General features: G+C 66.3%; 204 protein-coding genes, 1 tRNA gene and 2 pseudogenes (2 of these 207 cut by a window edge). 100 read left to right on the top strand and 107 right to left on the bottom strand.

The features are described 5' to 3' along the window. Positions 1–327: the 3' portion of a PaaI family thioesterase gene (locus ACX12D_RS22540; protein ID WP_459375705.1), read on the top strand. The gene continues 87 nt to the left of window position 1, outside the view; 327 of the gene's 414 nt are visible here — the last part of the coding sequence; its start codon lies off the left edge, out of view; it ends in the stop codon at positions 325–327. Positions 328–449: 122 nt separating this feature from the next. Here the strand turns inward: ACX12D_RS22540 and ACX12D_RS22535 are convergent, their stop codons facing one another. Continuing rightward, positions 450–1,871, bottom strand: coding sequence for an MFS transporter (locus ACX12D_RS22535; RefSeq protein ID WP_459375704.1), 1,422 nt, complete (start codon positions 1,869–1,871; stop codon positions 450–452). 239 nt (positions 1,872–2,110) lie between these two features. Here ACX12D_RS22535 and ACX12D_RS22530 point away from each other — a divergent pair, with 239 nt between their 5' ends. Both ACX12D_RS22530 and ACX12D_RS22525 read left to right on the top strand, forming a co-directional pair. Next, complete coding sequence (locus ACX12D_RS22530; protein ID WP_253931542.1) at positions 2,111–2,275, top strand: hypothetical protein; 165 nt, start codon at positions 2,111–2,113, stop codon at positions 2,273–2,275. Positions 2,276–2,499: 224 nt separating this feature from the next. Continuing rightward, a complete protein-coding gene (locus ACX12D_RS22525; protein ID WP_459375703.1) occupies positions 2,500–3,159 on the top strand; it encodes a hypothetical protein in 660 nt (219 codons plus the stop codon). 1,566 nt (positions 3,160–4,725) lie between these two features. On the opposite strand, the gene ACX12D_RS22520 is transcribed toward ACX12D_RS22525, so the two are convergent. Both ACX12D_RS22520 and ACX12D_RS22515 read right to left on the bottom strand, forming a co-directional pair. Continuing rightward, complete coding sequence (locus tag ACX12D_RS22520) at positions 4,726–4,929, bottom strand: hypothetical protein (protein WP_441638500.1); 204 nt, start codon at positions 4,927–4,929, stop codon at positions 4,726–4,728. Between the two features lie 57 nt (positions 4,930–4,986). Next, entirely contained in the window at positions 4,987–5,250 is a 264-nt protein-coding gene (locus ACX12D_RS22515) for a hypothetical protein (protein ID WP_459375702.1), read from the bottom strand. 256 nt (positions 5,251–5,506) lie between these two features. Here ACX12D_RS22515 and ACX12D_RS22510 point away from each other — a divergent pair, with 256 nt between their 5' ends. From ACX12D_RS22510 to ACX12D_RS22495, 4 genes are all read left to right on the top strand, one after another. Beyond that, positions 5,507–6,415 carry an alpha/beta fold hydrolase gene (locus ACX12D_RS22510; RefSeq protein WP_459375701.1) on the top strand — a complete coding sequence of 303 codons (909 nt, stop codon included), beginning with the start codon at positions 5,507–5,509 and terminating at the stop codon, positions 6,413–6,415. 23 nt (positions 6,416–6,438) lie between these two features. Further along, entirely contained in the window at positions 6,439–7,911 is a 1,473-nt protein-coding gene (locus tag ACX12D_RS22505; protein ID WP_459375700.1) for an MFS transporter, read from the top strand. Positions 7,912–8,069: 158 nt separating this feature from the next. Next, complete coding sequence (locus tag ACX12D_RS22500) at positions 8,070–9,146, top strand: methyltransferase (protein WP_459375699.1); 1,077 nt, start codon at positions 8,070–8,072, stop codon at positions 9,144–9,146. Between the two features lie 42 nt (positions 9,147–9,188). Further along, complete coding sequence (locus tag ACX12D_RS22495) at positions 9,189–9,656, top strand: ferritin-like domain-containing protein (protein ID WP_459375697.1); 468 nt, start codon at positions 9,189–9,191, stop codon at positions 9,654–9,656. A 26-nt stretch (positions 9,657–9,682) separates the two neighbouring features. Here the strand turns inward: ACX12D_RS22495 and ACX12D_RS22490 are convergent, their stop codons facing one another. Continuing rightward, a complete protein-coding gene (locus ACX12D_RS22490; RefSeq protein WP_459375696.1) occupies positions 9,683–10,507 on the bottom strand; it encodes a FadR/GntR family transcriptional regulator in 825 nt (274 codons plus the stop codon). A gap of 224 nt (positions 10,508–10,731) precedes the next feature. Between ACX12D_RS22490 and ACX12D_RS22485 the strand changes: the two genes are divergently transcribed. After that, complete coding sequence (locus tag ACX12D_RS22485) at positions 10,732–11,619, top strand: NAD(P)-dependent oxidoreductase (protein ID WP_459375695.1); 888 nt, start codon at positions 10,732–10,734, stop codon at positions 11,617–11,619. A gap of 7 nt (positions 11,620–11,626) precedes the next feature. Here ACX12D_RS22485 and ACX12D_RS22480 read toward each other — a convergent pair whose 3' ends face one another. Continuing rightward, positions 11,627–12,346: a Crp/Fnr family transcriptional regulator gene (locus ACX12D_RS22480; protein ID WP_459375693.1), complete on the bottom strand. Its 720-nt coding sequence runs from the start codon at positions 12,344–12,346 to the stop codon at positions 11,627–11,629. Positions 12,347–12,714: 368 nt separating this feature from the next. On the opposite strand from ACX12D_RS22480, the gene ACX12D_RS22475 reads away from it, so the two are divergent. From ACX12D_RS22475 to ACX12D_RS22460, 4 genes are all read left to right on the top strand, one after another. Then, positions 12,715–12,990: a hypothetical protein gene (locus ACX12D_RS22475; RefSeq protein ID WP_459375692.1), complete on the top strand. Its 276-nt coding sequence runs from the start codon at positions 12,715–12,717 to the stop codon at positions 12,988–12,990. 258 nt (positions 12,991–13,248) lie between these two features. Next, positions 13,249–13,767, top strand: a complete 519-nt coding sequence (locus tag ACX12D_RS22470) for a hypothetical protein (protein WP_459375691.1) — start codon at positions 13,249–13,251, stop codon at positions 13,765–13,767. A gap of 62 nt (positions 13,768–13,829) precedes the next feature. Next, the gene (locus tag ACX12D_RS22465) at positions 13,830–14,081 is read left to right on the top strand and encodes a hypothetical protein (protein WP_459375690.1); all 252 of its coding nucleotides are present in this window, start codon (positions 13,830–13,832) and stop codon (positions 14,079–14,081) included. Positions 14,082–14,164: 83 nt separating this feature from the next. Then, entirely contained in the window at positions 14,165–15,529 is a 1,365-nt protein-coding gene (locus ACX12D_RS22460; RefSeq protein ID WP_459375689.1) for a TAXI family TRAP transporter solute-binding subunit, read from the top strand. Between the two features lie 364 nt (positions 15,530–15,893). Here the strand turns inward: ACX12D_RS22460 and proC are convergent, their stop codons facing one another. After that, a complete protein-coding gene (gene proC / locus ACX12D_RS22455) occupies positions 15,894–16,712 on the bottom strand; it encodes a pyrroline-5-carboxylate reductase (RefSeq protein WP_459375688.1) in 819 nt (272 codons plus the stop codon). 111 nt (positions 16,713–16,823) lie between these two features. On the opposite strand from proC, the gene ACX12D_RS22450 reads away from it, so the two are divergent. Then, complete coding sequence (locus ACX12D_RS22450; RefSeq protein WP_459375687.1) at positions 16,824–17,699, top strand: IclR family transcriptional regulator; 876 nt, start codon at positions 16,824–16,826, stop codon at positions 17,697–17,699. Between the two features lie 18 nt (positions 17,700–17,717). Here the strand turns inward: ACX12D_RS22450 and dapA are convergent, their stop codons facing one another. The 7 genes and pseudogenes from dapA to ACX12D_RS22415 all read right to left on the bottom strand — a co-directional run. After that, positions 17,718–18,620, bottom strand: a complete 903-nt coding sequence (dapA, locus tag ACX12D_RS22445) for a 4-hydroxy-tetrahydrodipicolinate synthase (RefSeq protein WP_459375686.1) — start codon at positions 18,618–18,620, stop codon at positions 17,718–17,720. 74 nt (positions 18,621–18,694) lie between these two features. After that, entirely contained in the window at positions 18,695–20,479 is a 1,785-nt protein-coding gene (locus ACX12D_RS22440; protein WP_459376493.1) for an ABC transporter permease subunit, read from the bottom strand. A gap of 18 nt (positions 20,480–20,497) precedes the next feature. Further along, positions 20,498–21,601, bottom strand: coding sequence for an ABC transporter ATP-binding protein (locus ACX12D_RS22435; RefSeq protein WP_459375685.1), 1,104 nt, complete (start codon positions 21,599–21,601; stop codon positions 20,498–20,500). A gap of 44 nt (positions 21,602–21,645) precedes the next feature. Further along, positions 21,646–22,734 (bottom strand): ABC transporter substrate-binding protein, encoded by a 1,089-nt coding sequence (locus ACX12D_RS22430; RefSeq protein ID WP_459375684.1) that lies wholly within the window; start codon positions 22,732–22,734, stop codon positions 21,646–21,648. An 80-nt stretch (positions 22,735–22,814) separates the two neighbouring features. Beyond that, on the bottom strand, positions 22,815–24,227 hold the full coding sequence (locus ACX12D_RS22425; RefSeq protein ID WP_459376492.1) for an FAD-binding oxidoreductase: 1,413 nt from the start codon (positions 24,225–24,227) through the stop codon (positions 22,815–22,817). A gap of 344 nt (positions 24,228–24,571) precedes the next feature. Next, positions 24,572–24,742 carry a hypothetical protein gene (locus tag ACX12D_RS22420; RefSeq protein WP_459376622.1) on the bottom strand — a complete coding sequence of 57 codons (171 nt, stop codon included), beginning with the start codon at positions 24,740–24,742 and terminating at the stop codon, positions 24,572–24,574. Then, a pseudogene (locus tag ACX12D_RS22415) lies at positions 24,709–24,871 on the bottom strand (branched-chain amino acid ABC transporter substrate-binding protein); the annotation flags it as partial. The pseudogene ACX12D_RS22415 and the gene ACX12D_RS22420, both read right to left, overlap by 34 nt. 231 nt (positions 24,872–25,102) lie before the next feature. On the opposite strand from ACX12D_RS22415, the gene ACX12D_RS22410 reads away from it, so the two are divergent. Then, positions 25,103–26,155 carry a phytoene/squalene synthase family protein gene (locus tag ACX12D_RS22410; RefSeq protein ID WP_459376491.1) on the top strand — a complete coding sequence of 351 codons (1,053 nt, stop codon included), beginning with the start codon at positions 25,103–25,105 and terminating at the stop codon, positions 26,153–26,155. A gap of 133 nt (positions 26,156–26,288) precedes the next feature. On the opposite strand, the gene ACX12D_RS22405 is transcribed toward ACX12D_RS22410, so the two are convergent. The 3 genes from ACX12D_RS22405 to ACX12D_RS22395 form a co-directional block, all read right to left on the bottom strand. Continuing rightward, a complete protein-coding gene (locus tag ACX12D_RS22405) occupies positions 26,289–26,810 on the bottom strand; it encodes a hypothetical protein (protein WP_459375683.1) in 522 nt (173 codons plus the stop codon). Between the two features lie 166 nt (positions 26,811–26,976). Then, entirely contained in the window at positions 26,977–27,129 is a 153-nt protein-coding gene (locus tag ACX12D_RS22400; RefSeq protein WP_459375682.1) for a hypothetical protein, read from the bottom strand. Between the two features lie 372 nt (positions 27,130–27,501). Further along, positions 27,502–28,203, bottom strand: a complete 702-nt coding sequence (locus ACX12D_RS22395) for a TetR/AcrR family transcriptional regulator (protein ID WP_459375681.1) — start codon at positions 28,201–28,203, stop codon at positions 27,502–27,504. Positions 28,204–28,515: 312 nt separating this feature from the next. On the opposite strand from ACX12D_RS22395, the gene ACX12D_RS22390 reads away from it, so the two are divergent. The 6 genes from ACX12D_RS22390 (at position 28,516) to ACX12D_RS22365 (ending at position 37,541) form a co-directional block, all read left to right on the top strand. Beyond that, on the top strand, positions 28,516–30,237 hold the full coding sequence (locus ACX12D_RS22390) for an AMP-binding protein (protein ID WP_459375680.1): 1,722 nt from the start codon (positions 28,516–28,518) through the stop codon (positions 30,235–30,237). An 85-nt stretch (positions 30,238–30,322) separates the two neighbouring features. Next, complete coding sequence (locus tag ACX12D_RS22385) at positions 30,323–31,504, top strand: isovaleryl-CoA dehydrogenase (protein WP_459375678.1); 1,182 nt, start codon at positions 30,323–30,325, stop codon at positions 31,502–31,504. 68 nt (positions 31,505–31,572) lie between these two features. Continuing rightward, positions 31,573–33,180 (top strand): carboxyl transferase domain-containing protein, encoded by a 1,608-nt coding sequence (locus ACX12D_RS22380; protein ID WP_441641633.1) that lies wholly within the window; start codon positions 31,573–31,575, stop codon positions 33,178–33,180. Between the two features lie 50 nt (positions 33,181–33,230). Continuing rightward, positions 33,231–34,019, top strand: coding sequence for an enoyl-CoA hydratase/isomerase family protein (locus tag ACX12D_RS22375; RefSeq protein ID WP_459375677.1), 789 nt, complete (start codon positions 33,231–33,233; stop codon positions 34,017–34,019). Positions 34,020–34,101: 82 nt separating this feature from the next. Then, positions 34,102–36,126, top strand: a complete 2,025-nt coding sequence (locus tag ACX12D_RS22370; RefSeq protein ID WP_459375676.1) for an acetyl/propionyl/methylcrotonyl-CoA carboxylase subunit alpha — start codon at positions 34,102–34,104, stop codon at positions 36,124–36,126. Between the two features lie 341 nt (positions 36,127–36,467). Then, complete coding sequence (locus ACX12D_RS22365; RefSeq protein WP_459373922.1) at positions 36,468–37,541, top strand: IS110 family RNA-guided transposase; 1,074 nt, start codon at positions 36,468–36,470, stop codon at positions 37,539–37,541. A 1,103-nt stretch (positions 37,542–38,644) separates the two neighbouring features. Here the strand turns inward: ACX12D_RS22365 and ACX12D_RS22360 are convergent. Then, entirely contained in the window at positions 38,645–39,718 is a 1,074-nt protein-coding gene (locus ACX12D_RS22360) for an IS110 family RNA-guided transposase (protein ID WP_459373922.1), read from the bottom strand. A 311-nt stretch (positions 39,719–40,029) separates the two neighbouring features. Continuing rightward, positions 40,030–40,935, bottom strand: a complete 906-nt coding sequence (locus ACX12D_RS22355) for a MurR/RpiR family transcriptional regulator (RefSeq protein ID WP_441639771.1) — start codon at positions 40,933–40,935, stop codon at positions 40,030–40,032. Between the two features lie 90 nt (positions 40,936–41,025). On the opposite strand from ACX12D_RS22355, the gene ACX12D_RS22350 reads away from it, so the two are divergent. Beyond that, positions 41,026–42,201, top strand: coding sequence for a M20 family metallopeptidase (locus ACX12D_RS22350; RefSeq protein ID WP_459375675.1), 1,176 nt, complete (start codon positions 41,026–41,028; stop codon positions 42,199–42,201). A 49-nt stretch (positions 42,202–42,250) separates the two neighbouring features. Beyond that, positions 42,251–43,258: a Bug family tripartite tricarboxylate transporter substrate binding protein gene (locus tag ACX12D_RS22345; protein WP_459375674.1), complete on the top strand. Its 1,008-nt coding sequence runs from the start codon at positions 42,251–42,253 to the stop codon at positions 43,256–43,258. A 50-nt stretch (positions 43,259–43,308) separates the two neighbouring features. Here the strand turns inward: ACX12D_RS22345 and ACX12D_RS22340 are convergent, their stop codons facing one another. Next, the gene (locus ACX12D_RS22340) at positions 43,309–44,229 is read right to left on the bottom strand and encodes a LysR family transcriptional regulator (protein WP_459376490.1); all 921 of its coding nucleotides are present in this window, start codon (positions 44,227–44,229) and stop codon (positions 43,309–43,311) included. A gap of 331 nt (positions 44,230–44,560) precedes the next feature. Here ACX12D_RS22340 and ACX12D_RS22335 point away from each other — a divergent pair, with 331 nt between their 5' ends. After that, positions 44,561–45,334, top strand: coding sequence for a class I SAM-dependent methyltransferase (locus ACX12D_RS22335; protein WP_459375673.1), 774 nt, complete (start codon positions 44,561–44,563; stop codon positions 45,332–45,334). Here ACX12D_RS22335 and ACX12D_RS22330 read toward each other — a convergent pair. From ACX12D_RS22330 to ACX12D_RS22295, 8 genes are all read right to left on the bottom strand, one after another. Further along, positions 45,326–46,153 (bottom strand): putative hydro-lyase, encoded by an 828-nt coding sequence (locus ACX12D_RS22330; RefSeq protein ID WP_459376489.1) that lies wholly within the window; start codon positions 46,151–46,153, stop codon positions 45,326–45,328. The two genes, ACX12D_RS22335 and ACX12D_RS22330, sit on opposite strands and share 9 nt — an antisense overlap. Positions 46,154–46,173: 20 nt before the next feature. After that, on the bottom strand, positions 46,174–47,517 hold the full coding sequence (locus ACX12D_RS22325) for an MFS transporter (protein WP_459375672.1): 1,344 nt from the start codon (positions 47,515–47,517) through the stop codon (positions 46,174–46,176). Between the two features lie 534 nt (positions 47,518–48,051). After that, positions 48,052–48,291 (bottom strand): acyl-CoA carboxylase biotin carboxyl carrier protein subunit, encoded by a 240-nt coding sequence (locus ACX12D_RS22320; RefSeq protein ID WP_459375671.1) that lies wholly within the window; start codon positions 48,289–48,291, stop codon positions 48,052–48,054. Positions 48,292–48,308: 17 nt separating this feature from the next. Further along, positions 48,309–49,073: a LamB/YcsF family protein gene (locus ACX12D_RS22315; protein ID WP_459375670.1), complete on the bottom strand. Its 765-nt coding sequence runs from the start codon at positions 49,071–49,073 to the stop codon at positions 48,309–48,311. Further along, positions 49,066–50,037 (bottom strand): 5-oxoprolinase subunit C family protein, encoded by a 972-nt coding sequence (locus ACX12D_RS22310; RefSeq protein ID WP_459375669.1) that lies wholly within the window; start codon positions 50,035–50,037, stop codon positions 49,066–49,068. Before ACX12D_RS22310 ends, ACX12D_RS22315 begins: the two co-directional genes overlap by 8 nt. Next, positions 50,034–50,795 (bottom strand): 5-oxoprolinase subunit PxpB, encoded by a 762-nt coding sequence (pxpB, locus tag ACX12D_RS22305; RefSeq protein ID WP_459375668.1) that lies wholly within the window; start codon positions 50,793–50,795, stop codon positions 50,034–50,036. Before pxpB ends, ACX12D_RS22310 begins: the two co-directional genes overlap by 4 nt. Beyond that, positions 50,792–52,204 (bottom strand): acetyl-CoA carboxylase biotin carboxylase subunit, encoded by a 1,413-nt coding sequence (locus ACX12D_RS22300; RefSeq protein ID WP_459375667.1) that lies wholly within the window; start codon positions 52,202–52,204, stop codon positions 50,792–50,794. The genes pxpB and ACX12D_RS22300 overlap by 4 nt, the downstream gene beginning before the upstream one ends. 125 nt (positions 52,205–52,329) lie before the next feature. Beyond that, positions 52,330–52,764: a VOC family protein gene (locus ACX12D_RS22295; RefSeq protein WP_253930999.1), complete on the bottom strand. Its 435-nt coding sequence runs from the start codon at positions 52,762–52,764 to the stop codon at positions 52,330–52,332. Positions 52,765–52,930: 166 nt separating this feature from the next. On the opposite strand from ACX12D_RS22295, the gene ACX12D_RS22290 reads away from it, so the two are divergent. From ACX12D_RS22290 to ACX12D_RS22275, 4 genes are all read left to right on the top strand, one after another. Next, complete coding sequence (locus tag ACX12D_RS22290; RefSeq protein WP_459375666.1) at positions 52,931–53,809, top strand: LysR family transcriptional regulator; 879 nt, start codon at positions 52,931–52,933, stop codon at positions 53,807–53,809. A 238-nt stretch (positions 53,810–54,047) separates the two neighbouring features. Next, positions 54,048–54,752: a methyltransferase family protein gene (locus ACX12D_RS22285; protein ID WP_459375665.1), complete on the top strand. Its 705-nt coding sequence runs from the start codon at positions 54,048–54,050 to the stop codon at positions 54,750–54,752. Positions 54,753–54,967: 215 nt separating this feature from the next. Continuing rightward, positions 54,968–55,288: an EF-hand domain-containing protein gene (locus ACX12D_RS22280; RefSeq protein ID WP_459376488.1), complete on the top strand. Its 321-nt coding sequence runs from the start codon at positions 54,968–54,970 to the stop codon at positions 55,286–55,288. A 437-nt stretch (positions 55,289–55,725) separates the two neighbouring features. Continuing rightward, the gene (locus ACX12D_RS22275) at positions 55,726–56,676 is read left to right on the top strand and encodes an IS110 family transposase (RefSeq protein WP_459371816.1); all 951 of its coding nucleotides are present in this window, start codon (positions 55,726–55,728) and stop codon (positions 56,674–56,676) included. A 463-nt stretch (positions 56,677–57,139) separates the two neighbouring features. Here ACX12D_RS22275 and bglX read toward each other — a convergent pair whose 3' ends face one another. Continuing rightward, complete coding sequence (bglX, locus tag ACX12D_RS22270) at positions 57,140–59,428, bottom strand: beta-glucosidase BglX (protein ID WP_459376487.1); 2,289 nt, start codon at positions 59,426–59,428, stop codon at positions 57,140–57,142. A 241-nt stretch (positions 59,429–59,669) separates the two neighbouring features. Between bglX and ACX12D_RS22265 the strand changes: the two genes are divergently transcribed. Then, positions 59,670–61,217, top strand: coding sequence for a glucan biosynthesis protein G (locus ACX12D_RS22265; protein ID WP_459376486.1), 1,548 nt, complete (start codon positions 59,670–59,672; stop codon positions 61,215–61,217). A gap of 48 nt (positions 61,218–61,265) precedes the next feature. Here the strand turns inward: ACX12D_RS22265 and ACX12D_RS22260 are convergent, their stop codons facing one another. Together ACX12D_RS22260 and ACX12D_RS22255 are read right to left on the bottom strand one after the other, a co-directional pair. After that, positions 61,266–62,609, bottom strand: coding sequence for an aspartate aminotransferase family protein (locus ACX12D_RS22260; protein ID WP_459375664.1), 1,344 nt, complete (start codon positions 62,607–62,609; stop codon positions 61,266–61,268). A 50-nt stretch (positions 62,610–62,659) separates the two neighbouring features. Beyond that, positions 62,660–64,126: an N-acyl-D-amino-acid deacylase family protein gene (locus ACX12D_RS22255; protein WP_459375663.1), complete on the bottom strand. Its 1,467-nt coding sequence runs from the start codon at positions 64,124–64,126 to the stop codon at positions 62,660–62,662. Between the two features lie 361 nt (positions 64,127–64,487). On the opposite strand from ACX12D_RS22255, the gene ACX12D_RS22250 reads away from it, so the two are divergent. Beyond that, complete coding sequence (locus ACX12D_RS22250) at positions 64,488–65,381, top strand: MurR/RpiR family transcriptional regulator (protein ID WP_459375662.1); 894 nt, start codon at positions 64,488–64,490, stop codon at positions 65,379–65,381. 15 nt (positions 65,382–65,396) lie between these two features. Here the strand turns inward: ACX12D_RS22250 and ACX12D_RS22245 are convergent, their stop codons facing one another. Genes ACX12D_RS22245 through ACX12D_RS22230 form a run of 4 tightly spaced genes read right to left on the bottom strand, consistent with a single transcriptional unit; the run spans position 65,397 to position 69,255 of the window. Beyond that, positions 65,397–66,791, bottom strand: coding sequence for an AtzE family amidohydrolase (locus tag ACX12D_RS22245; protein WP_459375661.1), 1,395 nt, complete (start codon positions 66,789–66,791; stop codon positions 65,397–65,399). After that, positions 66,781–66,984 carry a hypothetical protein gene (locus ACX12D_RS22240; protein WP_459375660.1) on the bottom strand — a complete coding sequence of 68 codons (204 nt, stop codon included), beginning with the start codon at positions 66,982–66,984 and terminating at the stop codon, positions 66,781–66,783. The genes ACX12D_RS22245 and ACX12D_RS22240 overlap by 11 nt, the downstream gene beginning before the upstream one ends. 1 nt (position 66,985) lies before the next feature. Further along, positions 66,986–68,320: an MFS transporter gene (locus ACX12D_RS22235; RefSeq protein WP_459375659.1), complete on the bottom strand. Its 1,335-nt coding sequence runs from the start codon at positions 68,318–68,320 to the stop codon at positions 66,986–66,988. Positions 68,321–68,343: 23 nt separating this feature from the next. Beyond that, complete coding sequence (locus ACX12D_RS22230; protein ID WP_459375658.1) at positions 68,344–69,255, bottom strand: glutamate/aspartate ABC transporter substrate-binding protein; 912 nt, start codon at positions 69,253–69,255, stop codon at positions 68,344–68,346. A gap of 259 nt (positions 69,256–69,514) precedes the next feature. Between ACX12D_RS22230 and ACX12D_RS22225 the strand changes: the two genes are divergently transcribed. The 7 genes from ACX12D_RS22225 to ACX12D_RS22195 all read left to right on the top strand — a co-directional run bounded on the left by ACX12D_RS22225 (position 69,515) and on the right by ACX12D_RS22195 (position 76,820). Then, positions 69,515–70,432, top strand: a complete 918-nt coding sequence (locus ACX12D_RS22225; RefSeq protein WP_459375657.1) for a LysR substrate-binding domain-containing protein — start codon at positions 69,515–69,517, stop codon at positions 70,430–70,432. A gap of 169 nt (positions 70,433–70,601) precedes the next feature. After that, complete coding sequence (locus ACX12D_RS22220) at positions 70,602–71,075, top strand: RidA family protein (RefSeq protein WP_459375656.1); 474 nt, start codon at positions 70,602–70,604, stop codon at positions 71,073–71,075. A gap of 26 nt (positions 71,076–71,101) precedes the next feature. Next, positions 71,102–72,298 carry an aminotransferase class V-fold PLP-dependent enzyme gene (locus tag ACX12D_RS22215; RefSeq protein WP_459375655.1) on the top strand — a complete coding sequence of 399 codons (1,197 nt, stop codon included), beginning with the start codon at positions 71,102–71,104 and terminating at the stop codon, positions 72,296–72,298. Between the two features lie 223 nt (positions 72,299–72,521). Next, positions 72,522–73,730: an efflux RND transporter periplasmic adaptor subunit gene (locus ACX12D_RS22210; RefSeq protein WP_459375654.1), complete on the top strand. Its 1,209-nt coding sequence runs from the start codon at positions 72,522–72,524 to the stop codon at positions 73,728–73,730. Beyond that, the gene (locus ACX12D_RS22205) at positions 73,727–74,422 is read left to right on the top strand and encodes an ABC transporter ATP-binding protein (protein ID WP_459375653.1); all 696 of its coding nucleotides are present in this window, start codon (positions 73,727–73,729) and stop codon (positions 74,420–74,422) included. The genes ACX12D_RS22210 and ACX12D_RS22205 overlap by 4 nt, the downstream gene beginning before the upstream one ends. After that, positions 74,409–75,617: an ABC transporter permease gene (locus tag ACX12D_RS22200; protein WP_459375652.1), complete on the top strand. Its 1,209-nt coding sequence runs from the start codon at positions 74,409–74,411 to the stop codon at positions 75,615–75,617. The genes ACX12D_RS22205 and ACX12D_RS22200 overlap by 14 nt, the downstream gene beginning before the upstream one ends. A gap of 3 nt (positions 75,618–75,620) precedes the next feature. Further along, positions 75,621–76,820: an ABC transporter permease gene (locus tag ACX12D_RS22195; protein ID WP_459375651.1), complete on the top strand. Its 1,200-nt coding sequence runs from the start codon at positions 75,621–75,623 to the stop codon at positions 76,818–76,820. 586 nt (positions 76,821–77,406) lie between these two features. On the opposite strand, the gene ACX12D_RS22190 is transcribed toward ACX12D_RS22195, so the two are convergent. The 6 genes from ACX12D_RS22190 to ACX12D_RS22165 form a co-directional block, all read right to left on the bottom strand. Continuing rightward, a complete protein-coding gene (locus ACX12D_RS22190; protein ID WP_459375650.1) occupies positions 77,407–77,751 on the bottom strand; it encodes an EF-hand domain-containing protein in 345 nt (114 codons plus the stop codon). Positions 77,752–77,968: 217 nt separating this feature from the next. Next, a complete protein-coding gene (locus ACX12D_RS22185) occupies positions 77,969–79,255 on the bottom strand; it encodes an RNA polymerase sigma factor (protein ID WP_459375649.1) in 1,287 nt (428 codons plus the stop codon). Positions 79,256–79,260: 5 nt separating this feature from the next. After that, positions 79,261–79,677, bottom strand: coding sequence for a VOC family protein (locus ACX12D_RS22180; protein ID WP_459375648.1), 417 nt, complete (start codon positions 79,675–79,677; stop codon positions 79,261–79,263). Between the two features lie 58 nt (positions 79,678–79,735). Further along, positions 79,736–80,272, bottom strand: coding sequence for an SRPBCC family protein (locus tag ACX12D_RS22175; RefSeq protein ID WP_459375647.1), 537 nt, complete (start codon positions 80,270–80,272; stop codon positions 79,736–79,738). Between the two features lie 66 nt (positions 80,273–80,338). Further along, complete coding sequence (locus tag ACX12D_RS22170; protein WP_459375646.1) at positions 80,339–80,764, bottom strand: YciI family protein; 426 nt, start codon at positions 80,762–80,764, stop codon at positions 80,339–80,341. Between the two features lie 190 nt (positions 80,765–80,954). Then, positions 80,955–81,308 carry a YciI family protein gene (locus ACX12D_RS22165; RefSeq protein WP_441639743.1) on the bottom strand — a complete coding sequence of 118 codons (354 nt, stop codon included), beginning with the start codon at positions 81,306–81,308 and terminating at the stop codon, positions 80,955–80,957. A gap of 215 nt (positions 81,309–81,523) precedes the next feature. Here ACX12D_RS22165 and ACX12D_RS22160 point away from each other — a divergent pair, with 215 nt between their 5' ends. From ACX12D_RS22160 to ACX12D_RS22135, 6 genes are all read left to right on the top strand, one after another. Next, on the top strand, positions 81,524–83,041 hold the full coding sequence (locus ACX12D_RS22160) for a DKNYY domain-containing protein (protein WP_459375645.1): 1,518 nt from the start codon (positions 81,524–81,526) through the stop codon (positions 83,039–83,041). A 32-nt stretch (positions 83,042–83,073) separates the two neighbouring features. After that, on the top strand, positions 83,074–84,162 hold the full coding sequence (locus tag ACX12D_RS22155) for a helix-turn-helix domain-containing protein (RefSeq protein WP_441639741.1): 1,089 nt from the start codon (positions 83,074–83,076) through the stop codon (positions 84,160–84,162). Between the two features lie 124 nt (positions 84,163–84,286). Then, complete coding sequence (locus ACX12D_RS22150; protein ID WP_441639740.1) at positions 84,287–85,522, top strand: SpoIIE family protein phosphatase; 1,236 nt, start codon at positions 84,287–84,289, stop codon at positions 85,520–85,522. A 28-nt stretch (positions 85,523–85,550) separates the two neighbouring features. Then, entirely contained in the window at positions 85,551–86,120 is a 570-nt protein-coding gene (locus tag ACX12D_RS22145) for a SiaB family protein kinase (protein WP_253930976.1), read from the top strand. 29 nt (positions 86,121–86,149) lie between these two features. Then, positions 86,150–86,539, top strand: coding sequence for a DUF1987 domain-containing protein (locus ACX12D_RS22140; protein WP_441639739.1), 390 nt, complete (start codon positions 86,150–86,152; stop codon positions 86,537–86,539). A 7-nt stretch (positions 86,540–86,546) separates the two neighbouring features. Next, positions 86,547–87,284 carry a GGDEF domain-containing protein gene (locus ACX12D_RS22135; RefSeq protein WP_459375644.1) on the top strand — a complete coding sequence of 246 codons (738 nt, stop codon included), beginning with the start codon at positions 86,547–86,549 and terminating at the stop codon, positions 87,282–87,284. Positions 87,285–87,369: 85 nt separating this feature from the next. On the opposite strand, the gene ACX12D_RS22130 is transcribed toward ACX12D_RS22135, so the two are convergent. The 4 genes from ACX12D_RS22130 to ACX12D_RS22115 form a co-directional block, all read right to left on the bottom strand. Continuing rightward, positions 87,370–88,338, bottom strand: a complete 969-nt coding sequence (locus ACX12D_RS22130; protein ID WP_459375643.1) for an ABC transporter substrate-binding protein — start codon at positions 88,336–88,338, stop codon at positions 87,370–87,372. Positions 88,339–88,358: 20 nt separating this feature from the next. Beyond that, a complete protein-coding gene (locus ACX12D_RS22125; RefSeq protein WP_459375642.1) occupies positions 88,359–89,468 on the bottom strand; it encodes an LLM class flavin-dependent oxidoreductase in 1,110 nt (369 codons plus the stop codon). Between the two features lie 200 nt (positions 89,469–89,668). After that, entirely contained in the window at positions 89,669–90,046 is a 378-nt protein-coding gene (locus ACX12D_RS22120; protein WP_459375641.1) for a c-type cytochrome, read from the bottom strand. Positions 90,047–90,124: 78 nt separating this feature from the next. After that, complete coding sequence (locus ACX12D_RS22115) at positions 90,125–90,487, bottom strand: hypothetical protein (RefSeq protein ID WP_459375640.1); 363 nt, start codon at positions 90,485–90,487, stop codon at positions 90,125–90,127. 353 nt (positions 90,488–90,840) lie between these two features. On the opposite strand from ACX12D_RS22115, the gene ACX12D_RS22110 reads away from it, so the two are divergent. Beyond that, on the top strand, positions 90,841–91,584 hold the full coding sequence (locus tag ACX12D_RS22110; protein ID WP_459375639.1) for a hypothetical protein: 744 nt from the start codon (positions 90,841–90,843) through the stop codon (positions 91,582–91,584). Positions 91,585–91,855: 271 nt separating this feature from the next. Next, positions 91,856–92,710: a hypothetical protein gene (locus ACX12D_RS22105; RefSeq protein WP_459375638.1), complete on the top strand. Its 855-nt coding sequence runs from the start codon at positions 91,856–91,858 to the stop codon at positions 92,708–92,710. Between the two features lie 37 nt (positions 92,711–92,747). Here the strand turns inward: ACX12D_RS22105 and ACX12D_RS22100 are convergent, their stop codons facing one another. Continuing rightward, on the bottom strand, positions 92,748–94,154 hold the full coding sequence (locus tag ACX12D_RS22100) for a lysozyme inhibitor LprI family protein (protein WP_459375637.1): 1,407 nt from the start codon (positions 94,152–94,154) through the stop codon (positions 92,748–92,750). 161 nt (positions 94,155–94,315) lie between these two features. Here ACX12D_RS22100 and ACX12D_RS22095 point away from each other — a divergent pair, with 161 nt between their 5' ends. The 6 genes from ACX12D_RS22095 to ACX12D_RS22070 are packed head-to-tail and all read left to right on the top strand — an operon-like array spanning position 94,316 to position 101,259. After that, positions 94,316–95,746, top strand: a complete 1,431-nt coding sequence (locus ACX12D_RS22095; protein WP_459375636.1) for a leucyl aminopeptidase family protein — start codon at positions 94,316–94,318, stop codon at positions 95,744–95,746. 35 nt (positions 95,747–95,781) lie between these two features. After that, a complete protein-coding gene (locus ACX12D_RS22090; RefSeq protein ID WP_459375635.1) occupies positions 95,782–97,371 on the top strand; it encodes an ABC transporter substrate-binding protein in 1,590 nt (529 codons plus the stop codon). A gap of 16 nt (positions 97,372–97,387) precedes the next feature. Then, the gene (locus ACX12D_RS22085) at positions 97,388–98,353 is read left to right on the top strand and encodes an ABC transporter permease (RefSeq protein WP_459375634.1); all 966 of its coding nucleotides are present in this window, start codon (positions 97,388–97,390) and stop codon (positions 98,351–98,353) included. A gap of 7 nt (positions 98,354–98,360) precedes the next feature. Continuing rightward, positions 98,361–99,311 carry an ABC transporter permease gene (locus ACX12D_RS22080; RefSeq protein WP_459375633.1) on the top strand — a complete coding sequence of 317 codons (951 nt, stop codon included), beginning with the start codon at positions 98,361–98,363 and terminating at the stop codon, positions 99,309–99,311. Then, positions 99,308–101,035 (top strand): dipeptide ABC transporter ATP-binding protein, encoded by a 1,728-nt coding sequence (locus ACX12D_RS22075; protein WP_459375632.1) that lies wholly within the window; start codon positions 99,308–99,310, stop codon positions 101,033–101,035. Before ACX12D_RS22080 ends, ACX12D_RS22075 begins: the two co-directional genes overlap by 4 nt. A gap of 47 nt (positions 101,036–101,082) precedes the next feature. Beyond that, positions 101,083–101,259, top strand: a complete 177-nt coding sequence (locus tag ACX12D_RS22070) for a hypothetical protein (RefSeq protein ID WP_459375631.1) — start codon at positions 101,083–101,085, stop codon at positions 101,257–101,259. An 83-nt stretch (positions 101,260–101,342) separates the two neighbouring features. On the opposite strand, the gene ACX12D_RS22065 is transcribed toward ACX12D_RS22070, so the two are convergent. The 6 genes from ACX12D_RS22065 to ACX12D_RS22040 all read right to left on the bottom strand — a co-directional run bounded on the left by ACX12D_RS22065 (position 101,343) and on the right by ACX12D_RS22040 (position 107,101). Then, positions 101,343–102,113, bottom strand: coding sequence for a ferredoxin--NADP reductase (locus ACX12D_RS22065; protein WP_043354426.1), 771 nt, complete (start codon positions 102,111–102,113; stop codon positions 101,343–101,345). A gap of 235 nt (positions 102,114–102,348) precedes the next feature. Then, a complete protein-coding gene (locus ACX12D_RS22060; RefSeq protein WP_459375630.1) occupies positions 102,349–104,247 on the bottom strand; it encodes a family 2A encapsulin nanocompartment cargo protein cysteine desulfurase in 1,899 nt (632 codons plus the stop codon). Then, positions 104,222–105,154, bottom strand: coding sequence for a family 2A encapsulin nanocompartment shell protein (locus ACX12D_RS22055; RefSeq protein WP_006157090.1), 933 nt, complete (start codon positions 105,152–105,154; stop codon positions 104,222–104,224). Before ACX12D_RS22055 ends, ACX12D_RS22060 begins: the two co-directional genes overlap by 26 nt. A 169-nt stretch (positions 105,155–105,323) precedes the next feature. After that, positions 105,324–105,584, bottom strand: coding sequence for a helix-turn-helix domain-containing protein (locus ACX12D_RS22050; protein WP_459375629.1), 261 nt, complete (start codon positions 105,582–105,584; stop codon positions 105,324–105,326). After that, on the bottom strand, positions 105,581–106,534 hold the full coding sequence (epsC, locus tag ACX12D_RS22045; RefSeq protein ID WP_459375628.1) for a serine O-acetyltransferase EpsC: 954 nt from the start codon (positions 106,532–106,534) through the stop codon (positions 105,581–105,583). The genes ACX12D_RS22050 and epsC overlap by 4 nt, the downstream gene beginning before the upstream one ends. 99 nt (positions 106,535–106,633) lie before the next feature. Then, entirely contained in the window at positions 106,634–107,101 is a 468-nt protein-coding gene (locus ACX12D_RS22040) for a rhodanese-like domain-containing protein (protein WP_441639719.1), read from the bottom strand. 303 nt (positions 107,102–107,404) lie between these two features. Between ACX12D_RS22040 and ACX12D_RS22035 the strand changes: the two genes are divergently transcribed. Continuing rightward, the gene (locus ACX12D_RS22035; RefSeq protein WP_459375627.1) at positions 107,405–108,256 is read left to right on the top strand and encodes a class I SAM-dependent methyltransferase; all 852 of its coding nucleotides are present in this window, start codon (positions 107,405–107,407) and stop codon (positions 108,254–108,256) included. A gap of 17 nt (positions 108,257–108,273) precedes the next feature. On the opposite strand, the gene uca is transcribed toward ACX12D_RS22035, so the two are convergent. Both uca and atzF read right to left on the bottom strand, forming a co-directional pair. Continuing rightward, positions 108,274–111,873, bottom strand: coding sequence for an urea carboxylase (gene uca, locus ACX12D_RS22030; RefSeq protein ID WP_459375626.1), 3,600 nt, complete (start codon positions 111,871–111,873; stop codon positions 108,274–108,276). Between the two features lie 13 nt (positions 111,874–111,886). Continuing rightward, complete coding sequence (gene atzF / locus ACX12D_RS22025; RefSeq protein ID WP_459375625.1) at positions 111,887–113,740, bottom strand: allophanate hydrolase; 1,854 nt, start codon at positions 113,738–113,740, stop codon at positions 111,887–111,889. Positions 113,741–114,077: 337 nt separating this feature from the next. Between atzF and ACX12D_RS22020 the strand changes: the two are divergent. Beyond that, positions 114,078–114,438 (top strand): annotated as a pseudogene (locus ACX12D_RS22020) (6-aminohexanoate hydrolase); the annotation flags it as partial. Between the two features lie 14 nt (positions 114,439–114,452). Here the strand turns inward: ACX12D_RS22020 and ACX12D_RS22015 are convergent. After that, positions 114,453–115,439, bottom strand: coding sequence for a LysR substrate-binding domain-containing protein (locus ACX12D_RS22015; RefSeq protein ID WP_459375624.1), 987 nt, complete (start codon positions 115,437–115,439; stop codon positions 114,453–114,455). A gap of 146 nt (positions 115,440–115,585) precedes the next feature. On the opposite strand from ACX12D_RS22015, the gene ACX12D_RS22010 reads away from it, so the two are divergent. The 5 genes from ACX12D_RS22010 to ACX12D_RS21990 all read left to right on the top strand — a co-directional run bounded on the left by ACX12D_RS22010 (position 115,586) and on the right by ACX12D_RS21990 (position 122,458). After that, positions 115,586–116,608, top strand: a complete 1,023-nt coding sequence (locus ACX12D_RS22010; protein WP_459375623.1) for a tripartite tricarboxylate transporter substrate binding protein — start codon at positions 115,586–115,588, stop codon at positions 116,606–116,608. A 6-nt stretch (positions 116,609–116,614) separates the two neighbouring features. After that, the gene (locus tag ACX12D_RS22005; protein ID WP_459375622.1) at positions 116,615–118,138 is read left to right on the top strand and encodes a UxaA family hydrolase; all 1,524 of its coding nucleotides are present in this window, start codon (positions 116,615–116,617) and stop codon (positions 118,136–118,138) included. Between the two features lie 472 nt (positions 118,139–118,610). Continuing rightward, the gene (locus ACX12D_RS22000; protein WP_459375621.1) at positions 118,611–120,095 is read left to right on the top strand and encodes an NAD-dependent succinate-semialdehyde dehydrogenase; all 1,485 of its coding nucleotides are present in this window, start codon (positions 118,611–118,613) and stop codon (positions 120,093–120,095) included. A 46-nt stretch (positions 120,096–120,141) separates the two neighbouring features. Further along, complete coding sequence (gene hpaI / locus ACX12D_RS21995) at positions 120,142–120,945, top strand: 4-hydroxy-2-oxoheptanedioate aldolase (protein ID WP_459375620.1); 804 nt, start codon at positions 120,142–120,144, stop codon at positions 120,943–120,945. Between the two features lie 112 nt (positions 120,946–121,057). Beyond that, on the top strand, positions 121,058–122,458 hold the full coding sequence (locus tag ACX12D_RS21990; protein ID WP_459376485.1) for an FAD-binding oxidoreductase: 1,401 nt from the start codon (positions 121,058–121,060) through the stop codon (positions 122,456–122,458). A 59-nt stretch (positions 122,459–122,517) separates the two neighbouring features. On the opposite strand, the gene ACX12D_RS21985 is transcribed toward ACX12D_RS21990, so the two are convergent. Next, the gene (locus ACX12D_RS21985) at positions 122,518–123,729 is read right to left on the bottom strand and encodes an MFS transporter (protein ID WP_459375619.1); all 1,212 of its coding nucleotides are present in this window, start codon (positions 123,727–123,729) and stop codon (positions 122,518–122,520) included. Positions 123,730–123,822: 93 nt separating this feature from the next. Between ACX12D_RS21985 and ACX12D_RS21980 the strand changes: the two genes are divergently transcribed. The 5 genes from ACX12D_RS21980 to ACX12D_RS21960 all read left to right on the top strand — a co-directional run bounded on the left by ACX12D_RS21980 (position 123,823) and on the right by ACX12D_RS21960 (position 128,167). Beyond that, positions 123,823–125,217 carry an aminotransferase-like domain-containing protein gene (locus ACX12D_RS21980; RefSeq protein WP_459375618.1) on the top strand — a complete coding sequence of 465 codons (1,395 nt, stop codon included), beginning with the start codon at positions 123,823–123,825 and terminating at the stop codon, positions 125,215–125,217. A gap of 183 nt (positions 125,218–125,400) precedes the next feature. After that, a complete protein-coding gene (locus tag ACX12D_RS21975) occupies positions 125,401–125,937 on the top strand; it encodes a DUF1697 domain-containing protein (RefSeq protein WP_459375617.1) in 537 nt (178 codons plus the stop codon). Positions 125,938–125,984: 47 nt separating this feature from the next. Continuing rightward, on the top strand, positions 125,985–126,578 hold the full coding sequence (locus tag ACX12D_RS21970; protein ID WP_459375616.1) for a thioredoxin domain-containing protein: 594 nt from the start codon (positions 125,985–125,987) through the stop codon (positions 126,576–126,578). Positions 126,579–126,671: 93 nt separating this feature from the next. After that, on the top strand, positions 126,672–127,457 hold the full coding sequence (locus ACX12D_RS21965) for a YbaY family lipoprotein (protein WP_459375615.1): 786 nt from the start codon (positions 126,672–126,674) through the stop codon (positions 127,455–127,457). 257 nt (positions 127,458–127,714) lie between these two features. Then, positions 127,715–128,167 (top strand): hypothetical protein, encoded by a 453-nt coding sequence (locus tag ACX12D_RS21960; RefSeq protein WP_459375614.1) that lies wholly within the window; start codon positions 127,715–127,717, stop codon positions 128,165–128,167. A 200-nt stretch (positions 128,168–128,367) separates the two neighbouring features. On the opposite strand, the gene ACX12D_RS21955 is transcribed toward ACX12D_RS21960, so the two are convergent. The 5 genes from ACX12D_RS21955 to ACX12D_RS21935 are packed head-to-tail and all read right to left on the bottom strand — an operon-like array spanning position 128,368 to position 135,843. Then, entirely contained in the window at positions 128,368–129,525 is a 1,158-nt protein-coding gene (locus ACX12D_RS21955; protein WP_459375613.1) for a VWA domain-containing protein, read from the bottom strand. Between the two features lie 9 nt (positions 129,526–129,534). Beyond that, positions 129,535–131,844 carry a DUF5682 family protein gene (locus ACX12D_RS21950; protein ID WP_459375612.1) on the bottom strand — a complete coding sequence of 770 codons (2,310 nt, stop codon included), beginning with the start codon at positions 131,842–131,844 and terminating at the stop codon, positions 129,535–129,537. After that, the gene (locus ACX12D_RS21945) at positions 131,844–132,923 is read right to left on the bottom strand and encodes an ATP-binding protein (protein WP_459376483.1); all 1,080 of its coding nucleotides are present in this window, start codon (positions 132,921–132,923) and stop codon (positions 131,844–131,846) included. Before ACX12D_RS21945 ends, ACX12D_RS21950 begins: the two co-directional genes overlap by 1 nt. Before the next feature lie 8 nt (positions 132,924–132,931). Beyond that, positions 132,932–134,518 (bottom strand): DUF5691 domain-containing protein, encoded by a 1,587-nt coding sequence (locus ACX12D_RS21940; protein ID WP_459375611.1) that lies wholly within the window; start codon positions 134,516–134,518, stop codon positions 132,932–132,934. Beyond that, positions 134,518–135,843, bottom strand: coding sequence for an SWIM zinc finger family protein (locus ACX12D_RS21935; RefSeq protein ID WP_459375610.1), 1,326 nt, complete (start codon positions 135,841–135,843; stop codon positions 134,518–134,520). The genes ACX12D_RS21940 and ACX12D_RS21935 overlap by 1 nt, the downstream gene beginning before the upstream one ends. Positions 135,844–136,064: 221 nt before the next feature. Between ACX12D_RS21935 and ACX12D_RS21930 the strand changes: the two genes are divergently transcribed. The 4 genes from ACX12D_RS21930 to ACX12D_RS21915 all read left to right on the top strand — a co-directional run bounded on the left by ACX12D_RS21930 (position 136,065) and on the right by ACX12D_RS21915 (position 141,799). Then, the gene (locus tag ACX12D_RS21930) at positions 136,065–137,435 is read left to right on the top strand and encodes a Fic family protein (protein ID WP_459375609.1); all 1,371 of its coding nucleotides are present in this window, start codon (positions 136,065–136,067) and stop codon (positions 137,433–137,435) included. Positions 137,436–137,567: 132 nt separating this feature from the next. Further along, on the top strand, positions 137,568–137,942 hold the full coding sequence (locus tag ACX12D_RS21925; RefSeq protein WP_459375608.1) for a DUF2946 domain-containing protein: 375 nt from the start codon (positions 137,568–137,570) through the stop codon (positions 137,940–137,942). A 90-nt stretch (positions 137,943–138,032) separates the two neighbouring features. Further along, positions 138,033–140,348 carry a TonB-dependent receptor gene (locus ACX12D_RS21920; RefSeq protein ID WP_459375607.1) on the top strand — a complete coding sequence of 772 codons (2,316 nt, stop codon included), beginning with the start codon at positions 138,033–138,035 and terminating at the stop codon, positions 140,346–140,348. An 11-nt stretch (positions 140,349–140,359) separates the two neighbouring features. Next, positions 140,360–141,799: a PepSY-associated TM helix domain-containing protein gene (locus ACX12D_RS21915; RefSeq protein WP_459375606.1), complete on the top strand. Its 1,440-nt coding sequence runs from the start codon at positions 140,360–140,362 to the stop codon at positions 141,797–141,799. Here the strand turns inward: ACX12D_RS21915 and ACX12D_RS21910 are convergent. From ACX12D_RS21910 to ACX12D_RS21895, 4 genes are all read right to left on the bottom strand, one after another. After that, complete coding sequence (locus ACX12D_RS21910; RefSeq protein WP_459375605.1) at positions 141,783–143,906, bottom strand: TonB-dependent receptor; 2,124 nt, start codon at positions 143,904–143,906, stop codon at positions 141,783–141,785. The genes ACX12D_RS21915 and ACX12D_RS21910 overlap by 17 nt on opposite strands. Before the next feature lie 211 nt (positions 143,907–144,117). Continuing rightward, on the bottom strand, positions 144,118–145,311 hold the full coding sequence (locus tag ACX12D_RS21905; protein WP_459375604.1) for a CaiB/BaiF CoA transferase family protein: 1,194 nt from the start codon (positions 145,309–145,311) through the stop codon (positions 144,118–144,120). Positions 145,312–145,372: 61 nt separating this feature from the next. Beyond that, positions 145,373–146,323 (bottom strand): tripartite tricarboxylate transporter substrate binding protein, encoded by a 951-nt coding sequence (locus ACX12D_RS21900; RefSeq protein ID WP_459376482.1) that lies wholly within the window; start codon positions 146,321–146,323, stop codon positions 145,373–145,375. A gap of 139 nt (positions 146,324–146,462) precedes the next feature. Further along, positions 146,463–147,344, bottom strand: coding sequence for an HpcH/HpaI aldolase/citrate lyase family protein (locus ACX12D_RS21895; protein WP_459375603.1), 882 nt, complete (start codon positions 147,342–147,344; stop codon positions 146,463–146,465). A 95-nt stretch (positions 147,345–147,439) separates the two neighbouring features. Between ACX12D_RS21895 and ACX12D_RS21890 the strand changes: the two genes are divergently transcribed. After that, positions 147,440–148,309, top strand: a complete 870-nt coding sequence (locus ACX12D_RS21890; RefSeq protein WP_459375602.1) for a LysR family transcriptional regulator — start codon at positions 147,440–147,442, stop codon at positions 148,307–148,309. A 39-nt stretch (positions 148,310–148,348) separates the two neighbouring features. Here the strand turns inward: ACX12D_RS21890 and ACX12D_RS21885 are convergent, their stop codons facing one another. Next, positions 148,349–149,254 carry a LysR family transcriptional regulator gene (locus ACX12D_RS21885; protein WP_459375601.1) on the bottom strand — a complete coding sequence of 302 codons (906 nt, stop codon included), beginning with the start codon at positions 149,252–149,254 and terminating at the stop codon, positions 148,349–148,351. Between the two features lie 150 nt (positions 149,255–149,404). Between ACX12D_RS21885 and ACX12D_RS21880 the strand changes: the two genes are divergently transcribed. Next, complete coding sequence (locus tag ACX12D_RS21880; protein ID WP_459375600.1) at positions 149,405–150,562, top strand: serine hydrolase domain-containing protein; 1,158 nt, start codon at positions 149,405–149,407, stop codon at positions 150,560–150,562. Then, the gene (locus ACX12D_RS21875) at positions 150,559–151,782 is read left to right on the top strand and encodes an MFS transporter (protein WP_459375599.1); all 1,224 of its coding nucleotides are present in this window, start codon (positions 150,559–150,561) and stop codon (positions 151,780–151,782) included. Before ACX12D_RS21880 ends, ACX12D_RS21875 begins: the two co-directional genes overlap by 4 nt. Positions 151,783–151,923: 141 nt before the next feature. Here ACX12D_RS21875 and ACX12D_RS21870 read toward each other — a convergent pair whose 3' ends face one another. Then, entirely contained in the window at positions 151,924–152,730 is an 807-nt protein-coding gene (locus ACX12D_RS21870) for a 5'-3' exonuclease (RefSeq protein ID WP_441640992.1), read from the bottom strand. A gap of 157 nt (positions 152,731–152,887) precedes the next feature. On the opposite strand from ACX12D_RS21870, the gene ACX12D_RS21865 reads away from it, so the two are divergent. Both ACX12D_RS21865 and ACX12D_RS21860 read left to right on the top strand, forming a co-directional pair. Then, entirely contained in the window at positions 152,888–153,127 is a 240-nt protein-coding gene (locus ACX12D_RS21865) for a hypothetical protein (RefSeq protein WP_150986120.1), read from the top strand. Positions 153,128–153,396: 269 nt separating this feature from the next. Next, a tRNA-Met gene (locus ACX12D_RS21860) sits at positions 153,397–153,472 on the top strand. A gap of 132 nt (positions 153,473–153,604) precedes the next feature. On the opposite strand, the gene ACX12D_RS21855 is transcribed toward ACX12D_RS21860, so the two are convergent. The 8 genes from ACX12D_RS21855 to ACX12D_RS21820 form a co-directional block, all read right to left on the bottom strand. Then, positions 153,605–154,585 (bottom strand): tripartite tricarboxylate transporter substrate binding protein, encoded by a 981-nt coding sequence (locus ACX12D_RS21855; protein WP_459375598.1) that lies wholly within the window; start codon positions 154,583–154,585, stop codon positions 153,605–153,607. A gap of 50 nt (positions 154,586–154,635) precedes the next feature. Continuing rightward, positions 154,636–155,697, bottom strand: a complete 1,062-nt coding sequence (locus tag ACX12D_RS21850) for a cyclase family protein (RefSeq protein ID WP_459375597.1) — start codon at positions 155,695–155,697, stop codon at positions 154,636–154,638. Next, positions 155,694–156,632: an SMP-30/gluconolactonase/LRE family protein gene (locus ACX12D_RS21845; RefSeq protein ID WP_459375596.1), complete on the bottom strand. Its 939-nt coding sequence runs from the start codon at positions 156,630–156,632 to the stop codon at positions 155,694–155,696. The genes ACX12D_RS21850 and ACX12D_RS21845 overlap by 4 nt, the downstream gene beginning before the upstream one ends. A gap of 36 nt (positions 156,633–156,668) precedes the next feature. Continuing rightward, positions 156,669–157,670 carry a Bug family tripartite tricarboxylate transporter substrate binding protein gene (locus ACX12D_RS21840; RefSeq protein WP_459375595.1) on the bottom strand — a complete coding sequence of 334 codons (1,002 nt, stop codon included), beginning with the start codon at positions 157,668–157,670 and terminating at the stop codon, positions 156,669–156,671. A 1-nt stretch (position 157,671) separates the two neighbouring features. Beyond that, a complete protein-coding gene (locus tag ACX12D_RS21835; RefSeq protein ID WP_459375594.1) occupies positions 157,672–158,655 on the bottom strand; it encodes a Bug family tripartite tricarboxylate transporter substrate binding protein in 984 nt (327 codons plus the stop codon). Positions 158,656–158,743: 88 nt separating this feature from the next. Beyond that, entirely contained in the window at positions 158,744–159,679 is a 936-nt protein-coding gene (locus ACX12D_RS21830) for an NAD(P)-dependent oxidoreductase (RefSeq protein WP_459375593.1), read from the bottom strand. Further along, positions 159,676–160,359, bottom strand: a complete 684-nt coding sequence (locus ACX12D_RS21825; RefSeq protein WP_441640999.1) for an RraA family protein — start codon at positions 160,357–160,359, stop codon at positions 159,676–159,678. Before ACX12D_RS21825 ends, ACX12D_RS21830 begins: the two co-directional genes overlap by 4 nt. Positions 160,360–160,464: 105 nt before the next feature. Continuing rightward, complete coding sequence (locus ACX12D_RS21820; RefSeq protein WP_459375592.1) at positions 160,465–161,451, bottom strand: Bug family tripartite tricarboxylate transporter substrate binding protein; 987 nt, start codon at positions 161,449–161,451, stop codon at positions 160,465–160,467. A gap of 106 nt (positions 161,452–161,557) precedes the next feature. On the opposite strand from ACX12D_RS21820, the gene ACX12D_RS21815 reads away from it, so the two are divergent. The 3 genes from ACX12D_RS21815 to ACX12D_RS21805 all read left to right on the top strand — a co-directional run bounded on the left by ACX12D_RS21815 (position 161,558) and on the right by ACX12D_RS21805 (position 164,934). Continuing rightward, a complete protein-coding gene (locus ACX12D_RS21815; RefSeq protein ID WP_459375591.1) occupies positions 161,558–162,337 on the top strand; it encodes an IclR family transcriptional regulator in 780 nt (259 codons plus the stop codon). 198 nt (positions 162,338–162,535) lie between these two features. Then, positions 162,536–163,162, top strand: coding sequence for a LysE family translocator (locus ACX12D_RS21810; RefSeq protein WP_441641002.1), 627 nt, complete (start codon positions 162,536–162,538; stop codon positions 163,160–163,162). Positions 163,163–163,384: 222 nt separating this feature from the next. Further along, positions 163,385–164,934, top strand: a protein-coding gene (locus tag ACX12D_RS21805; RefSeq protein WP_459375590.1) for an IS3 family transposase whose coding sequence is annotated in 2 segments (ribosomal slippage) — positions 163,385–163,871 and positions 163,871–164,934 — 1,551 coding nt in all. Because the reading frame shifts where the segments join, the coding sequence is not laid out codon by codon here. A gap of 187 nt (positions 164,935–165,121) precedes the next feature. Here the strand turns inward: ACX12D_RS21805 and ACX12D_RS21800 are convergent. From ACX12D_RS21800 to ACX12D_RS21765, 8 genes are all read right to left on the bottom strand, one after another. After that, positions 165,122–166,288: a xanthine dehydrogenase family Fe-S subunit gene (locus ACX12D_RS21800; RefSeq protein WP_459375589.1), complete on the bottom strand. Its 1,167-nt coding sequence runs from the start codon at positions 166,286–166,288 to the stop codon at positions 165,122–165,124. An 8-nt stretch (positions 166,289–166,296) separates the two neighbouring features. Then, complete coding sequence (locus ACX12D_RS21795; protein ID WP_459375588.1) at positions 166,297–167,124, bottom strand: FAD binding domain-containing protein; 828 nt, start codon at positions 167,122–167,124, stop codon at positions 166,297–166,299. A gap of 6 nt (positions 167,125–167,130) precedes the next feature. After that, positions 167,131–169,539, bottom strand: a complete 2,409-nt coding sequence (locus tag ACX12D_RS21790; RefSeq protein ID WP_459375587.1) for a xanthine dehydrogenase family protein molybdopterin-binding subunit — start codon at positions 169,537–169,539, stop codon at positions 167,131–167,133. 244 nt (positions 169,540–169,783) lie between these two features. Further along, positions 169,784–170,413, bottom strand: a complete 630-nt coding sequence (locus ACX12D_RS21785; protein ID WP_459375586.1) for an isochorismatase family protein — start codon at positions 170,411–170,413, stop codon at positions 169,784–169,786. Further along, the gene (locus ACX12D_RS21780) at positions 170,410–171,456 is read right to left on the bottom strand and encodes a M29 family metallopeptidase (RefSeq protein ID WP_459375585.1); all 1,047 of its coding nucleotides are present in this window, start codon (positions 171,454–171,456) and stop codon (positions 170,410–170,412) included. Before ACX12D_RS21780 ends, ACX12D_RS21785 begins: the two co-directional genes overlap by 4 nt. 39 nt (positions 171,457–171,495) lie before the next feature. After that, positions 171,496–172,341 carry an alpha/beta fold hydrolase gene (locus ACX12D_RS21775; protein ID WP_459375584.1) on the bottom strand — a complete coding sequence of 282 codons (846 nt, stop codon included), beginning with the start codon at positions 172,339–172,341 and terminating at the stop codon, positions 171,496–171,498. A 1-nt stretch (position 172,342) separates the two neighbouring features. Next, on the bottom strand, positions 172,343–173,095 hold the full coding sequence (locus ACX12D_RS21770; protein ID WP_459375583.1) for a maleate cis-trans isomerase family protein: 753 nt from the start codon (positions 173,093–173,095) through the stop codon (positions 172,343–172,345). Positions 173,096–173,118: 23 nt separating this feature from the next. Then, the gene (locus ACX12D_RS21765; RefSeq protein ID WP_459375582.1) at positions 173,119–174,081 is read right to left on the bottom strand and encodes an amidohydrolase family protein; all 963 of its coding nucleotides are present in this window, start codon (positions 174,079–174,081) and stop codon (positions 173,119–173,121) included. Positions 174,082–174,302: 221 nt separating this feature from the next. Here ACX12D_RS21765 and ACX12D_RS21760 point away from each other — a divergent pair, with 221 nt between their 5' ends. From ACX12D_RS21760 to ACX12D_RS21715, 10 genes are all read left to right on the top strand, one after another. Beyond that, positions 174,303–175,907, top strand: a complete 1,605-nt coding sequence (locus tag ACX12D_RS21760) for an MFS transporter (protein WP_459375581.1) — start codon at positions 174,303–174,305, stop codon at positions 175,905–175,907. 181 nt (positions 175,908–176,088) lie between these two features. Then, positions 176,089–177,327, top strand: coding sequence for an ABC transporter substrate-binding protein (locus tag ACX12D_RS21755; protein ID WP_459375580.1), 1,239 nt, complete (start codon positions 176,089–176,091; stop codon positions 177,325–177,327). A 46-nt stretch (positions 177,328–177,373) separates the two neighbouring features. Next, positions 177,374–178,150 carry an ABC transporter ATP-binding protein gene (locus ACX12D_RS21750; protein ID WP_459375579.1) on the top strand — a complete coding sequence of 259 codons (777 nt, stop codon included), beginning with the start codon at positions 177,374–177,376 and terminating at the stop codon, positions 178,148–178,150. Continuing rightward, positions 178,147–178,893 carry an ABC transporter ATP-binding protein gene (locus tag ACX12D_RS21745; RefSeq protein ID WP_459375578.1) on the top strand — a complete coding sequence of 249 codons (747 nt, stop codon included), beginning with the start codon at positions 178,147–178,149 and terminating at the stop codon, positions 178,891–178,893. The genes ACX12D_RS21750 and ACX12D_RS21745 overlap by 4 nt, the downstream gene beginning before the upstream one ends. Positions 178,894–178,905: 12 nt before the next feature. Continuing rightward, positions 178,906–179,790, top strand: coding sequence for a branched-chain amino acid ABC transporter permease (locus ACX12D_RS21740; RefSeq protein ID WP_441631431.1), 885 nt, complete (start codon positions 178,906–178,908; stop codon positions 179,788–179,790). Further along, a complete protein-coding gene (locus tag ACX12D_RS21735) occupies positions 179,790–180,857 on the top strand; it encodes a branched-chain amino acid ABC transporter permease (RefSeq protein ID WP_459375577.1) in 1,068 nt (355 codons plus the stop codon). Before ACX12D_RS21740 ends, ACX12D_RS21735 begins: the two co-directional genes overlap by 1 nt. A 74-nt stretch (positions 180,858–180,931) precedes the next feature. After that, positions 180,932–181,249 (top strand): non-heme iron oxygenase ferredoxin subunit, encoded by a 318-nt coding sequence (locus ACX12D_RS21730; protein ID WP_459375576.1) that lies wholly within the window; start codon positions 180,932–180,934, stop codon positions 181,247–181,249. Between the two features lie 9 nt (positions 181,250–181,258). Then, positions 181,259–182,545 carry an NAD(P)/FAD-dependent oxidoreductase gene (locus tag ACX12D_RS21725; protein ID WP_459375575.1) on the top strand — a complete coding sequence of 429 codons (1,287 nt, stop codon included), beginning with the start codon at positions 181,259–181,261 and terminating at the stop codon, positions 182,543–182,545. A 14-nt stretch (positions 182,546–182,559) separates the two neighbouring features. Next, complete coding sequence (locus ACX12D_RS21720) at positions 182,560–183,849, top strand: Rieske 2Fe-2S domain-containing protein (protein ID WP_459375574.1); 1,290 nt, start codon at positions 182,560–182,562, stop codon at positions 183,847–183,849. Positions 183,850–183,887: 38 nt separating this feature from the next. Beyond that, entirely contained in the window at positions 183,888–184,403 is a 516-nt protein-coding gene (locus tag ACX12D_RS21715) for an aromatic-ring-hydroxylating dioxygenase subunit beta (RefSeq protein ID WP_459376481.1), read from the top strand. A gap of 83 nt (positions 184,404–184,486) precedes the next feature. Here the strand turns inward: ACX12D_RS21715 and ACX12D_RS21710 are convergent, their stop codons facing one another. From ACX12D_RS21710 to ACX12D_RS21695, 4 genes are all read right to left on the bottom strand, one after another. Further along, positions 184,487–185,017, bottom strand: a complete 531-nt coding sequence (locus ACX12D_RS21710; RefSeq protein WP_441631421.1) for a MarR family winged helix-turn-helix transcriptional regulator — start codon at positions 185,015–185,017, stop codon at positions 184,487–184,489. 74 nt (positions 185,018–185,091) lie between these two features. Next, positions 185,092–186,297 (bottom strand): glycosyltransferase family 4 protein, encoded by a 1,206-nt coding sequence (locus ACX12D_RS21705; RefSeq protein WP_459375573.1) that lies wholly within the window; start codon positions 186,295–186,297, stop codon positions 185,092–185,094. Further along, positions 186,294–187,034 (bottom strand): polysaccharide deacetylase family protein, encoded by a 741-nt coding sequence (locus tag ACX12D_RS21700; protein ID WP_459375572.1) that lies wholly within the window; start codon positions 187,032–187,034, stop codon positions 186,294–186,296. Before ACX12D_RS21700 ends, ACX12D_RS21705 begins: the two co-directional genes overlap by 4 nt. A gap of 49 nt (positions 187,035–187,083) precedes the next feature. Continuing rightward, positions 187,084–187,872: a MipA/OmpV family protein gene (locus ACX12D_RS21695; protein ID WP_459375571.1), complete on the bottom strand. Its 789-nt coding sequence runs from the start codon at positions 187,870–187,872 to the stop codon at positions 187,084–187,086. A 239-nt stretch (positions 187,873–188,111) separates the two neighbouring features. Between ACX12D_RS21695 and ACX12D_RS21690 the strand changes: the two genes are divergently transcribed. The 4 genes from ACX12D_RS21690 (at position 188,112) to ACX12D_RS21675 (ending at position 194,478) form a co-directional block, all read left to right on the top strand. Continuing rightward, a complete protein-coding gene (locus ACX12D_RS21690; protein ID WP_459375570.1) occupies positions 188,112–189,440 on the top strand; it encodes an ATP-binding protein in 1,329 nt (442 codons plus the stop codon). A 463-nt stretch (positions 189,441–189,903) separates the two neighbouring features. Beyond that, positions 189,904–191,037 (top strand): macrolide transporter subunit MacA, encoded by a 1,134-nt coding sequence (macA, locus tag ACX12D_RS21685; protein ID WP_459375569.1) that lies wholly within the window; start codon positions 189,904–189,906, stop codon positions 191,035–191,037. Further along, positions 191,034–193,031 carry a MacB family efflux pump subunit gene (locus ACX12D_RS21680; protein ID WP_459375568.1) on the top strand — a complete coding sequence of 666 codons (1,998 nt, stop codon included), beginning with the start codon at positions 191,034–191,036 and terminating at the stop codon, positions 193,029–193,031. Before macA ends, ACX12D_RS21680 begins: the two co-directional genes overlap by 4 nt. A gap of 82 nt (positions 193,032–193,113) precedes the next feature. Further along, positions 193,114–194,478 carry an efflux transporter outer membrane subunit gene (locus ACX12D_RS21675; RefSeq protein WP_459376480.1) on the top strand — a complete coding sequence of 455 codons (1,365 nt, stop codon included), beginning with the start codon at positions 193,114–193,116 and terminating at the stop codon, positions 194,476–194,478. Between the two features lie 9 nt (positions 194,479–194,487). On the opposite strand, the gene ACX12D_RS21670 is transcribed toward ACX12D_RS21675, so the two are convergent. Beyond that, the gene (locus tag ACX12D_RS21670; RefSeq protein ID WP_459376479.1) at positions 194,488–195,699 is read right to left on the bottom strand and encodes an MFS transporter; all 1,212 of its coding nucleotides are present in this window, start codon (positions 195,697–195,699) and stop codon (positions 194,488–194,490) included. Positions 195,700–195,946: 247 nt separating this feature from the next. Continuing rightward, entirely contained in the window at positions 195,947–197,602 is a 1,656-nt protein-coding gene (locus ACX12D_RS21665) for a hypothetical protein (protein ID WP_459375567.1), read from the bottom strand. Between the two features lie 218 nt (positions 197,603–197,820). Here ACX12D_RS21665 and ACX12D_RS21660 point away from each other — a divergent pair, with 218 nt between their 5' ends. After that, positions 197,821–198,942 (top strand): helix-turn-helix transcriptional regulator, encoded by a 1,122-nt coding sequence (locus ACX12D_RS21660; protein WP_459375566.1) that lies wholly within the window; start codon positions 197,821–197,823, stop codon positions 198,940–198,942. A gap of 44 nt (positions 198,943–198,986) precedes the next feature. On the opposite strand, the gene ACX12D_RS21655 is transcribed toward ACX12D_RS21660, so the two are convergent. Next, positions 198,987–199,976, bottom strand: coding sequence for a GlxA family transcriptional regulator (locus tag ACX12D_RS21655; protein WP_459375565.1), 990 nt, complete (start codon positions 199,974–199,976; stop codon positions 198,987–198,989). A gap of 94 nt (positions 199,977–200,070) precedes the next feature. Between ACX12D_RS21655 and ACX12D_RS21650 the strand changes: the two genes are divergently transcribed. Next, positions 200,071–200,538, top strand: coding sequence for a tautomerase family protein (locus ACX12D_RS21650; protein ID WP_459375564.1), 468 nt, complete (start codon positions 200,071–200,073; stop codon positions 200,536–200,538). A 26-nt stretch (positions 200,539–200,564) separates the two neighbouring features. Then, positions 200,565–201,383, top strand: coding sequence for a dienelactone hydrolase family protein (locus tag ACX12D_RS21645; protein ID WP_459375563.1), 819 nt, complete (start codon positions 200,565–200,567; stop codon positions 201,381–201,383). 33 nt (positions 201,384–201,416) lie between these two features. Here the strand turns inward: ACX12D_RS21645 and ACX12D_RS21640 are convergent, their stop codons facing one another. The 5 genes from ACX12D_RS21640 to ACX12D_RS21620 are packed head-to-tail and all read right to left on the bottom strand — an operon-like array spanning position 201,417 to position 206,269. Further along, the gene (locus ACX12D_RS21640; RefSeq protein WP_459375562.1) at positions 201,417–202,118 is read right to left on the bottom strand and encodes an RraA family protein; all 702 of its coding nucleotides are present in this window, start codon (positions 202,116–202,118) and stop codon (positions 201,417–201,419) included. A gap of 57 nt (positions 202,119–202,175) precedes the next feature. Further along, complete coding sequence (locus ACX12D_RS21635; RefSeq protein WP_459375561.1) at positions 202,176–203,378, bottom strand: pyridoxal phosphate-dependent aminotransferase; 1,203 nt, start codon at positions 203,376–203,378, stop codon at positions 202,176–202,178. A gap of 38 nt (positions 203,379–203,416) precedes the next feature. After that, positions 203,417–203,974: a LeuD/DmdB family oxidoreductase small subunit gene (locus tag ACX12D_RS21630; protein ID WP_459375560.1), complete on the bottom strand. Its 558-nt coding sequence runs from the start codon at positions 203,972–203,974 to the stop codon at positions 203,417–203,419. Then, a complete protein-coding gene (locus ACX12D_RS21625) occupies positions 203,971–205,269 on the bottom strand; it encodes a 3-isopropylmalate dehydratase large subunit (protein ID WP_459375559.1) in 1,299 nt (432 codons plus the stop codon). Before ACX12D_RS21625 ends, ACX12D_RS21630 begins: the two co-directional genes overlap by 4 nt. 13 nt (positions 205,270–205,282) lie before the next feature. Beyond that, positions 205,283–206,269 carry a Bug family tripartite tricarboxylate transporter substrate binding protein gene (locus tag ACX12D_RS21620; protein ID WP_459375558.1) on the bottom strand — a complete coding sequence of 329 codons (987 nt, stop codon included), beginning with the start codon at positions 206,267–206,269 and terminating at the stop codon, positions 205,283–205,285. A gap of 183 nt (positions 206,270–206,452) precedes the next feature. Here ACX12D_RS21620 and ACX12D_RS21615 point away from each other — a divergent pair, with 183 nt between their 5' ends. From ACX12D_RS21615 to ACX12D_RS21605, 3 genes are all read left to right on the top strand, one after another. Then, positions 206,453–207,406 carry a LysR family transcriptional regulator gene (locus tag ACX12D_RS21615; protein WP_459375557.1) on the top strand — a complete coding sequence of 318 codons (954 nt, stop codon included), beginning with the start codon at positions 206,453–206,455 and terminating at the stop codon, positions 207,404–207,406. 45 nt (positions 207,407–207,451) lie between these two features. Continuing rightward, a complete protein-coding gene (locus ACX12D_RS21610) occupies positions 207,452–207,628 on the top strand; it encodes an SDR family oxidoreductase (protein WP_459375556.1) in 177 nt (58 codons plus the stop codon). Between the two features lie 98 nt (positions 207,629–207,726). Then, a complete protein-coding gene (locus tag ACX12D_RS21605; protein ID WP_459375555.1) occupies positions 207,727–208,704 on the top strand; it encodes an aldo/keto reductase in 978 nt (325 codons plus the stop codon). A gap of 53 nt (positions 208,705–208,757) precedes the next feature. Here ACX12D_RS21605 and ACX12D_RS21600 read toward each other — a convergent pair whose 3' ends face one another. The 3 genes from ACX12D_RS21600 to ACX12D_RS21590 form a co-directional block, all read right to left on the bottom strand. Further along, positions 208,758–210,122: an MFS transporter gene (locus ACX12D_RS21600; protein ID WP_459375554.1), complete on the bottom strand. Its 1,365-nt coding sequence runs from the start codon at positions 210,120–210,122 to the stop codon at positions 208,758–208,760. A 276-nt stretch (positions 210,123–210,398) separates the two neighbouring features. Then, positions 210,399–210,752: a VOC family protein gene (locus tag ACX12D_RS21595; RefSeq protein ID WP_441631352.1), complete on the bottom strand. Its 354-nt coding sequence runs from the start codon at positions 210,750–210,752 to the stop codon at positions 210,399–210,401. Positions 210,753–210,828: 76 nt separating this feature from the next. After that, positions 210,829–211,686, bottom strand: coding sequence for a DUF6597 domain-containing transcriptional factor (locus tag ACX12D_RS21590; protein ID WP_459375553.1), 858 nt, complete (start codon positions 211,684–211,686; stop codon positions 210,829–210,831). A 116-nt stretch (positions 211,687–211,802) separates the two neighbouring features. Between ACX12D_RS21590 and ACX12D_RS21585 the strand changes: the two genes are divergently transcribed. After that, positions 211,803–212,564: a metallophosphoesterase gene (locus tag ACX12D_RS21585; RefSeq protein WP_459375552.1), complete on the top strand. Its 762-nt coding sequence runs from the start codon at positions 211,803–211,805 to the stop codon at positions 212,562–212,564. Positions 212,565–212,844: 280 nt separating this feature from the next. Next, entirely contained in the window at positions 212,845–213,315 is a 471-nt protein-coding gene (locus ACX12D_RS21580; protein ID WP_459375551.1) for a MarR family transcriptional regulator, read from the top strand. Between the two features lie 98 nt (positions 213,316–213,413). Here the strand turns inward: ACX12D_RS21580 and ACX12D_RS21575 are convergent, their stop codons facing one another. Beyond that, positions 213,414–214,331 carry a LysR family transcriptional regulator gene (locus ACX12D_RS21575; RefSeq protein ID WP_459375550.1) on the bottom strand — a complete coding sequence of 306 codons (918 nt, stop codon included), beginning with the start codon at positions 214,329–214,331 and terminating at the stop codon, positions 213,414–213,416. A 184-nt stretch (positions 214,332–214,515) separates the two neighbouring features. On the opposite strand from ACX12D_RS21575, the gene ACX12D_RS21570 reads away from it, so the two are divergent. Both ACX12D_RS21570 and ACX12D_RS21565 read left to right on the top strand, forming a co-directional pair. Then, on the top strand, positions 214,516–215,496 hold the full coding sequence (locus ACX12D_RS21570; RefSeq protein ID WP_459375549.1) for a tripartite tricarboxylate transporter substrate binding protein: 981 nt from the start codon (positions 214,516–214,518) through the stop codon (positions 215,494–215,496). Positions 215,497–215,507: 11 nt separating this feature from the next. Continuing rightward, positions 215,508–216,965 (top strand): M81 family metallopeptidase, encoded by a 1,458-nt coding sequence (locus ACX12D_RS21565; RefSeq protein WP_459375548.1) that lies wholly within the window; start codon positions 215,508–215,510, stop codon positions 216,963–216,965. 115 nt (positions 216,966–217,080) lie between these two features. Here ACX12D_RS21565 and ACX12D_RS21560 read toward each other — a convergent pair whose 3' ends face one another. The 5 genes from ACX12D_RS21560 to ACX12D_RS21540 form a co-directional block, all read right to left on the bottom strand. Further along, positions 217,081–217,401, bottom strand: coding sequence for a high-potential iron-sulfur protein (locus tag ACX12D_RS21560; protein WP_459376478.1), 321 nt, complete (start codon positions 217,399–217,401; stop codon positions 217,081–217,083). A 380-nt stretch (positions 217,402–217,781) separates the two neighbouring features. Then, positions 217,782–218,168, bottom strand: coding sequence for an RcnB family protein (locus tag ACX12D_RS21555; protein WP_459375547.1), 387 nt, complete (start codon positions 218,166–218,168; stop codon positions 217,782–217,784). Positions 218,169–218,530: 362 nt separating this feature from the next. Further along, complete coding sequence (locus tag ACX12D_RS21550; protein WP_459375546.1) at positions 218,531–219,727, bottom strand: methyl-accepting chemotaxis protein; 1,197 nt, start codon at positions 219,725–219,727, stop codon at positions 218,531–218,533. 129 nt (positions 219,728–219,856) lie between these two features. Beyond that, positions 219,857–220,585: a FadR/GntR family transcriptional regulator gene (locus ACX12D_RS21545; RefSeq protein ID WP_459375545.1), complete on the bottom strand. Its 729-nt coding sequence runs from the start codon at positions 220,583–220,585 to the stop codon at positions 219,857–219,859. Between the two features lie 132 nt (positions 220,586–220,717). Next, positions 220,718–222,040 (bottom strand): MFS transporter, encoded by a 1,323-nt coding sequence (locus ACX12D_RS21540; RefSeq protein WP_459376477.1) that lies wholly within the window; start codon positions 222,038–222,040, stop codon positions 220,718–220,720. A gap of 251 nt (positions 222,041–222,291) precedes the next feature. Between ACX12D_RS21540 and ACX12D_RS21535 the strand changes: the two genes are divergently transcribed. After that, positions 222,292–222,834, top strand: coding sequence for an ureidoglycolate lyase (locus tag ACX12D_RS21535; protein ID WP_459375544.1), 543 nt, complete (start codon positions 222,292–222,294; stop codon positions 222,832–222,834). A 123-nt stretch (positions 222,835–222,957) separates the two neighbouring features. Here ACX12D_RS21535 and ACX12D_RS21530 read toward each other — a convergent pair whose 3' ends face one another. The 3 genes from ACX12D_RS21530 to ACX12D_RS21520 all read right to left on the bottom strand — a co-directional run bounded on the left by ACX12D_RS21530 (position 222,958) and on the right by ACX12D_RS21520 (position 225,843). Continuing rightward, complete coding sequence (locus tag ACX12D_RS21530; RefSeq protein ID WP_459375543.1) at positions 222,958–223,914, bottom strand: Bug family tripartite tricarboxylate transporter substrate binding protein; 957 nt, start codon at positions 223,912–223,914, stop codon at positions 222,958–222,960. A 97-nt stretch (positions 223,915–224,011) separates the two neighbouring features. Continuing rightward, the gene (locus tag ACX12D_RS21525; RefSeq protein ID WP_459375542.1) at positions 224,012–224,845 is read right to left on the bottom strand and encodes a phosphate/phosphite/phosphonate ABC transporter substrate-binding protein; all 834 of its coding nucleotides are present in this window, start codon (positions 224,843–224,845) and stop codon (positions 224,012–224,014) included. Continuing rightward, on the bottom strand, positions 224,842–225,843 hold the full coding sequence (locus ACX12D_RS21520; protein WP_459375541.1) for an ornithine cyclodeaminase family protein: 1,002 nt from the start codon (positions 225,841–225,843) through the stop codon (positions 224,842–224,844). Before ACX12D_RS21520 ends, ACX12D_RS21525 begins: the two co-directional genes overlap by 4 nt. A gap of 230 nt (positions 225,844–226,073) precedes the next feature. Here ACX12D_RS21520 and ACX12D_RS21515 point away from each other — a divergent pair, with 230 nt between their 5' ends. Continuing rightward, positions 226,074–226,961 (top strand): LysR family transcriptional regulator, encoded by an 888-nt coding sequence (locus tag ACX12D_RS21515; protein WP_183033095.1) that lies wholly within the window; start codon positions 226,074–226,076, stop codon positions 226,959–226,961. A gap of 43 nt (positions 226,962–227,004) precedes the next feature. Here ACX12D_RS21515 and ACX12D_RS21510 read toward each other — a convergent pair whose 3' ends face one another. Then, positions 227,005–227,442, bottom strand: the end of a protein-coding gene (locus tag ACX12D_RS21510; protein WP_459375540.1) for an extracellular catalytic domain type 1 short-chain-length polyhydroxyalkanoate depolymerase. The gene runs 705 nt beyond the window's last position; only the last 438 of its 1,143 coding nucleotides appear in the window; its start codon lies beyond the right edge, outside the window; its stop codon occupies positions 227,005–227,007.

Below are 227,442 nucleotides of genomic sequence, written 5' to 3'. Positions count from 1 at the left end.
CCGGACCTGGTGCGCATGTCGCTGATGCCGCAGGCTGCGCACCTCAACAACACGGGCGTCGTGCAAGGCGGCATCCTGGCCACGCTGCTGGACGCGGCGGGCGGCTACGCCGGCCTGTTTCCCGAGCATGGCACGCGCCGCGCCGCCACCACCATCTCGCTGAACGTCAACTATGTCTCGTCCGCGCGAGTGGAGCCGTTGCTGGTGGTTGGCCGGCGCGTGGGCGGTGGCCGCCGGGTGTTTTTCTCCAACGCCGAGGTCACCGACAGCCAGGGCCGCTTGATCGCCACCGCGCAGGCCGCGTTCCGCAGGAAAGATCCGGTCTGAGGGAAACCAGACCGCGCCCGTGTTGCCGGCACGCCGGCCCTGGCTCGGCAATCACAGCAGCCGCGCTTGCGGCAACACATCGGGCCAGGCTGCGGCAGCGCAGGTGTGGCACGCAAAGCGGGCTAATCGCGCGACGACAGCGGCGGCGCAATCTCTTCCAGCGGACGTTTTTCCGCATTGACCGCATAGCGCAGGGCAAACAAGCCCGCGACGATCACCAGCACCGCGCCGATGCCATAGCCAGCAGCCACCGCGGCGCGGCTGCCGCTCTCGATCAGCGCGCCGAACAGCAGCGGCCCGATAAAGCCCCCCGCGCCCGTCCCCACGGCGTAAAACACGGAAATGGCGAGGGCGCGCGTCTCGATGGGAAAGACCTCGCTCACCGTCAGGTAAGCGGAACTGGCCGCCGCGGAGGCCAGGAAAAACACCGCCGACCAGCACAGCGCCTGGCTGCGCGCGTCAAGCCAGCCCTGCTCGAACGCCCACCCGGTCAAGGCCAGTCCAACACCGGACAGCACATAGGTAAGGCCGATCATGCGGCGCCGCCCGGCGTGGTCGAACAGTGGCCCCAGCAGCAGCGGCCCCAGCACGTTGCCCAGCGCAAAGGGGAAGATATACAGCCCCACGCGGTTGTCGGGCACGCCGTGAAAGCGCGTGAGCACCAGCGCATAGGTAAAGAAGATCGCGTTATAGAAGAACGCTTGCGAGACCATCAGCGCCAGGGCGACCGCGCTGCGCAGCCGGTAGCGCTTGAACAGCACATGCGCGACCTCGCCAAGCGTAGGCGCCGCGCGCCTGGAAAGCAGGATCGTGCCCGTGGCCGGCGGCAACGCGCCGTACTGGGCCACCACCTGCGCCTCGATGGCGGCGACGATGCGCCCGGCTTGCTCGCCACGCCCATGCGTCAGCAGCCAGCGCGGACTCTCCGGCACATCCCGGCGCACCAGCAAGATGGCTAGCGCCAGCACTGCGCCGAGCAGGAACGCCGCGCGCCAGCCCAGGGCCGGGCCCAGCACGCGCGGATCCAGCAGCACCAGGCTCAGGCCCGCGCCAAGCGCGGCACCGAACCAGAAGCTGCCGTTGATGGCCAGGCTGACGCGCCCGCGCACGCGCGCCGGGATCAGTTCATCGATGGCCGAGTTGATCGCCGCGTACTCGCCCCCGATGCCAAGGCCCGTCAGGAAGCGGCACACCGCGAAGAAGACAAAACCCGTGGAAAAAGCGGTGGCCAATGTCGCCGCCATGTACACCGCCAGCGTCACCAGGAACAAGGCCTTGCGGCCAAGGCGGTCCGCAAGGCGGCCGAACACCAGCGCGCCCACCACCGCGCCAGCTATGTACAGCGACCCTAACCACCCTACCTGCGCCGCATTGAGGCCCAGTCCATCCGGGCGCTCGAGCACGCCGCCCAGCGATCCCACCAGCGTCACCTCGAGCCCGTCGAGCACCCACGCCACCCCCAGCGCGATCACCACCCGCCAGTGCCAGCGCGACCACGGCAGGCGGTCCAGGCGGGCGGGGATATCGCTCTGAATAAGTGGCATGGCGGGTTCCGTCCCGGTGCGGCGATTGGCAAGCATGCGCTGCAGTCCGCGCCTGAGAGGCGCTTCCGGCATCCGCTCAGCCGTTCACGATGTTTCCGTCATGGATCGGCACGGCCTGGCCGCTGAAGTAGCTAGCCAGCTAGCCGCGCCGGGTGCCAGGAACACGTAGCCGCCAGCGCCCGGCATGCCAGGCGCGCGACGCCTACAATGAATCATGGCCACCATATAAGGGAACCGCCATGATCGCCTATATGCTCTTCCTCGGGGCAGTCGTCCTGCTCTATGCCTTCGTCATTCGCGCGGGCTTTTTCCACAAGTCGGTGCTCTATCCGGAACACGCCCATCCGTTCCATTACTGGTGGGACCGGATTGTCCATCACCAGAAGAAAGAGAAAGCCAGCTAAGGCGCTTGGGCCCTGCAAGGCCTGACCAGGCCGCCCAGCCCGCCGACCGGCGGGCTGTTTCATGCCGGTGACAGGCACCGGACACCGGGCGTGGTCCCCGGAACGGAAAGCGGAAAGCGGAAAGCGGAAAGCGAGCCCCCCACCAAAGCGGCCCTTGCTGCTCATGATTGCCTGCCTGGGTGCTAAACTGGCCGCCCTTCTTATCCGGCTGTTGCTCCCTCTCCATGCGCTTTTCCCGTCTCGCTACCCAAGCTGCATTCCTCGCTGCCTGCCTGGCATCCGCCAGCGCCGGCGTCATCGCCGCCACCGCCCCGCCCGCGCCCACGCCCGACCAGGTCACCGCCGCTATCCAGCAAGCGGAGGCCGAGCGCCTGAAGCAGCTGGAGCAGACTGACCCGGCTGCGGCCGAGCGTGCGCGCTCGCCGCTTGTGGCGGGGATCATGGCTTCCATCAAGGCGCACACGGTCAAGGGCTGCCTGCCCGCCAGCGGCGGCGAGATCGTCTGCATCGTCGGGGTCAAGGCTGGCCGCCGCGACGGCTACCGCGCACTGGCCTTCGGCGGCAACCCGGAGCCGTGGGTGCTGGTGCGGCGTGAAGAACCCGCCATCAGCGGCCCGGATGCCGAGCAAGCCACCGCCTCGATGCGCGAGTTTGCCCGTGGGAAATTGAAGACCGAGACGGATGCGGAGACAGTCGCGGAGCTGACCGCAATGGCCACATCGCTGACGGTCAAGCAGCTCGACGAGTGCGGCCTGAGCCACAATACCGGCAACGTGCGCTGCTCCGCCATGATCTCTACCGGCGGCAAGCCCGACCAGCGCGTCACCGGCTTTGCCTTTGCGCTGGAAGCCGGCGGCTGGCGATTTGTGCCGCACGAGCAGTAAGCAGGCCGCTGAGGCCATCCCGGGCCACTGCCCCGCAGGGAGCGAGGATCACATCCACTAGCTTCGAACGTTGATCCAAGTCAAGTGGGTGATGAAGCACAAACCCCACGCTGTTGGGGCAGATGTCTGCCGCCCATGGTGAGACACTGCGTGCGGGCGGGAAAAGCGTCTCGCCCAATGGGACTTGGAAAGCGGGGCAGGCATGGCGCATTGCCACGACGTCGCCAGGCGCATTGCATGGCCTGTGGCACGCATCCGCATCATCCCGATGGTGGATCGCCGGGCGCCGGCACAGGCGCTTTTCCACCGTCAATAGTCCTTCACGATTACCCCAATAAGGGGGGATCGTCCCCACGCGAGATGGGTGCACAATCCGGCCTGAAACAGCAAGCGCAGGCCTCGAATCCCATGCAAGATGACGCGAAACCACAGATCGATCCGGCTCGTTGCCGCGAAGCCATGAACGAGTTGGGGGCCGGTGCGCTCACGGATGCGCAGATGCCTGGCGCGCGGGCCACGGCGCAGCAGATCGCGGAGCACCGGACGCGGGCACTTGCGGATTTGCTCGAGGAAGCCATTCGGAGCGGGACGCCGCGAGCGCTGGGCAGCCATCGCAGACGGTAACTCACAAAACGAGGACAAGAAACTGCGCGGGTTGGCTGGCTTGCGCAATCCACGCGGCTACGCGCGCCGGCGACAAGACCCCGACTCGAACAGTGCCGGCTCGACCTGTGGCCACCAACGCTCCAGAAAAGAAAACGCCCGCGCGCGGCCGGCGTAAAAAAACCCGCCTGTAGAGGCGGATGTGTTTGCTACCACACTTACGAATCTACTCTGGACATCTAGAGTGAAAGTGCTCGCTAGTCTTGGTCATCAACAGGATTCGCCGAGTGCCAGGCTGATCCCTCCCAGGCGCCTGGCTTTTTCCGTGGCCAGCCGCTTTAGCCAGCCCGCCTCCATCGTCTAGCGCCCGGGTCTGCAGCACGGTGCGCAAGCGCACACTGCGTCAAAAAACTGCGAGGAAAAAAGCCGCCCGAAGTCGGCTGATGGACTGTGCTGCTCCGGCTACTCGCCGGCTTCTTCTTGAATCCCCGTTTCCTTTTGAACCCTTACCTGCCGTGCTGTCGCGCCCCGGGCACGGCCGTCGGCGGTCACCCATGATCGCCCCCGTCATCGCGTCGCGCACCTCCCCCGCCACCTCGGCCAGGTCCTTGTCGCGCCGGCGTTCGATGAAGTTGAACAGCCACCGCACGATGGCTCAGCCCGGCAGACCGCAAGCGAACACCACGCGGAACAGCGCCACCGTGACAATTGTTGACAGTCCCAAGCCGCGCGCCCTGCTAGCCTTGAAACTCGCATCGCGGCCCTCCGCTGGGCACGATGCGAATTCGTATCCCCGCCTGGCATTCCGTGCCTGGCGGGATTTTTTTTGCTCCGGAGGATGCCTGCTCGTGGCGGGCTGTGGAAGCCGAGCATTCTGGCGTATCGCGACCCGTGGGACGAGATCGATGGCGCAAGCGCGTGGGCGGCGAACCCATGGGCGTGGGTGGTGGAATTTCGGAAGGTTCAGATATGAACGTCAACCCATTCCCTGGCCCAGGCAAGGCCTTCGGCAAGTGCCCCTTCAAAAGTCGGGTAATAGCCAAGCGGGTCGGAGGTCTCGAGCACTTGGCCATCCTTCTCTACGGCCCCCGAAGCTTCGAACGAGCCATCCACCAAGGGCTTTGCAAAGCCTCGGATGGTGTATCCGCCATAGGTCGCGATGGACATAGTTGCCCCCTCGGGGCTCGTAGTTTGAACCGATACGCGCTCACTTGGCAGACGGGTTCAGTGATCGGCAGTGTCGCCTACGTCGGCGTCAGCTACGAAACCCATTCCGCCCTTGCCTTCGCCCAGCCGCACAGCAACAAGAACGGCCGAGTGCGGCACGAGGATGATCGATGCTTTGTGCCTCAACTCGGTCATTCCACCGCTTGTATCGACGCCGTCACAAAACAGCTGGCTCCAGTCGTCGACGCGGGCGTGTGTCTTGAAAATCGTCGGCGACAGTTGGCGCCAATGTGCGCCAGCCAGGACCACAAACCATGGCATGTCCATCTCCGGAGTGCTTCTCAGGGAATCGTAGCAATGAAGCGTCTAACGACCAAGGCCGCAGTGACTGAATTGACGTGAGAGGATGGCAAGACGCCATCGTCTTTCCATGCGTTGTAGACGAACAATAGACGGCCACGGCTGGCGGCGGCTCTCTGGCCGTTTCTATTACCTCTCGCGTAATTGGCGCGCAGCCCCCCAGCTCCGACACTGAGCTTGCCTGGACTCGCCAGGTAACCGCCACCGGAGCCGCCTCATGCCTGCCGCCGCCATGACACATTCCGCGCCGTCCCTGCGCCATCCCGGCGCATCAAACCCCGCCGAGCGCCACGCCACACAGCCCGGCCATGTGCTGACCCGTGAAGGCGTGTCGCTCTTCGTGCGCGACTGGCACACCGGCAATCCGGCGGCGGACGTGGTGCTGTTCGCGGCCAGTTGGGCGCTGCCATCGGACGCCTGGAGCGGGCAGATGCAGGCGCTGCATGCCGCAGGCATGCGCTGCATCGCCTACGACCGCCGGGGGCATGGCCGCTCCAGCGATCCGGGGCACGGCTATGACTTCGATACGCTGGCCGACGATCTCGCGGACGTCATCGACGCGCTCGGCCTGCGGCGCGTGACGTTGGTCGGCCATTCGATGGCGGCGGGAGAGATCGTGCGCTACCTGTCGCGCCACGGCGCGGGCCACGTCGCCGGCATCGTGCTGGTGGGCTGCACCACGCCGTGCGTGCCGCGCAGCGACGACAACCCGGACGGCATCGATCCCGCGCTGCTGGCGCAAGCCGCGGCCGAGCTGGCGGACGACTTCCCGCTCTGGGTGGAGAACAACCTCGCGCCGTTCGGCGGCGGCCTGTGCTCGGCGCCGCGGCTTGCGTGGGTGCGCGCCATGGCGCTGCAGACTTCGCTGCAGGCGCTGCTGGGCTGCAACCATGCCAGCGTCCATGCGGATTTCCGCGCGGAGCTGCCGGCCATCAAGGTGCCGGCCCTGCTGGTCCACGGCGACAACGATGCCTCCTGCCCGATTGCGCTGACCGCCGAGCGCACGGCAGCCCTGCTGCCCAACGCCCGCCTCACCGTCTACGCGGGCGCGCCGCACGGCCTGCCGTTCACGCATGCGCGGCGGCTTGGCGCGGACATCCTGGCGTTCGTGCGCGAACTCGGCTAAGCCCCTTGCCAAGGACTCCTGCCATGCCCTCCTCGAGCCTGAACCGCGCCGAGAGCGCGCCCGTCCCGCACCACGCCGCCGCATCGTCCCCGACCGCCATGGACCGCCTGGCCCTGTTGGTGATGCTGAGCGGCACCTTCATGGTGGTGATGGATTTCTTTATCGTGAATGTGGCGCTGCCCGCCATCCAGCGCGAATTGCACGCCAGCGCCGGCGCGCTGCAGTTCGTGGTGGCGGGCTATGGCCTGGCCAATGCCACCGGGCTGATCACCGGCGGGCGGCTGGGCGACATGCTCGGGCGGCGCCGCATGTTCATGCTGGGCCTGTTGCTGTTCGCGCTCGCCTCCGCCGCTTGCGGGCTTGCCCCGTCCGCGCCCGCTCTGGTCGCGGCACGCGTGGCGCAGGGCCTGGCGGGCGCGCTGCTCCAGCCGCAGGTGCTGGCCATGCTCTCGCTCACCTACACCGGCCCCGCGCGGGCGCGGGCATTCGCCGCGTACGGCCTGACGCTAGGCCTGGCGGCGCTGCTCGGCCAGCTGGTGGGCGGCGCGCTGATCCGGGCCGACCTGGGCGGGCTGGGCTGGCGCATCTGCTTCCTGATCAACGTGCCCGTGGCAGTCATTGCGCTGGTGCTGGCGCCACGCGTGTTGCGCGCGTCGCCGCCCACCGGCGGCAGCAAGCCGGACGTGCCTGGCATGGCGTTGTTGGCGGCGGCACTGGGCGCGCTGGTGTGGCCACTGGTGGAAGGCAGGCAGCAAGGCTGGCCGCCCGCCGCCCTGCTTACGCTGGCCGTGGCGCCCGTGTTGCTCGTCCTGTTCGCCTGGCATCAGCGCCGGCAGCATGCGCGCGGCGGACAGCCGCTGGTGAGCCCGGCGCTGTTCGCCGCACCGGGCTTTGCGCGCGGACTGGCCGTGACGGTAGCCTTCTACGCCGGCAATGCCTCGTTCTACTTCGTGCTGGCGCTTTACCTGCAAGACGGCCTTGGCCTGAGCCCGCTGCAAGGCGGCGGCGCGTTCACGATGCTGGCGCTGGGCTTCTTTGCCGCCTCACTGGCCGCGCCGCGCATCGCCGCCCGCCTGGGGCGCTCGTCCATCGCCTATGGCGCGATGCTGCTGGCGGCGGGCCACTGGCTGCAACTGGCGAACACGCTGCTGCCATGGCAGGCGCAAGGCACCGGCTCGCTGGCGGTGCTGCTGATCCTGCTGGTGGTAGAGGGTGCGGGCATCGGCATGGTGATGGCGCCGCTGGCCTCCGCCGTGCTGGCGGGGACGGCGCAGCACCATGCAGGCGTGGCCGCGGGCGTGCTTGCCACGGTCCAGCAGGCAGGCAACTCGGTCGGCGTGGCGCTGGTCGGTAACCTGTTCTATGCGCGGCTGGAAGGCGCTGGCGCGGCGCATGGCTACGGCAGCGCCTTTGCCTGGTGCCTGGGATGCCTGCTCGGCCTTGCACTGCTTGTCACCCATCTTTGTCACGGGCAGCGGCTGGCCGCGGCCCCGTAGGCCCCGGAGCCACGCGCTGGCCTCCTCCCGAAATGGCGCAACGCCGCCAGAATCGGCTGGATTTCGCCTCTTCCGGCATCTAGAGTTACCAGCATCCTTCCCTACGCCCCGGCGCCCGGGTATCCAGGTATGCGCCGGCGGCGGCGACGAGGTGACTTATGCAGAACGGAAAAGACGTCGCCCGCGGCCCCGCGCCCGCCAGCCCGTGGCAGGTGCCGGACCTGACACCGGAGCGGGTGTTGCAGCTCGGGATGGGCTTCTGGGCCTCCAAGACTTTGCTCAGCGCGGTGGAGCTTGGCGTGTTCACCGAACTGGCGAAAGCGCCGCAGCCGGCCGGCCCCCTGGCCGCCGCCCTTGGCCTGCATCCACGCGGCGCGGTGGATTTCCTCGACGCGCTGGTGGCCCTGCACCTGCTCGAGCGCGAAGACGCCGAGACACCCAGCCGGTACAGCAACACGCCCGACACGGACCTCTTCCTGGACAAGGCCAAGCCCACCTACGTAGGCGGCCTGCTGGAGATGGCCAATGCGCGGCTGTACCCCAGTTGGGCGTCGCTGACCGATTCGCTGCGCTCCGGCCTGCCGCAGACCCAGGCCGACGAGCATGGCGACCTCTTCGCCGCCATCTATCGGGACGAACAAGGCCTGCGCGGCTTCCTGCAAGCCATGACCGGCGTCAGCCTGGCCGCCGCCCAGGCGATGGCGCGCAAATTCCCCTGGGCGCAGTGCGAGACTTTTATCGATATCGGCACGGCGCAAGGGGCCCTGCCGGTACAGATCGCGCTGGCCCACCCGCATCTGCGCGGCGGCGGCTTCGACCTGCCCGCGGTTGGCCCGGTGTTCGAGGAATATGTCGCCTTGCATGGCCTGCAGGATCGGCTGCGTTTTTATCCCGGCGACTTCTTCAACGACCCCTGCCCGCAGGCAGACGTGCTTGTCATGGGGCATATCCTGCACGACTGGGATCTCGAGCAGAAGCTATACCTGCTGGAAAAATGCCACGCCGCGCTGCCCGCCGGCGGCCGCCTGATCGTCTATGACGCGATGATCGACGACGCGCGCAAACAGAACGTGTTTGGCTTGCTGATGAGCCTGAACATGCTGATCGAAACCCCGGGCGGCTTCGATTACACCGGGGCGCAATGCTGCGCCTGGGCCAGGCAAGTGGGCTTTGCGCAGGCGCGGGTGGAACCGCTCACCGGGCCGGACTCCATGATGATTGCGACCCGCCAATGACGCAATGACGTAGCAACGCCAACCCATCGGAGAGGACGTGCCATGGCCGAGATGGAAAAGGAACAAGTGGTCAGCGTGCTGAACCGGATCCTCGAAGCCGAGCTTGCGGGGGTGGTCCGCTATACCCATTACTCGCTGCTTGTGTTCGGCTTTGGCCGCATCCCGATCGTTTCCTGGCTGCGTGAGCAAGCCAACGAATCGCTGCTGCATGCCCAGCAGGCGGGGGAATGGATTACCACGCTGGGTGCGTATCCATCGCTGGCCATCGGCAAGCTGCTCGACAGCCACACCTTCGATACCGCCGCCATGCTGCGTGAATCGCTGGAAGCGGAAAACGCTGCCCTCAAGCTGTATCGCGAGCTGCTGTCGCTGGTGGAGGATCGCTCCGTGGCACTGGAGGAATTCGCGCGCCAGATGATCCAGATCGAGGAGCTGCATGCCGGCGAGGTCGACAAGATGCTGCGCAAGCCGGGGCAGGCCGCGGCCTTCGCCCCGCCGCCAAAAGCCTGACGCACGATCCGCGTGGGCGGTGTGCGTCAACGCCGTGCGGATGGCCGGCGCAGCACTTCGCCCAGGCCCGCGCGCGCCAGGCGTTGCGCGGCTGCGCGGCTGTTGCCGGTCCAGAAGCTCTGGTCGGCTGCGCCGATGCGGTCCGCCGTATTCTTCATGTGCTGAAAGGCGGCCTTGCGCGCCGCCTCCGGGTCGCGCGCCTGGATGGCCGCGCACATGGCTTCGTGCTCGGCGCGTACCTGCGCGGCCAGGTCGGTGCGCCGCGCCTCGTTGCCGCGGGTGACGCGGATGGCATCCTGCAGTGCGCGCGTGAGCAGCCCGAGCAACTCGGTGTAGTGGGGATTGCCGGTGGCGCGGGACACGGCCATATGGAATGCCAGGTCCTCCTCCACGCCGTCGCCGCCCGCGGCAACGGCGCGGTCGATGGCCTTCAGGGCCCGGCGGATCTGCACCATCTCGGCCTCGCTGCGGCGCTCCGCCGCCAGCGCCGCCATCTCGGCCTCGATGCCGCGGCGCAACTCGATGATGCGGACCACGCCCCGCGCCGGGTCGCCGTCGCCGGGCCCAAGCCGGAAGGCTGCGCTGGTCCTGGGATCCAGCACCACGGTGCCGCTGCCCTGCCGGGTTTCGACCAGGCCTTCGGATTTCAGCCGGGAGATCGCTTCACGCACCACGGTACGGCTCACGCCATATTCCTCGGTCATGCACTTCTCGGTAGGCAGCCGCGCATTGACCGGATAAGCGCCTTTGCGAATCTGCCCCGCGAGCAGCGCGGTGATGCGATCCGCCAGAGTCATCTCGCCAGCCAGCTTTTCTGGCACTTCCGGGCGCTTCACGGTGTCTGTGCGCATTCGGCCTCCATGCTGGTAACGCAGGATGTTCTGCAGTTGGCGATGGGACTCGCCTGAAGGCGATCATAGCATCGCGAACAAATTTGCTTGACAAATTCATAGTATAAATTTGCAATACAACTTCGGTCCGGCCGACGAGGCCAACGCCATCGGCAACGACATGCCTTTCGGCCTGGCCGCCTCAGAGTTTGGCGCCTGCAAAAAAACACAAGAACGGAGACGGCATGAAAACAATCGGCATGATCGGCATCGGCATGATGGGCCATGGCATCGCCACCAACATCGCCAGGCACGGCCACCCGCTGGTGCTGCTCGACCATCCCGGCAACCAGCCGGTGGACAACCTGCTGGCGGCCGGCGCCACCATGGCCGCCACCCCGGCCGAGCTCGCGCGCGTGGTCGATATCGTGATCCTGTGCGTCACGGGCACCCCTGAGGTGGAGGACGTGCTGTTCCGCCCGGACGGCGTGCTTGCCGGCCTGCGCCAGGGCGCCGTGGTGATCGACTGCTCCACCGCCATTCCCTCGTCCACGGAGCGCATTGCCGCGGCGGTGGCCAAGGCCGGCGCACGCTTCCTTGACGCGCCCATGACGCGCACGCCCAAGGAAGCCGCGCAAGGCCGCCTCAACCTGATCGTCGGCGGCGACCGCGCCTTGTTCGAGCAATGCCGGCCATTGCTGTCGTGCTTCGCGGAAAACATCGTGCACGCCGGGCCGGCCGGCTCGGGCCACCGGCTCAAGCTGCTGCACAACTTTGTCTCGCTGGGCTTCTCCGCCGTGCTGGCCGAGGCCGCCGCCTGCGCCGAACGCTCTGGCGTAGACCCGGGCGTGCTGGTGGAGGTGCTGGCCAAGGGTGGCGGAGACGGCGTGATCCTCAACCGCTTGCGCCCTTACATCGAATCGCAGGACAAGTCCGGCTTCCGCTTCTCGATTGCCAACGCGCTCAAGGACATGGGCTACTACACCACGATGGCGCAGGAGCTTGGCGCCGCGCGGGCCACTGCGGAAGCGGTGCGGGATACCTACGAGCGCGCCAGCCACACCGCGCGGCCGCAGCCGACGGTGCCGGAGCTGATTTCGATCCTGGCGGACGCGGCAGGCAAGGCGGCCTGATCCTCGCTCAGATCGCCCGCAGGTCGGGCAGCAGGCGGTCGCACTCGCGCTTCACCACGGCATAGCACTCGCACACGCGCTGCTCCAGCCCTGGCCGGTCGAGCACTTCGATATGCCCGTGGTGGTAGCGAATCAGGCGGGCGTTCTGCAGTTTCAGCGCCGCCTCCGTCACGCCTGAGCGCCGCACGCCAAGCATGTTGGCGATCAGCTCCTGCGTCATCTTCAATTTATTGGTTGGCAAGCGGTCCATGCTGAGCAGCAGCCAGCGGCACAGCTGCTGTTCGATGGAATGATGCCGGTTGCACACGGCAGTCTGCGCCATTTGCGTGATCAGCGCCTGCGTATAGCGCAGCAATAGCCGCTGCATGGGCCCGGCGCGATTGAATTCCGCCTTCACCGTGGCGCTGTCAAGCCGATAGGCCGTACCGGCGCTCTGGACGATGGCACGGCTTGGCGTGGTCTCGCCCCCCATGAACAGCGCAATCCCGACCATGCCCTCGTTGCCAACGATGGCGATCTCCGCCGATGCGCCGTTTTCCATCACGTAAAGCAAGGATATGATCGTCGTGGTTGGAAAATACACATGATTGAGCCGATCGCCAGACTCATAGATCACCTGCCCCAGCGGCAAATCCACCAGCACCAGCTGCGGCGCCAGGCGCGCCCATTCTTCTTCCGGCAACACTGCCAACAGATGGTTGGCTCTCGCGTCATCCTGTGTCTGCATGGGTGTGCCTCATAGGTTCAGGACCTGCCTCTTGCCGGCATCTGCCATGGCAAATCAGGGTCAGGACCGCCATCTCCATCTGAGCCACAGTGTAAACCAGCCGCATGACGCGCTTGTCGGAGCCGCCAGACGCTGGCGGGCGAGCGCTCGCCACCTGCCTTGCGCACTAAAAAGAGAACCCGACTTGCACGCTACCGTACCGACTTGCCACAGGTCCTCGCCTAAGCTGCCCCCAGATGTCGATCGGCCAGATGCCGTAGGGCTGCAGGGCCGCATCACAGCCAAAGCATGCCTCTCCCTCCCCTTGGGGGCATGTGGTAAGTAGTGGCGCTCGATCCACTTGGCAGGGGAAACGTCTTGGAGGGCACATGCAAGCCCAAGCTAGTGGTCACAGTGTGATCGTCTATCCCGACATGATCGGCGGATGGTACTTCGCGGAAATCGACAGGAAAGCCGTCAACCGCTTCGGGCCATTCGAGTCGCACAAGCTCGTCAGGGAGCTGGTTGAGGTGTTGTTCCCGGAGATTCCGGTGCTTGAGTTGGTAGAACCGTCGCCAGAAATGGATGACAGCGCCCTGATGATCCTGGGCAATGGGGAACGGGTATCACAAGTCACAGAAGAGCAGGGAACTGCCAGGCAGTAGACGCGGCTGCGACCGGGCAGGGGTCGTGCAGCCGACCGGCGATGGCGGCAAACGCAAGCCAACGCTGAACGCTATTCCTTTCATGCCCTCGGCCTTCGGGCCGAGGGCTTTTTTTTGCATGGCGCGCCGCATCGGATTCCGTGTCCGCCATCGTACCGACTTCGCAGCCGATCCATGTCAATCTCAGCCTGTCGCGGCGCCGCATTGCGGGCCTTCGCCATGTAGCGAGCGCGATGCGATGGATCTCGAGGTGACATCATGCGCAGCGTCCTGTATTTCCGGCTTAGCGATATCGCCGCCGCAAGAAGCATGCAGTCTTCGTTGCAGGCGTTACCTGTTGCCCCTGTCCATCTCGGCGGGCCCTGGTTCATCCAGCGCGACGACCAGCCCATGGAAGGGTTGCCCCGAGCCGCATCCAAGCAAACAACGTATCGCCAGGAATGGGCGATAGCGGGCACTGTGGCCGGCGCCATATTGGCCATTGCCGCGACGCTGCACTTTGGCACCTCGGCCGGCACCTTTGCCAGCGTCCTGGCCTGCGTGGCAAGCGGGGCGCTCGGCGGCTTGTGCGGCGCCTGGATCGCGGGCCAGCTTGGCGCACGCATCCTGCGCGGCAAGGTGGCCCGGGAGCGCGCGCAACTCGCGCACGGCGAGATGCTGCTGGTCGCGAGCTGCGCCGGCGACGCGAAGGATTCCGTCAAACGCATGATCAATGCGCTGGGCGGCGTGAGCGTCGAGGAACATAGTGACGTCATGCCGGGTTTCCAGTGGGCGTGACGCATTGCGGATGACCGCTGCAGCGCATCACGCCTGCGGCGTGGTATCGACAGGAGCATGTCATGCGAACTCGCCTTATTATTTGCGCTGCTGCGCTCGCGCTCACCCAAGCGGGGTGCTTGTGGGTACCCGGCGGCGAAGGCCGCACCAGTGGCGATGGCGGCTATCGCGGTGCAGACCGGCATGACGGCCATCCAGGCAACGAGTGGAACAACGATCATCGCTCCGGCGATCGCGGACAGCCGTACGGCACGGAGCGCAGCGGCGACAACCGGGAGCACGACTACTCGCCAAGAGGCGGTTGGACACAATGACGTTGCCGGATAGCACGCGCGCAAAAATGCGGCACAGCGCGGGTGCTATCATCCAACGGCCCTAGCCTCCCCCAATCGCGCCGATGCCGCCGGACCCCGCACCAGACAAGCCCACTGCCGCCAACGCGCTCCCTGATATCCGCCGCCTGCGTGCCCGCTTTGTCGCCATTTCCTGGCGCGACCTGGCTGTATCCTTCGGCCCCGTGCTGGCCCTTGCCCTGGCAGCCGTCTGGCTCGCCGTATGGCTGGTGCAGCCGGCGCCGCCGAGCACCATCTCCATCAGCGCGGGCCCCAAGGGCAGTTCCTTCTACGACGCCGCCGAGAAGTACGCAAAGATCCTCGCACGCAATGGCATCACGCTGAATGTGCTGGCCTCCGAAGGCTCTCGCCAGAACGTGCAGCGGCTGGCCGATCGCAAGCAGGACATTGACCTGGCGCTGGTGCAGGGCGGCGTCTCCAGCGATGTGGACACCGAGGGGCTGGTCTCGCTGGGCAGCGTGTTCTACGCGCCCATCACGGTGCTGTACCGCGGCAAGGAACGGCACAAGCTGTCCGACTTCCGCAAGTCGCGCATCGCGATCGGGCGAGAAGGCAGCGGTGCCCGCGCGCTGGCGCTGACGCTGCTCAAGGCGAACGGCATCGAGCCGGGCGGCAGTGCCGAGCTCATCGCGTTCGATGGCGACGACGCCGCCCAGGCGCTGGTCGACGGCAAGATCGACGTGGCCATGCTGACCGGCGATTCCGCCACCGGCCCGATCATGCGCAAGCTGTTTCGCATGCCGGGCATCCGCCTGCTGGATTTCGCGCAGGCCAATGCCTATACGCGGCGCTTTCTCTATCTGCAGGAGCTGGTGTTGCCCGCCGGCGTATTCGACCTGGGCAAGAATCTCCCGGCGCATCCGATCCGCCTGATCGGACCGACGGTGGAGCTGGTGGCGCGCGACTCGCTGCATCCCGCGCTGTCCGACCTGCTGATCGAGGCTGCGCGCGAGGTCCACGGCAAGGCCGGGCTGCTGCAAAGCGCCGGGCAGTTCCCCTCGGCCACCGCGCATGAGTTTCCGCTGAGCGACGACGCCACGCGCTACTACGCGTCGGGCAAGGGCTTCCTGTACCGCCACCTGCCCTTCTGGCTGGCGAGCCTGCTATCTCGTGCGCTGGTGCTTGTGCCGGTGATCGTGATCCTGATTCCGGCCTTCCGGCTGGTGCCCTCGCTCTACAAGTGGCGGGTCAAGTCCCGCATCTATCGCTGGTACGGCGCCCTGATCGAAATCGAGCGCGTGGCGCTGGTGAACCCCTCCGAGGAAGAAAAATCCGCCCTGGCCCAGCGCCTCGACCACATCGAAGACGCGGTCAACAGGATGAAGATGCCGCTCGCCTATGCCGACCAGTTCTATGTGCTGCGCGAGCATATCGTCTTTGTGCGGCGCAGGCTGGCGGGCGCGCTCTGAGCTGGCGCACTGGGCCTGGCGCAACGGGGCGATGGGCGCGGCTGACCATCAGTTTTGATGATGCGGACATTGGCGCGGGCGCCAATACTGATCCAGTACGAAACCATTGGAAACGACGCCGGCAAGCCGAACCAGGCGCGCCGGCCAACGCCCCGCAGCCGCCTGCGAGGCTCACGGGAATCGTGCGCGTGCCGCGCGCGGTCCCGATTGGCCCTGAAAGATTTTTTAATTGATATACAATTACATCAATTGAAATTCGGGCAACCTCACGCAGAGCCACGTCCGCCGCAAGTGCCTTGGGGTGCGCAAGATCCACTCGCACCGGCCTGCACGTTAATACTTCATAGACGCCCATCCCATGTCACTAGTTGGCAAGGTCTCCAAGTTCGACACTACGCCGCGCTGCGGCCTGGATCGCTTCGACGAACACCGCCTTGAGATTGCTCTTCTCCATGGCGTCAATGCCTGCGGCCGTGGTGCCGCCAGGCGAAGTCACCCGCTGGCGCAAGGTCGCGACTGCTTCCGTGCTGCTCTGCGCCAGCGCCGCGGCGCCAACAAAAGTCTGGTGCGCCAGCTGGCGCCCCTGCACGGCGGAAAGCCCCATTTTCTCGGCCGCCTGCTCCATGGCCTCGATAAAGTAGAAGACGTACGCGGGGCCACTGCCGGACAGCGCGGTGACGGCGTCCAGCTGGTTTTCCCGCTCCACCCATGTCACCTGCCCTACAGCGCTGGCGATGGTATCCGCTATCTTCCGGTCGGCTGACGACAGCGTGTCGGCCGGCGCCATGCCCGTGATGCCCTGGCCAATGAGCGCCGGGGTGTTGGGCATCGCGCGCACCACGCGCTGGCAGCCGCCAAGCCAGGCTGACAGCACCTTGAGCCGGATGCCGGCAGCAACGCTGATCACCAACGAATCGCCAAGGCAGTCGCGCAAGGCAGTGCAGACGTCGCGCATGACCTGTGGCTTGACGGCCAGGACCACCACGTCGGCGTCCTTCATAGTCCGATCAGCGGCGGCCATCGTCCGCAGGCCGTGCTCCGCGGCCAGGCGCTCGCGGGTGCCGTCGGCAGGATCGATGACCGTGATGTTCATTGCGTCGGCGCCGTTTGCCAGCACGCCTGCAATGATGGCGCCGGCCATGTTGCCGCCACCGACGAACACTATCTTTAGCTTGTTCAGCATACTCAACTCCAATCTCGTTTGCATCGGGCAAGCGATGCCACATTCCCCACTGCGTGCGCCATGGCTGATGCCCTGTCGCACGCAGTAGCACGTAACACGACAGGATAGACAGTGGAACCAAAATCAAATCGCACCCGCAAGCAGGCGGCCCCGGGCACCGAAGACCAGCTAGCCGAGAACGATAAACGACAGGAAAAGCAGCCGGATCCCACCGATTCAGCGCTCTTTGTCGGCTCGGCCGCCAAGACATTCCGCGTTCTGCATGCGTTTGACGGGCCGATCCGCCATATGACGCTGGCTGACATCGCCAAAGCCGCGCAGCTCGACCGCAGCGCGACGCAGCGCATCGTCTACACGCTGGAAACGCTGGGCTACCTGCGCCGTATAGCCGAGACCAAGACCTATGGCCTCACGCCCAAGCTCCTGCAGTTTTCCTTCAACTACGTGCGTGCCAACGAGCTGATCGACAAGGCGTTGCCTTACCTGCAGGACATCAACCGCACCGTCGGCGAAACGACCAACCTGCAGGAGCTTGATGGCCACGAGATCGTATTCGTCGCGCGCTTCCTGAGCCGGCATCTGGTCAATATGGACATTGCGGTCGGTAGCCGCCTGCCTGCGTTCTGCACCTCCTCCGGCACGGCGATCCTGTCGCGCTTGCCAGAGGACGAATGCGACGCCATCCTGACGGCTGTCGAGCGCGTCGCCATTACACCGTACACGGAGGTACACCTCGGAAAACTGCGCCGGCGCATCCAGCAGGCGGCGGAGAAAGGCTATGCGATCATTGCCAACGAGACGGTGATGGGCGATATCTCGGTGGCGGCACCCATCCTGGATCACCGCGGCCGTCCCGTTGCCGCAATCAATATCTCGGTGCCGACCTCCCGCTGGACCCCCGACAAGGTGGAGTCCGAACTCGCCAAGCACGTGCAGGTGGCTGCGACTTCGGTCTCCAAATCCAAGTTCACCGAGTACGGGCGGTAGGCCACACCCCGCGCGGCATCACGCGTACTCGTAGTCCTTCAGCAGACGCTCGAACTGCTCGCGCAGGCTAGCGCTGGTCTGCGCCGCGGCAGGCAACAACGGCTCCAGCAGGTCGGGGGCGTCGACCCCGATCACCTGCAGCACAGACTTCATCGGGCCGGGATTGGTCTCGGAGAACACAAGGTCGATCAGCGGCATCAGCTGACGATGCATCAACAGCGCCTCGTGCAGGTTGCCCCCACGCACAAGATCCATCAGCCGGCGCCAGGTCTTAGGCAGCATGGTGGCGGTGCTCAGCACCCCGCCATGCGCACCGGCGCCGATATGCAGCGGGAACAGCGTGTCTTCGCCGCTCAGCAACGAGAAGCTCTCGCCGATGCCGGCCACGGTCTTGAGGAAATGATAGAGGTCCGGGTTGCACGCCTTCATGCCGATGATCCGCTCGTGGCGCGACAATTCGTGAATGACCAAAGGATCGATGGCAATCCGGGTGCGATACGGGATCTCATAGAGCAGCACCGGCAGCGGCGATTCGTCGGCAAACCGCATGAAGTAGTCCCGGATGCCTTGCTGCGTGGGGTTCGTATAGTAAGGCGTCACCACCATGACCGCATCCACGCCAACGGCGGCGAAGTCGCGTGCGGCATCGAGCCCGTCGCGCAGGCCCGGCGTCAGCACACCGGCCACGACCGGCATCCTGCCGGCAACGTGGGTGGTGGTCACTTCCGCCATCCGCACGCGCTCGCGCTGCGACAACGAACCGAATTCACCCGTGCCACCCAGCGGCACCACACCATCCGCTCCCTGCCGGATCAGGTAGTCGAGCAAGGCCCGGGTAGCGCCCTCGTGGACGGAGCCGTCGTGCTGTACCGGCGTGGGAATGGCGGCAAAAATGCCTTGCACTTGCTTGGAGTCAATCATCGTCTTGTAGGAGAGGTGCCGCACTGGCGGCTGGTTATTCAATATGATCAATACAATCAATAAGGACGGTGGCGTCAGCGCTCCGCGCTGCGCCGGCGCAGACGGTCCGCAGCCATGATCACCACGGCAATGAAGACAAACAGCAGGCTCGACACCGCGGCGATCGTGGGCGAGACGCTCAGGATTACTTCGTCCCAGAACTGTTTGGGTAGGGTCGAATCCAGGCCGCCGGTCACGAACAGCGCGATGGTCAGTTCATCGAACGACGTCACGAAGGCGAACAGGAACGACGACAGCAGGCCCGCCCCGAGGATCGGGAAGGTGACGTAGCGCATCGTCTGCCAGGGGCGCGCGCCGAGGCTCTGCGCAGCCTGGTCCAGGCGGGTGTCGTAGTTCTTCAGCACGGCCATCATGGTCATCACCACATAGGGGATCGCCACGACGGTATGGCCAAGGATCAGGCCGGCCGCGGAGCCAACGAGGTTGAGCTTGGAGAAGAAGTAGAAGATGCCAACCGCCGTGATCATCCGGGGCACGATGATGGGCAGCAGGATGAAGGCCAGCAGCGCGGCCTTCCACCGGATGTTCGAGCGCACCAGCAGGAACGCCGTGGGCGTGCCGATCAGCATGGCGAGGAATCCCGTGCCCACGCCAACGATCAGCGAGCGCACCGTGGCTTGCATCCATGTAGGCGACTCCCACACTTCGTTGTACCACTGCAGCGAGAACCCGCGCGGCGGCCAGTCAAGGCCGCTGCCGCTCGTGAATGAGATCGGGATCATCAGCAGCGCCGGCAAGGTCAGGAAGGCGAGGATCAGGATCACGACCACCCACAGCAGCTTGCCACCGCCCTCCTCCACCCTTGCCGCCGTACGGGCACGGCGCGGCAGCAAACGCCCCAGCCCGTCCGACAGTGTGGCCAGCACGCCCAGCAACTGGTAGCCGGCGCGCCGCAGCGGGCCACGGGTGCCGGAACTGCGGCCAGCCAGCGCGGTGCCGCTGCCGGCCAGGGTCGACAAGCCGACCAGCTTGTCATAGGCCACGAACACGATCAGCGCGGCGACCAGCAACAGCACCGAGATGGCGCCGGCAAAGCCCCAGTTCATGGTTTGCTGGACCTGGTCGATGATGAGCTGCGTGATCATGGTTTCGCGGCGGCCGCCCAGCAAGGCCGGCGTGATGAAGAAACCCAGCGACGTCACAAAGACCATGATGCCCGCCGCCGCCACGCCGGGCATGGACAGCGGAAAGTAGACCAGCCAGAACGCCGTGCCGGGACGTGCGCCCAGAGTCAGCGCGGCACGCGGCAGGCGCCGGTCGATATTCTCCATCACCGAGATCATCGTCAGGATGGCCAGCGGCATCATGGCGTGCACCATCCCGACCATCACGGCGCCGAAGTTGTAGAGCAGGTCCGCGGGCGCGTCCGTGACGCCGGCGGCTTGCAGCAACTGGTTGAGCACGCCGTTGCGGCCCAGCAGCACGATCCAGGAGAACATGCGGACCAGGAAGCTGGTCCAGAACGGCAACAGGATCCAGAACAGCAGCGAGCTCTTTGCCCGTGTGCCCGCGGCCGACGTCAGGTAAGCCACTGGATAAGCGCCGACAATCGCCAGCAAGGTGGTCCAGCCGGCAATCTTCAGGGTAATCCACAGCACGTCCAGATAGACGGACGAATGGAACAGGCGTGCGTACAACTCGAGGGAAAGGCGGCCGTCCACCGACACGCTCATCCAGATCAGCTGTCCGACCGGGAACACCAGCATGACCAGCAGGAACAGGATGGTGGGCGCGCCGAGCAGGAAATCGCGGTGCCAGGCAGGCCGGCGCTTGGCAGCCGGCGTCGCCGCCGCGCTCATGACTTGAGTGACCATGGCTTACTCCGGGATCGCAACGGCATCTTCGGCCTGCCAGCTCACCGTGAGCGTGTCGCCGGGAAGGTGGCGGCCAAGGCCGCCGCGGGTCAGCTCAGCCACCACCAGCGGCTGCTCTCCAGGCAGGACCAGGTAGGACTTGGTCACGCCGCCCGTCACAACGATATCCGTCAGGCGCGCCGACAGCGTATTGGGCTCGCCCTGCGTGCCCGAGACATGGAGGTTCTGCGGGCGGATCATCACCTTGGCCTGGTCCCCGGGCCGGAAGGCGGCGCCATTGGCCAGCACCTTGCCGCGCGCGGGCAGCCCGTCGAAGCTGACGTCCAGCAGGCTGCCGTTCACCGCATCGACCGTGGCCGGCAGCAAGTTGGACTCACCAAGGAAATCGGCCACGAAGGTGGTGTGAGGACGGAAGTAAAGATCCGCCGGGCTGCCGAGTTGCTCGATCTTGCCGCCGTTCATCAGGCAGATGCGATCGGACATCGTCATGGCCTCTTCCTGATCGTGCGTCACGTACACGATGGTGGTGCCGAGTTCGCGGTGGATGCGCTTGATCTCAAGCTGCATCTGGTCCCGCAGCTTCTTGTCGAGCGCGCCCAGCGGCTCGTCCATCAGGATGATCGAAGGACGGTAGACCATGCAGCGCGCCAGCGCGATCCGCTGTTGCTGGCCGCCCGAGAGTTCCTTGGGCAGGCGATGCGCGACGTGCGGCAGGTGCACGAGATCGAGCACGCGGCTGACCTCCTGCTCCGCCTGCCGTGCCGGCATCTTGCGCATCTTCAGCGGAAAGCCGATGTTCTCGGCGATCGTCATGTGCGGAAACAGCGCGTAGTTCTGGAACACCATGCCGATGTCCCGCTCATAGGGCGCACCGAAGGTCACGTCGGCACCGTTGATGCGGATGCTGCCGCCGTCCGGCTGCGACAAGCCCGCAATCAGGCTCAACAGCGTCGTCTTGCCCGAGCCCGAGGGCCCGAGCAGCGTCAGGAACTCGCCCTCCGGGACCGAGAGGTCGATGGGCGCGAGCGCGATGAAATCGCCGTAGCGCTTGGATAGCTGCTTGGTCTGCAGCTTAGTCTGTGTCTGTGTCTGTGTCACTTGTGGCATCACGCCCACCTTTTCTTGATATTGCCGAGGTCAACGCGTTCGCTTCACTTCAGGATCCAGGCATTGAACTTCTCGAGCACCGGTCCTTGGTTCTTGACCCAGTAGCTGGCATCGATCTTCACGCCACGCTTGATGTTGTCGGGATACGTGGGCAACGTCACGGCGTGCTTCGCATCGATGTACTTGAAGGCGTCGGGATGCGTGACACCGGCAGCCAGGTATTGCGTGAGCTGCGCCTGGCGCTTGGGGTCGGAGGCAAACTTGATGAACTCGCGGCAGGCCGCCGCGTTGGGCGAACCCTTCAGGATGGTCCAGCTATCGACACCCCAGAGGTGCTGGTCCCAGCAGATCCCGACGGGCGCGCCGGCATCCATGGCGGCCTGCGCGCGGGATATCCAGGTAGCAACCATGTCCACTTCGCCGGACTTGAGCATCTGCTCGACCTGCGCACCGCCGCTCCACCAGACCGCGACATTGGCCTTCACCTTGTCGAGGCTGCGCAGAGCACGATCCACGTCGCAGGGATAGACCGATGCGTTCGTGACACCGTCCGCCATCAGTGCTTCCTCGATCGTGTCGAACGGATGCTTGCGCAGCGCGCGGCGGCCGGGAAAATCCTGCACATTCCACATGTCCTTCCATTGCGTGGGCGCCTTGCGGCCCTTGAACGCCTCGGTACGGTAGGCCAGCACGGTGGTGTACACGTTGGCGCCGACGCCATACGGCGACATGTACTGCGCGGGGATGCCCGCTACCACGGGATCGGCGCCCAGCCCGTGTTTCTCGAGGTAATCCTTGCCGTCGGTGGTCAGCACCTCGATCGCGGGCTGGCTGATCGATGCCATGTCCCAGCTGTAATTCTTGGCATCCACCATGGTGCGGATCTGGGCAGTGGGCTCCGCATTGGAGGGCACGCCGACGACCTGGATGCCGGTTGCCTTGGTGAACGGCTTGTAGAACACCTCGCCGTAGGCCTTGGTAAAGACGCCGCCGGAGTCGCGCACTACGATGCGCTGCGAGGCTGCCTTGGCTGTTGTCCAGATGGCCGGCATGGCGAGTGCGGCTGTGCTAGCGGTCAGCAACTTGAAGGCGTCGCGACGCGAAGGATTGCTCGGCTTGTCGGCGTTGCTCATGGCGGTACTCCTACTGGGATGGGACAGGGGACGTGAAGAAAGGAATCGGGGAAAAGCCTGGGCGGCCGGGGCCGGGGAAATCAGGGAATCAGCTTGCCCGGGTTGAACAGGCCGAGCGGATCGAACGCGCGCTTGATCGCACGCATCATGTCGACTTCGACCTCGCTCTTGTAGCGGCGCATCTCGTCCAGCAAGGTCCGGCCCACGCCGTGCTCCGCACTGAAGGTGCCATGCAGCCTGGCCGCGACATCATGTCCGGCGCGGCGCACCGCGGCGGCGGTCTTCGCCGGGTCAGGCAGGGCCTGCCAGGTATTGAACTCAAAGAATGGGATGAAGTGGATATTGCCGTCGCCAAGATGGCCCACCACCACGACACGCGCCTCGAAGTACTCCTCGATCGCGCGGGTAGCCTGGTCAATGAACGCCGGCACCATCGACACCGGCACGGCGGTATCCAGCGTCAGGCCGATGCCGGCCTTCTTGTTGCCTTCCGACACGCTATGGCGCAGCTTCCACATTGCTTCGCGCTGTGTGGAGTTGGCTGCGAGCGCTGCATCGGCGATCAGTCCCAGCTCCAGGCCTCTCTCCAACGTGGCCTCGAGTGTGTCCTGCAGCCGTGCATCGTCGCAGGTATCGCTGAGCTCCACGAGCAGGTGCCACGGGTGGGCATCCGCCAGCGGCGCATGCTGGCCCGGTACGTGCTCCAGCACGATATCGAGCTGGCTGGCATTCATCAGCTCGAACGCGCAGAGCTGGGCGCCGCACGCGGCCTGGAACAAGCCCAGCAGCTTCAGCGCCGCATCCACGTCTACCGGTGCGACCCAGGACATGGCGCGCGCGCTCGGCAGCGGGTGCAGCTTCAGCGTGGCCGCGGTGATGATGCCCAGCGTGCCTTCCGCGCCAATGAACATCTGCTTGAGGTCAAGCCCGGTATTGTCCTTGCGCAGCGTGCGCAGGCCGCGCCAGATGCGTCCGTCCGGCAACACGGCTTCCAGCCCGAGCACGTTCTCGCGTGTATTGCCATAACGAAGGACGCCGGTGCCACCCGCATTGGTGGCGATGTTGCCGCCGATCTGGCATGAGCCTTCGGCGCCCAGGCTGATCGGGAAGAAGCGGCCCGCCTCGATGGCGGCGGCCTGGATTTCCGCGAGCACGCAACCGGCTTGCACCTCCATCGAGTTGTCCGCCGGATCGATACGCACAATGCGGCGCATGCGCGAGAGGTTGATGATGACGCAGTTGCCTTGCTCGTACGGTACCGCGCCGCCGCTCAGGCTGGTATTCCCCCCCTGGGGCAGGACCGCCACGCCAGCGGCGACGCAGGCCTTCACCAATTCGGAGACCTGCTCGGTATTGCGCGGCAGCGCAACGCAAAGCGCCTTGCCGGTATAGCGGCCGCGCCAGTCGCTCACATAGCCTGCCAGATCGTCGCTCTCGGTAAGCAGTCCTGTCGCGCCGACGATATTGCGCAAGGTATCCAGCAACAACTTCATCATGAAATTCCCAGTTGGCCATCGACCCGCGCCTGGCGAATCGGTAGTCAGAGAATAATTGGTTGATATGCGAATAGCAATCTCTTCAATTGCGATGCAATTAATTCAGGGTTTTTCCCTAAGCGACGATGCGCATGCACCAGACTGCACAAACGCGAGCGCATTTGCGGTGCATGGATGGCAAAAATGGGGCGCCGGATGGGAGGCTGCAGCGTGCGGGGCTGGAAATGAAAAAACGCTGCGGGCAAGGCATCAAATGCCTCCCCGCAGCGTCTCCCTGCAGCGTTCTTGTTATTGATCACCTGGTCAAGTCACTAGGCCCCGTCACGCCTCAAGCCTGAACCTCAGGCCTTGATATCCAGCTTGTTGATCAACTGCTTGAACGTGGCGTTGTCCCGCGCAATCACGCGCTTGAAAGCCGGCTCATCGAGATAGCCCTCGCCGTCACCAGGAAGCGCCGCGTGTCCGGGTGTCGCAAGGATCCGCTGCTTGCCACCGTCTTGATGCTCTTCCATTGACCCTGCTGGACTTCAAACAACGTGCAAGGCGGTTTGATCAGGTCGCCAGCGGCGATCGAATGCACTCTTGCCGGTCACGCCGGTGACAACAACCTTCAACAGGCTGGCGATAAACTTCGCGCGGTCGGATCTGGAACCGGGGCCGGCACTGGACAAGGAGTCGCGAGCCTACTCGACGACAGGTCTTGCGCCACGATGTGGAGGCTTCATCCAAGCGCTTCTGTTCGGCCACCAGCTTCCCTGACGTGCCCGGAAATCGACTCAGGCCCGGAATTGCTGTCCCGCAACATCCTTGCCGGATACAATTCGGCAGCGCCTGACCTGTCTAAAACGTCCAATACCGATCTGACCCCATTCATGCCTAACCCTACCCGGGCCTTCCTTCTCGGCCCGCTGCTGAAAGGCGTTTCACGCTCTTTCTATCTCACCCTGCGGGTGCTGCCCGCCGGGATGCGCGATCCGATTGGCCTGGCGTATCTGCTGGCGCGCGCCGCCGACACCATTGCGGACACCTCGCTGATTCCGCCGCAGCAACGGCTGGAACTGCTGCTGTCGCTGCGTGATCAGGTCAACGGCGCCACGGACGATGGCACGCTCATGCGGCGGCTGGCGGCAGAGGTCGCCGGGCAACAAGCGCTATCGGACGAGAAGGTTCTGCTCGAATCGCTCGGCCCGGCGCTGACGGTGCTGTCCCAGCTGGGCGCGGCCGATCGGGCTGCGGTTCGCGAGATCGTGTCGACCCTGGCCTCCGGCATGGAGTTTGACCTGCGGACCTTCCCCGACGAAAGCTCCGGGCAGATTGGCGTGCTGCGCGAATGGGAAGAGCTGGACCGGTACACCTACCTGGTTGCGGGATGCGTGGGCGAGTTCTGGACCAAGATGACCTACGCCCATATGCCCGGAACGCTCAAGGGAGAATCCGAGGCGATGCTGCTGCGAGGCGTGCGCTTTGGCAAGGCGCTGCAGATGACCAATGTGCTGCGGGACTGCGCCAAGGACCTGCGGATCGGGCGTTGCTACCTGCCCGGGGCGATGTTGGACCAGTATGGACTGACGCCGCAGGATTTGCTGCTGCCAGGCAATTCGGCGCGTGCGAAACCACTTCTGTTCGCGCTGATCCGCACGACGCTGGGTCATTTCCGTGAGGCGGTGGATTACACGTTTGCCATTCCTGCGTTCTCCGTTCGATTGCGCCTGGCGTGTTTGTGGCCAGTGCTTATCGGGCTGGAGACACTGCTGCTGCTTGCGGGCAACGACGATTGGCTGGATCCGGTGAAAGTGCTCAAGATTCGGCGGAGCGAGGTGTACCGGATTGTGGGGTATTCAGCGTTGATGGCGCCGTCCAATGGCTTGCTGCGGATCTGGGTTGAGCGGTTGATGGGGGGGATCGAGGCGCGGCTGGAACGCTAATGGCGAAAGAAGCCTTCCGCATCTGCGGAGCGAACCCTGCGGACATTGCGCGCCTTTGCACCCGCCGCGCAACGGCCCATGGACGCGATCGCGCCTGGGCCAGGCGCCACACAGCGGGTCTCCAAGGCTGCAATCACTTGCTGCTGGAGTGGTCGTCGCCCCCAAGCGGATCGACAATGATCATGGTGCGGTCCAGCACCCCGCGATCGTCAAAGTAGGCGCTGAAGTGGGCCGGCTGGTAAGCGCCGATGTAGAGCCGGTACGACCATGCCTCACGCTTCATCAGCGGGTAGTACTCGACCGGCTCGCGTGGCAGGCCGAAGCGCTGGGCCACGTCCTGCTTGGTCCAGGTACCCGGGCGCGCCTCATAGATCTCCTTCTCGGTAAGCATCTGGCGGAAACTGGTGAGGTTTCCGCTGGCGTCGAAATCCGCCGCGTAGACTTCGAACCCGAGCGGCTGCTTTGAGTAGATCCAGCGGCTGGTGCCGCCGGCGAGCTGGTAGGTCTCCGTGGGCTTGCCAAAGGTGTCGCGCACGGTGCTCTGCGGGCCGCCGATCATTTTTTGCGCGGTCTCGACCGGCTGCAGGAACGCGCAGGCGCACAGCGCGAGCGCCGCGGCGCTCGCCCCTATCCATCTGGCTAAGCGATATTGCATGACCATTCTCCATCGTTGGCGCGGGTGGTGTTCTCGGGCCAGGAACCCTTCCAGCATAGTTCAAGCACGCGCACACGCCGCGCGCCCCGCCCTGACGGTAAACGCTTCAGGCAGCGGATTATTCCACTGGTTTCCAGCAACCCGGCCGGCAGTGGCAAAGTTGGCCTCAGCAAACGTACCCCGCGATATAGCAGAACGCCGCCGTGCCGCTCCCGTACTCGGTGTCGCGCAGCGTGAATGCACCGGACAGGCAGATGAACGCGGTCATGCAGGCCAGGAGAACAAGCAGGCAAATTGCCAGAATGGATAGTTTTTGCATGGCAAACCCTTCCCTCGGAGAAGCAGCGGGCGCCGACCCGACGAGCCGACGCATGGCGAAAACCGGGGCGCCAGTCGCAAAGGCCGCGCTGAGGCCCCTCCGCTGATTCACCCGCTATTTCACCCGCTGATTCACCGTTACGCATTTCCCATGCCCGTGCCGGCACGGCGAAAATGCGCCCGAATGTGCTTCGGAAGGGAGCCACGCCGCTAGCGCTGTTGGGCTGTGCCACACACCGGGGTTGGCGCCGCCCGAACTGTTACCTGAGCGCAGACCTTGATCCTGCCTCGCCAACGCCGCGGCACGACGGTGCGCCCGATTTCGTACGCCCGATTTCGTGCACCCTAATTCGCACGCCCTATTTCGTGCGCCCTATTTCGTGCGCCCGTCCACTCGCCGCAACGCCGCCCCCACTTCCCCATAAAACTCCCGCAGCGCCGCTACCTCCAGGTCCGGCGGCAGTAGTGCCGGCCAGAGCAGCGCCACGATATCCTTGGCGGTCCGCTCGATATCCACCGGCCGCTGCCTGGCGATTGCGTCCCAAAGAATGTGTTCCATCGGCCCGAAGATCGCCGAGCGCAGCAAGCTCAACGGCAGGTCGGCCCGGATCTCCCCACTCTCCCGCGCGCGCGCCAGCATATCCATCAGTGGCGCGGTGTAGCGCCGTTGCAGCGGCACGAACACCTCGCCCAGCCCCGGCCCTCTGGCGCGGCCTTCGGAGAGCACCAGCGCGCATAGCCCGGTACCCTGGATCAGGAACAGCCGAAGATGCGTGCGCACAAAGAACTCGAGCTGCGCCTTGGTGCTCTGGCCGCGCGGCATGCCTTCTTCCACCGCCGCGATGATCTCGTCGTACCAGTCTTCGATCACCCGCACACAAAGCTCGCGCTTGCCGTGGAAATAGGTGAACACCGTGGCTTCGGAGATGCCCAGGCGCTGGGCGATCTCGGTGGTGGTGGTGCGCTCGTAGCCCATTTCGGCAAAGACTTCGCGGGCCACGCGCAGGATGTCGCGGATGCGTTGCTCCGCCTTGGCGCTCGCGGGGACGCGGCGCCGCACCATGATGTCGTCCATCGACGTGTTACCTCGCTTGCCGGAAGCCGGCGATTATAGTGCGGCGCAGCATGAAACAGATGCCCGGGCACGCCCTGGGGCGCTGCTCGCCTCCGTCACGGGATTGTAATTGATCTTTACTCAACTCATGGTTGCAATTTTTCGGGTCTGCGTGTACTTTTCCAGTCAACGCCACTGCCCTGATGCCACATAGGACGGGACAAGGCCCAGAATATATGCGCACTCCCCGACTTGAGCTACACTCAACAAAGTTGAACAAACCTCAAGAAACCGGGATACGGACAATATTGCGACAGCGCTTTGGAGACGAGTATGACGATGCAGGGTGCGGCTAGCCCAACGATCTTGCCCATTGGCGGGCTCTCCCACGTCAGGGGCAGTACCGACATTCCCTTGTCCGAGCTGACGGTGCCGGCGCTGCTAGCCGAAACCGTAGCGCGTTTCCCGGATCGCGAGGCGGTGGTGTTTCGCGAGCAGGGTATCCGCTGGAGCTGGCGGGAATTTGCACAGGTGGTGGACGCCATGGCCGGGGGCTTGCGCCTGCTGGGCCTGGCGCGCGGGGACCGCATCGGCATCTGGTCGCCGAACCGGGTGGAGTGGCTGGTCACGCAGTTCGCTACCGCACGCCTTGGGCTGGTGCTGGTGAACATCAATCCGGCATACCGCCTGGCGGAGCTGGAATACGCGCTGAACAAGGTGGGCTGCAAGGCGATCGTGGCGGCGGAGTCGTTCAAGACGTCGCGCTACCTGGAAATGCTGCAGGCACTGGCGCCGGAGTTGCAAAGCTGCGAGCCGGGCGCGCTGCAGGCAGCGCGCTTGCCCGCGCTGCGCTGGGTGATCCGCATGGGCGGCGAGCGCACGCCGGGCATGCTCAACTACGATGCGCTGCTCGCCCATGGCACGCATGCCCTTACCGGCGAGCTGGACGCGATCACCGCGCAGCTGGACCGCTACGATCCGATCAATATCCAGTTCACCAGCGGCACCACCGGCGCGCCCAAGGGCGCCACGCTGACGCACCGGAACATCGTCAACAACGCACGCTTCATCGCCATGGCGATGCGCTTCTCCGAGCAGGACAAGCTGTGCATCCCGGTGCCGTTCTATCACTGCTTCGGCATGGTGCTGGCCGTGCTGGCTTGCGTATCCACCGGCGCCTGCATGGTGTTCCCCGGCGAGGCGTTCGAGCCGGCGGCAACCATGGCGGCGGTCAGCGAGGAGCGCTGCACGGCCTTGCACGGCGTGCCGACCATGTTTATCGCCCAGCTGGACCATCCGGATTTTGCCAAGTACGACTTCTCCACGTTGCGCACCGGGATCATGGCGGGCTCGCCCTGCCCCATTGAGACGATGAAGCGCGTGATCTCGCAGATGCATATGGCGGAAGTCACGATCGCCTATGGCATGACCGAGACCAGCCCGGTGTCCTTCCAGAGTTCCACCACCGACCCGCTCGACAAGCGCGTGACCACCGTGGGGCTGATCCAGCCGCATCTTGAGGTCAAGCTGGTGGACGGCACCGGCGAAATCGTGCCCGTTGGCGAAAAAGGCGAGCTGTGCACGCGCGGCTATTCGGTGATGCAGGGCTATTGGGACGACGAGCCCCGCACCCGCGAGGCGATCCGCGATGGCTGGATGCACACGGGCGACCTCGCCACCATCGACGCCGAGGGTTACTGCAACATCGTCGGGCGCGTGAAGGACATGCTGATCCGCGGCGGCGAGAACGTCTACCCGCGCGAAATCGAGGAATTCCTGTTCCGCCACCCGAAGGTGCAGGCCGTGCAGGTGTTCGGCGTGCCCGACCCCAAGTACGGCGAGGAAGTCTGCGCGTGGATCGTGCTCAAGCCGGGCGATACGGCCACCGAGGACGATATCCGCGCCTTCTGCCGCGACCAGATCGCGCACTACAAGATTCCGCGCTACATCCGCTTTGTCGACGAAATGCCCATGACCATCACCGGCAAGGTGCAGAAGTTCGTGATGCGCGAGCGCATGACGCTGGAACTGGGGCTTGGCGACAAGACCAAGTGACGACCCAACTGAATCCCATCTGACATCGGGCCGCCGCCAGCCGCGGCGGTATTCCACTAGATAACGAGCTAACGAGCACTCAACCATGAACGAACTCCCCGGCCTCAATTTCCACCTCGGCGAAGACATCGACATGCTGCGCGAAACCGTGCGCAACTGGGCGCAGGCCGAACTGGCGCCGCGCGCGGCGGAGATCGACCGCACCGACCAGTTCCCGATGGACGCCTGGAAGAAGATGGGCGACCTCGGCGTGCTCGGCATCACGGTGGCGGAGGAATACGGCGGCGCCAATATGGGCTACCTGGCCCACATGATCGCCATGGAAGAAATCAGCCGCGCCTCGGCATCGGTCGGCTTGTCGTACGGCGCGCACTCCAACCTGTGCGTCAACCAGATCCACCGCAACGGCACCGCCGCGCAAAAGGCCAGATACCTGCCCAAGCTGGTCTCCGGCGACTGGATCGGCGCGCTGGCCATGAGCGAGCCCAACGCCGGCTCCGACGTGGTGAGCATGAAGCTGCGCGCGGACTTCAAGGGCGACCACTACGTGCTCAACGGCACCAAGATGTGGATCACCAACGGCCCGGATTGCGATGTGCTGGTGGTCTACGCCAAGACCGAGCCGGACCTCGGCGCGCGCGGCATGACCGCCTTTATCGTCGAGAAGGGCATGAAGGGTTTCTCGGTGGCGCAGAAGCTGGACAAGCTCGGCATGCGCGGCTCGCACACCGGCGAGCTGGTGTTCCAGGATGTGGAAGTGCCGGTGGAGAACATCCTTGGCGGCGAGAACCTGGGCGCCAAGGTGCTGATGAGCGGCCTGGACTATGAGCGCGCCGTGCTCTCCGGTGGCCCGGTGGGCATCATGCAAGCGTGCATGGATGTCATCACGCCCTACATCCACGACCGCAAGCAGTTCGGCCAGAGCATCGGCGAGTTCCAGCTGATCCAGGGCAAGGTGGCCGACATGTACACCACCTTGCAGGCAGCGCGCAGCTACCTGTACACCGTGGGCAAGAACCTGGACTCGCTCGGCACCGCGCACGTGCGCCAGGTGCGCAAGGACTGCGCCGCGGTGATTCTCTATACCGCCGAGAAGGCCACCTGGATGGCCGGCGAATCCGTGCAGATCCTGGGCGGCAACGGCTATATCAACGAGTACCCGGTGGGCCGCCTGTGGCGCGACGCCAAGCTGTACGAGATCGGCGCCGGCACGTCGGAAATCCGCCGCATGCTGATCGGGCGCGAGCTCTACGCCGAAACGGCCTGAGCATCCAGCCGACGCCCCCCGCGCCACAGCGCAAGCCACGAGAACAAAGACCCGAGATCCGACACCTTATGCCCACGCTCGAAACCAAACTCAATGCGCGCTCGGAATCCTTCCGCGCCAATGCCGACGCCATGCAAGCGCTGGTCGTCGATCTCAAGGCAAAGATCGCCAAGCTGGCGGAAGGCGGCGGCGACGAAGCCCGCGCCAAGCACCTTGGGCGCGGCAAGCTGCTGCCGCGCGAGCGTGTGCAGCAACTGCTGGATCCGGGCACACCGTTCCTGGAACTGTCGCAGCTCGCGGCTTACGACATGTACGACAATGCCGCGCCGGGCGCGGGCATCATCACCGGCATCGGCAGCGTGGCCGGGCAGGAATGCGTGATCGTCTGCAACGACGCGACCGTCAAGGGCGGCACCTACTACCCGCTCACCGTGCGCAAGCACCTGCGCGCACAGGAGGTCGCCGAGCAGAACAACCTGCCCTGCATCTACCTGGTGGACTCGGGCGGCGCCAACCTGCCCAACCAGGATGACGTGTTCCCGGACCGCGACCACTTTGGCCGCATCTTCTACAACCAGGCCAACCTGTCCAAGCAGGGCATTCCGCAGATTGCGGTGGTGATGGGTTCGTGCACGGCCGGCGGCGCCTATGTGCCCGCCATGAGCGATGAGTCGATCATCGTCAAGAACCAGGGCACCATCTTCCTGGGCGGCCCGCCGCTGGTGAAGGCCGCCACCGGCGAGGAAGTCACCGCGGAAGACCTGGGCGGCGCCGATGTGCACACGCGCCTGTCGGGCGTGGCCGATTACTTTGCACAGAACGACGCGCATGCGCTGTCGCTGGCGCGCAATATCGTGCAGCACCTGAACCGCCGCAAGCCGGACCAGATCCGCCTGCACGAGCCGCTGCCCCCGCGCTATCCGGTGGAAGAGCTGTACGGCGTGATCCCTACCGACACGCGCAAGCCCTATGACGTGCGCGAGGTCATTGCGCGCATCGTGGACGACTCGGACTTCGACGAGTTCAAGGCGCGCTACGGCACCACGCTGGTGTGCGGCTTTGCGCGGATCTGGGGCTACCCGGTGGGCATCATCGCCAACAACGGCATCCTGTTCTCGGAGTCGGCGCTCAAGGGCGCGCACTTTATCGAACTGTGCTGCCAGCGCAAGATCCCGCTGGTGTTCCTGCAAAACATCACCGGCTTCATGGTGGGCCGCAAGTACGAGAACGAAGGCATTGCCCGCAACGGCGCCAAGATGGTGACCGCAGTGGCAACCGCGCAGGTGCCCAAGTTCACGGTGATCATCGGCGGCTCGTTTGGCGCTGGCAACTACGGCATGTGCGGGCGCGCTTACTCGCCGCGCTTCCTGTGGATGTGGCCGAACGCACGGATCTCGGTCATGGGCGGCGAGCAGGCGGCCAGCGTGCTGGCCACCGTGCGCCGCGACGGCATCGAGGCCAAGGGCGGCAGCTGGAGCGCGGAAGACGAGGACAAGTTCAAGCAACCGATCCGCGACCAGTACGAGCACCAGGGCCACCCCTACTACGCCAGCGCGCGGCTGTGGGACGACGGCGTGATCGATCCCGCGCAAACCCGCACGGTGCTGGGCCTGGGCCTGTCGGCGAGCCTCAACGCGCCCATCGGCGAGATGAAGTTCGGCGTGTTCCGCATGTGATGGCCAGCGCCCCGGATAACAGATCGCACCGCACCGTACAGGACACCAACATGGAATTCACCACGCTTACCGTCACGGCCGCGCAGCACGTGGCCACCGTCACGCTGAACCGCCCGGACGTGCGCAACGCCTTCAACGAAACCGTGATCGCCGAGCTCACCGGTGCGTTCCGCGCACTCGGCAGCGAGCCCACGGTGCGCGCCATCGTGCTGGCGGGCAATGGCCCGGCCTTTTGCGCCGGCGCCGACCTGAACTGGATGAAGAAGATGGCAGGCTACTCGCACGACGAGAACCGGTCTGACGCGCTCACGCTGGCCCAGATGCTGCACACCATCTGGGCCTGCCCCAAACCGGTGATCGCGCGCGTCCACGGCGACACCTATGCGGGCGGCGTGGGCCTGGTTGCCGCCTGCGACATCGCCGTGGCCGCGGAGACGGTGAATTTCTGCCTGTCGGAAGCGCGCCTGGGCCTGCTGCCCGCCACCATCAGCCCCTACGTGATCCGCGCCATGGGCGAGCAGGCGGCGCGCCGCTACTTCATCACGGCCGAACGCTTCGGTGCGGCCGAGGCGCTGCGGCTGGGCTTTGTGCATGAGGTGGTGCCGGGCGATACGCTGGACGCCAAGGTGAGCGAGATCGCCGCCGCGCTGGTGGCCAACAGCCCCAATGCCGTGCGCGAGAGCAAGCGGCTGGTGCAGGAAGTGTCCGGCCGCGCCATCGACGACACGCTGCTGGCCGATACCGCCGAGCGCATAGCCGCGATCCGCGCGTCGGACGAAGGCCGCGAAGGGGTGCGCTCCTTCCTGGAGAAGCGCTCGCCGTCGTGGCGTCCTGCCTGAGCCTACGCACCCAGCCAATCATGCGCATCCGCCGCGTGGCCACCGCAGCCGCGCCGCCAGAACCAGAAAACTAGGAACAGCCATGTTCAACAAGATCCTGATCGCCAATCGCGGCGAAATCGCCTGCCGCGTGGCAGCCACCTGCCGCCGCCTCGGCATCCGCACGGTAGCCGTCTACTCAGACGCCGACGCCAACGCGCGCCACGTGGCACTGTGCGACGAGGCCGTGCATATCGGCGGCGCGGCAGCGCGAGACAGCTACCTGCGCGGCGATCACATCATCGAGATGGCCAAGGCCACCGGCGCGCAGGCCATCCATCCCGGCTACGGCTTCCTCTCCGAGAACGACGGCTTCGCCGAAGCTTGCGCCGAAGCCGGCCTCGTCTTTATCGGCCCGCCGGCTTCCAGCATCCGCGCCATGGGCAGCAAGAGCGCGGCCAAGCGCCTGATGGAGGCGGCCGCGGTGCCGCTGGTGCCCGGCTACCACGGCGAGGATCAGGAGCCCGCCCTGCTGCGCCGCGAAGCCGACCGCATCGGCTACCCGGTGCTGCTCAAGGCCAGCGCCGGCGGCGGCGGCAAGGGCATGCGCGTGGTGGAAGCCAGCGAAGGCTTCGAAGCCGCGCTGGCTTCCGTGCAGCGCGAGGCCAGTGCCAGCTTCGGCGACGACCGCGTGCTGGTCGAGAAATACCTGACCCGCCCCCGCCATATCGAGATCCAGGTCTTTGCCGACACGCACGGCAACTGCGTCTACCTGTTCGAGCGCGACTGCTCGGTGCAGCGCCGCCACCAGAAGGTGCTGGAAGAAGCGCCGGCCCCCGGCATGAGCGACGAACGCCGGCGCGCCATGGGCGAAGCCGCAGTAGCCGCCGCGCAGGCCGTGGGCTACGTGGGCGCTGGCACGGTGGAATTCATCGCCAACCAGGACGGCTCGTTCTACTTCATGGAGATGAACACCCGCCTGCAGGTGGAGCACCCGGTCACCGAGATGATCACCGGGCAGGACCTGGTGGAGTGGCAGCTGCGCGTGGCCTCGGGCGAGCCGTTGCCGCTCAGGCAAGATCAGCTTCAAATCCACGGCCATGCGCTTGAAGCCCGCGTCTACGCCGAGAACCCCGACAAGGGTTTCCTGCCCTCCACCGGCACGCTGCGCTACCTGCGCACACCGGCAGCGGTCACGTTCGCGCTGGGCCAGGACGGCAACGGCCCGGCCGGCGTGCGCATCGACTCCGGCGTGCGCGAGGGCGACACCATCAGCCCGTACTACGACCCCATGATCGCCAAGCTGATCGTGTGGGGCCGCGACCGCGAGGAAGCGCTGGCGCGCATGGCGCAGGCGCTGGCCGAATACCACGTGGTGGGCCTGTCGACCAATATCGCCTTCCTGCAGCGGCTGGTGACCTCGCAGGCGTTCCGCACGGCGGACCTCGACACCGGCCTGATCGAGCGCAACCAGGCGGCACTGTTCCCGCCGCCCGCGAAGGTGGGCACCGAAGTCATCGCGCTGGCCGTAGCCGCGTTGGTGGATGCGCAAACCCGCGCGCGCCGCGTGGACCCGGCCGACGCGCATTCGCCCTGGCAGAACGCCGGCGCCTGGCGCCTGAACGGCGACGCCACCAGCCAGTTCCTCCTGCGCACCGGCGAAGGCGAAACGCTGGCCAGCCTGCGCAGCGATGGCGGCAAGCAATGGCTGACGGTAGGCGAGCAGACCCTGCCCTTCCGCGCCGCCAGCCTGGCCGGCAGCCACGCACTCGACCTGGGCGAGCGCACGGTCAAGGGCAATACCCATCTCGAAGGCGACGCGCTCTACGTGTTCAGCGGCAAGCAGCAAACCCGGCTGGAAGTCATCGACCCGCTAGCCCATGCGGGCAGCGCCGACGCCGAGGGCGGCAAGCTGGTGGCGCCGATGCCGGGCCGCATCATTGCGGTGATGGTCAAGGCCGGCACGGTCATTGGCAAGGGCGATCCGCTGATCGTGATGGAAGCCATGAAAATGGAGCACACCCTGACCGCGCCGGCCGACGGCGTGGTGCAGGAGGTGCTTTATGCCATCGGCGACCAGGTGCAGGATGGGGCTCAGCTGGTCACGTTGGAGGATGTGGTGGTGTGAGTGAATGGAGGCCTTGGGGGGGCAGTTTGTAGGCCCACTGACTGTAGCCCCGCTGACGCGGGGAGACACGTTTGGTGGGTGGGGTTTTACTGCTTCTAGCTGCTGTCGCGGCTGTACGGTGTTGGCCGTTTTGGAACGTGTGAGATGTCACTTTTCTTTACTCGTAAAGAAAAGATGGTATGAACGCGCCCCGTCCCCGCAGTGGAGCGCGAGGTAGCGAGACGGTAGTGTGGGTCAGGCAGAAAAGAGTCTGATGAGAGGGGGTCCCTCCAGACCGAACGGCATCGCAATGTGCCAGAGTGGAAGATGTCACCACCACTACAGGAACGGAGGGACCCGAAATGAATGCTATGACATTTGGGCTGGATATTGCAAAGCATGTGTTCCAGCTGTACTGGGTTGACCCTGAGACTGGCGAGATTCACAACCGGCGATTTCAGCGTCAAAAGCTGATCGAGTTTCTAGCTCAGCACAAAGGACGCGTGGCGCTGGAGGCGTGCGGCAGCGGGCACTGGTGGGCCCGCAAGCTCCTAGAGATGGGCTATGAGGTGAAGCTGTTGCATGCGAAATACGTCCGCCCGTTCGTGCAAACCAACAAGACTGACGCCGCGGATGCGCGCGCAATCTGGACGGCGGCGCAACAGCCGGGCATGCCGACAGTGACGCCGAAGACAGTGGAGCAGCAGGCCACGCTGGTGTTGCATCGGATGCGAGAGCAGCACATCAAGATGCGCACCATGATGATCAACGCTTTGCGCGGCGCGCTCTATGAGTTTGGCTTGAGCTTCAAGAGGGGGCGTCAGGCAGGTCTGGCGGAGATGAACGAGAGACTGGCCGAAGTGGAGGAAGACGTGCCGGCGAGGGTCTTCGAGGCGTTGCGCGAACAGTTCGAGCTGATCGGTCGGCTAGACAAAGGCATTGAGCAGTTGGAAGGACAGATCAAGGCCTGGTCCCAAACGCAGCCAGCGTGCGAGCAACTGATGGCGATTCCGGGGATTGGCATGCTCACGGCCACGGCGATGCTAGCGACGATTGGCGATGCGCAGGGCTTCGAATCGGGGCGGCAACTGTCGGCCTACTTGGGGCTGGTGCCGCGCCAGCGTGGCACTGGGGGCAAGGTGCAACTGGGGGCGATTAGCAAACGCGGAGACCGTTACCTGCGCATGCTGCTGATCCACGGTGCCAGGGCAGTCCTGTTCCGGGCCAAGGACAAAGGGACTTGGTGCGACCAGCTGGCGCGCCGACGCCCGACCAACGTGACGGTGGTGGCGATGGCGAACAAGGCGGCGAGAATTGCCTGGGCGGTGCTGAGGGGCAAGGAGCCGTATGAAAGAGACCACGAATTGAAGAAAGCGGCGAGGGCCAGGCAAATGGCGGATTCCGCGCTAGGGCATCTGCGCCTACCAAAACCGTAGGCACAGCAGCCCTAGCTGCGGCTATGAAGCAGGTTAATTGAATTCGACTAGCAGGTTGCGCGGGTAGACGTGAAGTGATGGCAAGGCAGGTTGGACCGCAAGAACGAGACCCTGATCGGTTACAAGTGCTTCGAGCACGCTGAAAAGACGAGGGCCGCTCTTGGCGAATTCCATAGGGGCCCGCAGGCTTGACCTGCATGAGGCCGGATATAAGGCTGCAACCAAATCCTCGCCGAGCATCATGAGATGATTTACCTGGCAAACCGGGGCGCGTTCATATAAGTAACCAAAAGAAAGCGATCCTTGCAGGAGGCTGGCGTGGCGTCATTGGGGGCCCCAATGGTTTCGTCGTACGGCCCTGGGTGCTAATGGACTCGTGCCGTTACCGGTTCAGAGCACCACGACCCGGACAATGCCCAGGGATTCGTGGTGGTCCCCCCGATAGCGCCCACCACGAACTTCAAGCCGTCTGTCGCTCGCGGAGTGACCGGCCACGAAGTTGCAAGCGTCCCGTTTCCGTCGTGGGCGCGGTGGCACCGGATCGAAAGGCCGAAGAATTCTTCCACCGCGCCCACCCCACCACGAAACCATCACGGCGTGATATATCGTGGCACTTTGCACCGGTACCGGCAGATAGATGAATGAGCAGGGATGCCGCTACCGAGCAGCCTCACCACGAAACCAGCGTCATCCGCAGGATCGTGGCCATTCAAATCGGTAACGGCATGAGGTCATTAGCACCCGGGGCCTGACGACGAAACCACCGGGCTACGCAACCCCGACAAGCCAGCCTCCTGCAAGGATCGCTTTCTTTTGGTTACTTATATGAACGCGCCCCGGTTTGCCAGGTAAATCATCTCATGATGCTCGGCGAGGATTTGGTTGCAGCCTTATATCCGGCCTCATGCAGGTCAAGCCTGCGGGCCCCTATGGAATTCGCCAAGAGCGGCCCTCGTCTTTTCAGCGTGCTCGAAGCACTTGTAACCGATCAGGGTCTCGTTCTTGCGGTCCAACCTGCCTTGCCATCACTTCACGTCTACCCGCGCAACCTGCTAGTCGAATTCAATTAACCTGCTTCATAGCCGCAGCTAGGGCTGCTGTGCCTACGGTTTTGGTAGGCGCAGATGCCCTAGCGCGGAATCCGCCATTTGCCTGGCCCTCGCCGCTTTCTTCAATTCGTGGTCTCTTTCATACGGCTCCTTGCCCCTCAGCACCGCCCAGGCAATTCTCGCCGCCTTGTTCGCCATCGCCACCACCGTCACGTTGGTCGGGCGTCGGCGCGCCAGCTGGTCGCACCAAGTCCCTTTGTCCTTGGCCCGGAACAGGACTGCCCTGGCACCGTGGATCAGCAGCATGCGCAGGTAACGGTCTCCGCGTTTGCTAATCGCCCCCAGTTGCACCTTGCCCCCAGTGCCACGCTGGCGCGGCACCAGCCCCAAGTAGGCCGACAGTTGCCGCCCCGATTCGAAGCCCTGCGCATCGCCAATCGTCGCTAGCATCGCCGTGGCCGTGAGCATGCCAATCCCCGGAATCGCCATCAGTTGCTCGCACGCTGGCTGCGTTTGGGACCAGGCCTTGATCTGTCCTTCCAACTGCTCAATGCCTTTGTCTAGCCGACCGATCAGCTCGAACTGTTCGCGCAACGCCTCGAAGACCCTCGCCGGCACGTCTTCCTCCACTTCGGCCAGTCTCTCGTTCATCTCCGCCAGACCTGCCTGACGCCCCCTCTTGAAGCTCAAGCCAAACTCATAGAGCGCGCCGCGCAAAGCGTTGATCATCATGGTGCGCATCTTGATGTGCTGCTCTCGCATCCGATGCAACACCAGCGTGGCCTGCTGCTCCACTGTCTTCGGCGTCACTGTCGGCATGCCCGGCTGTTGCGCCGCCGTCCAGATTGCGCGCGCATCCGCGGCGTCAGTCTTGTTGGTTTGCACGAACGGGCGGACGTATTTCGCATGCAACAGCTTCACCTCATAGCCCATCTCTAGGAGCTTGCGGGCCCACCAGTGCCCGCTGCCGCACGCCTCCAGCGCCACGCGTCCTTTGTGCTGAGCTAGAAACTCGATCAGCTTTTGACGCTGAAATCGCCGGTTGTGAATCTCGCCAGTCTCAGGGTCAACCCAGTACAGCTGGAACACATGCTTTGCAATATCCAGCCCAAATGTCATAGCATTCATTTCGGGTCCCTCCGTTCCTGTAGTGGTGGTGACATCTTCCACTCTGGCACATTGCGATGCCGTTCGGTCTGGAGGGACCCCCTCTCATCAGACTCTTTTCTGCCTGACCCACACTACCGTCTCGCTACCTCGCGCTCCACTGCGGGGACGGGGCGCGTTCATACCATCTTTTCTTTACGAGTAAAGAAAAGTGACATCTCACACGTTCCAAAACGGCCAACACCGTACAGCCGCGACAGCAGCTAGAAGCAGTAAAACCCCACCCACCAAACGTGTCTCCCCGCGTCAGCGGGGCTACAAGCGGAACATCCCTACCCCCGCCTCAACCCCTCAACAGGATCCGCCTCAAAAGCCTCCCATAGCGCATCGCGCCGTTGCAGCGCCTTGATGACGGCCGGCTGTCGCAGCTGCGCGACCGCCGAGACCAGCGCATTGCACAGGAAGAAGGCCGCCGTATAAGAGTCGAACGGCGACGCATTGGCCGTGCGCACCAACAGATGGTGATCCGACAGCGGCACCAGCGGCGCGGCCGGGCTGTCGCAAATCGCGATCACGCGCGCGCCGCGTTCGCGGAAGGCGCGTGCGATGCTCACCGGCGCGCTGGAATATCGGCGGATGCTGAAAGTCAGCAGCACATCCTCCGGCTCCACCCACAGCATGGCATCCGTGGCCGTCACCGCGCCCGCGCCCAGTTCCTGGACCTGTGGCCGGCACATATTCAGATGCAGCGCCAGCCATGCGCCCACGGGCGCACTGTTTTTCTGCGCCAGCACGAACAGCCGGCCGCGCGGCTCGGCCAGCAGGCGCGCGATCGCCTCGAAGGCGGCCATGTCCAGCCCTTCGTGGGTGGCCGCCAGGTTGTGCTGGTCGTGCAGCAGCGCGTCGTCCACGCAAGCGCGCAGGGTGCGCTTGCCACCGATCGTGGCCGGCGCGCGCTGGCCGGCGGTGGGCAGGAGCGCCGTCACGCTGGCCCGTGCCTCGCGCTGGGCATCGCCATAGCTGGCATAGCCCAGCTTGGCGAACAGCCGCACCACCGTGGAAGCGCTCGTGCCGTGCTGGGCAGCCAGCGCGGTGGCCGATTCCAGCAACGCATGCGGATAGTCGCGGCCCAGCGCATCAGCCAAGGTGCGCTCGCGGGCGGTCAGCGTGGCCGCCTCGCGCGCAAGGCGCTCGAGCAAGGTGGCGTCGCGTGAGGGAGTCTCCTGGGCATGTTTCATGGTGTTGACACGTTGCAATGCATATTGCATGATCATATCACTTTTGCAATGCACGATTCATTCCCACACGAGGCAAGGAGCGGTCGGTATATGGTGGACAACGCAACGGATAGCGGCATGCATGCCCAGGCGGCAAGCGGGGTGATCGATTGGCTGGGCGGCCAGCAGGCTGCCATGCAGGCGCTCCTGCAGCGCATTGTCGACATCGACAGCGGCAGCCGGCAGGAAGCCGGCGTGACGGCCGTGGCAGAGGTCCTGCGCGCGCACCTGGAGGCCGCCGGCATTGCGGTCACCCTGCATGCCGTGCCCGGCTATGGCGTGTGCCTGGATGCGCTGGTGCCCGGTGCCGGCGATGGCGCGCCAATCTTGCTGATGGGGCATATGGATACCGTGTTCCCGGCCGGCACGGCGGCACGCCGTCCCTTCCGCGTGGAGGATGGGCTTGCCTACGGGCCCGGCGTGGCCGACATGAAATCCGGCCTGGTCATGAATGTGTTCGTGGCCGAGGCCCTGGCGCGCTGCGGCGGCAACGCCTTGCCAGTGCGCCTGTTCTTTTCCTGCGACGAGGAGATCGGCTCCGGCGCCACCCGCGAACGGATCATGGACGTGGCGCGCGGCGCGCGCGCCGTGTTCAACGCCGAGCCCGGCCGAGTCAGCGGCAACCTGGTCACAGGGCGCAAAGGGTCGATGGTGGTGGAGTTCGAGGTGGAGGGCGTGGCCGCGCACGCCGGGGTCAACCATGCCCAGGGCGCCAGCGCCATCGACGCGCTCGCGCGCAAGATCCTGGCGCTGCATGCACTGACCGACCCCGAGCAGGGCATCACCACCAATGTGGGCTGCGTGAAGGGCGGCATCGTGCCCAATATGGTGGCGCCGCTTGCGCAGGCCGAGCTCGACGTGCGCTTTACCGCCGACACGGACATCGAAGCGCTGGTCGAGCAGGTGCGCGCGATCATCGAAGCCGAATCGCTGCCGCGCACCAAGGGCCGGATCACCGAGATGCGTCGCACCCGGCCGATGACCCAGACGCCTGCGGACCTGCTGGCGCTGTACCAGCGCGGCGCGCGGCACCTGGGCTTCTCGGTAGACGGCGAGTTCACCGGCGGCGCAGCCGATAGCGGGCTCACTTCCTCGGTGGGCACGCCCACGCTATGCGGCACCGGCCCGGTGGGCGGCCATGCGCACACCGTACGCGAGTACTCCGAGCTTGCCACCTTTGTGCCGCGCGCGCAGGCGGTGGCGATGGCCATCCTCGCACTGCGCTGAGCCGGGGCGCTACCCCCATCCGATTTTTAACTACTGCCACCACACTGCCATGCCGAACGTGCCATTCTCTCGCCGCCATTTCCTCCGCACCGGCCTCAGCGTAGCCGCACTCGCGTGTGCCGCGCCGCTGGCCGCGCAAGCGCAAGCACAGGGCGCCTATCCCTCGCGTCCCATCACGCTGGTGGTGCCCTTTCCGCCCGGTGGTTCGGTGGACATCATGGCCCGCCAGTACTCGGAGCCGCTCTCGCGCATCCTCGGCGTGCCGGTGGTCGTCGACAACCGCCCGGGCGCGGGCGGCTCGGTCGCCACGCAATCGGTGGCCCGCAGCAAGCCCGATGGCTATACGCTCGTGGTCTCCTCCCAGAGCAGCCATCTGGCCAATCCGCTGACCCAGCCGAAACTGGGCTACGACCCGATCAAGGATTTCGAGAACATCGCCATCCTGGGCCGCCAGCCCAACGCCCTGGTGGTGCATGCGAGCCTGCCCGTGCGGACTTTCGCGGAGTTCCTGGCCTACGCGAAGAAGAACCCGGGCAAGCTCGACTACGGCAGCGGCGGCGTTGGCAGCATGGGCCAGCTGAATGTGGAAATGCTCAAGGCCAGCACCGGCATCTACGCCACGCACATCCCCTATCGTGGCGGCACGCACCTGATCACGGCCGTGCTTAGCAATGAGGTCCAGTTCATCCTCGACAACCTGGTCATCATGCTGCCCTATATCAAGGAAGGAAAAGTGCGTGCGCTGGCGGTGGCTTCCGAGCAGCGCCTGCCGCAGCTGCCCGATGTGCCGACCATGGCCGAACTGGGCTACCCGCAGCTCAACCTGAGCTCCTGGACGGGCATTGCCGCGCCTGCCGGCACGCCCGAGCCGGTGGTGCAGAAGCTCTACCAGGCAGTGCGCCAGGCCGCCAGCGAGCCCGCCATGCAGACGGCGCTGCGCGCGCGCGGCGTGTTCCCGCCCGAGGAAATGGCACCGGCCGCCTTCGAACGCATGATGGCCGACCGGATGGTGCGCTACGGTGAAGTGGTCCGCAAGGCCAAGATCTCCGCGGATTGAGCGCGCGGGATTGCGCTCGCGGAACTAGGGCACGGAACTAGGGCGCGGAACTAGGGCTTGCCGGTGGCCGCCCCGCCCTTATCCTCCATGCCGCCCGCGCGCAGCATGTCGATGACAAGCTGCATGGCGGGCGTGGGCGGGCGGCTCTTGCGCAGCACCAGCCCGTAAGGTGCAAGCCTGCCGTGCAAGGCAACCGGCAGCGTGGCGATCATGTTCAGGTCTTCGTAGTAGCGAGCCACCGAGGTGGGCAGCACGGCCAGCATGTCGGATTCGCGCAGCACGGACAGCGTGGTGAGGATTGACGATGTCTCCACCGTGCTCACCGGCGGCGGCACGCGGTTCTCGCGGAAGGTCTGGTCGATGATCTGGCGCATCGGGCTGGGGTGCGGCTGGATGATCCACGCGTAGTCCGTCAGCGCGGCCAGTTTCAGCTTGCCCCGCTCCGCCGCCGGATGCCCCGCCCGGGTGACGATCGACAGCGCCTCCTCCCCCAGCGTCTCGAACGACAGCTCCTGCGCCGGCCAGCCATCGGGGATGCGGCCCAGCACGATATCGATCTGGTCCTGCTGCAGCGCGTGCACCAGCACGTCGCTGGTATCGATCTGCACGATGATGTGCAAGCGCGGATGCGCTTGCTTGAGCTTGACGATCACATGGGTGAGCAGGTCCGGCGCCGGCGCCATCACCGCGCCCACGCGCACCTTGCCCACATCGCCGGCCTGGATGGCGACGAGCTCCTCGCGCAGTTCATCCATGTCGGCAAAGACCACCCGCGCGTAGCGCATCACCGCCTTGCCCGATACCGTCGGCTCCAGCCCGCGCGCGTGGCGCGTAAAGAGCGGCACGCCGAGCACGTCCTCCAGTTCCTGAAGCGACTTGGTAGCGGCCGGCTGGGTCAGGGCCAGCCCTTCGGCTGCCTGGCGCAGCGAGGGCGACTCCGAGAGCGCCAGCATCAATTGCAGGTGCCGCATGCGAAGGCGCTTGCGGATGGATGCGCTGGATGGGATCGATGGGATGGATGGGGTGCTCACCGCGATAATCTCCGAGAATAGGCGGATCGTGATTTCCGCTATTTTGCTTATCGCGAATTCTCGCACGGCGCGGACGGCGACACGTACGGAGTGCCGCGTCAGGCAGTTGCCGCACTGCCTGCCTGCGGCGGCGCCTGCCCAAGCCCCATTTCCTGGCGATTTCGCTTCATTTCTGCGCATTTAGCGTCAGATTCCAGGCTTGCAAAGGGTATTTAGGGCATACTGGCCAATTCCCTCCTATTGCGAAGCCGGCGTTCCGGCTTCCCCCTCGATGCCCGGCTACCAAACCAAGCAAGAGCGCATCGCCGTGACGGGCGTCGCCGACCTGGTCATTCGCTCCTTGCTGGACAAGCAGCAGTACTCCGATCCCCTCGGCGAAGCCGAACGCATGGGCATTTCTTCCGCCATGTGGCCGCTGTTCGGGCTGCTGTGGCCGTCCGGAGCGCACCTGGCGGCACGCATGGCGCTGCGGCCGGTGGACGCCACCGAGCGGGTGCTGGAAATCGGCTGCGGGCTGGGCCTGGCCAGCCTGGTGGGGCACCGCCGGGGCGCCGACGTGACCGCCAGCGACTGCCACCCGATGGCCGCCGCCTTCCTCGCGGAGAACGTACGCCTGAATGGCCTGGCGCCCATGAAGTACCGGCACGGGCACTGGAGCGCCGCGGAGCATGAGCATGATGCCCCCGCAGGCGCCAGCCTCGCCCCCGCCACCGTCCACGGACATTTCGACCTGATCATCGGCAGCGACCTGCTCTACGAGCGCGATGCCAATGCCAACCTCGCCCACTTTATCGGGCGCCACGCCAGCCCCACGGTCGAGATCTGGATCATCGATCCCGACCGCGGCAACCGGCCCGCCTTCAACCGGCAGATGGCCGAGCAGGGTTTCACGATGCGCGAGGAAAAGCTCGACCGCGTGGCCGCGCCAGGCATCGATGCCTACAAGGGCCGCCTGCTGGTCTACCGCTGGGCAGCGCCGATGCCGCCCGCGCCGCTGCTCGAAGCAGCACCCGTCGCAACGATCGCGGCCATCGCCCTACACTAGCTTCAACGCGTCGGCAGGCACGTCGCATACCAGCATGTGCCCCGGCGCATGGGTGATGCACAGCGGCGGACGCGCCATCATGGCCGCCGCCTGCGGCGTCACCCCGCACCCCCAGAACACTGGAACCTCCCCGGCCAGGATCGCGGTCGGCTCGCCTTCGTCCGGGCGGTCGATGTCTGCGATGCCGATCGCGGCGGGGTCGCCCATGTGAACCGGCGCCCCGTGCGCCCCCGGCAACCGGGCGCACACGGCCGAGGCGATGGCTGCTTGTTCCGGCGTATAGGGCCGCATCGACACCACCATCGGCCCATGGAAGGCGCCGACGCGCGTGGTCTGGATGCTGGTGCGGTACATCGGCACGATCTTGCCTTCGTCCACGTGCCGCACGCGTAGGCCGGCGCGCTCCAGCGCGTCCTCGAACGACAGCGAGCAACCCAGCACAAAGCCCACGAAATCGTCCTGCCAGAGCGCGCTGATATCGTCGCGCTCCTCCACCAGTTCGCCATGGCGCCACACGCGGTAGCGTGGCACGTCGGTGCGCAGGTCGATGTCGCCGCCCAGCATCGGCACCGCCGGGCTGCCCGCTTCGGCCATGCCGATCAGCGGGCATGGCACCGGGTTGGCCCGGCAGTATCCGAGGAAATCCCCGGCCCAGGCCTTGGGCAGGATCATCAGGTTGCCCTGCGCATGGCCGGGCGCCATGCCGCTGGTATTGCCGTTGTACCGGCCACTGCGGATGCCGGCGCGGGCGCCAGCCGGCGTGGCGGCCCAGCCGGGGGCAAGCCCGGCGGCGGCGTGGATACCTGCTTCCATCTCCATGCTCCGGTTGCGGTCCGTCATCAGTCGAGGGCCTGGCGGGCGGTTTCCTTCACGCCCAGCAGGGCCAGCAGGCTGACTGCCGCGCCGCCCATGAGCAGGTAGGCCGGGCTGAGCAGGTTGCCGGTGCTGCCGATCAGCGCGGTGGCCACATACGGCGTGAGCCCGCCGCCGAGGATGGCGCCGATGTTGAAGCTGAACGCCATGCCGGTGTAGCGCACGCGGGTCGGGAACTGCTCGGCATAGGTCGGGTAGCCGACGGACTGCACGATAGGCATGGGCAGCGCCACCACCATCATGGCGAGGAAGGCCAGGCCGATGCTGTGGTTGTCCATCAGCATCATCATCGGCAATACCAGCACCATGTAGGCACAAAAGCCGATGGCAAGCACCTTGCGCCGGCCGAGCCGGTCGGACAGCCCGCCCCACAGCGGCATCAGCATGGCCATGGTCAGGCTGACGAACGCCATGATCCAGTACACCGTTGCCTTGTCGTACTTGAGATAGGTGGTCATGTAGATGTTCATGAACACCAGCCCCACCCAGTAGCCCACGTTCTGGCCGAAGGACAGCAGCACCACCTTGACCACGGCGGGCATGTGCGCGGTGAAGACTTCCTTGAGCGGCGCCTTGGGCGGCTCGCTGTGTGCCTGGAACTGCTTGAAGGCCACGGACTCTTCCACGCGCTTGCGCACCATCGACGAGATCACCACCATCGGGATCGCCATCAGGAACGGAATGCGCCAGCCCCACGCCTGCATCTGCGCGGGCTCCAGCAAGCCGGTGGTGATGCCGCACACGGTCGCGGCCAGCGCGCCGCCCACGGCCACGCCCACCGGTGTGAAGGCGCCGTAGAAGCCGCGCTTGCCCTTGGGCGCGGATTCGGCCACATAGGCGGCCGCGCCGGTGACTTCGCCGCCGGCGAAGAAGCCTTGCGCCAGGCGGATGGCCAACAACAGCAGCGGCGCCACGATGCCCGCGCTGGCGGCCACCGGCAGCAGGCCGATGATGCCGGTGGCAATGCCCATGCCGATCACGGTGACCAGCAGCACGGCACGGCGGCCAACGCGGTCGCCCAGGCGCCCAAGCACGATGCCGCCGATCGGGCGCATCAGGAAGGCGCTGCCGAACACGGCCAGGATGGCCAGCAGCGAAGCCGTGGCGCTGTCGCTAGGAAAGAACAGCGGGCCAATGGTAGAGGCCATATAGCCGTACACGCCGAACTCGTAATACTCGATGGCGGTACCGGCGGCGGCGGCCATGGCGGCTTTGCGGGCGACGGCATTGCCGGTTGCCGGCGCCGTGGCAGGGGCGGATGCCGGCGCCGCGTCGGGCATCGGCAGGGATGAGGTGGGGGCGTTGGACATGTTGTCAGTTTCCAGGATGCAACGGGGTAGAAAATCCAGTCCAGGCGTGGTGAAACCCCTGGATGAACCAGCGCTGAAGCACGAACACCTGCCGCGATGGCCTTCCTGTGCCTGAAACTTCCTGGTGCACAGGCCGGGCTCGCGTCTTGTTTTTATTTCCGGAGAGCTAACCACCTGCCGGGAATCGCGGGCCTTTAAAGCCACCGGGATTCATGCTTCATCGATTACACCGGATACTTTGCAACAAGCATGCCAGCGATTATTTCGTTAAAAACACGGAATTCCGGGCGTTACGATTCCTGACTAAAAAAAGCCATCTGATTCGGGGATTTAATGCGCCCCGCCGCACCACAACAATGAACCTGCCGTCCCGCCTGGGGCAGTGAACGCACCGAAACCGGTATCGTCCGCAGCCAGCTGGTGATTTATTTCCAAATCCACGGGATCATTGAGAAAACAGCCAGGCCGTGCGGCCCGGCCCACGCCACCAGATCAATGTCAGCGGCGAATTTACAGCTATATCAACAGCGCGTTTCAGGCAGCAGGAATAAAGCTGGCCAATACCTGGCCTTCTTCCACCATGTCACCTTCGGCCACGCAATACGATTCGATATAACCCGCCGATCCGGCCTCGATCGGTATTTCCATTTTCATGGATTCGATAATCAGCAGCGTGGCATCCTTTACCTGCATCTCGCCGGGCTGCGCCACGAGTTTCCAGAGGGTGCCGGCCGTGTCTGCCACGATGGATATGGGGGATTTTGTGTGGGGCATATTCTGTTTGTCCGTAGCTATCGTGATTGCGGTGCGCGCACCGTGATGCCCTCCGCCTCCAGCGCGGCGCGGATGCGGCGGGCAAACCCGGCCGCGCCCGGCTGGTCGCCGTGGATGCAGAGCGTGTCCGCCCGGACCGGCACGTCCACGCCGCCCAGCGAGCGCACCACGCCGTCGCGCACCATGCGCAATACCTGCGCGATGGATGCCTCCACATCGGTGATCATGGCGGCGGGATGGCTGCGGGGGGTCAGCGAGCCATCGTCCTGATACGTGCGGTCGGCAAACACCTCCTGCGCCACCGCGAGTCCGGCCTCGCGCGCGGCCGTGACCAGCGCGGAGCCGGCCAGGCCGTAGAACACCAGCGACGGATCCACATCGCGCACCGCCTCGCACAGCGCGCGCGCCATGACGCCATCGCGCGCGGCCTGGTTGTACAGCGCGCCGTGCGGCTTCACATGCGCAAGCCGGCTGCCGGCCGCGGCGGCAAACGCCTGCAGGGCGCCAACCTGGCAGACCGTGATGTTGTAGATCTCCTCGCGGCCGAGCTGCATGGCGCGCCGCCCAAAGCCCTGCAGATCCGGAAAACCCGGATGCGCGCCGAGCGAGACGCCGAGCGCGGTGGCGGCGCGCACGGTGGCTGCCATGGTCTGCGCATCGCCCGCGTGAAAACCGCAGGCAATATTGGCGGAGGTGACATGCGGCAGCACGGCCGCATCGTCGCCAAGGCGGTAGATGCCGAAGCTCTCGCCCATATCGCTGTTGAAATCGATCTCAGCCATGCGCGTGCTCCCCTGCCGTTGCCGTATCCATGGCTTCGAATACTGCGTCCTGCAGCATGGCAAGGCGCTGGGCTTGCTGCAGATCGATCAAGGCAAAGCGCACCGCCTCGCCCGGCATCTTCTGCGCCAGGCGCGGCAAGTCCACCGCGCACACATGGGCAATCTTGGGATAGCCGCCGGTGGTCTGGCGGTCCGCCATCAGCACGATGGGCTGGCCGTCGGGGGGCACCTGGATCGTGCCGAAGGCCACGGCCTCGGACAGCATCTCGCCAGGCACGGCCAGCGCGAGCGGCGTGCCTTCCAGGCGATAGCCCATGCGGTCCGATTGCGCGCCAATGCGAAACGGCTCGCTGACGAGCGCATGCCTGGCCGCATCCGAGAAACGCGCCCATTCGCGCCCGGCGACGACGCGCACAGGCTGATCGGGCGCGGTGAGGACATCGGCCGGAAACGCCGGAAACACCGGGAGAGCGGCATCGCGGACCGGTGCGGCCACGCCGCCGCGCAAGGCAATGCGGTCGCCCTTGCGCAACGGCTTGCCGGCCGCGCCGCCATAGCCGCCGCGCACAAAGGTGCTGCAACTGCCCATGACCGGCGTCAGCGCAAAGCCGCCCTGCGCCGCAAGGTAAGCACGCAAGCCGCCCCGGCGCTTGCCGAAGGCCAGCACCGCGCCTGCGGCGACGGGCACCGCACGGTTCACCGGCACGGGCGCGCCGTCGAGCGTGGCATCCAGGTCCGCGCCGCACACGGCGATCACGGCCGGCACATGGAACAGCAGCGTGGGGCCCATCAGCGTGATCTCCAGCGTGGCTTCTGCCGCGGCGTTGCCGGCCAGCGCGTTCGCCAGCCGGTGGGCGCGCTCGTCCATGGCGCCGTTGGCCGGCACGCCGAGTTGCTGGTAGCCGTTGCGGCCGAGATCCTGGAAGGTGCTCAACGCACCAGGCTTGATGACTTCAATGCTCATGGCTGCACACTCGCGTCCGCCTGCATGGATTCGAATACCTCGGAAGAGATCGGCACGAAGCGCACACGATCGCCGGCGGCCAGCAGGCACGGCGACGCGCGATGCGGGTCAAACAGCGCCACGGGCGTACGCCCGATCAGGTTCCAGCCGCCCGGCAAGGTCATGGGATAGATCACGGTCTGCCGATTGGCAAGGCCAATCGAGCCCGCCGCCACCGCGGTACGCGGCGTGCCGCGGCGCGGCGGCGAAAGGCGCGCGTCGAAGCGGCCCACATAGGGATGCCCCGGCGCGAATCCCAGCATCAGCACATCGACCGGCTCGGTGCCATGCAGCGCGATGACCTGCTCGGGCGACAGGCCGCAGGTGGCTGCCACATCGTCCAGGTCGGGACCATGCTCGCCGCCATAGCAGACGGGAATATCGATCACCAGCGGCGCGCCCGCGCTTGACGAAAGCCCTTCGCGCAGGAGTTCGCCGATCATGGCCGAGAGCGCCTCGAACGGGGCGCTGGTACCCGTCGCGCGGGCCACGGCAAGCGGCTTGTAGTGCACGCCCACGGTGGTCAGGGCGGGCACGATGTCGGTCACGCCGGGCAGGGCAGCGGCGGCGATCCGCGCCGCTGCCGCGCACGCTTGGCGGTTGATGGCGATATCCGCCGCCGTGCCGAACTCCACAATCAGGCAGCGATCGCCGGACGGCGCGATCCGCCAGGACGTTTGCGCGGCCGGCGCGGCGTGTTCCATATCTTGCGCGATCATGCCCGCACCTCCACGGCGGATGGCGCGGGCACAGCCACCGGCGCGGCGGACTCGCCCACCAGCGCCGCCAGCTCGCGCTCCACAAAACCGGTATCGACGCGGCCGGCACGGAAGTCCGCATGGTCCAGCACGCAGCCAAGGAACGCGGCGTTGTGCCGGATGCCTTCGATCACGGTTGCGCCGAGCGCCGCCTGCATGGTGGCGATGGCGGCTTCGCGGTCGGTGCCATAGGCAATCAGCTTGGCGATCATCGGATCGTAGAACGGCGTGATGGCATCGCCCTCGCGCACGCCAGTGTCCACGCGCAGCCCGGCCATGCCCGCCGGCAGGCAAAAGCGCGCCAGCTTGCCCGGCGATGGCATGAAATGGCGCGCCGGGTTCTCGGCATACAGCCGGCACTCGATGGCCGCGCCGGCGCGCCGGATATCCTGCTGCGCGCTGGGTGCGAGCGTGCCGGCGGCGAGCCGGATCTGCGCCTGCACCAGGTCCCAGCCGGTGATGGCCTCGGTCACGCCATGTTCCACCTGGATGCGCGTGTTCATCTCCAGGAAGAAGAACTCGCCGCTGTCCGCGTCGAGGATGAACTCGACCGTGCCCGCGCCGCTGTAGCGCTGGTGCGCGGCCAGCGCCACCGCCGCCGCGCTCATGCTGGCCAGCACGGCGGCCGGCACATTGGGCGCCGGGCTTTCTTCGATGATCTTCTGGAAGCGGCGCTGCACCGAGCACTCGCGCTCGAACAGGTGCACCGCCGTGCCGTCACCGTAGCCAAATACCTGCACCTCGATATGCCGGGCGCGCGGCACGTAGCGCTCCAGGTAGATGCTGGCGTCGCCAAAGGCCTTCAGGGCCAGCGCCTGCGTGGACGCCACCGTGGCCGCCAGCGTGTCCGGCCCATCGACGCGCTTCATGCCGATACCGCCACCGCCGCCGGCGGCTTTGACCAGCACGGGATAGCCAACGCGCCGGGCCTCGGCGTGCAAGCGCGACAGGTCTTCGGGCAGGAAGCGGATACTGCCGGGCAGCACCGGCACACCGCACGCGGCGGCAATATCGCGGGCGCGGTTCTTGTCGCCCATGTTCTCGATCGACTCGACGGACGGGCCGATCCACTGCATGCCTAGCGCTTGCGCCGCACGGGCAAACGCGGTGTTCTCGGAGAGGAAGCCATAGCCGGGGTGCACGCCGTCGGCGCCGTGCGCCGTGCCCGCGGCGAGCACCGCTTCCACGTTCAGGTAGCTCTGCGCCGCCGGCGCGGGACCTACCGGGACGGCAATGTCGGCCATCTGGCAGTGCAACGCGCCGGCATCGGCGGCGGAATGCACGGCCACGGTTTCCATGCCAAGCGCCTGCGCGGCGCGGATGATGCGGCAGGCGATCTCGCCACGGTTGGCAACCAGGATTCTTCGCATATCGACTAACTCTTGCAGCTACTGCGTGGGGGCGATGCACGCGGGGCGGGCAAGCCCTGCCCCGCGTGCGGCGGCCGGCCTTGTGGCCGGTCTCACTCTGGTCTGGCGCGGATCCGACGTTGGTGTTACTTGGCGAACAGCGAAGCGATATTGGCAAAGGCCTTGAGCTCCAGCGCGTTGCCCGACGGGTCGAGGAAGAACATCGTGGCCTGCTCGCCTACCTCGCCCTTGAAGCGGATATGCGGCTCGATGATGAACGACAGGTTGGCGGCCTTGAGCTTGTCGGCGGCGACATGCCACTGGTCCATCGGCAGCACCACGCCAAAGTGGCGCACCGGCACAGCATCGCCATCGACGGCGCTGGTGTGGCGGTGGCCCGCTTCTTCCGGCGCCAGGTGGGCCACGATCTGGTGGCCGTAGAAGTTGAAGTCCACCCAGTCCGGCGCGCTGCGCCCTTCGGGGCAGCCCAGCAGGTCGCCGTAGAACTCGCGCGCGGCGGCGATGCTGTGGACGGGGAAGGCAAGGTGGAACGGGGCGAGGACGGGAGTGATTTCGCTCATGGCGCTTGGGGATCGAAGTGTTTGAAGTGTTGTGGGGGTCGGTTCTTGGCACGCCGCCGGTAACGTTCCGGCCGGTGCACCAATGAGGGAAAGTCTAGGCATGGCAACCAATTAAAAAAAGCGATATATTTTTGACCTTAGCTACACGAAAATTGATGAAACGATCATGCTGCGCGAATTCAAGACCTTTATCGCCGTAGCCCGGCACGGCACTTTCGCCAGCGCGGGCGCGCGCATCGGGCTGACCCAGTCGGCTGTCAGCGCGCAGATCCACCGCCTGGAGCAAGAGCTTGGCTTCGCCCTGTTCGACCGCACGGGCCGCTCGGCGCGGCTAAACGCCGCCGGCCGGGAAACCCTGGCGCTGGCGGAGGAACTGATGGCGCTCTATGCGCGCATTGGCGAGCACGGCGGCGCCACGGAGCGCAGCGGCATGGTGCGGGTGGGATCGATCGCCTCGGCACAGGTGTCGTTCCTGATCGACGCCGTGGCCGCCTTCCGCGCCGAGCTGCCCGGCTGCAGGATCCGCGTTGTGCCGGGTGTGTCCCTGAACCTGCTTGGCCAGGTGGATGCGGGCGAGATCGATATCGCGGTGATGATCCGGCCGCCCTTTGCGCTGCCGTCGGAGCTGGAGTGGCGCACGCTGGTGATGGAGCCGTTCGTGCTGCTGGCGCCGGCTGCCATGGCAGGCCAGGCGTGGAGCGACGCGCTGGAATCCGCGCCCTTTATCCGCTATGACCGCAGCTCGTTCGGTGGCCGGCTGGTCGACCAGTTCCTGCGACAGTCGCGGCTGGCGGTACAGGACGCCATCGAGCTGGACGAGCTGCAGGGCATCGTGCGACTGGTGGCGCGCGGCCTTGGCGTGGCGCTGATTCCGCAAACGGCGGCGCAAGGCCCTTGGCCGCACGGCGTGACTGCCCTGCCGCTTGGCGACGATACCTTTCACCGCGAGATCGGCCTGGTGGAGCGGCCGCGCCATAGCCGCCAGCCGGTGGCAAGCCGGCTCGCCGAGTACATCAGCGAGGCGGCGTCGGGGTGCAAGGTGTAGGCAGGCGCACATTCCGCCCGCCGCCGCCTTGCACGACGGCCCCACTCTCCGGCGCGCCCCGCGGCTGCCTGACACGCGAGGCGCAAGGTTGTCCCCTCGTTAGGGGGATATGGGTTGCACCCGCATCCCGGCGTAATCTCTGCTCACGATTGGCACGCTGAATCCATGCGACGCGGCATGACGATATCCCGCGCGGGTCATGCAGGCTTGCCTTATAAAAACAGAGAGGTCTCAGGGAATGCATAACGATAGCGACGCAAAGTCGCGTAGCGCCAATCGGGTCAATGCGCGCAACGGCGGTGGATTCACCGCCAGATTCATCCGGCCGCAAGTGCGTGAGATGGTGATGGAGGTGTCCGCGCGCCTCTGCGTCGTCCTGTTGCTGAGCCTGTTCGCCTATAGCGCGTACGCGCAGTGGCGCCTGGCGCCCGAGCGCATCACCTTGCTGCTGCTCGTGGTTGCCACGGTGCTGACCGTAGGCTTGTCGTTGTTCTCGCGGATCCCCGAAAAGCGCGACATGCGCCCCTTGAGCTTTGTGATGTCGATTGGCGGCAGCTTCTACTATCTCGGGATCGAGCTCGACCCCGGCGTTCGCCTTGTCCCCGAAACAGTCGGCGCCACGCTGGAAATCACCGGCATCCTGTTCCAGCTATTCGCCAAGCTCTCGCTGCGCGGCTCCTTCGGCATCCTGCCCGCCAATCGCGGCGTGGTATCGCGCGGCGCGTACCGGCTCGTGCGCCACCCCATCTATCTCAGCTACCTGGTGACAGACCTTGGCTTCCTGCTGGCCAACTTCGGCTGGCGCAATGCACTGCTCTACGGCGGCCTTTATGCGTTGCAAACGGGCCGGATGTTCAGGGAAGAACAACTACTGGGCCAGGATCCCGCTTATCGCGCGTATCAGGCCAATGTGCGATATCGCGTTATTCCCGGCGTGTTTTAAAAGGTGGCAGGGATTACCCGGCTCGCCACCTTGAATTGGGAAAATTCTAATATCAGATCCGGAAATATCTAAATTCCCGAACACAGGAAAGCCGACGATGATCATAGCCAAGGATCTGGGGGATCGATTACTCCCCGATTCCTGCAAATGCCCACCGATTGCGGATATCCGCCGGACCGGCGGGCCTCACCATCGAAGTACTCAAGGAGACACTAATGATTGCACGGCTAGTATCAACAACCAGCCTGGCGCTGCTCGCCTTTTTCGCGGCCGGCAGCGTCGGCGCGCAACAGCAGCCGATGAATGCAAAGGAAGCCAAGACAAAATTCGCGGAGAAATTCGCTGCTGCCGATACCAATCACGACGGCAAGCTGACGAAAGAGGAAGCGCAGGCGGGCATGCCCGAGGTCTACAAGAACTTCGACGCGATCGACGCCAAGAAGAAGGGCGAGATCACGCAGAAGCAGATTGGCGCGTACTGGGCGGCCAAGTCCAAACAGCGCGCTGCGGCGCAAAACCCGGGAAGCCTGAACTGAGCTGACGGCGCTGGCCCTCAAGGCAGGATCAGGGCGAGTTCCCCGGCGAGCTGGCCAGAACCAGGCCAGTGCCGGAGAGCTTTGATATTTGGTGCATCCGGCTTTCGTGTGGGTACTGCGCGCGAGTGCAAGTGGCGGGAAGCAAAACGCTGATTTTCTCCCCTCTCCCATGAAATGGGAGAGGGGCCGGGGGAGAGGGTGGGCGCTAGCTCAACGTGATGCGCCTCGCTCTTGCGCAGGCCCGCCCTCTCCCCCAACCCCTTGTATGTCGGACAATATGTCCTGGAAGCCTCAGATCGATGGCCCCATGCCCTGGGCGAAAGCCCAAGTTCGAGGGAGAGCGAGGATCGAGGCTTCCATTTTTTGATAGCGTTTAGCCTAAGCCCGAACGGTTGGATGGCAGTACGCCGAATGGTCACAAGGATGGGATAAGCCGAATGGATATCAAGGTTGTAGGAATCGACGTTAGCAAGAACACGCTGGATCTGGACTCTTTGCCTGACAGCGCGAGCTTGCAGTTCATCAATGACGAAGCGGGTATCGCTTCGCTGCTGGCATACCTGGCCGAGCATAACGATGAAGGTCAAATCGATCGCATCGTGCTCGAGGCGACAGGCGGTTATGAAACCAGCGTCAGTATCGCGCTGGCCGGTGCCGGATTGCCGGTCGCGGTTGTCAACCCCAAGCAGGTGCGCGACTTCGCTAAAGCTTGCGGGATTCTGGCCAAGACCGACCGGCTCGATGCTCGCGTGCTGGCGCGTTTTGCCCAGCAGATCCGGCCGCCAGTGCGTCCGCTGCCCGATGAGGCGCAGCGCGAATTTGCTGACCTGTTGGATCGGCGCAGCCAGCTGGTGGTCATGCGGGCGCAAGAGAAGGCTCGTGTCGCCACTGCGCCGCCGCTTGCCATCAAGAGTCTGAAAGAGCATATCGAATGGTTGGACGCCCGCATCAAGTCGCTCGATATCGATATGACCCACAAGCTGCGCACCAGCGACGTATGGAAGCACAAAGTGGAATTGCTTGGCAGTGTCCCGGGCATTGGCAAAGTCAGCGTGTTCACCCTGCTGGGGCGACTGCCCGAGTTGGGTAAGCTCAACCGCCAGCAGATCGCAGCGCTGGTCGGCGTGGCGCCGTTTAACGACGACAGCGGCAAGCGCCGGGGACAACGCTACATCCGCGGCGGTCGAGCCGAGGTGCGCAATGTGCTGTACATGGCAACGGTAACAGCGATTCGTCATAACCCTGCCATCCGTAGTTTCTATGAGCGCCTGAGTCTTACCGGCAAGCCATTCAAGCTCGCCGTGACTGCCTGCATGCGCAAGCTGCTGACGGTCCTCAATACCATGGCGAAGACCGGTCAGCCGTGGGAAAACAAACTGCCAGCTTGACACGGTTGCTCTCCCGCCATGCGGGAGAGGGGAGCTACGGCAGCCCTGGATTTAGCTCGGCGATGAATCGACCCACACGAAAGTCGGACGAACCAATATCTATCCAAATATCCAATGATGGATGGTCCCTGGCTATATTCCAGTCAGGTCAGGAGGTTGAAGGCGAACCCTAGCGCAATCGCGCCGCCTAGCGCTTCCACTGCCGCCAGCGCGAGAAGGTTTTTCAAAACGAATGCATCGTCCTGCTTGGTCACCATGGTGTTGTCTCCTGAAGTAGGAATCCACGGCTGGTCATTTGTGGAAAGCACGGCAGTATCTGTTCCACACGCCAGCCACGTCTCAACTCGCTTTCAGTAGACCGCAACGCAGCGCCGGCGAAAAGCTGGCATAAACCCCTATTCAGGCCAGCGGGCCGGGGCCGCGCGCGCAGTCAACGCGCTTTCCCAAGCCCTCCCCTCTCCGCTTACTGCAGCACGAAGCCCTGCTCCCGCACCGCTTGCGAATCCAGCCCGATCTGGACCTTGAATTCCCCCGGCTCGGCGGCGTATTCAAGTTTGGCATTGAAGAACTTCAGCTTGTCCTCATCGAGGGCAAAACGTACCACGCGCTCCTCGCCGGCCTTGAGCATGAGCTTGTGGAAGTCCTTCAGTTCCTTCACCGGCCGCACCACGGAGGCGGCAACGTCCTGGATATAGAGCTGGACCACGGTTTCGCCATCGCGCTGCCCGGTGTTCTTCACCGTCACGCTCGCCTCGATGCGGCCACCGCGCGGCATGGTGCGGCTCGACAGCGTGATGCCGGACACGCTGAAGTCCGTATAGCTCAGTCCGTAGCCAAACGGGTACAGCGGGCCGGACGCTTCCTCGAAGTATTGCGAGGTGTAGTTTGGCGGCTGGCCCGGCACGAACGGGCGCCCGATACGCAGCTGGTTGTAGTAGGTGGGGATCTGCCCGAGCGAGCGCGGGAAGGAAACGGGCAGCTTGCCCGAAGGGTTGTAGTCGCCGAACAGCACATCGGCAATGGCATGGCCGCCTTCGGTGCCGGCGTACCAGGTCTCGAGCAGGGCATCCGCGTTGTCCTTCACCCAGTTGATGGTGAGCGGGCGGCCGTTCATCAGCACCACCACCATCGGCTTGCCAGTGGTCTTGAGCGCCTTGAGCAGCGCCTCCTGGCTGCCCGGCAGCGACAAGGTGGTGCGACTCGAGGCTTCGTGCGACATGCCGCGCGACTCGCCCACGGCCACCACGACCACGTCGGCGCCGCGCGCCGCCGCCACGGCTTCTGCAATCATGTCCCCCGGGGCACGCTTGTCCTGGACAATCTCGGGCTTGTCCCAGTTCATGAAGTTCAGGTACCCGACCACGCCAGCGTCATCGGTCACGTTCGCGCCGCGGGCATAGGCCACGCGGCCCTTGTCGCCGAGCGCGTCGCGCACGCCTTGGAGCAGCGTCACCGTCTGCGCGGATTTGCCCGCGGCGGACCAGCTCCCCATGGTGTCGATGGGCGCATCGGCCAGCGGCCCGACGACCGCGACCGTGCCGGCCTTCTTCAGCGGCAGGGTGCGCTCGCGGTTCTCGAGCAGCACCAGCGACTTGCGCGCGGCGGCGCGTGCGGCCTCCCGATGCAGGCGGCTCTGCGCGTCGACGTCGGGCGGGTCCTGCTCGGCGGCGCCGATGCGCTTGAAGGGCTCCTGGAACAGTCCCAGGTCGTACTTGGCGCCCAGTATCTCGCGCACCGCGTCGTCAATGACGCGCATGGGCACTTCGCCGGACTTCACCAGTTCGGGCAGGTGGTCCCGGTAGGCGGAGTCGTGCATGCTCATGTCGACGCCGGCCAGGATGGCGAGCTTGGCGGACTCGCGCGCATCCTTGGCCACGCCATGCTTGGTCAGCTCGTCGATGGCCCCGTGGTCGCTCACCGTGATGCCCTTGAAGCCCCAGGTCTTGCGCAGCAGGTCACGCAACAGCCATGTGTTGGACGTGGCCGGCACGCCGTTGATCGAGTTCAGCGCGATCATGACGCCGCCGGCGCCGGCATCGATGCCGGCACGGTACGGCGGCAGGTAGTCCTGGTACATGCGCAGCGGGCTCATGTCGACCGTGTTGTAGTCGCGCCCGCCTTCCACCGCGCCGTACAGCGCGAAGTGCTTGACCACCGCCATCACGCTATCTGCGTTGGCCAGGGAGGTGCCCTGAAAGCCCCTGACGCTGGCCTGCGCGCACAGCGAGACCAGGTACGGATCCTCGCCAAACCCTTCCGACGTGCGCCCCCAGCGCGGATCGCGCGAGATGTCGACCATCGGCGCGAAGGTCATGTCAAGGCCATCCGCGCTGGCTTCGATGGCCGAGACGCGCGCGCTCTGCGCCACGGTTTCCATGTCCCAGCTCGATGCCAGGCCCAGGCTGATCGGGAAGATGGTGCGGTGCCCGTGCACCACGTCGTAGGCGAAGAAGATGGGGATCTTCAGGCGGCTGCGCTCCACCGCCGCCTGCTGCATCGGGCGGTTGTCCTTGCGCGTTACCGAGTTGAACGTACCGCCTACCCGGCCCGCCGCGATCTCCTTGAGCAACTGGGGCTGGGGCATGTCCTCGCCAATGCTGATCAGCCGCAGCTGCCCGATCTTCTCTTCCAGCGTCATCCGTCCGATGAGATCGGCGACGAAGGCATTCTTGCCGCCGGCGGCGGCCGGCGCGGTGCCGGCAAGAACCGGCGAACAAACCAGGCTGGCCGAGAGGGCCAGCAAACAGAGCATTCTCATCTGAGTGTTATCCAGGTGGCGCGACAAGGTAGCTGCCCCGCGGGTGGTGCGCGTTGCCTGCCTGACAGGCACGCGAAGCGAAATACGCTATCGTTTATCTTTCTGCGCTGTGAGCACAGTTTACCGCCACTACACTATCTGCTGCCGCCGCATGTGACGCGGCAGCCTTGCTTAACCTGTTCTTCTGGAGAGATTCGTGGTTCTTGCCGTCATCGCCGCGTCGTTTCGTAACAAGATGCAAATCGCCTTGCCAACGCTGCTAGCCGCAGGGGCGCTGCTGGCGGGCAGCCAGGCCAGCGCGTTCTCCCTGGACGACGTGGTGCCCCGCGCCAAGACCCTGGCCGACAAGCCCTATGCCGCACCGGTCAGCAACCTGCCTCCGGTATTCAGCCAGATGCAGTTTGCCGACTACATCAAGATCCAGCCCCAGCGCGATAACCTGGAGTGGAAGGACCAGGGCACGCCGTTCCGCCTGGGCTTCTACCACCAGGGCATGCAGTTCGGCAGCCCGGTACGCATCAACGAGATCGTGGGCGGCGCGGTCCATGAGATCAAGTACGACCCTGCGCGCTTCGACTTCGGCGACCTGAAGCTGGACAAGTCCGCGACCAGCAAGCTCGGCTATGCCGGCTTCCGGGTGCTCTACCCGATCAACCGGGCCGACAAGCTCGACGAGATCATGAGCGTGCTGGGCGCCAGCTACTTCAGGGTCATCGGCAAGAACCAGGTCTATGGCCTGTCCAGCCGCGGCCTGGCCATCGATACCGGGCTGCCCGTCGCAGAGGAGTTTCCGGCCTTCCGCGAGTTCTGGATCGAGCGGCCCGACCCACAGGACAAGCACCTGGTGTTCTATGCGCTGCTCGATTCCCAGCGTGCCACCGGCGCCTACCGCTTCGATCTCTACCCCGGCGAGGACTCGGTCCTCAAGGTGCAGGCGCGTATTTTCCTGCGCGGCCCCGTGGCCAAGCTCGGCGTGGCGCCACTGACCAGCATGTTCCTGTTCGGGCCGAACCAGCAGCGCGACCAGTACAACTTCCGCCCTGCCCTGCACGATTCCAACGGCCTTGCCATCCATACCGGCAGCGGCGAATGGCTGTGGCGCCCGCTGAACAATCCGCGCAACCTCGCCATCAGCACCTTCCAGGTCACCAACCCCAGGGGCTTCGGCCTGCTCCAGCGGGGCCGGGAGTTTTCCTCGTATGAAGACCTGAAGGACCGTTATGACCTGCGGCCAAGCGCCTGGATCGAACCCCAGGGCGACTGGGGCAAGGGCAAGGTCGAGCTGGTGGAAATCCCCACGCCTGACGAGACCAACGACAACATCGTCGCCTTCTGGACGCCGGACCGTTTGCCGCCCAAGGGCCAGCCCCTGAAGGCGGACTACACGATGCACTGGACCCTTGACGAGCGCGCCCTGATGGACAAGAACCTGGCCTCGGTCAAGCAGACGCTGCGCTCCGCGGGAGAAATCACACAGGCCAACCTGATCCGCCACCTGGATGGCAGCACCGGCATCGTGGTCGACTTCGAAGGCCCCGTGCTGGCGAGCCTCCCCCCCGGCACGCAGGTAGGCGCGCAGGTCAGCGTGAGCAGCAACGCCGAGATCATCGACAGGGTGGTGGAACCCAATCCCGTCATCAAGGGCTGGCGGCTGAACCTGCGGATCAAGGTCAAGGATCCGAAGCAGGTGGTGGAAATGCGCGCGGCGCTGGTGTCCGGCGACAAGACGCTGAGCGAGACGTGGAGCTACCAGATGCCGCCGTATTCGGTCGGCGGCAAATAGCACGGCCTAATACGGCCAGCCGTGCCGCCCCCCGCCCCCGTTCCCGGCTCAGGCGAGCGCGCCGTGGGTCGCCGGCAACACGGCCTGGACCGACGTGGCAAAGCGCTCGACGATGCGGTCGATGTCCTGCGCCGAGCAGATGAACGGCGGCGCAAAGAGCACGTGGTCGCCCCGCACGCCATCCACGGTGCCGCCCATCGGATAGATCAGCAGCCCATTTTGCATGGCGGTGGACTTGAGCCGGGCATGCATCTTCAGGGCCGGGTCCAGCGTCGCCTTGGTCTCGCGGTCGGCCACGAACTCCACGCCGACAAAGAGGCCGCGGCCGCGGATATCGCCAACGTTGGGGTGGCCGCCCAGCGTTTTGCGCAGCCGGGCGCGGAGCTGCTCGCCGCGCGCCAGCACGTTTTCCAGCAGACGGTCCTCGGTGATGGTGCGCTGCACGGCCAGTGCCGCGGCGCAAGCCGTGGCATGGCCGATATACGTGTGCCCATGCTGGAAGAAGCCGCTGCCGCCCACCACCGCGTCGTAGATGCGGCTACTCGATATCATCGCGCCGATCGGCTGATAGCCCGCGGCCAGGCCCTTGGCGATGGTCACGATATCGGGCACCACGCCATCTTCCTCGCACGCGAACAGGTAGCCGGTGCGGCCCATGCCGGACATGATTTCGTCGAGGATCAGCAGCACGCCGTACTTGTCGCAGACGGCGCGAATGCGCCTGAGATAGTCCGCCACCGGCGGCACCGCGCCGGCGGTTGCGCCCACCACCGTCTCCGCCACAAACGCGGCGACGCTCTGCGGGCCGAGCTCGAGGATCTTGGCTTCGAGCTCGTCGGCCAGGCGCTGCGCGTACTGCTGGTCGGTCTCGCCCGCTACCTGGTCGCGATAGGCGTAGCACGGCGCCACATGGTGCGCCGGCACCAGCAGGGGCAGGAACGGCTCGCGGCGCCATGCATTGCCGCCAATGGCCAGCGCCCCCAGCGTGTTGCCGTGGTAGCTCTGGCGGCGCGCGATGAAGTGGCGGCGCTGCGTTTGCCCGATCTCCACGAAATACTGCCGCGCCAGCTTCAACGCGGCCTCGACCGCCTCCGAGCCGCCCGAGACAAAGTAGACGTGGTTCAGATCGCCGGGCGCCGCTTGCGCCAAGGTGCGGGCCAGTTCTTCCGACACTTCGGTGGTGAAGAACGACGTATGCGCATAAGCGAGCGAGTCAACCTGCTGCTTGATCGCCTCGATCACACGGGGATGCCCGTGGCCCAGGCAGGACACCGCGGCCCCGCCTGAAGCGTCGATATAGTGCTTGCCATTGCTGTCGATGAGCTCGATGCCCTTGCCGGCGACTGCCACGGCAAGCGTCTGGCGGGGATTGCGGTGGAATACGTGGGTCATGATGTCTGGTATGGAAACGAAATATCGAATTAGGGACTAGGGACTAGGGACTAGGGACGCGGGCGGTGCGTGAGAACCTGGCCGGGAAATGCCGGGATAACGTGTGTGTCTTCCCACACGCGCTGGCCATTGACCCACACGCCGTGGATGCCTTCGCTGAGGCGAATCGGATCCTCGAAGGTGGCGTGGTCCTGCACGCGTTGCGCGTCGAACAGGACCAGGTCGGCGAACTGGCCGGCCCGGATCAGCCCGCGGTCCGTGAGTCCGTATTGCTTGGCGGCAAGCCCGGACATCTTGTGAACGGCTTGCTCGAGCGTCATCAGCCCGGACTCGCGCACCATCCGCGCGAGGATGCGCGGGAACGTGCCCCACTGGCGCGGATGGGGGCGTGGGTCGAACGGCAGTCCGTCCGAGCCAAAGATGGTCAGGGGAAAGCTGGCAATGCGCTCGACGTCGGCTTCATCCATGATGAAGTAGATGGCGGCGGCGGGCTTCAGCCGTTCCAGCAGGCCGTGTTCGTCCAGCCCCAGCGTCTGCATGAGTTCCTGGAAATCCCGGCCGCCAGCTTCCGGATAGCCTTTGGACCAGGTGATCATGGTCCGCGTGGATTGCCGTACACGGTCCAGCCGGAGCATTGTCGAGGTTGCGGGATAGGGATGGCAGTCCAGGCATAGCGGCTGCAGCCTGGCGGCTTTCTCCAGGATGGCCAGGGTCTCCACGGAGCGGCCGTGATTGCGTTTGCCCGCCACTTTGTGATGCGAGAAGACGATGCGGCAATCCAGCGCCCCGCCAATCCTGAGCGCCTCTTCGATCGAGGGCACGATATCGTCGGTTTCGTCGCGCAGGTGGGTGGAGTAGATGCCCCCGAATGCCCGCAGCGGCTCGCAGACCTGGATGATCTCCTGCTCCGTGGCGGCGGCGGCCGGCGGATAGAAGGTGCCAGTGGAAACGCCGAAGGCGCCTGCCTGCATGGCTTTTTCCACCTCCACGCGCATGGCGGCCACTTCCTGCGCATTGGCCTCGCGGCTCACGTCCGGCATGGCCTTGACGCGCAGCGTGGAGTGGCCGAGCAACGGCACCACGTTCACGTTGGCCGGCTTGGCGCGCATGGCATCCAGCCAGTCGGCGAACTCGGCGAACCGGAACAGTTCCGCAGGCCCCAACAGATCCAGTGGCTGCGGCGGATCACCGATGACCAGCGGCGCCACGCTGATGCCGCAGTTGCCTGTCACCACCGTGGTGATGCCTTGCGAGACCTTGGGCTCCATCTCCGGATGCACCAGCAGGTAGCCGTCGTCATGCGTGTGGGAATCGATGAAGCCCGGCGCCAGCACGCGGCCCGCCGCGTCGATCACTGCCCTGGCCTGCATGCCAGCCAGGTCGCCGACGGCGACGATCCGGCCGCCGGCGACGGCGACATCGGCGATCCGCCGCGGCGCGCCCGTGCCATCGACCAGCGTCGCGCGCCGAAACAGCAGATCTGCATTGCTGGCGGCCTCAATGGGTAATGCCGACATGGATTCTCTCCCCTGCTTACCGTGGTTCGATTCCCGCTTGTTTGACAAACTGCGCCCACCTTACCGCCCCCCGGAGCGCAAAGCTGGTCCGTGCCCGTGCAGCCCGGGGCTGCGAATTTCGCCCTCAAGGCGGGATCGGCCAAAGAAGCGCCGCCGGCACCGGAGAAGTATAAGAAAGCGCGCACGGTTATGCAACATATGTTTCTTAATGGATAAACCAGATCCACTCGATTCACAGAACGCAAGAAACTCACCAGATTCACGCGATTCAGTTCGCACCAAGCCACGCCGGAAGCACGTCCCGTGCGTCGGGTGACCAGTTGTGCAACAATCGTTACATCCGCAAATCAGGACACCGCCCATGCCTACCGAAGTCTCCATGCCGCCGCAAAGCCTGGATGAACTGCTTGTTCATCTCCGGGAGAACTTCGCTGCGCTCAGTACGCAGTTCCAGGGCGGGGCGCGCTACCTGCTCGATCATCCGCAGGAGATTCCCATCCTTTCCATGCGCAAGATCGCCGCGAATGCAGGTGTCCAGCCGGCCACCCTGGTGCGCCTGGCGCAGTTCCTTGGCTTCGAGGGCTGGCAGGGCCTGCGCGAGCTCTTTGTCGAGTCGATCCGCGGCGGCCCGCAGCCCTACGCCAAGCGTGCCAAGAAGCTGGTGCGCGAGAGCGGGTCAAGCCGGATGCTCACGGAAATGCTCGACGCGCAGCACCGCAACCTCGACCTGACCGGGGCCAACAATGCCGAGTCGATGCCGCAGGCTGCCGACCTGCTCAGCGCCGCGCCCAATGTGTATGTAGCGGGCTTTCGCTCGTGCTACCCCATCGCGTTCACCCTGCACTACGTGTATCGGCTGTTTCGCCCAACAGTGCACCTGATCCGTGGCGATGCGGGCACGCTCGAAATGGAGCTGCGCGCCCTGACGCCCAAGGATGCCGTGGTGGTCGTGAGCTTTGCGCCCTACTCGCAGGAGAGCATCCGCGTGGCCGATGCCGCGCGCGAGGCCGGCTGCCGCGTGGTGGCCCTGACCGACAGCACCGTGGCGCCGATTGCCTTGCATGCCGATTGCACCCTGCTGTTCTCCATCGACAGCCCGTCGTTCTTTCCCTCCATCACGGCCGGCGTGGCGGTGGCGGAAGCCCTGGTCGAGCAGCTGCTTGCCAAAAAGGGCAAAGGCGCGATCAAGGCGCTCGAACTCGCCGAAGGCCAGTTGCACCAGACCGGCGCTTATGTCCCGGCCAGGCGGGGCTAGCTGGCCGGACATGCGCTAGGCGAGCTTGCCGCAGCCGGCCCGCGCATTGCGGCAAAGCCCTTGCGCTTCCAGGAACAACGCCGCGTCCAGGCACCTTGTTTCCTGCCACGGCGGCGCGATTAGCTGTACGCCGAGGGGCAGGCCGGCCACGGCGCAAGGCGCGGCGACCACGGGCAGCCCCGCCAGCGAGACGGGGCGAGTCAGGTGGCCGGCATCTGCGCGCGGCACGTAGGCCCGCTTGCCGCCGGCGATCTGCTCCGCCCCGATCAGGGGTGCGGCGTACGGCGTGGTGCATGCCAGCAGCAGGTCAACCTCGTCGAACAGTGCCTCCAGCTTTTCGCGCCACACGGCCTGGTAGGCCTTGGCCAAGCGGTACCAGTCCTCGGGGATGGACAGGCCGGCCAGCATGCGCCGGCGCACAAAGGCGCTATAGCCAGGATGGCGTTCGGCGAATCCGCGCTGAACATGGTTGCGCCCGACTTCGAACGCGGAAATGATCGACGCGGCGTCGCGTGCGAGATCGGCTTCGGGCAAATCGATCTTCCGTACAGCATCAAACGCCGAGGCAACGCGCAGCACGGCGTCCTGGGCTTCGTCCTGCGCGAAATCGCCAAAGCCGGCTTGCAGAATCCCCACGCGCAGGCCAGCCATCGACACGCCAGCAGGCCGCACCGGCTCGCCGGGTCCGGGTCCGGGTCCGGGTCCGGATCCAGCCCCCAGCATCGCGCGGTACGCCATTGCCAGCCCGCTTGCATCCGAGGCCATCGGACCCACCGCGTCCAGGCTCTCGGCATACGGGAAGCAGCCTTGCGCCGAAATGCGGCCCGTGGTCGGCCGCAGGCCCCAGATGCCGCAGAACGACGCCGGCGCGCGAATGGATCCGTTGGTATCGGACCCGATGCCAATCGGTGCGATCCCGGCGGAAATCGCCGCGGCGGTGCCCGCCGACGATCCGCCCGCGATCCTGGCCGGATCCAGCGGATTGCGCACCGGCCCGCCGATCACGTTCTCGCCGGTAGCGCCGCAGGCATACTCGTCCATCTGTGTCAGTGCCACCGGGATCGCGCCGGCCGCCATCAATGCTTGCACCACGGCGGCGCTACGGGTGGCGGGCGGCTCGTTCGCGCGCGCGTGGGCGCCGGCAAGCGTCGCGTGGCCTGCCACGTCCAGCAGGTTCTTGACGACAAAGGGCACGCCGGCCAGGGCAAGCGGGGCCTTGCCGGCGAGGCGGGCCGTGTCACAGGCGCCCGCGCCGGCAATGGCCTCCTGCGCCAGCAGCCCGGAGACGCAGTTCAGCGACGCCACCTCCGCCGCCCTGGCAAGGCTGGCCCGAACCACGTCTTGCGCGGTATGACTACCGCTGCGCAGCTGCGCCGCGATGCCAGTGACCGACTGCAAATCAACCGCCATCGCCGCTCCTCACCCTGCTGTGCGCCTGCCCGCTTGCCAAGGCATTGGCAAGCCCCCGCGCCATGCCCTCCATGCCCTGCACCAGCGCCATGACAGCCTCAACATCCTCCGCCGAGACCGGGGGCAGGACTTTGCCAATGGCCGAATCGACGGCAGCCAGCAGTTCCGCCTGCGTCATGCGTTGCATCGCCATCTCACAGTTGCCGGTCGGACATGAGCTCGCGCGGAATGGCGAGGATCAGCACCGCGGCAATCAGCATCATGGCGGCCAGTGCCAGCACCCCCAGCGAGATGCTGCCGGTGGACTGCTTGATGCCTCCCATGAGCACCGGGCCGATCAAGCCAGCGAGGCTGGCGGCGCTGTTGATCATGGCGATGCCGCCGGCGGCGGCCGTACCGGCCAGCACGCGGCCCGGCAGGCCCCAGAACATCGCCAGCGTCGCCATCAGCCCGGAGATGCCGATGGTCAGGAACACCATGGCCATGACGGTATTGTGCGCAAACAGCGTGCTGGCCCACATGGCGGCGGCCGCGACAAAAAGCGGGACGGCGGCATGCAGGCGCCGCTCTCCCACGCGCTGCGCATGCGCCGCGTTGCGGTTCATCACCACGCAGGCAACGCCGTACGGGATTGCCGTCAGCAGGGCAATTTCAAGGGGCGACTGCATGCCCGTGGACTGGATGATGGTCGGGAGCCAGAACACCAGGCCGTAGTTACCGATATTGAACAGCAGGCAAATGCCCATCAGCATCCACAGCACCGGGGACTTGAGCGCGGCCACGAAGCTCGTGTTCTTGCGGGCGTTTTCCGTGGATAGCGTGGTGGTGATCGCCGCCGCTTCCGCCTTGGTCAGCCACGGCGCGGTCTGAGGCGACTCCGGCAGCATCTTGAGCACGAGCAGGCCCAGCACGATCGCCGGCAACGCCTCGATCAGGAACATCCACTGCCAGCCCTGCAAACCGTGCAGGTCGTGCGTGCCGGACATCAACGCGCCGGAAATCGGCCCGCCCAGCACCATCCCCAGCGGCATCGCCAGGAACAGGATCGACATGATCTTCGACTGCCGGGCCGCCGGATACCATTTGTTCAGATACATGACCGCGGCGGGGAAGAAGCCGGCTTCCGTCACGCCCAGCATGAAACGTGCGAAGTAGAACTCCGCTGGCGTGCTCACCAGCATGGTCGCGGCGGAAACCAGGCCCCACACGATCATGATGGCGGCCATGCTCTTGCGCATGCCCAGCCGGTAGATCAGCAGGCTGCTGGGCACCTGGCAGAGCATGTAGCCCCAGAAGAAGATGCCGGCCCCGATGCCGTACACCACGTCGCTCAGCCCCAGCGCCTGCTGCATCTGCAGCTTGGCAAAGCCAACATTCACCCGGTCCAGGTAGCTGAAGAAATAGCAAAGGACGATGAACGGCACGATGCGCCTGGTCACCTTGGCGAAGGCGGCGGCGTCCAGCCCGCTCTCGACGCAAGGCGCTTGCCCCGCATCATCCAGAGTGGCGGCGTTCTTGACAACGGTCATGCTGGTCTCCTCCTGGTACGCGATTACTCAAACGCTTCGTCGTTCGGCTGGTCGTAAGCCTTCTTGACCGCGGCGCTCATCGGGAACTCGAAATTGATGTTCTTTGGCGGCACCGGCTTGCTGAACCATTTGCCGTACAGGCCCTTGATCTCGCCGCTTTTCATCAGGCCGGTGATCACGCCGTCGACCAGCTTCTTGAACTCGGGATCGTCCTTGCGCATCATGAAGCCATAGGCTTCGAACGATTGGGGCGTGCCAACCACTTCCCACTCCGCCGGGTTCGGCGCCAGCGTTTTCGCGCCCGACAGCAGCACGTCGTCCATCATGAAGGCGGAGACGCGGCCCGATTGCAGGATCAGGAACGACTCGCCGTAGTCCTTGGCGCTCTGGATCGTGATGTTGGCCTTCTTGTCGTCGTTGAGCTTGCGCAGGATCCGCTCGGACGTGGTGCCCGCGTTGGTGACCACGGCCTTGCCGCCAAGGTCCGGGAAGTCGTGGACCGGGCCACCCTTCCTGACCAGCAGGCGCGTGCCGGCAACAAAGAAGGTGGTGGAGAACGCCACCTGCTGCTGGCGTGCTTTCAGGTTGGTGGTGACCCCGCACTCCAGGTCGACCGTGCCATTCTGGACCAGGGATATGCGGTTCTGCGACGTGACCGGCACCATGCGGACGTCAAGCTTGGCCAACCCCACCTGCTTCTTGACCTCGGCCACCACCTTGTCGCAGATGTCCTGCGAGTAGCCGATCACCTTCTGGTTGCTGTCGTAGTAGGAAAACGGGATCGAAGTGGTGCGATGCCCGATCGTGATCGTTCCCGACTCCTTGATCCGGGCCAGCGTGGGGCTGGCAGCCACATCCGATGCCTGGACCGCCCCCGCGCCAAGCATCGCTCCCAGCATTGCCAAACCGAGGCAGGTGGCTTTCACAGCTTTCATTTATCGCTCCTTGTTTAGCAGACACGCGACGGGCCATCGCGTTTGAATACTATTCACTGAGCAACAACTGTTCCATCATGGATAACCATGAAACATATGTATTTTTTACTGGAAAAATGAAGTAACAGACGCATCGCGCACCAAATAAGGCGATACAAATGGTGCATGACCGGCCTCGTTTTGAGGCATGGCGGAACCAGCAGGCCTGCGCAACCAGGCGTAGCATGTCGCGCTCGCCTCCCCCTTTTGATTCAGCCTCATGCGTTCCATGCGATCCCTGCCGCCTCTCGTGACCCTGCGCGCGTTCGAAGCCGCCGCCAGGCGCCTGAGCTTCAGCCTGGCGGGGCAAGAGCTTTTTGTGTCACAAAGCGCCATCAGCCACCATATCCAGCGCCTGGAGAGCGACCTGTGCGTGACGCTGTTCGAGCGGCGTGCCCGCGCGGTTGTGCTGACCCCCGCGGGGCAGGCGTATTACGCCAAGGTGCACGCGGCGTTCGAACTGCTGCGCGATGGCACGGAGCAGGTACGGGCGCCCGGCACGGCACGCACGACGCTGACCGTGGGGCTGCTGGCGTCGTTTGGCACGCGCTGGCTGGCGCCACGCTTGCAGGCGTTCTCGCTGGCGCATCCCGGCATCGACCTGCAGTTGCGGCCCGATATCGGCCTGGCCGACGTGGCCGGCGGCGAGGTCGACGTGGCGATCCGCTACGGGCGCGGCGCCTGGCCGGGCGTGCAGGCGCAGCAGCTCATGCCGGAGCGCCTGTCGGTGGTCTGCGTGCCCGGCCTGATCGCCGGGCCGGACCGGCCCGCCAAGCCACAGGACCTGCTGCGCTTTGCGTTTTTATCGTCGCATGCCCGGCAGCCGTTCGAGTGGGACGCGTGGGCACACCGCTTTGGCCTGGACCTGGGCCAGGCGCAGACCGTGCATCTGCACGACTACAACATCGTGGTGGAAGCGGCGCTGGCCGGCCAGGGCATCGCCATGGGCCGCCACCGCCTGATCGCCCAGCAACTGGCCAGCGGCGCGCTGGTGCAGGCCCTGCCCGACGCGGTACTGGATGATCCCGGCATAGGCTGGTGGCTGGTCGCACCGCGCGGCGCGATGGGCGAGGCCGCATCGGCCTTCCGTGGCTGGCTGATGGCGGAGGCAGCCGAGGATGCGCCGGGCGGCACCTGACGCCACGTGGTGCCGCTTGGTGCCGCTTGGTACCGCTTGGTGCCACGTGGCGCCAAGCGATCACCCACGGATTAGTTTTGCTCATGCGTGGCGAGGCAAGAATTGATTGGTTTCCCGGCCGCCAAGCCGATAGGATGGGCCCTCCCAATCTCTTTCCCGCGCAACCCACATGACCCTCTCCCTCTCCGCCCGCGTGGCCGAACTCGGGCTGACCCTCGAAGCCGCGGCCGCGCCCGCCGCCAACTACGTTTCGTTCGTGCAGGACGGCAACCAGCTCTTCATCTCCGGCCAGATCTCGCGCGAACATGGCCAGGCCGCGTACCTGGGCCGCCTGGGCGACAATATTTCGGACGAAGACGGCGTGCGGGCAGCGCGGCTGTCGGCGCTCGGCGTCCTCTCGCAGATCGCCGCCGCCACGGGTGACCGGCTCGACCGGGTGGCCCGCGTGGTGCGGCTGGGCGTTTTTGTAGCTTGTACGCCGGACTTCCAGCGCCAGAGCGCCATCGCCAACGGTGCGTCGGACCTGATGGTGCAGGTCTTCGGCGATGCAGGCCGCCATGCGCGCAGCGCCGTGGGCGTGGCCTCGCTGCCTGCCGGGGTTGCCGTGGAAGTCGAAGCGGTCATCTCGCTGACCTCGGCCTGAACCGGACGCGCATCCAAGGAATCCCCATGCCAGCCCCCCTTACCGCTGCCGCCGTCGACGCCCTGCGCGCCCTTACCCCGGGTGCGCGAGGCACCACGCATTTCAACCACGGCGGCGCCTCCCTGCCGTCAGCTGCCACGCTCGAGGCGATCTACAGCCACCTGCGGCGCGAGGCCACGCTGGGGCCGATGGAAGCCGGCGTCGCGGCGCGCGAACAAACGGAACGCGCGCGCACCCTCGCCGCGCAGCTGCTCAACGCCCAGCCGGCGGAGATCGCGCTGACCACGGGCAATTCGCCCGGCTGGGGCGCCGCGTTCGCCGCCCTGGGGGCCTGGCAAGCCGGCGACCGGATCCTGGTCGGGCGCCACGAATGGGGCGGCAACCTCGCCACCATGCGCCTGACGGCGCAGCGCGCGGGCGCGTCGATCGAAGTCATTCCGTCCGATAACAGCGGCGCGGTGGATCCCGAGGCGCTGGAGGCCATGCTGGACGACCGCGTGCGCCTGATTGCCCTGACCTGGCTGCCGGCCAACGGCGGGCTGATCAACCCGGCAGCGGCCATCGGAAAGGTGGCGCGGCGCCACGGGATCCCCTACTTCATCGACGCCGCGCAGGCGGTGGGGCAATTGCCGATCGATGTCGCTCAGTTGGGCTGCGACGTGCTCAGCGGGGCCGGGCGCAAGGCACTGCGCGGCCCAAGGGGAACAGGCCTGCTCTATGTGCGGCAGGATTTCCTGCCCCGGCTCACACCGGCGTTCGTCGACACGTACTCCGCGCCGCTGGACGCGGACGGCGAGCCGGTGCTGCGGGCCGGCGCGGCCCGCTTCGAATCGGCGGAAGCCTCGATGGCGCTGCGCTGCGGCCTGGCCAACGCCTTGCAGGAAGCGCTGGAGATCGGCCTTGAGAACATCCGTGCGCGGATCGATGCCACCGCGCAGGCGCTGCGCGTGCAACTGGCCGCCATACCCGGCGTGACGGTGCTGGACCAAGGCCACGAGCGCTCCGGACTGGTGGCGTTCAACCTGGCCGGCCAGGACCCGGTGTCGGTGCAGCGCAGCCTGGCGGCGCAGGGCGTGGTGATCGGCAGCAACGGCGTCGCCTACACGCCCCTGGATATGCATGCCCGCGGACTCAGCCAGATCGCCCGCGCCTCGGTCAGCTACCTGACCACCGAGGCGGAGATCGGGAAATTGCTGGAGAGCTTGCGGGCGCTGGTGCGCTAGGGCGCCGGACCGGGCCTTTCATCGCGCTGCGCATCGCGCGATATCGAGGCCAGTCATGCTAGCCAACGCAGGCGCACGTACGATTCCCGGCAAGGCGGCGGGGCAGATGCCTCATGTGGCGCTTGGTGGCGCGACGGGCTAGGATACAGAGACTGCGGGACGGTGGACGGTGAGGCTGATGCATCGCAGCATTCGCACCCGACGTCCTCGCATCCCCTACCCTATGCCAGACAAAGCCCTGTCTCCGCCAGGAACGCTGACGCGCAACCGCCTCGTCAGGCGCATCGCGATGGTCGTGGCGATACTCGCAGGCCTCGTTGCCGCGGGCTGGTACGCAACCCGGGCCAAGCCGGTAGCGGTACTGACGGCCAGGGTCGAGCAGGGGCGCGTCGAGGCCACTGTCGCCAACACCCGGGCAGGCTCGGTCTCGGCCTGCCGGCGGGCGAAACTGGCGCCGCCGGCGGCCGGACGCATCGAGGTGCTGAATATCCACAAGGGCGATCGCGTGAAGGCTGGCCAGGTACTCCTCGTCCTCTGGAACGAAGACCTGGTTGCGCGCGAGCAACTCTCGCAACACCAGCTGCTGACCGCCGCCGCGCACGTGCGCGAAGTGTGCGAACTGGCCAAGGTGGCGGCAAGCGACGCCAGGCGCTCGCGGGAACTGGTGGCGAAAGGCTTCGTCTCGCCCCAGGCTGTGGAGCGGACCGATGCCGACGCCGACTCCAGGCGTGCCGCGTGCGAATCGGCGAAGGCGCAGGTGAAGGAGGCCGGGGCGCGTATCGCCGCCTCGCGCGCGGATACTGCGCGCACGGTGCTGAAGGCGCCTTTCGACGGCGTGGTGGCCGAAGTCAACGGCGAGATTGGCGAGTACCTGACGCCCTCGCCGCCCGGCATCCCGACGCTGCCTGCCGTGGACCTGATCGACGACTCGTGCCTCTATGTATCCGCACCGATCGACGAGATCGACGCGGCACGCCTGCAGGTAGGCATGCCGGCACGGGTCACCCTGGACGCCTATCGCGGCAGGCATTTCGAGGGCAGGCTGCGGCGCGTCGCGCCCTACGTCCTGGCGCTGGAGAAGCAGGCCCGCACCGTCGAGGTCGAGGTCCAGTTCGACAGTCCCGACCTTGTCCGTCATCTCCTGGTGGGCTATAGCGCCGATGTGGAAATCGTGACCGATGCCCGCGACCAGGCGCTGCGCATCCCTACCACGGCGCTGGCATCCGGCAACCGCGTGCTGGTGTTGAACAATGCCGGCAGGCTGGAAGCGCGCACGATCGGCACCGGGATTGCCAACGCGGAGTTCACCGAGGTGACCACGGGGCTCAAGCGCGGCGAGCGCGTCGTCACCTCGCCGGAACGGATTGGTCTCCACGCGGGCATTGCCGCTGTCGAGGCAGAACCGGCTACCGCGGAGACGCAAGCAAAATGATCCGGCTCGACGGCATCGGGCGGACATTCGTGCTGGGCGGCGAGGCTGTGCATGCGCTGCATGGGATCGACCTTGCGGTTGCCCAGGGAGAGTACCTTTCCATCATGGGCCCATCGGGCTCCGGCAAGTCCACCTTGCTCAATATCCTGGGCCTGCTGGATCGCGCCGATACCGGGACTTACCAGTTGGGCGGCCGCGACGTAACCGCTCTCCCGGACGACGAACTGGCGCGCCTGCGGCGTGAGAAGATCGGCTTTGTATTCCAGTTCTTTCACCTGGTGCCGCGCCTCACCGCCGCCGCGAACATCGAGCTGCCGATGGTGCTCGCCGGGATCGACCCGGCCGAACGACGGCGCCGCGTGGACGCGCTGCTCGGCGAGTACGGCCTGCAAGACCGCGCCAGGCACCGGCCCGACGAGCTCTCGGGCGGGCAGTGCCAGCGGGTTGCCATCGCGCGTGCCATGGCGATGCGCCCGGCGACGATTCTCGCCGATGAACCCACCGGCAATCTGGACCGGCATACCGGCCAGGAAGTCATGGCGGTGCTGGAGGGCCTGCATGCGCAGGGGGCGACGCTGATCGTGGTCACGCACGACCCGGAAATCGGCGCCCGCTCCCGGCGCAGGCTGCGCATGGTGGACGGCGGCATTGCCGGTGACGAGGTGCGGCAGGATAACCATGCGGCTCACTGACGTCCTCGGTTTCACCTGGCAGGTACTGCGCGGCTACCGCTCACGCAGCCTGCTGATCCTGCTCGCCATGGGCATCGGCGTTGCCGCCGTGGTGGCGGTGAGCGCGCTCGGCGAGGGAGCACGGCTATACGTGGTGAACCAGTTCGGCGCACTTGGCACCAACCTCGTCATCGTGCTGCCCGGGCGCAGCGAAACGGCCGGCGCAGCGCCGGGAATCGTGCTGGGCGCAACCACGCGCGACCTGACGCTGGACGATGCACTCGCGCTCAGGCGCAGTCCCGCCGTCGCGCGCATCGCGCCGCTCATTGTCGGGAACGCGGATCTGCATGTCGGTGCGCGGCGGCGCGAAGCGCCGGTGCTGGGGTCCACCGCCGAATTGCTGGCGGTGCGCCATATGGCGCTAGCCCAGGGCAGCTTCCTGCCCGAGGGCGATCCGCACCACGGCCAGCCCGTGTGCGTGATCGGCACCAGGGTGGCGACAGAGCTGTTTGGCACGCGCCAGGCGCTAGGCGAGTGGCTGCGCATCGGAGACCGGCGCTTTCGCGTGATCGGGCTGCTGGCCGGCCAGGGCGAATCGCTGGGCTTCAACACGGACGAGCTGGTCATCGTTCCGTTGTCCGCGGCCCAGGCCCTGTTCAACACCGACTCGCTGTTCCGCATCCTGATCGAGGCCAAGACCCGCGAGCAGATTCAGGGCGCCAAGGCCGACGCCGAGGAGATCATTCGCCAGCGCCACGAAGGCAAGCGCGACGTGACCGTCATCACACAGGACGCGGTGCTCGCCACGTTCGACCGCATCCTGCGCGCGCTCACGCTGGCGGTGGGCGGCATCGCGGCTATCAGTCTTGCCGTGGCCGGCATCCTCATCATGAATGTGATGCTGATTGCCGTGACCCAGCGGCAGCGCGAAATCGGGTTGCTCAAGGCGCTCGGCGCCACCGCCGGCCACATCCGGCTGCTCTTCCTCACCGAAGCCGTACTGCTGGCGCTCGGTGGCGTGGCCGCGGGCCTGGCTGTGGGCGAAGCCGCGTGCAGGCTTGCCGTGCAGCTCTATCCGGCGATTCCCTTCACGCCGCCTTGGTGGGCCTTGCTGGGGGCGCCGGCCATCGCCGTCGTGACCGCCATCGCCTTCACCGTGGCACCGGCCCAACGCGCGGCAAAGCTGGATCCGGTGCTGGCCCTGTCGGGACGATGACCCATGCGCTACGCAGACTTCATCCGTTTCACCCTCGCCTCGCTGGCTGCGCACCGGCTCCGCACCTCGCTCACCGCACTGGGCATTGCCGTTGGCATCGCCGCGGTCATTTTGCTGACGTCGATCGGCGAAGGGCTGCATCGCTTCGTGATCGAAGAGTTCACCCAGTTCGGCACCAATCTGATCGGCGTGACGCCAGGCCGCACCCAGACCCACGGCGCTTCGCTCGGGTCGATCAACACCGTGCGCCCGCTCACGATCGAAGACGCCATCGCCCTGCGCCATGCCCCCCACGTGCGCGTGACCAACCCACTGGTGCAGGGCAACGCCGAAGTCGACTACCTCGGCAAGAGCAGGCGGGTGACGCTGTATGGTGTCGGGCCCAGGTTCACCGAAGCGCTGAGCATGCGCGTGGCCACCGGCCAATTCCTGCCCGATGACGATCCGCGCGCCGCGCGGACGCTGGCGGTACTTGGCGCGAGAGTGGCACGCGAACTCTTCGGCGGCGACAACCCGCTGGGCGCGCGCATCCGCGTAGGCGGTGAACGCTATCGCGTGGTAGGCGTGATGGAAGCGAAGGGGCAGATGCTGGGCTTCGACCTGGACGATACGGTCTATATACCGGCTGGCCGCGCCCTGGACCTGTTCAACCGGGAAAGCCTGGTCGAGATCGAGGTCACCTACGATCCCACCGCTGCGCTCCCCGACGTGGAGGACGGCATCAAGCGCCTGTTGAGCGCGCGCCATGGTGCCGAGGATTTCACCGTCACGCCCCAGCAAAAGATGCTGGAGGTATTCGGCACCGTGCTCGATGCCATCACCTTCGCGGTAGCAGCGATCGGCGCCATCTCGCTGATCGTGGGCGGCGTGGGAATCCTCACGATTCTCACCATCGCTGTGGCCGAGCGCACCTCCGAGATCGGTCTCTTGCGCGCCATCGGGGCGACCGAGGCACAGGTCATGCTCCTCTTCCTTGGTGAAGCCGCGCTGCTCGCCGCCATCGGCGGCATGATCGGATTGCTGCTGGGATGGGGCATCGCGCTGGTGCTCGCGGCGGCGTTGCCGGCGCTGCCAGTCCACACACCGTGGTCCTACGCCATGCTGGCTGAGCTGGTGGCGGTGGTGATCGGTCTGGCTGCCGGCGTGCTGCCGGCACGCCGGGCGGCACGGCTTGCTCCGCAGGAGGCCTTGCGATCGGAATAGAAACCAGAACCTAGAACCTAGAAACCAGAAGCCGGAAACCCGAACCGCAGCTTTCCCGGCTTTCAGGCCAGTGGTCCTCCGGCTGCCTGAATAGGGGTTTATGCCAGCTTCTCTCCGGCTCCGGGTTGCGGTCTACTGGAAGCGAATCAAGACGTGGCTGGAGCGTGGATTGGCACTGCTTAGCTTGCCACTACATGCCAGCCGTGGGATTCCGACTCCAGGAGACAACACCATGGTGACCAAGCAGGACGAAAGCTTCATTCTGAAGAACCTTCTCGCGCTGGCAGCAGTGGAGGCGCTCGGCGGCGCGATTGCGCTAGGGTTCGCCTTCAATCTCCTGACCTGACTGAAAGGACAACAAAGATCCTCCATCGTTGTCCTGTATCAAAGGTATAAAGAGAATCAAGGAATCAAGGAATCAAGGAATTTAATAATCATTAAAGCTCCTCGGCACTGGCTTTGATCCGGCCAGTTTTCCGGGGATCTCTGTCGTCAGGGACCCGCATTTGCGACGCTGTCCCACCGCCCGCTGCCGGCGGAACCTTGGCGCATGTCAGCTCGCAAGTTCCCCGCCGGCACCACCAGGTCAGTTCAGGCTTCCCGGATTCTGCGCCGTGGCTTTCTGCTTGGCCTTGGCCGCAAAGTACGCGCCAATCTGCTTCTGCGTAATCGCGCCCTTCTTCCGCGTATCGATCTTGTCGAAGACCTTGTAAACCTCCGGCATGCCGGCCTCGGCTTCCTCGCGGCTCAGCTTGCCGTCGTGGTTGGTATCGGCGGCAGCGAACTGCTCTGCGAATTTCGCCTTGGCTTCCTTTGGATTCATGGGCGCCTGCGGTGCGGGCTGTGGCGCGGGTTGTTGCGCACTGACAGCGCCGGATGCAAGAAATGCGGCCAGCGCCAGGCTGGCAGTCGACAGTAGCCGTGGAATCATTGGAGTCCCCTAGAACACTTCGATGGTAAGGCCCGCCGGTCCTGCGATCGTCGGCAACCGGATGGCTTGTGCAGAGATCGGGAGCAATCGATCCCCCGGGCCCGTGGCTAAGATCATCGTCGGCTTTCCGGCATTGGGGAATTTAGTTATTTCGATAGCCGATATAAGCGTTTTGCCAGGCAGGCGGTGGTGACGCGCAGCAATGCGCGCTGGCGAGTCATGACCGGGTAGCCCCCGCATCCCGCGCCCGCCCCAGCAAAAACTCGCGCTCGCGGGTGTTGCGGGTCATGCCGGCAGCGCGCTCGAACTCGGCGCGGGCTTCGTCGAAGCGGCCGAGCTTGCACAACAAGTCGCCGCGCACGCTGGGCAGCAAGTGGTACTTCGCCAGCGAGGACTCGGCGAGGAGCGCATTCGCCAGTTCCAGGCCGGCCTCGGGGCCGAAAGCCATGCCGACCGCCACCGCGCGGTTGAGCTCCACCACGGGTGATGGCGCCACTTCGGACAGCGCGTCGTAGATGGCGGCGATCTGCGCCCAGTCGGTATCGGCCGCGGTGGTGGCGCGGGCGTGGCAGGCGGCCAGCGCCGCCTGCAAGGCGTAGGGGCCGAGCGCCCCGTCCAGCTCTTGCGCGCGCGCCAGCGCCACCAGCCCGCGCCGGATCAGCAGGTGGTCCCAGCGGCTGCGGTCCTGTTCCAGCAACAGTACCGGGCGGCCTTGCGCGTCGACCCGTGCATGCGTGCGCGAGGCCTGGATCTCCATCAGCGCCACCAGGCCATGCACCTCGCTTTCCTCCGGAGCCAGGCCGGCCAGGGTGCGGCCCAGGCGCAGCGCTTCCTCGCACAGCGCGGGGCGCATCCAGTCGTCGCCGGCGGTGGCCGAATAGCCTTCATTGAAGATCAGGTAGATCACTTCCAGCACGGAGGCCAGGCGCGGCGCGCGCGCCTGGGGCCCGGGTACCTCGAAGGGCACGCGCGCCGCGCCGAGCGTGCGCTTGGCGCGCACGATGCGCTGGGCGATGGTGGGTTCCGGGGTCAGGAAGGCCCGCGCGATTTCCTCGGTGGTCAGCCCGCCCAGCAGGCGCAGCGTCATGGCGACCCGCGCATCGGTGGAGAGCACCGGGTGGCAGGCGGTGAAGACCAGCCGCAGCAGGTCATCGCCGATGTCATCCTCGCGCGCGGCATCCAGCGCATCGACAAAATCCGGCACTACGTGGGCCTCCATCGCTTCGAGATCCTGGCCGATCTGCTCGTGCTTGCGGGCGTGCAGCGCTTGCTGGCGCAAGTGGTCGAGCGCGCGGTTCTTCGCCGTGGTCATCAGCCAAGCGCCTGGGTTGTCCGGCACGCCGGTCTCGGTCCAGCGCTCCAGCGCGGCAACCAGGGCGTCCTGCGCCAGTTCTTCGGCCAGGCCCACGTCGCGCACCACGCGCGCAACGTGGGCGATGACCTTGGCGGATTCGATGCGCCAGACGGCTTCTATCGCCCGCTGCGTCGGTGTCGTCGTCACCATGTGTTTCAGGCCGCGCTGGTCGCGCCGGGTGCCGAGGACTCCATGTACACCAACTCCCAGATATGCCCGTCGAGATCATCGAACCCGTGCCCGTACATGAAGCCGTGGTCCTGCGGCGCGCGCGGCGCCGTTGCGCCGGCGGCCACGGCTTTGGCGACCAGGGCGTCCACCTCGGCGCGGCTCTCGCAGGAGATGCAGATCAGCACTTCGGTGCTCTCGGAGGTATCGCACAGCTTGCGGGTGGTGAAGGTCTTGAAGAACGCATGCTTGAGCAGCATCGCGTGGATGTTCTCGCCGATAACCATGCAAGCGGCGTCGTCGTTGGTGAACTGCGGGTTGAAGGTGAACCCCAGGCCCTTGAAGAAATCCTGCGAGCGCTGCAGGTCGGCCACGGGGAGGTTCAGGTAGATTTGCTTATGCATGATTCGTCCTTGGATTCGATTTCGCGTGATTGGATGGAGGCTCGGCGGGTTGCCCCGCTTAACGGGCCGCCGGCGCCTCGGCCAGCGCCTTCAGGTTGACCAGCCCTTGCTCGAAATCCTTGCCCACCATCTTGTCCATATTGAAGACCAGGTGCAGCAGCTTGGCAAAGTACGGCACGCCGCCTTCCATCGACCATGTCACCTTGGTGGCATCGGCCTGCGGCCTGAGCGTGAATTCGGCGATGTTGTGCGCCTCGAACGGCTTGATGAAATCCAGCCGCATCGTGACCTTGGCGGCCGGCACGGCTTGGAGGATTTCCATGCTGCCCACGCCTACCTTGTCGCTCTCCCAGGCGTAGGCGGCGCCCTGCCCGCTGCGCGTGGCGCCGTAGGTGCCCTTCAGGGACGGGTCCTTCTTTTCATAGGGGTTCCACTGGTTAAAGTTGTGGAGGTCGTTGATGAGCGCGAACACGCGCTCCGGCGGCGCCTTGACGCTGGCGCTGCGCTCAACCCGGAAGGTATCGGGCCGCGTGGCGGCGTAGATCAGCAACAGGGCAATGGCGGCGAAAGCGGCGAGCAGGATGGGCTTGAGCATGGTGTCGGGATCCGGCGAAGGTTGGGGTGGGCTCGGGTGGAACGGTGGGATCGTTGGCTTGTTGGCTCAGTGCTGGCCAACGTCCAGGTCGCGAAAGCGCTCCACCGCGGGGCTCGGCGCGAAGTCCTCCAGCTCGAAGAGCTGCCGTACCTCGATCTCGCCGTCGGCCATCTCGCCATGCGGCGACGGGAAGCGCCGCGCCCATTCCATCGCCTCCTCGCGGCTGCGCACCTGGATCAGCGTGTAGCCCGCCACTATTTCCTTGCGTTGCTCCTTGCTTTGCGCAAAGGGCCCGTCGATGACGGTGCGCTGGCCGCCGGCATAGCGGATGCGCCAGCCGGTGGAAGTGGGCTTGAGCCCGGCGGCGTCGAGCAGCACACCCGCCTTGGCCAGTTGCTCGTGATACGCCGCCATCGCAGCGAAGCGGCTTTCGTCCGGCATCGCGCCGGCTTCACTGCCTTGCGTGGCTTTCACCAGGATCATGAATCGCATCGCGGTTCTCCTTAGCTTGCGGTGGGTGGTTGTCGGTGGTGAGCCGTGGCGGCGGCACGCCGCTGCCATCTCGTTGACTCTTACCGGTACGACGAACCGCGCGCCGCCAGATCGACATCCTGTGCAAAAAAACCCGCAAACCAAGGGTAACTACCTAGATGAAGCCTTGCACCCCCATCCGCTTGCCGCCTTACAGGAAGCAAGGCCCGACCTCGCGGACCTCCACGGTGCACCATGCCGCGGCGGGACACTCGGCGGCGATGGCAATGGCCTCGTCCTGCGTGGCGCAGTCGAGCAGGAAGTAGCCGCCGATCATTTCCTTGGCCTCGGCAAAGGGGCCGTCGAGCAGGTCGCGGCGGCCTTCGCGCACCTGCACGCGCACGCCCTTGGCCTGCGACGTGAGCGAGTTGACGCCCAGCAGCAGCCCGCGCTCATTCAGGCCTTCGGCAAAACGCTGCATGCTGGCGTAAGCCTGGCGCCCTTCTTCCGGGGAACGCTCGGTGCGCTGGCCAACAGGTTCGACGATCAGCAGCATGTACGACATAGGGTCTCCGCTTTGTTCTGCACATTTTGGGGAATGGATTACCGCCCACATCCTGCACGCCTCGGCCGCCGGCCGCAAGCGGCCGGTGCGCCACATATGGATGGAGGAAATTCTTGGCCGTTAATTGCAATGACCGAACGTTCGCCAACCATGGCCTATCCGGGCGGACAGTTTAATATGTCGACCTTGCTCCACCCGGCACCCAACACCTTCCCATGACCGCATCGCGCCAGCCAACCAACCATCCCTCGTACTTCATCGAGGGCGACACCGTGATCTGGTCGCACAGCGACCGGCCGCTCTGGGCCAAGGACGGCAGCCCGCTGCCCATTGCCCATCCGCACGCGTTCCGCTGCATCGCCGGGCGCTGGTTCACCGACGGCGAGCACGTCATCGTGCAGGCCCAGCAAGGCAGCGGCGCGGCCTGGTACTACTTCTACCGGATCGAAAACGCCGACATCGCCACCTTCGAAGTCCTCAACGAGCGCTACGCCCGCGACGCGCGCCAGGCTTACTTCATTACCGGCAAGACCATCCGCACCCGCAGCCCGCAGGCCTTCCGGCCGCTGGTCTACCAGGACTGGCGCTGGCCGGAGAACGGCCCGCTGGAGCCGGTGACCTGCATGCATGACTACTACGCCGTGGACGCCGAGTCGGCCTACTTCAACGGCAAGCGCGTAACGGGCGCGGATGGCGCTACCGTGGTGGGCTTGCCGGGCAACTACATTGCCGATGCCGGGCAGGTGTACTACTTCGGCCAGCGCATCGAAGCCGACCGCGCCAGCCTGGTGGTAGCGCCCAGTGGCGACGGCCCGCTGCGCATGACAGACAAGCTCGGCCCCATCGACGACGGCCAGCGCATGACCGCGCTCGACCACCGGCAGGTGGAGCACTGGCGGGACTTCTTCACGGCCCTGCCCGCGCTGCAGGACTATTGGTGGCACCGCCTGCAGGCACCAGCCGCGCCAGCCACGCCAGCGCAAGAAGTGGAATACGACGGCCATCGCCTCGCCGGGCTCGATCCGGCCACCTTTGCCGCGAGGGAAATGCCCGTTGGCCACGGCCTGACCGGGGTGTTCTGTGGCGATGCGCATGGCATCCACTGGCTGCACCAGTACGCCGACGACCCATGCGAGCTGACCTTGCTTTCCTCGCGCCCGATATCCAGCCTGGAAACGCTGGGGGATGGCTATCTCAGCGACGGCGCCACGGTGTTCTACGCGCCGAACCACTATCAAACGCCGCAAGCCCTGCGCAAGGTCGATCCCGCCGGGTTTACCGTGCTGCAGGGCCCGTGGGCCCGCGATGCCAGCCGTGCCTTCTATCGCGGCAAGGCCAAGAAAGGCGTGAACCCGGATGCCTTGCGCATCGCGGGCTGCTACGCGTGGGACGACGCGCAATTGTTCTGCGACGACAAGCCGCTCACGGTAGCCGTGCCGCACGATACGCTGCAGGTACCGCACCCTGGCTTCCTGCTGGCCGGCGACCAGTTGTTCTTCGGGCGCCGGCCGGTCTCGGCCAAGCGCGTGCACCTGCCCACACTGGAGTTCCTTGACGCGGACTTTGCACGCGACCGCAAGCACGCCTATATCATTGGCTATGTGAACCTGGTCGCCATCGACGGCGCCGATCCGGCCAGCTTCCGCGTGCTGGAAAACGGCCGCGCCGCCGATGCGGTGCGCGAGTACGACGCGGCCGCACTGAAGCAAGCGAGCGCACCGGCAACCGACTAGCCGCTGAACGTCATGGGTACAATGGCTCGGACATGGGACGCGAACTATTTCCCGACCCCGACGCCATCATGACCCAGGCTTATTCAGAAACCGTCAGCCGGATCCTTGCTGCCCATCTGCAAAGGCGTGTCCAGCCGGCTGCGTCCGCCTGCCCCGCCGCCACCCCGCCGCTGATCGTGCACCAGCATTTCACCGTCGCGAACGAGGCGGTGGCGCTGCAGTTGCCGGCCTGGCGCGACTATGTCGGCCGCATACTCGATGTTCCGGTTTCGCGCGCGCAGGTTGCCGGCGGCTTCCGGGGCGAGCTCGATACCTATGTGCTCAAGGACCTGACCTACCTGGACAGCCGCACCGATCCGGTGGGCCAGATTCGCACCACCGCGCGCATCTCCACCGACAGCGTGCGCGACTACGTCTTCCATGTGGCCGTGGACGGGATCGCCGAAACGGTGACGGACTTCACCCGGCAGCGCAAATCGGCCCAGTTCGTGCCGGGCATCCTGGCGCTCGACATGAACCAGCCGATGCACATGCACCGCCCCACGCGCGCCCGGGTGCTGGCCTTCTTCGTGCCGCGCGCCGCGGTGGAGGCGGCCATCCCCGATGCCGAGTCCATCCATGGCCGCGTGGTGACCTATACCTCGCCGCTGACGCGCCTGATCTTCGATCACGTGACGGCGCTCTGCCGCAACCTCCCGGCACTGTCCGAGGCCGATGCGGAAAAAACCATCCGCGGCTGCGCGCACCTGATCGTTGCCGCATTCGGCAAGCAGGCGCGCCTTGCCGGCAACGCGCGCGCGGCCGCCCGTGCCGCCATGCTGGAGCGGGTGCAGCGCTACGTGCAGGCCAATCTGCACCAGGAGAACCTCTCGCCCGAGAGCATCCTGCAAGCGTTCGGGCTGCCGCGCCCAACCCTGTACCGGATGTTCGAGCACGAAGGCGGCCTTGGCGCGTATATCCGCAACTGCAGGTTGCGCTCGGCGGCCGACGATCTCCTGCGCCTTGCGCACATCAGCATCGGCGAGATCGCCTATGGGGCCGGCTTCAACAGCGCCTCTGACTTTACCCGCGCCTTCCGCCGGGCCTACGGCGTGTCCCCGAGGGATTTCCGGGGATTCTGAGCGCTGGCGACGGCGCCGACGGCCACGGGATGCACCAGGACGGGCCGCATGCGCCATATGTCACGTAACCGTCATGCGCGCGCCATACAATCGGCGGCTTCCCAATAGTCCGAATGCCCTGGCGATGCCTGACGTTCCGGTTGACTCACACTTGGCTCGTTCCCGCTTCCGGCAGCCCTGTGCCGAGGATCTCTGCGTCACCACGCCATCGGTGACCACGGAACAGAACAACCAGGAAGTCCTCGATGTGTTCGGCAAGCACCGGGACCTTGCCAGCTTGCCGGTGACCGAGAACGACACGCCGATCGGCCTGATCAATCGCGCGATCTTCATGTCGCAGATGAGCAAGCCCTATCACCGCGAGCTGTACAACCGCAAGAGCTGCATCGCCTTCATGGACAAGGAGCCGCTGGTGGTCGATGCCGCGATGAGCATCGAGGCCCTGACCTTCAAGGCGGTGGAGTATGGCGAAAAAGCACTCGCCGACGGCTTCATCATCGCGCGCGACGGCCGCTTCCTTGGCATCGGGCATGGCTTGCAGCTGATGCGCGTGGTCGCGGACATGCAGGCCGAGAAAAACCGCCAGATCATGCACAGCATCGACTACGCCAGCACCATCCAGCGCTCGATGCTGCGCCCCTCGCGCGAGGCGCTGGCCAGGACGCTCGGCGACGCGGGCCTGGTGTGGGAGCCGCGCGATGTGGTTGGCGGAGATTTCTATCACTTTGCGGCGTTCGAGGACGGCTGGTTTGCCGCGCTGGCCGATTGCACGGGCCACGGCGTACCGGGCGCGTTCCTGACCCTGATCTCCTCGTCCATCCTGATCCAGGCCATCGAGCAGCGCGGCCCGCGCGACCCCGGCGCGCTCCTGATGGCGGTGAACCGCGGCATCAAGCAGATGCTCGGGCAGCTCGATGGCGATGATGAAACGCCTGGCTCGAACGACGGCATGGATGCGGCGTTCTTCTGGTTTGACAACGCCAGCCGCCGGCTCGTATTCGCCGGCGCCAAGAGCGCCTTGTTCGTGCTCCAGCCCGGCGAGGAGGAAGGCGAGATCGTGGACGGCGAGCGCATGGGTGTCGGCTATGTGGATACCGACCTGGACTTTGCCTGGCAGAACCGCCTGATCCAGACCCAGCCGGACAGCGTGGTGTTTGTGACCACCGATGGACTGATCGACCAGATCGGCGGTCCCAAGGAAATCGCCTTTGGCAAGCGCCGCATCCGCGAAGCGATCCGTGGCAGCCGGCACGCCTCGGCGGCGCAGATCAACGAGGCCGTGCTGGACCAGTATCGCGCGTGGCAAGGCCATCACCGCCGCCGCGACGACCTCACGTTTTTCTGCTTTCGCGTTCAATAGTCCTGCAATGGCCTGCTATAGCACTGAGATGAACGGTAATTCGATTGACCATGAATATGGGCCATTCTTTGAAATGGCCCGGGAACGCAACGTGATCTTCTACTACGTCGGCTACTTTTCCCAGAACATCATCGCGGCAATGTCCGATGCGGTGCGGCTGCAACTGACGGTGAGCGGCGTCGACGGCTCGACCCGGCGCAAGCTGTTCTCCTCGTTCGTGGAGATGGCGCAGAACATCGTCCACTATTCGTCCGACGCGCTCACGCCGCCCACCCAGGACACCAACCAGCTGCGCCATGGCTCGGTGTGCATCTGCATGGTGGAAGACCGCTACCGGCTGATGTGCTCCAACCCGGTGGCGATCACCCGCGTGGGGCAACTGCGCGCCGCGCTGGAGCCATTGCGCACCATGACGCTGGACCAGATCAAGCAGGCCTACAAGGAAACCATGCGCGCCGAAGCGCCGGAAGGCAGCAAGGGCGCCGGCCTGGGATTCCTGACGGTAGCGCGCGACGCCAGCGCGCCGCTGGAGTACAGCTTCCAGCCCATCGACGCAGACCCGGTATCGACGATGTTCTTCCTTACCGCCACCATCTGAATCACTGAACGGGATCGAAAGGGAAACTGATGGAAAACCTGTTCATAGCCGCCACACCGACCTCGCCCGAGGTGAGCTTTGATTTCAAGCAGCACACGCTCTGCCTCAAAGGCGAGTCCTATCCGGAAAACGCCGCGGTGTTCTACGGCGACGTGATCCTGCGCCTGCGCAAATACCTGGCAGCCTGCGAGGACACCGAAGTCACCGTGCACGTGGCGCTGACGTACTTCAACAGCTCCAGCACCAAGGTCCTGTTCGGCATGTTCGACGCCATGAACGATGCGGCCGACAAGGGCAACCGGGTCATCGTGCACTGGTATCACGACGTGGACGACGACACGATCCTGGAATTCGGCCAGGACCTGCACGCCGACTTCCCCGCCATCGATTTCCTCGACCACGCCACCACGGCGAGCTGACCCGCGCATGTCCGAGCCAGATCTCTTCGAGTCGGAAACCAGCGTCCTGGCGGGCGCCAGGACGGTATTCGGCAATCCCGATGCCGGCGCCCAGGCATACCGCGACACGCTGGGCGAGCTGATCGGCTACTACGAGCGGCTGATGCGCGAAACCCGGCGCCTGATACGGCGCAGCGACCGCGAAGAGCTGGAAATGAACCGGCTCAACCATCGCCTGCAGGACCTGGCCCGCGAGCTGGAATTCCGCGCCACGCGCGACACGCTCACCGGCGCGCTGAACCGCGGCGCCATCATCGAGCGGGCCGGCGCGGTGCTGGCCGCGGACAGCCTGGCGTTGATCGTGCTCGACATCGATCACTTCAAGCGGGTCAACGACTCGATGGGCCACCCTGTCGGCGACACCGTGATCCGCGGCGTCGTCGACTGCCTGGAGCGGTCGGTGCAAGGCACGGGCGTCATCGGCCGGGTGGGCGGCGAGGAGTTCGCTGCGCTGCTGCCGGCGCGCGCGCTGGACGCCGCTGTCGAACTGGCGGAGCGCATGCGGCTGCAGATCGAGCAGCATGTGTTTCCGGTCAAGGCTAGGCTGCAGGTGACGGCTAGCTTCGGCGTGAGCTGGAGCCCCCCTGGGACGAGCTTCGAGCAGGCCTATGCGCGTGCTGACGAGGCGTTGTATCAGGCCAAGCGTAGCGGGCGTAACCGGGTTGTCAGTTTGCTGGAGGGCGAGCTGGTGGTGCCGTTGCATTGAGGCGCCGCGCCGGTCGCGCTCACGCAAAACGAAAAGCCGCAACATGCCGCGGCGCGCTCCACGGCCCCTGGCCCCTGCGGCCCGGTCAGCTCACCGGGTTGGCCTGCACCGCCAGCGGAAAACCGGTATCGAACGTAGTCCGCACATCCAGCCGCTGCTTGAGCAGCCCCGCCTTCTGGTAGAAATCCGCCGTGCGCTGCTGCTCGGCAATCACTGCCGCATCGATGTTGCGCCACTGCGTACGGCGCCGCTCGAACTGCAGCCGCGCGGCCTCCGGCGGGATGCCGATGATGCGCGCCAGCGCCGCGGAGAAGCCGTCCACATGCTGGTACGACCACACCTGCGCGCGCACCACGCGCTGCAGGAAATCGCGCAGCACCTCGCGCTTGGCGGCCAGCGCGCTGTCCGTCGCCGCCAGATAGCTCAGGCCGGACCACAGCCCGCGCCCGCTCACCAGCACGCGTGCATGGCCGCTGGTCTCGGCCAGCGCGGTATACGGCTCCCATGTGGCCCACGCATCGATCGAGCCGTTGACCAGCGCGAGCTTGGCGTCCGCCGGCGGCAGGAAGCGCAGGCTGGCGTCCTCGGGCTTCAAGCCGGCCGATTCGAGCGCCTTCAGGGCGACGAAGTGACCGATGGAGCCACGGTTGGTGCCGATGTTCTTGCCGCGCAGGTCTGCCGCCGTCTTCAAGGGCGAATTGGCGCGTACCAGCACGGCGGTGCCGAACGGGTCCGAGCGGTTGGCGCCGATGATCTTGATCGGCGTGCCGGCGGCCAGCGCGAAGATGGCGGGCGCATCGCCGATCGGGCCGGAATCCACCGCGCCGGCGTTCAGCGCCTCGGCCAGCGGCGCGGCGGCGGGAAACTCCGTCCACTGGATGTCGTAGGCCAGGCCCTTGAGCTCGCCTGCGCTTTCCAGCAGGGCGCGCAGGCCGCCCTTCTGGTCGCCGGCCTTGAGCACGGGGCGGCCCTGGGCCGACACGGAAAACGGCAAGGCGCCGCTGGCCGCTGCCAAGGCGCCGTAGCGCAGGAATTGTCTTCGGGATGCCGTCATGATGCCGCTCGCCATCCCCTTCAGGCTGCCTTGCGGCCAGCACCGGAACCAGCGCCGGCCGCGGCCTCGCGCTGCGCCACCAGCTCGCGCACGCGGGGAATCAGCTCGCGGCCGTAGTCCACCGCATCGTCGAGCGGATCGAAGCCGCGGATCAGGAAGGTGGTCACGCCAAGGTCGTAGTAGTCCAGCAGCGCGTCGGCGACTTGCTCCGGCGTGCCCACCAGCGCGGTGGAGTTGGAGCGCGCGCCGGTGAGCTTGGCGATCTCCGTCCACAGGCGCTTGTCCACGCGCGGCCCCCTGTCGGCGGCGGCCAGCAGGCGGCGCGCGCCTTCGCTTTGCTGCGGGCCGCTCTGCCCGAGGCCAGCCGCCTCGCGCAGGCGGCGCGTTTCTTCGAGGATGGCATTGGCGCGTGCCCATGCCGCCGCTTCTGTTTCCGCCAGGATCGGCCGGAACGAGACCGAGAAGCGCACCTGCCGCCCATGCGTGGCCGCCTCGGCGCGTACCCGCGTGGTGATGTCGCGGACCTGCTCGAGAGATTCGCCCCACAGTGCGTAGACATCGGCATGGCGTCCGGCGACTTCGATCGCCGCGTCCGAAGCACCGCCGAAGAAGATCGGCACGTATGGCTTCTGGGCCGGCTTCACTTCGGAAAAGCCCTGGGTGAAGCGGTAATACCTGCCTTCGTGGTCGAACGGCTTGTCCTGCGTCCAGATGCGCCGCAGGATGCCGAGGTACTCGTCGGTGCGCGCATAGCGCTCGTCATGGCTGAGGAAATCGCCGTCGCGCTGCTGCTCGGAATCGGAGCCGCCGGAGATGAAGTGCACGCCAAGCCGGCCACCGCTGAACTGGTCGAGCGAGGCAATCTGCCGGGCCGCCAGCGTGGGCGCGGTAAAACCCGGCCGGTGCGCCAGCATGAAATGCACGCGCTCGGTCACGGCAGCCGCATAGGCAATGGTGAGCGTGGCGGAAGGGCCGGTGGAGTGATGCGGCACCAGCACGCGGTCGAAGCCGGCGTTCTCATGCGCTTGCGCAAACGCCCGCACATAGTCGCGATCCACGACCGGTCCGCTGGCCGGATGGATCTCCGACTGCTTCTGGCTCTGGATCATGCCAATGATTTCCACGCTCATCGTAGGCTCCTGTTCCTGGTTTGCGATGATTTGAAGCGGCTGCGCGGGAGATGCGCGCCGTATCGCCAAAACATGAACATACGCCGAGGATGGGCGATCCTTAAGGAAGAAGAACGAGGGAAGATATGCGGTTTTGCGCGGTAGCCCGCAGCGCGGCTGACCTGGCGCTTAGATTTCCGTGCCCACCTCTCATCTCAAAATCATCGATTTTTTGAAATCACACCACTCATGTATTGATTTAAATCGCGCAGATCATTAATCCTCCAAGGGTATGGCGATAGCTTTACGCCATTCTCTTTCAAGGTTTTTGGAATCAAGTCTCCATTTGGACGAAGTATTACCGATGATACAATAACGCCCGGATATTCATTTAGTCGTTTTTTGAAAGCGGATGTTGTAAGATCGGGCGTAGGAGGATTGCTCTTATTAGCCAATGGTCCCGTTCCCTTGAGATCTACTCCATGGCACATGGCACATCTCTGTGAATAGAGATTTTTCCCATTGACATTATCCGCGAAGGATAGTGATGCTTGAGTTAGCGATAAAATTCCCAGCGAAGCGATGAATAATATTTTCATTTTTCCTTGTTGTATAAATCAGATCTGATTAAGGGGGCGATTTAGCGTCCCCTCCTCTTGATTGACGCGGCCTCGTGATTAGCCGGCAGCCGCGCTCTTCAATCCGTCCGACACGCCTTGTGCCGAGTCTTTGCACCACTGCCTGGCGCCGAGCGGGCTGTTTTCAATCCCATCTTCCTTGCCGTCCGGCATCAGCACGTTACCGCGCAGCCCAGCGGCCTCGCTGGCCTCGCCGCCGCTTGTATCTACCCCGGGGATCCCCGCGATCAGGCCGACCATCTTCCTGGCGTTCTTGACACTGTCGGCTTTCAGGAAGCCCTTTCCGACACAGTAGCTGGTGAGGCCGGCGACGTTGCGGGACATGTCATACATGCCCTTGAGCACAGCCGGGTCTGCTTGCGCATGCGCCGGAGCGGCAAGCGCGATCGTGCTTGCCGCCATCAGGATTGCCGATATCTTCTTGTTCATCGTTCTCTGTGTTTCCCATCATTGGTGCCCGGCTTCAATTAGCCGGCTTTGCCAAGTATACTTGCAGTCACATCGGGCTTCATGGCCTGCCGTCAAATCGGACCCTTCAGGGCCCGCTTTCTCTTTCTTGTTGACCGGACTGACAATCCCTACCTTTTTCCTCGCTCTGCATGGCTCTTCGATTTCGTCCCGTCCCCTGCGCTTTTTCGGCGTTGCTTCTCTGCGCCGTTGCCGCCTCGCCCCATGCCCTGGCCAATGAATACGTCCTGGTCCCGATCACCGGCAGCGAGCAGGAGACCAGGGAGGTTTCCGCGCTGGAACCGGCCGTGGCCCGATTCGCCGGCCTGGCTTCCGGCTCCTATTACTGGGAGGATGGGCTGTTGGCCGAGCAACTGCTGACCGGCCTGGCATCGCGCCCGGACAGGTTCGAGCAGGCGCTGCCCGGTGGCCAGCGCCTGCTAGCGTCGCGCCGGGAGTTTTCCGACGGCGCCGAGCGCGCGGCCGTGCTGGTCGACGCGCGCGGCGACGTGCTGGCCGCGGCGCTGGTGCACCGGCAGTGCGGCAAGGAATCCATCTGCCAGGACAGCCAGCATGCCGTGCTGTCGGTCTTCCTGCGGCCCGGCTTCGGGCGCGCCCAGGCGCAGCCGCTGGTCGCGTGGAGCCAGGATGTGCCCAAGGCGCTGAAGCTTGGCAGGGGCGAGACGATCGCCACGGTGGAGACCATCACGCTGGATGCCAGCCGCACTGGCGCCAGCCCGGTCCAGCGCCCCACGGGATTCCCGCCGCAGGTGCCGCTGTACCCGAGGGCCATCCTCTATCGCACCGGGCAGAATGCCTTGAGCGACGCCCGGGCCAGGCGCGTGGTGCGGCTGCAGACCACCGATAGCATCGAGCTGGTGCTGGCCTTCTACAAACGGTTGTCGCCGCCGATGGGGCAGCTGGAGACTGCCAAGAATGACAACAGCGGCTACGTGAGCGGCAAGCGCAAGGGCGTGGCGTTTTCCGTCGAGGCGCAGCGCAATGAGCACTTCCCGAGCCTCACCAACGTGGAGGTGGAGATCGCCGACTGACCGCGGCGAGGACGATGCGGGAGTCATTTCAAGCCGGTCGCTGCGGTTGCCGACGGCCCCGCTCCGATCGCCCCGGCATTACCAAGTATACTTACGGTCACATCGGGCTTCGCAGCCTCCCGTCAAAACGGACCCTGCCGAGCCCGTTTTCTTGTTTACCGGATTGCCGGATTACCGGATTGCCGGACTGACAATCCCTACCATTTTTCCTCTCCTTTTTCCTTTCCGCATGGCTCTTCGATTTCGTCCCGCCTCCTGTGCAGCGCTGGCATTGCTGCTCTCCACCCTCGGCGCCGCGCCCCTTGCCCTGGCCGCGGATGCCGTCCTGGTCCTGGACACCAGCCACCAGCAGGAAACCCGGGAAGCCCCCGCGCTGGATCTCGCCATCACCCGGTTTGCCGGCAATGCGTCCGGTACTTACTATTGGGAGGACGGCCTGCTGGCCGAGCAGATCCTGTCGGGGCTGCAGTCGCGCGCCAACCGGGCCCAGCAGGAACTGCCCGATGGCCAGCGCGTGCTGTCGTCGCGCCGCCAGCTATCGCAAGGCGCCGAGCGCGCGGCCGTGCTGGTGGACGAGCGCGGCGACGTGCTGGCCGCGGCCCTGGTGCACCGCGAATGCGGCAAGAATGGCTGCCAGGACGACCAGCACGGCCGGCTGTCCATCTTCCTGCGGCCCGGCTTCGATCGCGCCAAGGCTCAACCGCTGGTGACGTGGAGCCAGGACGTACCCGAAGACCTGGACACCGACCCCGGCGAGAAGATCGCCAAGGTGGAGACCATCACGCTGGATGCCGCCAACACCACGGCCAAGCCGGTCAAGCTCCCCAAGGGATTTTCGCCGCAAGTGCCGCTGTACCCGCGGGCCATCGTTCATCGCACCGCGCAGGATGCGCTGAGCAACGCCAAGGCCAAGCGTGTGCTCAGGCTGCAGACCACCGACAGCATCGAGCAGGTGCTGGCCTTCTACAAGCAACTGACGCCGCCGCTGCAGGATGCCGCGTCCGACCTGGAGGGCAACACCGGCTTCGTGGTGGGCAAGCGCAAGGGCGTGGCGTTTTCCGTCAACCTGAAGGAGGACAAATACTTCCCGACCATCACCAACATGGAGGTCGAGATCGGCGAGTGATCCGGCTGCCGGGCGGCGAGCGGCGGCGAGCTGTGGATTACATGCCGTTGTCGCCCTCGACCTTGCCGATCGACACCTTGGTCCCGACAGCGGTGCGCAAGCCCTTGACGGAATACGTTTGTGCCTGCTCTTGGTCCTCCGGCATGCGCATCCACAGTTGCGCGAACAGCCCGTCCTTGGGTGAATAGCCGCCAAACCAGTCGACCAGTTGCCCGACGTAGCACTGGCGCCCCACCCAGACGGGCATGTCTGCCACGATTTCAAAGGTGTAGTGGCCTGGGCCGTAGCTGTAGTAGACGCCGCGGTCATCGCCCTTGACGGTGTCCGGAATCGGGCAAAGAGGCTTGTCCATGGTGCCGGCATCACGGGCCGCCGCGCTGCTCGCCTGCCTAAGCGCGCGCGTCAGGGCGGCATGCAAGGTGCTGTCCAGCGTGGTCACCGTGCCCTTCTCTTCGTCCTTCTGGACCCTGGGGATGGAGAGCTGGTAGCGGTATTGCACGACAAGCCTTGGCACCTCGCCAACCACCGTCAGCGGCCTGAGCAGGTGGGCGTTGTCCACCCCGTAGTAGCTGCTCCGGTAAGCGGCATAGACGCGTCCGCGCAGGCGGACCCAGTCCGCCGCCTGGTTGGCGCCGCGTCCGTTGACCGAGTAAAGGTAGCCGCCTCCCTCCAACGCGTCGGCCCGGCCCGTCGAGCCATCGGCGCCCGCGAATTTCCCGCCCTCGCGGCGCAGCGCGCTCACGTACGAGAACAGCCCGGTCCCGCCGGCATAGGTGTCGATGATCAGATCGCGCTGGCCGTCGCCGTCGATATCCATCAGCGTGTAGGAAGCGTTGCCGTTCTCCCCGCCGCCTTCGATGCCCGAGGCCAGCAAGGCGCGCCATTCGTCGCTGGTGACGCCTGGGGGGCGTGTCGTCGGGAAATGCGCGTCGTCGCCCGTTTGCTGGTCTTCTTTCACGTTGGCGAACGTTGTCATGCCCGTCTTGATGCGGATCGCATCGAGGGCCTTCTCAAGCGGGAACACCGGCTCGGTCTTGCGCATGGCTTCCACCGCCTGGCGCAGGTCCTCCAGCGCCTGCCGGTCCACGCTGTCCGGCTTGTAGGCGGCGGCTTCGCGCAGCTGCGCCTGCAATGCCGCAAGGCGATCGTCATATCGTGCCTTGATGCAGCCCTTGTCCGCGCCACACTGATCCCGGGTCTTCAGCCACGCAAGCTGGGCTTGCCGTAGCGCGGCGCGCTGCGGGGCCTGGGCGCCGGCGAGCTTGCCATACACGGCCGACAGCTTGCCGTCGAGCTTGCGCAGATCCGCATCGGCGCAGATCGCGACCTCCGTGCCGCTCGCCGCGCGGTCGCATTGCATGCCGGCCTGCGCTGCCTGTGCGGCAGGGACATACAGCGCCAACAAGGCGACCAGCGACGAGACATTCCTGATGTTTACATTCACAACGCGCGTTCTCTTCTGAGTGGTTCCAGCCTGGAAAGGCAAGCAGGCACTGCCCCCTCAACAAGCGAATATGGAAGCGCAATATGCTTCTTTGTGCCAATGCGCACCGGCCGGTAGTCTAGCAAGTCCTTGTTCATGGCAAGCCCGCCGCTACCTGCTCTATGCCTCAAAGCTTCTCCACGCTGCCCGATGGCGCCATCCCGCTCCACGTGACGGCACCGCAAACGCTTGCGGCCTTGCTGGAACAACTGCCGCCGGTGCAAGCACAGTGGGCACGCGCAACCGGCTTCGTCCCGTTGCCCGGCAAGACCTTGTTGCTGCCGGATGCCGATGGCACGCTGGCGGGCGTGATCGTCGGCGCCGATCCGGCCCAGCCGTTGTGGCAACTGGCGGGCCTGCCGAAGCAGTTGCCACCAGGGCGCTATGCAGTCGCCGCCGCGCAGGATGAACCGCCGCTGGCCGCGCTCGGCTGGGCCGTCGGCGCCTTGCCCGCGCGCTGGGACGACACGGTGGACGACACAGTGGACGACGCGGCGAGTGGCGCTGAGGACCTCGCGCAACTGGTCGTGCCACAGGCCACGCAGCAAACCCTCCAGCCCCTGGCCACGGCCATCGGCCTGGTACGCCGGCTGGTCAACACACCGGCCAACGTCCTTGGCCCCGCACGCCTCTCGGACGCAGTCCGCGCACTGGCGCAGGCGCATGGCGCCGAGTTCCGGGAATGGATCGGCGACGCCCTGCCGGATGCGGGCTTCCCGCTGGTCCACGCCGTCGGCCGCGCGGGCGCCCAAGCGCCGCGCGTGGCCACGCTGCATTGGGGCGACCCGGCCGCGCCGCGCGTGGTGCTGGTCGGCAAAGGCGTGTGCTTCGATTCTGGCGGGCTGGATATCAAGCCGGCGCAGGGCATGCGCTGGATGAAGAAAGACATGGGCGGCGCGGCCCACGCCATTGCGCTTGCGCAACTGGTGATGCAGGCGCGCCTGCCCGTGCGGCTGACCCTGGTGGTGCCGGCCGTGGAAAACGCCATCGGCTCCGGCGCGCTGCGCCCGGGCGATGTGATCCGCGCTGCCAATGGCACGTCGGTGGAGATCGAAAACACCGATGCGGAGGGCCGGCTGGTGCTGGCCGATGCCCTGCATCACGCGCTGGGCGAGCGCCACGAGCCCGCCGCCATCGCCATCGACCTGGCCACGCTGACCGGCGCGGCCCGCGTGGCGCTTGGGCCGGAGCTGCCCGCGCTGTTCAGCAATGACGATGCCCTTGCCGCCGACCTGCTCGCGCAGGCCCAGCGGCTGGCCGATCCGCTGTGGCGCATGCCGCTGTGGCAGCCCTATCACGCCATGCTGAAATCGTCGTTCGCGGATACGCAGAATGCCGCCGCCGCGCCGCTGGCCGGCGCCATTACCGCTGCCCTGTTCCTGCAGCGCTTTATCCCGAACGGCACGCCCTGGCTGCACCTGGACCTGTTCGCCTGGAACCAGGACGACCGCCCGGGCCGCCCGCGCGGCGGCGAGGCGCAGGGACTGCGCGCGCTCTTCGGCTTGCTGTCGCAGCGCTTTCCCGCGGTTGCCGGCAAGCCCATGCATTCCTGAATACAAGACAACCACCGTAAGTGAGAACAACAGACATGATCCAACGACTGGCGCTGGCCGCCACCCTGGCCGCCGCATTGCTGGCCGCTCCCGCGCTGCACGCCGAAACCCTGCGCTGGGCGCGCTCGGCCGACGCCTCCACGCTGGACCCGCACGCCGTCAACAACGGGCCCAACCACAACCTGCTGCACCAGGTCTACGAGCCGCTGATCATCCGCACCGCCGATGGCAAGCTGCTGCCCACGCTGGCCACCTCGTGGCAGCGCACGAACGACCCCACGGTATGGGAGTTCCAACTGCGCAAGGGCGTGAAGTTCCACGATGGCAGCGTGCTGACCGCCGACGATGCGGTGTTCTCGCTGTTGCGCGCCAAGTCGCCCACCTCGGACATGAAATCGCTGCTGGTCTCGATCACCGAGGTGACCAAGGTTTCGCCCTTCGTCATCCGCATCAAGACCGCCGGCCCCAACCCGCTGCTGCCCGACAACCTGACCAATATCCAGATCCTGAGCGCGGCATGGTCAAAGTCGCACAACGTGGAGCAGCCCCAGAACGCCTCGGCCAAGGAAGAGACCTACGCCACGCGCAATGTGAACGGCACCGGCCCGTACACGCTGGTGTCGCGCGAGCAGGACGTGCGCACGGTGCTCAAGCTCTTCCCGCAGTACTGGGGCCGCGGCCAGTTCCCGCTGGAGATCGACGAGCTGGTCTACCTGCCGATCAAGTCGCCCGCCACCCGCGTGGCCGCGCTGCTCTCCGGCGAGGTGGATTTCGTGCAGGACCTGCCGATCCAGGACACGGCGCGGCTGCGCGCCGACCCCAAGCTGCGCGTGAACCAGGCAGCGGAAAACCGCGTGATCTTCTTCGGCCTGAACGTGGGCAACGCGCCCTTGAAGTACTCGGACGTGAAGGACCGCAACCCGCTGGCCGACCGCCGCGTGCGCGAAGCGTTCCAGCTCGCCATCGACCGCAACGCCATCAAGACAGCCGTGATGCGCGGCTTGTCGGTGCCGACCAACATCATCGCGCCGCCGTTCGTGCATGGCTATGACAAGGCCTTCGACGTGGTCGGCAAGCCCGACGTGGCGCGCGCCAAGGCGCTGCTGGCGCAAGCAGGCTATCCCAACGGCTTCGGCATCACCCTGCATTGCACCAACGACCGCTACCTTAACGACGAAGCCATCTGCCAGGCCGCTGCCGGCTTCCTGGGCCGCATCGGCGTAAAGACCACGGTGGTCTCGCGCCCGCTGGCGATCCAGACCGCTGCCATCAACAACCTGGATACGGACTTCTACCTGTATGGCTGGGGCGTGCCGACCTACGACTCGGCCTACATCTTCGACTACCTGGTCCACACGCGCGGCAAGAATGCGCGCGGCGCCACCAATGCCACGCGCTACAGCAACCCGGAGCTGGATGCGAAGATCGTTTCGCTCTCCAGCGAGGGCGACCAGACGCAGCGCGACGCCGCCATCAAGAGCATCTGGGCCACGGTGCAGAAGGAACTGGTCTACCTGCCGCTGCACGACCAGATCCAGACCTACGCCATGGTGCGCAAGTTCGACATCCCGGTGAACCCGTCGAACACGCCCTACTTCAAGCTGTTCAAGCTGGCGAAGTCGTGACAACGGGCGCGCGCTGATGCTGGTCCACCTTCTCCGCCGCCTCGGCCAGTCGCTGCTGGTGCTGCTGGCCGTGTCCTTTATCGCCTTCCTGGTGTTTCGCCATATCGGCGACCCCACGGTCAGCCTGCTGGGCGAGGATGCCTCGATCGAAGACCGCCAGGCGCTGGTGGCCGAACTGGGCTTCGACCGGCCCGTGCCGGTGCAGTACGCGCGCTATCTCGGCAACGTGCTGCATGGCCAGTTCGGCATCTCGTACCGGGTCAAGCGGCCGGTGACGCAAGTCATCCTGGAGCGCGCGCCTGCCACGCTGGAGCTGGCGCTGGTGGCGGCGGTGGTCGCCGTGCTGGGCGGCGTGGCGCTGGGCGTCTACACGGCGATACAGCGCGACGGCTGGGCCAGCCGCGTGCTGATGACGGTGTCGCTGGTCGGCGTCTCGCTGCCGACCTTCCTGATCGGCATCCTGCTGATCTACCTGTTTGCCGTGGAACTGCGCTGGCTGCCCTCGTTCGGGCGCGGCGACACCGTGGCCGTGGGCGGGTGGAACACGGGCCTGCTCACGCGCTCCGGCTGGGCCTCGCTGGTGCTGCCGGTGGCCACGCTAGGCCTGTTCAAGCTGACGCTGATCATGCGCCTGGTGCGCGCGGAAATGATGGAAGCGCTGCGCACCGACTACGTGCGCTTTGCCCGCGCGCGCGGCCTGCCCGAGCGGCGCATCCACTACGGCCACGCGCTGCGCAATACGCTGATCCCGGTGGTCACCATCACCGGGCTGCAGCTCGGCTCGCTGATCGCCTTCGCCATCGTCACCGAGACGGTGTTCCAGTGGCCCGGCGTGGGGCTGCTATTCATCTCGTCGATCCAGGCGGTGGACGTGCCAGTGATCGCCGCCTACCTGCTGATGATCGCGGTGCTGTACGTGTGCATCAACCTGGCGGTGGACCTGGTCTACCTGCTGGTGGATCCGCGCCTGCGCCGTGCCTGACTTCGCCATGAACCCAATGCAAAACGCCCCCGCTCCAGCCGCCCCGGCGCAAACCCGCTGGCGCCATGCCGAGTCGCCCGTGGTGCGGGCGCTGGCGCGCTCGCGTACCGCGCAATTTGCCGTGCTGCTGCTGGCGCTGCTGGTGCTCGCCGCCCTGCTCGCGCCCTGGCTGGCGCGGCAGAACCCCTTCGATCCCGCCGGGCTGGAGTTGCTCGATGCCTTCACGCCACCTTGGCAGCATGGCGCGTCCGGCGCGTTCTATCCGCTCGGCAGCGACGACCAGGGGCGCGATGTTTTTTCCGCCATCCTCTACGGCTTGCGCATGTCCCTGCTGGTAGGCGCGGCGGCGGTGGCGCTGTCGCTGGCCATCGGCGTCACGCTTGGCCTGGTGGCCGGCTATGCCGGCGGCTGGTTCGATACCGTGGTGATGCGCCTGGCCGATGTCCAGCTCACCTTTCCGGTGCTGCTGGTGGCGTTGCTGATCTTTGGCATCGCACGCGGCATCCTGCCCGCTGGCTACCGCGACGAGATGGCGCTCTACGTGATCGTGACCGCCATCGGCCTGTCGGAGTGGGTGCAATACGCGCGCACCGTGCGCGGCGCGGTGATGGTGGAAAAGCACAAGGATTACGTGCTGGCGGCCCGCATCATCGGGCGCTCGCGCACGGCCATCTTGCTGCGCCATATCCTGCCCAACCTGCTGGCGCCGGTGCTGGTGATCGCCACCATCAGCTTTGCGCTGGCGGTGGTGGCGGAGTCCACGCTGTCCTATCTGGGCGTGGGCCTGCCGCCCACCCAGCCCTCGCTGGGCACGCTGATCCGCGTTGGCCAGGGTTTCCTGTTCTCCGGCGAATGGTGGATCCTGCTATTCCCCGCGCTGGTGCTGCTGGCGCTGGCGCTCTCGGTCAACCTCGCGGGCGACTGGCTGCGCGACGCACTCAACCCCAAGCTCCAATGACCAAGATGCCTGTGAACCTGCCCGTCCTCAGCGTGCGCGGCCTGTCCGTGGCGTTCGACACTTATCGCGGCACGGCGAACGTGCTCGATGACGTGTCCTTCGACATCGCCCCCGGCGAAATCCTGGGCGTGGTGGGCGAATCCGGCGCCGGCAAATCAATGACCGGCAATGCCGTCACCGGCCTGATCGAGCCGCCCGGGCGCATCAGCGCCGGCAGCGTGACGCTGCGCGGGGAACGCATCGACACCTTGCGCGGCGAAGACATGCGCCGCATTCGCGGCAAGCACATCGGCATGGTGTTCCAGGACCCGCTGACGAGCCTCAACCCGGTCTGCACCATCGGCCGCCATCTCACCGAGACCATCCGCACCCATCTGCCGCTATCGCCCGCGCAGGCACGCCAGCGCGCGCTGGCATGGCTTGCGGACGTGGAAATCCCCGACCCCGCCACGCGCTTCAACCAGTACCCGCACCAGTTCTCAGGCGGCATGCGCCAGCGCGTGGCCATTGCGCTGGCGCTGTGCGGCGAGCCCGAACTGCTGATTGCCGACGAGCCCACCACCGCGCTCGATGTGGTCGTGCAGGCGCAGGTGATCCAGGTGCTGCGCCGCGTCTGCCGCGAGCGCGGCACCGCCGCCATGCTGATCACCCACGACATGGGCGTGATCGCCGAGGCCGCCGACCGCGTCCTGGTGATGTATCAGGGCCGCGTGCTGGAGACCGGGGCGGTACGCGACATCCTCGACCGCCCCCGCGCGGCTTACACGCGCACGCTGATGGCAGCCATTCCCTCCGTGCACCAGCGGCTGCACCGCCTGCCGGTGCCGGAGGAAGGCGCCGTGGCGCCGCTGCCGGCGCAGGCACCCCGCCCCGAGCGCAAGCAAGACGCCGCGCCACTGGTGCAGGTGCAGGGCCTGTCGCGCGACTTCGATCTCTCCGCCGGCTGGCTGCTGCGCACCCTCGCGCGCCAGCCGCGCAAGGTGCTTCATGCGGTACGCGACGTCAGCTTCGCCATCCCGCGCGGCACCACCTTCGGGCTGGTGGGCGAATCCGGCTCGGGCAAGTCCACCGTGGCGCGCATGATTGCCGGCCTGACCCGGCCCGGCGCGGGACGCATCAGCATCGACGGCGTGGACCGCTGGGCGGACCACCAAGCCGCGGCCACCCTGCCCGGGCGCTTCCAGATGATCTTCCAGGACCCATACGCCAGCCTCAACCCGCGCTGGCGCATCGACCGCCTCATCGCCGAGCCGCTGCAGGCGCTGGGGCTCAGCAAGAGCCCGGAAGACACCGCGGAACGTGTGGCGCAGGCCCTGCGCCGCGTGCGCATGTCGCCGGACGCCGGCCGGCGCTATCCGCACCAGTTCTCCGGCGGCCAGCGCCAGCGCATCGCCATCGCCCGCGCCCTGGTCAGCCACCCTGACTTCCTGATCTGCGACGAGCCCACGTCATCGCTGGACGTCTCGGTGCAAGCCCAGGTACTCAACCTGATGCGCGACCTGCAGGACGAATTCGGCCTGACCTACCTGCTGATCAGCCACAACCTGGCGGTGATCCGCCAGCTGTGCGATCAGGTGGGCGTGATGCAGCACGGGCGGCTGGTCGAAGTCGGGCCAGCGGATGCGGTCTTTGCCGCACCCCGGCATGGCTATACGCGCACGCTGATGGCTGCGGTGCCGGATGTGGGGCGGGAACGGGGGTTGCCGGTGGTGGCGGTGGCTTAGTGGCGGCGCACTGGGTGAGTGGCGCTCGTCAGCGAAGGAACGCAAGCATGACGCAGGAGAATCATGACAGGTCGCGCAGATGGCACGGACGTGCGGGCACCGCCGCCGGCGCTGCGGGGCTTTATCTGTCGCTGGGGACGGAACTGGCATGGATACAGCTGGCGGGTGTCTTCCTGACCACCCTGGGAATTCACTTCTGGGTGATGTCCCGCCAGCGGAATTGAGCGATCACCGGGGAACCCCGGCGATCGTCATGGTTTTCGTGGCCCTCATGGCGCCAAGGCGCCAGGTCTAGGTGCCGGAACGCTTAGCCCACAAATGCCTTTTCAAGCACAAAGTGGCCCGGCGCGCTCATATTGCCTTCCGTGAAGTGCTGCTCGGTCAGCATCGCGCGAATGTCCTTGAGCATGTCGGGGCTGCCGCACAGCATGATGCGGTCGTTCTCCAGCGAGAACGGCTCCACGCCCAGGCGCTCGAACAGCTCGCCGTTGGCGATCAGGTCGGTGATGCGGCCCTGATTGTCGAACTCTTCGCGGGTCACGGTGGGGAAATAGACCAGCTTTTCGCGGATCAGCTCGCCCAGGTGTTCGTGCTGCGGCAGGTGCTCCTGGATCAGCTCGCGGTAGGCCAGTTCCTCGACGAAGCGGCAGGTGTGGGTCAGCACGACCTTGTCATAGCGCTCGTACACTTCCGGGTCGCGGATGATCGACAGGAACGGCGCCAGGCCGGTGCCGGTGGCCAGCAGCCACAGGGTCTTGCCCGGCAGCAGGTTGTCGACCAGCAGCGTGCCGGTGGGCTTCTTGCCGACGAAGATCTGGTCGCCTTCCTTCAAGTGCTGCAGGCGCGACGTCAGGGGGCCGTCCGGCACCTTGATGCTGAAGAATTCCAGCGTTTCCTCGTAGTTGGCACTGGCGATGCTGTAGGCACGCAGAAGCGGACGACCGTTCACTTCCAGGCCAACCATGGCGAACTGGCCGTTCTCGAAGCGGAAGCCGGGGTCGCGGGTGCAGGTGAAGCTGAAGAGCGTGTCGGTCCAGTGGTGGACGGAGAGGATGGCTTGCTGGTTGAGATTGCTCATGAATAAGGCGCTGTATGCGCTGGATGGCGCCGGCGTCGATGGCCTGTTGTGGCCTGATACCAAAGGCTTGGCGGTAGCTTGCCGGTTGCGTTCAACAAGGCGGGCTCCGGTCCGAAGGCTGGAAGGCGCGCCGATCAAGGTGAGAAGATAGCGGATTTTAGAAGAAAACGCAGGGCGCGTCCCGATTCATGCAAATTCAGGGGGGTTATCCGCCCCACGCCCCGCGTTTTCAGGCTCAACGGCGCCCCGAAAGCCGCCTGACCACCGAAATCAGCCGGTCCACCTCGTCCGTGGTGTTGTAGAAGGCCAGCGACGGCCGCACCGTGGCCTCCACGCCAAAGCGGCGCAGGATGGGCTGGGCGCAGTGATGCCCGGAGCGCACGGCGATGCCTTCCTCGTTGAGCGCGCGGCCCACTTCCTCGGTCTCATAGCCCTTGAGCACGAAGGACAGCACGCTGGCCTTGTCGCGCGCCGTGCCTACCAGCCGCACGTCCGGGATGGGCTGCAGCAGGTGGGTGGCGTACTCCAGCAGGTCGTGCTCGTAGCGGGCGATGTTCTCGATGCCTACCCGCTCCACGTAGTCCAGCGCGGCGCCCAGCCCGACCGCATCGGCGATGTTGCCGGTGCCGGCCTCGAAGCGGTTGGGCGGCGGCTGGAACACGGTGCGCTCGAAGGTCACGTCGGCAATCATGTTGCCGCCGCCTTGCCAGGGCGGCATGGCCTCCAGCAGCTCGCGCTTGCCGTAGACCACGCCGATGCCGGTGGGCCCGAACACCTTGTGGCCCGAGAACACGAAGAAATCCGCATCGATGGCCTGCACGTCCACCCGCATGTGCGAGACCGACTGCGCGCCGTCCACCAGCGCAAGGGCGCCGGCGCGGTGCGCCAGGTCGACGATCTCCTTGACCGGCACCACGGTGCCCAGCGCATTCGAGACCTGCGTCACGGAAACAATCTTGGTGCGGTCGTTGAGCAGCCGGCGGTACGCATCCAGCAGCACCTGCCCGGAATCGTCCACCGGAATCACCCGCAGCCTGGCCCCGGTCTGCGCGGCAAGCTGCTGCCACGGCACGATATTGGCGTGATGCTCCAGGTGCGAGACGATGATCTCGTCGCCCTCGCCCACGTTCTGCACGCCCCAGGTCTTGGCGATCAGGTTGATGGCCTCGGTGGTGCCGCGCACGAAGATGATCTCGTCGGGCGAAGACGCGCCGATAAAACGCTGCACCTTGCTGCGCGCGGCCTCGTAGGCATCCGTGGCGCGCCCGGCCAGTGCATGGGCGGCGCGGTGGATGTTGGAGTTCTCGTGCGCATAGAAGTACGAGATGCGGTCGATCACCGACTGCGGCTTGTGCGTGGTGGCGGCGTTGTCGAACCACACCAGTTGCTTGCCGTTGACGCGCTCCTGCAGGATCGGGAAATCGCGTCGGATGGCGTTGACGTCGAACGGCACGCGCGCCGAGGACGAAGCCCACGGCAGGGTCTCCTCTTGCTCGCGCCCATAGCCGTAAGCGCCCGGCCCTTGCTGTGGCAGATGCAGCGAGAGCGGATCGCCGAACGCGGCGATCTCGCGCAGGCTCGACGCGCCGCCATGCCCGTCGCGGCCCGCGCCCTCCAGGAAGTAGTAGGCAGGCGCGGCCGATGACTGCGGCGACGGCGCCGCGGCATGCGGCACGCCCAGCGCCTGCCCGCCGAAGCGGCTTTCCACCGCGGGCGCCACCGTGGCTACCGTGTCGGGCAGGCCATTCTGCGCCACCGAGGCCGGCCGCAAGGCCGGCGCGCGGTTAGGCAGCGAGAGCACATGCGTAGGCGCGGCGGGCAGCAGGTTGGCGCCAGGCACATGGCCCTGCGGGACCGCCGCGCCCGGCACGCCGGTGCCCGTGCCGCCAGGACCGGCCACCGGCGACCCCGGCGGCGCCGGGTTGTTCACCACGGGCAGCGACTGCGCGGCAGCCGGCGATGTCCCCGGCAGGGCCGAGAAAAACGCCCCCGCCAGGCGCGCCAGCACCGCCGGATCCGGCAGGCCGGGCGGCACCGAAGGCGCACCCGGCAGCGCGCCCGGCAGCGCGGCCGACGGGCTGGCCGGCGGATTCGACGGATTCACCGGATTACTTGTAGGTGTCAGGATAGTCATGGTACTTGCCGATCTCCACGTCATCGAGAACCGCCAGCGCATCCGGCGCGTGCACGGCCAGCGAGCAGTACAGCGAGATCAGGTACGAAGCGATTGCCTGGTCGTTGATGCCCATGAAGCGTACCGACAGGCCCGGGCCCTGCTCGCCCGCCACGCCCGGCTGGAACAGGCCGACCACGCCCTGGCGCTTGTCGCCCACGCGCAGCAGCAGGATCTTGCTCTTGCCGTCGGCCACCGGCACCTTGTCCGACGGGATCAGTGGAATGCCGCGCCAGGTGATGAACTGCGAGCCGAACAGGCTGACGGTGGGCGGCGGCACGCCACGGCGCGTGCATTCGCGGCCAAAAGCGGCAATCGCCAGCGGGTGGGTCAGGAAGAACGCGGGCTCCTTCCACACCTTGCTCAGCAACTCGTCCATGTCGTCCGGCGTGGGCGCGCCGGTCAGCGGGAAAACACGCTGCGCTTCAGCCACGTTGGCCAGCAGGCCGTAGTCCGGGTTGTTGATCAGCTCGCCTTCCTGGTGCTCCTTGATGGTCTCGATGGTGAGACGCAGCTGTTCCTTGATCTGGTCGTGCGGGCTGCTGTACAGATCCGAGACGCGGGTATGCACGTCCAGCACCGTGCTGACCGCGTTCAGGAAATACTCGCGCGGCTGCTCTTCGTAGTTGACAAAGGTGCGCGGCAGCTTGCCCTCGTCATCGCGCTGCGTGCAGGCGACCTTGACGGACTCGGGGTCCTGCACCTTGTTGAGGCGGTAGATGCCGGCTTCCACCGGCACCCACTGCAGGAAATGCGTCAACCAGCGCGGCGTGATGGTCGCGAGCTGGGGGATGGTCTTGGTGGCATTGGCTAGTTGCCGTGCTGCGTTATCGCCGAGCGCCGTCTGGCCGCTCCCGTTTACCGACATGTGCTACTCCGTTTAGCTGTGAGCTGATTGCTATATGAGAAAAACAAGAATCGTTATTACCGCAGCGATTATCGGGAGACGGCCCGGCCCGTTCAACATGCTATAGACGGCAATGCGCGTGGATTTGCGCATGAATTTGCGCGTGGTTCGTGTGTATCGGCGGCGATGGCTAGGACCGCGTGCCAGCCACCTGCGCATCACGCAGCGAGACGTGTGCGGCGCCCGATCCGAGCAGCCACGAGATCGGCACGCCCAGCGCCACGGCCAGCTTTTCCACCGTGACGATCGAGGCAATCGCGCTGCCGCGCTCGATCTCGCCGATATACGAGCGGTTCATGCCCGCATGCTCGGCAAGCTCCTCCTGCGACCACGCGTGCGCCTCGCGCAACTGGCGCACGGTGGCGCCCAAAGTCCGCACCAGGTCAGTCATGGCAAGCTCGCCTCGATCACGCGCGGCAGCTCGCTGGCGCCCGGCGTCCTGGCGGTCTCGTTGCGCGATACGGCCTGCGTCACATGGGCGCCGGCGGCGACATCCTGCGTGACCCACACATTGCCGCCGATCACCGCGCCGCGGCCGAGCGTGACGCGGCCAAGGATGGTGGCGCCAGCGTAGATCACCACATCGTCCTCGACGATGGGATGGCGCAGCAGGCCCTTCTCCAGCTTGCCCGTGGCATCGCGCGGAAAGCGCTTGGCGCCGAGCGTCACCGCCTGGTACAGCCGCACGCGCTCGCCGATGATGGTGGTCTCGCCAATCACCACGCCCGTGCCGTGATCGATAAAGAAGCCGCCGCCGATCTGCGCGCCGGGATGGATGTCGATGCCAGTCTCCGCGTGCGCCAGCTCCGCCACGATGCGCGCCAGCAGCGGCAGCCCGAGGCCATAGAGCGCGTGGGCGATGCGGTGATGGATCATGGCCAGGATGCCGGGATAGCAGAGCAGGACTTCATCCACGCTGCCGGCCGCCGGGTCGCCATGGAAGGCGGCGAGCACGTCGCTGTCGAGCAGGCTGCGGATGCGTGGCAACTCGGCGGCGAACTCGCGCACGGCCTTTAGCGCGCGCGCCCTTAGCGCGGCTTCATCGCGTTCGGCATGGCGTGCGGCGTAATGGAACTCCAACCTGGCCTGGGCCAGCAGCCCGTGCAGCGCCGCATCCAATGAATGCGCGATGTAGAGGTTCTCGCTTTCCTGGCGCAAATCGGGCGGCCCCAGCCGCATGGGAAACAGCACACCCTTGAGCGTGGCGACCACCTGCGCCAGCGCATCGCGCGAAGGCAGGTCGCGCCCGCCCGGCTCCAGCAAGCGTTGCTGGCCTTCTCTCCATTGCTGGCGCACCTGCTGCAGGGCGAGCACGATCTCGCCGATCTCGAAGTCAGCCACTGTGGTACTCCCCGTTCTGCGTTGTCCGCGCGATGGTTCGGGCGGCTTGTTGATCGCTATGCTTGTGGATCTCGATTGATGGCCTGCGCCAGCCGCGGCTCAGTCCTGGATCCACGGCAGATCGTGAAAGCGCCAGCCGCCGCTCTTGCCGCGCCGTTGCCGCTCGTCGATCTCGCCTTCGAAGCCTTCGAGCACGTTGAACACATGCGCGATCCCCGCCTTGGTGGCGGCTTCGGCAGCCAGCGCGGAGCGGTTGCCGCTGCGGCACAGCAGCAGCACCACGGCGTGCCTGCCGGTCTTGGCTTCCAGCTCGCGCGCAAAGCGCGGGTTGCGGGTCAGGCTGGTGCCGGTGGCCCAGGGCACGTGCAGGGTATCGGGCACATAGCCGACGAACTTGCGTTCTTCCGCCGTGCGTACGTCGACCAGCACCGCATCGCCGGCGCTGAACAGCGCCCAGGCCTGCTGCGGCGTCACGCGGCCTGCATAAGGCAGGCCGGAGGAACGTGCCACGCCGCGAGCGGCTTCCAGCACGGGATGCTTGATCTTGTCTTCCAATGCGACTGTCATGAAACGCTCTCCTTGCAACATGTTGTCCGCGTGCGGGCTAAGCCGGGCCTGCCCGATGCACGCTTTGTCGTTGACGGCAACCGCCTATAGCCATCACGGCTCAACTATGAAATGGCGCTGCTGGATTGAGAACGAATAAAAACGCATTTCCTAAGACGCTTGCTTGAGGGCGGCACGGGCCAACGCGGCAAAGGCATGGGCCGGCTTGACAAACCGGCCAGGCTGCGTCCAGATTCAGGGGCGGCGATGGATAGCCACCGCTCACCACTTACCACTCAGCACTTACCATCAGCAAGGAATGCCATGACTCCCTCCCCTGCCCGGCGCCGTTTCGTGCGGCACGCCCTGCTGTTGCTGGCCAGCGCTGGCATGTTGGGCAGCGCGGCCAACGCCGCGCCTGCCGCAGGAGACGAAGCACTCGCCGCCGCCATCGCCGGCCCGCAGCGCAGCGCCGCCAACAAGGCCCGCGACGTGTACCGCCATCCGCTGCAAACGCTACGGTTCTTCGGCTTGCAGCCGGACCAGGCGGTGATTGAAATTGCGCCGGGCGGCGGCTGGTACACGGAGATCCTGGCCCCGGTGCTGCGCGACCACGGCAAGCTGTACGCCGCGCACTACGATGTGAGCGCCGCGGATGCCAGCGAGGAAGGCAAGCGTTCAAGGGCAAACTTCGAGAAGAAACTGGCGCAGGATCCGGGCAACTACGGCAAGGTCGCGGTCGGCACACTGCCGGTGCGCGCCTTTACCGATATCGCCCCGCCGGGCGGCGCCGACCTGGTGCTGACCTTTCGCAACATCCACAACTGGATCAAGGACGGCCACCTGGACGACAGCCTGCGCGCCTTCTACGCCGTGCTCAAACCCGGCGGCGTGCTGGGCGTGGAGGAGCACCGGGCCACGCCCGGCACCTCGCTGGAGCAGATGATCGCCACCGGCTACGTCACCGAAGACTACGTCATCGACCACGCCCGCGCGGCCGGCTTTGCGCTCGCCGGGCGCAGCGAGATCAATGTCAACCCGCGCGACAACCACGACCATCCCGATGGCGTGTGGTCGTTGCCGCCGACGTTGCGCGGCGGCGAGCGCGACCGCGCGAGCTTCATGGCCATCGGCGAATCGGACCGCATGACGCTGAAGTTCATCAAGCCGCGCTGAGCCACGCTCCGCGCTTGTCAGGCGATCGACGCCAGGCGGTCGCCCACCTTGATCGCCGAGCCCGCGCGGCAGCGCATGGCCAACAGCGTGCCCGCCACCGGGGCCAGCACGGTCAGCTCCATCTTCATGGCCTCGACCACCAGCAGCGGCTGCCCGGCCCGCACCTGCTCGCCGGGCTGAACCAGCACCTTCCACACGCTGCCGCTCATCTCCGCCATCACGGCATGGCCGTCGTGCTCGTCATGGAGCAAGGCGGCCGGCACTTCGATGGGCGCGGCGTTGGCCTCATGGGCTTTCCAGTGCGCCACCTCCGCGCTGAAGGCCGCCTGCTGCCGCGCCTGGAAGGCGGCAATGCTGTGCGCGCTGTCCACGAGCGACTGGCGGTACGCGGCATGATCGAAGACATCGTGCTCGATGCGCACCGTGGCGCGTCCTTCGCGAAAATCCTCGCGCAGCCGGTCCAGATCCGCCTCGGCCACGGGGTAAAACTGCACCTGGTCGAAAAAGCGCAGCAGCCACGGCGCCCCGGGCGCGAACACCGGGTTCTTGAGGAACTTGTTCCAGATCGGCAGCGTGCGCCCGATCAGCTGGTAGCCGCCCGGGGAGTCCATGCCGTAGATGCACATATAGACCCCGCCGATGCCAACCGTGCCTTCCGCGGTGAAGGTGCGCGCGGGGCTGTACTTGGAGGTGAGCAGCCGGTGGCGCGGGTCAAGCGGCACCGCGCACGGCGCGCCAAGGTAGACATCGCCCAGCCCCAGCACCAGATAGCGCGCCGAGAACGCGATGTCCCGCACCTCGTCGCGATGCGCCAGGCCGTTGATGCGCTGGATGAAATCGACATTGTTCGGCAGCCATGGCGCGTCGGCGCAGACCGTCTCGCGGTAGCGCTGCACGGCATCCAGCGTGGCGCCATCCTCGAAGGCCATCGGCAGGTGCACCACGCGCGTGGGGATCTTCAGCTTGGCCACGTCCGGCAAGCCGGTCTCGATGGCGAGCAGCGCCTCGATCAACGCCGCCTGATGGATGCGCTGGCCGTCATAGCGCACCTGCAGCGAGCGCACGCCGGGCGATAGCTCCAGCACGCCGTCTACCGGCTGCGCCTTGAGCGCCTCCATCATCAGGTACACCCGCAGCCGCAGGCCGATGTCGAGCACGTTCTCGCCGTACTCCAGCAGCAGGTAGCCATCGCCCGCCTGGCGGTAGGCGATGGCCGGGTGATGCCCGCTGGCCGCGCGCCCGGCAAGGATGGCGGTGGAGCACGCCGGCGCCGGCAGCGGCGGCGCACGCGTGACTTGCCGCAGCCCGGCAATGTCCTGGTCCTGCGCCGCCTGCAAGGCGCGCGCGGCATCGAAGCTGATAGGCCGGAAGCGGATCCGGTCGCCCGGCTTGACCTGGCCGACTTTCCACAGCTCGGCCTTGGCGACCGTGACGGGACACACAAAGCCGCCGAGGCTCGGGCCATCATTGGTGAGGATCACCGGGAAGTCCCCGGTGAAGTTGATGGCACCGATTGCGTATTCGCAGTCGTGCACGTTGGATGGGTGCAGCCCCGCCTCGCCGCCGTCGCGCCGCGCCCATTCGGGCCGGGGCCCGATCAGGCGCACGCCAAGGCGGTTGGCGTTGTAGTGCACCTCCCACTCCGTAGCAAAAAAGGTCTCCATGGATGCCGGCGTAAAGAAGTCGGGAGCGCCATGCGGGCCGTGCAGGACCGCGATCTCCCAATGCTGGCCGTAGGCCGGCATCAGTGCCGCGGGTGCGGCCTGCGGCGCCGTCACGGGCGCCTCGATGCCGCTGGCCGCCAGATGTGGCTGGCCCAGCGGGAGCATGTCGCCCAGCCGCAGCGTGCGGCCGGCATGCCCGCCGAACTGCCCGAGCACGAAGGTGGACCGGCTGCCCAGATAGACCGGCACATCGAAGCCATTGCGCACGGCAAGGTAGGTGCGCAAGCCTTGCGTGGCCTTGCCGAGCGCCAGCACCTGTCCCGGGGCTACGCTGATTGGCGCCCAGAACGGGACGTTCATCCCGTCGAGTGTTGCCGTGCAAGGCGCGCCGGCCAGCGCGACCACGGCCGCGCTATGAAAACGCAGGCGCGGCCCCGCCAGCGTGCATTCCAGCCCGGCCGCGCCCGGATGATTGCCAACGATGCGGTTGGCCAGCCGGAAGGCGTAGTCGTCCATCGGCCCGGACGGCGGCACGCCGATATGCCAGTAGCCCATGCGCCCCGGCACGTCCTGGATGCTGGTATAGGTGCCCGGCTCCAGCACCTCGATGACTGCCGGCGCGTAGGGAAAACTGTCGAGCATGCGCGTGAAGGCGCGGCCCGCGGTGAACTCGGGCGAGTCGACGATCTGGCGCAGGTAGTCCAGGTTGGTGGCGATGCCGCGGAGCCGCGTAGCGGCCAGCGCTGCCGAGAGCCTTGCGCGCGCGGCTTCGCGGGTGGGGCCGTGGACGATCAGCTTGGCCAGCAGCGGATCGTAAAAGGCGGACACCTCCGTGCCGGCCTCGACCCAGCCGTCGACGCGCACGCCTTCCGGAAACGCCACCTCGGTCAGCGTGCCCGGCGAGGGCTGGAACTGCTTGAGCGGATCCTCCGCATAGAGCCGCACCTCCATGGCCGCGCCCTGGGGCGGGCGGGAGATGGCATCCCAGTCCAGCGCATCGCCCGCGGCCACCTTCAGCATGCAGGCGACCAGGTCCAGCCCGGTGACCAGCTCGGTCACGGGATGCTCCACCTGCAGCCTGGTATTGACCTCCAGGAAGTAGAAATCCTCCCGCTCCACGTCGTAGATGAACTCCACCGTGCCGGCAGACCGGTAGCGCACCGATTCGCCCAGCTGGATCGCGGCCTGGTGCAGCGCGTGGCGCGTGGCCTCGCTCAAGTGGGGCGCCGGGGTTTCCTCCACCACCTTCTGGTTGCGGCGCTGCGTGGAGCAATCCCGCTCGCCCAGCGCCACCACGCGGCCCGCGCCATCGCCAAAGATCTGCACCTCGATATGCCGCGCGCGGTCCAGGCAGCGCTCGATGAAGGCGCCGCCATCCTTGAAGAACTGCTCGCCCAGCCGTTGCACGCTGTCAAAAGCCGCGCCCAGCTCGGCGTCATCGGCGCAACGCGACAGGCCGATGCCGCCCCCGCCGGCCGTGCTCTTGAGCATGACGGGATAGCCGATGCGCGCGGCCTCCCGCAGGGCCTCTTCCACGCTGGAGAGCAGGCCGGTGCCGGGCGTCATCGGCACCCCCGCTTCGGCCGCCAGCTCGCGCGCCCGGTGCTTGCGCCCGAACTCGCGGAGCTGGTGCGGCGTCGGGCCAATGAACACCAGTCCCGCCGCCTCGCAGGCCTCGGCAAACTCCGCGCTCTCCGACAGAAAGCCGTAGCCCGGAAACACGGCTTGCGCACCGGTATCCAACGCAGCTTGCAGCACGCGCTCGGCCACCAGGTAGCTATCCGCCGCACGCTCGCCACCCAGCGGCACGGCCACATCGGCCAGCCGGGCATGCGCGGCATTGCGATCGGCATCCGAATACACGGCCACGCTCTTGATCCCCAGGGCACGCAAGGTGCGAATGGCGCGCACGGCGATCTCGCCACGATTGGCGATCAGTACGGTGTGGAACATCGGCGCTCCCGGATCAGTTCGCGCTGGCGTTTGCACTGGCGAGATAAGCGCGCCAGCCGCCAAATGCCGTGATATCGCGGGCGCCTTCCAGGCCCCGGGGCTCGCAGATGAACCCGGTGACCTGGCGGCCGTCTTCCAGCAGCAGCTTGCCGATGCCAAGGGGCGTGGGAATCTCCGCGACGAAGGCGCCAAAGCTGGCCAGTGGCACATCCCAGAGCTCGACTTCGATCGGCGCGCCCTGCCCCGTGCCGATATGCACCAGCCCGGGCTTGGGCGGGATCGAGTCCGCCAGCGCATAAAGCCGGTAGCACGGCGCCGTGCGGCAAGCCTCCACAAAGGCCGCGTGGCGCGTGAGCAGTTGATGGTTAAGCGGCATGCCGCTAAGGTGGGCGCCGACCACGGCCAGCCGCACCGACCCCGGCGTGACCGGCGTGGCGCGCTGTGCGCCAACGGGACAAGCCCGCCCGGTGGCGCCCAGCGGCAACGCTTGCGCCGCCTGCCACTGCCGGCCAAGACGGGCCAGCGCGCGGTCCGACCAGGCCGGGGCAATCAGCGTGATGCCCGCCGGCAGGCCATCCTCGCGCGCACCGGCCGGCAGCGCCAGCGCCGACAGGTCGGCCAGGTTGGTGAAATTGGTATAGGTGCCAAGCCGCGCGTTCAGGCGGATCGGATCGTCTTGCACGGCGGCCAGCGTATAGATCGACGGCGCGCTCGGCACCACCAGCGCATCGACCTTTGCCAGCGCCAGGTGGATAGCACGGGTCAGCGCCGCGCGCTGGTACTCGGCGCCAAACGCGTCCATCGCGCTATAGCGGCCCGCTTCCTCGACGATGACGCGAACGACCGGATCGATGGCTTCCGGCTGGCAGGCGTGAAGCTGGCTCAACGCCAGGAAGCGTTCGGCCACCCATGGCCCCTGGTAGAGCAGCGCGGCCAGCTCGGCGAATGGCGAAAAATCAATCGGCACCAGCTTGGCGCCCATGGCCTGCAAGTCCGCCTGCGCTTGCTTGAAACTGGCCTGCGCCTGCGTATCGCCAAAGAACACCAGCTCATCGGGAATGCCCAGCACGGGCGATGGCGCCAGCGCGGCAGGCGCGCTCTGCGGATAGGTGCGCGAGTAAGGATCGTCGTGGTCGAAGCCGCCGGCGATCTCCGCCACCAGCGCGGCATCGTCGACCGTCAGCGCAAACACGGAGACGCAGTCCAGCGTGCGGCAAGCCGGCACCACGCCGGCGCTGGAGAGCCAGCCCCGGGTGGGCTTGAGGCCCACGATATTGTTGAATGCCGCGGGAATGCGCCCCGAGCCCGCCGTATCGGTCCCGAGTGAGAACGGCACCCAGCCGCGCGCCACCGAAGACGCCGAGCCCGAACTGGAGCCGCCGCTGACATATGCCGCATCGAAGCTGTTAGGCACCGCGCCGTAAGGCGAACGCACGCCCACCAGGCCGGTGGCGAACTGATCCAGGTTAGCCTTGGCCACCACGATGGCCCCGGCCGCGCGCAGCCGCGCCACCGCGCCGGCATCGCGCTCGGCCACATGCGCAAACGCGGGACACGCCGCCGTGGTGGGCCACCCCGCCACGTCGATGTTGTCTTTCACCACGAACGGCACGCCGTAGAGGGGAAACCCATCGAGCTTGCCGCCCGCTTCTTCGACGCGCGCCGCCAGCGCAGCCAGCTGGGCCTGCAACCGCGCCGCATCCAGGCGCGCGATCCACGCCGGGTCCGCTGCGTCCAGCGCCAGGAACGGCGCCAGCGCGTCCGCGGGCGAGGCGCCTTGCGTTCTGTAGAGCTGTTGCCAGTCAGGCAGGGTTCGGCAACTGCCGAGGCTGGCGGCGGATGGGCGCAGAGGCGTCTTGCTGGTCATCGCTTGTATCCCACGTTGTATACATGAAGGCGTTGCAGACCAACAAAGCAGGAGACATGCCATGTAAGACAAAAAACAAATGCTTCTTACATCTCCAGGGAATCGGGGAAATCGGGATCAGGGCGCCTGCGCGGGCCGAAGGCGCATGCGCGGCACGCACCCGTGCCGCACCATGGGTCGGCGCGGGCGGGGCTAAATCAGTGCCAGCCGGCAGGACGACGCCGCAATGTGGTGCGTCGCCCCGGCGGCTTAGAACCGCACGCGAAGGCTGCCGACCAGCGCGTGCTCCCGCACCTGCGAAGCCAGTTGCCCGCGGTAGCTCACGCCAACGCTGACACGCGACCTGACGCGCTTTGGCGGGATGCTGCGCAACAACGGCAAGTTCAACGGACAGCAGATCCTGCCCAAGGCGGTGGTCGATGACATCCGCGGCGGCGGCGACAAGGCCGCGTTTGCCAAGGCCGGCTAGCCGCTGCTCCAAGGCGGCAGCTATCGCGACATGTGGTGGGTCACCCAACGAGCATGGCGCCTACATGGCTCGCGGCGTGCATGGCCAGCGCATTTATATCGACCCGAAGGCCGAGATGGTGATCGTGCGCTACGCATCGAACCCGGTCGCCGGCAATGCCGCCAACGACCCGACGACGATCCCGGCGTTTCACGCGCTGGCGAAGTACCTGCTGGCCACGCCGCGCTGATCGCGGCGGGCTGGCTATTTCGCGCGCCGCGGCGCGCGCGCCGGCTTTTTCGCTCCGGCCGGCGGCGTGGCCAATTGCCCCGCCGCCGCGCGCAGGCATTCGACCAGCTGGATGCTGCTGGGCGTGGGCCGCCCCTCCCGCAGTGTGATCACGCCCACCGGCGGCAGCTCCAGCGCAACGTCCATCGGCAGGACATGGAAGCGGCCTTCCCGCTCGAACTGCTGCCCCACCGACCTGGCCAGGAAGCCCACGGCATCTAGCTGGGAGACGAAGGTGGTGATGGCAAGGTAGGACGACGACTCGATCAGGTCGGTTGGCGGCTGCAGGCCGTGGCGGTAGAACTCCTGTTCGATCTTGACCCGTAGCGAGGCCCATGGCGGCGGCACCACGCAAGGCATGCCGGCCAGGTCGGCCCAGCCCGGTGCACGCTGGCTTGCCAGCGCGTGGCCGCTGCGCACCACCGCCACCATCGGCTCGTTATAGAGCGGCTCGGTAATGAGGTCCGGTGCGGCGTAGCCAGGCTCCAGCCGCCCCACGATCAGGTCCAGTTCGCTGATGCGCAGCTTGGGCAGCAGGTGGGGCAGGTCGCCCTCCTCCACCAGCACGGTGGCCTGGGCCGAGCGCTGCTTGAGCAGGCCCACGGCTTGCGCCAGCAGCACCGGCAGGGCCGCGCCCATCGATCCCACCCGGATGCGCCCGGCGGCGCCGCTGGCCTCCGCGGCGATCTCGTCGCGCGTGCGCTCGTATTGCGCCAGCACCGAGCGGGCAAAACGCACCAGCGACGCGCCCGCCGGCGTGGGCTCGGTGCCGCGCGTGGAACGCGTGAAGAGCGTCAGGCCCAGCGTCTTCTCCACCTCGGTGAGCATCTTGGAGACGGCTGGCTGGCTGACGGAGAGGAACTCGGCGGTGTGGCCGAGATGGCGGAACTCGTCCAGCGCCACCACCAGTTGCAGGTGACGCAGCTTGATATTGGAGCGCAGGGCGCGGTCGATCTGGGGCATGGCGCGATTCTACTTAACTTTAAGGTTATGAAGCCATTCCGATGATTGATTGGATTGTTATGAACGGCTTTGCCACAATCCAGCCTGACCGGTGGACATTGCCACCAGCCCATGACTCCAATAACGACACCCTGCGAGGACGACACATGACCGCACCCCACGGCATCAACCACGGGCGGCGCCGACTGCTCATCAGCGGCGCCGCTGCCGCCACGGCTGCGACGGCGGGTAGTGCCGGCCTGTTGCTGCCGTGCCTCGCACGTGCCGCCGACTATCCGGACCGGCCCATCACCTTCATCTGCCCGTGGCCCGTCGGCGGCACCGCGGACCAGTCCATGCGCGCGCTGTGCCAGGTGGCGTCGGGCGTACTCAAGCAATCCATCGTGGTGGAAAACCGCGCCGGCGCATCGGGCATGATCGGCACCAAGGCACTGGCCCGCGCCAAGCCGGACGGCTACACCATCGGCCAGGTGCCGATCTCGGTGACGCGCTTCTCGCAGCTCGGCATGCTGCAGCTGGACCCGCGCAGCGAGCTGACCTACCTGGCGCGCACCTCCGGCCAGACCTTCGGCATCGCGGTGCCGGCGAACTCGCGCTTCAAGTCGCTCAAGGACGTCGTGGCGGAAGCCAAGGCGCATCCCGGCAAGCTCACCTATGCGCATGCCGGCATCGGCGGCGCCACCCACGTGGGCATGGAGGAATTCGCGCAGGCCGCCGGCGTGCGCTTCAATGCCATCGCCTACAAGGGCGGCGCGCAGGCCTTGCAGGACGTGCTCGCCGGGCAGGTCGACCTGCTGGCCGATTCCAGCTCCTGGGCGCCCCACGTGGAAGCCGGCAAGCTGCGCCTGCTGGCCACCTGGGGCGACCAGCGCACGCCGCGCTTCAAGGACACGCCGACGCTCAAGGAACTGGGCTACAACGTGGTGGTGGAAGCGCCCAACGGCATCGGCGCGCCCGTCGGCCTGGATCCCGCGGTGGAAAAGAAGCTGCGCGACGCCTTCCGCCAGGCCGTGGCCAGCAAGGAATTCCAGCAGGTCGCGGCCCGCATCGACGCGCCGGTGATGTACCTGGACGGCCCGGAATACAAGCGCTACATCAGCACGGTGTACGACCAGGAAACCCACCTGATCCAGCGCCTCAAGCTTAAAGAACTGCTGCAACAAGGCTGACCCAACGTGAACTCCGCCGCCCTGATCCGCCTGCATGCGAACGACAACGTCCTGATTGCCCGGGACGCCCTGAGCCTTGGCCAGAGCCTGCCTGAACTGGGTCTGCGCGTGCGCGCCCAGGTGCCAGCGGGGCACAAGATTGCCGCCTGCGCCATTGCCAAGGGCACCCAGATCCGCAAGTTCGACACCGTGATCGGCGTGGCCGAGCGCGACATCGAGGCCGGCGATCACGTGCATTCGCACAACCTGGCGCTGGTGGATTTCTATCGCGACCCGGGGTTCTGCCAGGACGTGCGGCCGGTGGACTATGTGCCGGAGGCCGAGCGCGCCACCTTCATGGGGTTCGTGCGGCCCGACGGCCGCGTTGGCACGCGCAACTTCATCGGCATTTTGTCGTCGGTGAACTGCTCGGCCACGGTGATCCGGCATATCGCGGACCACTTCACGCCCGAGCGCATGGCGCCCTATCCCAATGTGGACGGCGTGGCCGCCTTCGCGCAAAGCAGCGGCTGCGGCATGTCCTCGCCCAGCGAGCACTTCGACGTGCTGCGGCGCACGCTGGCGGGCTATGCGCGCCACCCCAACCTGGCCGGCGTGCTGATCGTGGGCCTGGGCTGCGAGCGCAACCAGGTAGCGGGCCTGATGGAGTCGCAAGGCCTGGTGCCCGGCAGCCACGTGCGCACCATGGTCATGCAGGACAGCGGCGGCACGGCGGCCACCATCCAGGCCGGCATCCGCGCCATCGAGGCCATGCTGCCCGGCGCCAATACCGCCACGCGCCAGCCCGTGCCCGCCAGCCACCTGAAGATCGGCCTGGAATGCGGTGGCTCCGATGGCTTCTCCGGCATCAGCGCCAACCCGGCGCTCGGCGCGGCCATGGACATCCTGGTGCGCCACGGCGGCACCGCCATCCTGTCGGAAACCCCCGAGATCCATGGCGTGGAATACATGCTCACGCGCCGCGCCGTCACGCCGGAAGTCGGCCAGAAACTGCTGGACCGCCTGGCCTGGTGGGAGCGCTACACCGCCGGCCAGAACGCCCAGTTCAACGGCGTGGTCGGCCACGGCAACCAGCAAGGCGGCCTCGCCAACATCTTCGAGAAGTCGCTCGGCTCCGCCATGAAAGGCGGCACCACGCCGCTGCAGGCCGTCTATGAATATGCCGAGCCCATCGAGCAAGCCGGCTTCGTCTTCATGGACTCCCCCGGCTACGATCCCGTCGCCGCCACCGGCCAGATCGCCAGCGGCGCCAACCTGATCTGCTTCACCACCGGGCGCGGGTCAATGTTCGGCTCCAAGCCAGCGCCGACCATCAAGCTAGCGAGCAATACGCCAATGTACACGCGGCTCGAAGGCGATATGGACATCAACTGCGGGCTGGTGCTGGACGGCGAATTGACCGTGGACGAGATGGGCCAGCGGATTTTTGAACATATCCTGGACGCGGCCTCTGGGCGACCGACCAAGAGCGAGGCGCTAGGGCTGGGCAACAACGAGTTCGTGCCCTGGCATCTGGGAATTGTCAGTTAGAAAGCCTTGCGGTTTGGAACCATCACGCAGTAGCGAACGCCCGCCCTCTCCCCCGGCCCCTCTCCCACAAGTGGGAGAGGGGAGCCAACCGGCGCGGCCAGTGCCTCGATTTAGCCGTGTGACTCGCCCCCAAGGCGGGGAACACCCCAGCGCGATGCGAAGCGAGCCGTCAAGGTTTACCTAAGCCGTATGGGGCGCCTCGGGATTCGGCGAAAAGAGCGGAAAAGAGGGACCCATGTCTGAGTATCGCCTTAAGGCGATGCGAGTTTGGGTCCCGGCCGCTCTTTTCGCCGAAGCCCGAGGAGGTAGTCGCCCCATCCGGCGCGCCTTTTTTGCCTACTTTTTTGGCAAGACAAAAAAGTAGGTCGCCGCCCCGCAGGGGTGGTGAAACTGCAGTTGCCTTTGACGTTAAGCAGTTGCAGTCGCCCTTGAATTCAAGCAGTCGCAGCCCCCCCACCGGCAACCCAAAACCATGACATCCACCCCACTCCCCCTAACCCACCCAGCCCTGCTCCGCACCAGCAACCTAATCGGCCAAGAGTGGTCAGCCGCCCACACCGGCCACCGCCTGGATGTCACCAACCCTGCCACCAACACCATCTTCGCCTCGGTCCCAGACAGCAGCACCCAGGATGCCATCCAGGCAGCCGATGCCGCAGCAGCTGCCTTCCCCGCCTGGAGCCGCCGCACCGCCCGCGACCGCGCGCAGATCATCAAGCGCTGGCACGCCCTGATCCTCGAACACCAGGAAGACCTGGCCCAGATCATCTCCACCGAACAAGGCAAGCCCATCAAGGAAGCCCGCGGCGAAGTGCTGTACGGCGCGTCCTACGTAGAGTGGTTCGCAGAGGAAGCCACCCGCATCAGCGGCGAGATCGTCGCCGAGTCCGTACCCGGGCGCAAGATGCTGGTGCTCAAGGAACCGGTTGGCGTGGTAGCCGCCATCACGCCGTGGAACTTCCCGCTCGCCATGATCGCGCGCAAGATCGCGCCCGCGCTGGCCGCCGGCTGCACGGTGGTGGCCAAGCCGGCGGAAGACACCCCGCTGACCGCACTGGCGCTGGTCTACCTGGCGCAGCAAGCCGGCCTGCCTGCCGGCGTGCTGAACATCGTCACCGCTTCGCGCGCCAATACGCCCGCCGTGGTCGATGCCTGGCTGGCCGACAGCCGCGTGCGCAAGATCACCTTCACCGGCTCCACGCCGGTGGGCAAGCACCTGGCCCGCGAATCCGCCGGCACGCTGAAGAAACTGTCGCTGGAGCTCGGTGGCAATGCGCCGTTCATCGTGTTCGACGACGCGGACGTCGATGCCGCCGTCGATGGCCTGATGGCCTCCAAGTTCCGCAACGGGGGCCAGACCTGCGTCTGCCCGAACCGCGTCTACGTACAGGCTGGCGTGCACGACTATTTCGTCGCGCGCCTGTCGCTGCGGGTGGCCGCGCTGCAGGTCGGGCCCGCCACCGACGACGCGTCGCAGATCGGCCCCATGATCAACGCACGCGCCGTGGAAAAGATTGCCCGCCATGTGGCGGACGCCGTCGCCAAGGGCGCCGTGGTGATGACCGGCGGCGAACGCGTGCGCCTGGCGGACGGCCCGCACTACTACGCGCCCACCGTGCTCACGAACGCCACGCCGCAAATGGCGCTGTCGTGCGAAGAAACGTTTGGCCCGGTAGCGGCCGTGTTCCGCTTCACCGATGAAGCCGAAGTGATCCGCGACGCCAACGACACGCCCTTCGGCCTGGCCGCCTACTTCTACTCCAATGACGTGCGCCGCATCTGGCGCGTGGCGCAGGCGCTGGAAACGGGCATTGTCGGCGTCAATGAAGGGGCCATCGCCTCGGAGGCCGCGCCCTTCGGCGGCGTCAAGGAATCCGGCTACGGGCGCGAGGGCTCGCGCCACGGGCTGGACGACTACATGCACACCAAATATATTTGCCAGGGACTGCTCGGCTAAGACCCGGTGGCATCCCATCCACGCCCACGACATTCTTCGGAACACCATGCCCGCACAAAACGCATTCAAGGCCGCGCTGGCGGCCAGCCAGCCGCAGATCGGCCTGTGGCTCTCGATGGCATCGCCTTATCTCGCCGAAGTCTCGGCCACGGCCGGCTTCGACTGGCTGCTGATCGACGGCGAGCACGCGCCCAACGACCTGCGCGGCACCCTGAACGCGCTGCAGGCGATCGCCCCGTACCGCTCGCAACCGGTGGTGCGGTGCGTAGCCGGCGAAGTCCCGCTGATCAAGCAGTTGCTGGATATCGGCGCGAAGAACCTGCTGGTGCCGATGGTGGATACCGCCGAGCAAGCCGCCGCGCTGGTATGCGCCACCCGCTACCCGCCGCAGGGCATGCGCGGTGTGGGCAGCGCCGTGGGCCGTGCCTCGCAGTGGAGCGCGCGCGCCGACTACCTGGACGTGGCCGACGATGAGATCTGCCTGCTGGTGCAGGCCGAAACCGTGAAGGCCCTGGCGAACCTGGAAGCCATCTGCGCTGTCGACGGCGTCGACGGCGTCTTTATCGGCCCCGCCGACCTGGCCGCCTCCATGGGCCATCGCGGCAACCCGGGCCACCCCGAGGTGCAGGCCGCCATCGAAGGTGCCATGCGCACCATCGTCGCCAGCGGCAAGGCCGCGGGCACGCTGACCTCCGACCCCAAGCTGGCGCGCCGCTACCTGGATCTGGGCTGCACCTTCGTGGCGACAGGCGTGGATGTGCTGCTCTATGCCGGCGCGGCACGCCGGCTGGCCGCGGACTTCATCGGCACCGGCGCCGCGCCCGCGGCAGGGCCATCTGCCGCATACTGATGCCCGCCACCGCAATCACAGAACACGACCGAACACGACAAAGCACGCCAACATGCCGACTGAATCCCACACCGCCCCTGCCACCGTCGCCACCAGCGCCACCCTGGCCGCAATGCAAGCCATCGTCGGCGCCGGCGCCTGCCTGAGCGGCGACGCCGACACCGAGTCCTACGTCACGGACTACCGCCGCATCTATCGCGGCAAGGCCCAGGTGGTGGTCATGCCCTCCACCACCGAACAGGTCAGCCAGGTCATGGCCTGGTGCCACGCGCACAACGTGCCGGTGGTGCCGCAAGGCGGCAATACCTCGCTGATGGGCGGCGCGGTGCCCGACGACAGCGGCACCGCGGTGCTGCTCAGCCTGGGCCGCATGAACCGCGTGCTGGCCGTGGACACCATCAACGACACCATGACGGTGCAGGCCGGCGTCACGCTCAACGCGGCCCGCACCGCGGCCGAGCAGGAGCAGCGCTTGTTCCCGCTGCGCATCGGCTCGGAAGGTTCCTGCCAGATTGGCGGCAACCTGGCCACCAACGCAGGCGGCACCGCCGTGCTGCGCTACGGCAATATGCGCGACCTGGTGCTGGGCATCGAGGCCGTGCTGCCCGATGGCCGCATCTACTCGTCGCTGCGCGGCCTGCGCAAGGACAACACCGGCTACGACCTCAAGCAACTCTTCGTCGGCTCGGAAGGCACGCTCGGCATCATCACGGCGGCCGTGCTCAAGCTGATGCCGCAGCCGCGCGCCAATGCCGTGGCCTTCGTGGCCGTGCAAAGCCCCGAAGCCGCGGTGCGCCTGCTTGGCGTGGCCAAGCAGCACGGCGGCCAGGCCGTCACCGCGTTCGAGCTGATCTCGGCGCCCGCGCTGGAGCTGGTGCTCGAATACCTGGGCGACGTAGCCTCGCCGCTGCCGGCGCGGCACGACTGGATGGTGCTGATCGAGCTGACCTCCGGCGGCAGCGACGAAAGCCTCAACGCCACGCTGATGGAAATCCTCGAAGCCGGGCTGGCGCAAGAACTGGTGCTGGACGCCGCGGTGGCCGCCAGCCTGGCCGACGCCCAACGCTTCTGGCGCATCCGCGAGGAAATCTCGGACGCGCAGACCCGCACCGGCGGCAGCATCAAGTGCGATGTGTCGGTGCCGCTGTCGCGCATCGCCGCGTTTATCGGCGACGCCTCGGCCAAGGTGCTGGCACTGGAGCCCGCCGCGCGCATGGTGATCTACGGCCATATGGGCGACGGTAACGTGCACTTCAACCCGCTGCGCCCCAAGGACCGCAGCGCCGCGGACTTCCTCGGCCAGTGGTACGCGCCGATCTCCGAGGCGGTGGACACGCTGGCTCACGCGGAAAACGGCTCGATCTCCGCCGAGCACGGCATTGGCGTCGCCAAGCGCGACGACCTGAAGCGCTACAAATCGCCGGTGGAGCTGGAGCTGATGTGGCAGGTCAAGCGGGCGCTGGATCCGAAGAACCTGCTCAATCCCGCCAAGATGCTGCCAAGGCTGGACTGACGTAAAGCGGGAAACGGGAAGCGGGAAGCGGGAAACGGGAAACGGGAAGCGGCGGCCCATCAATGCGAAACGCTCTCATTGATCATCCGCCGCTTCCCGTGCGGGCTGGCCATGGAAAGCGCGAGCAAAACGGTCGCCACAATGATTACGCCGTCGAAGATCCAGAGCGCCGAATGCACGCCGACCCGATCCGCCAGCGCGCCGCTCGCGATGACCGGCACGCTGAATCCGAAATACGCGAAAAGGAAATAGCCGGAAGTTGCCCGAGCCCGGTTGGCGTCGGTGGAACAGGTTGAATTCGCGGCGAGTCCTGCGAGATAGGTAAAGCCGTAGCAAGCCGCGCTCGCGAGCATCGCGCCTGACAGCAGCAACGGCAGCGACGAGAAGACGACGCCCGCGATCAATACGGTGAAGCCGCAGGGTACGAGCAGCATGCCCAGGCGCAACGAGCGCGGAGGCGATAGCTTGCGCGCCACGGGCTGGACAACGAGTCCGGTTGAAATCACGAAGAAGGTGGAAAACCCCGTCCACGCATCGTGCCCATGCGCGGCGAGCGCCACCGGGACCAGCGCAATCACCATCCCGACCGCCGACCAGGCAATGAGAATCGCAACGCTATAGATGAGCGTCTGCCTGGGAAAGACGGGCATGCGAAGCCACGCCGACGAACGCGGGAACGATGGCTCCCGGATCATGGCGAGCAAAGCCACCCCGCAAGCGGCGCAAAGTAGGTAAGCACCATAGGTCACGGGGGGCTGTTGAGACGGCGCCGCCAGGAGACAGAGGCCGGTCGCCAGCGCGCCGCAGCCGAAGCCCAGCGAGGTGGCCGCCGCGACGATGCGCGCGGCCCGCGCAGCCGCCGCTGGCCGCGGCCCGATCAACTCGACAAGGAACTGTGTGCCGCTGCCAGCCATCAGTCCGGTCGCGATGCCGCACAATCCGCGTGCCGCGGCCAGCGCCTCTAGCCGGGGCCACATCATCGGCAACGCGGTTGCCGCGGATGTCAGCAGCAGTGCGCCGATCAAAGACAATTTCCGCCCCACGCGATCCGATAGCCCGCCAAGGAAAATCAGCGTGGGCACCAATCCGGCCACATAACAAGCGAAGGCAAGCGTCTGCGCCCCCGCGCCCATCTGGCTTGCCCGTGCGTAAGTCGTGTAAAGCGGCGCCTGCAGATTCACCGCACCGGTAATCAGGAACAGCGTCAGGGCCACCACCCGGACGGGCCATAGGCCCGCCTTCGCGGTGGAACGGACCAGGGGATCAAGCATGGGTTCGTGGGCAAGGGATCGAGGGGGCTTAGTATTGCCCCCCATGGATATTAGTGCAATAATTTCATTGCACTAATATCAATCCAAGAAACGATGGCAGCCCCTGCGCGATACCTGGAACACGTTGAAAGACTTGCGTCGCTGATACAGGATGGCTCGCTCGAAGCGGGCAGCCGGTTGATGGCCCATCGCGATTACGCGGACGAACATGGCATCGCCGCCGCGACCGCTGCCCGTGTTTATCGGGAGCTCATTGAGCGCGGACTGGCGATTGGCGAAGTTGGGCGGGGTACCTTTGTCCGCACACTGGAGACACAGGCCGCTGCCGAGTTCTCTCAAATCAGCGAACGCGAGCCCGGCCTGATCGACCTGGCATTCAACTATCCGGTCCTGCCTGAGCAAGCCGCACAGTTGCGTCATGCGCTGCGCAATCTCTCCGACAAGGGGGACCTGTCGACCCTGCTCGACTATCACCCGCATCCGGGGCGTCGCGAAGACAGGGAGATGGCGGCAAAATGGTTCTCCACCGCCAGCGCGCCGATCGATGCCGCGGGCATCATGGTCTGTGGCGGCAGCCAGCACGCCCTGAGCGTCATTCTGGCAAGCCTTGTCACGCGGCGTGATCTGGTTGCCGTGGAATCCCTGACCTACCCCGGTTTCAAGAGCGCGGCGAAACTGTTGGGCATCCCCTTGGTCGGCGTACCCATCGACGACGACGGCATCGTGCCGGAGTCCCTCGATGCGGTTTGCCGCAAGCATGCAGGCCGGGTGCGCATCGTCTACACGATGCCCACGGTTCACAATCCCACCGGGAGCGTGATGCCGCTCGCGCGCAGGCTCGCCTTGATCGAGGTTGCGCGTCGCCACGGCTTGCTACTGGTCGATGACAGCGTGTACGGCTTTCTCGAAGCTTCGCCTCCGCCAACGCTGCGCAGCCTGGCGCCAGATTGCGTGATCGAGATTCACAGCCTGTCGAAGAGCGCGGCCCCAGGGTTGCGAGTCGGCTATATGGTCGCACCCGAGCGGCTCAGGGACCGGCTCCATGAGGGACTTCGCGCCACGTTGTGGTCCGCGAGCGCCATGACAGCCGCACTGGCCACCGCATGGATGCGGGATGGCACGCTGGCGCACTGGATCGTGGCGAAGCGCATTGAGGCGCGCTTGCGGCAAGACCTCGCGCGGCGCATCCTCGGGGCGTGGCCCATCAAGGCGCACCGCACCAGCTTTCATCTTTTGCTCGACCTGCCGAAACACTGGAGACCTGATGACCTCGTCGTTGCGTTGGCACGGCAAGGTGTGACAATCACACCCCTGGCCGCCTTTGCCGCGCCGGATATGCCGGCAAGCCGTACGATAAGAATCGCCATGGCGGCGCCTGCCACAGCCCGGCAACTGGAAGCCGGACTCCTGGCCGTGGCGCAGACGTTGAACGGACCACGCCAGGGTGACGCGTTGCAGACGGCCAGGAACGCGCGCCCGAGCCCATGACGCGGACCGCGATGTGATAGCGCGCGTGCATCTACGGTCAACGGTGGCTCATGGCTCATGGCTCGTGGCTCGTGGCTCGTGGCTATTGGCTATGGTTGTGGAACTTCACTGACCCTAGCCAAGCTGGTTCCCCATCTATACTTGGCGTTTGGCAGCCAATAACCTTCACGATGATGTAGGACCATGAAGACAAAAATCATTCTGTTGCGCGGTCTGACGCCGACGGGAAAGAACAAGGTGCTCATGGCACCGCTGCGCGCTGCACTGGAAGAAGCGGGCCTGCGCAACGTGAGAACCTACATCCAGAGTGGCAACGTCATTGCCTCCACGAACCTGAACCAGTCCGCCATCGAGGATCTGGTTCACGATGTCATCAAGGAACGGTTCGGCGGCGATATCAAAGTCCTGGCAAGGTCGGCACCGTACTTCAATGAAGCGATGGAGAACAACCCGTTCAAGGGTGCCGATCCCGCCAAGCTCTATTTCACGCTGCTTTCAGCCAGGCCGGAAAATGCGTTGCTGGAAGCGTTCCATGCGCTTGAACATGCACCAGACCAGGTACAGGTGGTCGGTGACATGGCGTATGTGTTGTGCGCCACGAAATACAGCGACCTGAAGGCCAACAACAATTTCATCGAGAGAAAGCTCAAGGTGGCCGCGACGACGCGTAATTTCAATACGATCTCGAAGCTCATTGCGCTCGGTACAAATGAACGCTAAGCAACCCCACCTGGTCTGAATGGATTTAGCCAACCGGAGCCGGCTATATGAAAAGAACACTACTGCTGCCGATCTGCGCAGCGCTGATCGTGCAGATTTATGGTTGTGGAGAGAAAGCCAAGGTCGACGCGAATCCCGCGCAGGCCAGCGTCGCCCAGCAGCCGGCTGTCACGCTGTCGATCGATTCCGTGGCAAGCAACACGCACGGTTTCAATGCCGGCAATCTGCTCAGCGCCAGGAAGATCTATATCTTCTTTGATCCGCAGTGCCCCCATTGCGGTGAGCTCTGGAAGGCAGCGAAGCCACTGCTGTCGTCCGCGCACTTCATCTGGATCCCGGTCGGACTGCTGACCCCGGAAAAATCCGCGCTGCAGAGTGCCTACCTGCTCGGTAGCCAGAACGCCGTCAAGGAGATGGACAATCATGAAGCCTTGATCGATGCGCGCAAGGGAGGGCTTGAGGTCTCCGCCGCACAGACCCCGGAAAACGCCGTGAGCCAGGTCAAGGCCAACACCGAGTACTTTCTACGGTTGAATCTGGACAGCGTGCCATTCGCCGTATTTCAGGGCCCGGGGGGCGAGATGTTGACGTTTTCGGGGGCGCTGACTACCGAAGCACTCAAAGAGCGGCTTGGCATCTAGTCAACCGTAGTTTCCTGACCTGGCAAACCGCCTGGTCGTGAAGGCGTGAAGGCTTCGCGATCCAACCCAATGAACCTGAGAACGGACAAGACCATGTGGAAGCACCCCGTACGCCAAACCCTTGCCGCATTCGCTGCCACCCTGGCGCTACCTGCGCTGGCCGGTGTCGTGACGGGCACGGCGACTTATCGTGAGCGTATCGCGCTGCCTCCCGATGCCGTGTTCGAAGTCACACTGCAAGATGTATCGCGCGCCGGCGCACCTGCCGAGGTCATCGGCCGGTCCACGCTGGATCCGGCGGGCCAGCCGCCCTTTCATTTTGGTGTTGCCTACCAGGACCAGGCGATCGAGCCTGGCCATCGCTACGCCCTGCGGGCGGTGATCCGACAGCATGGCCGGTTGCTGTTCACCACCGACACGCATGCCCCGGTGCTCGATGGCAACAACGCGCCACTCCAGTTGCAGCTGGTATCGGCTTCCAGGAGCGAGGGGAAGCCATCGGGAAAGCCAACTGCCCAGGTGCCAGACAGCCCGTTGCGCGGAACCTACTGGAAGCTCACGCGGCTGGGCGATGCGCCGGTCCGCGTGGCGGAGCGCCAGCGCGAACCGCACCTGATCCTTGCCACGAACGAGGCGCGGCTGTCAGGCAATGGCGGCTGTAACGGCCTGATGGGCGGCTATGAAGCCGATGGCGACCAGCTTCGCTTCAAAGGCCTGGCGGGCACCATGATGGCCTGCGCACAGGGCATGGCCCAGGAAACGCAGTTCCTGCACGCTCTGGAAACGGTACGGCGCTATCGCATCGCGGGCCGCCAGCTCGACCTGCTCGGCGCCGACAATGCCGTGGTGGCGCGCTTCGAGGCTGTAGCGTTGCGCTAGAAGGGGCTGTCTATCGAAAAGTTCGGGGTCGTGATATTTTGTTGAATTTGCGATTTTTGACGATTTTCCGACGGGAAATTGGGCAGGCTGACGTCCAGGCCTGGCTTACGCGCAGTGCCTTATGGACGCGCGACCGGCGCCTACTGGCGGTCGCGGATCGCCTGGGACTGGCCGCTCGGCCAGCGCACTAGCCACCGGTTCCCCCTTCGAGGACCATTTCCGACCTACTTTCTGACCTACTAATCCGGAACGTAACAATGAATCCAGATCTCGATTCCATTTTTTCCAGCATCGACAAGGCGGCCGCAGAGGCTCGCGCACAGGGTGACAAATGGATTGTCATCGATTGCGTCTACGAACACCTCGGCGCGCTGGAAAGCCAAGACTATCAACAAGTCCTGGCGCGCATATTGGCCCTGATCGAAAAGTATCCCGAGCTGGATTATGGTGGTCCTGGCCCCTTCGGGTCGCTGATCGAGCGCCAGCCCGTCGGCGTCTATGCGGCGCAGTTGCTGGCGTCACTAAAGCGGCAGCCGAGCACGCAAGTGATCGCGTTCCTGGACCGCATGATGCGCATGGACGAAGCTGAGCGCGAGGAGCAAGGCGGCCCAACCGTTGCGGCCTTTGTGGATGCGCTTGACGCGGTGCTGCAACATCCCGCCGCGGACAACGACTGCAGAGAGTTTGCGCGGATGTGCCTGACTCCGTGAGCGGAAAGTACAGCATGGGATTGCGTAAATGAACGGCTGCTGTGGCGCGCGGCAACGGCCGCGCAGCCTTCCCTCCCTATACCGGGCGGCCCAGGCAAGGACCCAGGCAAAGGAATGCGGGATCGGCACCGCCGAACATGGAAATCCCCTGCGCTTCGATTCGCCGGCCCGACCCGGCCGATCACGAAGACGACCGCGCCCTACTCTGCCCGATTCGTCACGAACCCTTGTTTCGCCGCCCACAGGCTCACGTCCTGCTTCTGAATCGCGGCGGCCATCAGCTCGGGGAAACGGTCGGGTGTGCAGGCAAACGCCGGGATACCGAGCGCGGCAAAATGCGCGGCATTCTGGTGGTCGTAACCGGGCGCGCCATTGTCGGCCAGCGCGAGCAAGCAGATGACATTGACGCCGCTGTCCTTGAGCGCGGCGGCGCGCTGGAGCATTTCCTTGTTGTTCCCGCCTTCGTACAGGTCGGTAATGAGGACGAGGATGCTGCGCTCAGGGCGCTCGATGACCTGTTGGCAATAGCCCAGCGCGCGGTTGATGTCGGTACCGCCGCCCAGCTGTATGCCGAACAGCAGGTCGACCGGATCGGCCATTTCCTCTGTGAGATCGACGACGTTGGTATCGAATACGATCATTCGCGTGCGGACCGCGCGCAGTGAGGCCATCACGGCGGCGAAGACGCCTGCATAGACCACCGAGGCGGCCATCGAGCCGCTTTGGTCCACGCATAGCACGACGTCGCGCAGGGCGCTGCGCTTGCGCGTGTAGCCGATGAGTTTTTCGGCCACCACCGTGCGCTGGTCTGGCAGGTAGCGGCTGAGGTTGGCGCGGATGGTGCGGTGCCAGTCGATTTCGTTGAGGCGGGGACGATGGTTCCGCTCGGCGCGGTTGAGGCTGCCGCTGATAGCCTGGCGCATGGTTTGGCCAAGGCGCCGCTCCAACGCCTCGACCACCCTGCGCACTACTTGCCGGGCGGTATCCTTGGTCTTGGCTGGCAGGATGCGCGACAGCGACATCAGGCTGGCGACCAGGTGCACATCGGGTTCCATCGCTTCCAGCAGTTCCGGCTCAAGCAGCATCTGCCGCAGGTCCAGGCGCTCGAGCGCGTCCTTCTGTATAACCTGCACCACGCTTGCCGCAAAGAACTCGCGGATATCGCCCAGCCAGCGTGCAACGTTCGGGCAACTCGGCCCGAGGCCGCCTTTGCGCTCGGCGCCGTACAGCGCGCCCAGCGCGGCGTCGGCACGGCTGAGGTCCGCGCCCAGGGCCACGCCGCAAGTCGCCTGTGCATCGCTGCCCAGGACCAGGCGCCAGCGCTGCATGCGGTCGGTTTGAAGCAGGGATTCGTCCATGTTGTTGTCTCAGTGTCCCAGGATGGCAGCCAGTACGGGAAGGACCCGGGCGGCGCGCGCATGATCGAGTTCGACTGCAGCCGGCCCAGCGGCGGCCGGCGCGTCCAGCCGCTTCACCTTGCTGCCCATCTCACGCAGTTCGGCCGCATTGAAATCAGCGAACGCGCAGCGCAGCAGCGGCAAGCGCGCGAGAAAGACAGCGTGGTCGAGGCGGCCCAGCCAGGCATCGATCACGCGCCATAGCGCGTCTTGCTGCAGGAGCAGCAGCCCGCTGCCCCGTAGCAGGCCCGTCAGCCAGGCGGTGGATTCGGCTGGCGCAACGGCAGGCGCAAGCGCCAGGCCGGCTTGGCGCGCGACCTCATCCGTGCCGACACATTGCTGATCGAACAGGAGCCGCAGGGCATATCCGCGCACGGCCGGCGCCACGCCGTCGAGATCGATGAGATGCGCCAGGCAGTCTCGCCAGTCGTCGCGCAAGGCTGCGGCATCCAGCGTATCGAGCGCGGCCTGGACCTCGTTCATATGCCCGAGCAATGCAGCCGCGGCGCTCTCGTCGATGTGGCTCGCGGCCGCCGCCAGCCCCACCACGATGCGCTCGACCAAGCCACTCACGATGGGCTGCATGGCCGCCGCATCGGTGCCGCGCACATCGCCGTAGCGGCCAACGCGAGCCAACGGCGGCAGCGCGGCCATCAGATGGGTCAGGTCGGCGGCAACGGCGGCCCGGGCCTGTACGCAGGCAAGCAGGATCGCAACGGCCACGGGCAAGCGCGCCAGCACGGCGTCATCTAGCATGGCGCTCAGCGCGGGCAGCTCAGCGCCGTCGCGCGCGCGCTCGCACAGGCGATGGCTGGCGGCGTCCTCGACGGTATTGCCATAGCGGCTGGCGGCGATCAGCGCTACCACCATCTCGGGCTGCCAGCGCAGCTCCCAGGATTCGCGGAAGGTGCCCGATCGATTGGCGTCGCGCAGCAGCGTGCCCCAGTCCACGCCGATCAGGTTGAGCCGGTGCAGCAGGCGGCTGCGCTCGCGGCCAGTTTCCTCGCGCAGGTCGAGGTCGTGCCGCTTGGCTTCCGTGGTGGGCTTTAAGCGCAGGCGCTTTTGCTGGGCCTCCAGGTCGCGCTGCAGTGGCGCGGCCACACTCGATTCAGGCACCGCGCCCAGGCGGTCGCCAACTTCGAGCTTGCGGCGGATGAGTTCCAGCGGCGCTGGTTCGCCGTGGCACAGCACGGAAAGCATGGCTTCGCGATGCTCTGCCAGGCCTGCGAGCGGCAAGCCGCGCATGGCAGCGAGGGCATCGGCCAGTCGCACGGCCTCGATGACGCTGGCCGAGGAGGCATCGAGGCCTTCGGTGCGCATGAGCCGCGCCGCCTCGGTCACCCAGCGCAAGCCGGCGCGGTCGGCGCTCTGCCACAAGTGGCGATACCAGCCGGGGGACGCCACGCCGGCGCCGTAGCCGCTGGCGTAGGCAAGACGGTCGTCGCTCCACGGCACCCAAGTGGCCTCGACCTTGGCCTTGGGCAGGCCCTTGAGCAGTGCCTGGTCGGCCTTGATCGTGGCGGGCTGCTCCAGCGCCGGCACGTGCCAGGCACCGCACACCACGGCGATGTTGCCGAAGCCGGCCTTCTGCGCCTCGCGGATGCGCATGCGCATATGCGCCTCGCGCCGGGCTTCGCGCGATTCCGGCGTGGGTGCGTGCGCGCGCAATGCGGCCATGGCCTGCGCGATGGCGGCGAACAGCTCGCTCGCGTCGCGGCGCTGTTCCACCTCGACCTCCCACCAGAGCTCATGATCGTCGTAGCCCGCCGCGCGCGATAGCTCGCCGATCGGGTCCATGCGCCAGCCGCCCGGCGTTTCCTCGCTCGCCGCCGTATCGGCGCGGGCATCCGCGTCAGGTGCCAGCCCGCCATTGGCCATGTCCTGCGCGCCGTCGCCGGTGCCGTCAGCGCCCCCAGCATCCGGGCCTGCGGGCACTGCGGCGGCCTTCTCGCGCGCGATGGCCTCCGCGAATCCGTGCATGGCCGGCAGATCCATGAACCACAGTGGCACGCCGCGCTGCCCGGCGTGGCGGATCGCCCGCCATTCCGGCGAGAATTCGGCGAACGGATAGAACACGCCGTGGCGCGGCGCCTCGCTCGGGTAGACCAGCAGCGCGACGGGCGGCTGCATGGCAGGGTCGGATGCAAGCGCAACGATGCCGTCGGCCTCGGGCGGTCCTTCCAGCAGCACGATATCGGGCGCCTGCGCCGCCAGCGCAGCCTCCAGCGCCCGCGCGCATCCCGGGCCATGGTGGCGGATGCCGTAATAGAGGACTGTCATCAGACCACGTCCATGCAAGCCCGGTAAAAGTCCTTCCAGTCATCGCGTTCCTTCACGACCGTCTTGAGGTACTCCATCCAGACCAGCTTGTCTTGCACCGGGTCCTTGACGATCGAGCCGGTAAGGCTGGCGGCAACATCGGCCGCGCGCAGCACGCCGTCGCTGTAGTAGCCCGCCACCGCCATGCCATGGCCAAGCACCGAGATGGCCTCGGCTGTCGACAGCGTGCCGCTGGGCGACTTGAGCCGGGTCTTGCCATCTTCGGTCAGGCCGTTGCGCAGCTCGCGGAATACGGCGACGACGCGGCGCACTTCCGCCAGCGCCGGCTTCTCGGTAGGCAGTTCCAGCGCGCGGCCGAGCTCGGCGACGCGGCGGCTGACGATGGCGACTTCCTCCTCGAACGTCTCGGGCGTCGGCAGGATCACCGTATTGAAACGCCGCATCAGGGCGGACGACATCTCGTTCACGCCACGGTCGCGGTTATTGGCCGTGGCGATGACGTTGAAGCCACGCTGCGCCTGCACCTCGATGCCCAGTTCGGGCACCGGCAGGGTCTTTTCCGAGAGCAAGGTGATGAGCGTGTCCTGCACTTCGCTCGGCACGCGCGTCATCTCTTCGAGCCGCGCCAGCTTGCCGTCGCGCATGGCCTTGAGCATGGGGCTGGGCACCAGCGCGCGCTCCGACGGTCCTTCCGAGAGCAGGCGGGCATAGTTCCAGCCGTAGCGCAGCGCGGTCTCGTCGGTCCCGGCCGTGCCCTGGATCAGCAAGGTGGAGTCCCCGCTGATCGCGGCGGCAAGGTGCTCCGACACCCAGCTCTTGGCGGTGCCGGGCACGCCATACAGCAACAGCGCGCGGTCGGTGGCGAGCGTAGCCACCGCGATCTCGATCAGCCTTGCACTGCCGATGTACTTGGGACTGACCTCGAAGCCATCGTCAAGCTTGCCGCCCAGCAGGTAGGTCTTGACCGCCCACGGCGACAGCTTCCAGTTGCCCGGGCGCGGGCGCTTGTCCTGCCGGACTAGCTCGGCCAGTTCCTCGGCGAATTGCGCTTCGGCATGCTGACGCAGAACGGTGTTCAGGTTGGCGCTCACAGCGGCATCTCCTTGATGACGGTTTGTTTGGCCTGGGCCAGGGTAACGATGTCCCTGGCCCGGTTCAGGTTTCGGATAGTGATCGTGTCGGTGGGGCCCTCAGCCAGTTTGGCCGTGTAGATCCCGACCACGCCCGCCAGCTGGGCAAGATCGGCATCCTGCGCGCGCAGCAAGGCAAGTTCCACCATTTCCGCCAGGTCGAAGCGCAGCATCAGTTCGTCGCTCACGCCCGTCTTGCCTGCGCCCGCAAGCACGGTCTGCACGGTCTGCGCGATCGTGGACACCACCATGCTTGACCAGGGGCCAGGCAGCTCGCGTAGCCAGCGCAAGGCGGTACCTGCATTGCCCCGCATCAGCTCGCGGCAAAGATCGGCGTCGCGGGCGACGCAGGCCAGGGTTCGCCAGAGCGGGTCCTGGTACCGGGCCAGTGCTTCGATCTCGCCGCCAGCGCGCGGCAACAGGGCCAGGGCCCAATCCGTGTCGCCGTAACGGCAGGCCGCCTCGGCGCTGCCACAAAGCAATGCCTCAGCCCATTCATGCTTGGCCATCAGGCCGATCAGCACGTCTGGCACTTCATCCACCGCTGCCGGCCAGCGCGATGGCGGCACCACGGCCAGCAGCTGGCGCAGCCAGAAGGCGCGCTTGCCTTCGCCCGACGGTGGCGTGGCGGCAATGCCGTCGCGTTCCCAGTCCTTGGGCAACTCGGCCGGGGCATCCACGGTCAGGCGGGGTTGCGCACGCTGGCCCAGGAAGGACGCGAGCTTCGCCATCGTGCCCGCGGGCGCGGTGGCCGCCTCCCAGCGCACGCAGGCATCCGCACGCGCCGCCATGCGGAGCATGAAAGACGAATCGGGAAGCCGTGCCAGCAGGGTTGCGGCGCTTTGCCGTACTACCTGGCTGCGGTCGTCGAGCAGGCTTTCCAGGAACGGCTCGTCATCGCGGGTAAGCGTGGCGGCCAGCGCGTCCACGAAGGCCCGCCGCTGCTCGGCCTTCTCGCCAGGCAAGGCCGCGATCAAGAGATCTCGCGCCATGGCAGGATCGCGCTCGCGCATCATGCCCAGCGCGCGGCGACGGGCAGCCGTGTCGCCCTCCTCCCATTCGCGCAGCAGCGCGCTGTCGTCAATGGCAGCGGGAAGCCGCGAGGCCAGCATCGCCCGCCACTCGGGGTTCTGCGCGCCGAGCCAGTGCCCACGCGCGCCAATGACAGGCAGCCACGCCGCCAGTGTCTGCGCCGTAGCGAAGACGCCCGGCACCAGGCCTGCCGGCAGGCGCCGGCCCGCTTGTGCGATGCGCGGCGCCAGCCATTCCGGCAATCCGCCCAGCTCGCCTGCGATAGCCGCGGCGATGATGGGGGTGAGCGCATGCGGCGTGGCGGGCGTCGCGTCCTCGGGAGCGGGATCCGGAAAGCACACCGATGCGGGCAGGCGGCCCGCCTGGCCATACACCGCCATGCTGCCCGCCTGCCAAAGCAGGCGCTGTTCCCGCGTGCCTTCTGGCAGCAAGGCATCGATTTCCGCCACCGGCCTTGCCTCGCCTGGGCTGTTCGCCGTGCCGACCAGGGCTGTACGAATCCATGCCTGCATCACGCGCCTCCTGCCAGTACGTGGTAACGCCCTTGCGCGAACAGCCCGAGCGGCCGAATCCCGCTGCCGTCCCATTCCGCAGCCAGCGCATGCGGCCGCCCGCCCGCCAGGGCCATCCACAGCCAATGATCGCGTCCGGCCACCGGCAGCGCATGCCCGGCCGAGTCGGCCACTTGCCAACGCCCTTCATGATGAATCGGGACGGCACCTTCGAGGACCGTAGCGATTCGTTCGTGCCAGGGATTTGCCGCCAGCATGGAAGCCGCCTCGTCCAGTAATTGCAGGCTGCTGCGCGCGACGGCAAATGCCGCCGGCAGCGGCAACGGCGTGGCCGTGCCCTTGAGCAGTGCGCGCTGCGAGCCCGCACCGGGCCAGAAGGCCAGCTCGCCCTCGAAGGCCGTGCCCGGCAGCCACGACGATTCGAACGGCTGGCTGCCTGCGGCGAACTGCAGGAACTGCGCATGGCGACCGCTGGCCTCGCCCACCAGCCAGGTGCGCCGCACCTTTACCCGCTCATCGGCGTCGGCCGCCTGGCCAATCACCTGCCAGCGGTCGCGCCTGGCCTCGCCTTGCGCCAGGACCTCCTCCTCGCGCAGGCTGAAGCCGATGGTCTGGCGCAGGGCTTGCTGCAGATCCGGCGCGAGCCCGTCGATGCGCTCATAGGCGCGCACGGCCAGCGCAAGCCGGCCCAGTTCCGGCAGCAGCCGCTCCGGCCAGTCTTCCCGGCTGCCCGGCAGGTCGGCCAGCGCGCGTACCCGCGCTGCCAGGCCACTCGCCTGCGCGTCCACCAGGCGCGCCGCAGTCTGCTCCCAAAACCCCGGCCCCTGCGCGGGCAGCCGTGCGAGGCCGTTGCGCACCAGGTCCTCCAGCCACACCTGCAAGCCAGCAAGCCCGTCGCGCACCCGGCTTTCGCGCCGCTCGGCCCGCTTGTGCTGGGCCGCCTCGTCGACCGGCGCCTCCGCCTTTGCAAGCGCACGCGCCTCCTTCCTCGCGCTGGTGTCGGCACGCTTGTCGAGCCAGTCGCTCACCCAGCCGGGCTCGTCGCCTTCGATGACCAGGGCGGGTTGATTCGCGGCCAGGACCAGCAGGCCGATGCTGTGCTTGCAGGGAAACTTGAAACTGGGGCAGGAACATTTGCTGGCAAAGTCAGCCAGGTCGACTCGCACCTGGTATGGCTTGGCGCCGCTGCCCTGGCACTCGCCCCAGACGGCCCGGCCGCTGCGGCCCAGCAATGGCCACTGCCTGGCTTGCGCCAGCTTCTTGCCGTTGCTGGCGGCGCCGCTGTCTGGCGCGAGCGCCAGCACCTGCTGTTCGGAAAGCTGCATATCTGCTACGCGGGTTCATTGGACAAATGCCTGACCCGGCACATTAGCACAGCATTTTTGCTGTTGAGCGTCAGAATGGCCCAGATCCGCATTGTGGCGCGGTTTCGGCTATCGCGCCAGAATCGCGCCACAATCGCGCCACAACGGCACCGTCTAAGTGGCGCGATTGGAGAAATCGCGCCACAATCGCGCCACAGACTGAATCAACCACCCAACCTCCCATGCCCGCAGACCAGGAAATACTGAAGAGCATTCAAGCCTCCCCGGCCGGACTAACTCTGGCGGAATTACTGGCGGCCCACCCTTTAGTGGCACGCCGGACCGCGCAACGCTGGCTAAGCCAATGGGTGGATGCGGGCACAATCGGTTCGGCAGGCGAAGGCCGCGCCCGCCGTTACCTTGCGGTGGGATCCACAGCGCCAGCCGCCTCGGCCATTGAGCAAGATCGCTTCCCCGGTTTCATCCCACTGTCAGCGGACAGCCGGGATATCCTGGCATACATCGATCAACCGCCACAGGCGCGCAAGCCGGTGGGTTACCAGCACGATTTTCTTGACACCTATCAGCCCAACGTCACCTGGTACCTGTCGGAATCGCTGCGCCGCCAGTTGCACAAGATGGGCAAGACCGCACAGGCTGACGCGCCCGCGGGCACATACAGCAGGGCCATCCTGAGCCGGCTGCTGATCGACCTGTCTTGGGCGTCGAGCCATCTGGAGGGGAATACCTATTCCCGGCTCGATACCCTCGAGTTGATCGAGCACGGCAAGGCTGCGCAAGGCAAGGCAGCCATCGAAACCCAGATGATCCTCAACCACAAGACCGCCATCGAGTTGTTGGTGGAGAACATCGGGACGGCCAGATTCGATCGCTACACGCTGATGAACCTGCATAGCGCATTGTCGGAGAACCTGTTGCCCAACCCAGCCGATGAAGGCCGGATCCGGCAACATGCCGTGGACATCGGCAAAAGCGTGTATCGGCCGCTATCGGCGCCTCAGCAGCTCGACGAAGCACTGGATAACTTGCTAGACAAAGCGAATCGCATTACCGACCCTTTCGAGCAGTCCTTCTTCGTGATGGTGCACCTGCCTTACCTGCAACCGTTCGCGGACATCAACAAGCGGACCTCGCGGCTGGCTGCCAATTTGCCGCTCTTCCGCGCAAACCTGTGCCCGCTTACCTTCCTTGATGTGCCCGATCATGCCTACAGCCGGGCCATCCTCGGCTTGTATGAAATGACGCGCGTGGAATTGCTGCGCGACCTCTATGTCTGGTCCTACGAGCGATCGACGCAAGAGTACCTTGCCATCAGGCAAGCCCTGGCAGAACCGGACCCGGCACGCCTGGCCTGGCGTGAACTGATCAAGCAGACCATCCGCGAAGTGGTAACCCATCCTGGCCAGGATGCGCTCGCGCTGATTCACCTGGCCGTCATGGCCAATGTGCCGCAAGCCGAGCGCGGCAATGTACAGGCGCTGATCGTGGAGGAACTGCGGCGGCTCCACGAGGGTGTGCTGGCCCGGTACGGTCTGCGGCCGTCCGAGTTCGCCGCCTGGCAAACAGCGCATTCACCGGGGCCCGCTCAATGAGCGGCACCGTTCGATTTCGCGGCTTGACGCCCCATACCCCGGTCCTTACCTGTGTCAAAATGACGCGCAGCCTGCCTGATCGCACCTCGCCTTGGCTGGGGTAGACTGCGCCGCGCCCGCTCGCATATAACAATGACGCTTATCCGCCGCATCCGCTTGACCGCATGGCTTGGCCTGATCGCCATGTGGCTCATTGTGCTTGCGCCGGCAGTCAGCCAGTTCGTGGCCGCGGCCCAATCCAGCGATCCCGAAGCCGTCATCTGCTCGGCCGCCCACCCGGGCGATGCGCCCCATGGCATGCCTGGCGGCGCGCTGAATGCCTGCGGCTATTGCGATCTGCTGGCGGATCATGTGCCGCTGCCTGCCCTTGCGCCTGCGACGCTGTCGGCAATCCCGCTGCTGGTGGTCGCCACGGCGCACGTGCTGGTCACCCGCTTCACGCCACTCGGGGCCTTTCCTTCAGGACGCCCCAGGGACCCTCCGGCTCTACCTCAATCCAGTCTGTAAGCAACGCACGCCCTTTGGTGTGATCGTGGCGTCCGCGCGCACCTGCCCGCGGACGCCGGACAACGATTTGAGGTAGACCCAATCCCAATCATGCGCACGCTGCTGCCCCTAGTCATCCTTGGCACCATCGGCACGCTGGCCGAGGCCGCCGACGAACAGAGCCTGCCGGCGGTCCAGGTGACCGAGACTCGCTCGTTTGCGGAGAAGAACCAGTTGCCGCAGACCACCGCGAGCATCACCGGCGAACAAGCCGCCCAAGCCATCAACGTGATGGGCGCCGAAGATGCCCTGAAATACCTGCCAGACGTGCTGGTGCGCAAGCGCTTTATCGGCGACACCCAGTCCCCGATGGCGACCCGCACCACCGGCATCAATGCCAGCGCGCGCAGCCTGATCTATGCCGACGGGGTCTTGCTGTCGACCCTGATCAACAACAACAACGGCAATGGCTCCCCGCAGTGGTTCATGGTGACGCCGCAATCGATCGACCGGGTCGACGTCATGTACGGCCCGTTCGCCGCGGCCTATCCGGGCAACTCCTATGGTGCCGTGACCGAGATCACCACGCGGATGCCGAAGACGCTCGAGGGCAGCCTGGAAGTCACGGGCGCCATCCAGCAGTTCAGCAAATACGGCACCGACCAGAACGAGCCGGCGCAGCAAGTCAGCGCCACGCTGGGCGACCGCGCCGGAAAGTTCTCGTGGTGGTTCAGCGCGAACCACCTCAACAGCTTCAGCCAGCCGCTCAGCTTCGCCACCGTCGGCCAGTCGACGGCCGCCGCCGGCGCCGGCCTGCCGGTCATCACCGGCGCGTACGCCGACCGCAACCGGACCGGCGGCGCCATCCAGGTAATCGGCGCGGGCAACTTCATCCATACGCTGCAGGACAACGCCACCGTCAAGCTGGGCTACGATTTCACGCCGACGTTGAGCGCGGTCTACACGCTGGGCTATTGGCAGAACAGTTCGAAAGCGAGCGCGCAGACTTACCTGAGCACGGCATCCGGGTCGCCCTTCTATGGCGCGCAAGCCGGCAACGTCAATATCGGTGGATTCGCGTATAGCGCCAGCACCATCGCGGGCCAGTTTTCCAGCAACAACGTCGATCAGGAACACCTGATGCAGAGCCTGAAGGTCGGGACCCGGACGCAAGGGCTGTTCGACTGGGAGGCTATTGTCAGCAATCTCTACTATCTGCAGGATTCGAGCCGCCTGTCCACCGGGCTCTATCCGGCGGCGCTGACAGGCGGGCCGGGCCGGACCACCGACATGAGCGGCTCCGGCTGGTCCACCTTCGACGTCAAGGGCATCTGGCGGCCGCAGGGCATCGCCGGCGCGAACATCGTCAGCTTCGGCGCCCACTACGACCAGTTCAAGCTGAGCAGCCCGACCTACAGCACCACCAACTGGGTATCCGGTGGCAATGGCGCCCTGTTCAGCACCTCGCAGGGCAAGACGCAGACCGGCGCGCTCTGGCTGCAGGACGTTTGGCGCATGACACCGAGCCTGCAGGCAACGCTGGGCGGCCGCTATGAGATGTGGCGCGCCTATGACGGGTTCAACTACGCCATTGGCAGCAACGGCGTGGGGGTGCCGATCCAGCAGCCCAGCCTCGACAAATCGGGCTTCTCCCCCAAGGCGTCGCTGACATGGGAGGCCAGCCAGCTGTGGTCGGTGACCGGTTCGTTCGGCAAGGCGCTTCGCTTCCCGACGGTTGGCGAGCTCTACCAGAGCGTGCAGACCGGCACGACGTTCACCCAGGCCAACCCGTTCCTGCAACCGGAGCGCGTCCTGTCGGGCGAACTGGCCATCGAGCGCCACACCAGCGAGGGCAAGCTGCGCGTTTCCGCCTTCAGCGAGTACGTCAAGAACGCGCTGATCTCGCAGACCTCGACAATTGCCGGGTTCGCCACGCCCGTCTCCTTTACGCAGAACGTGGGCAAGACACGGCAACTGGGCCTGGAGCTGGCCGGCCAGCAAGACAATGTGCTGATCAACGGGCTGACGCTCTCGGGCAACGTCACCTATGTCAACTCCCGGATTCTCTCGGACGACAGCTACGTGCCTGCCACCCCTGGCGCGACGGCGGTCGGCAAGCGCGTGCCCTACGTGCCCACGTGGCGCGGCACGGTGGCGGCAACCTATCGGCCTGACAACAAATGGGCTTATACGCTGGCCGCGCGCTATAGCAGCCGCGTGTACGCGACGGTCGACAACACCGATATCAACCCCGCGACCTACCAGGGCTTCGAGAGCTTCTTCGTGATGGATGCGCGCGTGCACTACCAGCTGGACAAGCATTGGAGCGGTGCGCTGGGCGTGGACAACCTGAACAATCACAAGTACTTCCTGTTCCACCCCTTCCCGCAGCGCACGTTCTACCTGAGCCTGAAGTACACCCTTTGACGAATCCCGCCATGTCCAAGCCTCTCGAACGGCCGCCCACGCCCACGCAAGCCGCCCAGCCCTCGCCGGCCGCGGCGGCGTCTTATCGCATGCTCTGGCGGTGGCACTTCTACGCCGGGCTCTTCGTTGCGCCCTTCCTGGTCGTCCTGGCGATCACCGGCACGATCTACTGCTTCCAGCCGCAGATCGAATCGCTGCTCTATCCGCACTTGCTGCGCGTGGATCCAGTGGGCGCGAAGCTTCCCGCCCAGGCCCTGCTGGACCGGGCCTGGGCCCAGGCGCCCGAAGGGGCCGTCGCGACAACGTACACCGTCGATTCGTCCCCGCGCGCCAGTGCCGAGTTTGTCTTTCGGCTGCCGTCGGGCAAGAGCGAAAGCCTGTACCTGGATCCGTACACCGGCAATTTTCTCGGCAGCTTGAGTGTGGAGGACCGCTTGATGAAGCAGGTGCGCATGCTGCATCGCGCGCTGCTGCTGGGCAAGACCGGGGAGCTGCTGATGGAGCTGGCGGCGTGCTGGTCGCTGGTGATGATTGCCACCGGCGTGGCGATGTGGTGGCCGCGGCTGGGCGACAAAGGCGGCAAAGCCTTCGTGATCGGCAAGGCCGCCGGCGGGCGCGGCTGGTGGAAGGAAGTCCACCTGGTCATCGGCGCCTGGATGGCGATCGGCGCCGTGGCGTTCGTGTTGTCCGGATTGCCCTGGACCGCATCGTGGGGCAAGCAATTCAAGGCGATCGCGACTGCGGCGCGGCTAGGCAATCCGGCCGGCGCATGGGGCGACGCAGGGGTCCGGTCGACGCCAGGCGCGGCCAGCATGGATGCGCTTCCCCTCGCAGCGGTCCCCTGGGCGGTCGGCATGGCCAAGGTTCCGTCCGGCTCGGCGCCGGCAGTGGGCGCTGCCGCGATCAGCCTGGACCGCGCCGTGGCGATCGTGGCCGAAAACGGTGTCTCGAGCGGCTACCAGCTCGTGCTGCCGAAGTCCGCCACCGGGGTGTTCACCGCCTCCTATTTCCCCGCGGATCCCAAGGTGGAACGCACGCTGCATATCGACCAGTACACCGGCAAGGTGCTCAAGGACATTCGCTACGGCGACTACGGCCCGGTGGCGCAGGCCATCTCCTACGGCACGTCCCTGCACATGGGCCGCTATTTCGGCTTGGCCAACCAGATTGCGTGCACGGTGATCTCGCTGGGCCTGATGATGCTCGCCGTGACGGGCCTCGTGATGTGGCTCAAGCGCCGGCCCGCGCGCGCCCTGGCCGCACCATCATTCCCGCGTACGCTCCCGCCCATGCGGGCATGGGTGATCGGCCTGGGCCTGCTGGGCGCGGTGTTCCCGATGATGGGCGCCACGCTGGTGATGGTCTGGCTGCTGGATCGCTGGTTCGCACGGCCGGCCACCGTGCGGCCGGCCGCGCCAGACGCAGCCAGTCCGCTCAGAAGCGGTAGTTGACGCTCAGTTCGACCCGCCGGCCAGATCCTTGCAGCCATTGCGTGGCGTTGTAGTAGGCGGTGGTGACGTAGTGCTTGTCGAAAACATTGAACCCGCGCAGCGCGAGCGTCGTGTCCCGGTGCGCGCGCCACTGGAGCGACAGGTCGGCGGTCGTATAGGCCGGCATCTCGAGTGAATTGGCGCGGTCGGCGAAGCGCCGGCCCACGTAGCGCAGGCCTGCGCCGGCGGTCCATGCCGGGAGAAAGCGCCACGTCACCCAGACGTTGGCCAGCCGCTCGGGCACGTCCGTGGGCACATTGCCGCTACGGGAAACCGCTGCGCCCCCCACGGATTCCGTGAAATCGTCATAGCGCGCCTGCAGCAACGCGGCATTGGCATCCACGCGCCAGCCGGAGAGAAACGCCAGCCCGAAGGTGGCTTCCAGCCCTTTCGACGACTGCTGCCCCACCTGCACGCTGGCCGCAGGATTGGCAACATCACGCGTGACCAGGTTCTTCTTGACGATCCGATAGGCGGCCAGCGTCAGCTCGCCCTTGCCCTGCCAGAAGCCCTGCTTGACGCCGACTTCGACCTGGCGCCCGGTGGAGACGTCGAAGTGGCTGTTGGCCGGCGTCAGCATCAGCAAGGCGCTGACCGGATCGGCCGCCTCGGCGTACTGCGCATACACGGCGAGGTCCGGCGTCAGGTTGTAGACCGTGCCGGCGCGCCAGCCAACATGGGAGAGCGTCTTGTCGAAGGCGGCCTGCCCCGCCACCAGGTCACGGCGCGACAGGTCGGCGCGGTCATAGCGCAACCCGCCCAGCACGGACCAGCGCGGCGTCACCTCGAGGCGATCCTCGGCAAACAGCGCGTATTGCGTCACTTCGTTGCGATAGCGCGGCGTGGTGCCCGCCACGTTGATGAACGTACCGCGGTCGAAGACATAGGGATCCACCGCCGACGTGCCCGAGTAAGGCGAGTTATTGGTATGCGTGAACGACGCCCGGTTGACGTCGAAACCCGCCGACACGCTGTTCTTCATGCCAAATAGCCAGTGCCGGAGCGTGGCATCGGTGGTATTGCCGACCTGCCACTGGCCGTGCAGGATCTCCGTATAGGACGAGCGGCTGACCAGCCCCGTGGCCGGCACGTAGTTGTAGTACTCGGCATTGCGCCAGTGCCGCTTGCTGTCGATGTAGTAAAGGCGCGAGCGCACCGTGGCATCGGCATTCGGTGTCCACTGCGCGGCGAGTTCCGTCCACTGGTCGTCGAACTTGAGCAGGCTGTCGCCAACGTTGTAGTTCTTGCTCTGCAGCGCCGCGTCCTGCTGCCCGTTGACCAGCGGCGCGCCGAAGTAGCGCTGCGGCTCCTGCCAGCCTTTGGCATAGCTGAGCTTGAGGCTCAGGTCCGGCGTGGCGTCCCACTGGATGGCACCGGACAGCGACAGGTTCCGGGAGTCGCCGAGATCGACGGATCCGTCGGAGCGGTTGCCGCTCACATCGAGCCGGTAGGCGAGCTTGTCGTTGATGGCGCCGCCGCTGCCGAATGCCAGCCGCTGCGTATTCTCCGTGCCCAGCGCGGCCTGGATTTCATTCTCGATGGGGCCGCGCGCTGGCTTCTTCGGCACCACGTTGACCACGCCGCCGATGGCGCCCTCTCCGTAGATCACCGAAGCCGGGCCGCGCAGCACTTCGATGCGCTCGACCGACCAGGTATCGAAGGGGAACGTGATGCCGATGCCGCCATACTGGCGAATCCCGTCATAGAGCTGCATCACCGAGGTCGTGCCCGTGAAGCCGCGCGCCGACAATGCAGCGCCGCCGTTGCCGGGGTGGCCGAGGCCGGACAGCCCCGGCGCGCGGGTGATGGCATCCACCAGCGATGCGTCGCCGCGTTCTTCCAGCTGCTCGCGCCGGATGACGTCGACGCTGGCCGGCGTCTGCATGGGCGCAAGCCCCAGGTTGGAGCCCGTGGATGCCTGCCCGCGCAACGCGGACTCCGGCGCAGCGGAGACAGTCACCGGGGCAAGGTCGGGCGCTTCGCGAACTGCGTCCTCAGCGTAGGCGGGAATGCCGGCGGTTGCGGCGGCGAGTGCAAGGCAGTGATGTCGAAGCGAAGCGGGGAGCATGAATGGAGGCGCGCGGAGTCCGGAGAGTTGTCGGCTCGAAGCGCCACTCGTGCGAGTGGCGCTAGAGGCGCGAAAGTCTACCCAGCGGCCTGACATCAAAGGAATGCGGCAATGCGACGCATTCGGCGCAATACTTGGCCGCGCCACCCATGCAGCGACCATTTGCCACAGCCTCGCCAATGAATGGGAACCCGAAGCCCGGCGCGATCCGCTACATCCCCTCGCTCACCAGCCTGTCCGCCTCCGCCTTCACCGTCTGCCCATGCTGATCCAGCACCGGCGCCGCGAACGGCTCCGGCCCCGGCGTGCGCCCGAACTTGATGGCACGGGTGAAGCCGCGATACCGGCCCACGGTGGGATGCTCGAACGTGGCCACCATGCCTTCCGCCTGCACCTGCGGGAAGTCGAACATGTCTTCCACGGAGCGCGCGGCGGCGCAGGGGACCGCTTCGCCGAAGTGCGCCTCCCATTCCAGCGCGGTGCGGGTTGCCAGCGCGCGGTGCAGCGTGGGGACAATCTCGTCCTGATGCAGCGCGCGCTTGCGCACGCTGTCGTAGCGCTCGGTGGCGAGTTCCGCCAGGCCGGTTTTCTCGCAAAGCGCCGCCCAGAAATGCGGCGTGTTGGCGGAGATGTAGAGATAGCCTTCCTTGGTCGGATGAATGCCGGTGATGCCGCCGGAGCGCATGTCGCGGCCAACCTCCCTGGGTTCGTTGTCCGCCCAGACCATGCGGGCCGATTGCATGGTCAGCGCCGCGCGCAGGAGCGAGATGCCGACATACTGGCCTTCGCCGCTTCTCTCACGCTCGTAGAGTGCGGATGCGACGCCGCCGGCGACCAGCGCCGAGCCGTAGTAGTCGACCACCGAGCCATAGAGAATCTCTGGCGCGCCGCCCTGCTTGCCCTGCAGCGTGCACATGCCGGTCATGGTCTGCAAGACCTGGTCGTAGCCAGCCTTGTCCTTGAGCGGGCCGTCTTCCCCATAGCCGGTCACGGCGCAATAGATCAGGCGCGGGTTGACCAGCTTGAGCTGTTCGTAAGCAATGCCCAGCCTGGGCGGCACGGTGGGCCGGAAGTTGTGCACCAGCACATCGGCGGTGCGCACCAGCGCCATCAGCCGCTGCAGATCGTCAGCTTGCTTGAGGTCGAGCACCACGCCCAGCTTGCTGCGGTTGACGCCCAGGAAGGCGCGGCTCTCGGCCTCCAGCGAGGAAGGGTACTTGCGCAGGTTGTCGCCGGCGGGCGGCTCGATCTTGATGACCTCGGCGCCCTGGTCGGCCAGCAGCGAGCAACCATAGGGGCCAGCGATGTAGGCACTCAGGTCCAGCACGCGCAGGCCGGACAGCGGGCCTGGCTTGCCGGTGCGCGCGCTCAGCGGCGCGGCGCGGTCATCAGAGGGGGAACGCATGGAGATCTCCGGAAACAGGCAGTAGAGGCCGTAGGGGCAATAGAAGCAAGGTAGGCTGGCATCAGTCCACGACGATGTTCTGGCGCTTGGCGAGCGTCTTCCACCGTTCCACGTCCTGCGCGATGGTGGCGGCGAACTGGGCCGGCGTGACGGGCCTGGCTTCGGCGCCCTCCTTCAGGAAGGCCGCTTTGATCTCAGGCTTGGACAAGATGGTGTTGACGGCGGCGTTGAGCTGGTTGACGATCGCCGGCGGCGTGCCGGCCGGCGCCAGCAGGCCCCACCAGAGTTCGAACTCATAGCCCGGCACCGCGCTGGACATGGGCGTGAGATCCGGCGCGATCGGGCTCGGCTTGAGGCTGGTGATGCCAACAGCGCGCACCTTGCCGGCGCGCACCATCGGCAACAGCGAGGGGCCGCTGGAGATCAGCAGCTGTGTCTGGTCGCCGATCAGGTCGGTCACGGCGGGACCCATGCCGCGATACGGGATATGCGTGATGAACAGGTTCCCGGCCCGGGCCTTGAGCAGCTCGGTGCCGAACTGGTTGACACTGCCCGGCCCGCTTGAGGCGTAGTTGTACTTGCCCGGCCTGGCACGGATCGCCGCGATCAGTTCCTGCGGCGTCCTGGCGGGAAACGCATTGTTGACCGCGACGATGAACGGCCCTTGCGCAAACATCGCCACCGGCACGAAGCTCTTGACCGCATCGAACGGCAGCTTGGCCTGCACCGCGGCGTTGGTCGTCATGCTGGACGACACCGCAACCAGCGTGTACCCGTCCGGGGCGGACTTGGCCACGATGCCCGTACCGGTATTGCCGCTGGCGCCGGGCCGGTTGTCGATGACCACGGGTTGCTTGAGCTCCTCGCCGATCTCCTTGGCGACGATGCGCGCGAAGATGTCGTTGGAGCCGCCCGGCGGATAGGGCACGACGATGGTGATGGGCTTGCTCGGATAACCGCCCTGCGCGAACGCCGCGCCGGATACCAGACAGGCGCTGGCCGTGGCGGCCATCGCCACGCTGCGGAAAATGGATACCGATACGGATACGAATGCGGATGGTGTTTTCAAGATGTCTCCTTCTGTTTTTTGTTTGCCCCATGCGGGGCAGCCCGATCCTGGCTGCGGACCCCGGCTGCGAATCCCGGCGGAATCAGGCAGGCAGCAATCCAAGGCGCCTGGCGGTAGCCACGATGGCTTCCGCCCGCTTCACGAACGGCGGGTCGATCATCTTTCCGTCCACCACGTAGGCGCCCACGCCCCTGGCCATCGCATCGCGCGCGGCCTCCAGTACCCGTGCCGCATGCCCGATCTCCTCATCGCTCGGGCGGAAGGCCTGGTTGGCCAGCGGGACCTGGCTGGGATGGATGCAGCTCTTGCCAAGAAAGCCCATGCGGCGCGACAGCTCGGCCTCGGCGCGGAACCCGGCTTCATCCTTGATGTTGGCAAACACCGTGTCGTAGGCGAACACGCCGGCCTCGCCGGCCGCCATGCGCACCGCGTACATGGCTTGCTGGATCGCCGCGCTTTCGCACCTAGCAATGCCCAGCGGCTCGAACAGGTCGCCCAGGCCAAGCTGCAAGCCAGCCACGCGCGGGTGGGCCGCGGCCAGTTCGCCGGCCAGGCGCAGCGCCTTGGGCGTTTCGATGTTGAGCAGCAGGCGGACCGGGCTGTCCACGCCATGCGCAAACCCGTTGGCGCGTTCCGCTTGCTCGATGGCGGCGGCGGCGCGGCGCACGTCGTCGGCGCTCTCGGGCTTGGGCAGGTTGATCAGGTCCAGGCCGGGCTGCACCACGGCGGCCACGTCGGCCGCAAAGTGAGGGGTGTCCAGCGCGTTGACCCGCACGATCAGCGTCTTGCCGCTGGCGCGGGCCTGGCCCGAGCGCAGCAGCTCGCGCAGTGCCTCGCGCGCTTGCGGCTTGCGCTCCTGCGCCACCGCGTCCTCTAGGTCGAACGAGAGTCCGTCCGCGGCGCTGGCCAAGGCCTTGTCGAACAATTCCGGGCGGGAGCCGGGGACGAACAGTTTGCTTCTCATGGCAACGTGAACCAGTGGCTTTGGAGTACGCCAGTGTGGGTCACGCCAAAACAAAGATAAACTATCTATGTCTTTCTTTAATCGATAGAGAATGTATGGAGACAGCCTACCTCAACGCGTTCCTCGTCGTCGTGGATACCGGCTCCCTCGCGCAAGCCGCCCGGCGGCTCAACGTGACGCCCGCCGCCATCGCGCAGCAGATCCACGTCCTGGAGCGGGAGCTGGGCACTGCCTTGCTGGGCCGGGCCGGCCGCACCGTGGCGCCGACCGAGTCAGGCGTACGGCTGGCCGAACGCGCCCGCGCCCTGCTGCGGGACTTCAACCAATTGCGGGATTGGGTGAATGAGGCGCAGGCACCGCGCGAACTGCGCCTGGGCACGATCAACACTGCGCTGCACAGCCTGTTGCCGGAAACGCTCGCCGGATTCGCCGCGGAGCATCCGGGTGTCTCCGTGTTTATCCAGTCGGACAAATCGGCGGCGCTGTACGACGCCGTGAAAAACGCGGAGCTGGATGCGGCCGTCTGCCTGCACCCGCCCTTCGCGCTGCCCAAGACCATCGTGTGGGAGCTGCTGCGCGAGGAACCGCTGGTCGTGCTGGCGCCCGCCCGGCTGGCCCGGCGCGATCCGCATGACCTGCTGCGCACCGAGCCGCTGATCCGCTACGACCGCAGCGTGGGCGGCGGCAAGCAGGCCGACCGGTACCTGCGGCAAGCCGGCATCACCGCGCACGAGCGGTTCGAGCTCAGCTCGCTGGTGGCGATCGCCATGATGGTCGACCGGGGCCTGGGGGTGTCGCTCGTGCCCGACATCGCGTCGCCGCTGACGGCAGGCCTGCGCATCGCCAAGCTGACGCTGCCCGAAGCGACCGAGCCGCGCCGGTTCGGCATCTTGTGGCAACGCGCCTCTCCCCGCACGCCGTTGATCCTCTCGCTGCTGCGGCACGCGCGGCAGGCGGCCGCCTGAGCGCTTGCCGGCGCCGATCCTGCGCCGATCCGCCGATGCTCATACGGAATGATCCGCGCCGCCCGGAAACACCCGTTCGCCCAGGAAATCGATGAACACGCGCAGCTTGGGCGACGGGTGCCGGCTGGCCGGCCACAGCACGCGAAAGGTGCCGCTACGGTCCACGTAGTCGTCCAGCACGGTGCGCAACCGGCCGTCGGCCAGCGCCTCGCGGATGGCAAAGTCCGGCAGGCAGGCGATGCCGAGGCCCTGCAGCGCGAAGCTCACGCGGGTCTCGATGTTGTTGCAGATCATCGAGGTGGGCAGGTTCAACTCCGGATCGACGGCTGCGCGGCGCAGCGGCCAGGCTTCCAGCTTGCCGCTGTTCGGGAAGCGGTATTGCAGGCAGGCATGCCCGGCCAGGTCCGCGGGCTGCCGGGGCTCCCCGCGCTGCGCGAGATACGCCGGCGATGCCACCAGCAGGATCCGGAACGCGCCAAGGCGCCGCGCCGATAGCCGGGAGTCGCTTGGCTCGCCGGTGCGCACCACGGCATCGAAACCCTCTTCGATCACGTCCACCATGCGGTCGGTGAAATCCAGGTCCAGCTCGATCTCGGGGTACTGCCGCATGAAGTCGCCCAGCACCGGCAGCACCAGCGAACTCACCAGCGGCAGGCTGACGCGCAAGCGCCCGCGCGGCGCTTCGGCTGCGTGCGACAGCTCCTGCTCCGCCGCCTCGATCTCGGCCAGGATGCGGCGGCTGCGCTCCAGGAACTGTGCGCCTTCCGCCGTCAGGGTGATGCTGCGCGTGCTGCGGTGAAACAGCCGCGCGCCGAGCTTTTCTTCCAGCCTGGCCACGCTCTTGCCCACGGCCGACGCAGACACGCCCATCAGGCGGCCGGCGGCCACGAAGCTGCGGGTCTCGGCGACCTGCACAAACACGGTAAAGCCACTCAGGCTGTCCATCGGCTTTCCCCTCATGCCAGGCACCTCGATCCTCGATTACGGACAATCTTGTCCGGATAACCAGGAACTCTAGCCTACTTTTTCCCGAGTCAAATGTTTCTTATCGTTCGCCTGGTCCCCTCAACATTCTTGCGACGAAGGAAAACACGCATGTCCGCCCTCCTGCCCGCCCGCGTCGACGCGGTCATCGAACAAGCCATTGCCGACCACCGCCTGGTCGGTGCCGTAGTGCTGGTTTCCCGCCATGGCGAAGTGATCCACCACCGCGCCGCCGGCATGGCCGACCGCGAAGCCGCCCGCCCGATGCACGCCGACACGCTGTTCCGCCTGGCGTCGGTGTCCAAACCCATCGTGTCGGCCGTGGCGATGGCGCTGGTGGCGCAAGGCCGGCTGGGACTCGACGAGGCCGTGACCCGCTGGTTGCCGGATTTCACGCCACGGCTGGCCGACAGCCGCCCCGCCATCATCACCGTGCGGCAACTGATGACCCATACCGCCGGGCTGGGCTACCGCTTCTTCGAAGCCGACGAGCACGGGCCCTATGCCCGCGCAGGCGTGTCGGACGGCATGGACCAGCCGGGCATTACGCTCGCGGAAAACCTGCGCCGCATCGCCAGCGTGCCCTTGCTCTACAAGCCGGGCACCGCCTGGGGCTATTCGCTGGCCACGGACGTGCTTGGCGCCGTGATCGAACGCGTTTGCGACGCGCCGCTGGCCGACGCGGTGCACGCGCTGGTCACGGGTCCGCTGGGCATGGTCGACACCGGCTTTGCCGCGGCCGATGCCGGGCGCCTGGCCACCGCCTACATCAACGACACCCCGGTGCCGCGCCGCATGCGCGCGCGCGATGTGGTCCCCGTTGTTGACGGCACGGCCGGCATCCACTACGCGCCGGCGCGCGCATTGGACACCAGTGCCTTCCCCTCCGGCGGCGCCGGCATGGTTGGCAGCGCCGGCGATTTCCTTCGCTTGCTGGAAGCCCTGCGCCAGGGCGGCGAGCCATTGATGCCTGCTGCCTGGGTCGATGAAATGGGCCGCAACCAGACCGGCGCATGGGGCCCGCCCGATGCGCCGGGCACCGGCTTCGGCCTGGGCTTCTCGGTGCTGCACGATCCGGCTGCGGCCGGCTCCCCGGAGTCGGCCGGCACCTGGCGCTGGGGCGGCGCCTACGGGCACTCATGGTTCGTCGACCGCGCCCGGGGCCTGAGCGTGGCCGCGTTCACCAACACCCTGTATGAAGGCATGTCCGGCCGCTTCGTGATGGACCTGCGCGACGCCGTCTATGGGCAAGAGGCGGTGGCGCAATGAGCCATGTGGCCCCCATGAAGGGCATCGATGCCGGCCACTCCCTGTTCTTTATCGCGCTCGGCCTGTTTGGCCTTTACGCCATCGAGTTCGGCGTGGTCGGCATCCTGCCCGCCATCGTCGCGCGCTACGGGGTCACGGTGGCACGGGCAGGCTGGCTGGTCGGCCTGTTCGCGCTGGTGGTGGCCATGTGCGGGCCGTTCATGGTGCTGTGGCTGTCGCGCTATGCCCGGCGCAAGGTGCTGGCGGGCTCGCTGTTCGTGTTCGCCGCGTGCAGCGTGCTGTCGGCGTGGGCGCCGAGCTTTGCCGGGCTGATGGCGCTGCGCATCGTCCCTGCGCTGCTGCATCCGGTGTTCTTCTCGCTGGCGTTCGCGGCGGCCGTGTCGCTGTACCCGAAGGAGCGAGCCACGCATGCCACGGCGATGGCCTTCGTGGGCACCAGCATGGGCCTGGTGCTTGGCGTGCCGCTCACCGCGTGGATCGCGGCGCGCTGTTCCTATGAAGCCTCCTTCCTGTTCTGCGCCGCCGTCAACGCGGCGGCGGGAATCGGCCTGCTGGCCATGCTGCCGGATGCGGCGCAGCGGCCCGCCCCCGCGCAGGCCGCATCCGCCAGCCGGCCCTCGGCCATCCTGCGCAAGCCGGCGCTGTGGCTCAACCTGATCGCAACCGTGTTCGTCTTCGCCACGATGTTCTCGGTCTACAGCTATGCGGCCGAGTACCTCGCGCGCGAGGCCGGCATGGGCGGCGAGGCCATCAGCGCGCTGCTGGTGGTGTTCGGTATCGGCGGCGTGGCGGGCAACCTGATCGCCGGCCGGTTGCTGGGCAAGAACCTGGCGCGGACCGCGCTGCTGCACCCGGCGGTGCTGGGTGGTGCCTACCTTGTGCTGTACGCCTGCGGCAATGCCTCGTTTGTCCCGATGATCGCGGTCTGCCTGCTGTGGGGCGCCGCGCATACCAGCGGCCTGATCGTCAGCCAGATGTGGCTGGCATCCGCCGCGCCGGAAGCCCCGGAGTTCGCGACCAGCCTCTATATCTCGGCCGCCAACCTGGGCGTGGTGTCCGGCTCGGCGGTGGGCGGCTGGTGCATCACCGCGGCGGGCATGACGGGCGCGTTGTGGAGCGGCTGGCTGTTCGCCGCTTTGGCAACGCTGTGCATGGCGCTGAAGCTGCTGCTGTTCGACCGCAAGCCGGGTCGCGCCAGCATCATGGCGGCTAAAACCTAAAACCCAAAACGCGGGAAGCAGCAGCAGGTATGCCTTGATCACGTCGCCTTGGCCGGGTCGATGCGTAAAGGTGCCGACCATGGGCACCGCCAGGAACGCCAGGTGCCGCTACTGAGCCACTACCCAACCACGACTCAACCGCTACTCAGCCGATTCGCCCACCCGCAGCATGTTCCACGTCAGGCCAAGCTGGGCATCGGTCTTCAGCGAGAGCAACTGGCGGGAGAGCCGGGCCAGATGTGCCTGTTCCGCCAGGTTCTTGCCGACCACGCCTTTTTCCTCGGCGGCGTTGGCAAGCACGCCCTCCAGGTCGCCGTAGCGCTGCAGGAGCTTGGCCGCGGTCTTGGCCCCGACCTTCTCGACACCGGGGATATCGTCCGTGCTATCCCCCAGCAGCGCGAGATAGTCGGCAAGCTGGTGGCTGCCCACGCCGAACTTATCCATGACGTAGCGTTCATCGAACCAGGACGGTTCCCCGTTCTTCGCGGTGGCAAAGTGGTTGCGCACGATGGCACCGTCGGCAATCAGCTGCAGCACGTCCTTGTCCGTGCTCACCGGGATCACCTGCCCCTCCTTGCTCGCGGTCCAGCGATAAAAGGCCGTGGCGATGATGTCGTCGGCCTCGTAGCCGTCGATCATGACGGTCTGTAGCCCGAGCACTTCCGTCAGCGTCAGCCGGAAGTCAGGCAGGACCTCCGCCAGTTCCGGGTCCATGGGCTTGCGGTGCTGGCGGTACTGGGGATAGAGCGCGTGCCGCCAGGTCTTGCCGCCCGTATCGAACGCCGCCAGCGCGTGCGTGGGCTTGCAGTCGGTCAAGGCCCGGCGGAACGAGGCCAGCGCCGAAAGCACGGCACCCTCAACCTTGGTCGGGATGTCTTCGGCCGGGTTGGCTTCGTAGACCCGGCGCAGGATGTTCAGGCCGTCGATCAGCAGTAGTGTGTGCTTCATTGTTCTTGCGAATCTTGCGATGCGTGCAGTCAGACCCTCTATTCTGACGTGCGACGCCCGTCGCGCAACCTTTTCGGGCGGGGGAATCAGCAAGAATGCGGGGTTGCGCCGGCGGTCCACCTCGTCTAGTCTGAGCAGACTCAACCTACGCCCGGAAATGAACAACAATCACGACACTCGCCAGGCAGTAATCGACGCCCTGCAAAAGACGGGCACCCCGATGGATGCATATCAGGTCGCAAAGGCCACGGGCGTCAGCCCGATCCAGGCAGCGCGGACACTCACGAAGCTCGCCGCGAAAGGCGTCGTGCAGACCGATGCCCAGCTTGGCGCCGAGGCCGACTTGTCCGCGCAGTTCCGCCTGGCTCCGGCGCCGAAGGATGCCGCCGGAGGGTAAGAGCGGGGGTGGTTGCTGCCAGGCCAGCGCCAGGATTTGGTGCATGTGCACCGCCGATCTCACGGGCAATCGTGTCCGTTGATGCTGCGCGTGCGGCGAATACGTGGCTTGACGACGGGATAGGCCACCGCTCGGACGCCCGGCAAAGCGCGAATGCCGCGCTCATTCTTGCGGCAACTGCATTGATTCTGGCAATCCGCCGAGACCATTTCCGAAAATAATCCCAATCAGGACTATCCATGACGCGCCAACCCGCGTATATTTCGGCCCGCGGGGTGGAGCAGTTGGCAGCTCGTCGGGCTCATAACCCGAAGGTCGCAGGTTCAAGTCCTGCCCCCGCAACCAGATTCTGAAAAGCCCGTACGGTTCACGCCGCACGGGCTTTTTTGCGTTGGCACGGCGCGGGAGGCGCGGTGGCATGCCGAGGGGCAAATGGGTCCGGGGGTCTGTCGGGCCACGCCCTGCACTTTCCGGCGCCTATTCAGGCTTGATACTCCCGTCCTTGATGACCTGCGCCCATTGCGCTGTTTCGCTATCGACGAAACGCTTGAACTCTGCCGGGGTGGAGCCGGCCGGCTCAGCGCCGATGGCAAGCAAGCGTTGCCTCACCGCTGGCGACTGGAGGATCTGCCGCACCAGGCCGCTAAGCCGGTCCACGATCGCCGGCGGCGTGCCGGCGGGTGCGAAGAGCCCGTTCCATTCGTAGACCTGGTAGCCCGCCAGCCCGGACTCCGCCACGGTGGGCGTATCTGGCAGCGCGGGAGCGCGCTTGGTCCCCGTGGTGGCAAGCACCTTCAGCTTCTGGCCTTTGACGAGCGGGTACGAGGCCGCCATGTTGCTGAACATCAGGTCCACCTGGCCGCCCATCAGGTCGCTCAGCGCCGGCGCGCCGCCCTTGTAAGGCACGTGGAGCAGGTTCAGCCCGGACCGCTGGCTGAACAAGGCCGCCGCGAGATGCTGGGCGGTTCCCGGGCCGGCGGACGCATAGCTCAGCTTGCCGGGTTTTGCCTTGGCGGCGGCAATCAGGTCCTGGGGCTTGTTGAACGGCGAATTCGGCGGCACCACGAGAAGATTCGGCACCAGCACGACGAGCGAAACCGGGACGAAGTCCTTGTTGGTGTCGTACGGCAGCCGGGGCTGCAGGCTGGGGTTGACCGAGTGGGCGGTAGCGTCGAGCAGCAGCGTGTAGCCGTCGGCCGCCGCCTTCGCCACCGCGCCTGCGCCAATGACGCCGCTGGCACCCGGACGATTGTCGACCACCACCGTCTGCCCAAGCTTCTCGCCAAGCGGAGCGGCCAGGATCCGCGCCACGGTGTCCGCCGCACCGCCGGCCGGGTAAGGCACCACCAGGCGAATGGGATGGTCCGGATAGCCAGCGGCGTTGGCATTGGCGGTGACCGTAGTCCCGAGCAGGGGCAGGACCACTATCAGCCCCTTGGCGACAAACTTTTTGTGCATGTGTTCGACTCCGTCGATCTGCAATGCGTTGAATTCAGTAACGGGGCCGGCTAGACCGTGGCAATCGGCGTTGCCGGCGAGCCGACGGCGCCGGGCAGGCGCAGCGGCGGCGCGGTCAGCAGGAAGCGGCTGCGGCCGTGCGCGCGCAGCCAGCGCGCCAGCGCCGTCAGGTACCACAGCTCGCCGAGATGAATGCCGTTCTTGAACAGGCAATGCGCGTGCAGCGGCAGGCGCGGGCCGCGGATCGGCGACGGCGTCAGCGGCTTCGGCACCACCAGTTCCACCGCCGGGTTGTCCGCCAGCAGGCAAGCCAGCCTGGTGTCGACAATCCAGTTCAGCAGTTTGCTGTCGTAGCCATCGAGGCCGCTGCCACTGTCATGCAGGCGCTTGACGTCCGGGTTGCCGTTCATCGCCAGCAGCATGTCGGCAAATCCGGTGTGGATGCAGACCATGTCGCCGGCCTCCACCTGGATGCCGTCGGCATCGAGGATGCGCATCAGCTCGTCATACCCGACGGCATGGCGCTTGCGGCCAATATGGTGTTCGAGGTCCAGCATCACGCCACGGCCTTGCGCCCCATGCTCCGCCAGCACGGCGATGCTGAGCGCTTGCGCCACCGGATCCTGGTAGCGCGCCCAGGGCTCGGCGCTGCTGACTTCATGGCCAGGCCGGATGTGCTCTCCCGCCTTGAAGCCGTTGTAGAAGACCGCCTCCGGCACACCGTCGCCATCGGCATCGAAGTGGCTGCCAACGTGCGCCAGGCTGTCCCACTGCGTGGAGTACTGCAAGCTCATGAGCACCACATCGTCGTTGACCACATCGGTGATGCTCGGGTCCTCGGATGCATACGACCAGCAGAATCCCTGCTGCCCGGCGCTCTTGCCGTCCCGCAGGACCGAGAAGCGGCGCGGCGGCTGCCGGCGCGGATTCATCGCCGAGCCGCCCGGCAGGTCCAGCGGCAAGGACAGGCAGAACGTCTTCCCCTCCTTCACTTCGGCGATGCCTTGCAGCACCTTGGCCTCGTCCACCAGGTTCATCCGGCCGCGTTGGTCGTCGTCTCCGAACTCGCCCCAGTGGCTGCCCTCCGGGCTATGCTTCCAGCGTCGCGTCATGCCTTGTCTCCCGTCGCAATCTTGCTTGGGCCAATCGGCAGCCCCGCCACATCCATGTCGATGCGCAGGATGTCACCCGCCGTGGAGTCCGTCACGAACAGCGTCTTGCCGGCCGCGCCGCCAAAGGCGAGATTGGTCAGGGAATGCCCGGCGGGGCCACGCAGCACCTGCAGCGGCTCGGCGCGGTGGTTCAGCACCCAGACGTAGCCCAGCCCCGGGTTCGCCACCAGCAGCCGGCCGCTGGCATCCATGGCCAGCCCGTCGGGGCCGCTCGGGCCGTATGACGTAAAGAACTGGCCCGCCTTGGAGACGCCGCCATCGGCAAGGATCGGCATGCGCCATACGCAGTTGCCACGGGTCACCGCCACGAACAGGACTTTCTCGTCGGGGGACAGCACGATGCCGTTGGGGCTGGGCACATTGGACAGCAGCAGCTCCAGACGGCCAGCGGCGCTCAGGCGATAGACGCGGCCGGTAGGATCGTGCAGCCCGGTCTGCCCCTGGTCCGTGAAGTAGATGTTCCCTTGCGTATCGATGGTGAGGTCGTTGACGCCCTTGAAGCTCTCGGTATTGCGGCGGCCCAGGTATGGCGCCACCTGTCCGCTGCGCGTGTCGAGCAGCATCAACCCGTTGCGGTAGTCCGTCACCAGCAGTTCCGTCGGGCTGAGAAACTTCATGCCATTGGGCTCGCCGTCCCATTGCGCCACCAGTTCCCAGTCGCCCTTCGGATCAATACGAAAGACGCGGCCGTAGGGGATGTCGGTGACGTAGAGATTGCCGGCGCCGTCAAACACCGGCCCCTCCAGGAAGGCGTCGATCTCGCGCCCACCCTGATTGGCGTCGGCCCAGACTGTGCGCCTGGGCTGGCGGTATCGCATCGGCATGCGGGTGAAAGTATCCAGCTCACGGACTTCCGGGGGATTCAGCAAGAACATGGCAATGGCGCAGCGCGCGATGAGGTTGACTCGAAATCAATCGGCCTTGAGCCCAAGCTCCTGGGCGATCTGGCTATAGGTGGCGACTTCACGGCGGATCTGCCGGGCAAACTCTTCGCCGCATAGTGCCTGGGGCTCCAGCCCGAGCGCGCGCAGCTTCGCGGTGGTGCCGGGCGCGGCCAGGTAGGCCTGCACCTCGCGCTCGAGCATGCGCACGTGCGCGTCCGGCATGCTTGCCGGCGCGAGGACGCCGTACCACGCGTCGGCGGCATAGCCCTTCACGCCGGCCTGCTCGAAGGTGGGCACGTCCGGCAACTGCGCGGAGCGTGCCGGACTGGCGATCGCCAATGCGGTCAGCCTGCCCGCCTTGATCTGCGGCAAGACGGAGCCGAGCGACGCGAACGAAGCATCCACCTGCCCCGCCATCAGGTCATTGACCACCTGCGCCGCCCCTTTGTACGGGACGGCGGTCATGCGTATCCCTGCCTCGCGCGCGAACAGCTCGCTGGCGAAGTGCACCGAGCTGCCGACGCCAGGTGTGCCATAGGTGACCGACAACGGCTTTGCCTTGGCCTTCTGCAGGAACTCGCCCAACGTCCTGACCTGCAACGAAGGCCCGACCACCAGCACCGTGGGGGCAACGGCGACCACGCAGACCGGCTTGAACGACCTGATCGCGTCGAAGTTGACGCGGGTGCTGTAAAGCGCCGGGATCATGGTGTGGTTGGTGGCTGCCATCAGCAACGTGTGGCCGTCCGTGGCGCTGGCTACGGCTTGCGCCGCGATGATGGTATTGGCACCGGGCTTGTTGTCCACCACCATCGGCTGCCCCAGCCCTTTGCCCGCTTGCGCGGCGAAACCGCGCGCCACCACATCGGTCGGGCCGCCGGCGGAAAAGCCGACCACCAGCCGCAGCGGCCTGGCCGGCCACGCCTGCGCTTGCGCGCTCACCCCGGATGGCAATGCCAGGGCGCCCACGGCCAGCAGCAGGCTGCATGCCGGGATGCGGCGTCGAATGGAAATGTGCTGTAGCGTCATGTCATTGCTTTTCAAACGCAGTGTTGGCCGCTATCTTGCCCCAGAATGCCGTGCGCTCGGCAAGCTGCCTGGAGAACGCTGGCGCATCCCAGTAGCCCGGATTCGCGCCAATGCCTTCGGCGAAGGTCTTCATGTCCTGAGAGGCCATGGCAGCCGCCACTTCTTTTTGAAGGCGCTCCAGTACCTTCGGCGGCGTGCCCTTGGGTGCCCACAGGCCGGTGAAGTTGACGACACCATAGCCCTTGACACCCGCCTCGGCAAAGGTCGGCACATTGGGCAGCGCAGCAAGGCGCTTGTCGCCGCTCACCGCCAGCAGCCGCAGGCTGCCGCCTTTGACCTGCCCGATGACGCCGGGCGTGGAAGCAATCTGATAGTCCACCGTGCCGCCGAGCAGCGCCAGCGTGGCCTCGCCCGCCCCCTTGAACGGCACGTGCATGAAGTGCGCGCCAGTGGCCACGCCCAGGGCTTCGCTGGCAAAGTGCGGCGTGGTGCCGGCGCCGCCCGATCCGTAGCTCACCTTGCCGTCGCCGGCGCGGGCCGCGGCGATCAGGTCGTTCATGGTCTTGAACTTGCCGTCGGCCTTGACCGCCACGGCCATCGGCGCGAACACGAAGGCGGCCACCGGCTGCAAGTCGTTGGCATAGTCGAACGGCAACTTCTTGAAAATATGCGGCAGCAAGGAATACGTGGTGTCGTTGGCGAGCAGCGTGTAGCCGTCGGCCTGGGCGCGCGCCACTTGCGTGGTGCCGATGGTGCCGGTGGCGCCAGCCTTGTTTTCAACGACGAAGCTCTGGCCGGTTTGCTCGGTGAGGCGCTGGGCCATCTTGCGAGTGACTGCGTCGACGGCGCCGCCCGGGGGGTAAGGGACGACGATCCTGACGGGCTTTTCAGGCCAGGTCTGCGCGTGCGCCGACATGGCGATGAAGGCGATCGCTGCCAGCGCGCAGCGGCACGGAGCCGATGCGCGGGTTGATCTGGTGTTCATGGTTGTCTCCTGCTGTTTGTTTTCTGGGGCCAATCGCTGTTTCGTGCGTCTTGCCCAGCTGTCGTCGCAGCGCGCGACTTTGGCCCGCTTAGCCGGCTTCGTTCAGCGCGGCCAGCACGCCTAGCGTGTTCTGCGCCGCCGCCACGCCCATGTTCACGTAAGCAGCGCTGGTCACGCCACCAATATGCGGGCTGAGCAGAAAGCCAGGCTGGCCGTGGAAGATATGCGGCACCGTCATCGGCTCGACCGCGAAGCTGTCCAGCCCCGCCACGGCTACCTGCCCGGACCGCACCGCGGCCAGCAACGCAGGTTCGTCGATCAGCCCGCCGCGCGCGGTGTTGACCAGCATCACGCCCGGCTTGCAGCGCGCCAGCGTTTGGGCGTTGATCATCGCCCTGTTCTCGGGGGTCAGCGGGCAGTGCAGCGAGATCGCGTCGGACTCGCGCCAGATCGCGTCCAGGTCCACCGGCTCGATGTAGCCGGGCAGATCGGCAGCGAACGGATCGAAGCCGATCACGCGCATGTCCATCGCATCGCACATCCTGGCAAAGCGCCGTCCAATGGCGCCGAGGCCGATCAGGCCAATGGTGCGGCCCGCCAGCTCGACGCTTTTGTGCGTGGCCTTGTCCCAATGGCCGGCATGCATGCGTTGGTTGAGTTGCACCAAGGATTTGGCGCAGCCCAGCAGCAGGGCCAGGGCCTGTTCCGCCACCGCGGCCGCATTGGCGCCAACCGCGGCCGTGACCTCGATGCCACGCGCGGCGGCGGCGGGCTTGTCGATGGTGTCGGTGCCGCTGCCGTGCTTGGAGATGACCTTCAGGGCCGGCGCGGCGTCCATGATCTCCGGCGTCACGGCGCCGTAGCGCACGATGATGCCGACCGGGTTGTGGCGCTGCGCCAGCGCCACCAGATCGGCGGCCTGGGGCGTCTTGCCGGCGTAGACGATCTCAAAATCGCCGAGCAATGCCTCGGCTTGTGGCGCGAGGTCGGCCGCGGTGACGAGGATGGCTGGCTTGGCGCTCACAGCGTCTCTCCCTCTTTCAGCACGCCGGCGGTAACCAGCGAAGCGAGCAGCCACGGGGCGCTGGTCTTGCCTTCCTTGATCTGCGCGATGCGGCGGGCTTCGGCGGCTTCCTTGTGCTCGGCGAGCGGCAGCAGCGATGCGATCTTTTCACGCTCGACCACCACCAGGCCATCGGCGTCGCCGCAGATGAAGTCGCCAGGGTTGACCGTGACGCCGCCGACCGAGACCGGGTGGCCGATGCGCCCGCCCACTTCCTTGGTCGGGCCGTTGGGGTTGGTGCCCACCGAGAACACCGGGTAGTCCATTTCGTCGATTTCCAGGCTGTCGCGCACCGCGCCGTCGATCACCACGCCGGCGATGCCGCGCTGGCGGCATGCATTCATCATGATGGTGCCCATCAGCGCGCTGCTCTGGTCACCCTTGCCGTCGATCACCAGCACGTCGCCGGGCTGGGCCAGCGCCATCGCGGCATGGATCATCAGGTTGTCGCCGGGGCGCACCTCCACGGTGAAGGCCGTGCCGGCCAGCTTCATGTGCGGGCGCAACGCCCTGATGCGGCCGTGCAGCGCGCCCCGGCGGCCGGCCACGTCGGCCAGGATCGCGGGCTGGAATTTCGCGGCCTGGGCGACGATGTCGGCGGGTACGCGGTCGAAGGATTTGACGATGTTGGGCAGGCTCATGGCATGGCTCCGTGGATTCGGGGATGGCAACGGGTAAGGGGTAACGAGTAACCGGTAAGCGGTAACGGGTAAGCGGATAGAGAGGGCGGGCGACGGATGCGGGAATCAGTCGACCTGTGCGCCGGATGCCTTGACGGCGGCCGACCAGCGCACGGTGTCCTTCTTCATCAAGGCGCCGAACTGCTCGGGGGTGCCGCCCAATACGTCGGCGCCCTGGTCGTTCAGTTTCTTCTTCAGGTCGGGCACCTGCAGCGCCTTGTTGAACTCGGCGTTCAGGCGCGCCACGATGTCCTTGGGCGTGGCGGCGGGTGCCACGAAGCCGAACCACGTCACGGCCTCAAACCCGCCGTAGCCGGACTCGGCAATGGTGGGCACGCCCGGCAGGTCGCTCATGCGCTTGGCCGAGGTGACAGCCAGCGCGCGCATCTTGCCGTTGCGGATATGGCCGATCAGCGTCGGCACCGACGACAGGTACAACTGCACCTGCCCGCCGATCAGGTCGTTGACGGCCTGGGCGGCGCCCTTGTATGGCACGTGGGTGAGCTTGATGCCGGCCGTCTTCTGGAACAGCTCGCTGGTCAGGTGCGCCACGGTGCCGTTGCCCGGCGAGGCCACGTTGATGGTGCCCGGATGCGCCTTGCTGGCGGCCACCACATCGGCCAGCGTCTTGTAGGGCGAATCCACGTTGGTCACCAGCACCAGCGGCGCGCTGGCCACCAGGCCCACCGGCGTGAGGTCCTTCGCCACGTCGTAGGGCAGCTTGCGGTAGAGCGTGGGGTTGATGGCCAGGTTGCTGGTCTGGCCCAGCACGATGGTGTAGCCGTCGCCGCTGGCCTTGGCCGCGGCATCCACGCCGAGGTTGCCGCCGGAGCCCGGCTTGTTGTCCACCACGAAGCGCCAGCCCTGGGCCATCGCTACCTTGTTGGTGACCTCGCGGGCAATGATGTCCGTGCCGCCGCCGGCCGGGAACGGCACGATCACGCGGATGGGCTTGGCGGGATAGGCTTGAGCCTGAGCTTGAGCCTGCACCAGGGCCGGAAAGGCCAGGGCGCAAAGGATGGCGGTGGTCAGGCCGCGGCGCAGCAGCGTCATTGCTTGTCTCCAGATCTCGTTCGTTGTTGGATTTGTTGGAACGGATTCTGGATGGCCGTTGCACGGAGTACAATACGGTTTCACTGTACGCAACCCATTCCACACCATGGACTCCTCCAATTCCCCCATCGCCGGCGAGGCGGCTGACGACGCCGGCGGCGGCGGCGTCATCGCGGTACGGCGGGCGCTGCGCGTCCTGGAAGCCTTCGGTGTCAGCGACGCGCAACTCACATTGGCCGAGCTCAGCCGCCGCACCGGCTTTCACAAGACCACCGTGCTGCGCCTCGCGCGCACGCTGGCAAGCGACGACTACCTGGTCCAGAAGGAAGACGGCAGCTGGCGGCTCGGGCGCGCCGCCGGCTGGCTGGGCGCGTGCTACCAGGCCACCTTCAACGTGTACGAAGTGGTGGAGCCGGTGCTGCGGGAACTGACCATCAAGACCGGGGAAAGCGCGTCGTTCTACGTGCGCGAGGGCCAGCAGCGCATGTGCCTGGTGCGTGTGGAAGGGCCGCAAGCCATCCGGCACCATGTGCGCATCGGCTCAGCGCTGCCGCTGGACAGCGGCGCGCCGGGGCGCGTCATCCTGGCGTTCTCCGGGGAGCCGGGCGAGCCTTATGAATCGATCCGGCGGCGGGGCTATCACCTGTCGATGGGCGAGCGCGAGCCGGAAGTCTCCAGCGTGTCGGCGCCGGTGTTTGGCCTGCACTGGAAGCTGCTCGGGTCGGCGTGCATCTCCGGCCCGTCCTCGCGCCTGAGCGAGCAAAGGCTGCTCGCGCTGGCACAGACCGTCATGGACGCGGCCAACCAGCTCTCGTATGCGATGGCGGGAAGCCATCGGCCCGCGCCGGCGGCAGCCTCGGGCAGTCCGGCGACCTGGCACCCTTGACCGGGCCTGCCGGGGCCCGCCCGAGCCCGCCAGAGCCTGCCAGCACGTCTGGCTGGCACAAAACGCCGTCTGGCTGGCAATATGCGGATGGCGCGCCGGATGCTCCGGCCATGCCTCTTGCCCGATTTTTTCCTATTTCTTCCGATACCGGGCCTAACCCGACAACGCGATATCCGCTGAAGCAAAGGAGTGAAGCGCATGCCCCCGCTCGAGACACTATTGCCATTCTTTGGCATCGCCGTGGTGCTTGGACTGACGCCGGGCCCGGACAATGTCTTTGTGCTGCTGCAATCCGCCATGCGGGGGCCACGCGCGGGCATGGTCGTGGTGCTTGGCCTGTGCACCGGGCTGCTGGTGCATACAGCCGCGGTCGCCTTTGGCCTGGCCGCGCTGTTCGCCGCGTCCAAGCTCGCATTCATGGTGCTCAAGATCGCCGGCGCGCTGTACCTGGCCTATCTTGCCTGGCAGGCGTTCCGCGCCCCGGTGGGCGCGATGCGCCAGGGCAGCGGCGACAAGGCTGGCGTGGGGCATATGTACCGCCGGGGCGTGGTGATGAACCTGACCAACCCCAAGGTGGTGATCTTTTTCCTTGCGTTCCTGCCGCAGTTCGTCGCGCCGGACCGTGGCCATATCGGGCTGCAGATCATGGTGCTCGGCGTGGTGTTTATCATCGCCACCCTGCTGGTCTTTTCGGTCATCGCCTACTGCTCGGCCATGTTCGGCGCCCTGCTGCTGCGCTCGGCACGCGCGCAGCGCGCGCTGAACTGGTTTGCGGGGGTGGTGTTCCTGGGGCTGGCCGCGCGGCTGGCGTCGTCGAGGATGTAGGGCGGAGCTGGGAATTCAGAGTTTTGATGCTTCTAGCTGCTGATACAGAATAGCGTGAGTGGGGCAGTGTTTTAGCGCTTCTAGCTGCTGGCGCGGCTGTACGGTGTTGGCCGTTTTAGAACGTGTGAGATGTTACTTTTCTTTACTCGCCCTCCATGTCAGGATACTTGTCGCCTCCGTCTCCTTGGTGAAGCAAAATGGAGGGCGGTGTGCGAATAGGTGATGACACGATATGCAACCGAGCATCGGGAATGGGTGGTGGAGCAGATGATGCCACCGCTGAACCGGTCGGTCGTGGAGTTGGCCGAGGCCACGGGGATCACGACAGTGACCTTACGGACTTGGCGCAGGTTGGCAAGAGAAGCAGGAAGAATTGTGCCGGGTGACGGAAAGCAAAGTGATCAATGGTCCAGCGCGGACAAGTTTCGCGTGGTGTTGGAGACAGCGCCGCTAAGCGAAGCGGAGTTGTCGGAGTACTGCCGCGCAAAGGGCATCCAGCCGGAGCAGATTCAGCAATGGCGTGAGGCGTGCGAGCAGGCCAATGCGGCTAGCCCCGTCAAGCGAACGCTGGCGCAGCGGCGGGAAGACGAAGCGGCGCGCAGGCGAGTGCGTGAGCTGGAGCGCGAGCTCAAGCGTAAGAATGCGGCGCTGGCGGAGACGGCGGCACTGCTGGTCTTGCAAAAAAAAGCCGCAGCGATCTGGGGACGGGACGAGGAAGACTGATCAGCACCCCGGATCGCTTGGAAGCCATAGAGTTGATCGAAGACGCTGTAAGCGCGGGGGCCCGGCAGGAGAAGGCCTGCGAGGCGCTCGGTGTGACCGAGCGGACCTTGCAGCGCTGGCGGCATGCCCCCGCCGACGGGCGGCTTGAAGCGCGTCGCGAGGCACCGGCCAACAAGTTCAGCGAAGCAGAACGGCGGGCGGTGCTGAGGGCGGCGAACCATCCGGGTTACGCGAGCCTGACGCCGCACCAGATCGTGCCAAAGCTGGCGGATGAGGGAATCTACGTGGGATCGGTATCGACGATCTACCGGGTGCTGCATGAAGCGGGACAAAGCCGGCGGCGTGGCCGCAGCAAGGCCCCGTGCGCGCGCCCACCGACAACGCACCGGGCCACGGGTCCGAACCAGGTGTGGTGTTGGGACATTACCTGGTTGCCGACCACGGTCAAGGGCAAGTTCTTCTACTGGTACATGATGAAGGACATCTACAGCCGCAAGCTGGTAGCCAACGAGGTGCACGAGAGCCAGACGGCTGAGCACGCCAGCCGCTTGCTGATGCACGGTTGCTTGCGGGAGCAAACAGCAGGTCGTCCGCTGGTACTGCATTCGGACAACGGCAAGGCCATGAAAGGGGCCACCATGCTGGCAGCAATGTATGACCTAGGCGTGATGCCGTCCTATAGCCGGCCTAGGGTAAGCAACGACAACGCCTATGCCGAAGCGTTGTTCCGTACAGCGAAGTACTGCCCGATGTGGCCGGAGCGCCCGTTCGAGAGCCTGGAGCAAGCGCGTGACTGGGTGCTGCGCTTCGTGCGTTGGTACAACAACGAGCACCGACACAGCAGTCTGAAATACGTGACGCCAAACCAGCGGCATCAGGGTACAGCCACCGCACTGTTGGCGCAGAGAACTGTGCTGTATGAAGCCGCGCGCGCCCGGAATCCGCAGCGCTGGACTGCGGGCATCCGCAACTGGGAACTCCCAGATGCTGTGTACCTGAATCCAGAGCGAGCGCAGCAGAACGGAGAGAATTACAAGCAAGCAGCGTAACGGCTGAGGCGACAACTACCTTGACACACGCCGCTCGTAAAGAAAAGTGACATCTCACACGTTCTAAAACGGCCAACACCGTACAGCCGCGCCAGCAGCTAGAAGCGCTAAAACACTGCCCCACTCACGCTATTCTGTATCAGCAGCTAGAAGCATCAAAACTCCACCCACAAGAGACATTCCCGCGTCAGCGGGCCACGCCAAACACCCGCTTCACCCTCTCCCACATCACACCCACCATCATCGCTACCGGGTTCATCTGCGTGACCTGGCTGCGCTCGCTCTCCGACAGCGACGGGTCCATCTTGCGGGCGACGTTCTTGCCGAAATCCGCCATCATGCGCCGGACAAAATCGCGCACCAGCCCGGAGCGGGAGAACTGCGCCAGCGGTCCTTGCAGGGAATACTGCAGGTCGATCAGCACTTCGGTCTCGCCCGCCGATATCGGCTGCAGCACATAGGTGATATCGCCAGCGGCCTTGGAGTTGCTCAGTGAATCCTGCCCCGCGCCCTTGAGCACGCCGCGCCGGTTCGCGTCGTCCCGCTCGAGCCGCGCCGCGCCGTTGAAGCGCGCCGCCATCGGGCCGAACTTGATCGCCACATGCCCCTTGACGCGATCGCCGTCCTGCTCGGTGAGCGCCGCGCCCGGCAGGCAGCTTGCCACCGCCGGCAGGTCCGCCATGAAGCGCCACACGTCGTCGGCCGGAAACGGCACCTTGAAGCCGCCGTCGATGCGCGACCAGCCCTTCTTGTCGGCGCTGCGCTCGGCTTCTTCCTTGGCGGCAGGCTCGGCGTGGGCCTGGACAGTGCTGTCGGCTGCAGGCGTGAAGCAGACGAACTCGCGTTTCATCGCCGCGGCTACGGCTTGCACCGCGCTGCCCGCGGCGCGCGGCTTGCGCTGCGCCAGCACCGAGCTGATCGCGGCCACGATCCCCATATAGCCCGTGCAGCGGCAGAGGTTGCCCGATAGCTCATGACGGATGGTTGCCTCATCGGCATCCGGCAGCCGCAGCACGATGTCGCGGGCGGTGGCCAGCATGCCGGGCGTGCAGTAGCCGCATTGGAGCGCGTGGTGCTGGTTGAACGCGGCGCGCAGCTCGCGCATCACGGGGTCGTCGTCATAGCCTTCGATGGTCACCACCTTGCTGCCGGCGCAGGCGCTGGCAAAGGTGATGCACGAGCGCACGGGCTTGTCGTCGACCAGCACGGTGCAGGCGCCGCAAACCCCGTGCTCGCAGCCCAGGTGGGTGCCGGTCAGGCCCTGTCCGTCGCGCAGGAAGTCGCCCAGGTGGGTGCGGTGCGCGCAGGCGCCGGAAGCGGCGCGGCCATTGATCGTCAGTGCGATGGTTTCCACTGCGGCCCTCAGCTAAAAAGTTGTTCAATGCAGCGCGTGACGGCAACGCAGCAGAGCTTGCGGTCGATCGCATCCTTGGCCGGCGTGGCCTGCGTCACGGCGGCCAGCACGGCCTGCGGCGTGAGCACGGCGGGACCGTGCGTGGCAATGTCGCTGGCGAGGCCGCGCAGCAGCGCCGGCGCGCCGTCGAGCGCGCCCAGCGCGATGCGGGCAAAGCGCGTGGACGGATCGAAGTACGCGGCGCAGCTGGCCTCGGCGAACTCGCCAGTCTTGCGGCACAGCTTGTGGTAGCCCCAGCGCGCGGCCTCGGGCTGGCGGGGCACATGGACAGCGCAGATCAGCTCGCCTTCGGCAAGTGCCGTGGTGTACGCACCCAGCATGAACTCCGTCATGGGCACGATGCGCGTGCCGGCCTTGGATGCAAGCTCGATCTGCGCGCCGACGGCGGTCAGCACCACCACCCAGTCCGCCGCGGGATCGGCGTGCGCCAGGCTGCCGCCGATGGTGCCGCGATTGCGGATGGCGCGGTAGGCGATGCCGCGCGCCACGGATTGCAGCATGCCGCCGCGCAGCGCCGGGAATTCGCCATCCTCGATCTGCGCATGGGTGACCGCCGCGCCGATGCGCACGCGATCCTGCTGCACGGCGACCGTGCGCAACTCGGCGAGCTTCGACAGATCGTAGATGGCATCGGGCCGCGTCAGGCGCAGGTTAAGCATCGGGCCCATGGACTGTCCGCCGCCCATGACCTTGGCGTTGTCGGTGCGGTCCGCCAGCGCGGCGCAGGTGGCGGCCAGCGTGGGGGCCGCGTGATAGGTGAATGCAGCTGCTTTCATGATGGTTCAGGCCGCCTCTCTGGTTGGCGTGGCTTGCGGATTCCGGGCTTGCTCGGCGCGGGCCAGCGCTTCGAGCACCTTGCGCGGCGTGAGGGGCGTCTCCAGCAACTCCACGCCGAACTGGCCCAGCGAGTCGTTGACCGCGTTGAAGATGGCCGCGGGGGGCGCGATGGCGCCGCCCTCGCCCATGCCCTTGGCGCCGAATTCCGTATGCGGCGACGGCGTCTCGAAATGGTGGATGCGGATCGAGGGGATCTCGGTCGGGCCGGGCAGCATGTAGTCGGCCAGCGTGGAGGCCAGCGGCTGGCCGTTGCCGTCGTAGCGCATCTCCTCGAACATGGCCGTGCCGATGCCTTGCGCCACGCCGCCATAAGTCTGCCCTTCCACCACCATGGGGTTGACCATGGTGCCGCAGTCTTCCACCACCACGTAGTCGAGGATCTCGACGTGGCCGGAATCCGTGTCGACCTCCACCAGCGCGGCGTGGGTGGAGTACGTGAAGCTGCCGGTATCCACGTTGGGCTTGTAGCCCATGGTGGTTTCCAGCCCGGTGGGATCCACATTGGCGGGCAGCCGCTGCGGATTGATGTACCAGGCGTTGGCGATTTCGCTGATCGGCACGGCGGCGTCGCCCGCCGTCACCGAACCACCTGCCAGCGTCGCCTCGTCCTCGGGACGCTGCAACATATGCGCGCCGATCTTCAGCAAGCGCGGCACCAGCGCCTTGCAGGCGCGCGATACCGCACCGCCCGACATCACCAGCGAGCGCGAAGCATAGGTGCCGGTGGAGAATGGCGTCACGCCGGTGTCCCCGTGCACGACCTTCACGCGCGACACATCGATGCCGAGGATCTCGTGCGCGATCTGGGCAAAGGTGGTTTCCATGCCCTGGCCATGCGAGTGCACACCAACGCGGACTTCCAGCCCGCCGTCCGGCGTGATGCGCACGGTGGCGGAATCGAAGCCAGGAATCACCGGCGTGCCCCAGGCGGCGAACACCGAGGTGCCGTGCGCCGATTGCTCGGTGTAGGTGCCAAAGCCCACGCCGAGATAGCGCGAGCCGGCCGAAGAATCGCTCAGCCTTTGACGCTGGCGCTCGCGGATGCGCGCCAGCCCGATCATCTCCGCGGCCTTGCGCACGCTGGCCGGGTAGTCGCCGCCGTCGAAGTGCTTGTTGGTGACGTTGACGTAGGGCATGGATTCCGGCTGGACCAGGTTCTCGCAGCGGACTTCCCACGGCTCGCGCTTGACCTCGCGCGCCAGCGCGTCCATCAGCAGTTCCATGGCAAAGCACACGCCAGTGCGCGCCACGCCGCGGTACGGGACAAAGCCGGGCTTGTTGGTGGCCACGCATTCCGTGATGCAGCGGTAGCCATCGAAGGCGTACGGCCCCGGCAGGTTGCCGATGGCCTGGCCGGGTTCCAGGCCGATGGTGAAGGGCCACACCGAATAGGCGCCACCGTCGATGGCGATCCTGGCGTCCAGCGCCAGCAGGCGCCCGCGCGCGTCGGCGTAGGCCGTGACCTCGTAGTGGTGCTCGCGCGAGTTGGCGCCCGCGGTCAGGTGTTCGCGCCGGTCCTCGATAAAGCGGAACGGCTTGCGGTACGTCATGGCGAGCCAGGCAATGCACAGCTCCTCTTGCTGCAGCACGCACTTGTAGCCAAAGGCGCCGCCCACGTCGGGCGAGATCACGCGGACTTTCTCCTGCTCCAGGCCCAGGCAATGGCTGAGCACCGTGCGGATCATGTGCGGCACCTGGGTGGCGCTGTAGACGATCAGCTGGTCGAACTGGTGATCCCAGTAAGCCAGCACGGCCTTGCCTTCCATCGGCACCATGCACTGGCGCGCCAGGTCGATCTTGCGGCTGACCACCACGGAGGCCGCCTTGCTGAGCGTGTCGAAATTCTTGTCGGCGGTGAGTGTGAGGAAGTGGTTGTCCTTCCAGTGCTCGTGCACGCGCGTGGTGTCGCCGGCCTGCCGCGCGCCATCGACATCGGTGAGCGCCGGCAGTTCATCCAGCTCCGCGACGATGCGCTCGGCAATGTCCTCGGCTTGCGCGCGGGTCGGCGCGAAGGCCATGGCGATGGGCTCGCCGACAAAGCGGACCTTGCCGGAAGCCAAGGGCGGCTGCGCCGACGGCTGGTACGACGGGAAAGCCGAGTCGGCCACGATGTCGAGCGCGCCATGCATGTCGTCACGCCCGATCACCGCATGCTCCAGCCCCTGCGGCTTGTGCAGCGCCAGCAGCCGCGCGTGCGCCATGGGGCTGCGCAGGAACGCAACCTCCTGCAGGCCGGGCATGGCGATGTCGGCGACGAAGCGGCCCTTGCCATGCAGGTGGCGCGCGTCCTCCTTGCGGGCCACGCGCGCGCCTACGCCCTGCCCGCCTTCCTTCTCGATGTGGTCTTTGTCCATACATTCCTCCAGCCCGGGCTTGCCGCCGTCCGTGACTGCTTTGTGGGGTTCGTGGCGCTCGTGGCGTTCGTGAACAGCGATCGTCCTGGCAACCGGCCGATCGATAAGCCATATCCGTGCGCCAGTGCGCATGCGCGCCACATATATTCAGTGCACTGAGCGTATCGCCACATTGGCGAAGCAAACGATAGCCGTCAATTGGGGCTTTAGCCGATGCAGTGCGCGGGGCGCCGCTCAGAGCCGCTCAGAGCCGTGCCAGTGCCGCCAGCGCCTGCTCGCGCGGCATCACGGCGGCGTATTTCTGCTCCATGTCGAACAGGTTGGCCTCGTGCGGCTGGATTGCGCGGTCGCCCACGCAGTCCGACACCACCAGCGGGCGGAAACCGTGCGACATGGCGTCGACCACGCTGGCGCGCACGCAGCCGCTGGTGACCGCGCCGGCCACCACCAGCGTGCGCACGCCGCGCTGCGTCAGCCACGCCGCCAGCGACGTGCCGAAAAAGGCGGACGGCACGGTCTTGCGCACCACCAGTTCGCCATCGCGCGGGGCCAGTTGCGCAACGATCGCGCTGGCCTGCCCATGCTCCTTCAACGTCAGCAGGCCGGGCACCTTCAGCGTGAAGATGTTCTGGTCGCCGTCGTCGTCGGCAAACACAATGCGGCTGTGCGCCACCGCCCAGCCCTGTTCCCGCGCGCGGTCCAGCAGCGGCACCGTGTTGGCGATGGCCTCGGCGATATTGCCGCCGCCGAACATCGCCGGATCGGCGAAGCCGTTGACGAAGTCGACGATCAGCAGGCCTACGGGGCCCTGCAGCGGCAGTTGGGTGCCGAAGCCCTGGCGCTCGTAGGTGGGGAGTTCGCCATGTCTCGTCATTTGCTGTTCCATCCGTCCAGTACCTTGCCTTGCCGGACCACGTCCTCGCCGTCCAGGCTCACGGTGCAGTTGCGCAACGGGATATCGATATGGCAGGCGGTGGTGCGGCTGCCGCCTGCCTCGTTGTTGGGGCCAAGCGAGAACAGGAAATTGCCCTCGTAAGCCCGCGCGTCCATGCCGATCGAGGCCTCCCTGTCATACAGGCCCAGCGTGGACCACCGCGCGCGCGGCTGCAGGCCCCAGCCGATGTGCGAGATGGCATAGGCCTCGCGGTCGTTGAACGACGCCATGTAGTCGTTCAGCAGCTCGGCATCCAGGCCGCCTTCGATGCGCGTGGCAAAGCCGCCTTCCACGGTCAACTCGACCCGATCCGCCACGTAGCCCTTCTGCGGCAGCAGGATGTCGCCGCGGTCCAGCACGATGCGCCCGCTCGCGCCGCCCTCGTTCGGCCAGGTCAGCACGAAGCCGCTGGGCCAGTGATCCCAGCGCCCCGGCTCGTCGACGAAGCCGTACTCGCTGATGGCGGGAAACTCGCCGAGCGGGCAGCGCAGGTCGGTGCCCGCGTCAGATGTCACCGTCATCACTTTCGCGCGCGACAACCGCGCGTTGGCGGCGCTCACGCGCTCGCGATCGGCTTCGGTGGGCACCATGCGCACCAGCACTTCGGGCGGCTCCACCGCCAGCAGGATCTTGGTGCCGGTCTTGAGGATATCGTGCTGCTCGGGCGAGAACAGCAGCGTCATCAGGTCCAGCACCAGGTCGCTCTCCTTGAGCGCGGCAATGGCCGCGCGGTTGCCGGTGAGCGCCGTTGTGCCCAGGTAGGCCAGCGGATCGCGGCTCAAGGCTTTGTCCGCGTTGACGGGCGGCAGGTCCAGGCGATTGACGATGGCGCCCATCGCCTGCGTGGCAACCAGCGCGCAAGACAGCGTCTGCGGATGCGTGGCGGCGCTGGTGAGAATGGTGACGGTCTGCCCGGGCGCGAGCCGGGACAGCGTGAGGACCTGTTTCCAGGCCTGGATCAGGGCGTGGTCGCTGACTGGCATGCTCTCTCCTGATGATTGGTGGATCGGTAGATCGGTAGTTCAGGCCGCGGCCATATGCCGGGGGACGATTTCGGCGCCGAGGAAGTCGCCCAGCGCGCTGTAGAAGCCCGCCTCGTCATCCCACGGAATCATGTGGCCGGCGCCCGGTACATGGCTGACCTGGAGCTGCGGCAACAGCCCGCGGATCTCTTCGATATCCTCCGCGCGGACCACATCGCCGCGGCCGGCCACCATCAACAAGGCGGGAATGCCAATGCCCGGCAGGTCGGCATGCACATCGTCGGTATGGAAACCCTGGAAGCTGGCCAGCACGGCGCGCTCGTCGCAGGTGTGCAGCCATTCGGCGCGCAACGCCAGTTGCTCGTCGGTCCAGGTGGGACAGAAGCGCCGCATGGTCTCGATGTCCACGCCGTGGCGCGCCACCGCCATGGAGTCCACATACCAGGCGAGCTGCGCGGGATAGTCGCGCCGGCCAGGCCCGGACACCGGCGGATCCACCATCACCAGCCGCGCCAGCCCGCAGGGCTGGCTGCGCGCGGCACGGATGCCGATGCGCGCGCCCATCGAATGGCCCACCACGCTGTAGCTGGGCAGGTTCATCGCCTGCGCGAACGCCAGCACGTCGGCGGCCTGGGCGTCCAGGCTGTAGTCCAGCGTGTCCGACGCAGACGACAGGCCGCGTCCGCGCACATCCAGCACATAGGTATCGAACTGCTCGCCCAGGCGAGCGCCAACGAAGCCCCAGGTGATGGCCGGGCTGGTGATGCCAGGCACCACGATCACCGGATCGCGCGTCCCGCGCGCGCCGCTGTGGCCGCCATAGCGCAGATAGTGCTGGCGGATGCCATTGGCGTGGACGTTGCCACCGCAAACAAAGGTAGTCATCTTAGTAAGCGCCCGAGAGCAAGGCGCCGGCGCCCGGCACCACAGGTTCCAGGCCGAGCTGCTTGAGGATGGCGTAGGTGGTGGCGATGGCGGCGGTGATGACCGGCTTGCCGGTCATGGCTTCCACCTTGGCCACCGCCGGCAGCGACGGCATCTGCACGCAGGCAGACAGCACGATGGCGTCCACATCCTTGGTGTTCATCTGCGCGACGATGCCGGGCAGCCTGGCGGGGTCATGGCGGCCGACTTCGAGGTTGTCGGGGATTTCCAGCGCGCGCCAGTCCACCACTTCGTAGCCTTCGTTGCGGATGTAGTCCACCACCAGCTCGGTCAGCGGCTTCATGTACGGCGCGACCACGGCGATGCGCTTGGCGCCGATCACCTTGAGCGCATCGATCAGCGCGCCGGCGCTGGTGACCACGGGCGCGTCGGCGCCGTTGGCGGCGGTATGGGCCTGCAGGCGCTTCTCCGAAACGCGATGGTAGCCGTGGCCCATGGCCATGATGGCCACCAGGCAGGCGTAGCCCAGCACGTCGACGCGGGCGTCGCTCAGCTCCAGCGCGCAGCGGTCGGACTCGCCGTCCATGGCCGCCAGTTCTTCCTTGACCACCTTCTTCATGCGCATGCGGCTGGAGTGGAAGGTGAACCGCTCAGGCCGCACCTGCTGGCGCAACGTCAGCATCGCGGGGATTTCGGTTTCCATCGTGGTGTTGGAACTCGGCACGATCTGGCCGATCCGGAAAGTCTTTTGCACGGGGCGCTCCGTTGTTTCGGGGTTCAAAGCTTGAGAATGCGTTCGGCATTGCCATGGCAGACAAGGCGGCGGGTGGCCTCGTCCATCGGTGCCTGCTCGATAAAATCCGCCGCGATCGCCGTGGACTCGTAGGGATAGTCGACCGAGAACAGCACGGCCTCGGCGCCCATCTCGGCAATGGCGCCGTTCAGCGCAGCCGGCGAGCACACGCCCGACGTGGTGATCACGATATTGCTGCCGATGTATTCCGACGGCTTCTTCGCCAGCTTGATGCCATGCGAGTACACCGCAAAGCGGCTGTCGAAGCGCCAGCGCTGGAACGGCAGCCCCTCGCCCATATGGCCAAGGATGAGCTTGAGCCGGGGGAAGCGGTCGAACACGCCGCCGAACACCAGGCGCAGCGCGTGGCTGGCCGTCTCCACGCCCCAGCCCCACGCCGCGCCGCTGATTTCCGGATGGCCCGAATACACATGCGGCGCGACAAACGCATCGGTCGGATGCAGGTACATCGGCACGTCCAGCGCTTGCATGCGTTCCCAGAATGCGTCATAGCAAGGATCGTCGTAATACACACCCTGCGTGTGGCCGTTGACCAGCGAGCCCTTGAAGCCAAGCTGCGTCACGGCGCGCTCCAGCTCATCCGCTGCCGTGACGGGGTCATGCATCGGCAGCGCGGCAAAGCCGGCGAAGCGCGTGGGGTGGCGCGCCACCTGCGCCGCCAGGAAGTCATTGTTCTCGCGGGCGCGGCCGATGGCGGCAGCGCGATCCGTCTCGCCCTGCACACCCGGGCCGGTCTGCGACAGGATGGTGAAATCGATGCCGGCGCGGTCCATCTCGCCGATGCGGATGTCGTCGAAATCAGCCAGGCGCCTGGCGAGATCGGCCATGACCGCAGCGTCGATGTGCTGGAGGTATCCCTTCGAATAGGCCTGGAAACCGGGGGCCATGAAGTGCTCTTCCAGGGCAATCTTCCGAATTCTCGTCATGCTATGGCGACTCCTGTTTGGGTGGGGGCTTGCTAATTGATCAGTATGCTGAGCATTTTTAATATAGCAACGAGGTTAGGGAATGTCTAGCCGGAGCCAAAAGGGTTAACCCCCATAACACTGATAAATTCTGCTCAGTACACTGATTGAAATTACTCAGCATGCTGACAGTGTGGAGCACACACACGGGCAGGCTGACCTGCCCCCGGAGAGAAACGACCATGACGATCAGCCTGGCCAATGACGGTGCCGCCGTGCGCAAGCAGAGCATGACAAAGGAAGAACGCAAGGTGATCCTTGCGTCGTCTTTCGGGGCGCTGATGGAGTGGTACGACTTTTATATCTACGCGGCGCTGGCGGTCTACTTTGGTGCATTGTTCTTCCCGCCCGGCAACGAGACCACGGCGTTCCTCGCCAGCCTGGCCACCTTCGGCGCGGGCTTCCTGGTGCGCCCGATCGGGGCGTTGCTGTTTGGCCGGCTGGGCGACAAGATCGGCCGGAAGCACACCTTCCTGGTGACGATCCTGCTCATGGGGATCGCCACGGTGGGCGTCGGATTGTTGCCCACCTATGGCCAGATCGGCATCACCGCCACCATCTTGCTGGTGGTGCTGCGCCTGCTGCAGGGGCTGGCCCTGGGCGGCGAAGTGGGTGGCGCGGTGACCTACGTCGCCGAGCATTCTCCGGTGGAAAAACGCGGGCTCTACACCAGCTCTCTGCAGACCACGGCCACGCTCGGCCTGCTCTCGTCGCTGCTGGTGGTGTACCTGCTCAAGACGTTCCTCACCGAGGCGCAGTTCCGCGAATGGGGCTGGCGCTTGCCGTTCCTGGTCTCGTTCCTGATGCTGGTGGTGTCGGTCTACATTCGCGGCAAGCTGCATGAGTCGCCGATCTTCGCGCGCATGAAAGCTGGCAATGCCACGTCGAAATCCCCCATCCTGGACAGCTTCACGAACTGGGCCAATCTCAAGTACGTGCTGCTGCTGTTCGTGGTGGCATCCGGGCTCGGCGCCATCTTCGGCACCGGGCATTTCTACACGATGTTCTTCGTCAACAAGACGCTGCACGTGCCGCTGGAGCTGGTGCACCTGCTGATCGGCATTGCGCTTGTGATCGCCACGCCTTGCTACCTGTTCTTCGGCTGGCTGTCGGACAGGATCGGGCGCAAGCACATCATGATGGCCGCCTGCCTGCTGGCGGCGCTGGCCACCCAGCCCATCTTCAGGGCGCTGACGCACTACGCCAACCCGGCGCTGGAGCAGTTCCAGCAGCGCAACACGGTGCAGCTGCGCGCCGGCGATTGCCACTTCCGCCTGTTTGCCGAGCCGGTATCGGCGTGCGACAAGGTCAAGGGCTACCTGACGGATCTTGGCGTCGGCTACGAATTCACGCCGACTGATGGCCGCGCGCAACCCGCTCTGCGCATCGGCGACACCGCACTGCAGGGCTTTGACAAAGCGGCGATCAAAGAGGCGCTGGTGGCCGCGGGCTGGCCGGAGCACGCGGACCCGGCTGCCATCAACCGCCCGATGCTGTTCCTGATGTTGCTGATCCCCATCCTCTTGCTCGCCATGGTGTACGGCCCGCTGGCGGCGTTCATGGTCGAGCTGTTCCCGGCGCGCATCCGCTACACGTCGCTGTCCCTGCCCTTCCACCTGGGTGCGGGCTGGGTGGGCGGCATGCTGTCGTTCGTCGTGACGGCGATGAACGTGTCCAGCGGCGATGTGTACTTCGGCCTCTGGTATCCGGTCTCGATCGCCGCCATCGCCTTTGTCGTCGGCATGGTGTTCGTGCCCGAAACCCGCGGCCGCGACCTGGATACCTGATCCCCCTGCACCGCTGCGCCCCTGTACCGCTGTACCCCTTACCCCGGCTTCGTCCTCTGGCCCGCAATTTGCTCAGTACACTGCAGTTAATAGTCAGCATACTGATCGCTGCACCAAGACGAAGCCATCCTGTTCTTTACCCCGGTTCCTGAATCCCATTCACCCTGTCTGGAGCGCCCCCATGAAGTCTCTGCACAACGCACGCCGTACCCCGGTTCGTACTCCGATCCCTGCCCTGATACCCGCCCTGCTCGCCCTGCTGTGCAGCACCGCCGCGCTGGCCGATGCCAACGGCGTCAAGGTTGGCGTGATTACCGATATGTCTGGCTCCTACGCCGATCTCTCGGGCCGCGGCTCGGTGCTCGCGGCGCAGATGGCCGTGGAAGAGTTCGGCGGCAAGGCGCTCGGCAAGCCGGTCACGGTGCTCTCCGGCGACCACCAGAACAAGGCGGACATCGCCTCGTCGCTGGCGCGCCGCTGGTTCGACACCGATGGCGTGGACATGGTGATCGATTTCCCCAACTCCTCCACCGCGCTGGCGGTGCAGGAAATCGCCAGGCAAAAGCAGAAGATCAATATCGTCTCCACTGGCGGCGCCATGGCGCTGACCAACCAGAACTGCTCGCCCACCGGCTTTCACTGGGGCTGGGATACGTATTCGGTGTCGGCGCCGCTGGTCAAGCGGCTGATCGCCGACGGCAAGAACAGCTGGTACTACATCACCGTGGACTACGCGCTGGGCCAGTCGCTGGAATCGGATTTCCGCAAGGAGGTGGAGGCCAGCGGCGGCAAGAACGTGGGCAGCACCAAGCATCCGCTTAACGCCAGCGATTTCAGCAGCCCCATCGTGGCAGCCTCCGCGTCCAAGGCCAAGGTGGTGGTGCTGGCCAATGCCGGCAACGACATGATCAACGGCGTCAAGGCCGCGGGCGAGTTCGGCCTGATCAAGGGCGGCCAGACCGTGATCACGCCGTCGACCTTCATCACCGACCTGAAGAGCCTGGGGCCGAGCGTGGCGCAGGGCCTGACCTATGTGGACCCATTCAAGCTCGACCTCGACGCCAGGTCGAAGGCATTCGTGGAGCGCTTCTACGCCAAGCACAAGGCTTACCCGACGCACGGGCAGATCGGCGTGTATTCCGGTGTGCTGCACTACCTGAAAGCGGTTGAGGCGGCCAAGACGGTGGATGGCCCGGCGGTGGCGGAAAAGATGCGCGCCCTCACCGTCAACGACGACTTCGTGCACGCCGGCAAGGTGCGCGTGGATGGCCGCATGGTGCATGACATGTACCTGGCGCAGGCCAAGACGCCGGCGGAGTCGAAGGGCCCGTGGGACCTGGTCAAGTACATCGGCACCATCCCCGGCGACTCGGCATTCCGCCCGCTGTCCGCCAGCGAATGCGCACTGGTGAAGAAGTGAGCCGCGATGCAGAACCGACCTGCCAAGACCCAAAAGCGGAGCACGCATGAGCCAGGCTGACGTCATCCTTGAAACCCGGGGGCTCACCAAGGAGTTCAAGGGCTTCACCGCCGTCAGCAAGGTCGACCTGCGCGTTCGGCGCGGCGCCATCCACGCCCTGATCGGGCCCAATGGCGCCGGCAAGACCACGTGCTTCAACCTGCTGACGAAGTTCCATGCACCCTCCGCCGGGACCATCCTGTTCAACGGCGAGGACATCACGCGGGCGCGCCCCGCCCAGATCGCCCGCAAGGGCGTGATCCGGTCCTTCCAGATCTCGGCGGTGTTCCCCCAGCTCACCGTGATGGAGAACGTGCGGGTGGCGCTGCAGCGCAAGCTCGGCACCGCCTATCACTTCTGGAAGAGCAAGCGCTCGCTGGACGAGCTCAACGACCGCGCGGTCTCGCTGCTCAAGGCCGTCGGCCTGGAAGGCTTTGCCGACCTGCCGACCGCCGAGCTGGCCTATGGCCGCAAGCGTGCGCTGGAGATCGCCACCACGCTGGCCATGGACCCCGAGCTGATGCTGCTCGACGAGCCCACGCAAGGCATGGGGCACGAGGATGTGGAGGTAGTAACCGCCTTGATCAAGCAGGTTTCCGCGGGACGCACCGTGCTGATGGTGGAACACAATATGAGCGTGGTGTCGTCCATCGCCGAGCGCATCACGGTGCTCCAGCGCGGTGCCATCCTGGCGGAGGGGCCGTACGAGGAAATGACGCGCAACCCGCAGGTGATGGAGGCGTACATGGGCACGGCCGATGCCGCACTGACGGAGGCCGCATGATGAGCCAGCCCACGAACCAACCCACCCCTGCCCTGCAGATCCAGGACCTGCACGCCTGGTACGGCGAATCCCACATCCTTCACGGCGTGGACCTGACCGTCAACCCGGGCGAGGTCGTCACCGTGCTGGGCCGCAACGGCGCGGGCCGCACCACCACCATGCGCGCCATCATGGGGCTGGTTGGCGCCCGCAAGGGATCGATCCGCGTCAACGGCACCGAGACCATCGGCATGAAGACGCACCGTATCGCGCCGCTGGGCCTGGGCTATTGCCCGGAGGAACGCGCGATCTTCTCCAGCCTGTCGTGCGAGGAAAACCTGATGCTGCCGCCGGTGTTCAAGGCTGACGTTGCAACGTCAGGCCGCGAGCCGATGCCGCTGGACGAGATCTACGCGATGTTCCCCAACCTGTGGGAGCGCCGCAAGAGCCAGGGCACGCGCATGTCGGGCGGCGAGCAGCAGATGCTGGCCGTCGCCCGCATCCTGCGCACCCGCGCGAGCGTGCTGCTGCTCGATGAAATCTCCGAAGGCCTGGCCCCCGTCATCGTCCAGACTCTCGCCAGAATGATCACCACGCTCAAGAAACGCGGCTACACCATCGTCATGGTGGAGCAGAACTTCCGCTTCGCCGCGCCACTCGCCGACCGCTTCTACGTGATGGAGCACGGCCGCATGGTGGAGTGCTTCGACGCCGGCGCGCTCGCGCGCAAGATGCCCACGCTGAACGCCCTGCTTGGCGTGTAAGGAACCATCGTCATGGAATTTTTTGGCATACCCATGCCCGCCCTGCTGAGCCAGTTGCTGCTCGGGCTCGTCAACGGCTCGTTCTACGCCATCCTGAGCCTCGGGCTGGCAGTCATCTTTGGCCTGCTCAACGTCATCAACTTTGCCCATGGCGCCCTGTTCATGCTGGGCGCCGTGCTGGCCTGGATGGGCCTCGCCTACCTGGGGCTGAACTACTGGCTGATGCTGCTCCTCGCCCCGCTCGTCACCGGCGTGCTGGGCGTGGTGCTGGAGCGCACCATGCTGCGCCGGCTCTATCGCTTCGATCATCTTTATGGCCTGCTGCTGACGCTGGGCATCTGCCTGCTGATCGAAGGGCTGCTGCGCTCGGTGTATGGCGTCTCCGGCCTGTCCTACGCCACGCCCGAGGCGCTGACGGGCGCCACCAGCGTGGGCTTCATGATGCTGCCCAACTACCGCGCCTGGGTGGTGGCGGCCTCGCTGGTGGTGTGCTTCGCCACCTGGTACGTCATCGAGAAGACACGGCTTGGCGCCTACCTGCGCGCCGGCACGGAGAACCCGCGCATGGTGGAAGCATTCGGCATCAACGTGCCGTTGCTGGTGACGCTGACCTACGCCTTCGGCGTGGGGCTGGCCGCCTTTGCCGGGGTGCTGGCCGCGCCCGTGATGCAGATCTCGCCGCTGATGGGCCAGAACCTGATCATCACCGTGTTCGCCGTGGTGGTGATCGGCGGCATGGGCTCGATCCTCGGCTCCATCTTCACCGGGCTGGGCCTGGGCGTGTTCGAAGGCATGACCAAGGTGTTCTACCCGGAAGCCTCGGCAACCGTCGTCTTCGTGGCCATGGTGTGCGTGCTGATGGTGCGCCCCGCCGGCCTGTTCGGAAAGGAAAAATAATGACCTTCGATTATCGCGCAAGACTGCCGGGCGCCTTGCTGATGGCGGCCGTCGCGCTGGCACCCTTCTTCGGCGCCTACCCGGTGCTGGCGATGAAGCTGATGTGCTTCGCCCTGTTTGCCTGCGCCTTCAACCTGCTGCTGGGCTTTACCGGACTGCTGTCCTTTGGCCACGCCGCCTTCTTTGGCGGCGCGGCCTACGCCTGCGGCTACGTGATGAAATCCCTGCACGCCACACCGGAGCTCGGGCTGCTGGCCGGCACGGCGTTCGGCGCGCTGCTCGGCCTGGCCTTTGGCGCGCTGGCGATCCGCCGCCAGGGCATCTACTTTGCGATGGTGACGCTGGCGCTGGCGCAGATGTTCTACTTCTTCTGCCTGCAGGCCCCGGTAACGGGCGGCGAGGACGGCTTGCAGGCGGTGCCGCGCGGCAGCCTGTTCGGGCTGCTCTCGCTGGAGGTAGACCTGACGATGTACTACGTGGCGGCCATCGTGGTCGGCGCCGCACTGCTGCTGATCGCGCGCGTGGTCAACTCGCCCTTCGGGCAGGTGCTGCGGGCCATCAAGGAAAACGAACCGCGGGCCATCTCGCTGGGCTATGACACGGACAGGTTCAAGCTGCTGGCCTTTGTGCTGTCGTCCGCGCTGGCGGGACTGGCAGGCGCACTGAAGACGCTGGTGCTCGGCTTTGCCACGCTGACCGACGTGCACTGGGCCATGTCCGGGTCGGTCATCCTGATGACGCTGGTGGGCGGCATGGGCACCTTGTCCGGGCCGATCCTGGGCGCGCTGGTGATCGTCTCGGTCGAGAACAAGCTGGGAGACGCCGGCAGCAGCCTGGCCGCGATGACGGGCGTGGACTGGTTCAACACGCTGGGCGAGTCGGTCAGCATGGTCACGGGCCTGATCTTCGTGGTCTGCGTGCTGACCTTCCGCCGCGGCATCATGGGCGAGGTGCAGGCCCTGCTGGAGCGCCGGGCCGCGCTGGCGCGCCCTGCCCCGGCCAGCGCCGCCACGCCCTTGCACGGCCATTCCGCCGCCCCGGCCGCCTCGGCCACGCCCAAGGGTTAACGCGGATTCAGTCGACAATTTAAATCAGTACACTGATCATTATTACTCAGCATACTGATCAAAGGAGATGCATCATGGCTTGGACCAAGATCGCCACCACCGGCCAGCTTCAGGACGATGAAGTGATGCCGCTCACGCTTGGCGACGCGCAGCTGGCCCTGTACCGCAGCGAAGGGGAGTACTTCGTCACCGACAACGTCTGCACGCACCAGTACGCGCTGCTGTCGGACGGCTACCTGGAGGACGGCTGCATCGAATGCCCGCTGCACCAGGCGCGCTTCGATATCCGCACCGGGCAGGCCATGTGCGCGCCCGCCACCCAGGGCATCAAGATCTACCCGGTCAAGATCGTGGACAGCGATGTCCTGGTCGATGTCATGGTCACCGCCTGAGCGCCGGCCATGCCACAAGACGCCCCCATCCTGATCATCGGCGCCGGCCAGGCTGGCGCCACGGCCGCCGCCGCGCTGCGCGCGCTGGGCCATGACGGCGGCATCGTCATGGTCGGCGGCGAGGCCCATGCACCGTATGAGCGCCCGCCGCTGTCCAAGGCCGTGCTGGCGGACGAGCAGCAAGACGAGCGCATCGGCGTGCACGCGGCGGGCTTCTATGCGGAGCAAGGCATCGACCTGCGCCTGGGCACCACAGTGACGTCGCTCGATCCCGCCAGCGCCACGGCGCATTGCGCCGATGGCCAGGCGTTTGCCTTCAGCCGCTGCCTGCTGGCCACCGGCGGGCGCGCCCGTACCTTGCCCGCCCTGCCTGCGGGACAGCCCCGGGTGCATTACCTGCGCTCGCTCGCCGATGCGCGCGGCTTGCGGGCCGCGCTGCGCCGCGAGCGCGCGGTGCTGGTGATCGGCGGCGGCTTCCTTGGGCTGGAAACCGCGTCCACCGCCCGCGCCATGGGGCTGGCGGTGACGGTGGTCGAGGCCGCGCCGCTGTTGCTGCAGCGCGCCGTGCCGCACGTGTTCTCGGACTGGCTGGCGCAGCGCGTGCGCGGCCTCGGCATCGATCTGCGCCTGGGCTGCGGGATCGCGTCGATCTCGCCGGCTGTGGACGAGGTTGCCATCACGCTGGCGGACGGCACCACCCTGCGCGCGCCGCTGGTGGTGGTGGCCATCGGGCTGCACCCCAATGTGAGCCTGGCAGAAACGGCCGGGCTTGCGCTCCACCCGGGCAACGGCGGCATCCAGGTCGACGCGCACTGCCGCACCAGCGCGCCGGGTGTGTTTGCTGCCGGCGATTGCACCAGCCAATACCAGCCGTTGTTTGGCCAGGAGATGCGCCTGGAGTCGTGGCAGAACGCCAATGAGCAGGCCCGCATCGCCGCGGCGGCCATGCTCGGCGTGCAGACCGCCCCGGCTGCCGTGCCCTGGTTCTGGACCGACCAGCTCGGCTGCAATATCCAGATGCTGGGCGCCGTGGACCCGGCGCTGCGCTACACGTTGCGCGGCAGCACCGAGGCACCCGACAGCGACAAGCCCCCCAAATTCCTGCTGCTTGGCATGGCCGGCGCACAACTGCGCCACGCCATCGCCGTCAATGCCGGCGGCGACCTGCGCCAGCTCCGCAACCTGATCGAACAAGGCACCGCCTGCGATATCCGCTTGCTGTGCGACACCGCCCTGCCCTTGAAGCAGGCGGCGCGCGAAGCCGCCGCCGCGGGCGCGAGCGAAACCCCATCCTGAACGAGGAACGAAACATGTACCAGACCCATGCGGTCATCAACCGCACGCCGCGCGCCAAGGATGCCGAACTGGCCGCCTGCCAGTGGCCGGAAGACGCCCTGCATTTCATCCCGGACTGGGTGTACACCAGCAATGCCGTGTACGACCTGGAACTGGAGAAGATCTTCCGCGGCCGCTCGTGGAATTTTGTCGCGCTGGAGGCCGAGATCCCCAACTCGGGCGACTTCAAGCGCTCTTACGTTGGACCGACCCCCGTTGTCGTGGCGCGCGCGGAAGATGGCTCCGTCAATGTCTTCGAGAACCGCTGCGCGCATCGCGGCGCGGAATTCTGCCGGCATGGCCAGGGCAACGCCAAGGAGTTCGTCTGCCCCTATCACCAGTGGTCCTACGACCTGAAGGGCAACCTGCAGGGCGTGCCGTTCAAGCGCGGCGTGAGCCGGGCCGGCGGCATGCCCAAGGACTTCCGCAACGAAGACCATGGCCTGGTGAAGCTGAACGTGGCCACGCGCAACGGGGTGATCTTTGCCTCGTACGCCAACGACATGGAGCCGCTGGACGCGTACATGACACCGGAAATCCTCAAGGATTTCGACGTGGTGTTCAACGGCAAGCCGCTCAAGATCCTCGGGTATTACAAGAACGAGTTGCCCTGCAACTGGAAGATGTACCACGAGAACCTGAAGGACCCGTACCACGCCACGCTGCTGCACTCCTTCCTGGTGGTGTTCGGCCTGCTGGTCGCCGGCAACGACTCGGCCATGATCGCGGACCCGGTGCACGGCCGCCACGGCACCATGGCCTCGGCCAAGAAGGAAGACAAGTACGCGGCGGTGAGCGACGAGAACAAGAAGGAAATGCGCTCCTACCACGAGGGTATGCGCCTGCAGGACGACCGCTTCCTGGAATACATCAAGGAATTCGATTCGCCATGGTCGGTCACCATGCAGACCATCTGGCCGAACCTGATCGTGCAGCGCGAGATGAACACGCTGGGCGTGCGCCAGATCGTGCCCAACGGCCCGGACAGCATGCTGATGCAATGGACCATGTTCGGCTATGAGGACGACACCGAGGAAATGACGCGGCACCGCCTGCGCCAGGGCAACCTGATGGGCCCCGCCGGCTTCCTTGGCCTGGAAGACAACGAGGCGATGAAGTTCGTGCAGGAGGGCGTGCGCCGCTCCAGCACCGACCGCAATGTGCTGAAGCTCGACCCCGGACACGTCGGCACCGCCAACTCGCTGATCTCGGAGTCCGCGATCCGCGCCATGTACCAATACTATCGTAGCGTGATGGGGTTCTGAACAGCATGACACTGACGATCGCACCAACCATGACCCCGATGGCGCATAACCTCTTTCGCCCCTGCCAGCTGGCCCCAGCGCGCGCGCAAGCGCTGCGCATGGAGATCGATGCCTTCCACAGCGAATACTGCGCCGTGCTCGATGCCGGCATGGTGGAAACGTGGCCCGAGTTCTTTACCGAGGATTGCATCTACCGCGTCACGGCGCGGGAGAACGTGGAACTCGGGCTGCCGGTAGGCCTGGTGTATGCCGAAGGCCGCGGCATGATGCACGACCGGGCGGTGGCGATCGCGCGCACCCAGATGTTCGCGCCGCGCTATATGCTGCATCTCGTCACCAATACGCGCGTCACCGATGAAAGCGAGTCTGGCGAGATCCAGGCACAGGCCAGCTTCCTGCTGCTGCAAACGCTGGTCGAAGGCCCCACCACCATCCACATGGCGGGCACTTATCACGACCGCTTCGCCCGCATCGAGGGCAAGCTGCTGCTGGCCGAGCGCCAGGTCGTGTACGACACCACCATCATCGCCAACGACCTCGTGTATCCGGTCTGAGCGGCTATAGGTATAGATAGAGGTATAGGCAAGGTATAGGCAAGGTATAGCCCAGGCGCCGGCGGCATGCCGGCGCGCTGTCGCTACATGATGCGCAACACGGTGCGGCTGTAGTCGTTGTTAGCCTCGACCAGCGTCGACAGCAAGTCCATGAACACCTTGCGCTGCGCCGGGCGCAACGGCGCCAGCATGCGCTCCTGCGCACGCTCCATGTCGGCGCGCAGCGACGCCACCACGGTCTGCCCTTCCTTGGTCAGGTGCACGTGGCGCGTGCGGCGGTCGGCCGGATTGTCCTTGCGCTCGACCAGGCCACGTTCCTCCAGCCGGCGCACTACGTCGGCGGTGGTGGTGCGGTCAAATCCGACTTCCTGCCCCAGCGCAGTCTGGTCCAGCCCGGGCAACACGGACAATACCGTCAGGATGGCGTACTGCACCGGCGTGATGCTGGGAGACTTGCATTCCTCGAAAAACATGGCCACGTGGATCTGGTGCAGGCGACGCACCAGGAAGCCGGGCCGCGCCCACAGAAGCTCCTTGGCCGGGTCCGCTTCGGACGGCGCCGGATCCTCGACTGGAGGAGCCAAGCGCGTCGTTTGACGTTTTGCAGAGGACATTCAACTCACCAAACTCGTTAGCATGCTGACAAGTATAGTCGACTGTCCCCACCCTGGTGCCGAAACGCACCGTTTCAGCTCCGCTCCGACGCGGCCGGCGCAGCCTGCCCGCTTTGCGCGATGCTTGCCCTGTCCCGGTGCCGCGCCGCCGCCATGCAATCCCGGTACAGCTGCACCGTTTCGCGCCCGAGCGAAGCCAGCGAGAAGTTCGCCTCCACCCAGCCGCGCCCGCGCCAACCCATGCGGGCCGCGCGCCCGGGGTTCGCCGCCAGCTGGCACATGGCCTGCGCCAGGGCATGCGCGTCGCGCGGCGGAACCAGCACGCCGTGGGCGCCATCGAGAAAGGTCTCGGGTATCCCGTCCAGCGCGGTGGCAATCACTGGCTTGCTGCAGCTCAGTGCCTCCAGTATCACCAGCCCCAGCGCCTCGCTGCCTACGGCCGGATGCACCAGCACATCGATCGCCTGCAGCAGCGACGCCACATCATGCTCGAACGGCAGGAAATGGATGCACCCGGCCAAACCCAGCGCCTGCGCCTCCTGGCGCAACTGCGGGATCAGGTCGCCGTCGCCGACGCAGAGGAAATGCGCGTGCGGGTGCCGCGCCCGCACCTGCGCGGCAGCATTGACGAAGTAGAACTGCCCCTTGCCGTCAGGCCGTTGCGCCCCGCCGATCATGGCGTAGACCCATGCGTCCTGCGGCAGCCCAAGGGCCTCGCGCACGCGATAGCCGCGCATGGCGATGCGGCGAAAGCGCTCGGTGTCGATCCCGCAGTAGATGCGCCGCAGCCGCAAGGCGCGCTCCGGATCAACCCGGCGCAGCGACTCCTGCACCGCATCGGACACCGCGATCACGTTGGAGAACGCCGCCAGGTAGCGGCGCGTGCGCGCCTTGAGCTGGGTCATCAGGTGGCGCGTCACCACCACCGATGCGGTTCGGCCAGACAGCATCCAGGCCGCGATCGCCACCCAGTAGTCGCGCCCGTGATGCGCGTGGATGACGTCGATGCGCTGCGCGCGGATATAGCGTGACAGCAGCAGCGGCCAGAGCACGCGCCCGGCATCCAGCGCAAGCACCTGGATGCCGGGCATGGCTTGCGCCGCGTCGATCCAGCGTGCGCGCGCCGGTGCGGCCAGGCTCACCACGCAATCCTGCAGCCGCAGGGCCCGGCACAGCGACAGCGTGTGCGAATCCACGCCGCCGCCATCCATCCGGGAATTCAGCACCAGCACCCGCAACTGGCTGGCGGACAGCGCCGCGCCTCGGTCAGCGTGCATCATGACATTACCTCCATGCCGCGGCGATCTTCATAGGCAGTCGCCAGCTTCAGAAAAAAATGTCCGGCATGCGAGCTCCGCGCGACCAGCACGCGCGGCAGGCCGAACAGGTTGCCGCCGATCGCGGCGCGGCCGCGCTGCGTGGTCACGGCACTGTGATAGCTGGCTTCCCGCACCAGCTCGGCGACCGGTTGATTGAACGCGCCATACGGATAGCAGAAGTGCCGGACCGGCACGCCCAGCGCATCTTGCAGCGCGAGCTTGCTGCCCGCGATCTGGTCGCGCGCGGCATCGCCATCCATCCTGGTCAGGTCCACATGGGTACGCGTATGCGCACCAACTTCCATGCCCGCACGGGTCCAGCTGCGCAGTTCCTGCACGGTCATCAGCGGCGTCTCTGGCACGCCAATGGCCGTGTCCCAGGCATTGGTCCTGCCGACCAGGCTGCTGACCGCATAGCAGGTTGCGCTGAACCCGCAACGCTGCAGCACGGGCAGCGCATGCTCCAGGTTGTTCCGGTAGCCGTCGTCCAGCGTGATGCCCACCACCTTGCCGGCCTGCTCGCCGCGCAGGTAAGGCAGCAGGTCGCGCAAGGCCAGGCCGCGATAGCCCATCAGCCGGAGCAGGCGCATCTGCCAGGAGAAATCGCGTGCGGCCACCACAAGGCTGCGCATCGGTGTGCCGCGCGGCGGCGGCGCATCGATCTGGTGATACATCAGGATGGGGATTCGCGGTGTCATGTCTTTCCTCGGCGAACAGGAGCAAGGCAAAGCTGCGCAGCCGGTGCGGCTAGAAGCGGTACTTGAGCGCGGTCAGGCCAACGAACGACTGTTTCGACTGCACGATCGGGCTGTTGGCGCTGTCACCCAGCAAGCGGGTCACAGCCACCGTGCTGCTTACCGACCAGGAGGGCGAGATCTCATATTCCCAGGACACCGCCACGCTGGCGCGGTCGAATCCTGCCTTGGTGGTGTACGGGCGGAACTGGCTGTTCGCGGCTTGCGCATCGGTCACGCCGAAGAAGGTCTGGGTGTATTTGCGCGAGCCGAAATGCAGGCTGGGGCTGACGCTGACCAGGTGCTTGCCGGCCTTGTACACCGGCACGGACAGGTCGATATGGCCGCTCAGGCCACGGTCGCGCTTGGTCATCGGCGCGTCGAGCGTCACGCTGAGTACCGCGCCGCCATACACCGGCATGCCGACCTGCAACGCCCCCACCAGGGAACCCGGGATCCGCCCCATGCCTTTCAGGTGATCGGAGCCCGGCAGGTCGAAGCGTTTGCTGTCGGTACGCCCCAGGTCATAGTCAAGGCCAAACGATGCAAACATGCCGTTGGAGAAAGTGTGGCCGTAGCCGGCGCCGCCGCGCAGCGGGCTGATAAAAAAGCCATTGCCGAACTCCGCGCTGAACAGCGGCCCGCCGATCAGCCGGTACTCGTTGCTGCCCTCATAGCGCGGCGCGGCGCCAAGGCCCAGCCCGACGGTGTAGATATTGTCGGCATGCGCGCTGGCGCAACCAAGGCCGCTGGCCAGAATGGCCCCGGCCCAAATCGATCTCTCGAACTGTCTTCTCAACATGCGATTCACCTTAGCCCCTTGGATCAAGCCACAGAGTCTAGGGACAGGGCCTATCAGTGTCTGTTGGAAAGTGACGCGAAACTGTGCGTAATTGTGCGCAATTGTCTCGAGTTGATTTTCGCTGCTTCCGGGCAATCGTTGGCCGCTAGAATCGCTTCGCATTGGCCGGGCAAGACCCATGCGATCCACCTGACGAGATCCTTCCGCCCGCCGCCAAAGCGCGAAGGAGACAAGCCAAGATGTTCCGATCCCTGTTCAAGCTGTTTCTGGTGCTCAACCTGGGCGTGTTCGCCGCCTTTGCCGCGATCGACCACGTACTTATCCCCGCGTACCACCAGCAACTCAGCGAGAGCGAGCGCAAAGAGGTTGGAAGCTATGCCTTCTTGCTCACCGGCTACCTGGAGCGCCACCCGGGCGCCGCGCGCGAGGCCGCGCTGCAGACGTTGCGGCGCAATGCGAGAGAGGGCTTCGCCGTGGTCGACATGCATGCCGTGGCGCATCTGGGCGAGCGCCGCCTGCGCGACCTGCGCGACGACAAGATGGTGTTCGGCGATGACGGCGACGATGCCTACCTGCCCTTGCGCGACGGCCAGGTCCTGCATATCAGCCAAAGAAATGCGAGCCAGGCCAAGATCGAGTTGATCGCCTACACGCTGGTCGCATCCGCCACGCTGCTCGCCGTGATTGGCTGGCTCTTTTATCACTGGCGCGAACTCAATGCCCTGCGCGAGGCGGCCAGGCAGTTCGGCCGCGGCAACCTTGCCGCCCGCGCGCATTTGTCCAGGCGCGCCAATCTCTATCCGTTGACGCGCCAGTTCAACGACATGGCGTCGCGCATCGAGGCCTCCGTCATGCAGCAGCGCGACATGATCCACGGCATCTCGCACGAGCTCAAGACGCCGATCACGCGGCTGGATTTCGGCATCGCCCTGTTGCAGTCCGCCGATGCCCAACCTGATCCGCTGCAGCGCGCGCGGCGCCTTGAGGCCCTGCGGCTGGATGTGCGCGAGCTGGACGAACTGGTGACCGAACTGTTGACACTGGGGCAGCTGGAACAGGGCGCCACGCCTGTCAATCCAACGCTGGTCACCACGGGCGAGCTGGTCGACGCCGTGTTCGCCGTGATCGCCGGCGACGCGGCGCACCGGGGGTTGGTGCTGGATGTGCGCAACAGCAGGCCGTTCGCCCGCCATCTGTGCGACCCGCGCCTGGTGGCGCGGGCCCTGCTCAAGCTATGCCGCAACGCCCTGCGCAACGCGCGGTACAAGGTCATCATCGTGGCGCAGACCGATGCAGCCGGCACCTTGACCCTCGCGGTGGAAGACGACGGCCCGGCCGTGCCCGCGCCAGAGCGCGCCCGCATCTTCGAGCCACTGCCCCGCGCCGTGGCTGGCCGCGAATCGCCGATCAGCCGCGCCGGCCTGGACCTGGCGATCGTGCGGCGCATTGCGCTGGCCCACGGCGGCCAGGTCTCGCTGGACGGCGGCGTGGCGGGCTGCACGCGCTTTACCATCAAGCTGCCCGCCCGGCAAATCGCGCCGGCGCCAGGGCTCGCCGGCCCGGCTTAGCCTGGGCCAGTTGCTGGAAACCATGGCAAATCCAGAAACCAGCAAGACCCGCCCTCACCCAACCAGACCGCCCCACCCCTGCCAACACAAGTGCGAAGACAAAGCCGCACATCTCGCCACACTTTCACACAAGCGGGGATAGATTGCCCACAGACGTGGCAGGCCTGTCCATTCACAATCCCGTCATGCATCGCCACTGCCTTTGATTTTAAGTTCATCCGACTTTCGTGTGGTTCGATGCATCGCTGGGCTAAATCCAGCGTCGCCGTAGCTCCCCTCTCCCATTTCATGGGAGAGGGGAGCAAACCAGCATCTTGCTTCCCGCCACTTGCACCCGCGTGCAGTAGCCACACGAATGTCTGAAGAACCTGATTTCAAGAATAGGCCTCTGCGCCGACTCCCCAAGACGTCCGCCGCATATCGCCTGACCTTGATCCTTTTTCCGTAGATTCCCGCAACGCCAATGGCCCATCCCCCAAACCGCCGCAGGCACGGCCTGATCATCGCCGTCCTCGCCCTGTCCGCCATCATCGCCTTGGCGGCCTGGCGCCTGACACCGGGCAAGCATCCCGAGTACATCACCGCCACCGTCACCCGCGGCGACCTCGAAGTCACCGTGCTGGCCAATGGCGTATTGCAGCCCATCCGCCAGGTCGAAGTCGGCGCGCAGGTCAATGGCCAGCTCAAATCGCTGAAGGTAAAGCTCGGCGACAAGGTCAAGCAGGGCCAGTTGCTGGCCCAGATCGACCCGGTGCTGCTGGAGAATGCGCTGCGCCAGGCAGATGCCGCCGTGGCCAGCGGCAAGGCCCAGCGTGACGCCAAGCGCTCGCGCCTGCGCCAGGCCCGCCTGAACTGGCAACGCCAGCGCGAGCTGCAGTCGCAGGAGGCGGCCTCGCGCCAGGACCTTGAAATCGCCGAAGCCGACCTGCGCTCGCTGGAGGCCGAGCTGATCGCTCTCGACGCCGATATCGCGCAGCTCGGCATCAAGGCCGAGTCCGCCCGCATCGACCTTGGCTACACCCGCATCGTGGCGCCGATGGACGGCGAGGTGGTGGCGCTCTCCACGCTGGAAGGCCAGACCGTGGTGGCGTCCTACCAGGTACCGACCATCCTCAAGCTGGCCAACCTGGATTCCATGACCGTCAAGGCGCAGGTGTCGGAGGCCGATGTGATCCGCATCGCCAACCGGCAGGCGGTCTACTTCACCATCATGGGCGAGCCGGACCGCCGCTACCACGCGTCGCTGCAGGCCATTCAGCCGTCGCCGGAAAAGATCAACAACGCCGTGTTCTTCAATGCGTTGTTCGACGTGCCCAATCCGGGCCACAAGCTGCGCATCGATATGACGGCACAGGTCGCCATCATGCTGGGCGAGGCCAGGAACACGCTGCTGGTGCCCTTGGCCGCGCTGGGGCCGCGCGGCCAGGACGGCAGCATGGAAGTGCGCGTGCTGCGCCCGGACCAGCGCGTGGAGACGGTGAAGGTGCGCACCGGCCTGAGCAACAACGCGCATGCGCAAGTGCTGAGCGGCCTGGCGCAAGGCGACCGCGTCATCACCGGCGATGCCGGCGCCGCCAACGCGGAGGCCAGGCCATGACGCAAGCCCCGCTCTTGCTGCTGCAGCATGTGGAGCGCACTTTCCGCGCCGGCGACCAGGACATCCCCGTGCTGCGCCAGGTCAGCCTGGCCATCTGCGCGGGCGAGATGGTCGCCATCGTCGGTGCGTCCGGCTCCGGCAAGTCCACGCTGATGAACATCCTGGGCTGCCTGGACCAGGCCAACGCCGGGCGCTACCTGGTGGCGGGCCAGGACGTGGCGGCCCTCGACGATGACGCGCTGGCCCGCCTGCGCCGCGAGCGCTTCGGCTTTATCTTCCAGCGCTACCACCTGATGGCCCAGCTATCCGCCGCGGACAACGTGGAAGTGCCGGCCATCTACGCCGCCACCGACCGCGCCGCGCGCCGTGCCCGCGCCCTGCAGCTGCTGGAGCGGCTGGGCCTGGGCGAGCGCGCCGGGCACCGCCCCTCCCAGCTCTCCGGCGGCCAGCAGCAGCGCGTGAGCATTGCCCGCGCGCTGATCAACGGCGGCCAGGTGATCCTGGCGGACGAGCCCACGGGCGCACTCGACAGCCATAGCGGCAAGGAAGTCCTGGCCATCCTGCGCGAGCTGCATGCGCTCGGCCACACGGTGATCATCGTCACCCACGACATGGGACTGGCGCGCAACGCCGAGCGCATCATCGAGATCGCCGACGGCCGCATCGTGGCCGACCGCGCCAACCGGCCGCCGCAGGCCGAGGACGCGCCGGGCAGCAGCCCCGTGCAAGCCAAGCTGGCCGCCCAAGCCCCGGCCAGCGGCAACGCTGGATCCCCGCTGCGGCGCGCGCGCGCCTGGCAGGGCTTCACCGAGGCCTTCTCCATGGCCTGGGGCGCATTGATGGCGCATCGCATGCGCACCGCGCTGACCATGCTTGGCATCATCATCGGCATCGCCTCCGTGGTGTCGATCGTGGCCATCGGCGAAGGCGCCAAGCGCTACGTGATGGCGGATATCCGCGCCATCGGCGCCAACACGCTCGAGATCTTCCCCGGCAAGGATTTTGGCGACGACCGCGCCGCCGGCATCCGCACCCTGGTGGCCGCCGATATCGAGGCCCTGCACGCGCTGCCATATGTGGACAGCGCCACTGCGATCACCAGCAAGGTCCAGCGGCTGAGGTACCGCAGCGTCGACGTCAACGCCACCGTGCATGGCGTGGGCGCGAGCTTCTTCCGCGTGCGTGGCCTGGGCCTGACGCAAGGCGCGGCATTCCTGCCGGACGAGCTGCGCCGGCACGCGCAAGTCGCGGTGATCGACGAAAAAACCCGCCGCAAGCTGTTCGGCAATGCCACAAGCGCGCTGGGCCAGATCATCCTGGTGGGCAACCTGCCTTGCGTGGTGATTGGCGTGGCGCGCGAGAAGAAAACCATGTTCGACGACAACGGCAGCAGCCTCAATATCTGGCTGCCCTACACCACCGCGGGCAGCCGCATCTTCGGCCAGTCCCATTTCGACGAGCTGTCTGTGCGCATCCGCGACGGCCAGCCTAGCGCGGCAGCCCAGCAAGCCATCGAACGCCTGCTGACGCTGCGCCACGGCAAGAAGGATTTCTTTACCTACAATATGGACAGCATCGTCAAGACCATGGAACGCACCGGGCAGGCGCTCACGCTATTCTTGTCGGCGGTCGCCGTGATCTCGCTGCTGGTCGGCGGCATCGGCGTGATGAACATCATGCTGGTCTCGGTGACCGAGCGCACCCGCGAGATCGGTATCCGCATGGCCGTGGGCGCCCGCCAGCGCGATGTGCTGATGCAGTTCCTGACCGAGGCCGTGCTGGTATGCCTGCTGGGCGGGGTGATCGGCACCGCCGTGGCCTACCTGATCGGGCTGGCGCTGGCGCTGCTGATCCCGCAATGGCAGATGGTGTTCTCCGCGGGTGCGGTTGCCGGCGCCTTCCTGTGTTCGACGCTGATTGGCGTGGTGTTCGGCTATATGCCGGCACGCAACGCCGCGCGCCTGCAACCGATCGAGGCGCTGGGCCATGAATAAGCGCAGTCCGCTTTCGCCATGGCCGCCACGGTCGCCGCACTCGCCGCGCGCCTTGCCGGTGCGCCTGCTCGTCGCGCTGCCGATGATCGCCGTTACCCTGAGCGCTTGCAGCGGGCTGCGCACGCCGGAGGTGGATCCCGCGCTGGAGGTGCCGCGGCACTGGCAACATGCGCCCCCGCAGGTGCCGGCCGGACAGCCGGGCACGGCGCTGGAGCCGCACGCCTGGTGGCAGGCCTTTGGCGATCCACAGCTAAGCGCACTGGTCGCGTCCGCGCTGGCTACCAACAACGATCTCGCCATTGCCGCGCTGCGCTTCGAGCGTGCCCGGCTGCGCGCAGGGCTGGCCGCCACCAACCGCGCGCCCGAACTGAGCGCGCAGGCCAGGGGCACGCGCCAATGGAGCCTGGACGGCCCCGGGCGGCGCGACGAAGGGGGGATCAATGCCACCGTGAACTATGAGATCGACCTGTGGGGGCGGCTGGCCAGCCTGCGCGGCGCGGCGGACTGGGAAGCGCGCGCGAGCGCGGCCGACCTGGAAGCCGCGACCATCGCCCTGGCGGCCACCACGGCCACGCTGTACTGGCGCGCCGGGCTGTTGAACGAACTGATCGACATCTCAGGCCAAAGCCTGGCGGACGCACGACGCACGCTTGGCCTGGTGTCCGCGCGCTATCGGGCCGGCGCGGTGTCCGGCCTGGACCTGGCGCAAGCCGAGCAGCAACTGGCCGCCCTGCTGGCCGAACGTACCGTGCTGGACCAGCAACGCAGCGAAAACCGCCAGGCCCTGGCCATCCTGTTCAACCGTCCGCCCGGGCACGGCGTGACCGAGCCGCCGGCCTTGCCCGTCGAAGCGCTGCCGCGCATCGCCGCCGGCATTCCCGCCGCGGTTGTCGGACGCCGGCCCGACGTGCGGCAGGCCGAATGGCGCCTGCGCGCCGCCCTGGCAAACGCCGACGCGACCCGCGCCAGCTTCTACCCCAAGCTGACGCTGACCGGCATCGTCGGCACCGGCAGCGCGGCGCTGGCTTCGCTGCTGCGCGATCCCACGGCCCTGCTCGGCGCCGGGCTGAGCCTGCCCTTCCTGCAATGGAACACCACGCAGCTGACGATACAGGTGTCGCAGAACGAGTACCAGGAAACGGTGGTGCAATACCGGCAGTCGCTGTACACGGCCTTTGCCGAAGTGGAAAACGCGCTGTCCGATCATGCGGGGCTGGGCGTGCGCGCGGATCGGCTGGGGGAATCGCTGGAGTCTGCAAGCCGGGCGGAGCGGCTAAGCGCGGCGCGCTACCGCGCCGGCGCCACCGCGCTGCAGCCCTGGCTCGATGCGAAGGAGACGTTGCGGCAGGCAGCGGTGGCGGCGGCGCGCAACCGCTTTGACCGGCTGGTGAACATCACGACCTTGTACAAGGCGTTGGGGGGGCCGGCGGTGGAAAGCGGGGCTTAAGGGTCCGGCTTACTCCAGCGCGGCGCCCTTGCGCTCCGGAATCAGGAACAGCGTGGCCAGGATATCCAGCACATAGATCGACGCCAGCACGGCAATGGCGGTGCCGAACGAATAGCTGGCGGCCAGCGCGCCGACCACCAGCGGGCCAAAGCCGCCCACGCCGCGGCCGATATTGAACAGCACGTTCTGCGCGGTGGCGCGGGCCTGCGTGGGATACAGCTCCGAGATCAGCGCGCCGTAGCCGCCGATCATGCCGTTGACGAACAGGCCCATCACCGCGCCGCCGAACAGCAGCGCGTAGGGCGTCGATAGCTGGGAGTAGACAAAGACCATCACCACCGCCCCGGCCTGGTAGATCAGGAAGGTGGGCCGGCGGCCGACGCGGTCCGCGAGCTGGCCGAACACCCAGATCCCGATGGCCATGCCGATGATGGTCACCGAGGTCCACAGCGCGGACTTGGTCAGCGAGTAATTGAACTGCTTGGCCAGGTAGGTCGGCATCCAGATCATCAGGCCGTAGTAGCCGAAGTTCTGCACCGAGCACAGCACCACCACGCCCAGGCTGGCACGTGCGGTCGCGGCATCCGCCACCAGCATCTTGAGCGGGTTACCCTTGCGCGCCACCTTGCTGCTGGCAACGAACACTTCCGGCTCGCCGATAAAGCGGCGCACCACGAACGACGCCACCGCCGGCAGCACGCCGATGGCAAACATGCCGCGCCAGCCGATATAGGGCAGCAGCACCGGCGTCAGCAGCGCCGCGGCCAGCACGCCCGCCTGCCAGCCAAGGCCCACATAGGAGGAAACGCGGGCGCGCTGGCCGGGCCGGCAGGCCTCGGTGGCCAGCGCCATGCCGATGCCGAACTCGCCGCCAAGGCCAAAGCCGGCGATGGTCCGGTAGGCCAGCAGGTCCCAGTAGCCCTGCGCGAGCGCGCACAGGCCGGTGAAGACGGCAAACAGCAGGATGGTCCAGGTCAGCACCCTCACCCGGCCCACGTAATCGCTCAGGATGCCGAAGAAGATGCCGCCGGCCACGGCGCCAACCAGCGTCCAGGTAACCAGCGAACCCGCCTGGGTGCTGGTCAGCCCGAGGCCGGCAGACACCGCGCTCAGGATAAAGCCGAGGATAAGCAGGTCGAAGCCGTCCAGCGCGTAGCCGACCGCCGAGGCGATCACGGCCTTGCGCGCGTAGGCGCCCTGCTCCTGTTCCGTGCGGTGGATTTGCTGCCGCGGCCGGCTCCAGCCCGGTCACCGCGGCGGCGTTGGCATTGGCGTTGCCCTGTGTCATGTCGATTCCCGTGCGCCACAAGCGAAAAATTTTGCGAGATTCTACTCTCGTGGCTGGCCGGGGCCGGCGAAGAGGCAACGGGAAACGCCGGGGAGACCCTGGTGACAAACAATCGAAATGCGCTGGCACCGGCTCATCACAAGCCGGTGCCAGGCGCCCCGGACATCGGGCGCAGGGTGCTTACAAGCTGCCGGGCTTGGTCACCGAAATCGACACGCGATAGCTCGGCCCGGACCCCGACCACGCCACCGTCATGCCGCCCAATGGCAGTTGCAGCGTCGCGCTACAGTTCTGTGCGGCACCCGTTGAGGTGGTGCAGGCATTGGTGGCGCGATGACGCATCCCGTTGAACGGATCGTTGAAACCCAGCACGTCCGAATGGCTATCCGACGCAAAGGTACGCGTGACGGTTGACCCATTCAGTGCCGTAATGGTGTGGCTATCTTCAGTGACCGCGCTCAGGCCTGTGGTGTTGTCAACAATGCGTTGCCAAAAGGCGCTTGCGGTACCAACCGCCGGCAGAGGCAGTGTCGTTTGCGGGACGAAAACGCCAACGCCTCCTCCCTGGCCCAACACTGTAGCGATCCAGAGGATGTTCCCTTGCGCGTTTCTGAATCCAACGGCGTGGAACTGTGCGGTGCCCGCCTGGCTGCCATCGTCAATCCAATCCGCGCCGCCATCGGGCGTGGCGACCAGATGCCCATATGGGGTGACGGTATCGACTGCGCAGCTGCCGTAGCCACTCAAGCAGTTTGTGGCCGATGTGGTTACGCCTTTTGTATAGCCGTGGGTACCAAACTGGTTTTGGGGTGAGCCGCTGATAAGCGCAAAGTTGTATGCTCCATTGATGACGCTTGGGTCCATGGTCTGCGCCGGCATCGACAGCGCAATCGTTCCTGTAGTACCACTTCCACTTGTCCAGACCGCAAGCCCGGATTTAGCGACAAGCACACGCGTCGAGTTTGGATCGTTCAAAGAGAAATCGCAGCTCGTCGCGCCTTTGGTGAGCTGATAAGTCGTGCCGCTGATGGCGACGGTCAATTTCGTCGCATCCACCGTCGCCAGTTTCGCGGATCCATCGGATAGCTTGATCAGGCGGTGATCGCCGCTCTTGAGCGCGGTGCAATCAGCGTTCGCGGGCGCCAGAATGGTGCCGAGGGTCGAGGCGGCGGCAGTGGTGCTGCCCGTGCTGTTGGCAATGGCGGCGCTCAATTCACTCAGGCTGGTATTTGCGCTCGCAATCGTTGATTGCAGCGTGTCCAGAATCGCGTCATAACCCTGATGGCTCCCCGCAGCGATCGCGCCTGCGATAAAGTCGCCAACGCCGGAAGGATCGAATCCGGCCTTCTTGAGCACGGCGACCAAGGCCGATTGGGCGCTGCTGACCGCCGTCGCGCTCAGTGCCGTCGTCGGGCCAAACGCTGCCACAAACTGAGCCGGGTTTTGCCCGCCCAGCTGGGCGACCAGCAGTTCGGTGAGCGGCGTGATATGCGCGGTCGCGTTGCTGCTGCCCGACCCGGCGCCTGGAACCACCGAATGCAGGATGATCTTGCTGTCGCTGCTGGTGGCGGTCAGCACGCAGGGCAGGATTGCGCCCTTGAGCGTGACCGAATAGCTACCGTCCGTGGCCGTCGTTGCCGCTCCGGAACCCGACGCGCAGGTCATGTTGACTGCGGCACCAGACAACGGCAGACCAGTGGCAACCACGCCGCTGACGGTCTGCGCCGCCGGCGTTTGCGTGCCCGTTCCGCCCGATGTGGATGCGGAATCCCCGCCGCCGCCACAGGCGGCCAACGAAAGCGCTACAAAGCTGATCGCTAAAGGCTTGAGCTTCATTTTTTTCCTCCCTGACCCGTTCTAGTTAGAGGCTCGGATTTTCCGCAAGCCCGTCTCGCCGGTCATCATTCAGATGGATGAAATTCAGGGATTTTCGCGGTGCACCCTGCAGAGAAGCTGTGATAAATTGGCAAAAAGAGATGGCTCTGGCATGGCCCGTGAAGTTTTAGGCCGAATACACCACAATTAAATTGCACTGCTTTTTGGGGAGAAAGCAATTGCCAAGAGACCAGCTTATCGGGGACCTCTATGAGGCCGCGCTGCACCACGACAGCTTTCTTGAGGTGTTCCACCAGGTCATCGAGGCCCTGGGGGCCAATTTTTTCCACATGTTCAGTTGGGATGCGGCAAGCAACGCCCCCCGTTTTTCGGTCTACTCCCCGCGAGGGGAGTTGGATGACATCATTGCCCGCTACGACCAATACTATGGCGCGCTCGATCCTCGCCGCGGCTTTGTCGAGAAGGCGGCGGTCGGCGAACTCGTCTGTTGCCACGATCACCTGACGGATCGGGACGTCGCACGTAGCGAATTCTTCCAGGACTACCAGATTCCAGCTGGCTTTCGGTATTTGATGGGCGTTCGCTTCGCGCGCCCGGGCAGCGACGACGTCCTGCTCGGCCTGCTGCGAGCGTATGGCAGAACGCCGTATTCGCAGAAGGAACGCACCGCCGCAGTGGGCATGACTGGACATCTGCAGCGCTCCATCAATCTCTGGCAGGATGCAAAAATCCTGCACCGCGATGCCGCGCTCGGTGCTGAGCTGATGGAGGAACTGGGGCTTGCCGTATTGGCCCTGGACAGGAGCGCGCGCGTCGTCTCTGTCAACCAGGCCGCCGAATCCATGTTGCGTGCGACCGCCTGCCTAAGGCTGGCGCACGGTCGCCTGACTGCGGTGGTCCCGGCGGAGAATGATTACCTGCAGGCGGCCATTGCCCGCGTAGCAAAGACCAGAAAAGGCGAAAGTCTAGCCTTGCAAGGCGCATTGGACAGCGCGCACGAGATTTTTCTCAGCATCACCTCCCTTCCCGCACAAACGCTGCGCGCAGCGTTTGGCGATGCCACCATCATGATTACCGCTAGACGGCGGCGGTGCGCAGGCGCGCTGGTCGTGGCGCAACAGTTGCGGCAGGCTTTTGGCTTGTCCAAGGCAGAAGCTGCGGTGGCAGAGGCGCTCGTCCGGGGCGAGACGCCCGACGAATGCGCGGCCAGCATCGGCGTTTCACTTGCCACGATCCGCACGCAGCTCAGAGCGATCTACGAGAAGACGCACACCCGATCCCAGGCTGAGGCAGTCAGCGCGATGCTGTGGGTACTGCCTCGACGGACTCCTTCTGACTAACGGCCGCCGTTCAGTGGCCTTCGAGTACGCCGCCGAATCCCGCATCAAGGCGCTTCGCCCGCGGTTCGATACTGGCTGGGGGTGACACCCGCCCTCTTGCGCATCAGGCGCCTGAGCGCCGTGGCATCCTCATAGCCCACCTGCTCGGCAACCTGCTCGACGGACATCCGGCTCGATTCGATCAGCATGCGGGCGCGATTGAGCCGCACGCTCTGCACCAGCGCCAAGGTACTCTTGCCCGTGGCCTCGCGCACACGCCGCGACAGCGTTCTCTGGGACATGGCGAACTCGTCCGCCAACACCTGGATGCTGGGTGGCTGCGGCAACGCGGATTCGATACGTGCCACCAGACGGCCGACCAGCGCATTGCCGTTGGACAACATGGCCGGCACCACGAAGCGCGCTTGTGCTTGCCGGCCGTCGATCAGCAAGACCCGGCTCACCGCGTCGGCAAGCGCAACGCCAAACCGGCTGCGCAACAGGTGAAGCATCAGATCGGTCTGTGCAAATGCCGCGCCGGCGGTGCTCACATCCTCATCCGCGCAGACCATGCGGTCGGCATCGACGATGCAACGCGGCTCCAGGCGCTGCAACTCGGCTGCCAGCCACCAGGATGTCGTGACCCGGCGCTGCGCCAGCAGGCCCGCGGCCTGTAGCAGGAACACCGCGGAGCAAGATGCCGCGACATGGCCGCCAGCGGCGGCATGCGTGGCAACAGCCCGGGCCGCCAGCCGCGCATCCTCTTGCGCCAGCCGGCTGGCGATGGCGTTGGCATCGTCGATGCCCAGCCCCGGCACGATCCAGGTCGTCGCATGCGTGGCCTGCGCACGTGGCCGCGCTGGCAAGGCCGCGGCTTCGATATGCATGCCGCCGCTCAACGGCACGCAACGCCCGGATGTCGATACCACGCGCCAGGTCGGCCGGGGCAGATGCATGCGCGGCGCGAGCAACGAAGCCGCGCGCAGGATATCGATCGTCGCGGCCACGCTGGTTGAATAGGCGCCGGACAGCGCCAGAACGGTGAAGTCCTTCATTGGCTGAAAACGCCCTAAAGATGTCTAAATTGACACTCAAAGTCTACCTGGCTAAAGCGTCTAATGCACCTACCCCAACGACAACGCCGCTTCGATGCCCAATATCCTCGTCAACATACCCAAAGGCGCGTTTGCCGACCCTGCCCGCGCAGATCTCGCCCGCCGCATCAGCGACGCCGCCGCCACGGCGGAGCGCATGCCCGATGACCCGCACAAGCGCTTCGCGATCTGGGTCGTGATCGAAGAGGCGGAAGCCGGCTTGTGGACGTGCGGCGGCGTCGACATGTCATCGCAGGTGCTGCCCTGCATCGCGACGGTCTATGTGCCCGCAGGCGTGCTGGACGCGCCGGCCAGGGCGTTGTACGTACGGTTGATGCACGACGCCTTCCGGCAGGCGCAGCCTGCCGGCGACCAGCGGCGGCTGGCCACCTCGGTGAGGCTCCACGATGTGGCCGATGGCACCTGGGGGGTCAATGGCGATGTCTGGCAGCTGCCCCGCTTCGCAAAGGTGGCCGGCTACGCGCACCTGCAGCATCTGCAGCATCGGGCCGACGCGGCCTGACCATCCAACGCAAAGGAGACGACGCAATGGTGAACCGCAGCATGATGGAGGCAGATCGCCTTGACGATTTCACGCGCCGCACGATCACGCTCGACGGCGTGGCCAAGGTGGTCCATGTGGCAGGCTCGGGGCCTGCGGTGATCGTCATGACGGAGATGCCGGGCATCAGCCCGCACGTCGCACGCTTTGCCCGGTGGGTACGCGATGCGGGCTTGACGGTCTATATGCCGTCGCTCTTTGGCCGCGACGGCGCCGTGCCGGACGCCGAGGCAGGTGCGGCGGTCTTTCGGCGCGCCTGCGCTAGCGCGGAGTTTCGCGCATTCGCCGCCAATCAGTCGAGCCCGGTGACACAGTGGCTGAGGGCGCTGGCGAGGCTGGCGCACCAGGAGTGCGGCGGCCCCGGCGTTGGCGCCATCGGCATGTGTTTCACCGGCAACTTCGCACTGTCGATGATGCTTGAGCCCGCGATGCTGGCGCCGGTGATCTGCCAGCCCTCGCTGCCGTTGGATGATCCCGGCGGCATCGAGATGGCGCCCGGGGAGCTCGCCGTGGTGCGTGAGCGGCTCGAGCGGGAGGATCTCACGGTGCTGGCGTATCGATTTGAAGGCGATCGGTTTTGCAAGGCGCAGCGCTTCACTGCCTATGCCGAGGCCCTTGGCGGCAGGTTCGTGGGACGCACGCTGCCGGACAGCGCCGCCAACCCCGATGTCCCTGCCTTCTTTGGCCAGCACGTGCCTTGCCCGCACAGCGTCGTCACCGTCCACCTGATCGACGAAGCTGGCGAGCCGACGGTGGCCGCGCGCGACGAAATCCTGTCGTTCTTTGTGCGGCGCCTCGGCTCGTAGGTGGAGACGAGAAGGGCCAAGGCCCTCCAGGCTTCAAACCGGCAAACCCTTCGCCCTCAACACCGCGTCAAAGCGTTCCTGGTCCGTCGTGCCAGTGCGGTTGCCCTCGCGGATCTTGGCCTCCTTCTCCAGGTGCGCGCGTGTTTTGCGCAGCACGTCCGCCGCTTCGGCAGCCGGCACCGCGATCACGCCATCGGCGTCTCCCACCACCAGGTCGCCCGGCATCACCACCAGCCCGGCGCAGGAAACGGGCACATTGATCTCGCCCGGGCCGTCCTTGCTCGGGCCGCGATGCGTGTGCCCCCGGGCGAAGATCGGCATGCCCTCCTCCGCCCATTCGCACAGGTCCCGCACCGCGCCGTCGATCACCAGGCCGCCGAGCTTGCGGGCGATGCAGGTGGTGCGCATCAGGCCGCCTACCAAGGCCTGCGTCACGTCGCCGCCGCCGTCGATCACCAGCACGTCGCCGGCTTCGACCATCATCAGGGCCTTGTGGATCATCAGGTTGTCGCCGGGCCGCACGCGCACGGTCACCGCCGGGCCGCACAGCACGGTATCGAGCCGGGCGTGATACTGGCGCAGGCCGATGGCGCCCACGTTACGGCTCATGGCATCGCCGATAGCGGCCACCGGCATCTCGCGCAAGGCGGCGACGAGGTCGGCGGCCGGGCCCGCCGCGCGTGGGTTGATGCGATAGCCGGCCGGCCACTGCAATGGCTGGGAATCGTTGCTCATAGTGAAACTCCAAATCGGATGTAGATAGCGCCGGGCTCAGCGCTCGCGGGTATGTTGTCAGCGCAATGCCTCGCACGCCAGGCGCAGCCGCCGCAGGCCTTCCTGCAACTGCGCAACAGAGGTGGAAAAGGATATGCGGAAGAACGGCGACACGCCATACGCACCGCCCTGCAGCACGGCCAGGTTCTGCGCCTCCAGCAGGTAGAGCACGAAATCGGCATCGGTCTCGATCCGCTTGCCTTGCGGTGTCAGCTTGCCGATCAGGCCTGCACAGGACGGATACACATAGAATGCGCCTTCCGGCGAGTGGCACCGGATGCCCGGGATGCGGTTGAGTTCCGCCACCACCATGTCGCGCCGCGCCTGGAAAATACGCGTGCGTTCGGCGATGAAGTCCTGCGGGCCGCTCAGGGCTTCCAGCGCGGCGGCCTGGCTGATGGACGATGGGTTGGACGTACTCTGCGACTGCAACTTGACCATGGCCTTGACCAGCGCCGCCGGCGCGCCGCCATAGCCGATGCGCCAGCCCGTCATGGCGTAGGCCTTGGACACGCCGTTGATCGTGAGCGTGCGCGCCTTCAGCGCCGGCTCCACTTGCGCGATGGTGCAGAACTCGCGGTCGTCATAAAGGATGTGCTCGTAGATGTCGTCCGTCATCACCCACACCTGCGGGTGGCGCAGCAGCACCTCGGCCAGCCCCTCGAGCTCCGCGCGGGAATACGCCGCCCCGCTCGGGTTGTTGGGGGCATTCAGCACGAGCCAGCGCGTGCGCGGCGTGATGGCGCGCTCCAGGTCCTCCGGACGCAGCTTGAAACCATTCTCCGGCGGACAGTCCACAAAGACCGGCGTGCCGTCGGCCAACAGCACGATGTCGGGGTAGGACACCCAGTAGGGCGTCGGCACGATGACCTCATCGCCCACGTCCACCGTGCACATTAGCGCGTTGAAGATGATCTGCTTGCCCCCGGTGCCGACGATGATCTCGCTGGCCGCGTAGTCCAGGCCGTTGTCGCGGCGGAACTTATCGGCAATCGCCGCCTTGAGCTCCGGCGTGCCGCCAACATCGGTGTACTTGGTCTTGGACGCCGACATGGCGCGGGTGGCGGCCTCGCAGACGTTCTGCGGCGTGTCGAAATCCGGCTCGCCGGAGGTGAGGCCGACGATGTCCCGGCCGCTGGCGCGAAGCTCACGCGCGCGTTGCCCTGCCATCGAGCTGGGCGACGGCTTGATCCGGTTGAGGCGGGCTGCGATGATTGTCATGGTCTGGGCGCTGTCTTCGGTAGCGTGAATGGATAAGGTTAGGCAAGCTTGCGATGCTGGCGCAGGTAGGCAACGAGCCCGCCGGCCGCGCGGATGGCCAGCACGATGTCCGGCACGGGTTCGCAGGGAATGCGGCGGGTAGGCGCCTCGCAGGCATGGCCCACCATCAGCTCGGCGCCGGCGCCGTCCAGGCGCAGCGTCAGCGCGTTGCCTTCGGCAATGCCGGCGGTATCGGCGGTGATCAGCAGCAGGCCGTTGTTGATGGCGTTGCGCCAGTAGGTGCGTGAGAAGCTGCGGGCCACCACCACGCGGATCCCTGCGGCGAGCACCACGGTGACTGCCACCTCCATCGCGGAGCCGCAGCCGAAGTTATCCCCGGCCACCAGGATGTCGCCATCCGCCACGCTGGCGGCGAAGGCGGGATCCACGTCCTCCAGCAGGTAGCGGCGCAGCACCTGCGGGTCCAGGCTGTCCTTCTTGCGGCTGGAGGCGATCAGGTAGTCGGTATTGATGTCATCGCCAAGCAGGCGGGCGCGGCCGTGGATGATGGACGCGGTGCCGGCTGCGGCGTTGGATGCGGCTTGCTGCAATGTCATTGCGCCACCTCGCGCGGATCGACCAGGTGGCCGGTGACGGCGGCGCTGGCGCAGGCGCGCGGCGACGCCAGGAAAATCTCCGACGTGCGATTGCCCATGCGGCCCTTGAAATTACGGTTGGCGGTGGAGATCACGCGCATGCCATCGGCGGGAATGCTGCCGCAGGTGCCGCAGCAAGCGCCGCAGCCGGGCGGCTGGATCTCTGCCCCGAACGCCGCGAACTCCGCCAACAGGCCGTCGCTCTCCAGCTCCGCGCGGACCTCTTCCGATGCGGGCGTCACCACCAGCCGCACGCCGGGCGCCACGCCACCTCCCGCGCGCAGCACATCCAGCGCTTCGCGGTAGTCCTTGCTGCGCCCGCCGGTGCAGGTGCCGAGATAGACCATGCCGATCTTCAAGGCCGGCGCCTGCGCCAGATCGAGCACACCGTCCACGCGGTGCGGCAACGCCACCTGCGGCGTGATAGCGGACAGGTCGAAGCCGAGCGTATCGACATAGGTGGCGTCGTCATCCGCCGCCACCGGGACATAAGCCTGCGCGGTGCGCCCGGCGAGGTACGCTGCCGTGCAACCATCGAAGGGAAACAGGCCCGCCTTGGCGCCCATCTCCACCGACATATTGGCCAGCACGATGCGGTCGTCCATATCGAGCGCAGCAAGGCCGGGCCCGTCGAACTCCAGCGCAAGGTAGCTCGCACCGCCCGCGCCGATGCGGCGCGCCATGGCCAGGGCCAGGTCCTTGGCCGACGCGTACGCCGGCAAGGCGCCATGCAGGCGGATGCGCAGCGAGCCGGGCACCTTGAGCCAAAGCTGGTTGCACTGCAGGACGCCGGCCAGGTCGGATGAGCCGATGCCCGTGCCGAACGCGTTGAGCGCGCCGTAGGTCACCGCATGCGAGTCAGCCCCCACCACGAGCTGGCCGGGCAGCGCCCGGCCCCGCTCCAGCATGAGCTGGTGGCCGATGCCCTCGCCCACCTCGAACACCCCGATGCCATGCGCCAGTGCGTAGTCCCGCGCGATGTCCTGCAGGGCCAACGCGCGCGCACCGGAGCTTGCGCCGTAGTGATCCAGCGCAAAGACCACGCGTTCGGGCCGGGCCGGTCCCGGCAAAGCCTCGCGCTCCGGCTGCATCTGCCGCAGGTAGTCGAGCGCCATGGGGATCGAGCCATCCGTGCCCATGGTGGCATCCGGCTCGCAGATCGCCAGGTCGCCGGCGCGCAGGTCGCGGCCGGCGGCGCGCGAGAGCAGCTTCTCCGCCAGGGTCCTGCCGGTGCGCGGTGTATCCAATGCCTTCATCGCCTGCACCGGATCAGTTCAGCTTGAGGTTGGCGCTCTTGACGACCTTCCCCCATTTTTCGTGTTCGGATTGAATCTGGCGGGCGAAGACGTCGGGCGGGCCGCCAACGGGCTCCACGCCAAGCTGCACCAGCTTGTCCTTGACCTCCTCGGTGGCGAGGATGTGGTCGATCGCGCGGTTGAGCTTGAGCACGATCGCACGCGGCGTACCTGCGGGGGCCACCACGCCGCTCCATGACAGCGACTCGTAGCCCTTCAGCCCTGCCTCATCCACGGTCGGCACATTGGGCAGGCCAGGAAGGCGCTTGCGGCTGGTCACCGCCAGCGCGCGCAGCTTGCCCTGCTGCACAAAGCCGATCGAGGAAGGCGCGTTATCGAACAGCATCGTCACCTGCCCGCCGAGCAGGTCGGTCAGCGCGGAGGAGCTGCCCTTGTAGGGCACATGCAGGATGTCGACGCCAGACATGGACTTGAACAGCTCGCCCGACAAATGCGTGGAACTGCCCGGCCCCGACGAGGCAAAGCTGAGCGAGCCCGGCTTGCTCTTGGCCAGCGCCACCAGCTCCGGCACGGTGGTCACCGGCAGGCTCGGCGACACCACCAGGATGTTCGCGTTCTGCGTGACGTAGCTCACCGGCACGAAATCCTTGGCCACGTTGTAGCCCATGCGGCTGTACAGATGGTCGTTGATCGACAGCACACCGGTAGCGCCCATCAGCAGCGTGTAGCCATCGGCCGGGGACTTGGCCACCAGCTCCGCGCCGATATTGCCGCTGGCGCCGGCCCGGTTGTCGACCAGGAACGGCTGCTTGAACTGCTGGGAGAGCTTCTCGGCGATGATGCGCGCGACCACATCGGTGGATCCGCCGGCCGCAAACGGCACCACGATGCGCACCGCCTTGTTGGGATAGCCGTCGTCCGCGGCGGGGGCTTCAGCGGCGCAAGCCAGGCACGGCAGGGCAGCAAGCAGTACTGCGCTCAGGCGGATCATGCTCTTCATCTGGGGGTCCTGTGGGAAAGAGAAAAGTGGCACTTCGCATCCATCGCCACGCAGTACGGCGCCGTGGTTGAAGCCAAATTCTATGGACCCTCATTAATCTGGACAAATGAATTCGACCGGCCGATTATTACGAAATTCTGAAAAATAGCCGGGACCGCGATCCTGGCCGCCCCCGCCATCGTCATGCGCCACAATGTCACCCTCAAGCAACTGCGCTGCTTCCTTGCCGTCGCCGACACCGGCTCCTTCACCGCCGCCGCCCTGCGCTTGTGCATGACGCAATCGGCGCTCACGGCCACCATCCAGCAACTGGAAGAAGCGGTAGACCTGAAGATGTTCGACCGCACGACCCGGCGCGTGGCTCTGACCGAACACGCCGAACGCTTCCGGGCCGAGGCGGAGAAAGTCGTCAACGGCTTCGACAGTTCGGTCTACGACCTGATGGCGCTGTCACAGGGCAGCCGCGGGCATATCCGCATCGTCGCCGCCGCCTCGATCATCAACCACTTCCTGGTCCGTGCCATCCCCAGGTTCCGCGAGAGCTATCCCGGCATCACCATCTCCCTGCGCAACCCCGCCGCCCGGCAAGCCGAGCGGCTGGTGCTGGAAGGCGAAGTGGATTTCGCCATCGACAGCAAATACCAGGGCCATGAAGGCCTCGACTACACGCCGCTGGTCGCCGACTCCTACGGCGTGGTCTGCCACCGCGACCTGCCGCTGGCGCAACTGGAGCGCCCGGTATGCTGGGCCGACCTGACGCCCGAACAATATGTCGGCTTCAGCGCGGACACCGGCATCGGCCACTTCCTGCGCAGCCACGCCGGCAACTGGCCCGTGCTCGGCGGCCAGCACGATGAAGTGGAAAGCACCAGTTCCCTGTTCGCCATGCTCAGCATGGGCAAGCAGTACTCGGTGCTGCCTGCGCTGGCGAACAAGGGACGTGAGTATCCCGACCTGGTCTTCCGGGAATTGCACGAGCCGCTGCTGTCGCGGGAGATTTGCGTGATCACGCGGCCGTTGCGGTCGCTATCACCGAGTGCGCAGCGGCTGCTCGAGATTTTGCTGGGGGAGATACGCGGACAAGCCATGCCGCCGGGGGTGTCGGCGCAGGCGGCTGCGCGAGTGGGGACGGTCTAGGGGCGCGAAAGAGCGGTTGTCTGGCCGCAAAGCGCGCAACGACGCTTGCAGCGCCGGCCTGCCGAGCTGCGCTCGCACGCGTTCGAGAGCTACAGCCGCAGCACCGCGCTAGGCCGGGTCGGCAGCGTGGATGAAGTGGCGGATGCCGTGCTGTTCCTGTTCGGCAACGGCTACATGACGGGATCCACCTTGTTCGTCGACGGCGGCTACGTGCTGCCTTGAGCGCCGTCGTCCTCGCTGGAATTGGCATACCATGCCGGAGTCCGCCGCGGGCCCACCGCCCGGGATCGATGGCAGCGACGCACTCAAGGAGAGGCAAGATGGACTATGTAAGGTTTGGCGCGACAGGGCTGAAAGTCTCCCGGCTGTGCCTGGGCTGCATGACCTACGGCGTGCCCGAACGCGGCAACCACCCCTGGACGCTTGGCGAGCAAGCCAGCCGCCCGCTGATCCGGCAGGCGATCGAGGCCGGCATCAACTTCTTCGATACCGCCAACGTGTATTCCGACGGCACCTCCGAGGAAATCGTCGGCCGCGCGCTGAAAGACTTCGCCAGCCGCGACGACGTGGTGATCGCCACCAAGGTCCATGGCCGCATGCGCCCCGGCCCGAACGGGGCCGGCCTGTCGCGCCGCGCCATCCTGGCCGAGATCGACAACAGCCTGCGCCGCCTGGGCACCGACTACGTCGACCTGTACCAGATCCACCGCTGGGATCCGCATACGCCCATCGAGGAAACGCTCGAAGCGCTGCACGATGTGGTCAAGGCGGGCAAGGCACGCTATATCGGCGCGTCCTCGATGTATGCCTGGCAGTTCTCCAAGGCCATCTACACCTCGCGCCTGCGCGGCTGGACGCAGTTCGCCAGCATGCAGGACCATGTGAACCTGCTGAACCGCGAAGAAGAGCGCGAGATGCTGCCGCTATGCGCCGCCGAGGGCATCGCGGTGATGCCCTGGAGCCCGCTGGCGCGCGGCCGCCTGACCCGGCCGTGGCATGCCGGCAGCGCCCGCGAGGAGAGCGACACGTTTGGCAAGACGCTGTACCGCGATACCGAGGTGTCGGACCGCAAGGTGGTGGAGCAGGTGCACGCCATTGCGCAGGCGCGCGGCGTGCCGGCTGCCCAGGTGGCGCTGGCGTGGTTGTCGCAGAAGCGGGAGATCACCGCGCCGATCATTGGCGCATCCAAGCCGCACCATATCGAGGACGCCGTGGCAGCGCTCTCGCTCGGCCTCACCGCCGAGGAGATCGCCGCGCTGGAGGCGCCCTACGTGCCGCACGCGCCCGTGGGCTTCTGAGGCGGCAACGGCAATGACGGCAACGACGGCGCCGGTGAACTACCGGCGGCCGGTCACTCGCCCGCGGGCCGCAAGGCCACCGCGCCCGGGTCGCGCGTGAGCAGCCGCAAGCCGCTGGCGATGCTGGCCACGCCCGCGAAGCCCGCGCCGATCGCCAGCGCCAGGGTGGGGCCGTGGCGGCCCGCGATGCCGAAACTTAGCGCGACCAGCGCCGCACCGCTCGCCTGGCCGAGCAGGCGCGCGGTGGCAATCACGCCGCTGGCGCCGCCGGCGCGCTCGCGCGGCGCGCTCGACATCAGCGCCTTGAGGTTGGGCGACTGGAAGAAGCCGAAGCCCGCGCCGCAAATCGCCATGCGAATACCGATATCCAGCGCGCTGGGATGCGCCGGCAGCAGCGCCAGCGACGCCATGCCCATGCACATCACCGCCAGCCCCACGCCGCCGAGCAAACCCGGCGCATAGCGGTCGGACAGCCGCCCGGCCAGCGGCGCCATCAACGCCACCACCGCCGACCACGGTGTCATCAGGAAGCCCGTCTCGATCGGGCTGCGCCCCAGCACGCTCTCGAAGTAGAACGGCAGCGACACAAAGGCCAGCCCCTGCGCGGCGAACGAGCAGATCGCGGTCATGGTCGAGAGCGCGAACATGGGCCGCTTGAGCAGATCGATGGGCAGCATCGGCGCGGGATGGCCGCGCTCGCGGCGCAGCAGCAGCACGAACGCCACCAGGAACAAGGCCAGCGCCGCCAGCGACTGGCCCAGCGGCGCGCGCTGCGCGCCCTCGCCCAGCGCAAAGATCAGCGAGGCGAACATCACCACGTTCAGCCCCGCCGCGACGCGGTCAAAGCGGTGCGTGCCGCGCACCGTCCGGGGCAGCGCGGGCCAGGCGATGTAGAGCGCCAGCAAGCCGATCGGCAGGTTCACGGCAAACAGCCACGGCCATGGCCCCAGCGACAGGATGATCGAGGCCACCGTGGGCCCCACCGCAAACGACACGCCAACCACCAGCGCGTTGAGCCCGACGCCACGCCCGAGCCGGTGCGGCGGAAAGATCGCGCTGATCAGCGCCGCGTTCACGCTCATGATGGCGCTGGCGCCCACGCCCTGCAGCAGCCGGGCTGCCACCAGCGTGGGCAGCGACCAGGAAAGCGCGCAGACCACCGACGCGACGATAAACAGCATCAACCCGCCGAGATACACGCGCCGGTGCCCGACGATGCCGCCCAGCGCCGCGAACGGCAGCAACGTGGCCACCATGGCGAGCTGGTAGGCGTTGATGACCCAGACGGATGCCGCCGGGGTGGCATGCAGCGAGGCAGCGATGTTGGGAAGTGCGGTGTTGGCGATTGCCGTATCGAGCGTAGCAAGTGAGACCGCCACCAGGATGGCGGCCATGCCGCGGCGCTCCAGCGACGTCATGGGCGCGTCCACCGCGCGAGGGGGGAGATTGGATTCTGCTGTGTTCGACACTGTCTTTGCCAGTTACCGCCGCGCCCGGGAAGCCGCGCGCGATGCGCCGGCGCCCTGCCCGATTGTTTGATACATGCACCATGGCTCACCCTCCCGATGCGGGAGAGGGCATGGCAAGCCGACACAATACGGGAAAACGCGAATATCTGCAGGCGACGGCAGTCGCCGGCAAACAGGCAAATGACGGAAATGGCCGCTAAGGCAGCGCCAGGCGACGCACCTGCACTATGCCGCCGACCACACCGCCAGCTCGTAGCCGTCCGGGTCGCGGAAATGGAAACGCCGCCCGCCTGGGAACGAGAAGACCGCCCGCACCACGGTGCCGCCTGCAGCCTCCACGCCCTGCTGCGCCTGCGCCAGATCGTCCGCGTACAGGATCACGAGCGGCCCGCCGGGGCGGACCGCTTCGCCGGTGGTGAAGCCACCGGTCAGCCGGCCATCGCTGAACTCGCAGTATGCGGGGCCGTAGTCGGTAAAGGTCCAGCCGAAGGCTGCGCCGTAGAACGCCTTGCTGCGCGCGATGTCGCTGACGTTGAACTCGATGTTGTCGATCTGCCGGTCCTGGCCTCTGGTGCCCATGGTGAACTCCCTGGTGATGGATAAGGAACCGCATTTTCACCCGGATGCCGTGGCAAGGCTTGAACAAAACGGCCAATCAAGCCTTTGGCGCGCGCAACTGGCGCAGCAGGGTCGACGCCGTCATGCCGCACAGCGACTGGATCGCCCGGCTCAGGTGGGCCTGATCGGCATAGCCCGCATCCGCCGCGAGCGCGGCCAGCCCAAAGTCGGACCTGTCCGCCCTGCCCGCCCGGCCGGCCCGGTTGCCTGCCCGCTGCGTCGATTCCAGCGCCAGCGACAACGCACGCTGGAACCGCAGGATCCGCTCCAGCGTCTTCGCGCCATAGCCGAAATGCTCGACGCTGCGGCGCCGCAGCGTGCGCTCGCCAAGGCCCAGCCGGCGCAGGAGCAGGGGAATCGTCTCGCCCGCGATGCCGGCATTGGCCTGCACCAGCGCGAAGATGGCTGCCGCCTCGCGGCTCGGGGCGTCGACGCTCAGCGCCGTTTGCGCCAGCTGGCTCTGGAATACCTCCACTTCGCGCCCGGTTGCTGCGGCCTGCTCCATCCTCCCGGCAAATTCCCGCCCGCGCGGGCCCCACAGATCGGCCAGCTCGACCTGGCTCCCGACGATCTCCGACATGGGCAGGCCCAGCCAGGGCAGCGCCGCGCCCGGTTGAAAGCGCGCACCTAGCACCACCGCGCCGGGCGCCAGGTCCGGCCGGGCCGCGGTGATGTCAGGCCCGACCACCAGCAGCCGGCCAGCGCGCCAGAGCACATCCACGCAGCCGTCCGGCACGACGGCGATCGCACCCGCGTGGTCAGCTGGCAAGGCGCTGGTCCACACGCACCGGAAATGCGGCTGGAGCTCACGCCGGGGCTGGGCTTCGCGGTAGCGCCCGACCGTGCCTGCCAGCGCAGGAACGTCCGGCGAATGTCGCGAATCTGGCTGTTGCATTACTCTGTGGGTCTGCGCAGACGTTGATGGCGGTTGATGGTGATTCATGGCGATGGATCGCGGTTCAGGCATGGCGCCAGGATTGGCATCGCCAGCTTTCTTCCAAGGAGAGACGCATGAAAATTGGTTTGGTTTCGGACCTGCATCTTTCGGTCTATCCGATGGACTTTCCGAATCCCGATGTCGACGTGATGATACTGGCTGGCGACATCTGGCGCCCCCGGGAAGCCATGGCATGGGCCGCGGCCGCCACCGTGCCCACCTTGTACGTGGCTGGCAATCACGAGTTCTACGGCAGCGACCTGGCCACCACCATGGACGCCCTGCGCGCCGGCGCGGCCGGCACGCAGGTACAGGTGCTGGAGCGCTCGGAATGGCATTACCGCGGCGTGCGCTTTCTCGGCTGCACGCTGTGGTCCGACTACCGCTTGTTCTCCTCCCCGCAGCAGCGCGCGGATGGCCTGCGCGACGCCCAGGCACTGATGCGCGACTTCTCCCGCATCCGCGTCGCGCCGGATTTCGAGGAGCGCTTCACGCCCGCCACGTCGCAGGCGCTGTTCAGGGATTCGGTAGCCTGGCTGGCGCAGCGGTTCCAGGCGCCCCACGACGGCCAGACCGTCGTCATCACGCACTTCGCGCCGTCACCGCTGAGCATCAGCCCCAAGTTCGCCGGCTCGCACCTCAACGCCAGCTTCGTCTCCGACCTGCGCCAGGAAATCGCGGCATGGCAGCCTGCGCTCTGGGTGCATGGGCACACCCATGACAGCTTCGACTATCACCTGGGCGCCACCCGCGTGGTGTGCAACCCGCGTGGCTACGCACGGGAAGGCAAGCTAGAAAACCCGGCTTTCAATCCGGGCCTTGTCATCGAACTGTAAAACAACGCCGGCCAGCAACCGCACCGAAGTTCGCGGCGCGAACGCCGGCGTGATGCGCACCGGACAAGCCACCTGGGACTTTCCCTTGGTTTGAGCCGTGCAATGCACTGCCAGACCTTTCGGCCCGCAGGGGCACTTCGCCATGGCAGAAGTTGTCTGCTAATGTCTGCCCCGCAGGAAATCGAGGCAGGCGACGCCCGCCGAATCCCCTGCGCCGCCCGGGCCGGCCAAGCACCGGCCCCTGGTCTGGCGGCAAGCCCGAAAGACAGGAGACAAAGCAATGCAGCCTAAGGCTCTCGAACCGACGGAATCCGTACTACTTGCCTTGATGGACAGCGTGCGCGAATGGCAGCGTGTGCTGGACCAGACTCTGTACGATGCTGGACTCGACTATCCGAAATGGATCTTGCTGCGCGCTATCCGCCAGGAAGAGTTCGTTCGCCATCAGCCTTACCTGGGCCAGATGCTGATATCCGCGGCCCACTCGGAGAGCCTGCTGGACGCCTTGCACACCGACGGCTGGATCGCATACGATCCCGCCGGCCAGCCGTTGATTCCCGAGCGCGCCGAGCCTAAGGTGGAGCGCGTCTGGAAAGGGTTGAAGGCGCTCCACTCCGTCTCCGTGGCCCCCTTCAGCACAGAGGAACGCCACGCGCTGACGGTCTCGCTCAGGCGCATGAAAGCCACGTTGCACGACCACAGCGTGCGGCTTGGGCGCCAGGCGGAACGCCGGGTAGAACCGGCGCACTGAAAGCAAGCAAACAAAAAACAAACAAAGCGGCCCCCCCGATGCTCCCTGCCGCGCCCAGCGCCGATATGCCGCCGGGCACTGGGCAAGCCCGCCTTGCCTCACTTCCCGCCACCAAACAACGGCGACGCTTCGATGCGCTCAAGCATGCCGCGTGCCGCGCTGCTCAGCGGCCGGTTGGCCCTGACGATCAGGCGCGACTGCGCGGCCTCGAAGATGGGGTTGGTGGTGCGCAACGCCACCAGCTCGCCCCTGGCGACTTCCTTCACCACGGAATTCGAGGAGGTGAAGGTCAGGCCAAGGCGGCACTCGACATAGCGCTTGAGCGTGAGGATGGAGTTGGCGACGAAGCTGGGCGTGAGAACGATGTTCTCGGACAGCTCGGCCATCTGGATCAGCTGGCGCAAGCCGAATCCCGGCGCCATCAGCGCCACCGGATAACGCGCCACGTCCTTCAAGGCGGGCCGTTTGCGCTGCCGCGCGAGCGGATGGTCGGGCCAGGCGATCACGCACAGCGGATGCGTGCGCGCCGTGACCACGCGAACGGCGGGGTCCGCGGGCGCGCCGAACACGACGCCGATATGCGCGTCGTCGTGCGCCACCGCACGCACGGCGTCGGAGGCGCCCGCCACCTTGAGCGAGACGCGGATGCCGGGATATTGCCGGCAGAACGCGTCCACTACCCCGCTCATCAGGATGTCGACAAAGCCCTCGCTGGCCACCAGCTGGATATCCCCGCGCTGCAGGCCGTTTACTTCATCGAGCCGGGCCATCAGCGCTTGTTCGCTGGCCTGGCGGTCGCGGCAATGGTCCATCACGATGGCGGCCACCTCCGTGGGCACGATGCCCCGGCCTTTGCGCTCCAGCAGCGCCACGCCTAGCTCGGTCTCCAGCAACTGGATCTGCCGGCTGACAATCGACGGCTCCACGCCAAGGCGCTCGGCCGCACCGCGCACCGACCCTGTGTTGACCGCTTCAAAGAAATACTGCAGGCGCCGCGCGCTTAGTCCGCCTTCCATGTTCCGTTCCTGTTTCCCGTTTCCTGTTTCCCGTTTCCCGTTTCCTGACTGGCTCGAACTCCATAAATCGTTGCCAAATAGGCAACAATTTCCCGGCAAGCTTACATTGATTCGGACGACCGGAATTGCGAATAATGTGCGGGCGGGAAATCCGCGACCACGATCCCCTTCGAGCCAACAAAGCATGAGACCTTTCGCATCAATCCTGGCAGCCGCAACCCTGGGCGTGCTCTGTCACCAGACCGCGGGCGCGGCGCCGCAAGACCCCGCGTACCCGGTCAAACCCGTGAAGATCGTGGTCGGTTACGCGCCCGGCGGCTCCTCCGATGCCGTGGCGCGGCTGGTGGCCAACCGGCTGTCGGAACGGCTCGGGCAGAGCTTTGTGGTCGAGAACCGTCCTGGCGCGGCCAGCAATATCGCGGCGGCCGGCGTGGCGCGCTCGCCCAATGATGGCTACACCATCCTGCTAGGCTCCAATGCCAGCACCATCAATGTCTCGCTGTACAAGAAGCTGCCCTTCGACTTCCAGAAGGACTTCGCGCCGGTGGTGCTGCTCACGCGCTTCCCGAACATCATGGCGGTGAACCCGTCGGTGCCGGCCACGACGGTGGCGGAGTTCATCAGCTATGCCAAAGCGCACCCCAAGGGCATCTTCTTCGCGTCGTCCGGCGCTGGCTCGTCCACGCGGCTGTCGGCCGAGTTGTTCAAGATGATGGCGGGCATCCAGATGGAGCACGTGCAGTACAAGGGCAGCGCGCCGGCGCTGACCGACCTGATGGCGGGCCAGGTGCAGGTGATGTTCGATACGGCGCCGTCGGTCATGCCGCTGATCAAGAGCGGCAAGCTGCGCGCGCTGGCCGTGACCAGCGCCAGCCCGCAGCCCTTCGCACCAGAGATCCCCACCGTGGATGCGGGCGGGCTGAAGGGCTATGAAGTGGTGTCGTGGTATGCGCTGTTCCTGCCCGCTGGCACGCCGGGCAGCATCGTCGATACGCTGAACAAGGAAGTCAACGCGATCATGGCCGAGAAGGAAACCCGCGAGAAGCTCGCCGCGATGGTGGCGACACCGGGCGGCGGCACGCCCGAGGCGCTGCGCCAGTTTGTCGGCTCGGAAATCACCAAATGGGGCGCGGTGGTCAAGGCCTCTGGCGCCACCGCGGACTAGGCTGGCAGATCATGCGCGTGTTTACCGGCTCGCTGGCCACCGAGACCAACACCTTCGCCCCGCTGCCGACCGCGCTCGATGCGTTCGTCGACCGCGGCTACTTTCCCGCAGGCACGCACCCGCCGGAGATGACCATGTTCAGCGGCCCGCTGTGGGCCGCGCGCGAACGCGGCCGCGCGCGCGGCTGGGTGGTGGTCGAGGGCATGGCCGCGGGCGCGCAGCCCGGCGGCGTCACCACGCGCCACGCCTATGAGGCGCTGCGCGATGAGCTGCTCGGCGACCTGCGCCGAGCGCTCCCCGTCGACATGGTGGTGCTGGGCCTGCACGGCGCCATGGTGGCCGATGGCTATGCGGACTGCGAGGGCGACTTGCTCACCCGCGTGCGCGCGCTGGTTGGCCCCGGCGTGGTGATCGGCGCCGAGCTGGACCCGCACTGCCACCTGTCGGATGACATGGTGGCGCACGCCGACATCCTGGTGGCCTACAAGGAGTATCCGCACACCGATATCCGCGAGCGGGCGCTGGAGCTGGTGGACCTGTGCGCGGCGCAGGTGGCGGGACACATCGCCCCCGTGGCGGCGGTGGCCGACTGCGGGATGGTCGTCACCATCCGGACCAACCAGGAGCCGGCACGCAGCTACGTCGACCGGCTGATCGCACTGGAAGGACGCGACGGCATCCTCTCGGTCTCCGTGGCACATGGCTTCCCGTGGGGCGACGTGCCCGACATGGGCACCAAGCTGCTGGTGTACGCGGATGGCGATGGCGCTGCCGCGCGCGGGCTCGCGCGGCGCCTGGCCGACGAGCTGATCGGCCTGCGCGAGACCCTGACACCCGCTTACCCTGGCCCGGATGCGGCCATCGACCAGGCGCTGGCATTGGCCATGGAGCCAGGCGGCGCGCCCGTGGTCATCGCGGATGCGGCCGACAACCCCGGCGGCGGCGCGGCGGGCGATGCCACGTTCCTGCTGCACCGCCTGCGCGAGCGTGGCATCGGCAACGTGGCGGTGGGCCCCTTGTGGGATCCCATCGCTGTGCGCATTGCCTTTAGTGCCGGCGTGGGCGCGCGGCTGGCGCTGCGCATCGGCGGCAAGGTCAGTCCGATGTCCGGCGAGCCCATCGACCTGGCTTGCACCGTGAAGGCGCTGGTCCCGGACATGATCATGACGGGGCTGTCGGGCGCGCCGGCGGCGGTGGGCAACGCAGCGCTGGTGGAGGCGGATGGCATCGAGATCGTGCTGATCACGCGGCGCGCGCAGGCGCTGGACACCAATGTCTTCACGCAGCTCGGCTGCCGACTGTCCGAAAAGACGCTGATCGTCGTCAAGTCCGCGCAGCACTTCCACACCGCGTTCTCGCGGATTGCGCGCCATGTCATCTATGCGGACACGCCAGGCTCGGTCTCGCTCGATTTGCGCTCCCTGCCCTATCGGCACATTCGCCGGCCCAAGTGGCCGATCGATGCCTGAATAAAAAAGGCGGCGCACGCGCCCAGACGCGCGTGCGCCGCCTTCACGGCATCAAGCCTGCATCAGCCGCCATCAAGCCTCATTCGCGCTTTCTCGCGCTTTCTTCGCGCTTTCTTCAAGCCTTCTTCACCCACGCACTGCACCAGCCCTTGGTCGCGACCTGCTTGCCGGCGAACAGCGGGCAGCCGCCGCTTGCATCCGTCGCCTTGCCCTGGAAGAGCTGGCAGTTGCCGCAATGCTGGGTGGCGTCATGCTTCGGGTACTTGGCCTTGTCCACCTTGGACGAATCCGCCTTGTAGCCAAGGCCGACCGCCTGCGGGTCCTTTTCATCCACCATCGGGCCGCTTCCCTGCGCCCGGGCCGCCAGGGAAACGCCCAGCGCGCCGGCCGCCGCGATGATCGGAATGCCTTTCAAGAAATGACGACGAGTTGACATCTTTAATCCTTTTTTTCTGTGGGGGGACAAACCGGACAGGGCCGCGCCTCGTGCATCGTGCAGCCACGCAAGCCACTGTCCGTCAATCATCGGCGCGCCCATGGTGGCGCGCGCCGGATACCAGCCCGGAAGCAGGCCACGCCCCAGCAAGAAACCAAGTGTCAGGCACGTCGATTCAAAGTGCGCGCAGCCGGCACCCGGAGCCGCCATCTTGGCCGGCCCCAGGCTTGTATCCCGATAGAGTTTAGACGACGTCGATTGCGCTGACGTTGCGCGTAGTCATGGAATGTGAGCGATCCATGCCCTGCGCGCACCCGGAATCCGGCCGCCGGATCGCATGAGGCCGGATCAGGCAGGGCAATCGGGCTGGGCAAAACGTCTTAGTGGTGTCCACCCCGTCCACCCCGTCCACCCATATCCACAATCGCCCCATTTGGAGCGACCAGGTAGTAGTCCGCGCCGATGCCGACCCAGTGGTGGCCCTTCGATGGCTTCGGCAGGTCGTGCGAGCGCCAGTCATCCACCACATATTGGCGATCACGGTACTCCGCGGGGAGCCTGTCGCCCTTATGCCACTGACCCGGCCCGCTACGCGCGTTGTCACGGTCGTCGCCCGCCCGCTCACGGGCGTCCCGGGATGGCTGGCCCTGGTACTGGTAGCCACGGTCAGGGCCGCGGTCCGGCTGCGCAAAACTCGGGGCCGAGACCAGGAACCCGCCGGCGAGCATCACGCCCAACAGCAGTTTGCTTCTCATGGTTTTCGTCATCAGGCACTCCTTTTTATTAGCCGCTGTAGCCGTGCTGGCCGCGGTGGCCGCGCTGGCCCTTGGCGGGACAACGTCCACAAGGCCAGAAGCACGAGCCGTCCACGTGAACGGCTTGTCGCCATGGACTGGCTCGCAGCTTCGATGCCCGGCTTAAGGATAGTGGCTGCGGCGCAGAATGCAGCCGAGAAGCGCCGGATCAGGCGCTCATCGTGCCTGCGCGGAGAAAAATTGAAACGCGGAGGGAGACTGGCAGGAACACGGTGGCGGTAAATGCCCGCCATCCGCGTCAGAATGACAACCCGATTTGGCCAGGATGCGGCACGCAAGCCGCGCCCGCATCACAAGCCATGTGCCGCCAGCGATCAGGCGTGCGCGCCCCGCAGCATGCCGGCAAAGCGGTGTTGCCCAGGGGCGTCGTCGTCAGGGGTGGCTTCCAGCTTGAACTCGCCCACCGCGTTCTGCAGCTGGTGCGCCTGTTCCGCCAGGGCAGACGAGGCGGCGGCGGCTTGTTCCACCAGCGCGGCGTTCTGCTGCGTGACCGCATCCATTTGCATCACGGCTTGATTGACCTGCTCGATGCCGCCACTCTGCTGCGCCGATGCCGCCGAAATCTCGCCCAGGATGGTGGTGACCTGGCTGGACGCCGTCACGATCTCGCGCATGGTCTGGCCGGCATGCTCCACCCGCGCGGAGCCGTTGCGCACCTGCTCAACCGAATCGCCGATCAGGCCGCGGATTTCCTTGGCCGCCGCCGCGCTGCGCTGCGCCAGCGTGCGCACCTCGCCGGCCACCACGGCAAAGCCACGCCCTTGCTCGCCCGCGCGCGCGGCTTCCACGGCAGCGTTGAGCGCCAGGATATTGGTCTGGAACGCAATGCCTTCGATCACGTCGATGATGTCGACGACCTTCTTGGAGCTGGCGCTGATCGCCTGCATGGTTTCCACCACCTCGCCCACCACGGTGCCGCCGCGCTGCGCAATATGCGAGGCGTTGGCCGCCAGTTCATTGGCCGCGTGCGCGCGCTCGGTATTCTGCCTGACCATGGCGGTCAGCTCGCCCATGCTCGATGCGGTTTCCTGCAGCGCCGAGGCCTGCTCCTCCGTGCGCTGCGAGAGGTCGGCATTGCCGGCGGCGATCTGCTTGGAGGCGTCGGTGATGGAATCGGTCGATTCCTTGATGCGGGTCACCAGGTCCGTGAGCATGTCCTCCATCTCGCCCATGCCGGCCAACAAGCGGCCGAACTCGCCCTTGCGCTCGGTCTCGAACTCCTTGCTGAGATCGCCGGAGGCCACGGTCTCGGCAATATAGACGGCCTCGCCTAGCGGCTCGGCGATACTGCGCGCAATGCCGTAGGTAAAGGCGGCACCCACCAGAAGCGCGACAAACCATAGGGTAAACATCAGGGTGCGCGCGCCGTCGATGGCCTGTTGCGCGCCGCCGCCGCTCGCACCAGGCAGGCGGTCCAGCCCGGCCGCGATTGCCGCGGCCATCAAGAGCAAAACCACCGCGAATCCCACGCCAAGGCGCGTACGGATGGTCAGGTTGGCAAATGACATCATTGCTGCATCTCCCCTTTTATGTGGACTACGCCTGCTTCGTCGTCTGGATAACGGCGATGCGCGCAGAAACTTTAGGAGAAATCCTGGATGCCTCTGGATGCCTGTACCCGCTCCGTCCGCAAGGCCCGCTCAGCCGGGGAGATGGCCCGGCGCCGCCCCGTCGCCCGCGCGGCTGCCCGCGGGGAAATGCACGCCGGCGCGCTGGGCCGCCCGGACGATGTGATCCGACATGGCGCGCTGGGCCAGGCTGGCGTCGCCCGCGGCCAAGGCGTCGATGATGGCGCAATGCTCGGTGTAGGTGGCATGGCGGCTGCCGCGCTGGTAGAACGGCAAGCGCTGGCTTTCCTGCATGACGTCAGTGCTGTTGCGCAGGATATCGGCGATGGCGCGGTTGCCGGCGATCGCGATGATGCGCATATGAAAATCAAAGTCCAGCCGGGCAGCCTGCGTGAAGTCGGACGCGTCGATGCAGCCCCGCATGGCCTCGGTGTTCTCGCGCAGGGCGTCGATGTCTTCGGGCAGCAGCGCCGCCGCGGCCAGCCCCACGGTGAAGCCCTCCAGCGCGAAGCGCAGCTGGTAGATATCGGTCAGCGAATGCGATTTGGAGAAACGCCATGGCGGCGTCGTGCCGTCGCCGGCGTCGGCGGCCACGTACACGCCCTTGCCGGGGCGCGAGACCACCAGCCCGAGCCCCTGCAGCGCGGACAACGCCTCACGCAGCGAGGTGCGGCTGATGCCGAGCTGCTCCGACAGGTCGCGCTGCGAGGGCAACAGCGATCCGGCCGGATACTTGCCGCCCTCGATCCACTCGCGGATCAGGTTCGCGGCGTTGGCGGAGATGGCGGTAGCTGTGACCATTGGGTGCGATGAAGTCCTGCGCGGGATCGTGAAAGATGGGCGGCCGGCGCTTGCCGCCGGATCGACGGCAAATTGTACTCGACGGCCTGCCCGGCGCACGCCCCGGGCAGCGCTGTCGCGTACCTGCCTGGCTTACTTGTTCACCAGCCGCGCCGGCACCGTATAGGTCAGCGCCGCGCCGCAAAGCAGCACGCCAGCCAGCACGAACATGGCCAGGTTGGTGCTCTGCGTCGCGTCCTTGATCAGGCCGATCATGTATGGGCTGACAAAGCCCGCCAGGTTGGCGAACGAGTTGATCATGGCGATGCCGGCGGCGGCGCCCGCGCCGGACAGCAGCGCGGTCGGCAGGCTCCAGAACAACGGCGACGTGGCCAGGCTGCCGCCCGCCGCCAGCGCCAGTGCGGCGAGCGAGAGCACCACGTTGTCGCTGAAGATCGCGCTCAGCGCCAGGCCGGCGGCGCCGCAGCAAAACGGCACGATCAGGTGCCAGCGGCGTTCGCGCATGCGGTCGGAGCTGCGGCTGACCAGGATCATCGAACACACCGCGACGGAGAACGGGATGGCCGTCAGCAGGCCGATATTCAGCGCGCCGCTCACGCCGGCCTGCCGGATCAGGGACGGCAGCCAGAACGTCAGCCCGTACTGGCCCATCACCGTGCAAAAGCAGATACAGGCCATCTTGATGATGCGGCGGTCCGAGAACAGCTGCCGCATGGTCATGTGCCCGGCTTTGGTGGCGTTCTCGTTGGCGATGTTGCGCTCCAGCAGGTCTTTTTCGCCCTGCGTCAGCCATCGCGCCGAGCGGATGTTGTTGTCCAGGTAGGCCAGCACGGCAACGCCGACCAGCAGCGAAGGCAGCGCTTCGATCAGGAACATCCATTGCCAGCCGCGCAACCCCGCCACGCCCTGCATGGACTCCATGATGAAGCCGGAGAGCGGGCCGCCGAAGATGCCCGACACCGGGATCGCGCACATGAACAGTGCCACCATGCGCGCGCGGCGGTGCGACGGGAACCAGTAGGTCAGGTACAGGATCATGCCGGGGTAAAAGCCCGCCTCGGCCGCGCCAAGCAGGAAGCGCAGCACGTAGAACTGCGTGGTGGTCTGCACGAACACCATCGCCGCCGAAATCACGCTCCACATGATCATGATGCGCGAGATGGTTGCCTTGGCGCCGATGCGGTGCATCAGCACATTGCTCGGCACTTCAAAGAAGAAGTACCCGATGAAGAACAGGCCAGCGCCCAGCCCGTAGGCGGACTCGCTGAACCGCAGGTCGCCAAGCATATGCAGCTTGGCAAACCCCACGTTGACGCGGTCCAGGTAGGCCACGACATAACAGAGCATCAGGAACGGCAGCAGGCGCCACGCAACCTTGCGGTAGACGGCATTTTCCTGCGCCGCCGCCGCGTGGGCGGCGGCGGGCTCGGGGGCTAGCGATGGGGCGGTGGTCAGGGACACAGCGGTTTCCTCCTCGGGTGGCTCGGCTTGTTATTTCAACTGGTATTACCAGTCTGCTTTCTTAGAGATGGCGAAGGATACGTCCCGGCGTTTGCTTGGGAAAGCGGCGTAAACCCTGTGATATTGGCGTCTTGACGCCCGTCATGAGCAACCGGATACTAGCACCACTGGTATTACCAGTTGATCCACAGGGGTTGGCCAAGCGCCTTCCCCGGCCACTCCTTACCCACGACAAGAGGAAAAACGTGTCTGCTCCCGACGAGACGGCGATCCAGCCCCCACTGCCATCCCAACCGCCGGTGCGCCTGCAGGTGGAGCCACTGACCGTAGCCGCATTCGCCCCGTTTGGCGATGTCATTGAAAGCGAGGGGCGCGCGCCGATGGTGATCAATGGCGGCATGACGCTGCGCTATGACGACCTTGCCGGCGTCGACGTCGGCGCGCAGGGCGGCCGGGCGCTGATCAGCTTCTTCGACGCGCAGCCTTATGCGCTGCCGCTCGGCATCCGCGCCATGGAGCGGCACCCGCTGGGCAGCCAGGCCTTCGTGCCCCTGGACGAAGCCGCTTTCCTCGTGGTCGTGGCGCCCGTTGGCGACCAGATCGACGAATCGGCTATCCGCGTGTTTGTCACCAACGGCAGGCAAGGCGTGAACTACAAGCGCGGCGCCTGGCATCACTCGCTGATCGTCACGCAAGGCGCGGCGCGCTTCCTGGTGGTGGACCGCGGCGGCGAGGGCCACAACTGCGACGTTACCGAGCTGCGCGGCAACTACCAGGTCGCGGGGTAAAGGCGCTGTCGCCTGCCGCGTGTGGGGTGCAGGACTGCACCGGCTTGATCCCAGCTTGATCCCGCCCCTCCCCCGCTGCCTGCGATTGGCGCAGCGGATCAAACTGGCGGCCTCGCAACGCCCTCAGTCCACCGTGATCTGGCGCTTGCGAATCACGCCGGCCCAGCGCGCGCTGTCCTGCTCAATCGTGGTGGCCAGTTCCTGCGGCGTGCCGCCGCTGGGATCCATGCCGAGCGTGGCCAGCTTCTCCTTGAGCGCCGGGCTCGCCAGTACTTCAAGCGCCTGGTGATTGATGCGGGCGATCACCTCCCTGGGCGTGCCTGCCGGCGCCATCAGCGCATACCAGGATACCGCCTCGAACCTGGGGAAGCCCTGCTCGGCAATGGTGGGCACGTCGGGCATCACCGCCAGGCGTTTCTGGCTGGCCACGCCGAGCGCATGGAGCTTGCCCGCCTTGATGTAGGGCAACGCCGACGAGACCTGCGCGAACATCATGGTCACCTGGCCCCCGACCAGATCGGTCATGGCCGGGCTCACGCCCTTGTAGGGAATGTGGTTGAGCTTGACCTTGGCGTCCAGCTGCAGCAATTCGCCCGCTAGGTGCGCCTGGCTGCCGGCCCCGGGCGAGGCAAAGGTCAGCTCTCCCGGTTTTTGCGCCGCCAGCTTGAGGAGATCCGCGAGGGAGGCGGCGGGGACGCTGGCGCCGACCACCAGCACGTTCTGCGCCGTCGCCAGCATCGTCACCGGCACCAGGTCCTGCGCCTTGTACGGCAGGCTGCGGAACAGCGAAGGATTGACGGCGATATTGCCCACCGGCACCACCGCCAGCGTATAGCCGTCCGGCGCGGCCTTGGCCGCCTGCTCCACGCCAATGGTGCCGGCCGCGCCCGCCTTGTTCTCCACCAATACGCTTTGGCCCCACGCCTTGGACAGCCCCTCGCCCACGACCCTGCCGAGCACGTCGGCGGGCCCGCCCGCGGGGAACGGCACGATCAGCCGCACGGGCTTGGACGGATAGGCCTGGGCGCTGGCCAGCATCGGCAACCCGGCGGCCAGCAAGGTCATCAGGAAACGCTTCATCGACAATTCTCCACGTCAGTCGGACTATCAGGAAATCACAAAAACGGGCTCCCGGCACGGTCAGGCCGCGCGCAAGCCGCGCTCGCTGCCGTGGCGGTCATGGACGGTGCGCCCTGGCGCCAAAAGTGCCGGTCAGCGCAAAGCCCGCATGGTCGGCTTCGCTGGCGTAGCGCGCCAGCACGTCATAGTCCTGCGCGGCGACGCAAGCAAAGCGCGCCAGCCGCAGTTGCGCAAGCCAGCCCGCGCAGGCCGGGTCGCGATGCAGCTCCAGCAGCACGGCGCGCACGCGCGCCACGGCGGCGTCGCCGGCCTGCGGCGCGGCCACCAGCGGCGGGATCGGAGACGCCGGCGTCACCGCCACACTGCGCACCTTCGCCATCAGCTCAGGGACATGCATGCGCAGCAGGTCCAGCACATAGCTGTCGACCACGCCAACCTCGGCATCGCCGCCGATCACCGCGTCGATCACCTGGCGAGGCGTGGGAGTTGGCGCCGCCGTTGGCCGGAACAGCGTGGCGGCGCCGGCGGCAGCCTTTGCCATCAGGTAGTGCCGCGGCGCGTTGAAGCCGGAATTCGATTCCGGCAACATGCAAGCCAGCCGGCCACCAAAGGCCGGCTCCAGCGTGGCGAACGCCGCATCGGCGCGCACGATGAACTCGGTGAAGTATTCCGGCCGCCCCCCATAGCGCGGCAGCGATGGCACCGGCGCGGCCAGCAGGCGATGCCGGCTTCCCGCGCTGACAAACGGGAACCCGCACATGAAGACACAGCCGCAGTCCGGCCGCGCCCACAGCGCGCTGACCGGCGCCGGCGCGGCATGCTCGACATAGGTCCACGCCACGCCGGCCCGCTCGCCCACGTAGGCAAACAGCGCACGCCACGCCTGGGCCACCGGCGCGGCCACCGCATACATGCGCGCGTTGGCGATCATGCGTAGACGAGCTGCTGGCCAATGCCCATGCGCTCGGCCTTCTTCATGATGGCGTGGCCAAGCGCGATATCGCTCAGCGACAGGCCTCGGTGCCAGAACAGGTTGGTCTCGTCGTCGCTCTGGCGGCCCGGCTTGCGGCCCGCGACGATGTCGCCAAGCTCCGCGTGCAGCGTCTGCGCGGACAACTTGCCCGCCTCCACATGTGCGCGCAGCGAGCCGAACATGCCACCCTTGCACTGCGTCCAGTCGTCCACCACCAGCTTGCTCATGATGTCGGTCAGCGACAGCTCCACCGCGCTCATGGTCCCATACGGCACCACGAAAGCGCCCGGCTTGATCCACTCGGTCTTGAGCAGCGGCGTGGGCTGGTCCAGCCGCGACGCCTCGACCACGATGTCGGCGCCCCGCACACACGACTCCCAGTCCGGCGTGACGATGACCTTCTTGCCAAGATCCTTCTCCAGCCGCGCGGCGAACGCGTCGCGGCTTTCCGGGCGGCGTGAATGCACCCGGATCTCGTCGAAATCAAAGAGGCTGTCGAGCAGGCGCACGTTCCAGTACGACGTGCCGCGCGCGCCGATATGGCCAAGCACCTTGCTGTTGCGCCGTGCCAGGTGGCGAGCGCCCAGTGCGGTCACCGCGCCGGTGCGCGCATCGGTGATGAAGGTTGCGTCGATCATCGCCACCGGCATGCCGGTGCGGGGGTCGAACAGGTTGAGCATGGCCATCTCCGACGGCAGGCCCAGCTTGTAGTTGTCGACGTAGTCGCCGACGATCTTCACGCCGGCCAGCCCCAGCGGCGCCACATAGCCCCGCAGCACATTGAAGTGGCCATTGAATGCCGGGTCTGGAATCAGGTGCACGCGCGGCTCGATCACCGTCTGCTTGTTACCTTGCGCCAGCAGGCCCTGCTCGACCGCGTCGAGGATTTCCTTGTCGGTCATGGCGAGCTTCGCAATGTCACGGCCGTTGATGTAAGTCAGGTGGATGTCGCTCATGTTTTTTCCTTGTCTCCCGCAGTGGACGTTGGGGCAATGCACCGGCATGCATCAAGATGCCCCGCGATGGGCCATGCGTCCCCATCGCGGTGCCGGCGCCGATTGCGCCTGGCGCCGCCTTGGTGCACGTGGGCAAGCGCGCTGCCAGGACCCAGTGTAGGCAGCGCAATCCTTACTGTCATATGCTTATATATCCGCGCGACTTAACATCAGGTTAATAGGTTGAAATCATGAAAATGAACCTCCGGCAGATTGAAGTGTTCCGTGCCGTGATGCTCACGGGCTCGATCAGCGGCGCGTCCAAGCTCCTGTATGTGTCGCAGCCCGCCATCAGCCGGCTGATGTCGCACACCGAGCAGCGCCTGGGGCTGGAACTGTTCCGCCGCGTGAAGGGCCGCCTGCATCCCACGCCGGAAGCCAGGCGGCTGCTGGGCGAGGTCAATGTGGTGTACGAGGGGATCGAGCGCGTGAACGAGATCGCGGAAGACCTCGCGACCAACCGCACGGGCAGCCTGCGCATTTCATGCAGCCCGAATCTCGGGCAGACGGTGCTGCCCCGCGCCATCGCCTCGTTTCGCGCTGCGCATCCGGCCGTGCGCATCGTCGTGCGCACGCAGATCCCGGGCAACATGCTGCGCGCCCTGCTCTCCGGCCAGGCCGAGCTGGCCGTGTCCAACATGCCGCTGGCGCATCCCAACCTGGAATCCCGGCTGCTGGTGAAGAACCCGATGGTGGCGCTGGTGCCCGCGGGGCACCCTTTGAGCGGGCGCAGCTACGTGCGCCCGGCGGAGCTCGCCGGGGAGCCATTGATCGGCTACGGCGCGGATGTGCCCTTCGGCTTGCTGGTGCGGGAAATGTTTGGCAGCGGCTTCGATGACCTCGATATGCGCATCGAAGTGGAGCAGGCGCACGTAGCGCGCGCGCTGGCACAGGCCGGGGCCGGCATCGCGCTGGTCGATGCCATGACGGTGTTCGGGCAGGCGTGGCCCAATATCGTGGCGATTCCGATCCGGACCAAGGTCAATGCCTCGGTCCAGATCTTCAATGTCCAGTCCGAGCCGCTGTCGCGGCTGTCGCTGGAGTTTGCGCAGGAACTGGTGGCGCGGATGAAGGCTTGAAGGCGTGCAGGGGCCATCAGGTCGACGCACCCCTACCGCCCGCTTACCTCTTCAACGGATGCGCCAGGAAAAACCGCACCATCTCCGCGCTGGCATCAGGCCCGCTCGCATCGGTGTACGAGCCATGCGTACTGCCACCCGCCCACGCGTGCGGCGCGCCATGCAGCAGCCAATACTCGGCGTCAACGCCATCGCGCGACTTCAATTGACGGCGCGTGAAGGCGCGCCCGTTCTGCCTGCTCCGGCGCTGGCTGTCCTGCTCGCCGTCATGCTGGAAATCCCGCAGCAGCCGGTCGGCGTTGGACACATGCACCGTCGTATCCGCGTCGCCCTGGAAGACGATCAGCGGCCGCAACGGCGCGGCCTGCGCTTTCGCCATGTGCTGGCCCGCCAGCTTGCCGCCCTGCATCGCGGCCAGCGCCGACGGCAAGTCATGCGCGCTGGCATACGGCAAGCCGGAGTGAATCCCCGCCGCGGCATA

The organism is Cupriavidus sp. PET2-C1 (assembly GCF_054515855.1).
Note: the sequence above shows the minus strand (reverse complement) of the source record. Positions and strands in the feature narration are given on the sequence as shown.

Coding starts and splice junctions, on each gene's coding strand:
- ACX12D_RS22195 (WP_459375651.1), top strand. CDS start 75,621: ATGCGCTACGCAGACTTCATCCGTTTCACCCTCGCCTCGCTGGCTGCG.
- ACX12D_RS21560 (WP_459376478.1), bottom strand. CDS start 217,401: ATGTCAACTCGTCGTCATTTCTTGAAAGGCATTCCGATCATCGCGGCG.
- ACX12D_RS22125 (WP_459375642.1), bottom strand. CDS start 89,468: ATGAGCGTGGAAATCATTGGCATGATCCAGAGCCAGAAGCAGTCGGAG.
- ACX12D_RS21785 (WP_459375586.1), bottom strand. CDS start 170,413: ATGACGAGACATGGCGAACTCCCCACCTACGAGCGCCAGGGCTTCGGC.
- ACX12D_RS22060 (WP_459375630.1), bottom strand. CDS start 104,247: ATGACTATCCTGACACCTACAAGTAATCCGGTGAATCCGTCGAATCCG.
- ACX12D_RS22300 (WP_459375667.1), bottom strand. CDS start 52,204: ATGCGAAGAATCCTGGTTGCCAACCGTGGCGAGATCGCCTGCCGCATC.
- ACX12D_RS22370 (WP_459375676.1), top strand. CDS start 34,102: ATGTTCAACAAGATCCTGATCGCCAATCGCGGCGAAATCGCCTGCCGC.
- ACX12D_RS21585 (WP_459375552.1), top strand. CDS start 211,803: ATGAAAATTGGTTTGGTTTCGGACCTGCATCTTTCGGTCTATCCGATG.
- ACX12D_RS21700 (WP_459375572.1), bottom strand. CDS start 187,034: ATGACACCGCGAATCCCCATCCTGATGTATCACCAGATCGATGCGCCG.
- ACX12D_RS21750 (WP_459375579.1), top strand. CDS start 177,374: ATGAGCCAGGCTGACGTCATCCTTGAAACCCGGGGGCTCACCAAGGAG.
- ACX12D_RS22055 (WP_006157090.1), bottom strand. CDS start 105,154: ATGTCGGTAAACGGGAGCGGCCAGACGGCGCTCGGCGATAACGCAGCA.
- ACX12D_RS21855 (WP_459375598.1), bottom strand. CDS start 154,585: ATGCACAAAAAGTTTGTCGCCAAGGGGCTGATAGTGGTCCTGCCCCTG.
- ACX12D_RS21580 (WP_459375551.1), top strand. CDS start 212,845: ATGCAGCCTAAGGCTCTCGAACCGACGGAATCCGTACTACTTGCCTTG.
- ACX12D_RS22290 (WP_459375666.1), top strand. CDS start 52,931: ATGCTGCGCGAATTCAAGACCTTTATCGCCGTAGCCCGGCACGGCACT.
- ACX12D_RS22510 (WP_459375701.1), top strand. CDS start 5,507: ATGCCTGCCGCCGCCATGACACATTCCGCGCCGTCCCTGCGCCATCCC.
- atzF (WP_459375625.1), bottom strand. CDS start 113,740: ATGACCAGCAAGACGCCTCTGCGCCCATCCGCCGCCAGCCTCGGCAGT.
- ACX12D_RS21865 (WP_150986120.1), top strand. CDS start 152,888: ATGAACAACAATCACGACACTCGCCAGGCAGTAATCGACGCCCTGCAA.
- ACX12D_RS22050 (WP_459375629.1), bottom strand. CDS start 105,584: ATGACTGACCTGGTGCGGACTTTGGGCGCCACCGTGCGCCAGTTGCGC.
- ACX12D_RS22330 (WP_459376489.1), bottom strand. CDS start 46,153: ATGGAGATGGAAGCAGGTATCCACGCCGCCGCCGGGCTTGCCCCCGGC.
- ACX12D_RS21965 (WP_459375615.1), top strand. CDS start 126,672: ATGTGGAAGCACCCCGTACGCCAAACCCTTGCCGCATTCGCTGCCACC.
- ACX12D_RS21890 (WP_459375602.1), top strand. CDS start 147,440: ATGGAGACAGCCTACCTCAACGCGTTCCTCGTCGTCGTGGATACCGGC.
- ACX12D_RS21740 (WP_441631431.1), top strand. CDS start 178,906: ATGGAATTTTTTGGCATACCCATGCCCGCCCTGCTGAGCCAGTTGCTG.
- ACX12D_RS22310 (WP_459375669.1), bottom strand. CDS start 50,037: ATGAGCATTGAAGTCATCAAGCCTGGTGCGTTGAGCACCTTCCAGGAT.
- ACX12D_RS22040 (WP_441639719.1), bottom strand. CDS start 107,101: ATGACAGTCGCATTGGAAGACAAGATCAAGCATCCCGTGCTGGAAGCC.
- ACX12D_RS21735 (WP_459375577.1), top strand. CDS start 179,790: ATGACCTTCGATTATCGCGCAAGACTGCCGGGCGCCTTGCTGATGGCG.
- ACX12D_RS22465 (WP_459375690.1), top strand. CDS start 13,830: ATGCGAACTCGCCTTATTATTTGCGCTGCTGCGCTCGCGCTCACCCAA.
- ACX12D_RS21780 (WP_459375585.1), bottom strand. CDS start 171,456: ATGCCAGTCAGCGACCACGCCCTGATCCAGGCCTGGAAACAGGTCCTC.
- ACX12D_RS21675 (WP_459376480.1), top strand. CDS start 193,114: ATGATCGCCGTTACCCTGAGCGCTTGCAGCGGGCTGCGCACGCCGGAG.
- ACX12D_RS21870 (WP_441640992.1), bottom strand. CDS start 152,730: ATGAAGCACACACTACTGCTGATCGACGGCCTGAACATCCTGCGCCGG.
- ACX12D_RS22420 (WP_459376622.1), bottom strand. CDS start 24,742: ATGGAAGAGCATCAAGACGGTGGCAAGCAGCGGATCCTTGCGACACCC.
- ACX12D_RS22230 (WP_459375658.1), bottom strand. CDS start 69,255: ATGAAAGCTGTGAAAGCCACCTGCCTCGGTTTGGCAATGCTGGGAGCG.
- ACX12D_RS21950 (WP_459375612.1), bottom strand. CDS start 131,844: ATGACAGTCCTCTATTACGGCATCCGCCACCATGGCCCGGGATGCGCG.
- ACX12D_RS22530 (WP_253931542.1), top strand. CDS start 2,111: ATGATCGCCTATATGCTCTTCCTCGGGGCAGTCGTCCTGCTCTATGCC.
- ACX12D_RS21640 (WP_459375562.1), bottom strand. CDS start 202,118: ATGAGCAACGATTCCCAGCCATTGCAGTGGCCGGCCGGCTATCGCATC.
- ACX12D_RS22425 (WP_459376492.1), bottom strand. CDS start 24,227: ATGAAGTTGTTGCTGGATACCTTGCGCAATATCGTCGGCGCGACAGGA.
- ACX12D_RS21920 (WP_459375607.1), top strand. CDS start 138,033: ATGCGCACGCTGCTGCCCCTAGTCATCCTTGGCACCATCGGCACGCTG.
- ACX12D_RS22035 (WP_459375627.1), top strand. CDS start 107,405: ATGACTCCCTCCCCTGCCCGGCGCCGTTTCGTGCGGCACGCCCTGCTG.
- ACX12D_RS22205 (WP_459375653.1), top strand. CDS start 73,727: ATGATCCGGCTCGACGGCATCGGGCGGACATTCGTGCTGGGCGGCGAG.
- proC (WP_459375688.1), bottom strand. CDS start 16,712: ATGCTGAACAAGCTAAAGATAGTGTTCGTCGGTGGCGGCAACATGGCC.
- ACX12D_RS22080 (WP_459375633.1), top strand. CDS start 98,361: ATGAACCCAATGCAAAACGCCCCCGCTCCAGCCGCCCCGGCGCAAACC.
- ACX12D_RS22500 (WP_459375699.1), top strand. CDS start 8,070: ATGCAGAACGGAAAAGACGTCGCCCGCGGCCCCGCGCCCGCCAGCCCG.
- ACX12D_RS22250 (WP_459375662.1), top strand. CDS start 64,488: ATGCCTACCGAAGTCTCCATGCCGCCGCAAAGCCTGGATGAACTGCTT.
- ACX12D_RS21930 (WP_459375609.1), top strand. CDS start 136,065: ATGCCCGCAGACCAGGAAATACTGAAGAGCATTCAAGCCTCCCCGGCC.
- ACX12D_RS22275 (WP_459371816.1), top strand. CDS start 55,726: ATGGATATCAAGGTTGTAGGAATCGACGTTAGCAAGAACACGCTGGAT.
- ACX12D_RS22200 (WP_459375652.1), top strand. CDS start 74,409: ATGCGGCTCACTGACGTCCTCGGTTTCACCTGGCAGGTACTGCGCGGC.
- ACX12D_RS21900 (WP_459376482.1), bottom strand. CDS start 146,323: ATGGCCGCCACGGCCAGCGCCTGTCTGGTATCCGGCGCGGCGTTCGCG.
- ACX12D_RS21745 (WP_459375578.1), top strand. CDS start 178,147: ATGATGAGCCAGCCCACGAACCAACCCACCCCTGCCCTGCAGATCCAG.
- ACX12D_RS22395 (WP_459375681.1), bottom strand. CDS start 28,203: ATGGACGACATCATGGTGCGGCGCCGCGTCCCCGCGAGCGCCAAGGCG.
- ACX12D_RS22065 (WP_043354426.1), bottom strand. CDS start 102,113: ATGAGCAATCTCAACCAGCAAGCCATCCTCTCCGTCCACCACTGGACC.
- ACX12D_RS21725 (WP_459375575.1), top strand. CDS start 181,259: ATGCCACAAGACGCCCCCATCCTGATCATCGGCGCCGGCCAGGCTGGC.
- ACX12D_RS22115 (WP_459375640.1), bottom strand. CDS start 90,487: ATGGCGGCAAGCACGATCGCGCTTGCCGCTCCGGCGCATGCGCAAGCA.
- ACX12D_RS22525 (WP_459375703.1), top strand. CDS start 2,500: ATGCGCTTTTCCCGTCTCGCTACCCAAGCTGCATTCCTCGCTGCCTGC.
- ACX12D_RS21695 (WP_459375571.1), bottom strand. CDS start 187,872: ATGTTGAGAAGACAGTTCGAGAGATCGATTTGGGCCGGGGCCATTCTG.
- ACX12D_RS21970 (WP_459375616.1), top strand. CDS start 125,985: ATGAAAAGAACACTACTGCTGCCGATCTGCGCAGCGCTGATCGTGCAG.
- ACX12D_RS21765 (WP_459375582.1), bottom strand. CDS start 174,081: ATGACGAGAATTCGGAAGATTGCCCTGGAAGAGCACTTCATGGCCCCC.
- ACX12D_RS22315 (WP_459375670.1), bottom strand. CDS start 49,073: ATGGCTGAGATCGATTTCAACAGCGATATGGGCGAGAGCTTCGGCATC.
- ACX12D_RS22365 (WP_459373922.1), top strand. CDS start 36,468: ATGAATGCTATGACATTTGGGCTGGATATTGCAAAGCATGTGTTCCAG.
- ACX12D_RS22475 (WP_459375692.1), top strand. CDS start 12,715: ATGCAAGCCCAAGCTAGTGGTCACAGTGTGATCGTCTATCCCGACATG.
- ACX12D_RS22170 (WP_459375646.1), bottom strand. CDS start 80,764: ATGCGATTCATGATCCTGGTGAAAGCCACGCAAGGCAGTGAAGCCGGC.
- ACX12D_RS21565 (WP_459375548.1), top strand. CDS start 215,508: ATGCGCGTGTTTACCGGCTCGCTGGCCACCGAGACCAACACCTTCGCC.
- ACX12D_RS21615 (WP_459375557.1), top strand. CDS start 206,453: ATGCGCCACAATGTCACCCTCAAGCAACTGCGCTGCTTCCTTGCCGTC.
- ACX12D_RS21655 (WP_459375565.1), bottom strand. CDS start 199,976: ATGAAGGACTTCACCGTTCTGGCGCTGTCCGGCGCCTATTCAACCAGC.
- ACX12D_RS21810 (WP_441641002.1), top strand. CDS start 162,536: ATGCCCCCGCTCGAGACACTATTGCCATTCTTTGGCATCGCCGTGGTG.
- ACX12D_RS22405 (WP_459375683.1), bottom strand. CDS start 26,810: ATGCAATATCGCTTAGCCAGATGGATAGGGGCGAGCGCCGCGGCGCTC.
- ACX12D_RS22280 (WP_459376488.1), top strand. CDS start 54,968: ATGATTGCACGGCTAGTATCAACAACCAGCCTGGCGCTGCTCGCCTTT.
- ACX12D_RS21550 (WP_459375546.1), bottom strand. CDS start 219,727: ATGATGTCATTTGCCAACCTGACCATCCGTACGCGCCTTGGCGTGGGA.
- ACX12D_RS22390 (WP_459375680.1), top strand. CDS start 28,516: ATGACGATGCAGGGTGCGGCTAGCCCAACGATCTTGCCCATTGGCGGG.
- ACX12D_RS21530 (WP_459375543.1), bottom strand. CDS start 223,914: ATGAAGCGTTTCCTGATGACCTTGCTGGCCGCCGGGTTGCCGATGCTG.
- ACX12D_RS22010 (WP_459375623.1), top strand. CDS start 115,586: ATGACCGCACCCCACGGCATCAACCACGGGCGGCGCCGACTGCTCATC.
- ACX12D_RS22350 (WP_459375675.1), top strand. CDS start 41,026: ATGGTGGACAACGCAACGGATAGCGGCATGCATGCCCAGGCGGCAAGC.
- ACX12D_RS21880 (WP_459375600.1), top strand. CDS start 149,405: ATGTCCGCCCTCCTGCCCGCCCGCGTCGACGCGGTCATCGAACAAGCC.
- ACX12D_RS21835 (WP_459375594.1), bottom strand. CDS start 158,655: ATGAACACCAGATCAACCCGCGCATCGGCTCCGTGCCGCTGCGCGCTG.
- ACX12D_RS22145 (WP_253930976.1), top strand. CDS start 85,551: ATGAACGGTAATTCGATTGACCATGAATATGGGCCATTCTTTGAAATG.
- ACX12D_RS22410 (WP_459376491.1), top strand. CDS start 25,103: ATGCCTAACCCTACCCGGGCCTTCCTTCTCGGCCCGCTGCTGAAAGGC.
- ACX12D_RS22340 (WP_459376490.1), bottom strand. CDS start 44,229: ATGCGGCACCTGCAATTGATGCTGGCGCTCTCGGAGTCGCCCTCGCTG.
- ACX12D_RS21620 (WP_459375558.1), bottom strand. CDS start 206,269: ATGAAGAGCATGATCCGCCTGAGCGCAGTACTGCTTGCTGCCCTGCCG.
- ACX12D_RS22495 (WP_459375697.1), top strand. CDS start 9,189: ATGGCCGAGATGGAAAAGGAACAAGTGGTCAGCGTGCTGAACCGGATC.
- ACX12D_RS21910 (WP_459375605.1), bottom strand. CDS start 143,906: ATGCTCCCCGCTTCGCTTCGACATCACTGCCTTGCACTCGCCGCCGCA.
- ACX12D_RS22240 (WP_459375660.1), bottom strand. CDS start 66,984: ATGGCGATGCAACGCATGACGCAGGCGGAACTGCTGGCTGCCGTCGAT.
- ACX12D_RS21840 (WP_459375595.1), bottom strand. CDS start 157,670: ATGACGCTACAGCACATTTCCATTCGACGCCGCATCCCGGCATGCAGC.
- ACX12D_RS22265 (WP_459376486.1), top strand. CDS start 59,670: ATGCAAATCGCCTTGCCAACGCTGCTAGCCGCAGGGGCGCTGCTGGCG.
- ACX12D_RS22490 (WP_459375696.1), bottom strand. CDS start 10,507: ATGCGCACAGACACCGTGAAGCGCCCGGAAGTGCCAGAAAAGCTGGCT.
- ACX12D_RS22085 (WP_459375634.1), top strand. CDS start 97,388: ATGCTGGTCCACCTTCTCCGCCGCCTCGGCCAGTCGCTGCTGGTGCTG.
- ACX12D_RS22225 (WP_459375657.1), top strand. CDS start 69,515: ATGCGTTCCATGCGATCCCTGCCGCCTCTCGTGACCCTGCGCGCGTTC.
- ACX12D_RS22255 (WP_459375663.1), bottom strand. CDS start 64,126: ATGTCGGCATTACCCATTGAGGCCGCCAGCAATGCAGATCTGCTGTTT.
- ACX12D_RS22355 (WP_441639771.1), bottom strand. CDS start 40,935: ATGAAACATGCCCAGGAGACTCCCTCACGCGACGCCACCTTGCTCGAG.
- ACX12D_RS21635 (WP_459375561.1), bottom strand. CDS start 203,378: ATGACAATCATCGCAGCCCGCCTCAACCGGATCAAGCCGTCGCCCAGC.
- ACX12D_RS22165 (WP_441639743.1), bottom strand. CDS start 81,308: ATGTCGTACATGCTGCTGATCGTCGAACCTGTTGGCCAGCGCACCGAG.
- ACX12D_RS21630 (WP_459375560.1), bottom strand. CDS start 203,974: ATGACATTGCAGCAAGCCGCATCCAACGCCGCAGCCGGCACCGCGTCC.
- ACX12D_RS21605 (WP_459375555.1), top strand. CDS start 207,727: ATGGACTATGTAAGGTTTGGCGCGACAGGGCTGAAAGTCTCCCGGCTG.
- ACX12D_RS21815 (WP_459375591.1), top strand. CDS start 161,558: ATGGACTCCTCCAATTCCCCCATCGCCGGCGAGGCGGCTGACGACGCC.
- ACX12D_RS21760 (WP_459375581.1), top strand. CDS start 174,303: ATGACGATCAGCCTGGCCAATGACGGTGCCGCCGTGCGCAAGCAGAGC.
- ACX12D_RS21975 (WP_459375617.1), top strand. CDS start 125,401: ATGAAGACAAAAATCATTCTGTTGCGCGGTCTGACGCCGACGGGAAAG.
- ACX12D_RS22400 (WP_459375682.1), bottom strand. CDS start 27,129: ATGCAAAAACTATCCATTCTGGCAATTTGCCTGCTTGTTCTCCTGGCC.
- ACX12D_RS21690 (WP_459375570.1), top strand. CDS start 188,112: ATGTTCCGATCCCTGTTCAAGCTGTTTCTGGTGCTCAACCTGGGCGTG.
- ACX12D_RS22535 (WP_459375704.1), bottom strand. CDS start 1,871: ATGCCACTTATTCAGAGCGATATCCCCGCCCGCCTGGACCGCCTGCCG.
- ACX12D_RS21915 (WP_459375606.1), top strand. CDS start 140,360: ATGTCCAAGCCTCTCGAACGGCCGCCCACGCCCACGCAAGCCGCCCAG.
- ACX12D_RS22515 (WP_459375702.1), bottom strand. CDS start 5,250: ATGCCATGGTTTGTGGTCCTGGCTGGCGCACATTGGCGCCAACTGTCG.
- ACX12D_RS21875 (WP_459375599.1), top strand. CDS start 150,559: ATGAGCCATGTGGCCCCCATGAAGGGCATCGATGCCGGCCACTCCCTG.
- ACX12D_RS22260 (WP_459375664.1), bottom strand. CDS start 62,609: ATGACCCACGTATTCCACCGCAATCCCCGCCAGACGCTTGCCGTGGCA.
- ACX12D_RS21980 (WP_459375618.1), top strand. CDS start 123,823: ATGGCAGCCCCTGCGCGATACCTGGAACACGTTGAAAGACTTGCGTCG.
- ACX12D_RS22325 (WP_459375672.1), bottom strand. CDS start 47,517: ATGTCCAACGCCCCCACCTCATCCCTGCCGATGCCCGACGCGGCGCCG.
- uca (WP_459375626.1), bottom strand. CDS start 111,873: ATGTTCCACACCGTACTGATCGCCAATCGTGGCGAGATCGCCGTGCGC.
- ACX12D_RS21990 (WP_459376485.1), top strand. CDS start 121,058: ATGCAAGCCATCGTCGGCGCCGGCGCCTGCCTGAGCGGCGACGCCGAC.
- ACX12D_RS22140 (WP_441639739.1), top strand. CDS start 86,150: ATGGAAAACCTGTTCATAGCCGCCACACCGACCTCGCCCGAGGTGAGC.
- ACX12D_RS22155 (WP_441639741.1), top strand. CDS start 83,074: ATGGGACGCGAACTATTTCCCGACCCCGACGCCATCATGACCCAGGCT.
- ACX12D_RS21845 (WP_459375596.1), bottom strand. CDS start 156,632: ATGTTCTTGCTGAATCCCCCGGAAGTCCGTGAGCTGGATACTTTCACC.
- ACX12D_RS21555 (WP_459375547.1), bottom strand. CDS start 218,168: ATGACGAAAACCATGAGAAGCAAACTGCTGTTGGGCGTGATGCTCGCC.
- ACX12D_RS22120 (WP_459375641.1), bottom strand. CDS start 90,046: ATGAAAATATTATTCATCGCTTCGCTGGGAATTTTATCGCTAACTCAA.
- ACX12D_RS21905 (WP_459375604.1), bottom strand. CDS start 145,311: ATGCGTTCCCCCTCTGATGACCGCGCCGCGCCGCTGAGCGCGCGCACC.
- ACX12D_RS22505 (WP_459375700.1), top strand. CDS start 6,439: ATGCCCTCCTCGAGCCTGAACCGCGCCGAGAGCGCGCCCGTCCCGCAC.
- ACX12D_RS22015 (WP_459375624.1), bottom strand. CDS start 115,439: ATGCCCCAGATCGACCGCGCCCTGCGCTCCAATATCAAGCTGCGTCAC.
- ACX12D_RS21665 (WP_459375567.1), bottom strand. CDS start 197,602: ATGAAGCTCAAGCCTTTAGCGATCAGCTTTGTAGCGCTTTCGTTGGCC.
- ACX12D_RS22320 (WP_459375671.1), bottom strand. CDS start 48,291: ATGCCCCACACAAAATCCCCCATATCCATCGTGGCAGACACGGCCGGC.
- ACX12D_RS22210 (WP_459375654.1), top strand. CDS start 72,522: ATGCCAGACAAAGCCCTGTCTCCGCCAGGAACGCTGACGCGCAACCGC.
- ACX12D_RS22160 (WP_459375645.1), top strand. CDS start 81,524: ATGACCGCATCGCGCCAGCCAACCAACCATCCCTCGTACTTCATCGAG.
- ACX12D_RS21960 (WP_459375614.1), top strand. CDS start 127,715: ATGAATCCAGATCTCGATTCCATTTTTTCCAGCATCGACAAGGCGGCC.
- ACX12D_RS22385 (WP_459375678.1), top strand. CDS start 30,323: ATGAACGAACTCCCCGGCCTCAATTTCCACCTCGGCGAAGACATCGAC.
- ACX12D_RS22220 (WP_459375656.1), top strand. CDS start 70,602: ATGACCCTCTCCCTCTCCGCCCGCGTGGCCGAACTCGGGCTGACCCTC.
- ACX12D_RS21935 (WP_459375610.1), bottom strand. CDS start 135,843: ATGCAGCTTTCCGAACAGCAGGTGCTGGCGCTCGCGCCAGACAGCGGC.
- ACX12D_RS21775 (WP_459375584.1), bottom strand. CDS start 172,341: ATGACTACCTTTGTTTGCGGTGGCAACGTCCACGCCAATGGCATCCGC.
- ACX12D_RS22190 (WP_459375650.1), bottom strand. CDS start 77,751: ATGATTCCACGGCTACTGTCGACTGCCAGCCTGGCGCTGGCCGCATTT.
- ACX12D_RS21545 (WP_459375545.1), bottom strand. CDS start 220,585: ATGGTCACAGCTACCGCCATCTCCGCCAACGCCGCGAACCTGATCCGC.
- ACX12D_RS21625 (WP_459375559.1), bottom strand. CDS start 205,269: ATGAAGGCATTGGATACACCGCGCACCGGCAGGACCCTGGCGGAGAAG.
- ACX12D_RS22180 (WP_459375648.1), bottom strand. CDS start 79,677: ATGCATAAGCAAATCTACCTGAACCTCCCCGTGGCCGACCTGCAGCGC.
- ACX12D_RS21850 (WP_459375597.1), bottom strand. CDS start 155,697: ATGACGCGACGCTGGAAGCATAGCCCGGAGGGCAGCCACTGGGGCGAG.
- ACX12D_RS21720 (WP_459375574.1), top strand. CDS start 182,560: ATGTACCAGACCCATGCGGTCATCAACCGCACGCCGCGCGCCAAGGAT.
- dapA (WP_459375686.1), bottom strand. CDS start 18,620: ATGATTGACTCCAAGCAAGTGCAAGGCATTTTTGCCGCCATTCCCACG.
- ACX12D_RS21645 (WP_459375563.1), top strand. CDS start 200,565: ATGGTGAACCGCAGCATGATGGAGGCAGATCGCCTTGACGATTTCACG.
- ACX12D_RS22245 (WP_459375661.1), bottom strand. CDS start 66,791: ATGGCGGTTGATTTGCAGTCGGTCACTGGCATCGCGGCGCAGCTGCGC.
- ACX12D_RS22095 (WP_459375636.1), top strand. CDS start 94,316: ATGCCTCAAAGCTTCTCCACGCTGCCCGATGGCGCCATCCCGCTCCAC.
- hpaI (WP_459375620.1), top strand. CDS start 120,142: ATGCCCGCACAAAACGCATTCAAGGCCGCGCTGGCGGCCAGCCAGCCG.
- macA (WP_459375569.1), top strand. CDS start 189,904: ATGGCCCATCCCCCAAACCGCCGCAGGCACGGCCTGATCATCGCCGTC.
- ACX12D_RS22345 (WP_459375674.1), top strand. CDS start 42,251: ATGCCGAACGTGCCATTCTCTCGCCGCCATTTCCTCCGCACCGGCCTC.
- ACX12D_RS22360 (WP_459373922.1), bottom strand. CDS start 39,718: ATGAATGCTATGACATTTGGGCTGGATATTGCAAAGCATGTGTTCCAG.
- ACX12D_RS21985 (WP_459375619.1), bottom strand. CDS start 123,729: ATGCTTGATCCCCTGGTCCGTTCCACCGCGAAGGCGGGCCTATGGCCC.
- ACX12D_RS21955 (WP_459375613.1), bottom strand. CDS start 129,525: ATGGACGAATCCCTGCTTCAAACCGACCGCATGCAGCGCTGGCGCCTG.
- ACX12D_RS21570 (WP_459375549.1), top strand. CDS start 214,516: ATGAGACCTTTCGCATCAATCCTGGCAGCCGCAACCCTGGGCGTGCTC.
- ACX12D_RS21575 (WP_459375550.1), bottom strand. CDS start 214,331: ATGGAAGGCGGACTAAGCGCGCGGCGCCTGCAGTATTTCTTTGAAGCG.
- ACX12D_RS21925 (WP_459375608.1), top strand. CDS start 137,568: ATGACGCTTATCCGCCGCATCCGCTTGACCGCATGGCTTGGCCTGATC.
- ACX12D_RS22075 (WP_459375632.1), top strand. CDS start 99,308: ATGACCAAGATGCCTGTGAACCTGCCCGTCCTCAGCGTGCGCGGCCTG.
- ACX12D_RS22380 (WP_441641633.1), top strand. CDS start 31,573: ATGCCCACGCTCGAAACCAAACTCAATGCGCGCTCGGAATCCTTCCGC.
- ACX12D_RS21710 (WP_441631421.1), bottom strand. CDS start 185,017: ATGTCCTCTGCAAAACGTCAAACGACGCGCTTGGCTCCTCCAGTCGAG.
- ACX12D_RS22430 (WP_459375684.1), bottom strand. CDS start 22,734: ATGAGCAACGCCGACAAGCCGAGCAATCCTTCGCGTCGCGACGCCTTC.
- ACX12D_RS21590 (WP_459375553.1), bottom strand. CDS start 211,686: ATGCAACAGCCAGATTCGCGACATTCGCCGGACGTTCCTGCGCTGGCA.
- ACX12D_RS21795 (WP_459375588.1), bottom strand. CDS start 167,124: ATGAAAGCAGCTGCATTCACCTATCACGCGGCCCCCACGCTGGCCGCC.
- ACX12D_RS22150 (WP_441639740.1), top strand. CDS start 84,287: ATGCCTGACGTTCCGGTTGACTCACACTTGGCTCGTTCCCGCTTCCGG.
- ACX12D_RS22485 (WP_459375695.1), top strand. CDS start 10,732: ATGAAAACAATCGGCATGATCGGCATCGGCATGATGGGCCATGGCATC.
- ACX12D_RS21885 (WP_459375601.1), bottom strand. CDS start 149,254: ATGGACAGCCTGAGTGGCTTTACCGTGTTTGTGCAGGTCGCCGAGACC.
- ACX12D_RS22470 (WP_459375691.1), top strand. CDS start 13,249: ATGCGCAGCGTCCTGTATTTCCGGCTTAGCGATATCGCCGCCGCAAGA.
- ACX12D_RS21705 (WP_459375573.1), bottom strand. CDS start 186,297: ATGATGCACGCTGACCGAGGCGCGGCGCTGTCCGCCAGCCAGTTGCGG.
- ACX12D_RS21515 (WP_183033095.1), top strand. CDS start 226,074: ATGAAAATGAACCTCCGGCAGATTGAAGTGTTCCGTGCCGTGATGCTC.
- ACX12D_RS22185 (WP_459375649.1), bottom strand. CDS start 79,255: ATGGTGACGACGACACCGACGCAGCGGGCGATAGAAGCCGTCTGGCGC.
- ACX12D_RS22480 (WP_459375693.1), bottom strand. CDS start 12,346: ATGCAGACACAGGATGACGCGAGAGCCAACCATCTGTTGGCAGTGTTG.
- ACX12D_RS21600 (WP_459375554.1), bottom strand. CDS start 210,122: ATGACGTCGCTGGAGCGCCGCGGCATGGCCGCCATCCTGGTGGCGGTC.
- ACX12D_RS22375 (WP_459375677.1), top strand. CDS start 33,231: ATGGAATTCACCACGCTTACCGTCACGGCCGCGCAGCACGTGGCCACC.
- ACX12D_RS22070 (WP_459375631.1), top strand. CDS start 101,083: ATGACGCAGGAGAATCATGACAGGTCGCGCAGATGGCACGGACGTGCG.
- ACX12D_RS22460 (WP_459375689.1), top strand. CDS start 14,165: ATGCCGCCGGACCCCGCACCAGACAAGCCCACTGCCGCCAACGCGCTC.
- ACX12D_RS21525 (WP_459375542.1), bottom strand. CDS start 224,845: ATGATCGCCAACGCGCGCATGTATGCGGTGGCCGCGCCGGTGGCCCAG.
- ACX12D_RS21595 (WP_441631352.1), bottom strand. CDS start 210,752: ATGGGCACCAGAGGCCAGGACCGGCAGATCGACAACATCGAGTTCAAC.
- ACX12D_RS21895 (WP_459375603.1), bottom strand. CDS start 147,344: ATGAGAAGCAAACTGTTCGTCCCCGGCTCCCGCCCGGAATTGTTCGAC.
- ACX12D_RS21650 (WP_459375564.1), top strand. CDS start 200,071: ATGCCCAATATCCTCGTCAACATACCCAAAGGCGCGTTTGCCGACCCT.
- ACX12D_RS22235 (WP_459375659.1), bottom strand. CDS start 68,320: ATGACCGTTGTCAAGAACGCCGCCACTCTGGATGATGCGGGGCAAGCG.
- bglX (WP_459376487.1), bottom strand. CDS start 59,428: ATGCTCTGTTTGCTGGCCCTCTCGGCCAGCCTGGTTTGTTCGCCGGTT.
- ACX12D_RS21825 (WP_441640999.1), bottom strand. CDS start 160,359: ATGAGCCTGCCCAACATCGTCAAATCCTTCGACCGCGTACCCGCCGAC.
- ACX12D_RS22335 (WP_459375673.1), top strand. CDS start 44,561: ATGCCCGGCTACCAAACCAAGCAAGAGCGCATCGCCGTGACGGGCGTC.
- ACX12D_RS21520 (WP_459375541.1), bottom strand. CDS start 225,843: ATGAGCGACATCCACCTGACTTACATCAACGGCCGTGACATTGCGAAG.
- ACX12D_RS22440 (WP_459376493.1), bottom strand. CDS start 20,479: ATGAGCGCGGCGGCGACGCCGGCTGCCAAGCGCCGGCCTGCCTGGCAC.
- ACX12D_RS21755 (WP_459375580.1), top strand. CDS start 176,089: ATGAAGTCTCTGCACAACGCACGCCGTACCCCGGTTCGTACTCCGATC.
- ACX12D_RS22520 (WP_441638500.1), bottom strand. CDS start 4,929: ATGTCCATCGCGACCTATGGCGGATACACCATCCGAGGCTTTGCAAAG.
- ACX12D_RS21820 (WP_459375592.1), bottom strand. CDS start 161,451: ATGACGCTGCTGCGCCGCGGCCTGACCACCGCCATCCTTTGCGCCCTG.
- ACX12D_RS21730 (WP_459375576.1), top strand. CDS start 180,932: ATGGCTTGGACCAAGATCGCCACCACCGGCCAGCTTCAGGACGATGAA.
- ACX12D_RS21715 (WP_459376481.1), top strand. CDS start 183,888: ATGGCGCATAACCTCTTTCGCCCCTGCCAGCTGGCCCCAGCGCGCGCG.
- ACX12D_RS22175 (WP_459375647.1), bottom strand. CDS start 80,272: ATGCTCAAGCCCATCCTGCTCGCCGCTTTCGCCGCCATTGCCCTGTTG.
- ACX12D_RS21940 (WP_459375611.1), bottom strand. CDS start 134,518: ATGCAGGCATGGATTCGTACAGCCCTGGTCGGCACGGCGAACAGCCCA.
- ACX12D_RS22090 (WP_459375635.1), top strand. CDS start 95,782: ATGATCCAACGACTGGCGCTGGCCGCCACCCTGGCCGCCGCATTGCTG.
- ACX12D_RS22135 (WP_459375644.1), top strand. CDS start 86,547: ATGTCCGAGCCAGATCTCTTCGAGTCGGAAACCAGCGTCCTGGCGGGC.
- pxpB (WP_459375668.1), bottom strand. CDS start 50,795: ATGATCGCGCAAGATATGGAACACGCCGCGCCGGCCGCGCAAACGTCC.
- ACX12D_RS22130 (WP_459375643.1), bottom strand. CDS start 88,338: ATGACGGCATCCCGAAGACAATTCCTGCGCTACGGCGCCTTGGCAGCG.
- ACX12D_RS21680 (WP_459375568.1), top strand. CDS start 191,034: ATGACGCAAGCCCCGCTCTTGCTGCTGCAGCATGTGGAGCGCACTTTC.
- ACX12D_RS22215 (WP_459375655.1), top strand. CDS start 71,102: ATGCCAGCCCCCCTTACCGCTGCCGCCGTCGACGCCCTGCGCGCCCTT.
- ACX12D_RS22435 (WP_459375685.1), bottom strand. CDS start 21,601: ATGCCACAAGTGACACAGACACAGACACAGACTAAGCTGCAGACCAAG.
- ACX12D_RS22000 (WP_459375621.1), top strand. CDS start 118,611: ATGACATCCACCCCACTCCCCCTAACCCACCCAGCCCTGCTCCGCACC.
- ACX12D_RS21790 (WP_459375587.1), bottom strand. CDS start 169,539: ATGGACAAAGACCACATCGAGAAGGAAGGCGGGCAGGGCGTAGGCGCG.
- ACX12D_RS22295 (WP_253930999.1), bottom strand. CDS start 52,764: ATGAGCGAAATCACTCCCGTCCTCGCCCCGTTCCACCTTGCCTTCCCC.
- ACX12D_RS22285 (WP_459375665.1), top strand. CDS start 54,048: ATGCATAACGATAGCGACGCAAAGTCGCGTAGCGCCAATCGGGTCAAT.